Here is a 227,319-nt window from a genome sequence, read left to right as displayed (position 1 = left end):
CGAGCAGGAAGCGACCGATGACTGCGCTCTGGCCTGTATCCCGCTGGGCGACAGGAACCAAGCGAGCGAGTGCCTCGATACCTGCTTTTCGGATGGCGGGGCGGTTGGCTTCAAACTCCTGCAGCTGCTGAAACCAGTTGGGCTCTGGTTTTTGGGAAGGCGTATTCATGCGGATTCTCCTTTCGAAGCCCGGTTCAATAAGGAATGGTGTCGAGGAAAGCGATGTCGTGAACCAGCTTCCTGGTCTCCAGCCGCAAGGCGTCATCGATCGACAGCAAGTTGCAGAGCAGGTCAAGCAGGACCAGCATTTGCGAGCAGTTGAGGGCCGTGCGCGCGTTCAGGGCGGAACCATACTTTTCGAGCAGTTCTTTCTGATAGGAGGGACCGTAGTAGCGAATGTTGTTGGAGATCCACGCTTCCCGCTCTTTCACTTCCAGCCCGAAAGCACTCGCCTGTACTAGGTCGACATCGGCGATCGCATCAGGACGGATTCGGGTTGGTTGGGCGTCTGTGGCTGACAGGTCGACCATGAGCATTCGGCTGTTGAGGGCATCACTGCACTCCACTGGCTGGTTTGCGGTAATAACGAGCGCGCCTTTGAACGTCTCGGTTTGGAACTGATCCCCTTCGGATTGGAAGGTGACGGGGCAAGAGTTATAAAGCTGTTTCAGCTCATCCCAATCAAACGAGTGATCCGCTGATCCGTCGTAGCTTTCGCAAATGACTATCGGCCGATCCGCGTTAACCGCGTTCGCATAGATACGGGCCCGAGCCGCTCGGGTTGCGTTAGCCAATGAGTGTCCATAAGGGCCCAGGCCATTCAGCTTTTGCAGATAATCCAAAAGCAGGGACTTGCCACTGCCGGCCGCGCCGTTGATTTGCAGGAAAGGAAAACTGTTCTGGTCTCCGCGAATACGTGCGGCATGTGCGGCCCCCATCCACCAAGCCAGAACAAGTACACCCCTGGCGCCGAAGTAGGCGACAAAATCATTGAAGCGAATGGCTGATTTGAGTTCGTTTTGCATGGTGCTGCTCCTGTTGTAGCGGTGGTTATGCGCCCTGGAATACCCAGCAGCGGATGGTTTTAGGTTTGTCGAAGGCGTCGACCTGGCGCGACGAGTTGACGGGCTTGTTCGATTCCAGAAACTTGGGTGACTTGCTGGTCTTGAGCAGGCGTTTCAGGTCGCTCAACGGCGGCACTTGCTGGCGTTTATTGGCAGCCATTTCCACAAACTCGTTGAGGTTCACGGCGATCAGCCCATCGCGGCGCGCATGGTTCAGCGCAGCTTTCTCGTCCATGCCGTTGAGGAATTCGTACAGGTCCCAAAACTCGCGCACGGTCGGGTGGTCGGCGTTAATTGCCTGCTGTCGCTCCAGGGCCATGCGATTGATTTCGGCGTGTGCGAGGGCCTTGCGGCGATCGCCGAGCGGCACTACCCCGGCCAACGCATCCACCAGGCTGCGCAGCTGGGCGTGGTTCTTAGCGATACGCACGGTGCGCACACCAGGCAGGGCTAGCAGCTCCTGTTCGTAGCCGGAGGTGTTTTCCTCCAAGAGCCGCATGGTTTCGGCTTCGCGTTGCAGCGCCTTGACCAGGAAGCCGCTGATGCTGTCCATCGGCATGCGCTCCAGCTGCTCGGCGTACTGCTTGGTCTCCGGCGTGTGGTGCTCACGTGTCAGGTGAACGTGGCAGATACGCTGCAGGATTGGCTCTGATGCGTTCACCGGGTTGTTTTGCGCAATCAGCAAGGCGGCGCGGAACGGCGGTTCGTGGGTGTCGTTGCCGTTGTTTTTCACGCCTGTGGAGCGAACGCTACGGCCGTTGTACGCGGTCTTCAGTTCGTCCCAGTCGAAGTGTTTAACCGGCTGGCCTTCCTTTTGTTCACGCTCGGACTCGATCAACACCACCGGCAAATTGCTAACCTGCGAGAAGTTACGCGCACGGCTGGCGGCGGTTGCTTTGGACGGGTCGAAGCCTTCGTAATCGGTACGTCCGACCGACTTCCACAGCAGCTCCACCAGCGTGGTCTTGCCGGATCCAGCTTCACCCACCAGCTCAAGGAACATCAGCGACTTGTGGATCTGGCGGATCTGCTCGGCGTGCAACGCGCCCAGCCACCAGGCCAGCACCACCAGGCCCTGTACGCCAAAGCAGCGCCAGTAGATGTCGAACCACCCTTCGTTGTAGGCGTTGAGGTCGGTATTGATATGAAGCACCGGCGACTGGCTTTGTGACTTTATGCTCAGCTTGCCCAGGTCGAAGAAGTCTTCCTTGTTGCGCACCTGCACCTTGCCGCCGTGAAAGGCCAGGTCGTTGAAGACGTAGGCGCCATGGTCGCGGCTGTAGCCGATCCATTCAATGGTGTTGACGGTTTTCAGGCAGTCCAGTTGCGGTGCCAGGATCCGTTTCAGTTGCTGCGCGCTGCCCTCAAACATCGCGCCATTGGAGACGTTGAGCAGGCGATTCGCGAACTCAGGCGCCGACGTGAGCTGCTTGGCCGTGAACGTGCTCTTGATGGCCGGCCCTTGTGGACGCTCAATACGGAAGTAATACCAAGCCTCGTCGGTGAGGTCGTTGCGCATGTAATACAGCGCCTGGAAATTGCAGTTGGCGATGCTGGTCACTGATCCAGATTGGCGCAGTGCCTTGTAGCGTCGCTGTTCTTCCGTGAGCAACTGGTCTTCGTGGCGTTCCGAGCTTTCCAGATCGGTCATCGCACGGTCGTATTTTTCAAGGTCCAGCCGAAACCAGTACAAGCGTTTGCGGAACGTGAAGTGAAATTCTTTGCGCTCGTTGCGCACGTAGATCAGGAAAGCCTTTTCTTCAGCCGAGTCAGCCAGCAGCAAATCGCCCTGGTGGCGCGCTTCGCCAAGGTCTTGCTCAATGCGCTCCACGCGTTTGTCGTCGCCCTCGATCGACTTCCACCGCAGGTGCAGATCGTTCCAATCGACCTTTTTCCCGTTGGGCTGAGGGATAACGGCTGCTTTGCAGGTGAAGCCCAGCTCGCTCGCTTCCTTCGCCCAGCGGCGCATGTTGGCCTTGGCGACTGGCTCGTTATCCAGTGCCCACACCAGGCGCGGAAGTCGTTTGCCAGCGTCATGACGCAACTTGACCAGGGCCTTGAGTGAGTCGATAGGGCAGGGAGCGCTGGACATCATCGACACGGCCGGCACTTCGTTGTGCAGCAGAGCGATGGAGTCGAAGATTCCCTCGACAATGAATAGTTCGTCGACTTCCAGCAGGTCCACACTCGGCGGGCACCACCAGACGCCCTTGTAACCGGTCAAGCCCTCGCCGGTGGGGCGGAAGCGGGCTTTCATCTTGCCGAATCGGTCCGGCCGATCTATCAGGCGCTCCCAATAGCCACCTTTCTCCAAGGCGAAACGTACCGTGGCGCTACCGATGTTCAGCCGTCCATCCCAGTAGTTTTCCTGAGTGAACAAGCCGGCGATCAGCTCAAATTTGAAACCCCGCGCAAACTCAAGGTAGGCGCGTGCTGTGGCCTGAGGATTATCCGCTGTCGACGGTGCGGTCTTGCTCCAGTCGTTAAACAGATCGTCGTAGACGTCTTTTACATAGACGCGGTGGTCGCACTTTTCCGGCCGTCCGCAGATCAACGTCCAAGGCGAGTCGTAGAAGGTGTAAAGAGTTTTCTGGCGGCAGGCAGGGCACACACCCTTGCGCATGTAATTGGTGTTGGCCATGTGCTTGAGCTGGTAGTCCCGCTCAATGCGTTGGATGACGTCGGCTCGCAGCCTTTGTTCCATTTCCATCGTGGCTTACTTCGCTTCGTCGAGACTATGTTTAAGGGCGCCAATCAGGCTTTTTCGTGCGGCCAACCCAGGGAAGGCCACCAGCAACGAGCCGTGCCGCAATCCTTCGGGAATCATGCGAAAACGGTCGTCATACCAATGCTCGTTGAACAGCAACGCGTACTGCGCACGCAGCTCAACGAGCAGTGCCTCGGCCTGGTCGCGGGGCAGTTTTGCGGTGATGGCGATGTTGATTTCCATGGTCCACCTCGGATTGCGGGCAAAGCTCACCCAAACCCATTGGGAACGGGGCAGGGCGGGGGTTTAAAAGGAAGCGTTACTGAGGGTGTGGCTTGTGTACGGCGTTGCGCTGGTCGAGCATTTTTTGCGGTAGAAAACGAGCCGAGACGGGGAAGCGTTGATCCGCCAGAACGTCCACCAGGTGTACGCGGGTGCTATCAGGCCCAGTCGCCCAGTCGACGCCGATCCAACGGCGCTTTTTGATCATTTGCAGTTCAGTCCAGGCGTTGTGGACAAGCTTGGGCGCCATGAACACAGGCACTTCCAACGCAAGGGTCAGGTGGCGGATGCAGCGATCAAACAACAGATCGGAATCCACCAGGTGTTCAGCCTCGTGGCGTTGCAGGTAAGCGAAAGCAGCTTGTTGCATGCTGCTGCGGTAGTCATGAGTCTGTTGATTGAGGTTCATCACGCGCGCTCCATTTCCAGTTGGTCCAGCAGATCGGGGTGATCGTTGGCGGTTTTCATTGTCTGGCGGCGAATGACCACGTCTGCGACTGGTAGCTGTACAGCCGGGTTTGGCATGCCGCTGGGACTCAGTTCGTGGGTCATTTGAAACTCAGCACGCGCCACGAAGCCGCAAGCCTCGTTGGTGCATTGCAAGTAAGCGATACGCAGGAAAATGTGTTGGCCTTCGCTGGTGCGAATACGCATGCGGCCGTGGCAGTGAGGGCAGACCAGTTTGTAAGTACTCACTAGACAGCTCCCTGGCTGTAGAGCTGGATGGTCGCGAACACTTCGGCGTAACGGGCCGACATGTAGGTGATCAAGGCGGCGATGATCGCGTCGGCTTCACGCTTTTCGATAACACCGTCATCCAGGGCCGTAGACATGATCTGGTCGACCTTGCCCCGCTGGGCCGATGCCTTGAGCGAGCGGCTGTACAACTCCACGTTGTCCAGGTTCTCCGGGACGCTCAGCGGAACGAACATGCCGCCGTACATTGAGGCGATGTAGTCGGCCAGAAATGTGGTCCCGGCGACTTGCTCCAAACGGTGAATGTGTTCGTCGGTCAGTGGGCGGCTGCCGGCGTTCTCGTAGGCCTGGTTGTCGAACTTCTTCATCGGCATGCCGAGGTCTGCCGAGGCATACGACCGACCGCCTGGGTAGGCGCCGATGACGGCCATTACGACGCTCTTTCTGCTGTCTAGAACTGGGCGTTTCATCTTCTGGTTTCCCCTTGGAGCCAGAGGCCCTAATTTGTGATCACGCCGTCTTTGATACCGAGCAGCACGGCGGCGCGGTGAGCTTCACCGCGTAAGCACTTTTTCTGTCCGTTCAAAACTGCGTAAACCGTCGAAGGGTTGAATTCATGTTCTTCAGCCCAGTCTTTTGCCGATATCCCGAGTCGTGCGAGACGGTCACGGGCCTCTTGGCATGCTTGCTCGATGGGGGATGCGTTCGGCATAGTCTCTTTTCGTGTGGTTTCGTGTGATGACGTGTGAAGTATTTCCCATGTTTGTGGGATCGTCAAGTATTGATGGAGACAAATGTGGGAATTGGTGACCGCCTCAAAGAGGAAAGGGAGCGTCTTGGGTTCAGCCAGACTGAATTTTCGGCAGTTGCTGGGGCTTCCAAAAATAGCCAGTACAACTATGAAAAAGGCGACAGAAGTCCTGACTCGAACTACCTCGCTGCGATTGCGGCTAAAGGCGTAGACATTCTTTATGTGGTGACCGGAGAGCGTAAGCCACAGGCTGCCGATAGCATTCCCGCTGAAGCGCTGGATTTAATTGAACTGTTTAAGCAGGTAACTGATGCTGATCGACAGGTTCTGACACGAATGGCGTCAGCATTCGCCAGCGTCGCTGCTACGACAGGCAAGAAGAGCAGCAACTGAATCAGAGCTGTTTATTGATGTGTTGGGGTTGACTCACCGACCAAGAAGGTCGGTTTTTTCATGGACGTCGAAGGAGTAAAGGAATGGCTTTGAAACCCTGTAAATCGTGTAAGCACGAAGTGGATACGACCGCTAAAGTATGCCCCCACTGCGGTGTTAAGAACCCTGGGGTCACTGCAGGACAGCAGGCAATTGGAGCGGTAATTCTGCTGGTTATTATCGCTGTGACATTTTCGATGTGTTCCGGCGGCAAAAGCGATAAGCCCGACAAAAAGCAGGTTCTAGCAGATGAAGCTGCTTGTCGTAAAAGCCTGCAATGTGCCGGGGACAAGTACAGCATCAGTGCCGGCATTTATTGCAAATCGCAAGTGGAGCGTCTGGCCAAGTATTCGTTCCGCTGGACCGACGGTACTTTCGAGCCAAAATTCAGTCACTTTCGCTGGCTGAATCAAGAGCAGGGGTTGATTACATTTATAGGCGACAAAATCGAGTTTCAGAACGGGTTCGGTGCGTTCCAAAAACATATTTACGAGTGTGACTTCAATCCCGCCAACAATCAGATACTCGACGTCCGCGCCCGACCAGGTCGTTTGTGATGCAACAACGCCTCATAGTTTTTTTTTACGCTGTGCGATGACACAGCAAAACGTGAAGGAGATTGGCTGTTCCCCGGGAAACCTCAACGGCGCCATGGTGGCGCCGGGTACCGGTTGCGTGTGAAAGGAGTATTCGCATGATGGAGAACAGCGGTGTATCGGAAAGCCAAGCGCAAGTCGCAGATGCGAACTGCCTTAGCGATCAAGAAGTGATGTTGCTGGCAATGTTCAGGTCGATCAGTCACCAGCGTCAGAAAGACGTGTTGCGGTTGTTGGAGGTTTTCACTCAGGCACCTGATTAATTCGCTGGCGGACCCCGGACAAGTTCCGGGGTTTAAACTTGCTTGTCCGCCTGAGCTTTTTTCCATTCTCGATCCACTGCACGCTTGGCCGTCTTTTCAGTGGCGTACAGCCACCGCAACCGCCTCGGCTTCGTCTGATCCCCCGCCGTAATCGTCTTTTCCTTCCCGGTTTTCTGGTCGCGGTAATACGCAATGATCCCTGTGTAATCGCCTCGATTCTCTTCTGCCAGGTCTTCGACATTGTCCTCCGGCAGCTTGCTCTCCAGCTCCAAGCTCACCGTGTACCCGCCGCTGTCAGTAAGGCTGTGCTGCACGTTGCCGCCATACCAAATGATCTCGTCGATCTCCGCCTTCACGCCCTGGAGCGTGTACGTCAGTTCGGGGATCAGGTCCGGTCGGCCCATCGACAGGGTGTAACTGAGCGTAGCGCTGCCGCGCTGTAATCGCCGGAACTCCGCCCGTGCCGCGCGCAGGGCTGACTGCTGGTCGCTGTACGTGTGGCGCAGGTCCTTGAGGTTGTCGCCGCCGCCGGCGATGGCTTCCTGCTTCTTGGCGCTGTTCACGTCGTAGTAATAGGCCCGCACACCGTCGTAGCTGTCGCGGTCGGCTTGCAGGTAGCGGTGTTGGTCGCCGTCCTCGCGGGTGAGGAGGATGTGGGGTAGGTCCATGCCGCTGGCGGTCTTGCCGCCGCCCGCTGGCAGGCACAGCAGGCAGCCGGCTTTGACGCTGGACACCGCGTCGAATTCTTCGCCCAGGCGGCTGATCAGGTTGGCGTCGGACTCGTTGGCCTGGTCGAGTTGCAGGATGGGCAGACCGTCGAGCGCGCCGGCGATGGTGGCGGTGAGGCCGTTGCCGATGGCGATATCGCCCAGGACGTCGCCGAGGGTGGTGTTGCTCCAGCTGCGTTCGCGTTTGGTTTTGAGGCCCTTGCGCAGGTCTGCAGATCGAGCGCGGATGCTGAGCACGTCCGGCGCGCCGCTGTGTTCGGTTTCGTCGACGGTGTAGGTGCCTTTGTCCACCAGGCCGGTGTCGCTCCAGCCCAGCCATAACCGTAGCACCGCGCCCTTGGGTGGGATCGACAGCAGGCCGTCGTGGTCGCTGAGGGTGATGCTGAGTTGATCGGCCTCAACGCCGCGGTTGTCTGTCAGCTCCAGGCCCATCAGCCGCGGGCTGATCAGTTGGGCGATATCCAGGCCGTCGACGGTGAGCCGGAACGCCGGTACCGGGTAGGCTGCGTCGCGGACGTAGCGTTCGGCGGTGTTGCGCAGGTAGCCGGTGACCTTGGAGATGATGGAATCGATCAAAGCAGACCTCGCAGGATGTTGACGCCGATGCTGGTACCGGCGCCGAGCAGGTCGATGCGATCGTCGTCGGTGCGTTTCAGGCTCAGGGTGAATTCAATGCGCCGTGGGGTGCCGTCGCTGAAGAAAATGGTCTTGGTCTCGCTCAGGCTATCGATAACCCACAGCCCGTAGATCCGCCCCGTGCCCTCGACCATGGGCCAGGCCTTGCCGGTGTTTGCCATCAGGCGTATGGCGTCAAGGCTGAGGGCGCTGCCTGCCAGTTCGGGGAAGATGATGCCGGGGAGGGTGATGGCGTCATCGCCACGACCCACGAACTGCCGTGCGGGCGCCGCGCCGATGCGGTTGTTGCTGGCGTGGCGCCAATCGGTTTGGCGTTGCAGTTCCTGGTAGGCGGCGGTTCTGAGGCTGAACACGAACATGCCGAGGGCCATCATCATAGTGGTCAGTCCAGGTCAGAGAGTTTGCTGCGCTGGCGCGCTTTCTTTTCGTTTTCGATGCGGGCAAGGATGGCGCGCAGGCTCTTTTCCAGGCTTTGCATGTCAGTGCCAGGTCCCGCCGCGACGTCGATTTGGTACACGTCGTGACTGTCGTAAACGACTGTCGGCGCCGCGCTATTGATCGGCGGCTTGGTGTCGACGGCAAACGCCGGCATGGCAGTGGCGCCCAGGGCAAGTGTGCCGGCGGCTGTCATCTGCTTGGTCATGCTGTTCAGGGCGTCTAGCGGGCCTTTTTGTCCAACTTCCAGGCCCTGCGTCAGGCCGGCCATGGTGAAGCCGCCCAGTTCTGCGAATACACGCGACGGGCTGTGGATGCCGAGTTTTTCCTTGAACCAACCAATGCTGGAGTCGCCGATCGAGCTGATGGCATTTTTGACCGCGCCGAGCCCAGCCGTCAGTCCGTTGACCAGGCCGTTGACGATCATGCCTCCGAACTCAGTGAACCGTCCTGGCAGTTCGATGCCCAGGTAGCTCAGTACTCCGGCAAAGGCCTGGTACAGCAGGCCGAGCGGGCTGAAGTTGACCAGGGTGGTGATGATGCCGCCTATCCCACCATCAAAACCGGCCTTGATCTCCGTCCAGGCGCTGGCGAAGTAGTTCTTCACCGCGTCCCAGTTCTTGTAGATCAGGTAGGCGCCGCCGGCCAGCGCGGCGACGACGGCAGCGATAATCAACACTATCGGGTTTGCCGCCAGCCCCCATAGCGCCACACCTACGGTGCGCAGGGCGGTCAAGAGTGCACCGCCCATTGTCGTGGCGACCATTCGAACGCCCTGGGCAAACATGGGGAACACGTTGCGGGCCAGGCCAGACAGTGTAGGGAACAGCCTGCCGAGCATCTTGGTGATGCCGCCACCTTGTAGGCCGAACATGGTCATGCCGTAGCGCAACACAGCGAAGGGACCGAGGATGCTTGCCATGGTCAATGCCAGACCACCGAACACGAAAGCCAGACCGGCGATCGCAGCCACGACCTTGACCAGGCCACCGGCCAACTTTGGATTCTCCCGCGCCCAGGTGCCGATGCTGTTGGCGATTTCGCCCAACGTCTTGATCAGCTCTTTGAGGTCAGGCGCTACCGCTGCGCCGAACTCGGCCATGGCGTTGGTGAAGCTGCCTTCTGTAGCCTCCATCACGTTGGTCAGGGTGCCCAGCTGTTCATTGACGCGCGTACGCAGGTCTGCCTGGGACTGCAGCTGCTGTTGTACCTGCTGATACCCTGCCAGCCCTTTGTTCATCATCACGTTCAGGGTTGTGATGGTCTCTGCGTCGTCCCCAAATAATTTGGCGATTACTGCTGTTCTATCGACTTGATTCAGATCTTTGATCTTGTCGATTTGGGCGTAGAGGTTCTCTACGCCTGAGAAATTCCCTTCGTCATTGGTAAAGCTGAAGCTGATTTTCTGCCCTTTGTCGGCGAGCATTTTGTTGATGCTGTCGATGTTGCTTTTCTTCAGCGAGGCCTGAAAGATCTTCCGAAAAGCATTACCTGCCTTGCTTCCCTCGATACTGGCCTGATCCATCATGATGAGCAGTGGCGCCAGGCTCTTAGTCGCTTCAAGGCCTGACTTGTTGATGATGTCCATAACGGGGGAAATGCTGCTGAATCCAGCGAGCATATTGGTGGGATCAACACCCGCGTTGAAACCGCGCTGGATGGTGTCCATCAGACTCATCATGTCTGTTTCGGTAGTGCGCGTCGCGTCCTGCATTTTGGCGGCAAATTCCGCCGCGTCGGTGGCCTCCAGCTTCAGCAGTACTCCAAGATAGGCAGCGGCTTCGCCAGTCCCACCTAAGATGTTTTTCGCGCTCAGGCCCTGACGGCGCAGCATGGTCATCATGTTCTGGAAGTCGGCCGTGGTGCCTGGCAAAAGGTCGCCCAGTTTGGTGGCCTGCTCGGTGATCTTTTGGAAGTCTTCCGAGACCTTCCCGGTGTTATCCATCATCGACACTTTGAGCTGCGTGGCGGAGTCTTCATTGGGCGCAAAGGCTTTCACAGCGGCCACTACCGGCCGGCTCGCCGCGTAGCCAACACCCAACCCAGCCGCACCGTTCACGGCCATGTTGCCGGCAGCCCGCTGGGATTTCTCCATCTGACTACGCGCCACTGCCGCCCGTTTGTGCTGGGCACTCAGCTCGCCCATACGCTTGCCCTGCGAACTGATACTGGCGTTGGTGGCGTTGATTTGTTCGCGTAGCTGGCGTTCGTGGGTGCCCAGGTTCTTGGTGCTGATGCCGGCGTCGTAAAGCTTTGAACGCAGGCCCTGCAACTGCTCGCCTTGCTGTTGGTGCTGCTGCTTGAGCCGCTGAGCCTCGCGCACGGCCGACTGAAAGCTGCGGGTCATCGCCCTGGTAGGCGCCCCGGTCGCGGCAAATTCCTGGCTGAGGGTTTTGACGCGGTCGCGGGCGGCGGTGAGGGCGGCACCGGTCTGCTCGGCGGCGGCGCGCTGCGTGCGCCAGGCGCTGATGTCTTTCTGCTGGCTGTTGAGTTCTTTGAGGCTGTCGCGCGCAGCCTTGAGGGCGCGTGCCGTCTCAAGGCTGCCTTCGCTGATGTGCTTCAGCGGCCGCGTGGCTTTGTCGATGGTACTGAGCAGCACCTGTAGTCGCAGATCATTTGCCATCGGTGGAACTCCGCACCCTGGCACGCTCGCGCCAGTCCATCAGCTCTTGCAGGGCCAACTGATCCATGTCAGCCGGCGCCCAGTGAAAAACCACAGCCAGATCGGCCATGGCTTCCTCTACGCAACGAGGGATGCATCCGTCTTCGCCGATTTCTGTAGCAAAAAATTGGTGATCTTCAGGCTCACCGCGACCAAATCGGCTGGGTCCATCGACGTGACTTCGACTGCTGTGAGGGAAGGGGCGCTGATGCGCGGCACCACCTTAATCAAACTGTTTACGTCCATCTGCAGCAGCTCTGCCAGGCTCACGCCGCGCAGCTCGCCCGAGTTGGGTTTGCGCAGGGTGATGCTTTCGATGGTGGTGGTGCCACGGCGGATCGGCGTGTCGAGGGTGACGGTGTTGTCGTCGGCCAGTGGTGTAACGTCGGGTTGTTCGGTGGCTTCGTCTTTCATGGGGAGAGCTCCTGGTGGTGAAGGGATTGGGTTAGCGATCGATGACGGCTATCAAAGGCCAATGGCGCTGCGCTGTTTCTCCAGCATGTCGACGCCACCGACCTTCTCGATGAAGTTGAGCAGGTCGATTTCGATGATGTCTTCGTTGTCGACGGTCAGCTTGTAGTAGCTACAAGTGGTGGTGATGGAGTGCTCGGTGTCTTCGCCCGGTGTTGCGTCACCCATCTCAATGGTTTCGTGACGGCCGCGAACAGTTACCTCTACGGCACTGATTTGGCCGGTGTCGTCCTGCTGGAAGGCACCGGCGAAGCGCAGAGCAATACCGGCGGCGTTAACCGCGCCGAACTGCTTGAGCACGATCAGGTCCAGGCCGCCCAGCTTCCATTCCATCTGGATACCGTCGTCGGACATGCCCAGGTCAGCTTTGACCGGGCCATTCATGCCGGCGGCGCGCAACGCTTCCATCTTGCGGCCCAGGGCGGGCAGGGTGACGGTTTTGACCTTGCCCTGGTAGCTGCCGCCGTCGTTGAACAGGTTCATATTTTTCAGTTTGTGAGGCATTGCCATGGCGGGAATCTCCGGGGTTATGGCACGGGGTTAACTCCCCTCGCGGGGAGGCCCGGTTTAAGCAGCGATTGCGGCAGCGAACTGCATCAGGTAGCGGTCGGTGATGCGCTGACGGAACGTGAGGTCTTCCAGGGGCGGCACGGGGGTGTAGTCGTAGTCGAGGGTCAGCTTGCCCGCCTTGAGGGTGATCTCGTCGTTGACGTCTTCCGGGTACCAGCAACTGCCACCGATCAGATAGCCTTGGTTAACCAGCTCGCGGAACTTGGCATTGACCCCGTTGATGATGTCTTTGACCAGGGAGGCGTGCATTGGCTTGTCCATCGCCCACATGTGCGCCTCGGCCATGGTGTCGGCGATGATCTGCGCGGTACGTGTGTAGTTTTCGAACGCGAACTGCGGATCGATGCTGCACGTGCGGCTACCCCAGAAGCGGAAACCTCCCTCATTGATCAGCGTGGTGACCTCGTTGCTGTTGAGGTAGTTGGCATCGGTTGCAGGGTTTTGCAGATCCCAGAACACGTCGGCGCTGATCCCGGTCACGCCGTTGACCGCCACGTTGGAGAGCGTCTTGTGCCAACCGGTTTCCTTGTCGATCTTCGCCCGCAGGCCGAGGGCGCGGGCCACTGCCGACGCGGTAACGGTTGCGCTGGTGACCGTGTCCCAGTTCTGGAACTCCGGCCAGATCACCATGACTTCCCGGGCTCCGAAGTTCTCGCGGTAGGCGACCACCTCTTCCTTGGTTTTGCAGTCCCAGGCGCTGACGTAGGCGAAGGCGCGCAGGTCCTGGGCGATCGATACCAGGGCGGTGGCTACCGGCTGACTGTCGAGACCTGGCACACCGAGAATGCGCGGCGTCATGCCCACGCGGGCCTTGGCCGCGAGCAGGGCTTTCATGCCGGTGTACTTGCCGTCGGCGGTGGTGGTGCCGATCAGCGCGGTGGTGGTAGCTGCCGAGTCTGCACCTTCCTTGACCCGCACCACGATGGTGTAGGGCTTGGTCTGGTCGGCAATGGCTTGCAGGCTCTTCGCCAGGGTGCCTTTGACGCCGGCTTTGGCGATGGCGCTTTGCACGTTGGTCAGCAGGACGGGAGTGTCCAGCGGGAACGCAAGTGGGTCTGCATCTTCAGCCGTACAAACCAGGCCGATGACTGCGGTAGCGATGGTGCGAATGGGGCGGGTGCCGTCGTTGAGTTCGAGAACCCGCACGCCGTGGAGATAGTCTGAACCGGCCATGGGTGGTTGCCTGCGCTGTGATGGAATGACAGTGCACAGGCTGCCGCGCGCGCGCCGGTTGGGCGAGCGCGGGGGGTTGTAGGGACGATAACTACAGGTAGGAGGATCGTTACTATTGGGGACTTACCAACATCTGGGCCGCCCATGTTGGCTGGAGTGGGCGTCCCTGCGGGTCTGGAAAAGCCGGAGAGATGGGCCAGTCCCGGAGTGCCTGCATGTAATCCAGCAACTCTGCAAACTGCTCCGCAGTGATCGTCGTTTCCCTGGCCAGATCTTGCTCATCCCGATGGCGATCACGAATCCACTGAACTCGTGTAATTTCTACATCTCGCCAAGCACGAGCCGCAACCGCTGGGTCTTCTGGCGGCGGATCAATCAAAATTGGAAGTCCGTCAGGATCATGGCTGCGAAGCTTGCCCGACACAGGATTACCGATCACCTCTAAGTACCGCTCATCCGTAATGACCTTTACGTCAGATGGCATAACTTTATGCAGCCCCTCAATGTACGTACAGCCGGTTGTCTGACTGTAAAACCTTTTCATAAATTAGGCTCCGATTGCCAAAATGCAGGCTGAGGACGCGATTGGTCCCCAGTTGTAAAGGTTGACACCAGTGGAAGAAATGGCGCCTCGGACGATGTTGCCTGCTTGACTATTTGCACCTACGCCCACAGGGGCGGCGACTGCGTGCAGTGCCGCATTCGGAAACGCCATCGGCCACGCCACGCTACCAGTACCAGCGGCTGCAACTGAAGGTGACGTCACCCACTGAATGATAAATCCGCCAAGCCATTGCGGAAAAACGATGTAACCGTTGGCGTTCAGGCTCACTAAGAAGCCAAGACGCATTTTGTATGGCGTCACAATGACGTCATCGCCGGCCCCCGTATTTACCTGCGCCTGCGTTGCAATTTTGGCGATGCCCTTGATTGCTTCGGTCGCCTGAATGATCAGGGCTGCCACCCCTGCCGCAAACTTCTTCGGGGTTACGTATTTGGTGTCGTTGACGCCTGAGTTTGTTTCAGACTGGGTGGCCGTCATCAATGCCCCAACGCTGGCAACCGTCAGATCTTCATCCCAGGCAGACCAGGTGCCGACATTCCAACGGCGGGTGTACTTATGCGCCGATGCGTAGCAGGTCCAATGCTGCGCGGCGGAGTTGGCGTTGTAGACCTCTTGAAAAACCATATCGCCCAGGGTGGCACCGGGAGGACCGTTCGCGACAGAAGCAGCAGTCGCGCCAAAATGGCCGGTGCGCCAGGGCATAGCATTCGGGTCGCCGAAGGGCTCAACCGGTCCCAGCATGCCGCCGGCACCGACGAGCATCAGCTTGCCAACGGTGGCATCGGCCAGCCCGGTCTGTGCCATAAGGCCAAGCTTTTTGGCAATGGCCTGGAAGACGCGGAGCACCGTCATGGGCTTGGCGTTGTCCTGATCGGCTTGCGCCTCGGCCTCGGCCTGCGTCGGAATATCGATCCCGTAACCCGCAAGCGTGATTGGGTTTGTGCCAGCAATGACGCGGCCGTTTTTATCGACGGTCAAGCTTCGATACGTTCCGGCAACTATGCCCGTGCGACCAGCGACCACCTCAAACACTAGAGGCGTTGTGCCGAGGACAATCGGCGCATCTGTCACCAGTTGCCAAACGCTATCGCCGTTGGTCGTGCCCTTTTCAACGCTGACAAACAGCCCCGGTGTCACTTCAATACTGGCGTCCGCATCTAGTGCACGCTTCCACGCACCCGCTGCTGGAACCACATAGATACCGTTGTCCTTGGCCTGGGCCTGGTCCTTCACCAGCACGCGGGCACCGGCCGGCAACAACTCACCGTCGATGGTCTGGATGCCGCTCAGCACGATGTTTGCGGTAGTAGCTGCGAGCACCGAGTGCTTGTAGTCCAGCTTCGACAACGCCTCAACAACCACGGTATCGACGTATTCGCGGGTTGCAAGCACAACGCTCGGGTCAATCTTCAACTCGATGTTTGCCGTGCTGCTGACGATCAGGTTGATTCGAATCACTTGTGTCCGGCCGGAGCCCTGGGCGAGCAGCGGCTTGAACGTGGGCGCGCAGTTGGCGACCGCGACCATGTCGCCGTCTGCGTCGTAAAGAGCAAGCTCCCGTACCCACCAACCGCCGATGCTCTCCGGGATGATCTGCTCGGCGATGATCACGCTGGCATTGGCTGGATCGACCTTCACCTGGTTTAAAGGGGCTCGTCGGCGCTCGTTGATCAGTTTGGTTTGTGTGCGGCTGGGGATAGGGTCGGTGCCGTTGGCATCCCCCACGCCCATTTGGGCGAAGGTCCAGGACGTGCCGAGGGCTGCAGCGTTGGCCTGCTTGGCTTCGCCGACGGCGGTGAGGATCGCGAAGAACTGGCTGTTTTGGTCGGTCATGAGTAGATGTCCATCGTGTCGATATGGTGCTCGCGTCCACCGATGCGGTACACACCGCTGACGTCGATATCGCGCTGCATTGGTGGGTAAACGCTGAGTTCGTCGCCTTCGTAAACGCAGGCGCCGATAAACACGTTGCCGGTGCTTTCCAGGCTGATGGCCAGGCCGGTCAGTGGTCGGGTGAGCGGCTTGGCGTCATCGATCAGCCAGGTCAGCTCTTGGTACATTTCTTCGGTGATGCCGGTGTCCAGCACGCCGACCTTCAAGGCGAAGGTGCCGGGCACGCCTTCCGGTACTGTCTGCCACCACTCCACCACCTCGATCAGGTAACCCAGGGGCTCGACCACGCGGCGCAGGGCGCCGATGGTGCCTTTGTGTGCATGGATGTAGCGGGATGACCGTATGGCGGCGCGCTTGGTGGCTTCGCTCCATTTGCTGTCCCAGCGGTCGACGGAAAAGGCCCAGGCCAGGTAGGGAAGCGCAGGTAAGGGGCAGGTCTCGGGGTTGCACAACTGCCGCAGCGGGATTGGCACCCGTTGAATCTGCGCCAGTGCTTGCGCTGCTTGACGCTCAAGCGGCGTGGAGTTTTTTGGTAGCAACTGCTGGGCGCCCATTATTCGGCACCCCGCGTGATGGTGATGCTGGTGCAGTAGGGCGCCTGGGCTTTGGTGGCGACAATATCGACCCAGTTTTCCAGCTCAACCTTGCGTACACCTTCGACGAACAACGCCGCGTGCAGGGCAGATTCCGACACTTCCATAGCCAGGCGCCGACGTTGATTGACGTAGGCCCGCAGGCGTTGCTCAGCCGCAGCAAGAATCGGCTCCGACTCGGGCCCGTTGGTCAGTAGGTACAGCTTGGCTTTGACCTGGTAGCGGATGATCTCCGCGCCCTGGACAGTTAGACGGTCGGCAACTGGCCGGCGGTCATCGTCGCTTAGGTATTTCTTGACGCCGGCGACCAGGTCGGCCGACGCCGTACCGTCACCGAGCAGGGCCTGCACGGTGACGACTGCCACGGCGGGCGAAGGGCTTTCAGCGGTTGCGTCACCCACACGGCCGTCAGCACCTCGCGCATGGAAGATATAGCTGTTGCGTGGCCCCGCAGTACTTAGTCCTTCCCACGACATTTGCGCCCGTTCGCGCAAGCTGTCGTCGCTTTCCATAATCCGCGCGACAGGCGGGATCGCCGTTGGCTTGGCTTCCTGAACCACCAGGCGCTCGACGTTGAAGTTGCCCGCCAACTGGTCCAGATCGGGGCCTTTGGCGAAGGCCAGCAGGTTAGCCATTGATGCTTCATTGACTCGTTGACGCCAGATGGTTTCGCGATAGGCGTTCTCTTGCAGCAGCTTGGCAAGGGGTTCCGAATCCATGTCGAGGCGGGCGGCTATCTGCGGCTGCTCCTCGATCGGCCACAGGCTGATCATGTAAGCCTTACGCTCGGCCAGGATCAATTCGAAGTCGATCTGCTCGACGATCTGCGGCGCAGGGAGCTGGCTGAGGTCAATCGCGGCAAAGGAATTCATACACTGCCCCCCATTTGCAACGGCACGCTCAAGCTCAACGGCTCATTGTTGTCGACGACGGATCCCTCCAGCTCCAGCACCGATTGCCCTTGCAGGTTCGCGCCGAGAAACTGCACACGACTCAGGCTGATACGGGGTTCCCAGCGCATCAGTGCCATGACTGTGCCCGCGTAAACGCGCAGACGCGTTGCGTCGTTGAAGGGATGGTCCACCAACTCGGGCAGCAGGCTGCCGTATTCGCGGCGCATCACTCGGGTACCGATACGGGTGGTGAGAATGTCCGTGATGCTCTGGCCGATGTGGTCCAGTTCGCTGATGGCGGCGCCGGTTTCTCGGTTCATGTTGGTACAGGCCCCCCAGACATATCGTTACCAGTTTGCACTTTGGTGTGTGGGTGCTTAACAAGGCTGACGCCCGCCGCGACCACGTCTACCGAAACGCCCACCCGGCCGACCACGTTCTGATTACCGGTTTGGTTGTAGTCGCCCTGATGATTGATGGGGCCGATGATGTTGATTCCGCCCTTGCTGACCAGGCTGGTGGTGCCGTTGCCGGGTAGGGTTGCGTTGAGGTGGTGAGCGACGCTGTCGTACTCGATCACCGCGCCGTCGGCGTAGGTGCGACGGTGCAGGCCGGCGCGGTTGCCGTTTGCGGGGATGTGGTCGCTGAACAGGCCGGTTATGACAACGCCGTTGGCGAGCTGGCCGGATGGGCTGAACAGGATCACCTGTTCGCCTTCGGTGGGCGGATCCCATTCCTGATCAGCTCCAGCGCGCAGTGCGAGCCAAGGCAGCCAGGCGGTGGTCAGCGTTCCGGTTTTTACCTGCACGCGCGGGGGCTCCATCTGCACGGCGGCGATGACGCCGAAGCGGATGAGGTTTTCGAGCATGCGGGAGAGGGCGGCGAAGTCGTTCATGGCGCCGATGGTGGCGTTGCGCGTACGCGAGCGCAGCTTTCGCCGATTGTAGCGTCCATCCCTACAACTTTAATTTGATCTATCGTCAGAGCACGGCTACGTTTTGTCGGCTTTTCTTGATTTTGAACTTATGGAGATTATGGACATGACCGAAGAAAAAAAGGGAAAACTAGAGGCCGCTACTGAATCAGTTAAGAATTTCCCTATTGTTGACTATGCAGAAGCATTATTGGATGCATGTGTCGAGAGCGAGGTTTTAAAGGAAATACCGGTTGTATCAACGGCTATGGCGACTGTTAAAACTTACCTGCAATTTAGGGAAGGTAGATTTAAAAAGAAGGTTGAGGAGTTTGTTAAGTCGGCGGGGGAGTTTACGTCGGATGAATGGGGTACATTTTCCGAATCTCTGAAGAAGGAAAACAAAAAGGAACAGTTCATAAATGAATTGCTAGAAGTTATTGAGCGAGCAGACTCGGATCAGAAAGCTAAAATTCTCGGTGGCGTTTTCCGTCGCCTGGTTAAGCAGGAGTTTGAGTATACTCACTTTGAAGACCAGGTAAGAATTACCAATGACATGCTTACTCTAAATATTCACAACTTCATGCACTGTTACCATAATTCGCATATTTTGGAAGAGTCTCTTGGTGATATTTTGACGTCTTATCGCATGGCAAAAAGAAAGGTAGAGATTGCCGAGAAAACTACCAGCATACTTGGAGGTACGAAAGAGCAGTATATAAAAATCAGTTACGAAATTACCGGTATTGGTCTTCTCTATCTTGCTACTTTACATCAGGTATATAAGGACAAGATTGAACCTCGCTTTTTGTATATCGGATAACGCGTTGTTTAATAATGCTCAAGTGGTTAAATGATCTAGTAGATGGTCTTTGATAAGCTCAAGATCTGTCTCGGTAAAGCCCAAAAGCTCGCGCTGTTCATAACGCACGTCGGGCGCTCCACGCTCGGCACGATCTTTCAAACCATACTGGTGAACCCTCGCAATCCGGGCGATACGCCCGGTGAAGCCCACCGTCACGGCATTGCTATCGCCCCGTACTTTTAGGTACGACGCCGTCCGCAGCTTCTTGAACATCGCTAGCTTCCGCTTAACTCTCCCTTGCTTCCCCTGAAGGTTCCTCTGCTTACGCGGTACAAACTTGCTCCCGTCGGGGTTTTCCTGCGCCATCACCCGCTTCTGCTGACTGCGGCGTAGCTCTTGCCCAATGCTGCGGGTAAGTTTGCTGCGCTCCCCTGGCTCCAGCCGTTCCAGCAACACTGCCGCCCAGGTCTCCAGCGCCTCCAGGTTATTCGTCATCCGGCACTCTCCATTCGCTGGTGTTACCCTGGCTCCCAGGCTTCCAGTTCGGATTGAGGTATCCCGCCACGTACTGCGGTTCGTTCGGATGTTTCACGGTGGTGTTGCCCTGGTCATCGTTGCCAACGACTACGCGCTCTGTCAGCGCCAGGGTAATGCTGAGGTCCACTTTGTTCTTGTCGAGGATGTCCGCTTCGAACTGAATGCCGTTTTTGACCTTGTCGAGGTTCTCCAGCAACTCGGACTGGTTAACGCTCAGCCAGCCCAGGATTGGCAGAAACACGCTGTCGGGGTGTCCGGCGAACTCGGTGAGGATGATCTGCAGGTCAAAGCTGTATTCAAACGACAGGGTGTGTGCGGCGGTGCAACGGACCTTGCCGTTGTCGATGAATATCAACAGGCGGTCGGGGTCGTGCTTGAAATCGGCGACGTTGGCCAAGAGGTGAGCGCGCAGGCTCTCGGGCTTGTTCATGGGTTGGCCCGCTGATGTTTGTAGACCATGTCGACCTGTGCCGCACAGTCGGCCCAGGCGGCTTCGGCGCGGTCTTGGTCGGTCAGAAGATTACCGTTGTTGAGCGGGCTGGTCGCCGGCAGGTGGCACGGCACCACGGCCGGACAGCCAGTCACGATAAGCGGCGGCGCCGGTGATGGCGGGGCGCTCGCGCAGCCGGCGAGCAGCGTCAGGCAAAAGCTGAGCAGCCCAGTCGCGCAGTTCGGAGTTTTCACGTTTGAGTTCCTCTATGGTTTGCTCGCGTTTTGCCAGGCCCTGGCGCAACAGGTCTTGCTGCGTGCGCATGGCGCCTTGATTTTCGCGTTCCTGTTTCAGGATGTCGGCGAGGGTGTTGGCGGTTTTCAGGTTGCTGGCGGCGTCGTCGCGGGCGGTCTTTGCCGCATCTTGCGCCCGCTCGGTTTTGCCTTCAGCGACGTCGATGCGCGTTTCCTGGACCCATATCAGTAGCACCAGAGCGCCGAGCAAGGCGATGCCGAGCAGGGCTTGCCGAACGGTGCTCACGCGCGATACCAGCCGAGTTTGTTCATGGCGGCGGTGTCGAGTTGCGTGATTGGGCCGCGCACGATCACGGCCATGGCGCCGTTCATGATCTGGATTGATTCAGCCAACAGCTGCATGTCGTCTTGCTCGGTGGACTCAGGCACCACCAGCAAATCACCGTCCTGCACCTTTAGTTTCTTCACCGCGTCGAAGTCGATCATGCCGCCACTCCTTGCCCGCACTCGCAGCTTGCGTGCCGTTCGTACGCGCGCTGGAGCTTAGTGTCATAGAGATTTCGAAGGTAATCCGGGCCGTTGTATAGCTTGGCGAACTCGGCCCATTTGCGAGCCTTCAGCGCCTTGTGTAGCACAGGGTCGGTTTCAATGAAGCGGGTGAACGCGTCGAGCTGTTGCGATTCGCTGGCACTCATTGCCGCCGCAAATTCCTGCACGCTGGCATAGCCGAGGCGCTTCCAATGGAACCCCATGATCTGGAAGGCGCCCCAGGACGCCGACTCCAGTGCGGCGGTGTCATCGATTAGGCGGGCCATCGCCAGGCGCTGGTGCTCTGAGGTACCGCCGATGTAGCCGCCGGCCTTCGGGTTGACCAGGGCTGGGTTGGCGGTGGCGAGTTGGTCGGCGTGCCGCTTGAGTTCGGCCGGGTCATCGCCAGGGTGCCGAACCATGGCGAGCTGGCGGTACATGATATGCCTTTCGAACAGGATCACCGGCTTGCCGTTGTCGAGAAAGCCCTTGCCCTTGGACTCCACCTCATTGACCGCGTAGATGCTCGCCAACGGTACGTCGAGACGTTCGGCTGCGGTCACCAGGTCGTTGTTGCGCAGCAGCTGGGCACAGTCGCCGCCGGCAAGACTAGTTTGCGTCTTGGTACCGGCGACGCCATCGGCGACCAGGCCGGCTTTCACCTGGTACGCACGCACGGCGGATTCAGTGGCATCGCCATAGTGTCCATCCGGTACCAGCTTGGCGCCGTGCTTGATGAGGTTCTTTTGCAGCATCAGCACTGCTTGCGAGCGGTCGCCGTGGCGAAGGGTGGTGGTCATGCGCTGGGCCTCAACAGGGCGGCGACGTTGCCGCGTGAACGGAAAATCAGAATGCAGAGCAGCACGATGGCAGCGGCCTGTCCGAGGCTGGTGGGTTGGCGTTCTAGCAGGATCTCCAGACCGCAGATGCACAACGTGGCGCCAAACAGGCTTGCAAGCAGCGAGATGCTGCGCCGGTAACGCGCATCACCTCGGGTGTAGCAGGCCAGGCGCAGGGCACTCAGCAGGTAGGCGATTGCCGTGATCAACTGCACGGCCAGTTCGATGTTCGGCATATCAGGTGCCCCCTCGGATGCGACGCCAGATGTCCCAGATGTCCGCTTTTTCCACCCACACCATCAGCTTGATGCTGATTGGGATGACCACCAGGGCACAGAGAAACGCACTGCCACCACTGGTGATAAACGGGATTGCCTGCAAGGCCATGGGCGCGAACAGATAGCCCACGCCGGCCGACAGGAACAGTGAGCCCAGCCGCTGCCAGACTTTGAGGTCACGCTTGGTACTGGTAACAAGCCAGGCGCCGAGGATGGCGCCGAATAGCGCTCCGTCGTCGATGACGGGCGTTACGGTGGACAGGCCCAAACCAATGAGCAGACCAGTCACAACGCTGGAAGTCGGATCAGCCATGGTGTGGGGTTCCTTGGATGCAGGGTTTCAGTTCCATAGCTGAACCATCTGCCGCTGGGGCGCGCTGGTTTGGGCTTCGGGCATGTTGACGACAAGGCCTTGCGGCAGGATTGGGCCGTGCTCGGCCAGGCCGGGGTTTGCTTCAAGAACAGCCTCGGTGACGCCGGCGGTGCGGCCGTAGAACCGCCAGCAGAGGGCGTCAACGGTTTCGTTTTGGTTGGCGCGGATGGCGACGGGCATCAGATCAGCTCCACGGTGGTACGGCTGATTCCGAGGAAGTCACGGACGGCCCAACGCAGATCGCGGCGGTAGTCGTCGATGGTCGGGGCGGTTTCTTCGGCCTTATCGCTGCCTGTATTGGTCGCGCTGTAGTCGCGGTACCGCTCGCAAACTTCGGCGCCCGTACCGGCCTCGATCGCACGGCGATACAAGTGAGCCTGGACAGATACATCTTTGATTTTATCGTCGGGGACCTCGGCCAACGTGGCGTAGCCGGCAGCCAGTTGCTTCGCTTTCCACGACTTCAATTCACGGTTGAGGTTGATGGCTGCGGCGATTACGGCGGTTTCCAGGCGGGCTAGCGTGACGCTGTTGTCGATGCGCAGGGTGGCGCGCAACTGCTCAAGATCGATTGAGGGCCAGAATGGGTCGGTGTTGATATGACCGCCGGTGACCGGTCCGCTGGCTACGAATGCGCTCAATGGGAAGGGCCTCGGATGTCTGCGCGGGAAACTTCGCGCAGGATCTGCTGCCGGGTGAATTCGGGGTGTTGCGTACAGAGATGGTCCATCGCTCGAATGGCGTTGCGGTTCACTAGCACACGTTCGTGCGAGTCGGCCGGCATGATGGAGCCTTTCACAATTGGGCCGGTGCAGACGGTGCGGTCGTAAGCCTCTGTTTCGGTCACGTACTGTTCAGCCGCAGCAGCCAAGCGCCGTTCAGATTCCGTTGGAGTGAAATCACTCTGGTAGAGGTTGGCAAAGGCGGTGTTCATGACGGCTCCGATAGATCGCCGGTGGTCGGGGCTTCACGTTCAGGAGGAGCGGCCTGGCCGATCCGCCCCGAGCCGGCGGGGTGCGTGGGGACGCTCGGTTAGCTGCTGGGAGCAGCGTACTTTTTGAGGAGGCGCTCGACGCGCTCCAGATCCTTTTTGCCGCCGCAGTTGCTGTGCAGATCGATGGCTTTGCTCAGGTGAGCCTTTGCCACCACCAGAAAACCAACGTCAGTTGTCGTGAGGTTTTCATTCGGCACTTTTGCGGCGTTTTCCTTACCAATTGCCAGGTGCAGCTTGGCGCGGGCTTGGTCAGGCATATCCTGTTCGGCGGTGATGCGGGCGGCCTGCTCTAGAATCCACAACGGGAAACCTTCACCAGCCTTCTGCGCTTTAAGGGCGGCTTCGGCGATTTCTTCGGCGATCAAGGTGCCGGTAGTGCGTGCGAAGCGATCCGGCATTTTCAAGCCGTGCTTGATCACGTAATCAGCGATTTGCAGCGCACCGGGGTAGGCGCCGGCATCAATACACCAGAGCATGATGGTGGTGAGTACTTCGTCTTGAGCGCCGTTGCCGGCGTCCAAAACACCCTGCACGTAGGGCTCGTACTCGGGGATCAGCAGCGCTTTGAGTTCAGCTTTGCCCTGGTCGGACTGCACCTGCTTGAGACGCGCGCGGTGCTGTGCCAGCTGGGCGAGTTGGTGCTCGTAGGCGGTTGCACCTTCCATTGAAGTGGCCGGCGCAGTTGCGGCGGACTCAATGGCTGCGCGTTTGCGCAGCTGGTTGCGTTGGGCTGGTGTCTGGTGCATGGCGCGCCTCTTATGCCCCGGTTGGAGCTGGGTAGTTGACGGCCGTGATGTCTTCCACCAGGGCTACCAGGCCGAAGTCTTCGATCACGTAGGCTTCGTTCGAAGACTGGTAGTCGGCGATACGATCCAGCTCAGGTTCGTCTTTCAGGTGACGGCGACGGGCACCGTTCTGGTAGTAGATCGAAAGGTTGCTGAGGGTGGTGACCAGCACGGTGTTATCCGGGAAGAACGGAGCGTCGACGACCGGCAGGCCACCCAAACGGGCGCGGCTGACAATCTCTTGAGCGGCGTTTTCTTCCTGGTTGGAGTCGGCCCCCTTTTCCACGGCTGCCAGCAGTTTGCTGTGCATCAGGTTGCGGGAAACCAATACGCGCAGATCCGGGCGGGTGCGGTGCCATGGGTCGAGCATTTGGATTGCGTCGAACACCAGGCCGTCGAGGTTGGCGTAATCACCCTCAAATACGGTATCGACTCCCGCAACCTTGATGACTTTGCGGGGGCCAATGGTGGCCGCGTCGAGCACGCGGTCATCGGCGCTGAGGCGGATTTTTTGCAGCCAACCGATGTTGACGTCTTGCAGCAGAGGGTTGGCGGCACGGTTGGTGGTTGCAGCGGCGCTGGTGCCGTTGAAACCGATCATGATGCGGTCCAGGGCCTGGCGCAGGATGATCGCGTTGCTCAGCTTGACTTGGAAGTCGGGGAACTTGGCCCAGGCATCCAGCAGGGCATAGGGAAACGCGCTGTCGAAGTTCGTTTGCTTGCAGACGTAGCTGTCTTTGCTCAGCGTGCTACGGCTCAACGGGCTGCGACGGGTGCCACCGGAGGTATCTGTGCGGCTTGCAACCGGGCCATTGACACCCAGCAGCAGAGCTTCCCCTGACTGTTCGTCGACGCCAATGATGTTGATCTGTTTCAGGAAACCATCGGATTCCTGCACCGCAACTTCCAGTTTTTGTTGGATGCTGGGGTCGACGCTGAATTTTTCGTGGGCACTGGCTACGCCATTGAGCAGGGCGATCTGCACGGCCAGGGCGGCGAAGGCGAAGCGTGTTTCTTTACGCATGGGGGTGTTCTCCGGTGAATAGGCTTGTCGGTATTGGGCCGTGGGTTCAGTAAGCAGTCAGTACGGTCCCAGGACCGCCAGTGCTGGACGGGCGCTGTTGCTGGCTGAGATCAGCGGTTTGGCCGAGCTTGGTTTTGAGCTCTTTCAGCTCGGTATCCAGGCTGGTGAACTGCTTTTTCAGATCTGCCAGGGCCGTGCTTGAAGCTTCGGCTTGCTCAGCCTGCTGGGTGGCAAGGGTCACCAGGCTTTCCAGCGCTTCACCGATGTCGGAGAAAGTGGTGGCGTCCTTGCCTTCCTTGTCCTTGCTCAGTTTGATGAACTCACCGAGTTTGGCCTTGATTGCTGCAAAAGCACTCGGCTGGTCGGTGACTTCTTCGAATTCGAAGCTGGCTTCTTCGGCGACGCTGAACAGGTTGTCTTTGTCCTGTTTACGGCCGGCCAAGGTGCCGTGTTGGGCGCTGAAACTCAGTGCTTCAGTGCCCAGGCTGGCTGGGGTGTCGGTAATAGCAAGACCAACCAGATAGGCCTTGCCGCTGTCGGCAAACTTCGGTTGGATCTCCACCGAGGTGTAGACCTTCTGACCTTTCTTGTTCAGGGCCAGCAGCGCTTCGTTGGGTTCCAGTTGGGCGAACAACGCCAATTTCTTGATGCCGGCAATCTCGACTTCTTCAGCCTTAAGTGCCAATACGTCGCCGTAAGCGCCGAACTCGCCACCCGGCCAGTAACCCTTGATGTGCTCGCAGTTGATGCGAGCGCCATAGGTGTTCGGGGTGTACTGCGAGGCCATGTCGGCAATCCAGTTCCGCTCGATGATGCGGCCATCGGTGGTCGCGCCTTCTACGGCAATGCGGGTCCACTTGGAGCGGAATTTCTGTTTGGTGCTGCTGGCCATGGGGAGTCCTCAGTGCGGTGGCGGCTAACTGCCGTTGCGATGTGGGCATGGTCGGCAGCTGCGGCCTCGCGGGCAACGAGCCGCACTTGTAGAGCAAGGCTCTACAGGGAGCGGGGCGGGTGTACCACGCGCGCGGGAGGCAGCATCTGCGCCATGAATGCTCTCGCTGAAATTCCCATCCGTGATAACCGTCGCCAGGCCAAATTTTTGTACTGGACGGGTTGGCGCATCACCGAAATTGCCGAGTACCTGGACGAAAAAGAGAAGACCGTCCACAGCTGGAAAACCCGTGACGAATGGGACCGGGCGGGTAATGTCGAGCGAATTGGCGGCGCGTTGGAAGCGCGGTTGGTGCAGTTGATCCTGAAGGAAGGCAAGACCGGCGGCGATTTCAAGGAAATTGACCTGCTCCACCGGCAGCTTGAGCGCCAGGCCCGTATTGAGCGGTTCCAGGGCGGCGGTACCGAGTCTGAGCTAAACCCGAAACTGAATGATCGCAACAGCGGACCCAAGAAAAAACCGAGCCGCAATGAGTTCAGCGAAGAGCATATTGAGCTGCTCACCCAGGCGTTTATCGATGGGTGCTTCGGTTATCAGCTGGATTGGTACAAGGCGGGTAATCAGCGCACCAGGGCCATCCTGAAAAGCCGGCAGATCGGGGCGACTTTCTACTTCGCTCGGGAGGCATTGATTGATGCCCTGACCACGGGGCGTAACCAGATTTTCCTATCAGCGTCGAAGAATCAGGCTCACATTTTCAAGTCGTATATTCAGTCCTTTGCCAGGGAAGTCGTCGGCGTTGAACTGACCGGCGATCCCATCACATTGGCGAACGGCGCCGAGCTGCACTTCCTGGGCACCAATGCCCGCACCGCCCAGGGCTACCACGGCAATTTCTACTTCGACGAATTCTTCTGGACGTTCAAGTTCAAGGAACTGAACAAGGTCGCCTCGGGCATGGCGATGCAGAAGCAATACCGCCGCACCTACTTCAGCACGCCGTCGAGCATGGCTCACGAGGCCTACACGTTCTGGACGGGAGAGCGATTCAACAAGGGCAAACCTGCCGCTAACCGTATTTCTGTCGATGTTTCCCACGATGCCCTGCAACAGGGGCGGTTGTGCGAGGACAAGGTGTGGCGGCAGATCGTCACGATTCTGGACGCCGAGCAGCGCGGCTGTGACCTGTTTGACCTTGAAGAGCTGCGCCAGGAGTACGACGCCGAGGCCTTCCAGAACTTGCTGATGTGCCAGTTTGTGGATGACGGGGCGAGCATCTTCCCTCTGTCGATGTTGCAGTCTTGCATGGTGGACAGCTGGGTCGAATGGGCCGAGGACTACAAACCGTTGGCGCCGCGTCCGCTGGCCGACCGTCAGGTTTGGTTGGGCTATGACCCGGCCGAAACGGGCGATAGCTCTGGCCTGGTGGTCGTTGCGCCGCCCATGGTGCCAGGCGGTAAGTTCCGGGTGCTTGAGCGGCACCAGTTCCGTGGCATGGACTTCGCGGCGCAGGCCGAGTCAATTCGTATGGTTACCCAGCGTTACTGGGTGACCTATATCGGCATCGACACAACCGGCATGGGCTCGGGCGTGGCGCAGCTTGTGCGGCAGTTTTTCCCTGGGCTGACAACGTTCAGCTATTCGCCAGAGGTGAAGTCGCGCTTGGTGATGAAGGCATATGACGTGATCCATAAAGGCCGGCTGGAGTTCGACGCCGGCTGGACGGACTTCGCTCAATCACTGATGGCGATCCGCAAAACCATCACCGCCAGCGGCCGGCAGTTCACCTATACCGCAGGACGTAGCGAATCAACCGGCCACGCCGACCTGGCCTGGGCGCTTTTCCATGCACTACACCACGAACCGCTCGAAGGGCAGACGGCTGCCAATACCGGGCGGATGGAGCTTTTTTGATGAGTACAAACAATGAGGTGGCGGTTGCCACGGAGCAGGCGGTGAGTGAGCACAAGTCAGTGGCTTTCACGTTCGGCGAGCCTGAGTCGGTGTTATCGGCCAGGGAGATATTCGACTCGTTGGAGTGCTGGTTTAACGGGCGCTGGTATGAGCCGCCATTGTCACTGGACGGACTGGCTCGATCGGTGAAGGCCAGCGTTCACCTCGACTCGGGGCTGCGCTTCAAGCGTAACCAACTGACCCGCACGTTCATTCCGCACAAGCTGTTGAGCCGCGAGGCGTTCGACCAGTACGCCCAGGACTACCTGGCATTGGGCAATGGGTATGTGGAGGCGCGGCGGTCACTGCTGGGCTCGACCGTGGCGCTCAAACCTGCACTGGCGAAGTACATGCGGGTAGGGAAGGACCAGCGCTTTTTCCAGGTACAGGGCTGGAAGAATGAACATGAGTTTGACCAGGGCAGCGTCTTCCATTTGCGTGAGCTGGATCTGCATCAGGAAATTTACGGGTTGCCGGAGTGGCTGTGTGCACTGCAATCGGCGCTGTTGAATCAATCGGCGACGTTGTTTCGCCGCAAGTACTACGAGAATGGCAGTCATGCGGGTTTCATCCTGTACATGACGGACGCGGCGCAGAACGAATCCGACATTGATGACCTGCGCACGGCATTGAAAAACTCCAAGGGGCCGGGCAACTTCCGCAACCTGTTTGTGTACGCGCCGAACGGGAAAAAGGAGGGCATTCAGTTGATACCGGTGAGCGAGGTGTCAGCAAAGGACGAGTTCAACTCGATCAAGGACCAGACCCAGGGCGATGTGCTCGCGGCGTTGCGGGTCTATCCCCAGTTGATGGGCATCGTGCCGAAGAACGCGGGGGGCTTTGGCTCCCCGAAGGAGGCAGGGGAGGTATGGGCCACCCTGGAGCTTGAGCCGATTCAGGCACGCCTTGCCCTTCTCAATGATTGGGTCGGCGAGGAAGTCGTGCGCTTCAAGCCCTTTGAACTTGGAGCGGGGGAGAAATAGTACCCCCGCGCAGTAAACGAGGCGACGAGCAGGTGCGCTAACACCCACTCGACGCTGAATCACTCGAACACGCCGAGTGCTCCAACCAAGGCCTCGCCCCACTGCGCAGGGGGTGCGAAGCCTAAGCGAATCCAATTGTCGAAACAAGGATCACTTATGAGCACACCGATAATCCCGTGGATGGGCGGCAAGCGTCGCCTGGCAGATCGCCTTATTCCGCTGTTCCCACCCCATGAATGCTACGTCGAGGTATTTGCCGGCGGCGCCGCGCTTTACTTCATGCGGCCCCAGGCTGCGCCGGTTGAAGTCCTCAATGACATCAACGGCGACCTGGTGACTTTGTATCGCGTGGTGCAGAACCACTTGGAAGAGTTCGTGCGCCAGTTCAAGTGGGCGCTCAGCTCTCGCCAGGTGTTCGAATGGCAGAAGATGACCAGGCCTGAAACACTCACCGACATCCAGCGGGCTGCCCGGTTTTTCTACCTGCAGCACCACGCCTTCGCCGGCAAGGTCAGCGGGCAGACCTTCGGAACAGCCACCACTGGACCTGCCATCAACCTGCTGCGGATCGAGGAGAACCTTTCCGCCGCGTGGCAGCGCCTCTCAGGCACCTATGTCGAGAACCTGGGCTGGCTGGAGTGCGCGGAGCGGTACGACCGGCCGCATACCTTCCACTACATGGACCCGCCTTACTGGCAGACCGCAGGCTATGGCGTGGACTTTCCTTTTGAAAACTACGAACGTATGGCCGACTTTATGCGCCGCTGCAAGGGCAAGGTGATGGTCAGCATTAACGACCACCCCGATATTCGGCGTGTGTTTGATGGGTTCCACTTCGAAACGGTGGACATTCGGTACAGCTCTACCAATCAGCGGCAGGGGAAGGCTGAGGTCAGCGGGGAGCTGGTGATCATGAATTGGGAGCCGGCGGCACTGGGAGGGTTGTTCTGACGTGAAAGAGGGGCGGGTATAAATTCATACCCGCATGACATAGCCGCCGCATAGGCGGCTTTTTCGTTACAGGGGAACCCCTGTATGCTTTTCGAGTTGCTGCTTGAGAAATCCCTTGGCTAATTGGCCAAGTAGTTCGAACGTTGAACCGCCCGCCTTCAACGCTCCTTCTTTGGTCATTTTCCAGATTTTGTCGTCTCTTACCGAGTCCGCAAAATCGTGACCAGCTGGTGTCAGCCCCGTAAAAATGTAAAGCCACCCGGGGTTACTCGGCATCGCAAAAAGTCTGCTTTGGATAGCCAGTTGGAGGTGATACTCGACTTGGGCTGGGGTGAAACCATCAATCACCATATCGCGCTCAAAGTCGTCGTAGGTAAGCAAATGATTTGGTCCCTGATGGTCCTTCTCAACCTCAAGCACTACAAGCCTCATCAAATCCATATCTCTGAGCATGTATGTCTCCTTCAGATGTCTCAGGCTCGCTCAATACCAAGCGTCCTTGATACTACAACGTCACTAAATTGAGCGCTCAGATCTCCGGTGAGATTTGGTTTCTAAAGTGCTGGCTGAATCAAACTGGCTTCCTTGTTTCTCACGTTGCCCACGGCGGCGCTGACCTTGAACCATTCAAAGGCCTCGGCCGGCTCGCCCTGGTGCAACACCAACTGCTCAGCACGCTCTTTTGGCGTTGCTGGGTTCAGCCATTCACGGGCAAGGTCCGGCGTAAGTACCACGGGCCTTCTGTCGTGGATGTCCACCATACCGCCGGCGCTGTCTGCGGTGATGATCACAAAGCCGTCATGCTCGCCCGGGCCTTCATCAGCGTCTGGTAGCTGGCCAATGGCTGCGCAGAAGATCGGCGCGCCGTCCCGCCTGCGGATTAGATAAGGCTGTTTCTTCGGTCCGCCTTCGTCCACCCACTCGAACCAGTTGTCGATAGGCGTGATCGCACGGTGTGGCCAGATCGCCCTAAAGAACGGGCCGTGTGCAACCTTTTCGACGCGTGCATTGATTGGCGCGGCTCGGTCTTTGGCCCAATGTGGGCGCCACCCCCATCGCACAGGATCGGCGTGTAGCAACTCGCCCTGCAGGTGTAGTAACGCCACGTGGGTCGTTGGGGCGACGTTGTATCGCTCGATCGGCTGATCACCCACCGAGTTTGCAAGGGCATTGGGCATGCTCAGTGCAGCAACAAAGTCGTGGATTCCCCGGTACTGCGACAGTCTTCCGCACATGGCAAACCCTCTTTCCGTTTGACCTTAGACAATCGTGGTCGGCCGAGGTCTCATTTCATTGACGATGCGCCGCAGCTCGTCCGCCTCCCGCCTGCTCGCATTGAACAATGTGGTCAGGTCGGCGATTTGCTTACGCATTGCTGCTGCTTCGGCCCCACGTTCCCGCAGATACCCCGCAAACTCAGTGTTCTTCGCCTGGGTTTCGAGAAGCATTTGACTGATACCGAAAACGTCTGCCCGCGCTTTGCGTAATTGCAGATTGAGTTCCTGGATCTCGTTCTCCAGCAGACGGCAATGCTGTCGGTACATCTGCAGTGGGGTGGGGAGACCAAGCCATCCGAGGGTGTCTTCATCACTGTTCATGGGTACGAATCCAATACTGTATACGCATACAGTAAATGACGTTTGGTCATGACGCGATTTGAGGCGACGAGCTGTAGGGGGGAGGCGGAGATTGGGCCGGAAAAGTCAGCTGGGATAGATGAAAGTTTGCCCTTCCGCAGCGTGAAAAAACCCATCTCAACATAGCAATTTATAGGTGTCACGGCAAGCGTAAGGGGATGCGTGGACCAATAAACACGGGGCTTTCAGCATGTTTGCGCCTACCGATCAGTCGCGGCCAGGACAGGCCCAGGCTCACCGCTGCCAGGTCGGGGAGTTGGCGTGCCACAAGTGGGGCAGTGGCGTGCTTCAGCACTCGGCGCGCGCCGTCGTCCCCCCACCTCGCCTGCGGGCTAAATGGGTCGTTATTTCTGCGCCCCTGCGGACCACTCCCGGCGGTTCAGGCTGGGCGCTTGCTTGGCGTTGTGGAGAGGTTGAAAGTCTGCGGAACCCTGCACCGAGGGGGTATTTCTTCGAAAGGTCTGGAGGCGTTGCTGTGCAGGTAGAGGGGGGGTATTTCAAAAAGAGTAATTTCAGTAACCATGTTTGGGTAATGGGCTGGAGGCCGCGTATTCCGTGGGGTTCGGTATTACAAAAAGGAGTAACAGAGAAGTAATTGAAAAGGTAATTCTTTGCCAACCTTTTGTTTTTAAAAGGTTTTTATACACATGAGAATTACATTTATAAAGAGTAATCAGATTACTTCAATATTACTTAAAGATTACCTTTTGGCCTGAATAAAAAACCCTTTAATTTCAATGGCTTGAGCATGAAAAACGGTCAAGATTACTTATGTTACTCTTTTTTTTGCCCCCCTCTAGATTTCGAATCTCAGCCCCATACACGTGTGATGCGCACGCGCAACGCGGTGTAATCTGAGGTCCGTGGGAATGGCGTGGGAACGCTTTCGCGCAACCGGCACCGCTGGAGCCCTTGTATTCCGGGGCCTCGGCTAAGGGATTGAGGGTGCGGGTACTTTCGAATCTCTCCTTCACCGCCAAATTCGATGTAAACAAAACCCCTGGTTTCGAGAGAAACCAGGGGTTTTGTTGTTTCAGGGGTTAGGCAGCAAGCTCAACGCTTCAGGCCTGCACGTACACCCAAGCCCTCATCCCCGAAGCCAATCCCACCTCCACCCGCTTGTAGTCCGCCACCTCATACGCATCCGCTGCTGCCAGTTCCTGATCCGAAATCTGAAAGACCATCCCCTCAACCCTGGCGCCTGCCTCAGCGCTCGGCGCCACAATCGGATGATGCGTCTTGCCGCTGCTCGCCAGCACGTCCGGGTCGGTAATCTTCACCCAGCTCTGCGAGTAACCCAGCATCGCGTCCTGCTGGCCGGTCAGTTCGCGGCCGAAGTTGGCCAGTTGTACGGATTTGTCTTGCAGCGTGCCGTAGGAAAACAGCAGCACGGGGTGTTCGGTGGAGCGGTTCATTGCAGTTCCTTAAGCGAGGAGGTCTTCGTAGAAAGCACCGTAGGGTTTGCTCGGGTGGGCGATCTGGATTTCGAGAGTCCATAGCCCGACATTCAGGTAGTGCTCGAAATCACCCAGGTCGCCGCCGCGCTGGCACAGGAGAGCATGTCCGGGTCGTTGCCAGTGGTGAAGGTGGTGCCGATATCTCCTTGAGTAACGTTATGCTATTTACTATATAGCGATAGGGCAGGGCACCCAAGGGAATTTGCTAGAAATGCAGCCAGGCCAGGCTACCCAATACCACTGCCATACCGCCTGCTGCATACGACATCCGCTTCAACCATTCCCGTCGCGTCAGCAGGGTAATGGCGGCCAACGAAATCGCGATCTGGATCGCGGTCATTGCCTGGGCCCAGCGATGATGCTGGTGCAGCGCCTGTTCCGATTTTTCATCCCATTCCTTTGACGTGGCTTCAAGCTTCTCGGCCTGTTTGCGCACGTCTTCCTTCTGGTTCTTGTAGCGCTCGATTTCTTCCTTGTAATGCACCGCGTCCACACCGGGAATGTGGGTAGCCAGTTCCGCGAGGTTTTGCCGACTGGACTTGGCCTGGTAGTAGTTCCATTGGTTGGCCGCTTCGGTCTTGAAGATGGCGGCGTTGTTCTTGTCCATCGCCGCTTCGCTTTCGGTCGAGCCGGCCTGGTAGCTGAGCATGGCGCCGAGGGTGGCCATGAGGGCGGTCATCACGGCGATGCGGCTGGCAAAATTGTCGCCACGGCCGTGGGCATGTTCGGTGGTGTGTTCGATGTGTTTTTCGTGGGGGCTGGGGACTTCGAAGGCTTCGGACATGGGGGCGTCTGTGAAGGGAGTGAGGGAGTCTGATTCTTTACCAATGAAGCTGTCTCAATCCTGTACGTAACGCTAGTGGGCATTTGGACGCACGGAATGAGGGGGGGGCGGACTTCGCAGAGTGACCCTATAGCTCCAACTGACGAACGTTGATGCCGAACGCCTTGGCTATTTTCTCGCGCGTTGCCCGGCGAAGCTTTTTTACCGTCTCTTGTTGGGCAAACGCAGATTGGGAAATCCCCAGACGTTCAGCGGCTTCTTTTTGCGTCAGGTTGAGGTACTCGCGCCAGGCACGGACGGGAGGTAAACCGTCGACAATCAGGCTGACAACTTGATGAGGAATAAGGTGCCCACGACCTTGCATTGCGAAATATTGTGCATAGGGAATCACTACAAAAACGGGTTTCCCTTCTGGGTCATTGATGAACTGAACGTGGGATGATGTGCTATTCAAGATTTCCCCTTGAAGGCTTATTCAAAGCTTATTTTTTTATAAGTCTTTTATTAGTTTTTTCGGGCTTTTTCGGAATACCTCACGCCCGGCGCCTCCTGACGTTAGCGTAGGCTCCGAGGGCGATTGATCAAAAGCTGTTGCTGCATGTAATTCTCTCTTTGCAAACAACGCTCACTCTGCCCTCACTTCGTCCTCACGTTGGCTTCACTTTGCTTTCACTTTGCAAAGACCACGGGCACCGTAAACCGCGTCTTGCTTCCCTCCGGCGGGCGCGGAACAGGGGACGCACGGTTGATCATATCCAGCGTTGCAGTGTCCAGTTCGGTAAAACCGGCCGAGCGCACGATGCTGGCGCTGAGCACCTTGCCGTTGCTATCGATCTCGAAGCGCAGATACGCCACGCCCCGGTCGCCTCGATCGCGGGCGTTTTGCGGATAACGCTTGTACCGTTCCAGGTGGGCAAGCAGTTCGGCTTCCCATTGCACCTTTTGCGCCGGGTCGGCCGCACCGCGTGAAGATTGATTGGCGGCGGTGGTATCGGCCGTGTGCGTGTCCAGTTTGGGCGGTGCTGTGGTGGTGGAAGGTGCCGGTTGTTCGTCCTGTTTTTTCGGCGCGGTCTCGAACTCGGCAGCGTGATTCGGTGCGGACGAGTAAGTGCCTCGGGCAGTGTCCTGAAGCGGGGACGTCACGGTTTTCGCCATACTCGGCCGAGTTGCGGCGACTATTTTCCTGGGCACTTCCCTTGGCGGTTTTTCCGACGGCGTATTCAGCTGTTTCTGCACCACTTTATCTGGCGCCACTTGCAGGTCTTCTTGCACCGCCTGGGCTACGGGGGCGGCGGCCAATTCGATCATCATCGCTGCGGGGGCGGCTTCGGCGACTAACACGCTGGGCGTATGCAGCCACCAGGCGATAAGGCCGGCATAGACGCTCAGGGTGATCAGTGTGGCAACACTCCACAGGGCCTTGCGCGGTGGATTGAGGTAGTCCGGGGCTGTCTTGGGAATCATGGGTTCATCAATAGGGATCAACGTAAAACGGGATGCCAAAAGGGCATCCCGCGATTCAACTCAACGGTAATATCAGAACTTGACGGTCAGCCCCGTGCGCAATGTTCGCCCAGGCGCGGGCATGAAGCTTTGAGCCAGCGGGTCCAGGTAGTAGACGTTGGTGAGGTTCTGTACCGAGAAGTCCAGCTGGGTGCCTTTGACGATTTCGAAACTGGCGAACAGGTCGTAGATCGCCGACTTTCGGTAGTACATCTGGTTAGTGGTGATGCCGTTATTCCACGACTTGTCCAGTTTGGCGGTGGGTGCGCTGTTGTAGACCATGCGTCCGCCGAGGACGAGACGGTTGTCAAACCAGCGGCTGCCCAGAGTGGTGTTCACAGAGTATTTGGGTGGGTTCTGGGTGTTGGTGTAGGAGCCCGGGAAGCCGCCGTCCACACAATTGGGTGTGGAAGGGTTGTCTTCTTCGCGTAGTTTCTTCGCGATGTCCGGCGCGCAGGTCTTGGCATTCAGGTAATAGGTGGCGGAGATGTCGGTGAACACCCGGCCCATGTCATAGCTGGTTTGCAGCTCGATACCCTTGACCGTGAAGCTGTCGACGTTCTGCAGGTTGCCTGCAAAGATGTCGGTGTAGTCACGGGTGATGTAGTTTTCGATCTCGTTGTTGAAATAGGCGAGTTTGGCCGCGGCGGTATCGCCGTCAATCAGTATGCTGTTTTGCAACGTACTGGCGCCGAATTCCCAATTCTTGCTGCGCTCGGGCTTGATGCCATCGGTCGGCACGGCGGCCGTGAACAGGCCCAGGGTCGACTCGAACAGGCTCGGCATGCGCACGCCTTCGTTGTAGTTGAGGTAGACGAAGCTGTTGTCGGTCAGGTTCAGCTTTACGCCGAAGGACGGTGCGAAGGCCTGGTCCTGCCGTTCAATGGGCGGCGCGAAGGTGTAGCTGGTCGGTTTGCGGTCCGGGCCGAACGTGGCGGGGCTGGCCTTGCGGTTGTGGTCCTTGCTGCTGAATTCGCTGTAGCGTCCGCCCGCCGTCAGTGTCAGGCGCTTGATCGGTGACCATTCAAGCGACGTCACCAGGCTGCTTTCTTCACGTTCGCCACTACGGATGAAGCGGTTCTTTTGCAGGTCCGACAGCAGCACCGGCGAGTTGTCATCGGGGCCCAGGTCTTCGGTCTGGTAAGAGCCCCCGTAGGTCCAGGCGAACTTGCCGGCGCGAGTGTCGAAACGCGAGGTGTTGCTCAGGTCCACGCCCCAGCGTTTGTCCTTGGTGCGGTTGCGCAGGGCGTCCTTGTAGGTATCGCCGAGCGGGTCGGCATCGTCTTCATGGCCGTAGAGTGGCGTCACCGTTACCAGGCCGTTGAAGGCTTCGCTCTGGGCTTTGGTGGCCCAGACGTTGGCGCTCAAATCGATTAGCGGGTTGTCTTCGGGCTTGTAGGTATAGCGCGCGGTGTAGGCGTTGATGCGCATGCTTCCCGGGTCCCATTGCGGCACGCTGCCGCTGGTATTGCGGATGATCTGCGAGGGCATCACTTCGCCGTAGTGGCCATCGGTGTAGCGGTAGGTCAGCTCCAGTTTCTGGTCCGTCGCCGGCTTGAGGATCGCCTTGAGCAGTACCGACTCCGCGTCGCTCGAGGTGTTGAACACTTCGCTGTCGGGCTTGAAGAATTTGGCGGCGGTGTTGGCCTCTTGGGTGACGTAGACGTACTTCCTGGTTTTCGGGTCGTATTTACGCACTTGCTGGAACACCTGGTACTTCTTGAAGCCCTTTTTACCCGCGTAATAGTTGCCGCTTTGGCGCTGGGAATAGGCCGCGACGAAATCCACCGTCTCGCCGGTGCTGGCGAATGCCACGCTGCCGGAATGCGCAGGGGAACCGCCCAGGCCATTGCTGCCATGGTGCGGCGTGGCCTTGTAGGTGCCGGGTGCTTCCACGCTGTTGCTCGACAAATCGCCCTTGAGGCGCACGCCGTAGGTTTCGCCGTCCTTGAGGATGTCTTTGGGTTGCAAGGTCTTCATCTTGACCATGCCGCCAATGGCGCCCGCCGCGTCGGCGCCGAGACTGGGGCCTTTGTCCACGCTGATTTCGCTGATCAGGTCGGGGTCGATGTAGCTGCGCTGTTGCATGCCGCTGTAGCCACGGTAGGCATCGATGGCCTGCTGGCTGCCGTCGATGGTCACCGGCACTCGGCTTTGGCCCTGGATACCTCGGATGTTCACGTCCAGTGCGCCGCCATTGCGGGCATCGCCGGTTTGTACGCCGGGCACACCCTTGAGGATATCGGCGGGGGAGGAGCCACGGAAACGGTTGATGGTCTCGCCCGAGATGAACACGCTGGAGCCGGCCTTGGTGTAGACCTGCGCGGCGGCACCGGTCAAGCGGCTGGTCTCGCCGCCCTTGATGGTCACGGGACCGAGCATTTCGGAATCGTCGAGGTCGTTGATACCTGCATTGGCGCCATCGCGACGGCTGAGAATCAAGCTGCGTTGGTTGTCGATTTTCCAGTTCACCGGTGCATTGCCGAGCAGGCGTTGCAGGGCTTGCTCCTGGGTGAAGTTGCCGCGCAAGGCTGAGGCTTGCAGTCCATCCACTAGCCCGGCTTCCAGGCCCAGTTGCAGGTTGGCCTGGCGGGCGAATGCGCTGAGTGCAGTGGTCAGCGGTTGCGCAGGAATGTCGAAGAAACGCGTCGCCTGATCACTCGGCGCGCCGCTGGCCTCTGCGGCCAATGCCTGGGACGGCTGGAAAATCGCGCTGTGGATAGCAGCACAGAGGATGGCCAATGCCAACGGTGCAGGTGATCGGTGACCCATGTTTCGTCGCCTTAGTGTTTGGTATTACGATTCATTCGCAATACAAGGAGCTACAAAGACGAACACCAGCGCGGTTTTTTTCAGGGCACTGTATTTATTTTTCTACAATCGTTTTTTTGTGGCCGATGACCATGAGGAACGGCGAGTACTCGTGCACCTCGCCTCCAATCGGCGCAACCAACGCCTGTAGTGCACGCCGGGTATCGCGCATGTCGTAGAGGCCGGTGATGCGCTTGTTGGCCAGGGCCGGGTCGTTGATCACAATCCAGCCCCGCTGGTAGCGCTCCAGTTGCTCGACGACCTGGGCAACGCTGACGTTCTCAAAGAATTGCGCGCCATTGATCCAGCCCGCGACCTCCGAGGGCGCCACTGACGATGGCGTGGCCTTGCCGCTTTGGCGGTCGAGCCACAGTCGTTGCCCGGCCGTGAGTCGATACGCTTTGTTCACGCCCACGGTGCCGTCACGCACTTCCACGGCCAGGCCGCCTTCGCGGCGGGCCACATCGAAGGCGGTGCCCAGCACGCGTACCACGGTTTCGTCGCTGCGCACTTCGAAAGGTTTTTGCGCATCATGGACGACGTCGAAAAACACCTCACCCTGCATCAGCGTGACTTGGCGCAGAGGGCCGTTAAAGCTCACGTTGATCGCGCTTTGCGGTGCCAGCGTCAGGCGGCTGCCGTCGCTTAGGGTGATCTCGCGGGTTTCGGCGGTGGCGGTGCTGTAATCCGCGCGCCAGACAGGGTTGGCTACCAGCGCTGCGCCTACCGCGAAGGCGCTGATACACGCAGCCGCCAACCAGGGCAGGCGTGAACGCGTCGCGCGTGGCCAGTGTTCCTGGGTCGTGGGCGCTTGTTCGTCCAGTGCATCCATGGCTCGATTGACCTGTGCCCAAGCCTCGAAATGTTCGTTGTCACTGTGCAGCCAGCGATCGAATTCCTCGAAGCGTTCGGGTTGGGCTTGCAGGTCCAGCAACCACTGGCCGGCGTCTTCGAGGCTGCGTGCCGAGACATTCCTGGGCGGGAGGGCATCATGCATACGGGCGTTCCTTACTGTGCGCGCCCTGGGTGGCGACGCTCGAAGCCAGGTGAACGATGGCGTCCTTGACCAGGCGATGGGCGGTGGAAAGCGAAATATTGAGATGATCGGCGGTTTGCTGCAACGTGAAACCACCAAGGCGATGCATCTCTACGGCGATGCGCATTTGTTCCGGCAGGTTGGCCAGGGTCGCGGCGATGCGGCTGGCGTCGTCGCCATGTACCACCCGCTGTTCCGGCGACAACTCCTTGCCGGGACGCATCCATTGCGCGGGCATTTTCTGCTGGCGTTTCTCGGTGGCCTGGCGGCGCACGGCGTCCAGCGCCAGGTTACGCACGATTCTGTAAAGGTAGGCCAGCGGTTGCTCGACCGGGTCATCCGTGTTGCCGCAAAAGCGCAGGAACGCGTCTTGCACCACATCTTCGGCGCGTGCGTGGTCGCCCACCACAACCTTGGCGTAGTTGATCAGTGCGGGGCGATGGTCGAGGTAGAGTTGCAGCCTGGCGGCGTTGTCGGTCACAGCGAAACTCGAAAAGAGATCAGAGCCTGGAGCGCCGCGACGTTAATTTAATTGAGAGTAATTATCAATACCGAGTCGCAACGGTTGCTTGCAGGCAAGGTGGACCGCTATTGTGCTGAATCCTTTTAGTCCTTCCCCCCAAGGATCTGTTGTGATGAATGCACCACGTACTGCTGTCCCGATCAAGGCTGTGATTTTCGATATGGACGGGTTGTTGCTGGATACTGAAGGCATCTACACCGAAGTGACACAGATCATCGCCGAGCGCTACGGCCGCACCTACGATTGGGATATCAAGCAGCACATCATCGGGCGCGGAGCCCAGGACCTGGCTGACTACGTGGTGAAGGCGTTGGACCTGCCGATCACCCCCGCAGAATTCCTGACGATCCGTGAACCACTGATGAGCGAGCGCTTCCCAAAAGCCCTGGGCATGCCCGGCGCTGAAGCCTTGGTGCGGCACTTGAAGGCGCACAATATCCCGATTGCCGTGGGCACCAGTTCGTCGCGCAATTCGTTTGGCCACAAGACCACCTTGCACCGCGAATGGTTTGGCCTGTTCGACACCATCGTTACCGCTGACGACCCGGAAGTCGGCGCCGCCAAGCCCGCGCCGGACATCTTCCTCACGGCCGCCCGCCGCCTGGGCGTTGCGCCCGAGGATTGCCTGGTGTTCGAGGATTCGCCGTTTGGCGTCACCGCCGCCAAAGCCGCGCACATGACCGCCATCGCCGTGCCGGATGAAGCCATGGCCGACAGCAAATACCACCATGCCGACCAGATCATCCGCAAACTCGCGGACTTCGATCTGGCAGCCTACGGCCTGCCACCTCTTCGCTGAATCAAGCGCGGTAAAAAACGGTAGGAGCCCGGCTTGCCGGCGATGGCGGTCTTGAAGACGCCATCGCTGGCAAGCCGGGCTCCTACCGTTCGGTCAGGCGCTGAAGCCACCATCAATGGTCAAGCTTGCACCGGTGATATATCCGGCCTCGGGCCCCGCAAGGTAAGCCACAAAGCTGGCGATCTCTTCCACATGCCCATACCGACCCACGGCCATCAACCCAATCAAACTCTCGGCAAAATCACTGTTCGCCGGATTCATATCGGTATCCACCGGCCCTGGCTGCACATTGTTGATCGTGATGCCCCGTGGCCCCAGGTCCCGCGCCAGGCCCTTGGTCAACCCGACCAGCGCCGCCTTGCTCATGGCATACGGGCCACCACCGCCAAACGGCATGCGCTCGGCATTGGTGCTGCCAATGTTGATTACCCGACCCCCTTCACCCATATGCTTGGCTGCTTCCTGGGTGGCGATAAACACGCTGCGTACGTTGATCGCCAGGGTCTGGTCAAAATCTTCCAGCTTGAAATCTTCCAGCGGCGCGATGGCCAGCACACCGGCGTTGTTCACCAGGATATCCAGGCGGCCAAAAGCTTCGACCGTGGCGTTGACGGCGTTGCGGATCGCACCGGCATCGGCGCTGTCGGCGTGGATCGCCAGGGCTTTGCCGCCTTCGCTGATCACGCTGTTCTGCAACTCTTCAGCCTTGGCGGCCGAGCTGACGTAGGTAAAGGCAACCGCTGCGCCCTGTGCTGCGAGGCGTTTGACGATAGCGGCGCCGATGCCGCGAGAACCGCCTTGAATCAAGGCGACTTTGCCGCTGAGGTTCTGTGTGGTCATGTCGATCTCCTAGCTGTTCAAGGCGGGATGCCTTGTTGTTGGAACCGAGTATCGACCTCGCCAGCCCCTCCCGGTAGACCGTGATTGCTATAGTCTGTGTAAACCAAAAGTTTAGAGTGGGTCGATATGGAAAGCTTTGGCAGTATCGAATGCTTCGTACGCAGCGCCGAGGGTGGCAGCTTTGCTGAAGCGGCGCGGCACCTGAGCCTGACCCCTGCAGCCGTCGGCAAAAGTGTCGCCAAGCTGGAGGCGCGCCTGGGTGTCAGGTTGTTCCAGCGTAGCACTCGGCGTCTCACTCTGACCGAAGCCGGAAAACTGTTTCTGGAAGAGGTCAGCGGCAGCCTCACCACCATCCAGAACGCCATGGCCAACCTGGCCAGTGCCGAAGGACGGCCAGTCGGCACGCTCAAGGTCAGCATGGGTACGGTGTTTGGTAATCGGTATGTGGTGCCGCTGCTGGGGACGTTCATGCAGCGGTTTCCGGATATCAGCCCGGACTGGCATTTCGATAACCGCCAGGTCGACTTGATCGGGCAGGGCTTCGATGCCGCCATTGGTGGTGGTTTCGAGCTGCCCCAAGGCGTGGTAGCGCGCAAGTTGACGCCGGCTCATCGCGTGCTGGTGGCGTCACCGGGCTACCTGGCGCAACGCGCTTCGGTATCAACCCCAGAGGACTTGGCGCGTTGCACCGGGATTCTCATCCGCTCACCGCAAACCGGCCGAATCCGCTCCTGGCAATTGACCAGCACCGAGCGTGAACACCGCCCGCTGGTGCTCAAACCAGGCATGACCATGAGCGACTCCGAGGCGGCCTGCTGCGCCAGCGCCCAGGGCCTGGGCATCGCTTTGGTGAGCATGCCCATGGCCGTGCCGTTCCTGGATAGCGGCGCGGTGGTGCGGGTGCTGCCCGACTGGTACGTCGACGACGGTAACATCTCCATTTACTACGCCGAACACAAACTGCTGCCCGGCAAGACCCGCGCATTTGTGGATTTCATCATCGAGCAGTTTGCCGAACAACACTTGACCAACAGATTCAATGCCACCCTGTAGGAGCCCGGCTTGCCGGCGATGGCGATCATGAGGGCGCTATCGCCGGCAAGCCGGACTCCTACAAGGTGTATCACCGTCCGAACTGGCCCGGCCAACCAATGACCTTCTTCGCCCTCGGCGTCGCATACGTCCTGATCTTCGACGTCGACAACCCCAACCGCACCAGCGACTCCGCGATGGTTACAGCAGCGGTTACACCGTCTACCACCGGCACACCGGTGCGCTGGCGAATCTGCTCATCCAGCCCGGCCATGCCACCACAGCCCAGGCAGATCACCTCGGCCTTGTCGTCGCTGATGGCCAGTTCGGCCTGGCGCACGATGGCTTCCATCGCCGCCAGCGGGTTCTCTTCCAACTCCAGCACCGCCATGCCACTGGCCCGTACCGAGGCGCAACGCTGGTACAGGCCGGCCAGTTTCAGGCGGTCTTCGATCAACGGCACGGTGCGGTCCAGGGTGGTCACCACCGAGTAGGCGTGGCCCAGGAACATTGCGGTGCTGGCGGCGGCTTCGGTGATATCCACCACCGGCACGTTGAGCAGTTCCTGCAAGCCTTCACGGCCGTGCTCGCCGTAGCCGGCCTGGATCACCGCGTCGAACGGCTGGTCGTAGGCCATCACCCGGTCCATCACCGCGATGGCCGCCAGGTAGCTTTCAAAGTTGCCCTCCACCGACTCCGCGCCGAAGTAGGGCGTGAGCCCGACAATCTCAGTGCCGGGCGCAGCCACGGCGCGTGCCTGCTGGGCGATGGTTTCAGTGATGGATTCGGTGGTGTTGACGTTGACCACGAGGATACGCATGGAATGTCCTTTGATTAATGACTGACATTATCGACTGCAATGCTTTCGCCGCTGACATCGGCGTAGAACGGCTGGCGCTTGGCGATCAGCAGGTACAGCACCCCTGCAATACCGGCGCCAAACATCCAGGAAAACGGTGACACGCTGGCAAAACCGGGCAGCAGCGCCAGGAGAATGGCAATCACCGCTGCGGGAATGAACGCCGCCACTGCGCGTAAATTGACCCCACGGCTGTAGTAATAAACGCCATTCGGGTCTTCGCTATACAGCTGCAACACGTCCACCCGGCTTTTACGGATCAACCAGTAATCGACCATGATCACCCCATACAGTGGCCCCAGCAGGGCGCCCAGGCCGGAAAGGAAATACACGATCACCAACGGGCTGTTGTAGAGGTTCCACGGCAGGATCAGCACCGCCACGGTGGCGCTGATCAATCCGGCACGACGGAAGTTCAAGTACTTGGGCGCCAGGTTGCTCAGCACAAAGGCCGGTGCGACGAAGTTGGCCATGATGTTCACGGCCACGGTGACGATCAGGAACGCCAGGCAACCGAGCACCAGGAAAAAGGTGCTGGGAATCGCCGCGATGATTTCAGTAGGGCTTTCGATCACCCGGCCATTGAGCTGGAACTGACCGCCGCACAGCAGCACGGTGATCGCGGCAAACACCAGGATATTCACCGGCAGGCCCCAGAAGTTGCCGACCTGGATGGTCTTGCGGCACGGCGAAGAGCGGGCGAAGTCGCAGAAATTGAGGATCAGCGTGCCGTAGATCGCCAGCCACAGCGCGCCACCGGCAAAGATATTGCGCCACATCTCGCCACCGCTCAGCGGTTCGCGGATCGACCAGGCGATGTTGCCGCCGGTCTGGAAATACATCCAACCGGCCAACGACGCCACCGTCAGCAGAATCACCGGCCCGGCGAAGCCTTCGTAGCGGCGCACCATCTCCATGCCGTAGGCCAGGATCACCAACTGCACCAGCCAGATCGCCACAAAACAGGCCCAGCCGAGCGACGACAGGCCTAGGATCGAGTTGTGGTCGTAGTCGGCAAAACCCGGATGAATGGCCGTTAAAAGCACGCGGAAAACCACCGAAGCCAGGTAGGTCTGGATACCGAACCAGGCAATCGCAATCACCGCGCGAATCAACGCCGGAATCTGCGCGCCATGAATGCCGAAGCTGATACGGCTGATCACCGGAAAGGGCACACCGGTCTTCTGGCCCATGTAGCCCGACAGGTTCATGAAGAAGTACACCAGCGCCGCGCCAATCCCTAAGGACAGCAGGATCTGCCAACCGCCCAGGCCCAAGGCATACAAGCCAATGGCGAAGGAGTAGTTGGCGATGTTGTGCACATCATTGGTCCACAGCGCAAAGATGCTGTAGCGCCCCCAGCGCCGGCCTTCGACTTTGGTGGGCGCCAGGTCCTTGTTGTGCAGCCGGGGGCTGAGCACCAGCGGACCGGGCTCGATGGCTTCGGGCTTCAGGGAGGAGGGCAGATCCAGTGCGATGTTATTCGAGAGGCTTGTACGCATTCCGGCAGGCTCCAGCGCATCGGCAGCCAAGCCGCAGATGGCAAAGTGTATGTAGGTTTTGTATTTATTGTATACAAAGCGCATTTCACCTTAAGCCACTTGCGTGCCAGTTTTTGATCTATGAAAACTGTGTGTAATTTCGTTTTTATAGGCGAAGGAAATAACTAGCTGAATTTAAAGCGATATAAATTGACCGTTTGAACAGCTATTTATTTTGTTGGGTCAAGTGTGTGCAAAACAGCGAGGGTATTGAGGCGGGGAAGAATGTAACTTTTCGGTGCGTAATTTTATAAGTGCACACAAGAATGGCACTAATGGTGACATTCTTGTGTACAGATCGAGGGTCATGCCTTGCTGATGATATTCCCCGCGTGCAGCCCGCATTCCTTCTGCGTGGCTTCTTCCCACCACCAGCGGCCTTCGCGTTCGTGCTGGTTCGGCAGCACCGGGCGGGTGCAGGGCTCGCAGCCGATGCTGATAAAGCCGCGCTCATGCAGGCTGTTGTACGGCAACTCCAGCATACGGATGTAACCCCAGACTTCCTCACTGGTCATCTGCGCCAGCGGGTTGAACTTGTACAGGGTGCGTTCCGGGGTGGAGAAGGCTGTGTCGATTTCCAGCGCCGCCACTTGGCTGCGGGTGCCAGGGCTCTGGTCGCGGCGCTGGCCGGTAGCCCAGGCGTTGACGCCGGAGAGTTTGCGGCGCAGCGGCTCGATCTTGCGTACGCCGCAGCATTCGCCATGGCCATCTTTATAGAAGCTGAACAGGCCCTTCTCTTTGACGAAGGGTTCCAGCTTGCTCTGGTCCGGCGAGATCAGCTCAATGTCGATCTTGTAGAACTCGCGCACCTGCTCGATGAACCGATAGGTCTCCGGGTGCAGGCGGCCGGTGTCGAGGCTGAACACCTTGACGTTCTTGTTCAGCTTCCAGGCCATGTCCACCAGCACCACGTCCTCGGCGCCGCTGAAGGAAATCCACAGGTCATCACCGAACTGGCTGAACGCCAGTTTGAGAATGTCCTGGGCAGATTTGTTGGCATAAGTCGCGGCGAGTTCAGCGACGTCGAAGGCTTGGTTCATCAGGACGGTTCCTACAGGTCAGTGGCGCTGAGCGCTCTATAGGGAAGCGATGGTATCAAAATCCGCTCTGCGTTGCGGCGGCGAGCTTGAATCGCTAGAGTTCGGCAGTCCTTTTGCTCGCTCAACCGACAACATCAACAATGGGAGTGTCTTGTGGAAATTGCCTGTCTCGACCTGGAAGGGGTGCTGGTTCCGGAAATCTGGATCGCCTTCGCCGAAAAAACCGGTATTGAATCCCTGCGGGCCACCACTCGGGACATTCCCGACTACGACGTGCTGATGAAGCAGCGCCTGCGCATCCTCGACGAACACGGGCTCAAGCTCGCGGATATCCAGGCAGTCATCGCGACCCTCAAGCCGCTGGACGGCGCCGTCGAATTCGTCAACTGGCTGCGCGAGCGCTTCCAGGTGGTGATCCTGTCCGACACCTTCTATGAGTTCTCCCAGCCGCTTATGCGCCAACTGGGTTTCCCCACCTTGCTGTGCCACCGCCTGATCACCGACGAAACCGATCGCGTGGTCAGTTACCAACTGCGCCAGAAAGACCCGAAGCGCCAGTCGGTATTGGCCTTCAAGACCCTCTACTACCGGGTGATCGCCGCCGGTGATTCCTACAACGACACCACCATGCTGGGCGAGGCCGACCGTGGGATTCTGTTCCATGCGCCGGAGAATGTGATTCGCGAATTCCCGCAGTTCCCGGCGGTGCATACGTTCGAGGATTTGAAGAATGAGTTCATCAAGGCGTCGAATCGGCCGTTGAGCCTCTAAAATACACTGGTGTGGGGCCACGCCTTCTGTGGCGAGCGGGCTTGCCCCGCGTTGGGCTGCGAAGCAGCCCCAAACCAGGCCCGGAGAACAGACTGATACACCGCGTTCATCTTAAATGGGGCTGCTACGCAGCCCAACGCGGGGCAAGCCCGCTCGCCACAATAGATCTCTCTATTACAGTCCTTCGAGTGTCTCCAACAACACCCGCACCTTGGTCAGCGACTCCTGATACTCCGCCTCCCATTGCGAATCCGCCACAATCCCGCCACCGCCCCAGCAGCACACCTGCCCATCCTTGACCAGCAAACTGCGAATGGCGATGGAGCTGTCCATCTCGCCGCGCACATCCAGATACACCAGCGACCCGCAGTACAACCCGCGTCGCGTCGGCTCCAGTTCGTCGATGATCTGCATCGCGCGGATCTTCGGCGCGCCGGTGATGGAGCCGCCGGGGAAGCTGCCGGCGATCAGGTCGAGGGCGTCTTTGCCATCGGCCAATTCGCCGATGACGCTGCTCACCAGGTGGTGCACGTTGGGGTAGCTTTCCAGGCTGAACAGCTCCGGCACGCTCACCGAGCCGGTGCGGCAGGTGCGGCCGAGATCGTTGCGCAGCAGGTCGACGATCATCAGGTTTTCGGCGCGATCCTTGGGGCTGGCCAGCAGTTCGGAGGCGTTGGCGGTGTCTTCTTCGGCCGTCAGGCCGCGCGGGCGGGTGCCTTTGATCGGCCGGGTTTCGACGCGGCGCTCGCTGATATGCACAAAACGCTCGGGCGACAGGCTCAGCACCGCGGCGTCGTCCGGCAGGCTCTGGAAGCCCGAGAATGGCGTCGGGCAGGCTTCGCGCAGGGCGCAGTAGGCGACCCAGGGATCGCCCGCGCACGATGCACGGAAGCGCTGGGCAAAGTTGACTTGGTAACAATCGCCGGCCTGGATGTAGTCCTGGATGCGCACGATAGCCTGGCGGTAGGCCTCGGCGGTGAGATCAGGAGCCATGGGGCCTTTAAGCTTGAAGGTCGCCGCGTTGCTGGCTACCGGCTGGCCGAACAGAGCGATCAAGCGTTGTTGCTCGCTCTCGGCCAGTGCCGGATGAAACACAAGCTGGCTGGTCTGCGCCTGATGATCACTGATCAACGCCCAGGCATATAGCCCGAAGCGCGCGTCCGGCAGGTGCAAATCGTCCGCGGCAAGGTGCGGCATGTGCTCAAGATGGCGGCCAAAATCATAGCTGAGGTAGCCGATCAGCCCACCCGCAAACGGTAACTCAAAGCCCGCAGGCAGATCCGCCTCGCCCAACTGCGTAAGGTTTTCCCGCAAGCGTTGCAGGAAATCACCACCGTTTTCGTCAGGTGAAACCGTCAATGTCGCTTGTGGCCAGGCGCTCAGCAGGTCATAACGCCCGCGCTCAGCTGCCGGTCGGCCGCTGTCCAGCAGCACCGCGCCAGGCGCATGGCGAATCGCCGCAAAATACGCAGCGGGGTTGGCCTGGTAAGGCAGTGGGTATACAGAGCAGGTCGACATGCGAGGCGAATCAGCTATGGGCATTGAAGGGGCGGCAATTGTACCGCATTCCACTGTAGGAGCCGGCTTGCCGGCGATGCGATCTTCAGCCTTCCACAGGTGGAATATGCCCAAACATTTCCTGCACGAACCTCACCCGTTCCTCCGGCGTTTCCGTTACGCCAGCGGCTTTCAATTCTTCCAGCCGCGCTTCCACCGCATGCGTACGCAGGGTCAAACCGCAGTCGTTGGCAATCTGGATATTCAGCCCCGGCCGCGCATTCAACTCAAGAATCAGCGGGCCTTTCTCCTGGTCCAGCACCATGTCCACGCCGATGTACCCCAATCCACACAGCTCATAGCAACCCGCCGCGAGCTTCATGAAACCGTCCCAGTTGGGCAGTTGCACGCCATCCACCGCGTTGGTGGTATCGGGGTGTTTGGTGATGATGTTGTTCAGCCAGGTGCCGCGCAAAGTCAGGCCAGTAGCAAGGTCCACGCCCACGCCGATGGCGCCCTGGTGCAGGTTGGCCTTGCCGCCCGACTGACGCGTTGGCAAGCGCAGCATGGCCATCACCGGGTAGCCCATCAGCACAATGATGCGGATGTCCGGCACGCCCTCATAGCTGATGCTCTTGAAAATCTGGTCAGGCACTACGCGGTATTCGATCAACGCCCGATCACGGTGGCCGCCGAGCGAGTACAGGCCGGTGAGGATGCTGGAGATCTGATGCTCGATCTCTTCATGGCTGATGATTTTGCCGGACACCGTGCGATAGCGCCCCTCAAAGCGGTCCGCCACCACCAGGATGCCGTCACCGCCGGCGCCCTGGGCCGGTTTGATCACGAAATCGCTGCGCCCGCCGATGATATCGTCGAGCTTGTCGATTTCCTTCTCGGTGGAAATCACCCCGTACATCTCCGGCACATGAATGCCCGCCGCCAGCGCGCGCTCCTTGGTGATGATCTTGTCATCCACGATCGGATACAGGCTGCGCTTGTTGTACTTGAGCACGTAGTCGGCATTACGCCGGTTGATGCCCATGATCCCCCGCGCTTCCAGGGCTTTCCAGGTCTTCCAGAAGCCGAACATTACTGGTCAGCCTTCTTGAGAAAAGCCTTGAAGCGCACCAGCTCGGTCAGGCGATAGCCGCGATAACGACCCATGGCCAGCATGAAACCCACCAGGATCAGCAGGATCGCCGGGAAGGTGAACACGAAGTAGATCAGCTCCGGCACGCTCATGATGATGTGCGCCAGCGATGCAGCGAACAGCGTACCAATCGCGACTTGCAGCGCGTGGTTGGCGCCGCGTTCTTCCCAGGTGATCGACAGGCGTTCGATGGTCATGGTCAGGATCACCATCGGGAACAGCGCCACCGACAGCCCGCGCTCCAGCCCCAGTTTATGGCTGAACAGGCTGATGGCCGCGATCAGCACCACCACGAACGTCAGCACCACCGATAGTCTCGGCAACATCTGCAGTTTCAAGTGTTCCAGGTATGACCGTAGCGACAGCCCCAGCGCCGTGATAATCGTAAACAGCACAATCCCGAAGCCCAGTTGCGTCTCGCGGAACGCCAGGGCGATCAGCACCGGCGTGAACGTGCCCAGGGTCTGCAGACCGATCAGGTTGCGCAGGATCAAAATCACCAGCACGCCAATCGGGATCATCACCATGATCATGAAGGTCTGCTGGGTTTGCAGCGGCAGGCCGTACAGCGAGTATTCGAGGAAGTTGGCGTCGGTGTTCTCGTCGGTCAGCTTGGCCAGGCGGATCGCGTTCATCTCGCTGTTGTTCAGGCTGAAGGTCACCATGGCCTTCTTGCCGCCATCCACCGTGATCAGGTTTTCATCGCCGGTCCACCAGAGCAGGCGATCAGCAGGCAAACCTTGTTCGCCGGTTTCCGGGTTGAAGTACAGCCAGTCATTGCCATTGAAGCTGCGCAGCCAGAGTTCCGGGGTTTGCGGCTGGTCGGCGACCAGGCGGATGGTGTGGACCTTTTCAACTGGTACGTGGGCGATGGACAGCAGCAACTCGACGATCTTGGCCTTGTGCGGCGTGGACGGGTCGCCGGCCAGCAGCAGCTTCACATTGTCGTCATTGAGGTTGTTGGTGCGCTTGATCGCTTCGCTGATAAAGGTCTCGACGTCGGCCGAGTGCTGGCGGATCGGCGCCAGCAAGGCTTCGGCGGCGATTTTTTCGGGGCCTTCCACGGCAATGCTGTCGCGGAAGGTCGGGCCCTTGACCTTGACCTTTTCACCGCTGTAACGCTTGGTGAGGACCAGGCGGTAATACAGGGTCTGGTTGCCCTTGGCGCGGCGTGCTGACCAGGTCACCTTGCGGTTGCCGTCGGTGCGGTTGACGCTCACGCCGTAGTTGTTCGAGATAAAGCTCTCGTTGAGGCTGACGAAGTCGCGGCTCAAAGGCGGCACGAACATCTGGATCTTCACCGGGTCTTTCGGGTTGGCGACGAACTCGACCTTGGCGTCGATGTTCCACAAGTCGTCGGTGGCGTCCTCGGTGACGGGGATGCCCAGCACGAAGATCTGGTAGGCGGTGACCGAAATACCCAGCACCACCAGGATGGCGATCAGGATTTTCAGGTGCAGGGTCAGAGAGCGCATTCGGTTTACTCGGCGGTATGAGCGTCGGCGGCGCAGGCGGGTTTGCCTGCTGCGTATTTAAGACTGGGGTCGACCAGCGCATCAAAGCGTTTCAACGCTTCGGAGCCGATCAGCAGCGGGTATTGGAATGCGCTGCGGTCAGTCAAGTTCACTTCGATGCTGCGTAAAGCGGTGCCCATGCAGATATCCAGGGCAATCACCGGACGGGCGGTGTAGTTCTTGTCCTCATCGGGGTCGTAGTCACCGGCGCGGCGCTTGATCTTGCTGACGCGGGCCAGAGGGCGTTCGATGGGGTGGGAATGAGCGGTGTCGATGGCCAGGTAAAAGCGCACCCAGGATTCGCCGTTGCGCTTGAAGCGCTTGATATCACGGGCACTGAGGGAGGCGGTCTTGGCGCCGGTGTCCAGTTTGGCGGCGACTTCCAGGTCGATCCCGGCCAACTGGGCGTATTCGTTGAGGCCGTACACGGTCTTCTCGGCGGCGACGCCAAGGCCCGGTGCAGCCAGGAGGCAAATCAATAGAAGGAAGGGCTTGAGTCTCATAAATCCCGAGGCGGTGCAGTGCGATGTTCAATTCAAGGCGACTGGCATTACTGCGCAAGCTCCCTCGTGCGCCGTTTCATCTCGCGATGTCAGGCAAAAGTGGCGGGCATTCTAACATGATGCTTTTTTGGCGCCAGCGCTGGCAGGCGGCCATGCCCTGCAAGGGTGCATCGGCGGTTATTAGACGATTGTCGACAATGTGGATTTATTCTTTGACTATCCGGGGCTGATTGGCTAGTTTTTGCGACATTGCTTTTAAAGGTGTCGACAATATGCTGGATCAGCTGGAATCCCCAGTGGTGGCGCAAGACGATTCCCAGACCATGTCCGAGAACGTCTTCCGGCGTATCCAGGCCGCCATCGTCAAGGGCGAGATTGCCCCCGGCAGCAAGATCTCCGAGCCGGAACTGGCGCGCACCTACGGCATCAGCCGCGGCCCGCTGCGCGAGGCGATCCATCGGCTGGAAGGCCAGCGCCTGCTGGTGCGCGTGCCGCATGTCGGTGCGCGGGTGGTTTCGTTAAGCCATGCCGAGCTGATCGAGCTCTATGAAATCCGCGAATCCCTCGAAGGCATGGCCTGTCGCCTGGCCGCCGAGCGCATGACCGACGCGGAAATCGAAGAGCTGCGCCAGGTGCTGCATACCCATGAGCGCGATGAAGCCTTCCAGGCCGGCCTGGGTTACTACCAGCAGGAGGGCGACTTCGATTTTCATTACCGGATCATTCAAGGCGCCGGTAACCGTACTCTGACCCAAATGCTCTGCGGCGAGCTGTACCAATTGGTGCGCATGTACCGCATCCAGTTCTCCGCCACCCCCAATCGTCCACGCCAGGCCTTTGCCGAGCACCACCGCATTCTTGACGCGATTGCCGATCGCGACGGTGAACTGGCCGAACTGTTGATGCGTCGGCATATCGGCGCATCCAAACGCAACATTGCCCGTCACTTCCCGGACGGCACTGCCCAATCACGAGGTGAATGATGAGTTCCAATAACAAGACGACTCCAGGCCAGCGTTTCCGTGACGCGGTCGCCAGCGAGCATCCTTTGCAGGTAGTCGGCGCGATCAATGCCAACCACGCGCTGCTGGCCAAACGCGCCGGTTTCAAGGCGATCTATCTGTCGGGTGGCGGTGTGGCTGCCGGTTCCCTCGGCGTGCCTGACCTTGGCATCACCGGCCTGGATGACGTGCTGACTGACGTGCGCCGCATCACCGACGTCTGCGACCTGCCGCTGTTGGTGGACGTGGACACCGGTTTCGGCTCCTCGGCGTTCAACGTGGCGCGCACGGTCAAGTCAATGATCAAGTTTGGCGCGGCCGCGATCCATATCGAAGACCAGGTCGGCGCCAAGCGCTGCGGTCACCGCCCGAACAAGGAAATCGTGTCCCAGCAGGAAATGGTCGACCGCATCAAAGCTGCCGTGGATGCGCGCACCGATGACAGTTTCGTGATCATGGCGCGCACCGATGCCCTGGCCGTGGAAGGTCTGGAGTCCGCCCTGGAACGTGCCGCCGCCTGTATCGAAGCCGGCGCCGACATGGTGTTCCCGGAAGCCATCACCGAACTTGAGATGTACAAGCTGTTCGCCTCCCGTGTGAAGGCCCCGATCCTGGCCAACATCACCGAGTTCGGCGCCACGCCGCTGTACACCACCGAACAGTTGAAATCTGCCGATGTTTCCATCGTGCTGTACCCGCTTTCGGCCTTCCGCGCCATGAACAAGGCCGCCGAAAACGTCTACACCGCGATCCGCCGCGACGGCACCCAGCAAAACGTGATCGACACCATGCAGACCCGCATGGAGCTCTACGATCGCATCGACTACCACACCTTCGAGCAGAAGCTTGACGCGCTGTTCGCAGCCAAGAAGTAAAGAACAGCCTCCCTAATAAATTCAAGATTGGAGAACCGACATGGCTGAAGCAAAAGTACTGAGTGGTGCCGGCCTGCGTGGCCAGGTGGCCGGGCAGACCGCATTGTCCACCGTGGGCCAAGCGGGCGCCGGCCTGACCTATCGCGGCTATGACGTGCGCGAACTGGCCGCCGATGCGCAGTTTGAAGAAGTCGCCTACCTGCTGCTGTACGGCGAATTGCCGACCAAGGCCGAACTGGCCGCCTACAGCGCCAAGCTGAGCAAGCTGCGCGATCTGCCGCAAGCGCTGAAAGAAGTGCTGGAACGCATCCCAGCCGACGCTCACCCGATGGACGTGATGCGCACCGGTTGTTCGTTCCTGGGCAATATCGAGCCCGAGCAAGACTTCAGCGTGCAGCGCGACGTCACCGATCGGCTGCTCGCCGCCTTCCCGGCGATCATGTGCTACTGGTATCGCTTCAGCCATGACGGCAAGCGCATCGATTGCGTGACCGACGAGCCTTCCATCGGCGGCCACTTCCTGCACCTGCTGCACGGTAAGAAGCCGAGCGAGTTGCACGTCAAGGTGATGAACGTCTCGCTGATCCTCTACGCAGAGCACGAATTCAACGCCTCGACCTTCACCGCCCGGGTGTGTGCCTCGACCCTGTCCGACCTGTATTCCTGCGTCACCGCCGCCATCGGCTCCCTGCGTGGCCCGCTGCACGGCGGCGCCAACGAAGCGGCGATGGAAATGATCGAGCGTTTCTCGTCCGCTGAAGAGGCGGTCGAGGGCACCCTAGGCATGCTGGCGCGCAAGGACAAGATCATGGGCTTCGGCCACGCGATCTACAAAGACAGCGACCCGCGTAATGAAGTGATCAAGGGCTGGTCGAAAAAACTCGCTGACGAAGTAGGCGACAAGGTGCTGTTCCCGGTCTCCGAAGCCATCGACAAGACCATGTGGGAGCAGAAGAAACTGTTCCCCAACGCCGACTTCTACCATGCCTCGGCGTACCACTTCATGGGCATCCCGACCAAGCTGTTCACGCCGATCTTCGTGTGCTCGCGCCTGACTGGCTGGGCCGCGCATGTGTTCGAGCAGCGCGCCAACAACCGCATCATCCGTCCAAGCGCCGAATACACCGGCGTAGAGCAGCGCAAGTTCGTGCCAATCGAACGTCGCTGAATGGGAACACCTCGATCCCTGTAGGAGCCGGCTTGCCGGCGATGGCGGTCTCAAGGGCCTCATCGCCGGCAAGCCGGTTCCTACAGGGGAAGGGGGAAACCCTGAATACCTACCGTGACTGAGTCCTGACGATGAACACTGAATTTCGCAAACCGCTCCCCGGCAGCCGCCTGGACTACTTCGACGCCCGCGCGGCCGTCGAGGCAATCACCCCCGGCGCCTACGCCACCTTGCCCTACACCTCCCGCGTGCTCGCCGAAAACCTGGTGCGTCGCTGCGACCCGGCCACCCTCAACGCGTCCCTGAGCCAACTGATCGAACGCAAACGCGACCTCGACTTTCCATGGTTCCCGGCGCGTGTTGTGTGCCATGACATTCTCGGCCAGACCGCGCTGGTCGACCTCGCCGGCCTGCGCGATGCCATCGCCCAGCAAGGTGGCGACCCGGCCCAGGTCAACCCGGTGGTGCCGACTCAACTGATCGTCGACCACTCCCTGGCCGTCGAAGCCGGTGGTTTCGACCCGGACGCGTTCGAGAAAAACCGTGTCATCGAAGACCGTCGCAATGAAGACCGTTTCCACTTTATCGAGTGGACCAAAAAGGCTTTCAAGAACGTCGACGTGATACCGCCCGGCAACGGCATCATGCACCAGATCAATCTGGAGAAAATGTCTCCGGTGATCCAGGTGCGTGACGGTGTGGCGTTCCCGGACACCTGCGTCGGCACCGACAGTCACACCCCTCACGTAGACGCGCTGGGCGTGATCGCCATCGGCGTCGGCGGCCTGGAAGCGGAAAGTGTGATGCTCGGCCGCGCTTCATGGATGCGCCTGCCGGAAAGCGTCGGCGTGGAACTCACCGGCAAGCTGCTGCCGGGCATCACAGCCACCGACATGGTGCTGGCGCTGACCGAGTTCCTGCGTAAACAGAAGGTGGTCGGCGCCTGGCTGGAGTTCTTCGGCGAAGGCGCTTCGGCACTGACCCTGGGCGACCGCGCGACCATCTCCAACATGGCCCCGGAATACGGAGCCACCGCGGCGATGTTCTATATCGACCAGCAAACTATCGCTTACCTGAAACTCACCGGCCGCGAAGACGAACAAGTCACCCTGGTGGAGCAATACGCTCGCCACACGGGTCTGTGGGCCGATGATCTGAAGGGCGCGCAATACGAGCGCGGTCTCACCTTCGACCTGTCCAGCGTCGTGCGCAACATGGCCGGCCCGAGCAACCCGCATGCCCGCGTTGCCACCAGCGACCTGGCGTCCAAAGGCATCTCCGGCCAGTGGGACGAAGTGCCGGGGCAAATGCCCGACGGCGCAGTGATCATTGCGGCCATCACCAGTTGCACCAACACCAGCAACCCGCGCAACGTGATTGCTGCAGGCCTCTTGGCACGCAACGCCAACAAACTGGGGCTGACGCGTAAACCGTGGGTCAAATCCTCCCTGGCACCCGGCTCGAAAACCGTGGCCATGTACCTGGAAGAAGCGGGTCTGGGCCATGAGCTGGAAAAACTCGGCTTTGGTGTGGTGGCGTTTGCCTGCACCACTTGCAACGGCATGTCCGGGGCGCTCGACCCGGTGATCCAGCAGGAAATCATAGACCGCGACCTGTACGCCACCGCCGTGCTGTCGGGCAACCGCAACTTCGACGGGCGTATCCACCCGTACGCCAAACAAGCGTTTCTGGCATCGCCGCCGCTGGTAGTGGCCTACGCGATTGCCGGCACCATCCGTTTCGACATCGAAAAAGACGTGCTCGGCCTCGACGCCAACGGCAAGGAGATCCGCCTGCAGGACATCTGGCCGAGCGACGAAGAGATCGACGCGGTGGTCAAGGCCTCGGTCAAGCCGGAGCAGTTCCGCGCAGTGTATATCCCGATGTTCGCCATCCACGAAGACACCGGCCCGAAAGTCGCACCGCTGTATGACTGGCGCCCACAAAGCACTTACATCCGCCGCCCGCCTTACTGGGAAGGCGCGCTGGCCGGGGCGCGACCGCTCAAGGGCATGCGCCCGCTGGCGGTGCTGCCGGACAACATCACCACCGACCACCTGTCGCCGTCCAACGCAATCATGCTCGACAGCGCCGCCGGGGAATACCTGGCGAAAATGGGCTTGCCTGAAGTCGATTTCAACTCCTACGCGACGCATCGCGGCGACCACTTGACTGCGCAGCGCGCCACCTTCGCCAACCCGAAACTGTTCAACGAAATGGTGGTAGAAAACGGCAAGGTCAAGCAGGGTTCCCTGGCGCGTATCGAGCCTGAAGGCCAGGTCACGCGCATGTGGGAAGCCATCGAGACCTACATGGAGCGCAAGCAGCCGCTGATCATTATTGCCGGCGCCGACTACGGCCAAGGCTCGTCCCGCGACTGGGCGGCCAAGGGCGTGCGCCTGGCCGGTGTTGAAGCGATTGCCGCTGAAGGTTTCGAGCGCATTCACCGCACCAACTTGGTGGGCATGGGCGTGTTGCCGCTGGAGTTCCTGCCGGGCACCGACCGCCACACCCTGAAGATCGATGGCAGCGAGACCTATGATGTGGTCGGCGCGCGTACTCCGCGGGCGCAGTTGACCCTGGTGATCAACCGCAAGAATGGCGAACGTGTCGAGGTGCCGGTGACCTGCCGCCTCGACACCGCCGAAGAAGTGTCGATCTACGAGGCGGGCGGCGTGTTGCAACGTTTTGCCCAGGACTTCCTGGAATCGGCGGCAACGGCCTGAGGGGGCACCATGGCACACGTAGCGCAAATCAAGATCCCCGCCACCTACATGCGTGGCGGCACCAGCAAAGGCGTGTTTTTCAGCCTCAAGGACCTGCCCCAGTCGGCGCAGGTGCCGGGCGCCGCGCGCGATGCCTTGCTGTTACGGGTGATCGGTAGCCCCGACCCCTACGATAAACAGATCGACGGCATGGGCGGCGCCACTTCCAGCACCAGCAAGACGGTGATCCTGGCCAAAAGTACCCGTGCCGAGCATGACGTGGACTACCTGTTTGGCCAGGTCTCCATCGACAAGCCGTTCGTGGACTGGAGTGGCAACTGCGGCAACCTGTCGGCGGCGGTCGGTTCCTTTGCCATCAGCGCCGGCCTGGTCGACCCGGCCCGCGTCCCGCACAACGGCGTGGCCGTGGTGCGGGTGTGGCAGGCCAATATCGGCAAGACCATCATCGCTCATGTGCCGATCACCGACGGTGCGGTGCAGGAAACCGGTGATTTTGAACTGGACGGTGTGACCTTCCCGGCCGCCGAAGTGCAGTTGGAGTTCATGGACCCGGCGGCGGAAGAAGAGGGCGGCGGTGGTTCGATGTTCCCCACCGGCAACTTGGTCGACGACCTGGAAGTGCCCGGCGTCGGTACCTTCAAGGCCACGCTGATCAACGCCGGCATCCCGACCATCTTCATCAACGCCGAAGACCTCGGCTACACCGGCACCGAGCTGCAAGGCGCGATCAATAGCGACCCGAAAGCCCTGGCGATGTTCGAGACGGTGCGAGCTTATGGCGCGTTGCGCATGGGCCTGATCAAGCACCTGGACGAAGCCGCCCAGCGCCAGCACACGCCGAAGGTGGCGTTTGTGGCCAAGCCTTTGGACTACGTAGCGTCGAGTGGCAAGGCGATCAAGGCCGGCGATGTCGACCTGCTGGTGCGCGCGCTGTCCATGGGTAAGTTGCACCACGCGATGATGGGCACGGCGGCGGTGGCGATTGGCACGGCGGCGGCGATTTCCGGGACTTTGGTCAACCTGGCGGCCGGTGGCGTGGAGCGCAATGCGGTGCGCTTCGGGCACCCGTCCGGCACCTTGCGTGTGGGTGCAGAAGCCACCCAGGTAAACGGCGAATGGGTGGTGAAGAAAGCCATCATGAGCCGCAGCGCGCGAGTGCTGATGGAAGGTTTCGTCCGCGTCCCTGGCGACGCGTTTTAACCCTGTAGGAGCCGGCTTGCCGGCGATGGCGGCATTGAATGGAAGGGCCCCATCGCCGGCAAGCCGGCTCCTACACAAAAGGCGGGCAATCAGACCCTCCGCAACACATCAACCCTGACCCTGAGGATGAAACAACCTAACCCACTTTGGAGTACTGCCATGAGCGCCAACGTCGACCTGAACAACCGCCCGGACTACGATCAGGTCCTGCAGGATATTGCTGACTATGTCCTCAACTACCGGATCGACTCCCGGGATGCACTGGACACCGCCCGCAACTGCCTGATGGACACCTTGGGCTGCGGCCTGCTGGCCCTGCGTTTCCCCGAATGCACCAAGCACCTGGGGCCGATCGTCGAGGGCACGGTGGTGCCGTTTGGCGCGCGGGTGCCGGGCACGTCGTTTCGGTTGGACCCGGTCAAGGCCGCGTGGGACATCGGCTGCATCGTGCGTTGGCTTGACTACAACGACACCTGGCTCGCTGCCGAATGGGGTCACCCCTCGGACAATCTCGGCGGCATCCTCGCCGTGGCCGATCACCTGTCGCAGAAACGCGTGGCCAATGGCGACGCGCCGTTGACCATGCGCGCCGTGCTGGAAGCGATGATCATGGCCCACGAAATCCAGGGCGTGATTGCGCTGGAAAACTCCTTCAACCGGGTAGGCCTCGACCATGTGCTGCTGGTGAAAGTCGCGTCCACGGCGGTCACGGCCAAGCTGATGGGTGCCAACCGTGAGCAGTTGCTGGCGGCGCTGTCCCATGCGTTTGTCGATGGGCAGGCATTGCGCACCTACCGGCATGCGCCGAATGCCGGTTCGCGCAAGTCCTGGGCGGCGGGCGATGCGTCGAGCCGAGGCGTGCGCCTGGCGGATATCGCCATGCGTGGCGAGATGGGTATTCCGGGTGTCTTGAGCGCGCCGCAGTGGGGTTTCTACGACGTGCTGTTCAGCCACACCAACAAGGACCTGGCGCTCAAGCCGGAGGACAAACGCGCGTTCAGCCTGGTCCAACCCTACGGCACCTATGTGATGGAAAACGTGCTGTTCAAGATCAGCTTCCCCGCCGAATTCCACGCGCAAACCGCCTGTGAAGCAGCGGTGACGCTGCATCCGCTGGTGAAAGATCGCCTGCAGGAAATCGAGCGCATCGTGATCACCACCCATGAGTCGGCGATCCGCATCATTTCCAAAGTCGGGCAACTGGCCAACGCCGCTGACCGCGATCACTGCCTGCAATACATGACCGCCGTGCCGTTGGCATTCGGCAACCTGGTGGCTGAGCATTACGAGGATGAATTCCACGCCGCCCACCCGATCATCGACCAGTTGCGCGACAAAATGGTCATCGTCGAAGACCCACGCTACAGCCTCGAATACCTGGAGGCCGACAAGCGCTCCATCGCCAATGCGGTGCAGGTGTTCTTCAAGGATGGCAGCAGCACCGAGCAGGTGGCGGTGGAGTACCCGATTGGCCATCGTCGGCGTCGGGTGGAGGGCATTCCGTTGCTGGAAGACAAGTTCAAGGCCAATCTGGCGACGCGATTTACCGGGCAGCGCAGTGCCGAGATTTTTGCGCTGTGCAAGGATCAGGCACGGCTTGAAGCCACACCGGTCAATCGGTTTGTGGAGGCGTGGGTGATCTGAAATACCGGTTTCGACGGATGACGCCGACACACTTTGCTATCCATGTGTCCTACATTTACGGAACCGTTTTCGGATAACTGCCAATCAGGTAGCCAGATGGCCTGTTTTATCAGGTTGTCTGGCAAGCAATTAACACCTGAATCTGAGAGGCACTCTATGACCAGCGTAAGCACCCGACAGTACACGCCCCCTAACGCCAGCTATGAAATGTCCCCAAAGCCGACGCCCATTCGGTACGAAGACAGTGCCGAAGCACGTGAACCTTCCAACAGCCAATCAAATTCAGCTGCATCGCGCCAGCCGATGACTGCCGAGCAGCGCGGGCAACTTTCGTCACATCACAGGCTGGTCAACTCGCCGGCATCCACGACACAAGCCGACCCCGGTCGGCTTGCACAGCTTTCTCAGGAAAACAATCAACTCCGTGACAAGCTTAACCAGATGGTTGCTCAGTTCACGCCGATAATCATGCAACTTCGACAGCAAGTGACTGACCTTACCCAACAACTCAACAAGACCAGGGAGCCTGCACAAGACGACTCCCCGTCGACTTCAGGTGTTAGTGGTGATTCCAAGAGCAGCGCGTCGCCTGAATCGAGTGCTCCAGCAGAAAATACGCCGATGTCAGGGCAGAGCGCGCCTCATAGCCTTCAGCAGTTGACTACCGAAAACAACCAACTGCGCGAGACAGTTGATCGACTGCAAACCCAGTTCACCGCAGTCGTCACCCAGCTTCAAGAGCAAATACAGGCGTTGAGTGAAAAGGTGGGCGGGACAGGTACCCCATCAAATCAGGCTGCGTCCGAGACCTCAGACTCGGACGCTAGCGCCAATATGCCTTCGGACTCTGCGGTTGCAATGGCGCCCGATACCCGTGAAGCCACGCCGCCTACCCAGGCAAATGAGACGACTTCGTCCGAGACCCGCACAATTGACGATCTCATACGCGACAACGAGCAACTACGCACTCGTCTGGATCAAATGATGGTTCAGTTCACACAGGTCATCTCACAACTCAAGCAGCAAATAGAACAGATGAGTGCCCGAGTTCAAAGCCAAGCGGCGTAACGTCACGGGTGACAGTCGGGTCAATATGGAAAAGGCCGCGCCAGCCCCATATTGATCTCGACCTGTTTACAGCTTCATTCGAACCGCAAAATCACCCTGCGGTTATGCTTGCTCTTCTTCTCGATCTTCTCGCAAAACACCCGGCCGATTTCCTCGGTGTTGATCACATGGGTACCCCCACATGGCTGGATATCGATGCCGGCGATTTCAATCACCCTTACCGAGCCTTGAATGACCTGCGGAGCCACTGCCTGTGTACGGGTGATCTGTAGCAAAGTCGAATATTCGGAAGCTGGCATCGACAGGGTTTTCACCGCGTGAGCCTGTTCGATCAGCGCATTGAGGTCGCGGGTGATGCTGTCTTTATCGAGGGTCATTTCCGGCAGGTCGAAATCCAGGCGACCCTTGTCCGCACTGATGCTGCATCCGGTGACCGGTGCGTCGATGATCGAGCACAGCAGGTGCAGGCAGGTGTGCATTTTCATGTGCTGGTAGCGCCGGTCCCAATCGAGGCCGGCATCCACCTGTACCCCGGCGGTCAGTTGCGCGGGGCAGTGTTCCACCTGGTGCCAGATGATTGAGCGCAGCACCGGGTCGCGCACGGTGCCGGTCACTTCGACCCGCGTTCCGTCGGCCAGTGTGAGGTGGCCCGTGTCGCCTGGCTGGCCGCCGCCCGTGGGATAGAACAGTGTGTGTTCCAGGGCAATACCGTGTTCGCTGACGGCAATCACCCGGGCGCTGAACGCGTTCTGGTAGGGCGCGCTGTCGAACAGCGCCAGGGTTTCCATGGTGTGCACGGACATGTTCAACCTCCGACGATCAGTGGGCTGGCTTGCAGCAGGGAGCGCACCATTGCACTCAGGCCAGGGGGGGAGAGCAGGGTGATTTCGAATTCCGGGCCGCAGACTTTCAGGTTCAGCGGCAAGCGCGGCAATGGGCTGCCCGACTCGATACGGTGCAGGCGAAATTGCAGGTGGTGGCGCTCCTTGACCGTGGGCTCCAGCATCAAACTCGGCAAGGGGTGGAAGTCGGCGTCCAGTACGGTCACCTTATGGCTGGCGTTGATTTCGCCCACCACGTGCAATCGCTCATCAAGGGCGAAGGCTCCGAGGTAGTTGCTGTGGTCCGATTCATCGTTTTTTTGCAGCTGGATCTGGTTCACCACCTTCACTTTGGTGCCGGCGGGGACGTCCTGGGTGATCACGCAGGACGGGCTGATAAACACGTTGTCGCCAATCAGCACATAACCCAGCACGCGGGCACCGGAGCCGACCTCGACGTTGTTGCCCAGGCGCGGGTGGCGCTTGCCGTCGGGGTTGTTGGCGATGCCACGGGCGCCCAAGGTCACGCCGCAGAGGATGTAACAGTCGTTGCCGATCTCGCAGGTTTCGCCGATCACCGTGCCGTAGCCATGGTCCAGCACGAAGCGTCGGCCGATGCGCGCCGCCGGGTGAATCTCGGCACCGGAAAGCACCTTGCCTTGATTGCTCAGCTTGAGGGCAATACGTGAAAACACGCCGTTGGTTTGGTCGGGGAAATTCCACACCAGGTGCGCCAGGCGGTAATACAGCACTGCCTTGAACGAGGCGTAGGACTCCAGGATCAACTCGCCGCGCCCGCGTGAGGCCGGATCACGGTAGGCGTAGGCGATCAGGTCTTCGGCTACTGCCTGGGCAGCATTCTGGATCAGGGGCGCCAGATGCGGTTCCAGCTGCTTCATCTGTAGGGGCGTAAGGGTTTTGATGAGGTGAGTGATCAACTCATCGTGCAACTGTTGCATGTCGATAAAACCGCCCATGGAGGCACCCCTGCATTCTGGTTGGCTGGAAACCCGTTTATTCGAAACTGGGCAGGTAGCTGTCGGCATTGTCGTAGACCATGGTCAGCACCACCGTTTCGGGCGGCAGTTCGGGGGCGAGCTTGGCGATGGCCACCATGTTGGCGGCGGACGACAGGCCCAGGCTGATCGCGTCGGTGCGCATGATGCGTTTCATCATGTCGATGCAGTCCTGGCGCGAGACCTTGAGCATGCCGTCGATCACGTCCAGGTTGAGAATGCTCGGGATCAAACCGATCGACAGGCCTTGGATGTGATGCGGTGCGTGCTGGTTTTTCAGCAGGTCGCACTCTTCCGGTTCCACGCCCATGACGCGCAACTGCGGCCAGGCGGCTTTCAGGGTTTCACCGATGCCAGTGATATGCCCCCCGGTGCCGATGCCGCTGACAAAGTAGTCGGCGCGCAGCTCACCGAAGGCACGCAGGATTTCCGGTGCGGTGGTGTCGCGATGGGTCTGTGGGTTGGCGCCGTTGCGCTGTTGGTTGAGCATCACGTAGCTGGGGTTTTCCAGCTGCAATTCCATGCATTTCTCGCCATGGGAGTTGTTGCCCAGACGACTGTCCGACAGCACCACCTTGGCCCCGTATAAACGCAGCAGCTTCTGTTTTTCCGGGCTGTAGTTGTCGGGGATCACCAGCACCACTTTGTAGCCCAATACATTGCCCGCCATCACCAAGCCGATGCCGGTGTTGCCGCCACTGGGTTCGATGATGGTCTGCCCAGAATCACGGATCAGCACGCCTCGGCGCTCGGCGTCGAGGATCATGCCCAGGGCGATGCGAGCCTTGTGGCTGCCGCCTGGGTTGAGCGATTCCAGCTTGGCGTAGACCTCGATGCCGAGATCTTCGGAGAATTGCGCCAGACGCACGATCGGCGTTTGGCCGATCACGTCGAGGATGGAGTTATGCAACATCATTCAGCCCCCGACTCAATACAACGGCATGTCGGGTTCGACGTCACGAACCCAATGTTTCATGCCGCCCTGCAGGACTTTGGTGTTGGCGAAACCTGCCGCCAGCAAGGTACTGGCGGCTTGCTCCGCGCGGGTGCCGGCGTAGCAGATCAGGTAATGGGTATTGTCCCGGCTGAGGCTGTGGAGGTGGCCGTCCAGTTCGGCCAGGGGGATATGCACCACGCCCGGCAATTTGCACACTTCCAGTTCGCTGGCGTCGCGCACATCCAGCAGCACATCGGCGCTGCTGGGGTGTTCGAGTACTTGCTTGAGTACGCGCGGCTTGATGTAGCGTTCTTCGGCCAGCGACGGTTGGCTCGGCACGGCATCCGCGCAGGCGGTCGGTGCCAGGGTTTCGCTGTGGCGCGCCTCGGAGCAGCATGGGCAATCGGCGCGGCGCTTGAAACGGATCTCGCTGAACTTCATCGCCAGCGCATCGAAGCGCATCAGACGGCCGGATAACGGTTCACCAATGCCGATCAATAGTTTGATCGCCTCGGTGGCCTGGATCATCCCGACCACACCCGGCAGCACACCGATCACGCCACCGGCGCTGCAATTAGGCGCAAGTTCTGCGGGCGGCGCGCTGGGGAACAGGCAGCGGTAGCACGGCCCGCCTTTGTAGTTGAGCACGCTGATCTGCCCGTCGAAGCGGTAGATCGCGCCGTACACCAGGGGCTTGCCCAGTTGCACGCAAGCGTCGTTGACCAGGTAGCGAGTATCGAAGTTGTCGGTGCCGTCGATCACCAGGTCGTAGGCGCCCACCAACTCCAGGGCGTTGTCGGCGTTCAGGGCGGTGTCGTGTGCGTTGATCTGGATATGGCGGTTGAGGTCTTGCAGGCGCTGCTTGGCGGATTCTACCTTGGGCATGCCGAGGGTGCTGTTGCCGTGGACGACCTGGCGTTGCAGGTTGCTGCTTTCGACCACATCGAAGTCCACCAGCCCCAGGGTGCCGATACCGGCAGCCGCCAGATACAGGCTGATCGGCGAGCCCAGACCGCCAGTGCCGATGATCAGTACCTTGGCTTTCTTGAGGTTCAACTGGCCTTCGCGACCCACGCCGGGCAGGGTGATGTGGCGCACGTAGCGTTGTACTTCTTCGTTGCTCAGCGCGTCGACGTCCATGCCGCCGGACGTGGCCAGCAGCACCTCGATTCTGGCTTTCTCGGGCAGAGGGTCATCCGCGCCAACCAGCTCTTCCTCGGCGGTAAACAGGAAGTGCTCCTTGAGCTGGTTGTTCTTCTCGTGAAACAGGTGCGGGCGCAACTGAGGGTGACTGCTGCAGAGGTTTTCAATGACTTCGCGCAATGTCGATCCGGTGCCCTCGAGGGTCGATTCCGGCAGCTTGGCCACGCGAACCAGAATGTCGGGGAAAGAGACAGCGTTCATGGACAACTCCGTGTGCAGGTCGTTGAAAGGTTGAAGGGCGAAATGCTTGCCATCCCAGGCAAACAGCTTGGAACCAAGGGGCTGGCCCTGGCGAACGTCGACCACCAGGTAGCTGACGGGGTGGATCGGCTCGCCCATGAACAGCGCCTTGTCCTGGTCTTCGTCGCTGAAATAAGCACCGACATCCGGGTGGGAGTGGTAGATCACCACCACTGGGTTGTCGCTGCGCAACGCCTTGTTCATCAGCAGGGTGTCGGCCACCGAGAAGGTGTAGCCGTTGGCCGCGCTGCGCGGGTACATCTCGGGGTTCTTGTGGTGCAGTTCATTCTGGATATTGCTGCCCAGGTACACGCTGCCGTCGGCGAAGACAAAACCACAGCATTCCTCGGGGTAGCTGCGGCTGGCGTGGGCGTAGATCTGTTCCAGGGCTTTGGGGCGGAGGACGTCCATGTTTCTCTCGCGTGGCTGAAGTTGATGGGGCAGGGCAAGGGTCAATTTTTCTTGGCCAGGAGTTTTTCAACCGGCAACTTGGTGATCGCAAAACCGGCCAGCAGGATGGCCGAATACAGCATCAGGTCGCGGGAAATCGACACACCTTCGTACCAGGCGCCGATGATCACCGCGAACACCGGGAAGATGATGAACACGAACGACAGGATGATCGGGCTCAAGCGCTTGAGCAGCATGAAGTACACGATGAACCCGCCTACCGAAGCCACCAGGCCCAGGTAGAACAGCGCACCCCAGGAGCGCAGGGTGATAGTTTCGAAGGTCGGTGTTTCAAACCACAGCCCGGCGACGAACAGCATCAGCCCGGCAATGCCGATGGGCAGGGTGTTGTAGGTGATCACGCTGATGGCGCTGCCTTTCTGCTTGGTAATCACGTAGCACAAGGCATGCATGATCGCTGCGGTCAGAATCGCCAATACGCCGAAGAACTCCGCGTGGTCCAGGTGCAGGCCCTGGCTCTTGATGATCATGTAGAGGCTGCCGAAACCGATGCCGATGCCGACCACCTGGGAAAAGTAGATGCGCTCGCGCAGGAACAGCGCAGAGAAAATCAGGATGAACACCGGCATGCAACTGAACAGCAGCGCGGTCAGGCCGGACGAGACATGCATCTCGCCGTAGTTGAGCAGGTAGTAGGGCACGCTGAAGTAGGACAGGGTCACGAACACGAAGAACCAGCGGCTCTCACGGGGAAACAGGATCGGCTCGCGGCGCACCATGGCAAAACACAGGAACAGCGGGAAGGCGATCAGGAAGCGCAGGCCGGCGGACGTCAATGGTGGCACGCTCTCCACGGCAATCTTGATCCCCAGCCACGTGGTGCCCCAACTCAGGCACACGATCAGGAACATCACGCTGGTAATCAGCCCGGCCAGCCACTGTTTTTGGTTTTTTGTCTTGGCGGTGTTTTCGAGAACGGCGGACATTGGCATCGTTTATTGCTTCCCTGAGCCGAAATTGAACTCTATATTGAGCTTGTAATGAGTTGTAAAATCCGGCGATTGAACCCGTAAAAGCACACTATTAGGGCGAAAGATGGCTGTCAAAACAAATATTGACATGGTGTCAATTATGCGTGAGGGGTTGTCCAACGGTCAGGGCGTGAAGTACAAGCGCCTGTCCGATGTCATGGAACGGGGCATCCTCGAAGGCTTGATTGAGCCAGGACGAAAACTGCCGCCCCATCGGGTGCTTTCCGACAATCTGGGCGTGACCATCGGCACCATCAGCCGGGCCTACGGTGAACTGGAACGCCTTGGGCTGGTGGTGGCGCGAGTCGGTGACGGCACGTTCGTACGCAAACGTGGGATGGAGCGCCAGCGCGATGAAGGTTTTCGCAACTTCAGCGAAGAACCGCGCCAGTACTTCGACATGAGCCGCAATATGCACATCCCCGGACAGGAAACCGTGTTCCTGGCCCAGAGCTTCCAGACCCTGTCGACCAACGCCAAATTCCTCCAGGACATCAGCGCCTACACCCCGGACGCCGGCCTGCCGCGCTACCGTGAAGCGGGCGCGCAATGGCTGGTGCAGCGTGATTTTCATCCGATCCCCGAGCAGGTCATCTGCGTCAATGGCGGCCAGCACGGCTTACTGTGCTCGATGATGGCGCTGTTGCGGGCCGGCGACACGGTGGTCACCGAGCAACTGACCTACCCGGGCTTGATTACCGCCGCGCGGATGCTGGGGATCCGGTTGATCGGCCTGGAGATGGATGAAGAGGGCGTGCTGCCGGGCGCGCTGGATGAAGTCTGTCGAAATCACCGGGTTTCAGCGCTGTACTGCACACCGACGATCCAGAATCCGACCACGGCGGTGCTTTCGGTGGCGCGCCGCGAAGCCTTGGTCAAAGTGTGTCGCGAGCACAACCTGCTGATTCTTGAGGACGAGGCCCACGGTGTACTGGTCGAGGACCGGCCGCCGCCCCTCAGCCATTTCGCCCCCGAGCGTACGATTTTGATCAGTAGCCTGAGCAAAGCCGTATCGGCCGGGCTGCGTGTGGGTTATGTGCATGCGCCACCGGCGTTGGTCAGCCGTATTTCGGCGGCGCTGCGTTCGACTTGCTGGATGGCTACGCCCGTGACCTTGGAGCTTGCTACCCAGTGGATCGAAAACGGCACGGCGGAGTACCTGCTGCGTCAGCAGATCAATGAAATCAGCCGGCGCAAGGCCCTGGTCCGTGACCTACTGATTGGCCTGGAGTACCGCACCCACCTCAACAGCCCGCACTTCTGGATTGAAGTACCGGAGCCGTGGCGGGCGTCGGAAATCGAGGCGGAACTCAAGCAGAATAATTACCTGATCGCCACCGCCGAGGCGTTTGCGGTGGGGCAGACGGCGGTGCCGCAATTTATTCGGGCGAGTATCTGCAACACGTCGGGGGATGATCAGTTGCTTCGGGCGGGGTTTGACGCGTTGGCGACGGCGTTGGGGCAGGGTGGGGGGCGGTTTCAGCTGTAGCAGGGTTTGTTGTGGCGAGCGGGCTTGCCCCGCGTTGGGCTGCGAAGCAGCCCCAAACCCGTCATCGAGAACTGACTGACACACCGCATTCATCTTGATTGGGGCTGCTTCGCAGCCCAACGCGGGGCAAGCCCGCTCGCCACAGTGACACAGAGCATCAAGTGTTATTTGAAGCGCCGCTCCACGCCCTTCTCCACCAAAATCTTCGCCGAAATCTCTTCCACCGAAAAATGCGTGGAATTGATGTGCGCAATATTCTCGCGACGGAACAGATTTTCTACTTCGCGCACTTCGAACTCGCACTGCGCATAGCTGGAATATCGGCTGTTGGGCTTGCGTTCATTGCGGATCGCCGTCAGCCGATCCGGATCAATGGTCAGCCCGAACAGCTTGTGCGAATGCGCGCGCAGGGCGGCCGGCAGCGTCAGGTGCTCCATGTCGTCTTCGGTCAGCGGGTAGTTGGCCGCGCGGATGCCGAATTGCATGGCCATGTACAGACAGGTGGGCGTTTTGCCGCAGCGGGATACGCCCACCAGGATCAGGTCGGCCTTGTCGTAGTAGTGGGTGCGGGCGCCGTCGTCGTTGTCGAGGGCGAAGTTCACCGCCTCGATACGCTCCATATAGTTGGAGTTATGGCCAATGGAATGGGACTTTCCTACCGAGTACGACGAATGTTCACTCAGCTCTTGTTCCAGCGGCGCCAGGAACGTCGAGAAAATGTCGATCATGAAACCATTCGACGTTGCGAGAATCTCACGAATGTCTTGATTGACGATGGTGTCGAAAATGATCGGACGAAAACCGTCTTTTTCGGCCGCCAGATTGATTTGTTGTACCATGGCCCGCGCTTTATCCACGCTGTCGATGTACGGTCGCGTGAATTTGGCGAAGGTAATGTTTTCGAACTGCGCGAGCAGGCTTTGACCCAATGTTTCGGCTGTGATGCCGGTGCCGTCGGAGATAAAGAAAGCAGATCGTTTCATTTGAGCCCTGGGCCTTAAGCTGATGGCGAATCTTGGATATGATAGGCGCGATTTTGCCGTCCCGCAGTGGGCCGCATTCTCACTTATTTTCCAGGTCCAGGCCACAAGCGCTGGCACTCGCTCCTACTGAGCAGCCGGCGTCCTGAGCTTTTCCAACACAGTTAGTGGAGAGATCACCTTGGTAGAGTACGTAGTTTCCCTCGATAAGCTCGGCGTCCATGATGTAGAGCACGTGGGGGGCAAGAACGCATCCCTCGGCGAGATGATCAGTAATCTTGCAGGCGCTGGTGTCTCGGTGCCCGGTGGTTTCGCCACCACGGCCCAGGCTTACCGCGATTTCCTCGAACTGAGCGGCCTCAACGCTCAGATCCACGCCGCGCTGGACGCCCTGGACGTCGATGACGTCAATGCCCTGGCCAAGACAGGCGCCCAGATCCGCCAATGGATCATGGAAGCCGAGTTCCCCGAGAAGCTCAACGAAGAAATCCGCACCGCCTTCGCCGCGCTGTCGGCCGGTAACCCGGACGTCGCCGTTGCCGTGCGCTCCTCGGCCACCGCCGAAGACTTGCCGGACGCTTCCTTCGCCGGCCAGCAAGAGACCTTCCTGAACATCCGCGGCGTGGAAAACGTGATCCGTGCGGCCAAGGAAGTGTTCGCCTCGCTGTTCAACGACCGCGCCATTTCCTACCGTGTGCACCAAGGTTTCGACCACAAGCTGGTGGCCCTGTCTGCCGGTGTGCAGCGCATGGTGCGTTCGGAAACCGGCACTGCTGGTGTGATGTTCACCCTCGATACCGAATCGGGCTTCCGTGACGTGGTGTTTATCACCGGCGCCTACGGTCTGGGCGAAACCGTCGTACAAGGCGCGGTCAACCCCGACGAATTCTACGTACACAAGCACACCCTTGAAGCCGGCCGCCCGGCCATCCTGCGCCGCAACCTGGGCAGCAAGGCCATCAAGATGATCTACGGCGACGAGGCCAAGGCCGGTCGCTCGGTAAAAACCGTTGAAGTCGACAAGGCCGAACGCGCGCGTTTCTGCCTGACCGACGCTGAAGTCAGCGAATTGGCCAAACAAGCGATGATCATCGAAAAGCACTACAAGTGCCCGATGGACATCGAGTGGGCCAAAGACGGTGACGACGGCAAGCTGTACATCGTGCAGGCCCGTCCGGAAACCGTGAAGAGCCGTACCTCGGCCAATGTCATGGAACGCTACCTGCTCAAAGAAACCGGCACCGTGCTGGTGGAAGGCCGCGCCATCGGTCAGCGCATCGGCGCCGGCAAGGTGCGGATCATCAAGGACGTGTCCGAAATGGACAAAGTCCAGCCAGGCGACGTGCTGGTCTCCGACATGACCGACCCGGACTGGGAACCAGTGATGAAGCGCGCCAGCGCTATCGTCACCAACCGTGGCGGGCGTACCTGCCACGCGGCGATCATCGCCCGCGAACTGGGCATCCCTGCAGTCGTGGGCTGCGGCAACGCGACCCAGCTGTTGAAAGACGGCCAAGGCGTCACTGTTTCCTGCGCCGAAGGCGATACCGGCTTCATTTTCGAAGGCGAACTGGGCTTCGATATCAAGCAAAACTCCATCGACGCCATGCCGGACCTGCCGTTCAAGATCATGATGAACGTCGGTAACCCGGACCGCGCCTTTGATTTCGCGCAATTGCCGAACGCCGGTGTGGGCCTGGCCCGCCTGGAGTTCATCATCAACCGCATGATCGGCGTGCATCCCAAGGCCCTGTTGAACTACGACGGCCTGCCGCTGGACATCAAGGAAAGCGTCGACAAACGCATCGCCGGCTACAACGATCCGGTGGGGTTCTACGTCGAGAAGCTGGTGGAAGGCATCAGCACCCTGGCGGCGGCGTTCTACCCGAAAAAGGTCATCGTGCGTCTGTCGGACTTCAAGTCCAACGAATACGCCAACCTGATCGGCGGAAAGCTTTACGAGCCGGAAGAAGAAAACCCGATGCTGGGCTTCCGTGGCGCCTCGCGTTACATCAGCGAAGCGTTCCGTGACTGCTTCGAACTCGAATGCCGCGCCCTCAAGCGCGTGCGCAACGAGATGGGCCTGACCAACGTCGAGATCATGGTGCCGTTCGTGCGCACCCTGGGCGAAGCGAGCCAGGTGGTGGACTTGCTGGCTGAGAACGGCCTGTCCCGTGGTGAGAACGGCCTGCGCGTGATCATGATGTGCGAATTGCCGTCCAACGCCATCCTGGCTGAAGAATTCCTGGAGTTCTTCGACGGTTTCTCCATCGGCTCCAACGACCTGACCCAGCTGACCCTGGGCCTGGACCGTGATTCCGGGATCATCGCGCACTTGTTCGACGAGCGGAATCCTGCGGTCAAGAAGCTGCTGGCCAACGCCATCCAGGCCTGCAACAAGGCTGGCAAGTACATCGGTATCTGCGGCCAAGGCCCTTCCGACCACCCTGACCTGGCCAAGTGGCTGATGGAACAGGGCATCGAAAGCGTCTCGCTGAACCCCGATTCCGTGCTGGAAACCTGGTTCTTCCTGGCGGAAGGCCAAGCGTCCGTCTAAGGTCGTTACGTCAAAAGTGCCGGTCACCCGTGGTGGGTGACCGGCATTCTTATCTGTACAGGGCGGAATCCTTGCGGACGTCGCCCTTTTTTGTGCAAGAGCATTATGCAAAGCAGCAGCAACCTGTTTCCTGTCGCCCTGATCAGCGCTGAACGTCGTGGCGACCTGAGTGAAGACGTGTATCGCCTCAAACCCGGTAACAGCCCCGACGGCACCGTCGAGCTGGCGGTTACCCGTTTGGGCCTGGCCGATGTCCCGGAAAACCGGGGCATTCCAGTTGTTTTATTGCACGGCAGCTTTTCCAACCGGCGCTTCTGGTATTCGCCCAAGGGGATCGGCCTGGGCGCTTACCTGGCGCGCGAGGGGTTTGATGTCTGGATCCCGGAAATGCGCGGTCATGGTCTGTCCAAGCGCAATCAGGACTACGCCCGCAACCGTGTCGCTGACTATGCGCGTTACGATTTGCCTGCCATCGGCGCGTTCGTGCGTGAGCAAAGCGGGCAGATTCCCCACTGGATCGGCCATTCCCTGGGCGGCACCAGCTTGGCGGCGGCCCTGGGTGGGCAGCACTTGGGTGCGCCGGCCGTGGCGTCGGTGGCGCTGTTTGGCTGCCAGGTCAGTCGCACCCATTGGCCGTTGAAACTGCCACCGGTGGAATGGACCGGTCGCTTGCTGTTGAAGCGCTTTGGCGAAGTGTCCGGCTCGCGCCTGAAGCGTGGCCCCGAGGACGAACCGGCGGGCGTCATGATCGAAGCGATGCGCTGGAATGGCCTGTTTGGCCGCTTCGGCGAGGGCAAGAACGATTGGTGGAAAGGCCTGGCTGAAGTCGATATGCCGCTGTTGGCGGTCAGTGCAGCCGGGGATCATCAAGACCCCGACTGGGCCTGTCGCAAGCTGTTCGAGCAAGTCGGTTCCGAGCACCGTCAGTACCTGTGTCTGGGCCGACAGCAAGGCTTTACAGGGGATTTCGGGCATGTGGAGATGCTGGTGAGCAAAGCCGCCCAGGCCGAAGTGTGGCCATTGGTGGCGCAGTGGTTGAAAGATCCGCTCACACCGTTGCCCGGTGCGCAGGCGCAGGTGTTGGCCACGGTTTGACGCAGCGCTCTGCCAAGGGCGTTTCGCTCGAGTGTGGTTGCGGCTAAGATATGACGCGTTAAACGCTTCTGGTCATATTCAGTCGCGCAGTGGCTATTGCGTTGCGGCGAGGCGGATGGGATGTTTCGCACCTGCTCTGGCTGGCGCTTCTTTCGAAAGACACCTCTTTGACGGAAAGGAATTTTTCAATGAACCATTACGTGACCCCCGATCTGTGCGACGCCTACCCGGACCTGGTGCAGGTACTCGAACCGATGTTCAGCAACTTCGGCGGCCGGGATTCGTTCGGCGGCGAGATCGTCACCGTCAAATGCTTCGAAGATAACTCTCTGGTCAAGGATCAAGCCGATCAGCCGGGTGTCGGCAAGGTGCTGGTGGTCGACGGTGGTGGTTCCCTGCGTCGCGCGCTGCTGGGCGACATGATCGCCGAGAAAGCGGCGAAAAACGGTTGGGAAGGGCTGGTGATCTACGGTTGCATCCGCGATGTGGACGTCATTGCCCAGACCGATCTGGGTGTACAGGCCTTGGCCAGCCATCCGATGAAGACCGACAAACGCGGTATTGGTGACCTGAATGTGGTCGTCACCTTCGCGGGTGTGACCTTTCGTCCGGGTGAATACATCTACGCCGATAACAACGGCGTGATCGTTTCCCCCAGCCCGCTGAAAATGCCCGAATAAGACAGGAGTAAGGATGTTCGAGGAAGAAAACGCGCAATGGGGTCTGGTGCATGCCCTGGTGCTGGACGGTAAAGGCGGTGCGCGTTCGATTGCCCGGACAGAGCTCGACGACTTGCAACTGCAGCCCCAGGAGAGCCTGTGGCTGCATTGGGATCGCAGCCACCCGCAAACCCAGACCTGGCTGCGCAAATCCAGCGGTTTGAGCGAGTTTGCCTGTGACCTGTTGCTGGAGGAAAACACCCGCCCGCGCTTGTTGCCGCTGCCGGATTCGGAATTGCTGCTGTTTCTGCGCGGGGTCAATCTCAACCCCGGTGCGGAGCCGGAAGACATGGTCTCGGTACGCATCTTTGCTGCCGCCAGCCGCGTGATTTCCCTACGCCTGCGCCCGTTGCGCGCCACTGACGAACTGTTGGTGCAACTGGCGGACGGCAAGGGGCCTAAGACCGCGTCGGAACTCATTCTTTATATGGCGCAGTACCTGACCAATAAAGTGCAGGATCTGGTCTCCGATCTGTCTGAAATCGTCGACGCCGAGGAAGAAAAACTCGATACCGACGAACGGTATACGCCGGAGCATGGCAGCGTGCTGCAGATCCGCCGACGAGCGGCTGGCCTGAAGCGATTTTTGGCGCCGCAGCGAGATATTTTTGCCCAGCTCACGCGGATCAAATTGCCGTGGTTCTGTGACGACGATGCCGACTACTGGAACGAATTGAACAACAGCCTGACCCGCTACCTGGAAGAACTCGAATTGACCCGGGAGCGCGTGGGGCTTGTGCTGGAGGCCGAAGACCGGCGTTTGAGCGTGCGCATGAACCGCACCATGTACCGCTTCGGGATCATCACCGGGATCTTCCTGCCGATGAGTTTTTTGACCGGTCTGCTGGGGATCAATGTGGGCGGTATTCCGTTCTCCGCCAGCCCCTATGGATTCATGGTGGCGTGCCTGTTGATGGTCTCGGTTGCACTGGGACAATGGTGGCTTTTTCGACGATTGCGCTGGGTTTGAGCTGAATATGACCTGAACGTACGTACGGTCCTATGTGACCTCAAGAATTTTACCCTCGTCTTTTAAATCACTTGCGAGAGGTCTTTATGCACGATCCGTTCGAACAGTCTTTGCGTGACATGCTCAATGCTTCGCCGTCCAACCGCGACGACGATGCCTGCCTGGGCCGCGTGTTGAAAACCGCCAACCGCCAGGTCGGTGCGGGTGACCTGTTCGGTCTGCTCGGCCGCTGGCTGCCTGCGTTGATGATGGCCCTGAACAACGGTTCGGCCCACGTATCGCCGGTTTCCCGTCGTAAACCTCTTGCTCGCACTGCTGATAAGGCTGATTGAATATGGAACTTGATCTCTGGACCCAGAGCCTGGTCACCGCGATGACCGCATTGTGGACCAAGGTGGCGAACTTCATTCCCAACCTGTTTGGTGCCCTGGTCCTGGTATTGCTGGGCTTTGTCGTAGCCAAGCTGCTCGACACCCTGCTGTCCAAACTGCTCGCAAAACTGGGCCTCGATCGCCTGATGGCGGGCACCGGCCTGACCAAGCTGCTGGGTCGTGCCGGCCTGCAAGTGCCGATCTCCACCTTGATCGGCAAGATCGTTTATTGGTTTGTTTTGCTGATTTTTCTGGTTTCTGCGGCTCAATCCCTTGGACTTGAGCGAGTTTCAGCTACGCTCGACATGCTGGCGCTGTATTTGCCGAAGGTTTTCGGCGGCGCGCTGGTGCTGCTGGTAGGCGTTCTGCTGGCGCAACTGGCCAATGGGCTGGTGCGCGGCGCCGCTGAAGGCGTGGGGCTGGACTATGCTGCGGGCCTGGGGCGAATTGCCCAGGGCTTGGTGATCATCATCAGTATTTCGGTCGCGATCAGCCAGTTGGAGGTCAAGACTGACCTGCTCAACCATGTGATTGTGATCGTTTTGATTACCGTTGGTCTGGCCGTTGCGCTGGCCATGGGCTTGGGAAGCCGGGAAATTGCCGGTCAGATTCTCGCGGGAATCTATGTGCGTGAGTTGTATCAAGTGGGGCAACAGGTGCGTGTGGGCGAGGTCGAAGGGCAAATCGAGGAGATCGGCACAGTCAAGACGACGGTGCTGACCGATGACGGCGACCTGGTGTCGTTGTCCAATCGGATTCTCCTGGAGCAGCAGGTCAGTAGCCGCTAATCCGGCAAACCCTGCTAATGTACGCCGCCGCAAACCCGGCTGACCGGGCTGTGGCGGACATTGACCTGACTGTCGGCACGACTTGTTTTGAATAAAGCCCAAACGCTGTCCACGCGCTATGACCCCCGTGAGCTCTCTGATGAGGAGTTGGTCGCGCGCTCGCACACGGAGCTGTTTCACGTAACTCGCGCGTATGAAGAATTGATGCGCAGATATCAACGCACTCTGTTCAACGTTTGTTCAAGGTATTTAGGGAACGATAGAGATGCGGATGATGTCTGTCAGGAAGTGATGCTCAAGGTGCTGTATGGCCTGAAGAACTTCGAGGGCAAATCGAAGTTCAAGACATGGCTATATAGCATCACGTACAACGAGTGCATCACGCAGTATCGTAAGGAACGGCGAAAGCGTCGCTTGATGGACGCGTTGAGTCTGGACCCCCTTGAGGAAGCGTCTGAAGAGAAGGCGCCGGCACCCGAGGAGAAGGGCGGACTTGATCGCTGGTTGGTGTATGTGAACCCGATTGACCGGGAAATTCTGGTGCTACGATTTGTCGCAGAGCTGGAATTTCAGGAAATCGCTGACATCATGCACATGGGTTTGAGTGCTACAAAAATGCGTTACAAACGTGCTCTTGATAAATTACGTGAGAAATTTGCGGGCGAGACTGAAACTTAGTGCGTGGCAAATATCTCTTACGTGTAGGCAAGTTCTGTTAGACTTGTCGCCGAGTTGTCCCCCGGTTTGTGGGACTGCTTTACAATCACCAGATGGGGATTTAACGGATGAAACTGAAAAACACCTTGGGCTTGGCCATTGGTTCTCTTATTGCCGCTACTTCTTTCGGCGTTCTGGCACAAGGCCAAGGCGCAGTTGAAGGCGAGCTGTTCTACAAGAAGCAGTACAACGATAGCGTCAAGCACATCGAAGACGGCTTCAATCCTGGCGCTCGCATCGGTTACTTCCTGACCGACGACCTGTCCTTGAACCTGTCCTACGACAAAACCAACCACACCCGTTCGAACGACGGTACTGGTAACCAGAAGATCAAAGGCGATACCGGCAGCCTGGTTGCCCAGTATCACTTCGGTCAAGCTGGCGTAGACAGCCTGCGTCCATACGTAGAAGGCGGTTTCGGCCACCAGAGCCGTGGCAACGTCAAAGCTGACGGCCACAGCGGTCGCGATCAGACTACCTTCGCTACCGTTGGTACTGGCGTGAAGTACTACTTCACCAACAACCTGTACGCTCGTGCCGGTGTTGAAGCTGACTACGGTCTGGACAACGGCAAGTGGGACTACTCCGCACTGGTCGGCCTGGGCGTAAACTTCGGCGGTAACGCTGGCGCAGTTGCTCCAGCTCCTACCCCAGCACCAGCTCCAGAGCCAACTCCAGAGCCAGAAGCTCCAGTTGCCCAGGTTGTACGTGTTGAGCTGGACGTTAAGTTCGACTTCGACAAGTCGGTTGTTAAGCCTAACAGCTACGGCGACGTGAAAAACCTGGCCGACTTCATGGCTCAGTACCCAGCTACCAACGTAGAAGTTGCTGGTCACACTGACTCCGTCGGTCCAGACGCTTACAACCAGAAGCTGTCCCAGCGTCGTGCTGACGCTGTTAAGCAAGTCCTGGTTAAAGACGGCGTTGCTCCAAGCCGTATCACCGCAGTAGGTTACGGCGAATCCCGCCCAGTTGCTGACAACGCAACTGAAGCTGGTCGTGCTGTTAACCGTCGCGTAGAAGCGTCGGTTGAAGCTCAAGCTCAGTAATTACTGAGTGGTAGAAAAAAGCCCGGCTTAGGCCGGGCTTTTTTTTGCCTGGAATTTGCCTCAGGCGCTGGCCGCTGCAAGGTATGCGGCCTGTTCGCTGCCGGCGACACGGCCGATCACCAGGATTGCCGGGCTCTTCAAGGCAAATGCCTGTGCATCCTCATGCATATGTGCCAGCTCGCTGCGGCATTCCCTTTGCTGGGGCAACGATGCATTCTCGATCATCGCCACCGGCATATCCGCCGCCATCCCGCCGTCCAGCAATTGCTGGCGGATCTCCTCCAGCTTCGCCACGCCCATGTACACCACCAACGTAGTCCCGCCCTCGGCCAGGGCCCGCCAATTCAGGCGGCTGTCGTCCTGGGTATGCGCCGTAACCAGCGTTACGCCGCGACTGACCCCGCGCAAAGTCAATGGCACCGCGCAATTCGTCGCACCCGCCAGCCCCGCAGTAATGCCGTTGACCAACTCCACCTCGACGCCCCGTTCCCGCAACCACATTGCCTCTTCACCGCCGCGTCCGAAAATGCACGGGTCGCCGCCTTTGAGCCGCACCACGCACTTGCCCTGGCGCGTGTAGCGCAGCATCAGGCGGTGGATAAAATCCTGCGGGGTCGACCGGCAGCCGCCGCGTTTACCCACGGTGACCACCCGCGCTTCAACGCAGTGTTCCAAAACAGCCGGGTTGACCAAGTCATCGATCAGCACCACATCGGCCTCACGCAGGGCGCGTACCGCCTTGAGGGTCAACAGCTCTGGGTCACCCGGACCCGCGCCTACCAGCCAGACTTTTGCATTCATAGAGTGTTCCTCGTCCAGGGATGACGTCAGCGGTGAAAAAGTGAATACAGCAGCACCAAATTGATCAGCATCGACAGCAGCGCCAGGGTGCGCCAGACCTTAATCGGCTCGCGTTCCAGCAACGGCTTGGGGCGGATGCTCAGTTCCTGGCGGTCAGCCTGTTCCTGCACCCGCAACCATTCTTCGGCGGTCTCGTAACGATGTGCAGGTTGGGCCGCGACTGCCTTCTCCAGGCTGAGGGGCAGCCAATCCGGCAGGTCGGGACGGTAGCGACTGGCGCTGACAGGCTGAGTGAACCGGGGCCGTTGGAAGGCCTCGATTTCGCCGTAGGGGTAATGTCCGGTCAGCAGGTAATACAGGGTGACGCCGACGCTGTATAAATCCTGTTGGGCCGTAGGACGCTCGCCGTTAAAAGCTTCAGGTGCAATAAAGCTGGGCGTGCCCGGCAGCGCATGCGCGCTGTCTTCCGACAGGCCTGGACAATACGCCAGGCCGAAATCCAACACCCGCAATTCGCCGTCGTCTCCCAGCAGCAGGTTTTCCGGCTTGATATCGCGGTGCAGGATCTGCCGCCGATGCAGCATGCCCACGGCCCGCAGCAAACGCTCGGCAATCGACTGCCACTGCGCCAAGGGCAAGGGGCCTTGATGTTGGAACAGTCCGGCCAGGGTCTGGCCGGAATATTCACGCATCACGTAGTACAAATGCTGGCGCCCGCTGCCGGCATGCACTTCAGGGAATGCCCGCCCCGCAACCCGGCGCAGAAACCATTCCTCCGACAGCAAGGCCTGGCCGGCATCGTGATCATCGTCGCGGCTCAGCGGCAGGGTTTTCAGCAGCCATGGTTGCTGCTGGGCATCGCGCACCCGGTAAAGCAGTGACTGACGGCTTTGCGCCAACACGCTTTCCACCTGCCAGCCTTCAAAATGCTGCCCGGCTTTCAACGGCGGTGGTAGTGGCCATTGCTGCAACTGCACCAGCGCATCACCGAGGGTGGCTGCGCCCAGGGTGTCGACACGCACGAGCAGCGCGCTGGCATTGTCCTGGCTGCCGGCCAGGTGCGCGGCATTCACCAGGGTGGTGACGGCCAATTCCATATCCGTCTGCTCGCGCAGAATCGCCTGGATACTGTGATCGCCCAGGGTTGCCCACACACCATCACTGAGCAGCAGGAAACATTCGCCTTCACGCAACTGGCCATCGAGAAAATCCACCACCAGGTGTTGATCCAGGCCAAGGGCGCGCTTGAGCACATGCTGCATGCCCAGTTGCTCCCAAACGTGATCCTCGGTGATGCGCTGCAATTGGCCGTCGAGCCAACGATACACCCGGCAATCGCCGACATGCGCCAGGGTAAAGCGCTGGCCGCGAAACACCAATGCACTCAGAGTGGTGAGTAGCGGCTGACCACCGCCATTGGCTTGCAACCAGCGATTCTGCGCGAGCAACAAACGCTCCAGGGCCTGCGCCACGCCCCAGGTTTGCGGCGTGGCGTAGTAATCCAGAGCCAGTGCCTGCAAGGTCGAGCGCGCAGCCAGGCCGCCGTCGGCGCACTGGCTCACGCCGTCGGCGATGGCACACAGGTAGCCCTTGCTCGCCGCCAGTTCGGCCACGGGTGTGACCACCCGCAACGCGTCCTGGTTTTCCGCCCGTGGGCCAATGGCACTGGCCTGGGCGACGCTCAGTTGCAGGCTCATCAGACCCGTGCAGCCGTCACGGCAGCCGAGCCCCAAGTGGTTCTCCAGCGACGCTTCACGCCGTGCAGGCCGAACCAGGCCAATACGCCCAGGCTGGCGAACAGCCACAACGCCATCTGATAGCTGCCGGTACTTTGTTTGATCGCGCCCATGCCGGCTGCCAGGGCAAAGCCGCCGATACCGCCAGCCATGCCGATCAGGCCGGTCATCACGCCGATCTCACGACGGAAACGCTGCGGCACCAGTTGGAACACTGCGCCATTTCCTGCGCCGAGACCCAGCATGGTGCAGACGAAAAGCGCCAGCGCTGCGTAGGAACTCGGCAGGTTGAAACCCACCGCCGCGATGCAGATCGCCGCCACGCTGTACATGCCCAGCAAGGTGCGAATCCCGCCGAAACGGTCCGCCAACGCGCCGCCCAGCGGGCGCATCAGGCTGCCGCCGAACACGCAGGCGGCGGTGTAGTAGCCGGCTGTCACCGGACTCAGGCCGTATTGGTCATTGAAATAGCCGGGCAGGGCGCTTGCCAGGCCGATAAAGCCGCCGAAGGTCACGCTGTAGAAAAACATGAACCACCAGCTGTCCCGGTCACCCAGGGCCTTGAAGTAGTCGGCCATGGATTTGGCCTTCGGGCGTTCCGGTGCATTGCGTGCCAGCCAGGCAAAGACGATCAGAGTCAGCACCAGGGGGATCAGCGCGAAGCCGAACACGTTGCTCCAGCCAAAGGCGGCCGCCAAAACCGGTGCCAGCAACGCTGCGAACACGGTGCCGGAGTTCCCCGCACCGGCGATGCCCATGGCCTTGCCCTGATGTTCAGCCGGGTACCACTGGGAGGCCAGGGGCAGTGCAACGGCAAACGAGGCGCCGGCCATACCAAGGAACACGCCCAGCAACAGCGCTTGTTCGTAGCTATGAATCCCGAGTTTCCAGGCGCCGAACAGGGCGCAAATCACAATCACCTGACCAATCAGGCCGGCAGTCTTGGGCGACAGTTTGTCCGCCAGCATGCCCATCAAAAAGCGCAAAATCGCACCCGCGAGGATCGGCGTTGCGACCATCAGGCCACGCTGCTGAGTAGTCAGGTGCAGGTCGGCGGCAATCTGTATCGCCAAGGGGCCCAGCAGGTACCAGACCATGAAGCTCAGGTCGAAATACAGGAACGCGGCAAACAGGGTCGGGGTGTGCCCGGATTTCCAGAAGCTTGATTTCATCACGCACCTCAACGGTTGGGAGTCTTGCAAGAAGGCCAAAACGAAAAAACGCCGCCACCGGGTTCGCGAGGGCAAACCGGGTGTGCGACGTCTTTGTCGGGGAGGGGCAACCGCCGTTGGCTACCTGTGGTGAATGCTTAGCAAGAGCTGCGCCAAATCAGCCGAGCAATTCGCTCATGGCGATAATCTGCTCCGCCACCTGGATCAGCTTCTGCTGGCGGCTCATGGCCTGGCGGCGCATCAGGGTGTAGGCCTCTTCCTCGTTGCAGTCCTTCATTTTCATCAACATGCCCTTGGCCAACTCGATGCGCTTGCGCTCGGCCAACTGCTGGTCGCGGGCTTGAAGCTGCGCGCGCAAGGCCTGGTCGCTTTCGAAACGGGCCATGGCCACATCAAGTATTGGTTGCAGGCGCTGGGCCTGGATGCCTTCGACGATGTAGGCGCTGACGCCGGACTTGATCGCCTGGCGCATCACGTTCGGGTCGTGTTCGTCAGTGAACATCACGATGGGCCGGGGTTGGTCACGGCTGACCAGCACCACTTGCTCCATCACATCGCGCCCCGGTGACTCGGTATCGATCAGGATCACATCCGGGCGCACCGTTTCGACGCGTGCGGGCAGGTCAATGGTCAGGCCGGACTCGTCGATCACGTCAAAACCGGCTTCGATCAGCGCAGTCCTGAGTCGGCCTACCTTGCGTGGGGTGTCGTTGATCAGCAGGATTCGCAGCATGGAGGTCCTCCTGTCAGCGCAAGGCTTGGCGGTGAGTCGGATCGGCCAGCGCATGCAGCCGGAAGCTGCGGGCATAGCCGGTGGGGTCGGAACCGTCCCAGATTTTGCCGTCGATCAGTTGGCTGCTGCGCATGTCCTGGTCGTTCGTGGCAATACCTAGTCCATCGGCGGCCTGGCGATACAGCGCCAGTTGCTGCACCTGGCGTGCAACGCCGAGGTAGTCGGGGTCTTCGCGCAGCAGGCCCCAGCGCCGGAACTGGGTCATGAACCACATCCCATCGGAGAGGTACGGCAGGTTTACTTCGCCACCGGCGAAGAAGCGCAGAGCGTGGGGATCCTGCCACTGATTGCCCAGGCCGTCGTCATAGGTCCCCAGCAGGCGCGGCTCGATGCAGTCGAGCGGGGCATCGAGGTAGTCGCCGCCACTGAGCAATTGTGCGGTGGAGCGGCGGTTTTCGCGGCTTTCTTCGATAAACCGACTGGCCTCCAGGATCGCCCTCACCAGCACGCGTGCCGTGTTCGGGTTTTGATCCACGAACGCCTGGGTGCAGCCGAGCACCTTTTCCGGATGATCCGGCCAGATCGCCTGAGTCGTCGCCAGGGTAAACCCTTGGTTCTGTTTGACCGCGCTGGCGCACCAGGGCTCGCCCACGCAAAACCCGTCGATACGCCCGGCTTGCAGGTGCGCCACCATTTGCGGTGGCGGGACCACCACGCTGTCCACATCCTGTAATGGATGAATGCCCTGGCTTGCCAGCCAGTAATACAGCCACATCGCATGGGTGCCTGTGGGAAATGTCTGGGCGAAGGTCAGTTTTGTTCGGCTTTGGTGCACGTGGCGATCGAGTGCCTCAGGAGTGATCACCCCCAGTTGTTGCAAACCGTGGGACAGGTTGATGCTCTGGCCGTTCTGGTTGAGCCCCATCAGCACCGCCATATCGGTGGGTGCAACACCGCCGATGCCTAGGTGCACGGCGTAGATCAGGCCGTACAGGCTATGGGCGGCGTCCAGTTCACCACTGACCAGTTTGTCGCGCAGGTTGGCCCAGGACGATTGACGCTTGAGGTTCAAGGTCAGGCCATAAGGTTGAGCGAAGCCCTGGGTGGCCGCCACCACCATCGAGGCGCAATCGCTCAGGGCCATGAAGCCCAGGTCGAGGCTGCTTTTTTCCGGTGCATCACTGCCGTTGACCCAGGCCAGCGGGTCGTTCGTCGGGCTGTTGCCAACCGAATCGTTCATCAATTCCTACCTTTTCTTTCAAAAAAAAACGTCGTTCCCTCAGATGGCGATGTAAGCCAACGCGGGTAACGACGCCTTTGTCCGTAAGCTCGCGCCGCCGCTGGCGCGTGCTCTGATACAGAGTTCATAGCAATGCACATGCCACGGCTGGGTGGGTCTGGAGGGTCATCAACTTTCCATCATGATTGAAAGCGGACGGGCTCTCAGTATGGCCGCACCTTCAATGCCCAATCGTCCAGGAACTCCCCACGGTGCACGCCGACTTTCTCGCAACGACTTCCTGCCGCCGGTACTGCCGTGGGTTGTTGTTTTCTGCGCTGTTGCTGGTAAGTGCAATGGCCTGGGGGACGCTTTATCAGGCCAAGGACGAAAGCCTGTATACCGTGCTAACCGCCCTGTCGGAGCCACTTGGGCTACCCATTGTCGTCAGTCGTGAGGTCGCCCGTAAACGCCTCAGTACCAGCCTGGATTTCGAAACGCCACAGCAGGCCCTGGAGGCGCTTGCATGTGAACAAGGGTTGATCTGGTACAGCGATGGGCAAGTGTTGTATGTCTATGACGCTGGCGAGGCAAAAAGCTCTGCGGTCACCTTGCGGCATATTTCCGTCGACAGGCTGCGTAGCCTGATGCGCCGATCGGGCCTTGATGAGTCACGCCATCCCCTGCGTGAAAGCGGAACGCGCACGTTCTATGTATCCGGCCCACCGAACTACGTCGACCAGGTGCTGCGCCTGGCCCAGTTGATGGACCGGAAAAGGGCTGATCTGCGAGTCGGCGCGCAGTCCTTTGCAGTCGTCCAGGTGCTTAACGCCGATGTGGTGGACCGACAGTACGGCACGGGTGGCGAGCCGGTCACCGTGCCGGGGATGGCGTCGATGATCGAAACCCTGCTGGCCAGTGAGTACAAGGGGGCGCTCTCGGACAAGAGCCTGGGCGTGATCGCTTACCCGGACAGCAACAGCCTGTTGATCAAGGGCAAGCCGGCCCAGGTGAACTTCATCCAGAAACTGGTGGCGGAACTCGACATCCCCAAGCGAGCGATCGAGGTCTCGCTGTGGCTGGTGGATGTTGAACGCGACGAACTGAAAAAGCTGGGTCTGGACTGGGATGGGGAAACCCAGGCGTCGGCTTCGCGTGTCTTGGCCCCTTTGGACGACAGCCGCCTCATGGCAAAAATTGGCGCATTGGAACGCCGTCGACGAGCGAAGGTAACCACCTTGCCGGTGATACTCACCCAGGAGAACGTGCCTGCGGTGTTCCAGGACAGCCATACGTTCTATCTTCCAGCTCGCACAGATGACCGAGCTGACTGGAAGCCGGTGCGTTATGGCACCCAGGTGAGTGTGCTGCCGCGTTTTGCCGAGGCTAACCAGATCGAGATGCGCCTTGATGTCGAAGAAGACCGCCAGATGAGTGTGGCGGAGCCGCGCGGGAAAAGCACAGCGGTTGGGCGAGTCGGCGTCAACAGTGTGGTGCGTTTGCCGCCGGGTAGACGCCTATGGTTGGGCACGTTTCAACGGGAGTCGGAAGGGCGGGGCGCTGGTCGCTCGGCCCAAGTGCGCTTGTTTGTCATCCAGGCCAGGCCGGTGGGCAGCGAATCGAAGGGGCTTGAAGAGACGGGCCAGCCGCCACCCTTGACGCCTACGCAGTACCAACATGTTCAGCGTGCGTTTGTAAGACAGCAGCGCGATGTTTCACCGTAAACAAGGTGTTAACCCATGCATCTGGAAATTCTTCTACAGGAACAACTGATCAGCCGCAGGCGCCTGGCAGCCTTTGCGCCCGGGAAGGTGTTGCCATTGATGCCTGAGATCATCCATTGCGTGGAGGTCCGGGTAAATGGGCAATTGTTGGCGTTGGGCGAGTTGGTGCAATTGGAAGACCGGTTAGGGGTTGAGCTGCATGAGGTGTATCAGACGTGGTTGCCTGAAGGAGGGTAGCGAAATGTCCTACGGCGCGAAGTAAAAAAACGCCTGATGTATGGGTTTTTTCCTCGGGCGAGCAGTGAGGCAGGTTTTTATAGTCATGACGTGGGCACATGAGCCAGTGATTGAAATGAGGACGTCAATGTCAGTAGTCGCAGGTCGGGGTAGCGTCATGGATGGTGGAGGGACGACGACTTCCCTGCTTTTTGCGCATTGGACTTTGCATGACCATGGTCGCCTGACGGGGGAGGGTTCGGATGTCCAGTTGCCGCCTAAGGAATGGCGGGTGTTACGGCTGTTGCTGGTCTCCGGTGGTGCGTTGATGACCAAGGATCGCTTGTTGGAACTGGCCTGGCCCCAGGAAGAAGTCGCCGAGGAGTCCTTGACCCGCTGCATTTACTCGCTGCGCAAGTACCTTGGTGCCGATAAGGGGTTTATCAAGACGATCTACGGTCGGGGGTATCGTTTCACCTGTCCGGTGAGTGCCGTGTCGGGGCGTGCGGAGCAGGTGTGTTCCGCTTGTGGCCGAGTCAGCCAGGGGGTGTTGAAACGTGGCTAGGTTCTGGATCAAGGGCTGGCTGCTGGTTGCCTTGATGACCAGCAATCAAGCGTTGGCCTACTGCTGGGAGGAGGCTGCCAGTCAATACAGCATCGAGCCGGAGTTGCTGCAGGCGATCGCGGTCGTGGAGTCGGGTAATCGTGCGCAAGCGATGAATCACGTCAACCGTAATGGCACGCGGGACATCGGCCTGATGCAGATCAACAGCATTCACCTGCCACGCTTGCTCAAGCAGGGTATTACCGAGGACCGCTTGATCAATGAGCCCTGTCTGTCAATTGAGGTGGGAGCGTCGATCCTGGCTGAGTTCATCCAGCGCTTTGGCTACAACTGGACGGCAGTGGGTTCCTACAACGTAGGGACAGGTACCGGGCCCGAGCGTGAGGCGTTGCGCCTGCAATATGCACAGAAAATCTGGGCGCATTACGAGCAGTTGGTCGCGCACCGGTACTGACGATTGAGGTTCACGCCTCGCGCGTGCCCTGTCACCCCGGCTATAATCGCCGCTACCTTTCGCCGCCTCCGAGTCTAGCCCGCCCATGTATACCCTGGCCCGCCAGCTGTTGTTCAAACTTTCCCCGGAAACTTCCCACGATCTGTCCCTGGACCTGATCGGTGCGGGTGGACGCTTGGGGCTCAATGGCCTGGTATGCAAGGCTCCGGCAAAAATGCCGGTGTCGGTGATGGGGCTCGACTTCCCTAATCCGGTCGGGTTGGCGGCTGGCCTGGATAAAAACGGTGCGGCCATCGATGGCTTTTCACAGCTGGGTTTCGGTTTCGTCGAAATCGGCACTGTGACCCCACGACCACAGCCGGGCAACCCCAAGCCGCGCATCTTCCGCCTTCCGGAAGCCGAGGCGATCATCAACCGTATGGGCTTCAACAACCTGGGCGTTGATCATCTGCTGTCGCGGGTTCAGGCGGCGAAGTACAAGGGCATCCTTGGTATCAATATCGGCAAGAACTTCGATACGCCGGTCGAGCGTGCCGTCGACGATTACCTGATCTGCCTGGACAAGGTCTACGCCCACGCCAGCTACGTGACGGTCAACGTCAGCTCGCCCAACACTCCGGGCCTGCGCAGCCTGCAGTTCGGTGACTCCCTCAAGCAACTGCTTGAAGCGCTGCGCCAGCGCCAGGAAGACCTGGCTGTGCGCCATGGCAAACGCGTGCCGCTGGCGATCAAGATTGCTCCGGACATGAGTGACGAAGAAACCGTACTGGTCGCCCAGGCCCTGGTGGACTCGGGCATGGACGCGGTGATCGCGACCAACACCACCCTCAGCCGCGTGGGTGTCGAAGGCCTGGCCCATGGTGATGAGGCGGGCGGTCTTTCGGGTGCGCCGGTACGTGAGCAGAGCACCCATATCGTCAAGGTGCTGGCCGCCGAACTGGCTGGGCGTTTGCCGATCATCGCCGCAGGAGGCATCACCGAAGGCAAGCACGCAGCCGAGAAGATCGCCGCGGGTGCCAGCCTGGTCCAGTTGTACTCCGGCTTTATCTATAAGGGCCCGGCGCTGATCCGCCAGTCGGTGGACGCTATCGCAGCATTACCGAAACAGTAGGAGTCTGGCTTGCCGACGATGGCGTATCCAAGATCAACGTCGATTCCGAAGGCCTCATCGCCGGCAAGCCGGCACCTACAGGCCCATTAAAAAGGGCTCCATCAAGGAGCCCCCTGGGCCGAAGCCCGCCGCCCGGATGGGGCGTGCATGGTAAGTCGTTACATATTCAAAGGTGGTGTCGGAATAAGTTGCCCTTGATTAGCCGACGGCGTGAAGTTCGTTGAGTCTGTGGATGCCCGCAGTGCCAGTCATACCGTCCCAGTTGTCGCCGCGTCCTTCTCGCCAGCCGTTGATCCAGGCTTGGCGTACCGACGGTAGAGTAAATGGGCAAAGCTCACGGGATTTGCCATGAACGCCATATTGATATCCGCGTAAAAATGCTCTTTCCAACGGATCACGCTTAAGTCTTCTCATAGGGTGTTTCCCTCACTTGTTGACTGTCTTGATATCCTTCGGCCTCGTGCGAGGCCGGGCAGAGTTTTTCTGCCGTTGGTGGGCTCGCTGCCGGCGTGGCGAGCCTATGTGTCGGCGTCGTTACGGCGCCAACCTGTGTTGAGTTCTAACCAATAGGTCACATGGATTCAATGATCGTTTTGTCATAAGCACGTAACGATAACGATGCTATAGCCATAAGCTGGGATGGCTTTTCACCCCATTTGTATGGCAAACCCAGCTATGATGCACCCTGCAAAGAGGATGGGTTTAATCCTTTAGTGAGAATGCCCGCCCGTTGCAGTCGGTTATTATTCGACGAAGGGTCGGAATATTTCTTTTTGTTACGGCTAATTGTTTATCTGTCCCGTCAATAAAGGCCCAAGCGCCTGTCGGACGGGGTGGGACGGCACATTCGTGCCACGCGAGCACTCTTCAAGAAAAGTGCTTGATTGAAAACCGAGCCGGCGATGCGTCGCCCGTTCATTTATTGCTGAAAAGCCTGGAATGCCCCATGTCGGACCGTTTTGAACTCTTCCTCACCTGCCCCAAGGGCCTCGAAGGCCTGCTGATCGAGGAAGCCGTCGGGCTTGGCCTTGAGGAGGCCCGCGAGCACACCTCGGCCGTGCGCGGCATGGCCGACATGGAAACCGCCTACCGCCTGTGCCTCTGGTCGCGCCTGGCCAACCGCGTGCTGCTGGTGCTCAAGCGCTTCCCGATGAAGGACGCCGAAGACCTCTACCACGGCGTGCTGGACATCGAGTGGGCCGACCACATGGTGCCGGACGGCACCCTGGCCGTTGAGTTCAGTGGTCACGGTTCGGGCATCGACAACACCCACTTCGGCGCGCTGAAGGTCAAGGATGCGATCGTCGACAAGCTGCGCACCCCGACCGGCGAACGCCCGTCCATCGACAAGATCAACCCGGACCTGCGCATCCACCTGCGCCTGGACCGTGGCGAAGCCATCCTGTCCCTCGACCTGTCCGGCCACAGCCTGCACCAGCGCGGTTACCGTCTGCAGCAGGGCGCGGCACCGTTGAAGGAAAATCTGGCCGCCGCGATCCTGATCCGTGCCGGCTGGCCGCGCATTGCCGCTGAAGGCGGCGCGCTGAGCGACCCGATGTGCGGCGTGGGCACCTTCCTGGTGGAAGGCGCGATGATTGCCGCCGACATGGCGCCCAACCTGAATCGCGAACTGTGGGGCTTCACCACTTGGCTGGGTCACGTCCCGGCGCTGTGGAAGAAGCTGCATGCAGAAGCTGCTGAACGTGCCGCTATCGGCATGAACAAGCCGCCACTGTGGATCCGAGGCTACGAAGCCGACCCGCGGTTGATCCAACCCGCGCGCAACAACATCGAACGCGCAGGCCTGAGCCATTGGATCAAGGTGTACCAGGGCGAAGTCGGCACCTTCGAGCCGCGTCCGGACCAGAACCAGAAAGGCCTGGTCATCTGCAACCCGCCGTACGGCGAGCGTCTGGGTGACGAAGCCAGCCTGTTGTACCTCTACCAGAACCTCGGCGAGCGTCTGCGCCAGGCCTGCATGGGCTGGGAAGCGGCAGTGTTCACCGGTGCGCCGGACCTGGGCAAGCGCATGGGCATCCGCAGCCACAAACAGTATTCGTTCTGGAACGGCGCGTTGCCGTGCAAGTTGCTGCTGATCAAGGTCAATCCGGATCAGTTCGTCACCGGCGAGCGTCGTACCCCGGAACAGCGCCAGGCTGAGCGTGAGCAAGCCGCTTACGATCAAGCCCCGGCCGAGCCGCAAGAGCGCCAGTACAACAAGAACGGCAACCCGATCAAACCTGCTCCGGCCCCGTTAGTCGAGCAGGCGCGCCTGAGCGAAGGCGGGCAGATGTTCGCCAACCGCCTGCAGAAGAACCTCAAGTTGCTGGGCAAGTGGGCCAAGCGCGAAGGCGTGGATTGCTACCGCGTGTACGATGCCGACATGCCGGAATACTCCATGGCCATCGACCTGTACCACGACTGGGTCCACGTGCAGGAGTACGCTGCGCCGAAGTCCATCGACCCGGAAAAAGCCTCCGCGCGCATGTTCGATGCCCTGGCAGCCATTCCACAGGCGCTGAACATCGACAAGAGCCGCGTGGTGGTCAAGCGTCGCGAGCGTCAGAGTGGCACCAAGCAGTACGAGCGTCAGAGCGCCCAGGGCAAGTTCACCGAAGTCAGCGAAGGTGGCGTGAAGTTGCTGGTCAACCTCACCGATTACCTGGACACCGGCCTGTTCCTCGACCACCGCCCAATGCGCATGCGCATCCAGAAAGAAGCGGCCGGCAAGCGCTTCCTCAACCTGTATTGCTACACCGCCACCGCCAGTGTGCACGCGGCCAAGGGCGGCGCGCGCAGCACCACCAGCGTCGATCTGTCCAAGACCTATCTGGACTGGGCGCGTCGCAACTTCTCCCTCAACGGTTTCTCCGACAAGAACCGCCTGGAGCAGGGTGACGTAATGGCGTGGCTGGAGGCCAGCCGCGATGAGTTCGACCTGATCTTCATCGACCCGCCGACCTTCTCCAACTCCAAGCGCATGGAAGGCATCTTCGACGTGCAGCGCGACCATGTGCAGTTGCTCGATCTGGCCATGGCGCGCCTGGCGCCGGGCGGCGTGCTGTACTTCTCGAACAACTTCCGCAAATTCGCGCTGGAGGACAACCTCAGCGAACGTTATGCGGTCGAGGAAATCAGCGACAAGACTATCGATCCGGATTTTGCGCGCAATGCGAAGATCCACCGGGCGTGGAAAATCACCGCGCGCTGATCGCCCCTTGTAGGAGCGAGCTTGCTTGCGAAAAACTTAAGAACGACGCGTTTTTTCTGAATAAACGCGGCGCCTTCAAGTTCTTCGCGAGCAAGCTCGCTCCTACAGTTCTTTTGGCTGGTCAAATACCGGGCCGATGGCTATAACTTAAGGCCTAGCCAAAGTGACACCCCCCGCACGCTGGCGTTGTGAGTGTTGCCTATGCCGTTGCAAGCCGTTCGCCCGAAAATCCTAGGCTTTATCAGTGAGCAGGCGTCGGCTTGGCTGGTGGCATTGGTGGTGTTGTTGGCTGGGTTTGCCTTGACGGCGATTGTCGCTTGGGCGGCTGCCGACCTCTATCAGCAACAGGTGCGCCAGCGCTTTCAGTTGCTGGTCAATGAGCGCTACACCCGCCTGCAGGAGCGTTTCGAAGACCAGGAGCAACGGCTGAACAGCCTGCGGCGCTTCTTCGTCAACTCCGATGATGTCTCTCGCGAAGAATTCGACGGTTTTGCCCAGCCCTTGTTATTGCGCGCTCGCGCTTACTCCTGGGCGCCACGGGTGTATCGCGAACAGCGCAGCCAGTTTGAGCAAGACGTCTCCAGCCAGCGCGGCCTGCCTTTCGTGATCCGTGAACTGAATACAGCCGGTGAGCTGGCCCCTTCGCCCGAGCGCGATGAATATGTGCCGGTGCTGTACAGCCAGACCCAAAGCCTGTTGGGCGCGCCCCTTGGCTTTGATCTTTTGGCCCAGCCTCTGCGCCGTTCAACCCTTGAGCGTGCACAAAAGACCGGCAAGCTGGCAGTGTCCCAGCCCATGCAATTGGTGGGAGTGGAGCCGGCGTATGCCACCGGAGTTTTACTGGTCGCGCCGGTGAGCCACCTGCCCACCTCCGATCAGTCGCAGAACGAGCCCTATGGTTATGTGATGGCGGTGATCAGCATGCGCCAACTGGTGGCCGACGGTCTGCCCAAGCCGGAGCGGGACAACCTGGTGATGCAGATCATCGACACGTCCGACCTGCAGAAGCGCGTGCTCTTCGAATCCAGCAATGAGGTAGGTAGCAGCGACCTGGTCGGCGCGCGTCGTCTCACACTCGGCGACCATGTGTACGCCTTGAAACTGCGCCCCAGCCAGGTGTTCGACCAGGCCAACCATTCCTCGCTGACCACCATCCTGACCATGGGCGGCCTGCTCAGCCTGCTGCTCAGTGCCTTGCTCTATGTGCTGGTAAGCCAGCGTCAGCGCGCCGTGAAGCTGGTGGAGCAGCGCACGGCCCAGTTGCGCCTGCGTGAACAGGAATTGCGCGGTGCCCATGGCCAATTGCGCAGCGTGCTGAACGCCGCGACCCAGGTGGCGATCATTGCCACCGACCTGCGCGGCGTCATCAATACCTTCAACGCCGGCGCCGAGCAGATGTTGGGCTTCAAGGCCGAGCATGTGGTGGGCACGCACACACTGGAGAGCCTGCACCTGGCGTCGGAGCTGGAAGCGCGCGCGGCCAGCCTGAGTGTGGCGTTGGGCAAGCGTATTCCCGCCAGCCAGGCGATGCTGGTGGAAAGCCCGGACACCCTGCACGAAGCCCGCGAATGGAGCTTGATCCGCGAAAATGGCACTCAGTTGACCGTGAACATGCTGGCCACGGTGTTGCTGGACGACCATGGATTGTGGATCGGCCACTTGGCGATTTACCTGGACATCACCGAACAGAAACGTGCCTACGAGGCCTTGGCAGCCCGCGACCGCCTACTCAAGAAGCTCAGCGCCCATGTGCCCGGCGGGATCTTCCAGTTCACCCTGGAGCCCCAGGACAACTGGAAATTCATCTACGCCAGCGACGGCATGCGCGACATCTATGAAATCGAACCCAAGGTGTTGCAGCAGGATGCGAATCGAGTGTTCGAGCGCATCCACCCGTTGGATGCGGAACGGGTGCGCGCTTCGATTCGCTTGTCAGCATTGCAGTTGAGCCATTGGCGCGAGGAATACCGCGTGCTGTTGCCGCAACGCGGCCTGCGTTGGATTCGTGGCGAGGCGACCCCGGAAGAGTTACCCGCAGGTGGTACGCTGTGGCATGGGTACGTGTCGGATATTTCCGATCTGAAACGGGTGGAAGAAGAACTGCGTGCCCTGTCCATCACCGACTCTTTGACCGGGATTCATAACCGCCGCTATTTCCAGGATCGCCTCAAGGCCGAAATGGTGAGGCTCAATCGCACCTCGGGTAACTTGTCGGTGATCATGCTGGATATCGATCACTTCAAACGCATCAACGACCAGCACGGGCACGCCGTGGGCGATGGGGTGCTGCAGGAACTGTGCAAACGCATCAGCCAGCGCCTGCGCCGCACCGATGTATTCTGCCGCCTGGGCGGCGAGGAGTTCATGGTGCTGTGCCCGCACACCGATGGCGAACAGGCCTACAGCCTGGCGATGGAATTGTGGGCGTCGCTGCGCAGTGCGCCGATGGAACCCGTCGGCATCGTCACCGCCAGCTTTGGCGTGGCCAGCTGGCGGGTGGATGAAGGCATTGACGGGTTGCTGCTGCGCGCCGACTCGGCCGTGTATGTGGCCAAGCAGGCGGGCAGGGATCGGGTGGAAGTCGTGGCGAGGGAGCTTGCTCCCGCTGGAGCGCGCAGCGGTCCCGTTCAATAAATCAGAGTACCGGAGCGGCCGCCACCACCTTCGGCTGACGATACAAATCCAGCAACACCTGATCCAGCACCGACGAAGCGCCCCATGGCTTCGGATCGTTGAGGATCGCCACCACGGCCCAGGTATTGCCGTTGTTGTCGCGGCTGAATCCGGCGATGGCACGTACGGTGTTCAAAGTACCGGTCTTGACGTGGGCTTCGCCGCGCATGGCAGTGGTCTTCAGGCGTTTGCGCATGGTGCCGTCGGTGCCGGCGATCGGCATCGAGCTGATGTACTCGGCGGCGTAAGGGCTTTTCCACGCGGCTTGCAGCATGGCCGCCATTTCGCGGGCGCTGACCCGTTCGGCACGCGACAGGCCAGAGCCGTTCTCCATCACCAGGTGCGGCGCGGTGATGCCTTTCTTCGCCAGCCACTGGCGCACCACACGTTGGGCTGCCTTGGCATCGTCGCCGTCGGCGTCGTTGCGGAACTGCGCGCCCAGGCTCAGAAACAGCTGCTGGGCCATGGTGTTGTTACTGTATTTGTTGATGTCGCGAATGATTTCCGCCAGGTCCGGCGAGAAGGCCCGGGCCAGTACCTTGGCATCCTTGGGCACTGGCGCCTGGATATCACGACCCTGGATGGTGCCACCCAGTTCCTGCCAGATCGCGCGCACGGCGCCGGCGGTGTAGGTGGCGTGGTCGAGCAACGACAGATAAGTCTGCGAGCTGCAGCCATCGGCCAATTGGCCGCTGACCGTGACGGTTACGCTGCCATCTGCGGCGGTGACCGGGTTGTAGCGCACATCACCGGTGCACTGCTTGGCGTTGGAGACCTTGACCTGGTTATCGATGCGAATGCTCGCAATTGGCGGTTCGACCGACACCAGCACGCGGCCGGAGTCATTGCGCGTCACAAAACGCAGGGCTTTGAGGTTGACCAGCAGCGCGTCCGGCTTGACCAGGAACGGTTTGTTCTCGTCGTTGCCGTCGTCATTGAACTCCGGCAACAGCGGCTGGTTGAAGAAACCACGGTCCAGCACCAGGTCGCCGGTGACTTGCTGCACGCCGTTGGCGCGCAGGTCGCGCATCAGCAGCCAGAGTTTTTCCATGTTCAGCTTGGGATCGCCGCCGCCCTTGAGGTAGAGGTTGCCGTGCAACACGCCACCGCTGAGGGTGCCGTCGGTGTAGAACTCGGTTTTCCACTGGTGATTGGGGCCGAGCATTTCCAGGGCTGCATATGTGGTGACCAGCTTCATGGTCGAGGCCGGGTTCACGGAGACGTCAGCGTTGAAGACAGTCGGCGTGCCCGGACCGTTCAGGGGGATCATTACCAAGGACAACGCAGTGTTTTGCAGCTTGGCTTTGGCCAGCGCCTGTTGAACATTGGGCGGCAGGGTGTTGTTGACGGGGGCGGCGGAGACGGAAAAAGCCAGTGGCAGAATAAGACCGGCGAAAAACACTGAACGCAAAGATTTGATCATAAGAAGTAAAACCCTACTGCTGAGGAGGGTGAAAAAGGCGAGGGGTAAATAAGAAAAATCCCTCAATGGTCATGAAAGTGTCGGCATTATGCCCCAAGGTGGATCCACTTGTAGCTGAACGATAGCTGGAATTCGGCGTTTTTTTACACGCAAAGTGCCGCCTGTCCCAGAGAGTCGGGCAATCGCCGCCTTAAACTGCTAAAGTGCCGCCCGTTATTACTTATGAGGATTGTTCCAATGGCGACTAACCGTTCCCAGCGTCTGCGCAAAAAACTGTGCGTTGATGAATTTCAAGAGCTGGGTTTCGAACTGAACCTGGACTTCAAAGAAGACCTGAGTGAAGAAGCTACCGACGCTTTCCTCGAAGCATTCATCAAAGAAGCCATGGAAGCCAATGGTCTGGGCTATGTTGGCGGCGATGACTTCGGTCTGGTTTGCCTGCAGAAGCGTGGCTCGGTCAACGAAGAACAGCGCGTAGCGGTTGAAAGCTGGCTCAAAGGCCGCAGCGAACTGAAAAGCGCTGAAGTCAGCCCACTGCTGGACGTGTGGTATCCGGAAAAGCCGATCAACGCGGCTAAGTGATACTGAAAAAAACGGCGACCTCAGGGTCGCCGTTTTTTTATGCCTTGCGCCAATTCAGAATCAGCAACGTCAACACTCCCGCCACAATCCCCCAAAATGCCGACCCGATGGAAAACAGCGTCAAGCCAGACGCGGTGACCATGAAGGTGATCAGTGCCGCTTCCCGTTCCTTCGGTTCATTCATGGCGATGCTCAAGCCATTGATGATCGAGCCAAACAGCGCCAACGCCGCAATCGACAGCACCAGTTCCTTGGGCAAGGCTGCGAACAACGCCGCCAAGGTCGCGCCGAACACCCCGGCAATCCCGTAGAACACTCCGCACCACACGGCGGCGGTGTAGCGTTTGTTACGGTCTTCATGAGCATGGGGCCCGGTGCAGATGGCCGCGCTGATCGCTGCCAGGTTGATGCCGTGGGAGCCGAAGGGCGACAGCACCAATGAGGCCAGGCCGGTGGCGGTGATCAGCGGCGAGGCGGGTACGTTGTAACCGTCGGCCCTGAGCACGGCGACGCCGGGCATGTTCTGGGATGTCATCGCCACGACGAACAGCGGGATGCCGATGCTGATGGTGGCAGCCAGCGAGAAGTGCGGCGTGGTCCACACTGGCGTCGCCACTTCCAGGTGAAAACCACTGAAGTCCAACAACCCCATCAATCCGGACAATACGGTGCCAATCACCAATGCCGCCAGCACCGCATAACGCGGCGACAGGCGCTTGATCACCAGGTAAGTGAAGAACATCCCCAGTACCAGCCCGGTGCGATGCTGCGCGGCGACGAAGATTTCGCTGCCGATCTTGAACAGAATCCCCGCCAACAAGGCCGCCGCCAGTGACGCCGGGATGCGCTTGACCAGTTTTTCAAAGCTGCCGGTCAGCCCGCAAATTGTCACAAGGACGGCGCAGGTGATGTAGGCACCGATGGCCTCGCCATAACTCACGCCGCCCAGGCTGGTGATCAACAGCGCCGCGCCCGGCGTCGACCAGGCAATGGTGATCGGTGTGCGATAGCGCAGGGACAAGCCGATGCTGCACACCGCCATGCCGATGGAAATCGCCCAGATCCATGAAGAAATCTGCGCCGTGGTCAAACCGGCGGCTTGCCCGGCCTGAAACATCAGGACCAGGGAGCTGGTGTAGCCGGTCATCATGGCGATGAAGCCGGCGACGATGGCCGAGGGAGAGGTGTCGGCCAGCGGGCGCAAAGGCGCTTGGGCGGCGTCAGTCATCAAGAGGTGTTCCTTGGCTAGACTACTGTAGGAGCGAGCTTGCTCGCGAAAAACGTCAATGCTGGCGCGGGCATACGGGATGGTCGTGGCGCTCTCAGGTTCTTCGCGAGCAAGCTCGCTCCTACAGTAGGATGTCGTTCATGGGAAATCTTGGATTCAAGCCTAAACTCAAACGTAACGACTCATTGCAATACAGCCGACGGCGCAAACAGCCGTACAGTGTGTTGGCGCATCCGGTTGTGTACAATGTGCCCTGTTTTTAGGTGATACTTGCCAGCGACCCGCTGTTGACGTATTACCGTTAATTCGCCGCCGTTCTCCAAACCCGAGTGCCCATGAACGAACAGTTGCAACCTCTCAAGAAACAACCGCGAGCCGGCAAGGCCGGTCGCAGCGGAACCCAGGACGATATCGTCTACGCGCATATCTTCGAGGCGATCCTCGAACAACGCCTGGCACCCGGCACCAAATTGAGTGAAGAGGCACTGGGCGAAATCTTCGGCGTGAGCCGCACCATCATTCGTCGCGCCCTGTCGCGCCTGGCCCATGAAGGCGTGGTACTGCTGCGGCCCAATCGCGGTGCGGTAGTGGCCAGCCCGAGCGTCGAAGAAGCCCGCCAGGTGTTCCTTGCGCGGCGTCTGGTGGAGCGGGCGATCACTGAACTGGCCGTCCAGCACGCCACGGCCGAACAACTGGCCGAGCTGCGCCAGATGGTCAACGACGAGCGCGACAGCTTCTCCCGTGGCGATCGTGGCGCCGGCATCCGCCTCTCCGGCGAATTCCACCTCAAGCTGGCCGAAGCGGCGAAGAACGCGCCGCTGATCAGCTTCCAGCGCAGCCTGGTGTCCCAGACCTCATTGATCATCGCCCAGTACGAAAGCGGCAACCGCTCGCACTGTTCCTACGACGAGCACACCCAATTGATCGATGCGATCGAAGCGCGGGACGCGGCGTTGGCAGTGAACTTGATGATGCATCACATGGATCACATCGACAGCAAGCTCAACCTCGATGAAGAGAGCGCGTCGGATGATCTGCATGCGGTGTTTTCGCATTTGTTGCAGACCAAGAAGCCGGGTCGTTCTTCGATCAAGTTGTAACAGTAAAAAAAATCCCCGGTTCATGTGTAATGAACCGGGGATTTTTTGTTTCCGGGACTAGCGCTGGTGCACCAGCTGCCCGGCCGCATAGGTCTGCAACACCGTCCGGTCATCCCCCAGCGTCATCAGCACAAACAACGTCTCGGCAATGTTCTTCGCCTGCTTCAGGCGATAGCTCAGCAGCGGCGTCGCGTTGTAGTCCAGTACCAGGAAGTCCGCATCGGTGCCCGGTTGCAACGTGCCGATCTTGTCTTCCAAGCGCAATGCACGCGCGCCGCCCAGCGTTGCCAGGTACAGCGATTTGAACGGGCTCAACCGTGCACCCTGCAATTGCATGACCTTGTAGGCTTCGTTCAGGGTTTGCAGCAGCGAGAAACTGGTGCCGCCGCCCACGTCCGTGCCCAAGCCCACATTCAGTTTGTGCTTCTCAGCCATCGGCAGGTTGAACAAACCGCTGCCGAGGAAGAGGTTCGAGGTCGGGCAAAACGCGACCGCCGAACCGGTCTGCGCCAAACGTGCACACTCGTCATCACACAGGTGCACGCCATGGGCAAACACCGAGCGCTCGCCCAGTAGTTTGTAGTGGTCGTACACATCCAGATAGCCTTTGCGCTCCGGGAACAGTTCCTTCACCCACTCGACTTCCTGCTTGTTCTCACTGATGTGAGTCTGCATGTACAGGTCCGGGTATTCCCCCAACAGTTGCCCAGCCAGCGCCAGTTGCTCGGGCGTGCTGGTCGGTGCAAAACGGGGGGTGACCGCGTAGTGCAGACGGCCCTTGCCGTGCCAGCGTTCGATCAGCGCTTTGCTTTCCTGGTAGCCGGATTCGGCGGTGTCGGTCAGGTAGTCCGGCGCATTGCGGTCCATCATCACCTTGCCGGCGATCATGCGCAGGTCGAGTTTCTCGGCGGCTTCAAAGAACGAATTCACTGACTGCGGGTGCACGCTGCCAAACACCAGCGCGGTGGTGGTGCCGTTGCGCAGTAGTTCCTTGATGAAAATATCCGCAACTTCTTCGGCGTGGGCCTTGTCGGCGAACTGGCTTTCGCACGGGAAGGTGTAGGTGTTGAGCCAGTCGAGCAACTGCTCGCCATAGGCGCCGACCATGCCGGTTTGCGGCAGGTGGATGTGGGTGTCGATCAGGCCGGGCGTGATCAGTGCGTCCTGATAGTGGGTGATTTCGATGTCGGCAGGCAGGGTTGGCAGCAAATCGCTGGCATGGCCAAGGGCACTAATCTGACCGTTTTCGATCACCAGCAGGCCGTCTTCGAAATATTCGTAGGAGGCTTCTATCCCCACTTCAGCAGGGTCGGCGATGCTGTGCAGAAGGGCGGCACGGTAGGCTTTGCGAGTCAAAGGCATGGTGATCTCAATTCAAAGGGCTTGGCTGCGACGTGAAGCCGGCAGCAGTTTGGCAATAGGTTCGGCGCTGGCGGTGTGCTGGCCGAAATTGGCGTTATAGGTGGCGATGATTTCGCCGGCGATGGAGATGGCGATTTCCACCGGCAACTTGCCCTTCACCTCGGTGAGGCCCATGGGGCAGCGCATGCGTTGCAACTGCGCGGCATCGAAACCGCGATCACGCAGGCGGTGTTCGAACTTGACCCGTTTGGTCTTCGATCCGATCAGGCCGAAGTAGGCAAAGTCATTGCGTTTGAGCAGCGCGGCGGTCAGTTCCAGGTCCAGCGCGTGATTGTGGGTCATGACGATGCAGTAACTGCCCACCGGCAGGTCGGCAATTTCGTCGACCGGCTCTTCGCTGACGATTTTACGCACGCCCTGGGGGATATGCTCCGGAAACTCCTGATCCCGCGAATCGATCCAGCGCACCCGGCACGGCAGGCTGGCCAGCAATGGCACCAGCGCGCGACCGACGTGGCCGGCGCCAAACACTGCAATCTGCGCCTGCACCTGGCCCATGGGTTCGAACAGCAGCACCGTCACGCCGCCGCAGCACTGGCCCAGGCTGGCGCCCAGGCTGAAGCGCTCCAGGTGGGTGTTCTGCTGACCGCGTACGAGCATCTCGCGGGCGATCTGCATCGCCTTGTATTCCAAGTGCCCGCCGCCGATGGTGTCGAAGGTCTGCGCGGCGCTGATCACCATCTTCGAACCGGCGTTGCGCGGCGTGGAGCCGAGTTCTTCGATGATGGTCACCAGCACGCAGGGTTCACCCCGGTTTTGCAGGTCGGCGAGGGCGCTGATCCAGTTGTTCATAGTCACCTCTTGTGGTGTCTGTCAGGCCGTCATCGCTGGCAAGCCAGCTCCTACAGGGGGTGGGGTTGTTTGCAACTGCCGCATTTGTTCGCAGCCCCACAACACCCGTTCCGGCGTGGCTGGCGCATCGATCTTGGGTTGATGGCGATAGTCACCCAGGCTCGCTACCGCGTCCTTGATCGCGCACCACGACGCAATGCCGAGCATGAACGGAGGCTCGCCCACCGCCTTGGAATGGAACACCGTGTCTTCCGGGTTCTTGCGGTTTTCCACCAGCTTCACCCGCAGGTCCAGCGGCATGTCGGCCACGGCCGGGATCTTGTAGCTGGCCGGGCCATTGGTCATCAGCTTGCCTTTGTTGTTCCACACCAGTTCTTCCATGGTCAGCCAACCCATGCCCTGGATGAACCCGCCTTCGACCTGGCCAATGTCGATGGCCGGGTTCAGCGAGGCGCCGACGTCGTGGAGGATGTCGGTGCGCAGCATCTTGTATTCGCCGGTCAGGGTGTCGACGATCACTTCGCAACAGGCCGCACCGAACGCGAAGTAGTAGAACGGCCGACCGCGCGACTGGCTGCGGTCATAGAAGATTTTCGGGGTCTTGTAGAAGCCGGTACTGGAGAGCGAAACCTGGGCGAAATACGCCTGTTGGATCAGCGCCTCGAAGGTGAGGATCTGGTCACGCACGCGCACATGGCCGTTGTGGAATTCCACATCCGCTTCGCTCACGTCGTATTTGCGTGCGGCGAATTCCACCAGGCGTTGCTTGATGGTTTCGGCGGCGTTTTGCGCGGCCTTGCCGTTCAGGTCGGCACCGCTGGAGGCCGCCGTTGGCGAGGTGTTGGGCACCTTGTCAGTGTTGGTAGCGGTGATCTGTACACGGTCGATGTCCACTTGGAACACTTCGGCCACTACCTGCGCGACCTTGGTGTTCAAACCCTGGCCCATCTCGGTGCCGCCATGGTTCAGGTGGATGCTGCCATCGGTGTAGATATGGATCAGCGCACCGGCCTGGTTGAGGAAGCTGGCGGTAAACGAAATGCCGAATTTCACCGGGGTCAGCGCCAGGCCTTTTTTCAGGATCGGGCTGTGGGCGTTGTACAGGCGGATCGCTTCGCGGCGCTCGGCGTATTGGCTGCTGGCTTCAAGCTCGGCGGTCATCTCTTCGAGCATGTTGTGCTCGACGGTCTGGTAGTAGTGGGTGACGTTGCGCTCGGTCTTGCCGTAGTAATTGACCTTGCGCACCGCCAGCGGATCGAGGGCCAGGTGGCGGGCGATGGCGTCCATCACTTCCTCGATGGCGACCATGCCTTGTGGCCCGCCGAAACCGCGATAAGCGGTATTGGAGGCGGTGTTGGTCTTGCAGCGATGGCCGTTGACCGTGGCGTCGCCCAGGTAATACGAGTTGTCGGAGTGGAACATCGCACGGTCGACAATCGAGTTGGACAGGTCCGGCGAACAGCCGCAGTTACCCGCCAATTCCAGGTTGATGCCGTGCAGGCGCCCCGTGTCGTCGAAGCCCACGTCGTATTCGATATAGAAGGGGTGACGCTTGCCGGTCATCAACATGTCTTCGACGCGCGGCAGGCGCATCTTGGTCGGCTGACCGGTGAGGCGTGCAACCACCGCGCACAGGCATGCGGGGCTTGCGGCCTGGGTTTCCTTGCCGCCGAAACCGCCGCCCATGCGGCGCATGTCCACGACGATCTTGTTCATCGACACGTCCAGCACTTCGGCCACCAGCTTCTGCACTTCGGTGGGGTTTTGCGTGGAGCAGTAGACGATCATGCCGCCGTCTTCGGTGGGCATTACCGAGGAAATCTGGGTTTCCAGGTAGAAGTGTTCCTGGCCGCCGATGTGCAGGGTGCCTTGGATACGGTTTTTCGCCGTAGCCAAGGCGCCGACTGAATCACCACGCTGATGGGTGTGGCTGTCGAGCACGAAGTGTTTGTTTCGGAAGGCCTCGACCACGTCCAGCACAGGCTCCAGGTCTTCATATTCGATCACCGCCGCCATCGCCGCCTTACGCGCGGTCTCCAGATCGCGCGCAGCCACGGCGAGCACGACCTGGCCCACGAACTGCACGGTGTCGATCGCCAGCAATGGATCGCCCGGCATCAATGGGCCGATGTCCTTCAGGCCCGGCACGTCTTCGTAGGTGATGACAATGCGCACACCTTCAAAGGCATAGCAGGGCGCGGTGTCGATGCTGATGATGCGGGCGTGGGCGCGGTCGGACATGCGCGCATACAGATGCAGCTGGTTAGGGAATTCCAGGCGATCATCGATGTACTGCGCTTCACCGGACACGTGCTTGGCGGCGCTGTCATGCTTGACGCTGCGACCGACCCCGGAGGTCAGGTCCTGGGCGAACAGCTCGGCGAGTTCGGCCTGGGTTTTAACGACGGCGTGATGGTTAGACATAAGCGGTCACCCGAGTCTCGATGTGCGGCGTTTGCAGCTCGATGAAGTATTTGCGCAGCAAATTCTGCGCGCTGAGCAGGCGGTATTCCTTGCTGGCGCGGAAGTCCGACAGCGGGGTGAAGTCTTGGGCCAGGGCGGCGCAGGCTTTCTCGACAGTGGCGGAGTTCCAGGTGGCGCCAACCAACGCGGCTTCGCAGCTCTTGGCGCGTTTTGGCGTGGCAGCCATGCCGCCGAACGCGACGCGGGCCTCGTTGATCACACCGTTTTCGATCTTCAGGTTGAACGCGGCGCAGACGGCGGAAATATCATCGTCCAGGCGCTTGGAGACTTTGTAGGCGCGGAACAGCGTGTGGCCTTTCGGCACGATGATCTTCTCGATGAACTCGCTGTCCTGGCGCGCGGTGACGCGGTAGTCGATGAAGTAATCTTCCAGCGCCAAGGTGCGGCGGGTTTCGCCTTTGCACAAGACGATCTGCGCGCCCAAGGCGATCAGCAGTGGCGGCGAATCACCGATTGGCGAGGCGTTGCCGATGTTGCCGCCCAGTGTGCCTTGGTTGCGGATCTGCAAGGAGGCGAAGCGGTGCAGCAGCTCGCCGAAGTCCGGGTACTCATGGTGCAGTACGGTGTAGCAGTCCGAGAGGGCGGTGGCGGCGCCGATTTCCAGGCGGTCGTCGAAGTCGTCGATGCGCTTCATTTCTTCGATGTTGCCGACGTAGATCATCACCGGCAGCGTGCGGTGGAACTGGGTGACTTCCAGCGCCAGGTCGGTGCCGCCCGCCAACAAGCGGGCTTGCGGGTAGGCGTCATAAAGGTCGGCCAGGTCGGCGACGGTCAGCGGCACCAGGCAGCGCTTGTCGCCGCTGTTGAGTTCACCGGTTTGCGTCGGCGCGATGGCTTTGAGGCGGGCAATGGTCTCGGCCTGCCGGCTGTCGAACTGATCCTGGGGTTTGTTGCAGCAGGCCTGTTCGGCGGCCGCAAGGATCGGGCGATACCCGGTGCAGCGGCACAGGTTGCCGGCCAGGGCTTCGTGGGCTTTTTGGCTGTCGGGCGCGTCGCTGTTCTTTTGCAGGGCGAACAACGACATCACGAAACCGGGGGTGCAAAAGCCGCATTGCGAGCCGTGGCACTCGACCATGGCTTGCTGGACGCTGTGCAGTTGGCCTTGGTGCTTGAGGTCTTCAACGCTGATCAGTTGCTTGCCGTGCAACGACGACACAAAGGTCAGGCACGAATTGAGGCTGCGATAACGGATCTGCTCGGCGCCTTGAGCATCCGTATGCAACTCACCGACCACCACGGTGCAGGCACCGCAATCGCCGCTGGCGCAGCCTTCCTTGGTGCCGGATTTGCCCAAATGCTCACGCAGATAGTTGAGCACCGTCAGGTTGGGGTCCAGGGCGTGCTCGCTACGGAGTTCCTGGTTAAGTAAAAACTGGATCACGGAAGGCCTCGCAGACTCATTATTGTTGTTAACCGCTTTGCGCCGAATCTAGTCATGTCTGACTTTTCGGTCAACGATTTTCTGACCAGAAGGTCAAGAAAATGCAGTCGCAACACTTTCAATTATGGTCCAGTCTTCTGGAACCGGCGTTTTTGGGGGCTTGTGGGTGTTCATCATTGCTTATTCCGTGCCAAATTCTGAAAGGTGGGCGTAGCGCCATCAGCCAGCCAATGCGCTACACTGCCGCGCTTGTACCGATAGAAGATTTTGAAGGGAAAACATGACGTTCAAGGCGCCGGACAGTCTCGCCGAGCAAATTGCTCACCACCTCGCCGAACGCATCATTCGCGGCGATCTCAAGCCTGGGGAGCGGATCCAGGAGCAAAAGGTCACGCTGGCACTCAATGTCAGCCGTGGTTCCGTGCGCGAAGCCTTGCTGATCCTCGAACGCCGTCACTTGATCGCGATCCTGCCGCGCCGTGGCGCCCACGTCACCGAACTCACGGCGCACAAGGTGCAGAGCCTGTGCACCTTGATGGGCGAGCTGTACATCCTGCTCGGCAACGCGGTTGCCCAAGGCTGGCAGACCCAGGCCGACATGGCGCCGTTCGTGCAGATCCAGCAGCGCCTGATCGCCAGCTTCGAGCGCCAGGACATCCGCGCCTTCGTCGAAGAAAGCTTCAATGTGATGCGCGCCGCGTACCCCTTCGCCAACAACCCGTATCTGCAGGAAACCGTCGAGAACCTGCAGCCGGCGATGAACCGCGCCTATTACCTGGCGCTGGATCAACGCAAGGCGTCCATGAGCGAGTACCTGGCGCTGTTCGAGCAACTGCTCGCCGCCGTACTGGCCCGTGACCTGCCGCAGATCCGCCAAGTGCTGTCGGCCTACGGCGAGCGCAGTTGCTCGCTGGTCATCGCTGCGTTGGCGGACGCCTAAACGTGCGGCTCAAGTGCATCAAGCTGGCGGGGTTCAAATCCTTCGTCGACCCGACCACGGTGAACTTCCCCAGTAACATGGCGGCAGTGGTCGGGCCCAATGGTTGCGGCAAGTCGAACATCATCGACGCCGTCCGTTGGGTGATGGGCGAGAGCTCGGCCAAGAACCTGCGTGGCGAGTCGATGACCGACGTCATCTTCAACGGCTCCACCAGCCGCAAGCCGGTGAGCCAGGCCAGCATCGAACTGGTGTTCGATAACTCCGACGGCACCTTGATCGGCGAGTACGCGGCCTACGCCGAAATCTCCATTCGCCGCAAAGTGACCCGCGACAGCCAGAACAGCTATTTCCTCAACGGCACCAAGTGTCGCCGTCGGGACATCACCGATATCTTCCTCGGCACCGGCCTGGGCCCGCGCAGCTACTCGATCATTGAGCAGGGCATGATCTCCAAGCTGATCGAAGCCAAGCCCGAAGACCTGCGTAACTTCATCGAGGAAGCGGCCGGCATCTCCAAGTACAAGGAGCGCCGCCGCGAGACCGAAAACCGCATTCGCCGCACCCACGAGAACCTCGCCCGCCTGACTGACCTGCGCGAAGAGCTGGAGCGTCAGCTGGAGCGCCTGCACCGCCAGGCCCAGGCCGCCGAGAAGTATCAGGAATACAAGGGCGAAGAACGCCAGCTCAAGGCGCAACTCTCGGCCCTGCGCTGGCAGGCGCTGAATGATCAGGTCGGCCAGCGCGAAGCGATCATCGGCACCCAGGAAATTAGCTTTGAGGCCCTGGTAGCCGAGCAGCGCAACGCCGACGCCAGCATCGAGCGCCTGCGTGACGGTCACCATGACCTGTCCGAACGCTTCAATCTGGTGCAGGGCCGCTTCTATTCGGTGGGCGGCGACATTGCCCGCGTCGAGCAGAGCATCCAGCACGGCCAGCAGCGCCTGCGCCAATTACAGGATGACTTGAAGGAAGCCGAACGCGCACGCCTGGAGACCGAATCGCACCTGGGCCACGACCGCACCTTGCTGCTGACCCTCGGCGAAGAGCTGGACATGCTCACCCCGGAGCAGGAAATCACCAGCGCCGCCGCCGAAGAAGCCGCCGCCGCCCTGGAAGAGTCCGAAACCACCATGCACGGCTGGCAGGAGCAGTGGGACACCTTCAACCTGCAATCCGCCGAGCCACGCCGCCAGGCCGAGGTGCAGCAGTCGCGCATCCAGCAGTTGGAAACCAGTATGGAGCGCTTGGCCGAGCGCCAGCGTCGTCTGCAGGAAGAGCGCGTGTTGCTCGCCGCCGACCCGGAAGACGCGGCGATCATGGAGCTGAGCGAGCAACTGGCCGAAAGCGAAATGACGCTGGAAGAGCTGGAAGCCAGTGAAGAGCAACAAGTGGAGCGCCTGGAGCAATTGCGTCAGCAGCTGCAACAGGCGACCCAGGCGCAGCAGCAGGCCCAGGGTGATTTGCAGCGGCTCAATGGTCGGCTTGCTTCCCTGGAAGCTTTGCAACAAGCCGCGTTGGATCCGGGCACCGGTACGGCGGAATGGCTGCGTGATCAGCATCTGGCCGAGCGCCCGCGATTGGCCGAAGGCTTGAAAGTGGAGGCAGGTTGGGAGTTGGCGGTTGAAACGGTCCTCGGTGCCGACCTTCAAGCCGTGCTGGTGGATGATTTTGGCGGTTTCGATCTGGCCGGTTTTGCCCAAGGCGATTTGCGTCTGCTCAGCCCGGCCGCCGACGGCACGCGGGTGCCGGGCAGTTTGCTGGACAAGGTTGAAGCGGCGATTGATCTGTCGCCGTGGCTGGGCCAGGTCAAGCCGGTTGAATCCCTTGAGCAGGCTCTGGCCCAACGCGGCCAACTTGCGGCCGGTGAAAGCCTGATCAGCCGCGACGGCTACTGGGTCGGCCGCCACTTCCTGCGCGTACGTCGCGCCAGTGAAGCCGAAAGTGGCGTATTGGCCCGTGGCCAGGAAATCGTCAACCTGATCGCCGAACGCGAAGAGCGCGAAGCCACCCTGGAAAGCCTGGAAACCGAACTGCAAACCCTGCGCGCCACTCAGCGCCAGCAAGAGACCGGCCGCGAACACCTGCGCCGCCTGTTGCAGGACGAAGCGCGCCAGCAAGGTGAATTGAAAGCCCAACTCTCCGCGAGCAAAGCCAAGGTCGAGCAACTGACCCTGCGCCGCACCCGCCTCGACGAAGAAGTCGCCGAGATGGGCGAACAGCGCGCTCTGGAACACGAACAGATCGGCGAAGCCCGCCTGCAGTTGCAAGAAGCCCTCGACAGCATGGCGTTGGACACCGAGCAGCGCGAACTGCTGCTGGCCCAGCGCGACAGCCTGCGCGAACGCCTCGACCGCGTGCGCCAGGAGGCTCGTCAGCACAAGGACCATGCCCACCAATTGGCGGTGCGCCTGGGTTCGCTCAAGGCCCAGCACGCGTCCACGGCCCAGGCCCTTGAACGCCTGGAGATGCAGTCCGAGCGCCTCACCGAAAAGCGCGAACAACTGAGCCTCAACCTGGAAGAGGGCGAAGCGCCGCTGGAAGAGTTGCGCCTCAAGCTCGAAGAGTTACTCGACAAGCGCATGACCGTCGACGAGGAACTCAAGACCGCGCAGATCGCCCTGGAAGACGCCGACCGCGAACTGCGCGACGCCGAAAAACGTCGGACCCAGGCCGAGCAGCAATCCCAGTTGATCCGTGGCCAGCTCGAACAACAGCGCATGGAATGGCAAGCCCTGACCGTACGCCGCAAGACCCTGCAAGACCAGTTGCTGGAAGACGGCTACGACTTGCACGGCGTGCTCAATACCCTGACCGCCCAGGCCAACGAGAAAGAAGCCGAAGAAGAACTTGAGCGGATTGCTGCGCGTATTCAACGCCTCGGCGCGATCAACTTGGCGGCCATCGACGAGTATCAGCAACAGTCCGAGCGTAAACGTTATCTGGATGCCCAGGACGCCGACCTGGTCGAGGCCCTGGACACCCTGGAAAACGTGATCCGCAAGATCGACAAGGAAACCCGTAACCGCTTCAAAGATACCTTTGATCAGATTAATGGCGGTTTACAGGCCTTATTCCCAAAAGTTTTCGGCGGTGGCAGCGCTTACTTGGAACTGACGGGCGAAGATCTACTCGATACAGGGGTGACGATCATGGCGCGGCCTCCGGGCAAGAAGAACAGCACCATCCATTTGTTGTCCGGCGGCGAAAAAGCCCTGACCGCATTGGCCCTGGTATTTGCCATCTTCAAGTTGAACCCGGCGCCGTTCTGCATGCTCGACGAAGTTGACGCCCCGCTGGATGACGCTAACGTTGGACGGTACGCACGGTTGGTTAAAGAGATGTCCCAGACTGTGCAGTTCATCTATATCACCCACAACAAGATCGCCATGGAGATGGCGGATCAATTGATGGGTGTGACGATGCACGAACCGGGCTGTTCGCGTTTGGTCGCGGTGGATGTGGAAGAAGCGATGGCGATGGTGGAGTCTTGATCCATGCCGGGACAGAATTTTTATAGCGCGCGGTAAGACGCTTTACCGGTCTGGCGAAAGTGGCAAATGGACATATTTGTTCAAGGCATTTTGACAGACGGTGTAAAGTTATCTTTGGTCGTGCTAGTTTAATGTCAAATTTTCGTATGCGTGGGCAAAACGTCAGTCAGAACATAGAGTTGGCGCCACGTTTTAAAGCGGTTTGCACGTTGCTAAACCCCTTATTTTTCAGCATTTTTTATTAGAGGCACGGGATTACATGGAAATCGGTCTGCGCGAGTGGCTGATCGTCATCGGCATTATTGTCATTGCCGGTATTCTTTTTGATGGCTGGCGCCGCATGCGCGGTGGCAAGGGCAAGCTTAAATTCCGTCTGGACCGCAACCTGTCCAACTTGCCTGACGACGACGGCGCCGCCGAGCTGCTGGGGCCGCCCCGTGTGCTGGATACCCATAAAGAACCGCAACTGGACGAGCACGACTTGCCGTCGATGAGCGCGCCGGTGCGTGAAGCCCGCGAGCCGTCTTCCAAACGTGGCAAGCGCGCCGCGCCGGTGGTGGCAGAGTCGCGCCAGGCCGACCTGGACCTGGACGTCGATGACGGCCCGAGCTTCAGCAGCCGCGACGATGATTTCCCGGATGAAAACGCTGGCAAGAATGCCCCGCGCCAATCCGTGAACGACCAGCCTGCCGCCGAAGAAGTGCTGGTGATCAGCGTGATCTGCCGCGATGCAGCCGGCTTCAAGGGCCCGGCTTTGTTGCAAAATATTCTGGAAAGCGGCCTGCGTTTCGGCGAGATGGATATCTTCCACCGCCATGAAAGCATGGCCGGTAACGGCGAAGTGCTGTTCTCCATGGCCAACGCGGTCAAGCCGGGCACCTTCGATCTGGACGATATCGACCTGTTCAGCACCCCGGCGGTGAGCTTCTTCCTTGGCCTGCCAGGCCCGCGTCACCCGAAACAGGCGTTCGACGTGATGGTCGCCGCAGCCCGCAAGCTGTCCCAGGAACTGAACGGTGAACTCAAGGACGACCAACGCAGCGTCCTGACTGCCCAGACCATCGAGCATTACCGTCAGCGCATCGTCGAGTTCGAGCGTCGCGCCCTGACACAAAAACGCTGAGGATTGCTCCTCGGCGTTGTCGGATAGAATAAGCGCACTAACATATTGAGCAGCTTCGGCTGCTCTTTTGCTTTCTGAGAGAACACCCATGACCGCCGCCCACACCCGCATCCTCGAACTGCGCGCTGAACTGGATCAGCACAACTACCGTTACCACGTCCTCGACGAGCCGAGCATTCCGGACGCCGAGTACGACCGGCTGTTCCATGAGCTCAAGGCCCTGGAGGCCGAGCACCCGGACCTGGTCACGCGCGACTCCCCGACGCAGCGGGTCGGCAGTGCGGCGTTGTCGGCGTTCACTCAGGTCAAGCATGAGATCCCCATGCTCAGCCTCGGCAACGCGTTTGATGAAACCACCATGCTGGAATTCGATCGCCGGGTCACCGAAGGCCTCGACCTGCCGGCCGGCGATCTGTTTGGCGGTGGCGCGGTGGTGGAATACAGTTGCGAACCGAAGCTGGATGGCCTGGCGGTCAGTCTGCTGTATCAGGACGGCGAACTGGTACGCGGCGCCACCCGTGGCGACGGCACCACCGGTGAAGACATCAGCGTCAACGTGCGCACCGTGCGCAATATCCCGTTGAAACTGCACGGCAGCGGCTGGCCGGCGACCCTGGAAGTGCGTGGCGAAGTGTTCATGTCCAAGGCCGGTTTCGAGCGGCTCAACGCCTCGCAACTGGAAGTCGGCGGCAAGACTTTCGCCAACCCGCGCAATGCCGCTGCCGGCAGCCTGCGTCAGTTGGATTCGAAGATCACCGCCAGCCGACCCTTGGAATTCTGCTGCTACGGCGTGACCACTGATATCAGCGACACCCACATCGGCAACCTGCAACAGTTGCAGAAATGGGGCATGCCCATCAGTCACGAACTGAAGCTGGCCAAAGGCATCCAGGATTGCCTGGACTACTACCGCGATATCGGCGAGCGGCGCAACAGCCTGCCGTATGAGATCGACGGCGTGGTGTTCAAGGTCAACAGCATCGCCTCGCAGCGTGAACTGGGTTTCCGTGCCCGCGAACCGCGCTGGGCCATCGCCCACAAATTCCCTGCCTTGGAAGAGCTGACTGAATTGCTCGACGTGGAATTCCAGGTCGGGCGTACCGGCGCCGTCACGCCGGTGGCGCGCCTTAAACCGGTCAAGGTCGCGGGTGTTACCGTGTCCAACGCCACCTTGCACAACATGGATGAAGTGGCGCGCCTGGGCGTGATGATCGGCGATACCGTGATTATCCGCCGCGCTGGGGATGTGATCCCACAAGTAGTTTCGGTGGTGCTTGAGCGCCGCCCGGAAAATGCCCGTGCGGTGCCGATCCCCGAGAGCTGCCCGGTGTGTGGTTCCCACGTGGAGCGCACGCAACTGGTCAAGCGCAGCAAGGGCAAGGAAACCGTCAGCGAAGGCGCGGTGTACCGGTGCGTCGGGCGTCTGGCTTGTGGCGCGCAGCTCAAGCAGGCGATCATCCATTTCGTCTCGCGCCGCGCCATGGACATTGATGGCCTGGGCGACAAGACAATCGAGCAACTGGTGGATGAAAAGCTCATCGGCTCACCGGCCGACCTCTACAAACTCAAGTACGAACAGATCATCGACCTGGAAGGCTTTGCCGACATTTCCAGCAAGAAACTGATCACCGCGATCGAAAACAGCAAATCCCCGACCCTGGCGCGCTTTATCTACGCCCTGGGCATTCCCGATGTGGGCGAGGAGACCGCCAAGGTGCTGGCACGCTCCCTGGCCTCCCTGGAGCGCGTGCAGAAGGCCTTGCCGGAAGTGTTGACGTACTTGCCGGACGTGGGCCTGGAAGTGGCGCATGAGATTCATAGTTTCTTTGAAGACAGCCATAACCAGGACGTGATCGGCGCGCTGCTGTCGCCGCAGGAGTGCGGCCTGCAACTGCAGGAGCAGGGCGACCTGAGTGCTGAATTCGCCGCCAGCACCACCCTGGGCGGGTTGCTCGACAAGCTGCACGTACCGAGCGTCGGCCCGGGCGCTGCGCAGAAGCTGGCAGACAAGTTCGTCACCCTCGAAGGCGTGATCAAGGCCGACTGGCTGGACATGCGCCAGGCCCTGCCCGAGAAACAAGCCAAGGCCGTGCGCGAGTTCTTCGACAATGCCGACAACGCCAACCGCGCCCTGGCCATCGAGCAGCAGCTCAAGGACTTCGGCATGCATTGGGACAGCGAGAAGAAGGTCGTCGAAGGCTTGCCCGAAGCCGGCCACACCTGGGTGCTCACCGGTTCCCTGGAACTGATGAGCCGCGACGTGGCCAAGGAGAAGCTGGAAAGCCTCGGCGCCAAGGTGGCGGGTTCCGTGTCGGCGAAAACCCACTGTGTGGTGGCGGGGCCGGGCGCCGGTTCCAAGCTGGCCAAGGCCAGCGAGCTGGGCCTGAAAGTGCTGGACGAAGAGGCTTTCGTCGCCTTCCTCGCCAAGCACAACATCACCGTCTGATTTGGACGCTGTGGCGAGCGGACTTGTTGTGGCGAGCAGACTTTCTGTGGCGAGCGGGCTTGTCCCGCGTTGGGCTGCGAAGCAGCACTAAATCCAGGCACTTCGGTCTATCTGAACCACCTCGTCGTCATTATTGGGGCCGCTTCGCAGCCCAACGCGGGACAAGCCCGCTCGCCACAACAAACCCGCTCATACAACAATGTGGAACGATCCAGAAGAACAAATGATCTAGTCTCAGTCACCCAGGGAGAGATCGCCATGTTCCGCTACTTCGAGCAACTCAGTTCGCGCATTGCAGCACCCTTCGTAGCCGGCAGCTCCCGCGACAGCAAAGTGTGGCAGTGCCGTTGTGGCCAATCGTTGTTCTTTCGCAACAGCCAGTGCCTGGCCTGCCAGGCCCTGCTGGGCTATCAACCCCAACAAAGTCGGCTCGCCTCCCTGCAACCCGGCCCGGTCGAAGGCACCTGGCTTCAGGACGGCAACCTCGACGCCGGCGCTTTCCGCCGTTGTGCCAACCTCGACACGCCGGCCGCCTGCAACTGGCTGATTCCGGCGCACAGCACCGCGCCGCTGTGCGTGGCGTGCAGCCTGAACCGCACCATTCCTGACTTGTCGATCCCGGAAAACCACGAGCGCTGGCGCAAAGTCGAAACCGCTAAGCGTCGCCTCGTCGCGCAACTCATCAGCCTGGGCTTGCAGGTGGTGCCCAAAAGCGTCGACGAAGACACCGGCCTGGCCTTCGACTTTGTCGGCATCGATCTGGAAGGCAACGCGCCAATGACCGGCCATGCCAACGGCCTGATCACCCTGGACATCAAGGAAGCCGACGACGCCCACCGCGAAAAAGTCCGCGTACAAATGCGCGAACCTTATCGCACCCTGCTTGGGCACTTTCGCCATGAAGTCGGCCATTACTATTGGGACCGGCTGATCGCCAATACCCATTGGCTTGAACCGTTTCGCCACCTGTTCGGCGACGAACGCGCCAGTTATGCCGACGCTCTCGACCAGCACTACCAGAACGGCCCACGCCCGGACTGGCAGCAAACCTGCGTCAGTGCCTACGCCACCATGCACCCTTGGGAAGACTGGGCCGAAACCTGGGCGCACTACCTGCACATGATGGACGCCGTCGACACCGCCCTCGGCTTTGGCATGAGCGCCCGCGAGATGGACCTGGATTACCAGCCATTCCCGCTCACCACCCTCTACGACCCCGAACACCCCGGCGGCGTGGCGTTCTTGTCGTTCGTCAACGCCTGGATCGAGCTGGCCGGCATGCTCAATGAACTGTCGCGCAGCATGGGCCAGCCGGATTTCTATCCCTTCGTGCTGCCACCGGCGGTGATTGCCAAATTGCACTTCATCCACCTGGTGATTCAGGAAGAAGGTGGCCGAGCAGACGAAGCCGTTCTTTTGTAGGAGCGAGCTTGCTCGCGAAGAACGTCAACGATGACGCAGTGTTCCTGGTTTATCGAGACGCTCTCAAGTTTTTCGCGAGCAAGCTCGCTCCTACAGAGAATTATGTGAATCCACCAGTCAAGTGCTTGAACCATCGAATATTTTTAATCCGCCCCCAACGGTTGTAACTTCCGATGAGATCGGTACAATGGCCCCGCTTGCCGAGAGGCAGGCGTCGTTATGGTGACCCCATCGGTCCCCCCGCAACGATTACCCGTGAACCTGGTCAGAGCCGGAAGGCAGCAGCCACAGCGGGAACATTGTGTGCCGGGGTGTGGCTGGTGGGGTTGCCTCCATAACGCTCTTCCTTGCAACACCTCCTCAAAATCAATTCAAAAAATGCTTTCAAGCCATCTGCCATCGGGCAGTCCATGGCGGCATACTCCAGTGCCTGGCATCCGGAGACAATACACGTGGAAAAAGTCGACGACCTCACGCGCGAAAAGCTGCGGGAGTGGCAGATGCGGCGCCTGGAGATCAAGGACCGCATTCAATCCCATCCTGAACAGACCCTGGAATTGTCGCGGGTGCTGGACCTTATGGACGACGAGCACGCGGAAATCCTCAGCCAGGCGGAAATGATCCGGACGGGGGAGGTGGCCAATGAGCCCGCACCGCCCGCCGATCCAGCGCCGCCGCCTCTTACGGGCGCCTATACGCTGCAATTGAATGTAGCCGCACAGAGTGCCGAAGACCTGCGCCGGCTGCTGGATATGGCGGTCTTCGAACTCCAGCAGCAGGTCAGCGCGATGGCCGCTACGGCTGACGCAGGCCCTCATTGCGGCGGTATGTCGGGGTCCCTGGGGGAGTATCGGTTTGAACTGGGCGGTCAGGGCAATGCCTGATTCCCTGGCGGCGAGGCACTATGCAACCGGAACACTTTGACTTATCCAGCCCGGTCTTCCTGCCTGTCACGGAGGAAACCTGCACGGCCCTGCTCGGCGTGGACGGCGCCAAGGCCCTGGTCGGTCTGACAGATCCGGAGCTGGCCGCGGTGCTGGTTATCCAGAACCTGGCCCAGGCGGCGGAAAAGGACCTGACCTGCGCGGGTGCCGAGCGCATCTTGGCCAAGTTGCTCGATTGGGCGGTGGAAACCCAGGCAGAGGGCGCCGCCACGTTGTTGCCCGAAGCCCAGCGGCTGTTCGATCCACGCAAGTTGTACTTCGGCTTCAACGCCCTTAAAACCGTCAATCTGCGCCTGCTCTCGGCTGAAGAAGTCGCGGCGCGGGATTACCTGCTGCCTACGGGTAAATGGGATATCGGCTACAAGGTCCGCCATTTGCGCAGCAACGATCCATTCAGCCAGCAGATGGTCACGCCCCGGCACCGCGAGCGCTGGCTCAGCCCGGCGCAGGACAAGCTGGTGCGGACCTTCCGCGCCAACCTGAACGAAGACCTGCATGTCCAGGGCTACGCCGGCATCGGCAAGAGCCACCTGCTTGGCGCCTTGATGGAGTGCCTGCGGCCGGCCCAGACCTTGATACTGGCACGCACTGGAGCAAAGCTCGCGACCCTGCGTGAACGCATGGGGCTGGCCAAGGACAGTAAGACCGGTTCGACCTTTGCCGCCTTCGCCAAGGCGCTGTTGCAGGGGCAGCGCCCCTCCGCGCAGGCCACGCCAACTCGGTTGCCCGGCAAACACGAAGTCTCCCAGACCCTGAATATCCATGGCTGGCGCGGACACGATGGCGCGGCCACGCTCGATATCTGCCTGAAGGTGCTCGACAGCTACTGCCACTCCAACCATCACAGTCTGTCGGCCAGGCATTTGCCGCATTTCAAACAGCCTCTGTCCAGCGTGGATGCCCAGGCGTTGCTGGAGTACTCCAGCCGGTTGTGGACGTACGTTCAAGCCAACCCGCAGTGGGCCGGTCAGACGGCCTTCGCAGCCCTGTTGCTGATCAAGCGCGCGAGCCTCGATGGATGCGTGGTGCCGCCGCGCTACACCCATGTGCTGATCGATGAAAGCCAGGACATTCCGCCTTCGTTGTTGCAGATTATCGAGCGTGGCCGTCAGGTGCTGATCACCCTTGGCGATGAATACCAATTGGCCAGCGGTGTAATGGTCAGGCGCAAGCGCGAAGTCCGGCACACCGACATCAATTACTCCGTGCGCTCGGGCCGCAACGTCGAGCGCCTGGTCAACCCGCTGATCAGCGTGCACTCGCAGAAGGGCAAGACACCCTTCGAAGGCGCGCGGGATGCCGACGTCGGCATTGAGCATTACCCTCAGGGTTTCGTGCCGCCCGAAGGCTGCGTGGTGTTGACCGCGTCCCCTTGGGACACCATGAAATGGGCCATCCAGTTGCAACAGGCTAACTGCCCATTTGGCTTCTTCGACAGTGCCGCGCAGCAGGATCTGCAGCGCTTCATGATCAGCGTCATCGCGCTGTTCAAGCCGGAGTTCTACAGCAACGAGCACAACGACAACGGCCCCCATGCTTACTTCAGCGACATGGACGACTGGCAACAGGTGCGCGATGCCAGCCAGTACGACGAGTCGTTCCTGTGGGTCGAGAGCGAGTTGGAAAAAGGCTTCAACGTCGCTGATATCACGCGTTTGAACCGCCTCAGCGGTGTCCCCGGCAAACGCTGCCTGCTGATGTTGGCGGAGGAGGCCGGCGGCATGGAGTTCGACCGGGTGCTGCTGACGCCCGAACTGCTGACCAACGTGAAGTTCAAGGATGCCTACGCGTTCGACCAGCGACTGTGCGCGGTGTACATCGCCATTTCCCGGGCGCGGATGCAGCTTTACCTGCCTTACGACGTGGTTGAGTGGATTGATTTCCACACGTATCAGAAAACCCGTGAATTCCACGGTTACTGATTTATTTAATTCGCCTGTTTCACAACTTTCAGCGGTCGCCCTGGACAACCTAAAACCACCTTGTTAGTTTCCGCCAGCCACTTGTTTCAGAGTATGACAAGGGCGTGGAGTTGATATTGAAGTGCTATCACTTCTTTAACTAACAAGGATGTCTGTGATGAAAAGCCTGCAAGGGTTGCCGCGTCTTATCAGTGCTTCGGTAGGCGCGCCCGGTAAAGCCCGCAACGTGCCTTCCGATGTGCAGTGCATCCAATATTTATTCAATCTGATCATTCCTAAACTGGGCTTCCCACTGGCCGAAAACGGCAAGTGCGACGGTCAGTTGGTGCAGTGCATCAGCCAGTATCAGTTCCGTCATCTCAAATACGCGCACCCCGATGGTGTGATCGACCCGACCGGTAAAACCTTCAACAGCCTGATCGAAGAGGCGGTGAAGGTACCGGTGAAGGCCTTTCCGAGCATGCGTATTCCAAGCTTTCTGAATGCATTCGGTAACAACCAGGGTGACGCGGTGCAAGCCACCGTCAACGTGTACCTGGACCGTATGCGGGCAATGATCGAGGCTGAGCGGCGCAATCGCCAATTGATGCTGCAGGCCACGTGCGATGGCGGCATGACGCTCACCGATACGGATTTTCAGAATGCCGCCAAGCAGTTGGGCAACGGCATTTCGGTGAATGTCATCAGGGCCTTCGCCACGGTGGAGTCCGGTGGTCGCTCGGGTTTCGGGCCGGCCAAGTTGCCGATCATTGCGTTTGAAGGGCACCAATTTCGCAAGTACACCAAGCATATCTACGACCAGGCGCATCCGCTGCTTTCGTACATCTATGTGAGAAAGGCCGGGCCGCAGTGGCAGGTCAATAACAAGGATCAGGTCAAGGCCTGGGAAACCATGGCCACTGCATTCGCCCTGGACCAGGAAGCGGCGTTGATGTCGGCGTCGTGGGGCATGTTTCAGACCATGGGCTTCAACTACGCCTCATGCGGTTACAAAACGGTGTTTGAGTTTGCCGCGGCATTAAAAGTGAATGTCGGTAATCAACTGAAGGCGTTTCTCGCGTTTTGCGCTAACAGCCCGACGTTGATGACGGCCATGAAAGCCAAGGATTTCACTTCGATGGCCCGTAACTATAACGGCAAGGACTACGGCAACTATGACGTCCTGATGAAAGAAGCCTACGAGAAACTTGAAGGAAAAAAATAAGATGATCCGTTTTCTAGCAGTGGGTGTGTTGTCGTTGTGCGCCGTTTTCCCCGCATTTGCCGGTTCGCCTGCGTTGCATTCCGGAAAATACGAAGGGCTGATGCTGGCGGTGACGCCTGAGCATCAGGTGGAAGGCTATTACGCGGAAGAGATGGGCGAGGGCGTTACTCGCAGTTGCACGTTCTACCTGCAAGGCAAGCCCTCAGCGCTGACCACCTGGAACGACACTGCCTACCCCGGCAGCGTGGCGCCCTCTTCGGACGGCGTGACCCTGACCGTGGAACAGGGTCGCCAGCATCCCGGTTGCTTGAGTGTTCTGATGCCAGAGATCGCCACCGGCCTGGACCTGACCCAGACCGCCAACAAAAAGTGGATCGGCCTGGTGCAGGTATCCGCTGCCAAGGCTTACCTGTTGAAAACCCCAAGTGCCAAGGCCGCCAAGCGCCCCTACATCGTCAAGAATGACGTGGTCGGTGTGCTGGCCTTCAAGGATGGCTGGGCCCAGGTCGAGTTCATCAATGCCGATGACCGCTCGTTTATCGGGTGGATCAGCCAGGATCAGTACAGCCGTTTGTCAGCCCCAAAAAGCTGATCAGCCAAAGGTTTCACGCAACAACCCGGCAAACGCATCCCGCGCCAGATGCCGCTGGGCGTCCTTGTGCCAGAACAGCAGGTTGTCCACCGCCTGCAGTTCTTCGAACCGGTACGACGCCAACTGATTGGCCTGCTCATAGCGGGCCAGGATGCCTTCCGGCGCCAGCGCCACGCCAATCCCGGCACTCACGCAACCAATGATCGTGCCCCAACTGGCATAGCTGGCGATGGTCGGCTTGAAGGCATGGGGCTTGACCCAGTTCTCCAGCGCTGCCCGATAGGGGCAGCCGGGGGGCCACACCAGCAGAGTACGGCCGGCCAGGTCTTCAGCGCTGCGGATCGGTTCGCTGGAGGCGCTGGCGATCAGCACCAGGCGCTCGCTGTAGACCACGCTGTGTTCGAGCTTTGCGCGTTTGTTGCCGGCGGCCACCAGCGCGACATCCAGGCGATGGTGTTGCAGGTCATCGAGCAACTCGCCCCAGGCGCCGGTCACCAGTTCCAGGCTGACATCCGGGTAGCGTCGGTGATATTCCGCCAGCAGCGGCGGCAGACGGCCACTGGCGCTGGACTCCACCGCGCCGATGCGCAAGGTGCCGCGGGGAATGGCGTTGGCGTCCACGGCGCGTTTGGATTCGTCCACCAGGGCCAGGATACGTTCGCAGTATTCGAGGAAAATCTCCCCCGCCGCGCTGATCGTCAGCCCACGCCCGGCGCGGATGAACAGCGGCGTGCCCAACTCGCTTTCCAGTTGCTTGATGCGCGTGGTGATGTTGGACGGCACGCAATGCAGTTGCACGGCGGCCTGGGCCACGCTGCCGGTTTGCGCCACGGCTCGCACCATTTTCAGTTGGGCCAGTTCCATTGCTCAGTTCCAGTGATTTCAGAAGTCAGAAACGGTTAATTGTCCTACGCCTTGTGCGGGCCAAGACTGACGGCATTCCTTCTCAGTTTTCGGATGCCGTCGATGAACACCCCGTCACCCCTGAAGCTTACGCTAGTCATCGCCAGCGTCATCCTCTGTTGGGCCTATTCGCCGATTGGCGTGCACATGGGGCTGCACAGCTACAGCCCTGGCCAACTGGCGTTGCTGCGGTTCTTGATCGCCTCGGTGTTCATGGCCGGTGTGGCGCTGGTGATGGGCATTGGTCGGCCACGTATGCGGGATCTGCCGTGGCTGCTGGTGTTGAGTTTTTTCGGGGTGTTCCTGCATCACACCAGCCTGAATCACGGACAGCAATTCGTGACGGCGGCGGCGTCCAGCGTGCTTGCGCAATCGGCGCCATTGTTCAGCGTATTGATCGCGTTTTTCTGCTTGAAGGAACGGGTCAGCCTCTGGCGCTGGAGCTGTGTGTTGCTCGGCCTGCTGGGTGTGCTGGTGGTGATCTGGGGTGATCATAGCGTGGGCGATATCGACCCGCGCGGCCTGTTGATTCTGCTCGCGGCCGTGTCGTGGAGCCTGTACTTCGCCATCCAGAAACACTACGCCCATCGCTATAGCCCGCTGACGATGGCGTGCTACATGGTGTGGGCGGGCACCTTGATGCTCTGCGTGAATCTACCGGGCCTGCCCGCTGCCGTGATGCAGGCGCCATTGCCGGAAAACCTCGCGGTGCTGGTGCTCGGGATCTTCCCCAGTGCCCTGGCGTACCTGGCCTGGGGTTATGTGTTGAAACATGTCGAGGTCAGCCGTGCCTCAGTGGCGATGTACCTGATCCCGCCCGTGGCCATGACGATGGCGGCGACGCTGCTGGGTGAGCACATCGCCCTGCAAGTGGTGCTGGGCGGTGTGATCGTGTTGGCCAGCGTGGCTGCCATCAGCCTGGAAGGGCGCTGGCGGTCAGTCGCTCAGGCAAAACGCGCGCAGGCGGTGGCCGTCGAGGTCCTCGGCGACGAAGGTGTAGCCGAAATCCAGGGTGGTCGGTGACTGAATGATCGTCGCGCCGCGCTCTACCCACAGGTCGTGCAGGGCATCCACGGCGGCCTTGTCGGCCAGGGACAACCCCACTTCACCGCCACCGCCCGTGAGCTGCGCTGCCGGTTGCACGGTATGGCGTGACCACAGTCCCAGCTTCACGCCATTGTCGAGAATGAACAGGGCGAACGTCGGGTTGAGTTCCACCGGCGGCTTGTCCAGCAGGCGGCTATAGAAGTTGGCGCTGGTGGCCGGGCTGTCGACGTAGAGCAAAAAGTAATGGGCGATGGTGTGCATGCGGGCTCCTTGGAAGCGCGTGTGGTGAGGGAGCCGAGTCTATAAGGCGGTGCTGTCAGTTCCTGTCAGGAGTCTCACCGGTGTAGAGCTGGATGATCTGGTCGATCTCGCCCGACATCTTCATCCGCAACAAGGTGCGCAGGATCAACTGCACCGGCAGTTTCGGGTCATTGCGTACGGTGCAGCCCAGGTTCTGTTCATCGATCACCGCCACCTTGTGCAGGCGTTTGCCCACCGGCATGCGCTGATTGAAGCGATCGAGTATCCATTCATTGATCACCGCGAACTTGAAACGCCCGGCCACCAGTTTGTGCAGCACCTGCTCTTCGCTGCGCGCGTCGTCGCGGCTGAGCTGGCCGCTGGCAAACAGCGGGTCCAAGGTGGTGTAGCGGTAATTGAGCACGGTGCCGATGGCTTGTGGCGCGAGCGTGTCGATGTGTATGGGCTGCGGGGGGATGTGGGTGCTGACCAACAGGTTGCGCTGCACCATCAGTGGCACGCTCCAGGTGTAGTCGCCGGACTGGTCGTCGACCCAGGCCTGGGTGACATAACAGCGCACATCGATATCACCGTGTTCCATGGCGCTGGAGATGCGCGCCCGGGCCAGTACATGGAATTGCGCAGGGTGGCCGACCTGGGTGGCCAGGCTTAACATCACGTCATACAAAATGCCCTGGGTAGGCCGGCCGTCCTCCAGTTGGACCATGGGCATCGCCCAACTGTCGGAAACCGAGAAGCGCAGCGGTGCGGGCGCTGCAAGGCTGGTCGTGGCAATCATCCATAAAACGCCCAGGACTGCGCGCATAAGCTCTCCGGGTTCAGGCCTTTTCGGGGCCAGTCACATGAGCTTAGTCAGATTAGGCAAGCGTGCCGGATGCAATTTCCCCCTTGCTCCGCTAGCATTACCGGCTTCTGTTTCCCAGTTGCGACGGTTTTCGATGAGTTATCAGGTTCTTGCACGTAAATGGCGTCCGCGCTCGTTCCGCGAAATGGTCGGCCAGACCCATGTGCTCAAGGCTCTGATCAATGCCTTGGATAGCCAGCGGCTGCACCACGCCTACCTGTTCACCGGTACGCGGGGGGTGGGCAAGACCACCATTGCGCGCATCATCGCCAAATGCCTGAACTGTGAAACTGGTATCACTTCCACGCCCTGTGGCACCTGCTCGGTGTGCAAAGAGATCGACGAAGGGCGCTTTGTCGACCTGATCGAGATCGACGCCGCGAGCCGTACCAAGGTCGAAGACACCCGCGAGCTGCTCGACAACGTGCAGTACGCGCCGAGCCGTGGCCGCTTCAAGGTCTACCTGATCGACGAAGTGCACATGCTCTCCAGCCATTCCTTCAACGCCCTGTTGAAAACCCTGGAAGAGCCGCCTCCCTACGTCAAATTCATCCTGGCCACCACCGACCCGCAGAAACTTCCTGCAACGATTCTGTCGCGGTGCTTGCAGTTCTCCCTGAAAAACATGACCCCTGAGCGGGTGGTTGAGCATTTGACCCACGTGCTGGGTGTCGAGAACGTACCGTTCGAAGACGACGCGCTGTGGCTGCTCGGCCGCGCTGCCGATGGCTCGATGCGTGATGCCATGAGCCTCACCGACCAGGCCATCGCCTTTGGCGAAGGCAAGGTCATGGCCGCCGACGTGCGCGCCATGCTTGGCACCCTCGACCACGGCCAGGTATTCGACGTGCTGCATGCGCTGATCGAAGGCGACGCCAAGGCGTTGCTCGAAGCCGTGCGTCACCTGTCGGAGCAAGGCCCGGACTGGAATGGCGTGCTCTCGGAAATCCTCAATGTGTTGCACCGCGTTGCCATCGCCCAGGCCCTGCCTGAGGGTGTCGACAACGGCCATGGCGACCGCGACCGTGTGTTGGCCCTGGCCCAGGCGTTGCCGGCCGAAGATGTGCAGTTCTACTACCAGATGGGCCTGATCGGCCGCCGCGACCTGCCCCTGGCCCCCGACCCGCGTGGTGGCTTTGAAATGGTGCTGCTGCGGATGCTGGCGTTCCGGCCCGCCGATTCGGCCGATGCGCCGAGACAGCCGCTAAAGCCAGTGGGGATCAGCCAGGCCACAGTTGATTCCGCCAAACCAGTGGCTGGCGCAGCGGTTGTCGCGCCAGTGGTTGCTGCGCCTGCGCCGGCCGCTCCGGTGCCCGAGCCTGAGCCTGTGGTCGCTGCGCCGGTGCCCGAGCCGGAACCCATTGTCGAACCTGAACCGGTCGTAGACCTGCCTTGGAATGACCCGGTAGACGCTGAAGTCGAAGTCGAGCAAGCGCCCGCCGTGGAGCCCGTGCTGGAAACCACCGCCGAGCAGCCCGAGCTGACCCCGATGCCCACGCCGACCCCGGACAGTGTGGTGCCGGACGCGCCTGAATGGGTGTCCGCGCCGGTTCCCGAGCCGACTGTGGCCCAGGTGGAAGCCGCCACGCCGGGCATCGACCTCGACGACGAGCCGCCGTTGGACGAGGACTACATTGAACCAGACACGGATTCGGCTTACAGCTACCTGGACGACCTGGCCAGCGAACACACCGCCGAGCCGGCCCCTGAACCCGAGGCGGAACCCGCTGCCGCGCCGGCCACTGGCCTGGCCTTGCAATGGCTGGAATTGTTTCCGAAGCTGCCGATTTCCGGCATGACCGGTAGCATCGCCGCCAACTGCACCCTGATTTCCATTGACGGCGATCACTGGTTGTTGCACCTGGACCCGGCCCACAGCGCCCTGTTCAACGCAACCCAGCAACGTCGTCTGAATGACGCACTCAACCAGTACCATGAGCGTACGCTGACCATTACCATCGAGCTGATCAAGCCGGAGCAGGAAACCCCGGCCCAGGCCGCGACCCGCCGGCGTATCAACCGCCAGCGTGAGGCCGAGGACTCGATCCACGGTGATCCGCTCATCCAGCAAATGATGCAACAGTTCGGTGCGGTCGTCCGTCACGATACTATTGAACCTGTCGAAGCCCCGGTGCCCCAGGCGTCCTGACACCGGGCTACTAACTTGATCCACGTACTTTTGAGGTGATTCCCATGATGAAAGGTGGCATGGCCGGCCTGATGAAGCAGGCGCAGCAGATGCAGGAAAAGATGGCCAAGATGCAGGAAGAACTGGCCAACGCCGAAGTCACCGGTAAAGCCGGTGGCGATATGGTCAGCGTGGTGATGACCGGTCGTCACGACATCAAGCGCGTGAGCATCGACCCAAGCGTGCTGCCAGGCGTTGGTGAAGATGACCTGGAAATGCTCGAAGCCTTGTTCGCCGCGGCCGTCAACGACGCCGTGCGCAAGATCGAAGCCAACAGCCAGGAAAAAATGGGTGGCGTGACCGCTGGTATGCAATTGCCACCGGGCATGAAGCTGCCGTTCTGATCCGGTAGTTTTGGCTAGACTCCAATGCCAGGCCTTGTGCCTGGCATTTTTGTTTGTGCCAAATCTGATCGAACCCTGGCACGGCACGCATGGTCTGCACCCTATACCGATGGATTCGATAAAGGAGCCCCTTCATGCCTCAAGAACCGACCCTGAACCAGCGCATTGTCCTGGTCTCACGCCCCCAAGGCGCACCGACTCCGGAAAACTTTCGCCTGGAGCGCGTGAATCTGCCGGAGTTGGCAGACGGCCAGGTCCTGCTGAAGACGTTGTACCTGTCCTTGGACCCTTATATGCGCGGACGCATGAGCGACGCACCGTCCTACGCAGCGCCGGTGGAAATCGACGAAGTGATGACCGGTGGGGCTGTCAGCCGTATCGAGCAATCGCGTAATCCAAAATTTGAAGTGGGTGACCTGGTTGTCGGCTCGACCGGTTGGCAGAGCCACAGCATTTCCGATGGCCGCAACTTGATGCCGGTGCCCAAGGGGTTGACCAGCCCGTCAATGGCCCTGGGTGTGCTGGGCATGCCGGGCATGACCGCCTACATGGGCCTGATGGACATCGGCCAACCCAAGGCCGGGGAAACCCTGGTCGTCGCCGCAGCGTCGGGTGCGGTCGGCTCGGTGGTGGGGCAGGTGGCCAAGCTCAAGGGCTTGCGCGTGGTCGGCATCGCAGGGGGCGCAGACAAGTGCCGCTATGTGGTGGACGAGTTGGGCTTTGATGCCTGCATCGACCACAAGAGCGCCACCTTCGCCAATGATTTGGCCCTCGCGTGCTTCAAGGGCGTCGACATCTATTTTGAAAACGTCGGCGGCAAGGTGTTCGATGCTGTGGTGCCGCTGCTCAATCCCAAGGCGCGCATTCCGCTGTGCGGGCTGATCGCCGGTTACAACGCCCATGAAGCGCCCAGTGGCCCCGACCGGCTGCCGGCCCTGCAACGCACGTTGCTGACCAAGCGCGTGCGCATCCAGGGTTTTATCGTGTTCGATGATTACGGCGATCGCCAGCCCGAGTTCCAGAGCGCCATGGCGCCGTGGGTGCGTGACGGCAAGATCAAGTTCCGTGAGGACGTGGTGGAGGGCCTGGAGCAGGCGCCCGAAGCCTTTATCGGTCTGTTGGAAGGGCGCAACTTCGGCAAGTTGGTCGTGCGCATTTGACGCTTATCCGGGGCGCGGGTATAAACCGCGTCTCGTTGTTTTGTCGGACCCTTCGCCCATGAGCTTCAGCCCCCTGATTCGCCAACTGATCGACGCCCTGCGCATTTTGCCGGGTGTAGGCCAGAAAACCGCCCAGCGTATGGCACTGCAACTGCTGGAGCGTGATCGCAGCGGCGGCACCCGGTTGGCCCAGGCCTTGAGCCAGGCCATGACGGGTGTCGGCCACTGCCGCCAGTGCCGCACCCTCACTGAAGAAGAACTCTGCCCGCAATGTGCCGACCCACGTCGCGACGACACACTGCTATGTGTTGTCGAAGGGCCGATGGATGTGTACGCGGTGGAGCAGACCGGTTATCGCGGCCGTTACTTCGTGCTCAAGGGTCACCTGTCGCCGCTGGACGGCTTGGGGCCAGAAGCCATCGGCATTCCGCAACTGGTGGCGCGCATCGAAGAACAGGGCACTTTCACTGAAGTGATCCTGGCCACCAACCCGACGGTGGAAGGTGAGGCGACCGCGCACTACATCGCGCAATTGCTGACCAACAAAGGCCTGATCACCTCGCGTATTGCCCATGGTGTGCCGTTGGGTGGCGAGTTGGAGCTGGTCGATGGCGGCACGCTGGCGCATTCCTTCGCAGGCCGAAAACCCATCGCCCTCTAACGATGACCCTGTAGGAGCCGGCGATGCAGGCGACGCAGTTTTCCGCATAGACCGTGGTGATGCTATCGCCGGCAAGCCGGCTCCTACACAATGCCAGGCTTGATAACCAAGCAAGCGCTTGGTAAGTTCGCTTCACCTCACCGTGGAGCTTGCCGATGTCTGCCTACCAGGACTACTTCGACCCCAGCCACCAATTGGTCCGCGACAGCGTCCGTCGCTTCGTCGAGCGCGAGCTGCTGCCGGGCATCGAACAGTGGGAGGAGGCGGAGAGCTTTCCCCGTGAGCTGTACCTAAAGGCCGGCGCGGCGGGGATTCTTGGCATCGGCTACCCGGAAACGTTGGGCGGTAGCCATGAAGGCGATCTGTTCGCCAAGGTCGCGGCCAGCGAAGAATTGATGCGTTGCGGCTCTGGCGGCGTCGTCGCGGGACTGGGTTCATTGGATATTGGCTTGCCGCCTATCGTCAAATGGGCCCGGCCCGAGGTGCGCGAGCGCGTGGCGCCGCAGGTCCTGGCCGGTGAAAAGATCATCGCCCTGGCGGTCACCGAGCCGGGCGGCGGTTCGGATGTGGCCAGCCTGCAAACCCGCGCCATTCGCGACGGCGAGCATTACCGCGTCAGCGGCAGCAAGACCTTCATCACCAGCGGCAGCCGCGCAGATTTCTATACCGTGGCCGTCCGCACCGGCGGGCCAGGCTTTGCCGGCATCAGCCTGTTGCTGATCGAAAAAGACACCCCCGGTTTCACCGTCGGCCAGCCCCTGAAGAAAATGGGCTGGTGGGCGTCGGACACCGCTGAATTGTTCTTCGACGATTGCCGCGTGCCCGTCGGCAACCTGATCGGCGCTGAAAACATGGGCTTTGCCTGCATCATGGGCAACTTCCAAAGCGAGCGGCTGGCCCTGGCATTGATGGCCAACATGACGGCGCAGATGGCGCTGGAGGAAAGCCTCGAATGGGCTGCGCAACGCGAAGCCTTCGGCAAACCCATCGGCAAATTCCAGGTGATCAAGCATCGTCTGGCGGAGATGGCCACTGCGGTGGAAGTCTCACGGGAATTCACCTACCGGCAGGCGGCAAAGATGGCCGCCGGTATCAGCGTGATCAAGGAGATTTCTATGGCCAAGAACCTTGCCACTGACACCGCCGACCGCGTCACTTATGACGCCGTGCAGATTCTTGGGGGCCAGGGGTATATGCGCGGCAGCCTGGTGGAGCGGCTGTACCGCGACAACCGCATCCTGTCCATCGGTGGCGGCACCCGCGAAGTGATGAATGAAATCATCAGCAAGCAGATGGGGCTTTGATCACTGCTCGCTCAACGCAAACTGCGTCAGGCAAAAGGTAGGGATGCCCATGTCTTCCAGGCGCTGCGAACCGCCCAGCTCGGGCAGATCAATAATCGCCGCCGCTTCGAAGATCGTCGCACCCATGCGCCGCACCAGATTCGCTGCTGCGATCAGGGTGCCGCCGGTGGCGATCAAATCATCGAACATCAATACCGAATCGCCCTCGCACAGGCTGTCGGCATGCACTTCAAGGAACGCCTCGCCGTACTCGGTCTGGTAACCCTCGGCTAGCACGTCAGCCGGCAGCTTGCCTTGCTTGCGAAACAGGATCAGCGGCTTGTTCAGTTGGTAGGCGATGATCGAACCGATCAGGAAACCCCGCGCATCCATCGCGCCGATATGCGTGAACTCGGCCTCGACATACCGATGGGCAAAGCTGTCCGCCACCAGGCGCAGGGCGCGGGGTGATTGGAACAATGGCGTGATGTCACGGAAGATCACCCCAGGCTTGGGGAAGTCGATGACGGGGCGGATCAGGGATTTGATGTCGAACGAATCGAAGGTCATCGTCGAAGAGTCCTGGGGCTGGAAACGGACTCGAAGTATACCTGCGGCCTCGCCGGTTGGCGCGGCCGCAAGTGTCTGCATCAACCCTCCAGCGAGCCACCGGCCAGCGCGCACAGCTGGATCGGGTCGAGGATATGCACTTCTTTACCTTCGGCGGCGATCAGCTCGTTCTGCTGGAAGCGGGTAAACACGCGGGACACGGTTTCCACCGCGAGGCCCAGGTAGTTGCCGATTTCATTGCGCGACATGCTCAGGCGGAACTGGTTGGCCGAGAAACCACGGGCACGGAACCGCGCCGACAGGTTGACCAGAAAGGTCGCGATGCGCTCGTCGGCGGTTTTCTTCGACAACAGCAGCATCATTTGCTGGTCGTCACGGATCTCACGGCTCATCACGCGCATCAACTGGCGGCGCAGTTGTGGCAGTTGCAGAGCCAGTTCGTCCAGGCGTTCGAAGGGAATTTCGCAAACGGATGTAGTCTCCAGCGCTTGCGCCGACACCGGGTGAATCTCGGTGTCCATGCCCGACAACCCCACCAGTTCGCTGGGCAGGTGGAAACCGGTGATCTGCTCTTCGCCGCTGTCGCTCAGGCTGAACGTCTTCAACGCACCCGAACGTACTGCATAAACGGAATCGAACTTGTCGCCCTGGCGGAACAGAAACTCGCCTTTTTTCAGTGGGCGGCCACGTTTAACGATGTCGTCCAGCGCATCCATGTCTTCCAAATTCAACGAAAGTGGCAAGCAGAGGGGGGCCAGGCTGCAATCCTTGCAATGAGCCTGGCTGTGAGCGCGCAGTTTAACTGGCTCGGACATTTCTTAAATCCTTGTGGGAAAACACACATAAGACGTAAGGGTAACGCACTGGGGGGCGGTGAGGCCAGCCTGTACAAAAAACCGGCAGCGGTATAAAGGTTTTTGTGTCGGAGTCGATACAAGGGCATCTCTACACGTCGGAGCCCCCGATCATGTCTGTTATCGCTGCCTACAACCCTGCTGTTCGTTTGCCGACCGTGCCTGATACGAAGCCCGCTGCAGAGGCCAAGGAAAAAGCCCCAACCCCTGCTAATGCCTCTGATACCAAGGCGGTCGAGGGTGTGACGGTGACCATTTCCGGTGCCGCGTTCCAGGCCTCCAAGGCCAACAGTAATCCCAATCAGGATATCGACGACAGTAATCTGAAAGACAACATCAAACAGCTACTAAAAATGATCCGCGAGCTGAAAAAGCAAATCGCCGACAAGATGGCCGAGATTTCCGCCGCCATGGCCGACACCTCAATGACACCCGAACAGCGTCAGGCCAAGGTGGGTAACTTGCAAGCATCGCTTTCGGCTTTGCAGGGCGGCCTCGCAACGGCGCAAGCCCAACTGGGCAAGGCGATGAAAGGCGAATCCCCTGAGGCGCAGATGGAAGCCATGTCCCTGGCGGCGAAATAGTACGGTCTCAGATCACTCGCGAAAATCGTTGCCTGTTCTGGTGCTCCAGGTAGGCATCGAACACCATGCACACCGAACGCACCAGCAATCGCCCGGCTGGCAATACGCGAATGCCCTGGGCGTCGAGTTCGATCAGGCCATCCTCGGCCATGGCGTCAAGTTGTGGCCAGATGTCGTCGAAGTACCCGCGAAAATCAATGTTGAAGGCCTGCTCGATCGTCTCGAAGGCCAGGCTGAAATTGCAGATCAACTGCTGGATCACTTCCCGCCGCAACCGATCATCCGTGGTGCACACCAGGCCGCGACTGGTGGCCAGTTGCGCACCGGCGAGGGTGTTCTGGTAGCCGTTGAGGTCGCTGTTGTTCTGGCAGTACAGGTCGCCGATCTGGCTGATCGCCGACACCCCGAGCCCGATCAAGTCGCAATGGCCGTGGGTGGTGTAGCCCTGGAAATTGCGTTGCAGAGTGCCTTCTTCCTGGGCGATGGCCAACTCGTCGTCGGGCAGGGCGAAGTGGTCCATGCCGATGTAACGGTAGCCGGCCTGGGTCAGTTGCTCAATGGTGGTTTGCAGCATCAACAGCTTTGACGCCGGGGAGGGCAGGTCGTCGGTGCTGATACGCCGCTGGGGCATGAAGCGTTCAGGCAGGTGCGCGTAGTTGAACACTGACAGACGGTCGGGCTGCAGCCTGATGACTTCTTCCACGGTGCGCGCAAAATTGATCGGCGTTTGCTTGGGCAAGCCGTAGATCAGGTCGATATTGATCGAGCGAAATTGCAGGGTGCGCGCCGCGTCGATCACCGCGCGGGTTTCCTCCAGGCTCTGCAGGCGATTCACCGCCCGTTGCACCTCGGGGTCGAGGTCTTGCAGGCCGATGCTTACGCGGTTGAAGCCGAGTTCACGTAGCAAGCCCATGGTGGCCCAGTCCGCTTCACGGGGGTCGATCTCGATGCCGTAGTCGCCGGAATCGTCATCCAGCAAATTGAAGTGCTGGCGCAGGCAGCCCATGACCTGGCGCAGTTCATCGTGGCTGAGAAAGGTCGGGGTGCCGCCGCCAAAATGCAGTTGCTCAACCCGCTGTTTCGGGTCGAGGTGGCAGGCCACCAGTTGGATCTCTTGCTCCAGGCGTTGCAGGTAGGCCTGGGCGCGGCCACGGTCCTTGGTGATGACCTTGTTGCAGGCGCAGTAGTAGCAGATGTTCGCGCAGAACGGCACATGCAGGTACAGCGACAACGGTCGTACGGCTTTGCGGCTGTCGCGCAGGGCGTGAAGCAGGTCGAAAGTGCCGACCTGGCTGTCGAATTGTACGGCGGTGGGGTAGGACGTGTAGCGCGGTCCCGCCAGGTCGTAGCGGTGAATCAGATCGGTGTCCCAACGAATGGCGTCGAGCATGCGGGCGTTCCCCCGGATAGGCTAGTGGGCCGAGTCTAGGGGCGCGTCGCAGGTGGCATCTTGATTTGCATCAACGGGGAGCGGCGCTATGCCACATGGCGCTTTAATGGCCCATTAGCCAGTGCTGGTGCGGACCTGGCAACGTCCAGATACCGAAGAGTATGACTAATAAGCCACCGGCCATCCGCACGCTGCGTTTACGCAAAAGCGCTGTGACTCGCTCAGCGGCCAATCCTGTCGCCAGCAATACCGGCCAGGTGCCCAGGCCGAACGCCAGCATCAGCAACCCGCTGTCCAGCGCATTGCCCTGGCTCGCCGCCCAAAGCAAGGTGCTGTAGACCAACCCGCACGGCAACCAGCCCCACAGCGCGCCCAGCAGCAAGGCGCGAGGTACGCTTGACACGGGCAGCAAACGGTTGGCGACTGGCTGTATATAGCGCCACAGGCCGCGCCCGAGGCTTTCGATACGGGTGAGGCCGCTCCACCAGCCGGCCAGGTACAGGCCCATGCTGATCAACAGCAACCCGGCCAGTACGCGCATGAACATCGCCGCTGGGCTGTTGGCCACTGCCCAACCGGCCAGGCCAATCAACACGCCCGCAGCGGCATAGCTGAAGATGCGCCCCAGGTTGTAGGCCAACAGCAGTTGAAACCGGCGACCACGCTGTTCCTTGGGGATCGCCAGGGTCAGCGCGCCCATCAGCCCGCCGCACATGCCCAGGCAATGGCCGCCGCCAAGCAGGCCGAGGATCAACGCGGAGACCAGCAGTGGCGCCAGTTCAAGCATGGGGCGGGTCTTTCGGCGGTTGTTCGGCGTGGTTGGCCTCTTCGACACCGGCCAGGTGGTTCGGGTCCTGGTCGTCGAACAGCACGCTATGGGCCGGGCCGTCGAGGTCGTCGTACTGGCCGCTGTCCACCGCCCAGAAGAAGATGTAGATGGCCACGCCCACTAACAGCAGCGCCGCCGGAATCATCACGTATAAAGCTGGCATCTGCACTCCATGGCCGTGCGGCTCACACCGGCAGCGGGCGGGTTACTGAGGGGGCTCGAGCTGCTGGCGCGCTCGGCAGGCGAGTCAGGCGCAGGGCATTGAGCACCACGGTCAACGAACTGAGGGACATGCCTATTGCGGCCCAGATCGGGGTGATCCAACCCAGGGCGGCAAACGGCAGCATAAGGCCATTGTACAGCCCGGCCCACAGCAGGTTTTCAATGATCACCCGGCGGGTGCGCCGCGCCAGGGTAAAGGCTTGTACCAGGGCGTCCAGGCGGTTGGACAGCAACACCGCGTCGGCGCTGGTCTTGGCCAGGTCGGTGGCCGTGCCCATGGCCACGCTGATATCGGCGGCGGCGAGCACCGGCACATCGTTGACCCCGTCGCCGAGCATCAGCACCTTGCGGCCTTCCTTGTGCAGTTGTTGCAGTACTTGCAACTTGTCATCGGGGCGCAGGCCGCCGTGGGCTTCGTCGATACCCAGTTCGGCGGCGACGCTGGCGACCATCGGCGAACTGTCGCCGGACAGCAACAACGTGCGCCAGCCACGCGCCTTGCACGCAGCGAGCAAGGCCGGCGCGTCGCTGCGCAGGCGGTCGTCGAGGACGAACCAGGCCAGCGCGCCTTCGCGGTCACCGAGCAGCAGCCATTGGCCAGAAACCTCCGGCGCAGCAGGAATCGGGCAACCACTGAGTTCACAGACAAACCCCGGCTGGCCAATGCGCAATACGCGCTCGCTGACACGCCCTTCAAGGCCTAGCCCTGGCGAACTGATGACTTCATCAGCGGCCAGTGGCGCACGGCCGAAGGCGCGGGCAATCGGGTGTTCGGAGCGGTTTTCCAGGGCGGCGGCGAGGCTCAGGCACAGGTCGGTGCTCATGTTGCCCAGGGGGCGGATGGCTCTTAATGCCAGGCGCCCTTCGGTGAGGGTGCCGGTTTTGTCGAAAATCACCGTGTCGATCTGGTTCAGTCCTTCCAGCACATGGCCGCGCGTCAACAGCAGGCCGAGTTTGTGCAAGGTGCCGGTGGCGGCGGTGAGGGCGGTGGGTGTGGCGAGGGACAGCGCGCAGGGGCAGGTCGCGACCAGCATCGCCAGCACAATCCAGAACGCCCGCGACGAATCCAACTCCCACCACAACAGGCCGATCAACGCGGCGGCGATCAGCGAGCACAACAGGAACCACTGCGCGGCACGGTCGGCGATCTGCGCCAGGCGCGGTTTCTCGGCCTGGGCCCGCTCCAGCAGGCGCACGATGGCGGACAAACGCGTGTCGTGGCCCAAGGCGCGCACTTCGACGGTCAGCGCGCCCTCGACGTTGAGGGTGCCTGCGGTGACCGCGTCGCCGGTCTGGCGCGGTTGCGGCAGGTATTCGCCGGTGAGCAGGGATTCATCGATGCTCGATTGCCCATCGAGGATCACGCCATCCGCTGGCAGCACGGCGCCAGGGTGGACCAATACGCGGTCGCCCAGTGCCAGTTCAGGGAGCAGGATGCGTTCACTTTGGCCATCGGCTTTAAGGCGCAGGCAGGAGGCGGGCAGCAAATTGACCAATTGCGCCGTGGCGGCCGCCGTGCGTTCGCGGGCGCGGCGTTCCAGGTAACGACCGGCGAGCAGGAATAACGCAAACATGCCCACGGCATCGAAATACAGCTCGCCCACGCCAGTGATCGCGGTCCAGATCCCCGCCAGATAGGCGCCACCGATGGCCAATGACACCGAGACATCCATGGTCAGGTGACGCGTGCGCACGTCGCGCATGGCCCCTTTGAAAAACGGTGCGCAGCTGTAGAACACGATGGGCGTTGTCAGAAACATCGCCACCCAGCGTAGGATCACATGCAGCTCCGGGCTCAGGTCGATATTGAATTCCGGCCAGGTGGCCATGGTTGCCATCATCGCCTGAAACCACAAGAGCCCGGCCACGCCCAGCTGGCGCAGGGCCAGGCGGTTTTCGCTGGCCAGTTGCTCGGCGGCGCGGTCCGGCTGATAGGGGTGCGCGGCATAGCCGATGTGACGCAACTCAATGAGCAGTTGGCTCAGCGGCAGTTGTCCGTCGGCCCAACGCACCTGCAGGCGATGGTTGGACAGGTTCAGTCGCGCTTCGGCCACGGCGGGCAGGCCGCGCAGGTGTTTTTCGATCAACCAGCCGCAGGCGGCGCAGCTGATGCCTTCCATCAACAGGGTGGCTTCGGCCAGTTCGCCTTCGTGGCGCACAAAAGGTTTTTGCACGTCGGCGCGGTCGTACAGCGCCAACTCGTCCACCAGTTGCACCGGCAATGCCTCGGGGTTGGCCGAGGCTTCGCTACGGTGCTGGTAATAGCTTTCCAGGCCGCCGGCCACAATGGCTTCGGCCACTGCCTGGCAGCCTGGGCAACAGAGCTCGCGGCGTTCGCCGAGGATCACTGCGGTGAAGCGGCTGCCCGACGGAACGGGCAGGGCGCAGTGGTAGCAGGGAATTGGGCTGGTCATGGCGCTGCTATTTTTTCAGGTCTTCAGCACCCTGCAACGGTTCATCGCCCAGCAGCAAGTCCTTGTCGTGGCTGACCTGTTCTTCTTCGAACATGCGCCAGGTGCGGTCGCCTTCGACGCCCAGCAACTCGACGAAGCGACGGCCTTCGACCTTGTCGGTGACCTGGCCGATGTAGCGGCCGGGTTCGCTGTCGCTGCGGGCCAGGTTGATCTTGCGATCCTTCTCCGGCTGCGTTGGGGAAATCAGGTTCAATTCCAGGGTGGTCGGGTTGCTGTTGCCGGTGAGGTTCACCTCGACTTCACCGGTCAATTCATCCAGGTGCACCTTGGCGCGCAGTTGCAGGGTCTGGGCCAGCAGTTCGCGGTCCAGGGAGCGGTTGATGCCTTTGCCGGCCTCGTAGTAGTTGTCGTTGACCAGGTTGTCCGGGTTGTTCACCGCGATGGTCACCATGGACAGGGTCAAGGTCACCGAGCAGGCCAGGATCCCAATGATGATCCAGGGCCAGAGGTGCTTGTACCAGGGGCTTGCGGCAGTGGCTACGGACATGGTTCTGCTCTCTTTTAACGAACTTGTGGGCCGATGAATCGGCTCTTGGCTTCAATATGAACGCTGGCGTCATCGGCATCGGTGAGAATGAATTTCACCTCGTTGGTGCTCGACGGCAACTGTTCCGGCGCACTCGACAGCTCGACCGGCATGCTGACGATATCACCGGCGGCCACCCTGATCTCGCGACGGCCTTGCAGCTTGAGGTCTGGCAATCCGGAGGCGTCGAGCACGTAGGTGTGGTCGCGCTGGTCCTTGTTCATGATCTTCAGGCTGTAGACGTTTTCGATGCGGCCTTCGGCGTTTTCGCGGTACAGCACACGGTCCTTGCTCACGTCGAAACCCACCAGCGAGCGCATGAAGAACGCGGCCACCAACAGGCTGATCATCGCCAGCAGCACCAGCGCGTAGCCAATCAGACGCGGGCGCAATTTGTGGGTTTTCTGCCCGGACAGGTTGTGCTCGGTGGTGTAGCTGATCAGGCCGCGCGGATACTCCATCTTGTCCATGATGTTGTCGCAAGCGTCGATACACGCAGCGCAGCCGATGCACTCAATCTGCAGGCCGTCGCGGATGTCGATACCGGTCGGGCACACCTGCACGCACATCGTGCAGTCGATGCAATCACCCAGGCCTTGGGCCTTGTAGTCGACACCTTTTTTGCGCGGGCCACGCAGCTCGCCACGGCGTGGGTCGTAGGAAACGATCAGGGTGTCCTTGTCGAACATCACGCTCTGAAAGCGTGCGTACGGGCACATGTAGATGCACACCTGTTCGCGCAGCCAGCCGGCGTTGCCGTAGGTGGCGAGGGTGAAGAAACCCACCCAGAAATACGACCAGCCATCGGCCTGGCCGGTGAAGAAGTCAAACACCAGTTCGCGGATCGGCGAGAAGTAGCCGACAAAGGTCATGCCGGTGACAAAACCGATCAGCAGCCACAGGGTGTGCTTGCTGAATTTGCGCAGGAACTTGTTGGCGCCCATCGGCGCTTTGTCGAGTTTGATGCGCTGGTTGCGGTCGCCTTCAGTGACTTTTTCGCACCACATGAAGATCCACGTCCACACGCTTTGCGGGCAGGTATAACCGCACCACACACGCCCGGCATACACGGTGATAAAGAACAGGCCAAATGCCGCGACGATCAGAATGCCCGACAGCAGGATGAAATCCTGGGGCCAGAAAGTCGCGCCGAAAATAAAGAATTTACGCTCCGGCAGGTTCCACCACACGGCCTGGTGGCCACCCCAATTCAGCCACACGGTGCCGAAGTAGAGCAGGAACAGACCAGCACCGCCGAGCATGCGCAGGTTGCGGAACAGGCCAGTGAAGGCACGGGTGTAGATCTTCTCTCGCGAGGCGTAGAGGTCGACAGTTTTGGCAGGCGGGGTAACGTCATGTACCGGTATTTGGTCGCTCATCATTGCATCCCACGGCGGTGGAGATTTGCCTCGGCCAGTACGTGCCAACCGGGGTCAAATTAGGGGTGTTGCAGTGGCCTAATGATACGCCCCCGATGCTATGCAAAGGGTGCGACCTTTGGTCGCGTTGGGGGAAATCAATTGATGGTGTAGGTGATCTGGGTCAATTGACTTGTGAAGTATGGACGGTTTTGGTGGGTAAGCAGGTCATTCGTCCCATGGATTGATCAGTGGAACGCCGCTGGATTTGAAATCGCTGATGTTGCGCGTTACCACGGTCAGCCCGTGAACCAGAGCGGTAGCGGCAATCAGTGCATCACTTTCATTGGCCCGGTCAGGCACATGCAGATGTGCGCAACGCAAGGCGACTGCGGTATCCACCGGCAGAATTCTGGAGTCAAAAGCAGGCATTACATGGCGCTTGAGCCACGTTCTTAGCACCTTGCCTTGTGCCGGGTCTCGGCGCTCGATACGCAAGACCCCGGTCTCCAATTCTTTAAGCGTTATCGCAGAGATATACATGCGTGGAGCGATGACACTTTTTGCCCATGCGACCACCTTTGCGTCGGCGTGGGGTTTGCGAAGCTCAGAAATAACGTTGGTGTCGAGTAGATACATCAAGAGAGGTCCACAGGTCGATGAGTGATCACGGCGCGTTCGGTTTCGAAGTCGATATCGGCCGCTTCTGGCATCACTAGCAGATCAACGATGTCGGCATTGAGCCCTGTCAGTTTCTGGTAGTCCTCAATGCTTAGCAGTACATGAGCGGGCTTGCCGCGATCGGTGATAAAAACAGGCCCCTGGAGGGCGGCTTTTTTGGCACCACTTGTGTCTTGGTTGAATTCGCGGCTGGAAATAGTCGTGATGGTCATAAGGGGCTCCCCCTTCGTCAGGCTGGATGTAGTTACGTTACTACTTGGTTGTCGCGAACCGCAAGTATGAAGCTACGAGTGGTAGTGAGTTCCTGTTCACATAACCCCAAGAGCCAGAAAGAACAAAGCCCCGCCAGCTTTCGCTGCGCGGGGCCTTGATGTTCCGAGGACTTACTGCTCTTCAGCCTTCTTATCCCCATGGGACAAGCTGTACACATACGCCGCCAGCAAATGCACCTTGTCATTGCCTTGCAGTTGCTCCTGCGCAGGCATTTGGCCCTGACGACCCCAACGGATGGTCTGCTGCAGTTGGGCGAAGCTCGAACCGTAGATGAAGGCACCGGGGTGGGTCAGGTCAGGCGCACCCATGGCTGGGGTGCCTTTACCGGCCGGGCCGTGGCAGGCCACGCAGTTGGCGGCGAAGAGTTTCTCGCCGTTGGCCACATCGGCTTTCACGCCTTCGGGCAGCTTGCGGCCGTCGAGGTTGGTCACCACGAACGCGGCGACGTCGCTGACGCCTTGTTCCTTGAGGATATCCAGCCAGCCCGGCATGACAGCATGGCGGCCCTTCATGATGGTTTCCTTGATGGTGGCGGGTTCGCCACCCCAACGCCAGTCGGCGTCGGTCAGGTTGGGGAAGCCATACGCACCCTTGGCGTCGGAACCGTGGCACACCGAGCAGTTGGAGGCGAACAGGCGGCCGCCCATTTTCAAGGCTTGCGGGTCCTTGGCCACTTCTTCAATCGGCATCGACGCGAATTTGGCGAAGATCGGGCCGAACTTGGCGTCCGACTTGGCCATTTCCTTTTCCCATTCGTGTACGCCGGTCCAGCCGGTCTGGCCGTTGGCGAACGGGGTTTGCTTGTCGGTGTCGAGGTAGTTGTAGCCCGGCAGCAAGCCTTTCCAGTTGCCCAGGCCGGGGTACAGCGCCAGGTAGCCAAGGGCGAAGATGATGGTGCCGACGAACAGCATGAACCACCACTTGGGCAGCGGGTTGTCGTACTCCTCGATGCCGTCGAACGAGTGGCCGACGGTCTCGTCGGTTTGCTCGGCGCGCTGGCCCTTGCGGGTCGACAGCAGCAGCCAGGTCAGGGCGAAGATGGTACCCAGACTGAGGACTGTGACGTACAGACTCCAGAACGTAGTCATTCTTTGTTACTCCTAGAAGCTTGCTCGACGTGCTTGATGGCTTCGGGATCATCCGCAAAGGGCAGCAAGGTCGCGTCTTCAAACTCCGACTTGCGCTTGGGGCTGAACACCCACAACGCCAGGCCGATAAAGGCCACCATCACCACGACGGTGCCCAGGCCACGAATCATCCCGATATCCATGTAGGTCACCGTTTGCTTTTGATGATGGTGCCCAGGCCTTGCAGGTAGGCCACCAATGCGTCCATTTCGGTCTTGCCCTTCACGGCTGCGGCTGCACCGGCGATGTCTTCGTCGGTGTAGGGCACGCCCAGGGTGCGCAAGACTTCCATCTTCTTCGCGGTGTCCTTGCCGTCGAGCTTGTTTTCCACGAGGAACGGGTACGCCGGCATTTTCGATTCAGGCACCACGTTGCGCGGGTTGTACAAGTGCGCACGCTGCCAGTCATCGGAGTAACGCCCGCCGACACGGGCCAGGTCCGGGCCGGTACGCTTGGAACCCCACAGGAACGGGTGGTCCCACACGCTTTCACCGGCGACCGAGTAGTGGCCGTAGCGTTCGGTTTCGGCGCGGAACGGACGGATCATCTGCGAGTGGCAGCCGACACAACCGTTGGCGATGTAGACGTCGCGGCCCTCCAGTTCAAGCGCGGTGCGCGGCTTCATGCCTTCGACCGGCTTGTTGGTCACGTCCTGGAAAAACAGCGGAACGATCTGGGTCAGGCCGCCGATACTCACGGCGATGACCATGAAGAAGGCCAGCAGGCCGATATTCTTCTCGACTACTTCATGCTTCATCAGTGGGCTCCCACAACGGCGATCTTGGCGGCGGCTTCGGCTTCTGCAGGGTCGGAGGCACGCACGGTGCGCCAGACGTTGTAGGCCATGAACAGCATGCCGGCAGCAAAGAACGCACCGCCCAGGGCGCGGACGATGTAGCCCGGGTGGCTGGCTTGCAGCGCTTCGACGAAGGAGTAGGTGAGGGTGCCGTCATCGTTGATCGCACGCCACATCAGGCCTTGGGTGATGCCGTTGACCCACATCGAGGCGATGTAGAGCACGGTGCCGATGGTGGCCAGCCAGAAGTGGGTGTTGATCAGCGCGACGCTGTGCATCTGCACGCGGCCGAACAGTTTGGGGATCATGTGGTAGATCGCACCGATGGAAATCATCGCCACCCAGCCGAGAGCGCCGGCGTGTACGTGGCCGATGGTCCAGTCGGTGTAGTGGGACAGCGAATTGACGGTCTTGATCGCCATCATCGGCCCTTCGAACGTCGACATGCCGTAGAACGCCAGCGATACCACAAGGAAGCGCAGGATCGGGTCGGTGCGCAATTTATGCCACGCGCCCGACAGGGTCATCATGCCGTTGATCATGCCGCCCCAGCTCGGGGCCAGCAGGATGATCGACATCGCCATGCCCAGCGACTGCGCCCAATCCGGCAGCGCGGTGTAGTGCAAGTGGTGCGGGCCGGCCCAGATGTACAGGGTGATCAGCGCCCAGAAGTGCACGATGGACAAACGGTACGAGTAAATAGGACGTTCGGCCTGTTTGGGCACGAAGTAGTACATCATCCCCAGGAAACCGGTGGTCAGGAAGAAACCCACGGCGTTATGGCCGTACCACCACTGGATCATCGCATCCGTGGCCCCGGCGTAGGCCGAGTAGGACTTGAACAGGCTCACCGGCAACGAGGCGTGGTTGACGATGTGCAGCATCGCCGTCACCAGGATGAAGGCGCCGTAGAACCAGTTGCCCACGTAGATGTGCTTGGTCTTGCGCTTGACGATGGTGCCGAAGAACACCACGGCATAGGTCACCCACACGATGGCGAGCAAAATGGCGATCGGCCATTCCAGCTCGGCGTATTCCTTGGTGGTGGTGTACCCCAGCGGCAGGGTGACGATGGCGCTCACGATGACCGCTTGCCAACCCCAGAAGGTGAAGGCGGCGAGGCTGTCGGAGATCAGTCGCGTCTGGCAGGTTCGCTGCACGACATAGTAGGAGGTGGCAAACAATGCACAGCCACCGAAGGCGAAGATCACCAGGTTGGTGTGCAGCGGGCGCAGGCGGCCAAAGGTCGTCCATGGCAAACCGAAATTCAATTCCGGCCAAACCAGTTGCGAGGCGATGAACACCCCGAGCCCCATGCCAAGGATCCCCCAGACCACCGTCATGATGGCGAACTGGCGGACTACCTTATAGTTATAAGCAGTCGGACTGATTGCTGTGCTCATTCTAAGGTTCCACGGTTTAGGTTTTTTTATAGGTAAAATCGGCCGCAAGTATGTAGAAAGCGAGGGGCCATTGCAACGCAATGGCTGACCTGTATCAATGCGTTCCACGCCAGATTCTGCGCCCTTTCCATGTTTCGCGTAGGGACAAAATCAGAAATCGAAAGCTGATCGAGTGGACAGGAAATTTTTGGGGTCGCAACGAATGCCGTTGCGTACACCAGGATTGGTCCGCTGTGGGAACAAGCGTAGACCCGAAAGTGAGGAGGGGAAAGTTGTGCTTTGGAAGGGTGCGACACTTGGTCGCGTAAGTGAAAACGCCATAGGATCACTGTAGGAGCGAGCTTGCTCGCGAAGAACTCAAGGGCGCCGCGTTGATTCTGGATAAACGCTTCGCCCTCAGGTTCTTCGCGAGCAAGCTCGCTCCTACAGAAAAAGCGGCTGCCGCTCCTGATCGGTAGCGGCAGTAAAGGGTTACTGAGCGGGGCTTTCTGGCGTTGCGCCATCAGCGTTGTGGGACAGGCTGTAAACATAGGCGGCCAACAAGTGCACCTTGTCGTTACCTTGCAGCACTTCCTGCGCCGGCATCTGGCCTTGGCGGCCGTGACGGATGGTCTGCTGCAACTGCGCGAGGCTGGTGCCGTAGATGTAGCCGGCCGGCTTGGTCAGGTCAGGTGCACCCATGGCTTCCATGCCGTGGCCTTCCGGACCGTGGCAGGCGACACAAGTGGTGTTGAACGCCGCTTTGCCGGCGGCCAGGTCCGCGCTGTTGTCGGCCGGCAGAGGCAGCTTGGCCATGTCGTGACGCACATAAGCGGCGACGTTTTTAACCCCTTCATCGCCAAGCATGTCACCCCACGCCGGCATCGCCGCGTGGCGGCCGTTGAGGATGGTGGTCTTGATCGCCTCAGCCGAACCGCCCCAGCGCCAGATGTTGTCCGCCAGGTTCGGGAAACCAAATGCGCCCTTGGCATCCGAGCCGTGGCACACCGCGCAGTTGGAGGCGAACAGGCGGCCGCCCATTTTCAGCGCTTGCGGATCCTTGGCCACTTCTTCCACGGGCATGGCCGAGAATTTGGCGAAGATCGGCCCGAACTTGGCGTCGGCCTTGGCCACTTCCTTGTCCCATTCCTTGGTCTGGGTCCAGCCGTCTTCATAGCCCGGCAACACGCCTTTCCAGTTGCCCAGGCCCGGGTAGAGGATCAAATAGCCGACCGCAAACACCAGGGTGCCGGCGAACAGCATGAACCACCACTGGGGTAACGGGTTGTCGTATTCCTCGATACCGTCGAAGGCGTGGCCCATGGTCTGGTCGACGCTGCCCTTGGTCTCGCCCTTGCGGGTGCCGATCAACAGCCAGGTCAGGCCGATCAGGCTGCCGAGGGTCAGTACGCAGATCCATGTACTCCAGAATAGGGTCATGGCCGAGTGCTCCTTATTGCAGGCTCTTCTTGAGCGTCGGATGGAGAAGGTTCGTCGGCGAACGGCAACAGGCGCGCCTGCTCGAATTCCGCATTGCGCCGGTTGTTGAACACCCACAGCGACAGGCCGATAAAGGCGATGGCGACCACCAGCGTGCCAAGGCCGCGGATGGTGCCCGCATCGAATTCAAATCCCATGGCTCACCTCTTGCTCTTGATGGCAGTGCCGAGTACTTGCAGGTATGAAACCAGCGCGTCCATCTCGGTCTTGCCCTTGAGGCTGGCGACGGCGCCACTGATGTCATCGTCGGTGTAGGGCACGCCGAGGGTGCGCATCACGTTCAACTTGGTCTCGGTGTGGCTGCTGTCGACGGCGGCGGTGACCAGCCACGGGTAGGCCGGCATTTTCGACTCGGGCACCACGTTGCGCGGGTTGTACAAGTGCGCGCGGTGCCAGTCGTCCGAGTAGCGCGCGCCAACGCGGGCCAGGTCCGGGCCGGTACGCTTGGAACCCCACAGGAACGGGTGGTCCCACACGCTTTCGCCGGCGACCGAATAGTGGCCGTAGCGTTCGGTCTCGGCGCGGAACGGGCGGATCATCTGCGAGTGGCACTGTACGCAGCCTTCGCGGATGTAGATGTCACGGCCTTCCAGTTGCAGCGCGGTGTAGGGCTTCATGCCTTCCACCGGCTTGTTGGTCACGTCCTGGAAGAACAGCGGGACGATCTGGGTCAGGCCGCCGATGCTCACGGCGAGCACCATGAGCAGCATCAGCAGGCCGACGTTCTTTTCAATCGTTTCGTGTTTCATCACAGACTCCTCAGGCCAGCTGCGCAGTGGTAGTGGCTTCGACGGGCTGCGCCGAACGCACGGTGCGCCAGGTGTTGTAAGCCATCAGGAACATGCCGCTGAGGAACACCGCACCACCCACCAGCCGCACGATGAAGCCAGGGTGGCTGGCCACCAGGGTTTCGACGAAGGAGTAGGTCAAGGTGCCGTCTTCGTTGACCGCACGCCACATCAGGCCCTGGGCGATGCCGTTGACCCACATTGAGGCGATGTAGAGCACGGTGCCGATGGTGGCCAGCCAGAAGTGCGCGTTGATCAGGCCGAGGCTGTACATCTGCTCGCGGCCGAAGACTTTCGGGATCATGTGGTACAGCGCGCCGATGGAGATCATCGCCACCCAGCCGAGGGCGCCGGCGTGCACGTGGCCGATGGTCCAGTCGGTGTAGTGGGAGAGGGCGTTGACGGTCTTGATCGCCATCATCGGGCCTTCGAACGTCGACATGCCGTAGAACGCCAGGGAGACCACCAGGAAGCGCAGGATCGGGTCGCTGCGCAGCTTATGCCAGGCGCCCGACAAGGTCATCATGCCGTTGATCATGCCGCCCCAGCTCGGAGCCAGCAGTACCAGCGACATCACCATGCCCAGCGACTGTGCCCAGTCCGGCAGCGCGGTGTAGTGCAAGTGGTGCGGGCCGGCCCAGATGTACAGAGTGATCAGCGCCCAGAAGTGCACGATGGACAAGCGATACGAATACACCGGACGTTCGGCTTGCTTGGGCACGAAGTAGTACATCATCCCCAGGAAGCCCGCGGTGAGGAAAAAGCCTACCGCGTTGTGGCCATACCACCACTGCACCATGGCATCCGTCGCACCGCCGTAGAGGGAGTAGGACTTGGTCAGGCTGACCGGGATTTCCAGGTTGTTGACGATATGCAGGATGGCCACGGTGATGATGAACGCACCGAAGAACCAGTTGCCGACGTAGATGTGCTTGGTGTTGCGCTTCATCACTGTGCCGAAGAACACGATGGCGTAGGCCACCCAGACGATGGTGATGAGGATGTCGATCGGCCATTCCAGCTCGGCGTATTCCTTGGAACTGGTGTAGCCCAGTGGCAAGGAGATCGCGGCCAACAGGATGACCAACTGCCAGCCCCAGAAGCAGAACGCGGCGATTTTCGGCGCGAACAGCTGGGTCTGGCAGGTGCGTTGCACCGAGTAGAAGGAGCTGGCGAACAAGGCGCAGCCACCGAAGGCGAAGATCACCGCGTTGGTGTGCAACGGGCGCAGGCGGCCGAAGCTGGTCCACGGCAAGTCGAAGTTGAGTGCAGGCCAGACCAATTGGGCGGCGAGAAAAACCCCGAGCCCCATGCCGACGATGCCCCACACCACCGTCATAATGGCGAATTGGCGGACCACCTTGTAGTTATAGGCGGTACTTAATGTAGTGTTCATGGTTCCCCATCCACGGTTCAACCCAAGCAAATGCGGCACTTGGGCTGGAGTTATAGGCAGACTAAAAAGCGAGGCAAGCATGGGCAAAGAGCACAAGGCCAGTATTGACGGGGATCAATGGGCGCAGTGTGTGCGGGAACGCGGGTGGTTGTGGGATGTCGCGTCGGGCGAGGCTGCGGGCAAACCGGTCACCCTGATCCTGGCCCACGGCGCCGGTGCGCCAATGGACTCCGGGTTTATGAATGACATGGCTGCACGCCTTGCCGGGCATGGCGTCAACGTGTTGCGCTTCGAGTTTCCCTACATGGCCCAGCGCCGTGTCGACGGCGGCAAACGCCCGCCGAACCCAGCGCCGAAACTGCTGGAAGCCTGGCGTGAAGTGGTGGCCGAGGTGCGACGTCATGTCGCTGGGAAACTGGCGATTGGCGGCAAGTCGATGGGCGGGCGCATGGCCAGTTTATTGGCCGATGAAGTGGGAGCGGATGGGCTGGTGTGCCTGGGGTATCCGTTCTATGCGGTGGGTAAACCGGAGAAGCCGAGGACTGAGCATTTGGCTGAGCTGAAGACGCCGACGTTGATTGTGCAAGGCGAGCGCGATGCGCTGGGCAATCGGGCGGCGGTGGAGGGGTATGCGTTGTCACCAAGCATCGAAGTGATGTGGCTCGTGGCGGGGGATCACGACTTGAAGCCGTTGAAGGCTTCGGGGTTTAGTCATGAGCAGCATTTGGAGGCTGCGGCGGTGAAGGTGGCAGCATTTTTGAATTAACCTTGTAGGAGCGAGCTAGCTCGCGAAAAAACCGAGAACACTGCGGGCGTCCAGAATGCCCGCGTTATCGTTGGCGATTTTCGCGAGCAAGCTCGCTCCTACAGGTAAGGGCTACCGGTTAAAACGTTCGACCAGGGAGTACTGGGTATTGGCTGTGTGAGTCAATTCTTCACTCAACTGTGCCGAGTTCAATGCCTGCTCCGACGTCTGATCCGCCAGCAACGCAATGGTGCTGATGTTGCGGCTGATCTCTTCGGCCACCGAGCTTTGCTCTTCAGTTGCCGCCGCGATCTGCGTGGTCATGTCGGTGATATGCGCCACCGCCTCACTGATCCCCACCAACGCCTGATCCGCCTCCATCACCCGCGCCACGCCTTCTTCGGCCTGGCGATGCCCGGCGTCCATCGTTTGCACGGCGGCACTGGCGGTTTGCTGCAGCTTGGCGATCAAGGCATGAATCTGCCCGGTGGATTCGGCGGTACGCTGCGCCAGTTGGCGAACTTCGTCCGCAACCACCGCAAAACCACGACCCATTTCACCGGCACGTGCCGCTTCAATGGCTGCGTTCAGTGCCAGCAGGTTGGTCTGGTCGGCAATGCCTTTGATCACGTCGACGACGCCGCCAATCTCATCACTGTCCTTGGCCAACTGGGTCACGGTCACGCCGGTCTCACCCACGGCTACGGACAAGCGCTGAATCGCCTCGCGAGTTTCCCCGGCGATATCGCGGCCGCGACCGGTCAGGCGGTTAGCCTCCTGGGTCGCATCGGCGGTGCGCTGCACGTGGCTGGCGACTTCCTGGGTGGTGGCAGCCATCTGGTTGACGGCGGTCGCCACCTGCTCAGTCTCGACGCGCTGGCGTTCCAGGCCACTGGAGCTGTTATGCGCCAGGGTGTTGGATTGTGCGGCCTGGTCGTTGAGGTGTTCGGCAGTGTCCTGCAAGCGAGTAAGACAGGTCTTCAAACGTGCTTCCTGGCTGAGGATCGACATCTCCAACCGCGCTTGAGCGCCACGGCTGTCGGTGTACATCTGCGCGATCAACGGGTCGGAAGTGGTCTGCTCGGCCAGGCGCAGCAAGCGCTTGAGGCCGCGCTGTTGCCAACTCAGGCCCAGCAGGCCGAGCGGCACCGACAGCCCCGCCGCCAGGGCAAAGCCCCAGTGGGAATTGAGGGACGCGCCGATCATGAAGCTCAACTGGCTCACCAGGATAAACGGCAGCCAGTCCTGCAACACCGGCAGCCACTTGTCCCGCTGAGGAATCGCCGACTTGCCCTGGTTGATGCGGTGGTAGAGCGCTTCGGCCCGGCGGATCTGCTCGGCGGTGGGCTTGATGCGCACCGATTCGTAGCCGACCACCTGGTTGCCTTCGAAAACCGGCGTTACATAGGCGTTAACCCAGTAGTGGTCACCGGTCTTGCAGCGGTTCTTGACGATGCCCATCCATGGCAAGCCTTGTTTGAGCGTGGACCACATGTGCGCGAACACCGCCGCCGGCACGTCCGGGTGACGGACCAGATTGTGCGGGGCACGCACCAGTTCGTCACGGGAGAACCCACTGATCTCGACGAAGGCGTCGTTGCAGTAAGTGATCACGCCTTTGGCATCTGTGGTGGAGATCAACCGTTGCTGAGCGGGGAAGGTACGTTCGCGCTGGGTAACGGGTTGGTTATTACGCATGGTTGTTCAATCCGCAAGGCTTTCAGGGGGTATCGGCAGCTGTGGGTGATTATTGAGGAGGATTTTCTGAAGGGTACTTTGCTGGAGGCTTGCCCGGAAAAGCGACAGCACCTGCCAAGGCTCTAAATCAATGGAATCGGAGATTTTAGGTGCAGATTGGTGAGGTGTAGGAAAAATCACCAAGAAAAGTGACAAGTTCTAATGAAAGTGGCATTTGGCCAGAGAGTAAGGATGATCACATCAGTGGGAATGTTCCGCCTTTTCCTAGACATAAATGACCATTTGATAAAGAATACACGCGTTATTCTGTAAGAAAAAAACAGTATTTCTCCCCCAAAACGCCTTCGGCGATTTGACTTTTTTAGCTGAAAGACTCTAGTCACTTTTTTCGAGCAGGCGGCTTCGAGGGGGCGAGGGCTGCGGCGGAAATCTAGTGGCAATGCGTAAAGGAGTACAAAGTGACACTTGTTCCAGTCATTATCTGTGGCGGTTCGGGCAGCCGTCTCTGGCCGGTTTCACGTTCAGCGCATCCCAAGCCGTTTATCGAGCTACCTGACGGCGGTAATTTGATCCGCAAAACATACGCTCGCGCGTTGGCATTGGACGATGTGAGTGAAGTATTGACGATCACTAATCGCGATCTCTACTTCAAGACACTTGATGAATACGGTGCCCAGGCGCCCCAGTTCACCAATTTGAGTTTTGTGCTGGAACCCTTCGGTCGTAATACTGCAGCGGCTGTTGCGCTGGCTGCCCAGGAAGTTGCGCGTACTCATGGGCAAGATGCCATTATGTTGGTATTGCCGGCCGATCACTTGATCGATAATCAAGTGTCATTCTCCGCTGCGGTTTCAAGCGCATGCGAGTTGGCCAAAGAGGGCTGGCTGGTGACTTTCGGCGTGAAGCCCGAATACCCTGAGACGGGTTACGGCTATATCCAGAAAGATAACGACAGCTCCCTGGGGGACGGTTTCAAGGTCAAACGCTTCGTCGAGAAGCCGGACCTCGAAACGGCCCAGGGTTATTTGGCGTCGGGCGAGTACTTCTGGAACTCAGGCATGTTCTGCTTCCGCGCTGGCTCCTTGATCGAACAGATGTCACTGTGCGCGCCGGACGTATCCAGCGCCGTAGACCTGTGCCTGGCTGGCTCGGGCACGATGACGGGCAATAGCCACCGCAGCCTGCACCTCGACCCCGAAAGCTTTGCCAAAGTGCCTGATATATCCATCGACTTTGCGCTTATGGAGCGTTCGAACAAAGTGGCAACGGTGCCTTGTGACATTGGTTGGAGTGATATCGGCTCGTGGAATGCCATGAGCGAGTTGTCACAGGCCGATGAACAAGGTAACCGTGTCGAGGGGGAGGCGATTTTTCACGATGCCACTAACAACTACGTACGCAGCCAGCGTCGTCTGGCCGCGTTGGTAGGCGTTCAGGATCTGATCATCGTCGATACCCCGGATGCCCTGTTGGTCGCGCACAAGGACCATGCTCAGGATATCAAGGTGATCACCGCGCGACTCAAGACCAGTGGCCATCAGTCACACCTTGATCACACCACGGTGCGTCGCCCTTGGGGTGCTTACACCACACTGGAAGAGGGACTGCGTTTCAAGATCAAGCGTATCGTGGTGAAACCGCAGGGATCGTTGTCGCTGCAGATGCATCACCATCGCAGTGAGCACTGGATTGTGGTGAGTGGGATGGCACGCGTGGTCAACAATGATCGTGAATTCTTGCTCAACACCAACGAGTCGACTTTCATTCCCGCGGGCCATTCACATCGTCTGGAGAATCCGGGGGTTATCGATCTGGTGATGATTGAGGTTCAGAGTGGTGATTACCTGGGTGAGGACGATATTGTCCGGTTCCAGGATATTTACGGCCGGGCTGGTGTTTGAAGGTGGCGCCTGGCTTGGCTTTGCAGGCGTCCGTTGTGTTGTCGGAACGTACCCGTATTGACAATTGACAGAACTGCTATTGCACAGCTGTCGATGTAAAGCATGTAAAAGGTTCTCGCTTCCACAAGGAAAGTGAGGGGGAAAGCGAGGGGTTGGCTCTCTTTAGAGACTGGCTGTTCGATTGTTAATTTAAATTGGTGAATAAATGAGCGACAAGAAAGTAGCATTGATTACGGGTATTACTGGTCAGGATGGTGCTTACCTTGCCGAATTCTTGCTGAAAAAAGGCTATTCGGTACACGGTATCAAGCGCCGTAGTTCAATGTTCAACACTGCCCGTATTGATCACCTTTACCACGACCCGCATTCGACAGGCTACGATCTGACGTTGCACCATGGTGACCTGACCGACTCCAGTAGCCTGATCCGTATCGTTCAAGAGGTTCAGCCAGACGAGATCTACAACCTCGCCGCGCAAAGTCATGTTGCCGTCTCGTTCGAAGAGCCTGAGTACACGGCAAACTCTGACGCTCTGGGTGCCTTGCGCCTTCTTGAAGCCATCCGAATTGCCGGGCTGGAAAAGAAAACTCGCTTCTACCAAGCGTCCACTTCAGAGCTGTATGGCTTGGTTCAAGAAATCCCGCAAAAAGAAACCACGCCTTTCTACCCTCGTTCTCCGTATGCCGTCGCCAAGCTGTACGCCTACTGGATGACGGTGAACTACCGTGAGTCCTACGGCATTTATGCCTGCAACGGTATTTTGTTCAACCACGAATCGCCTATCCGTGGCGAAACATTCGTGACCCGCAAAATCACCCGTGCCCTGGCCCGCATCAAGTTGGGTCTGCAGGATTGCCTGTACCTCGGCAATATGAACGCTCTGCGCGACTGGGGTCATGCCCGTGACTACGTAGAAATGCAGTGGCTCATGTTGCAACAAGATGTAGCGGAAGACTTCGTTATTGCGACTGGCGAGCAGCACTCCGTGCGCGAATTTGTTGAACTAGCCGCCAACGAAATCGGTATCAAGATTCGCTGGGAAGGCGATGGTGTTGATGAGAAAGGCTACGACCTCGCTACCAACAAGTGCATCGTGTCGGTTGACCCGCGTTATTTCCGACCTGCCGAAGTTGAAACCTTGCTGGGTGATCCGAGCAAAGCGAAGGCTAAGTTGGGCTGGGTGCCGACAACGACTTTCGCTGAGCTGGTAGAAGAAATGATGCGCGAAGACATGCGTGAAGCCGAGCGCGACCAACTGGTCCAGGCCCACGGCTATAAGTATTTCAAAGGTCAAGAATAAGGGGCAGCTCGGATGATTCCGGTATATCAGCCCTTTCTGGGTGGACGTGAAAAGGAATATGTAAACCAGTGTCTTGATTCGACCTGGATTTCTTCTCGCGGAGAATTCATTTCCCGCTTCGAGAGCGAGTTCGCCCGATACATCGGTGCGGAGCACGCGACGACGGTCAGCAATGGCACAGTCGCTTTGCACCTGGCTATGGCTGCTCTGGGGCTAGGGCCGGGCGATGAGGTTATCGTTCCCACGCTGACTTACGTGGCATCGGTCAACACCATCCTGCAAACCGGCGCCAGCGTAGTCTATGCCGAGTCCTTGGCTGATACCTGGAACGTCAGCGTTGAAGACATCCGCAGCCGCATTACAACCAAGACCAAGGCCATTATGGTCGTGCACTTGTACGGCTTGGCGTGCGACATGGATGAGGTTGTCGCGCTGTGTCAGGCGCATGACTTGCTGCTGATCGAAGACTGCGCAGAAGCCTTCGGTTCTCTGTACAAAGGTCAGCATGTAGGCACCTTTGGTGATGTCGCCACGTTCAGCTTCTTTGGAAACAAGACCATTACTACCGGTGAGGGTGGAATGGTCGTGTCGAAAGATAAGGCAATTCACGACAGAGCCTGTCACCTGAAGAGTCAGGGGGTGTCCAAGACCCGTGAATACTGGCATGACGAGTTGGCGTTCAACTATCGCATGACCAATATATGCGCGGCCATTGGCCTGGCTCAACTGGAGCGTGCAGACGAAATCATTACGCTCAAGCGTCAGGTAGCCGATTGGTATCGGGAAGCACTTGAAGGGCTTCCGTTGCAGATGCATGCAGAGCAGCCTGGCACGCGTCACTCCTATTGGATGTGTTCCGTGCTATTGGATGATCCGGCTCAGCGTCAGGCGCTGCGTGATCATTTGAAAAATAGTGGCATAGAAACGCGCCCGCTGTTCGCACCTGCTCACCATTTGCCGCACTGCAAGACGGATGAAGACTTTCCGGTCGCTCAGGATTTAAGCGCCCGAGGGATGAATCTTCCAAGTTACCCGACATTGAGTCGCGCACAGGTACAGCAGGTAGTGGACGGGATTCGAAGCTACTTCGCCGAATAAAAAGGTGGGAGTTAGGGTTGGAAAACCGACCCTAATTGCCGAGTAGAATTCATGGGGTCGAAATGAAATCGATTCTTTGAATTAAAATATTTTTTCAGGTGAAGTGATGCTTTCCTATTTTTCTCGTGTATGGGCTGCCCGATATTTTTGGATACATCTATCCTTAGCTGACCTTCGATCAAGATGGCGGCGTTCCTTTTTCGGTATGGCGTGGTCAGTTATACAGCCACTGGGTTTGACACTGCTCCTGACGCTGGTATTCAGCAAGTTGTTCAATGCGGATATTGTGACCTATGCCCCCTATATTTTATCTGGGATTATAGTTTGGGAATGTATTTCGGCTAACACTGTGGCGGGATCATTGTCATTCGTGCAGGCAGACGCTTATATAAAACAATGCAACCACCCGCTGGCGATTTACACACTTCGCACTGTTGTGGGGAGTTCGATTGTCCTAATGCTGGCCAGTATTTCGCTTTATGGCTGGGTAGCCGTAGTGCTTCCGCAGAATTTTGGTTGGAGTTGGTTGGCTTCATTAACGCTCTTCCCTATTCTGGCGCTGATTGCGTGGCCGGTGTCCACCTTGTTGTCTTACGTGAGCACTCGTTTTCGAGACGTCCCGCATGCACTGGGATTGATAATGCAGTCTCTGTGGTTCGTCTCTCCCGTCTATTTTGAAGCCAAAATGTTCAAAAATAGCGGGCTCCATGCGTTAGTTGACTACAATCCGGTATATCACATCTTGCAGTTAATTCGCGCGCCGCTGCTTCAAGGTGAGTGGCCAACGTGGGAAAATTACGCGTTCAGCATTGGTACGGCAGCGTTCTTCGGCATATTGGCAGTCATTATTGGCAGCAAGGTTGAGCGAAAAGTGATCTTTTACCTATGAAAAATAATCGAATCATACTTGATAACGTCAACCTTCATTATGCGTCGGTCGCCTATAAGGAACGCTCGCTCAAATCCCTCATGGCGGGCATATTCCACAAACGGGAAAAGAACTCAAGAGTTGCAGATATTCATGCTCTTAAAGATATCTCACTCGAGATAAATAGTGGTGAACGCGTCGGGCTGCTCGGGCATAACGGTGCGGGTAAAAGCACATTCTTGAAAACGGTGGCTGGACTTTATCCTATCTCAAGTGGTTCGCTTAAAGTTGAAGGCCAGGTCCGGTCTCTTTTCGATCTTAGCCTTGGCTTTGAACCTGATGCAACGGGTAGGGAAAATATCCTCTACAGGGGGTTGCTGCTCGGTCTCTCTCCACAGTTTATGCGCGAAAAGTCTGATGAAATCGTCGATTTTGCGGGGCTGGGTGAGTTCATTGATTATCCAATAAAAACCTATTCCGCCGGTATGCAGGTGAGGTTGGCATTCGCTATTTCTACGACAGTGGGAGGCGATATCTTGCTGCTGGATGAGGTGATTGGTGCGGGGGACGCTAACTTCATGGCTAAAGCCAGGGAGCGTATTACCGGACTTATTGAAAAAGCAGAAATTCTTGTGTTGGCGACGCATGATTTCAGCGCGTTGCGATCGATCTGCAACCGTGGGCTGGTTTTTCATCATGGTGAATTGGTGTTTGACGGTACCTGTGACAAGGCAGTTGCTGAATATAAAGTTATAAATGGACTGAAATAATTTGAAGACCTTAAGAGTCCTTTGGTTGCTCAACCACACTACATTGCGGAAATTTGAAGTCGATCAGCTGAAAGCATTGGGCGTAAATGAAATTTTTATGCCCAAGAGCTTTCCTTACGATGAAGGGAATCTTTCAGCCAACGTAGATGCTAGTTTTGATGCTGCGCTGACAATTCCCAAGGCGGAGCTGGATATTCTGAATGCGCAGGACTGGTATGTAAGCCCCAGTGAAGAAGCGTGGCGGATCGCTAATCAATATTTCGATGTGGCAATCATTGGGTTCTTTCCGCTGCAAATAAAAAGCGCGGTACGACACTTTGCTGGCGCAATAATATTACGTGTTTTTGGTCTGTCGAAAGGTTATTCCTATTCGCAATTGTTTTACGACGAGGCGGGCGAGGCGCTTGTCCGCAGCATCAAATCAATCGGCTCGCGGTTTTGGTTTGGCGCCGGTTATGAACACCTGAAGGACTCCGAGCAAAATTTCTTGGCGAGTAGAGACTGTTACCTGCCTGTTGGTTTGAAAGGTGAGGCGCAACCGGAACTGTGGGAAGGCAAACTCAACAAAATACTATTTGTATGCCCAAGGATTGGCTCTTCACCCTACTTTGAGACAATCTACAAAAACTTCATTCGTGATTTTTCGGATCTGGAGTACACCATAGGTGGCGCGCAACCTATTGATGTATCAGATAAGCATGTTCTTGGCTTCGTCTCGAGTGAAGAGCATGAATACAACATGAAGCAGCACAGAGTGATGTTCTATCATTCCACCGAGCCTAATCATATCCATTATCACCCCTTTGAAGCCATTCGTGCGGGCATGCCCTTGCTGTTCATGGCTGGCGGGATGTTGGACAAAATGGGCGGTATTGGATTACCTGGTCGTTGTAAAACAGTTGCCGAAGCTAAGGCTAAAGCAAAACAGTTAATGAATTACGATCAGAAATTGATCAACAGTATCCGCGAATCTCAATTGATTTTGCTTGAGCCCATGAAAGCAAAAAATTGTGAGCAGGCGTGGCAGGCAGGATTCAAAAAAGTACTTGCGGAACTTGAATCGGTAAAGGTCGAAAGTATAGATCGTCCGATTCGTCGTAAAAAAATTGCCGTGATCGTACCGGTAGAATATAGAGGCGGAAGTCTGCGGGGGGCAAAACTTGTAGCCAATGCCCTGTACCACGGCAGCCGACAGGCTGGCGAGCCTGTAGATGTCGTGTTTCTTCATCTGGATAAGCCAGACAGTTATCCTGATGAAGAGTTTATGGATCTTGAAGAAGGCATATTAATTCGACCTTATAAATGGAATATTCTAGATGCTGCGCCTGCTCGCAGGGCAATGCGTTATTCCGGTCATGAGGGCTGGGAACCGAAAAGCCCCCGTTATTTAGTTGTCAATGATGGAATAAATAATCTCCAGGATTGTGATGTCTGGCTTGTTATATCAGATCGACTCAGCGGGCCGTTATTGCCGATGCGTCCATCAGTACTCATGGTCTATGATTATCTCCAACGGTATGTGCCTATACTACCTTTTGGTGCAGACCAGCCATTTTTGAATGCGGCAAGGACGGCTTCTAAAGTACTGGTGACGACGGAGTTTACGAAACAGGATGCGCTGAATTACGCTGGCATGCCGCCTGAGAAAGTATTTAAACTGCCCATGTTGGCACCTGATTTTTCTCAGGTGAAAGGCAGCGTTGCAGAAAGCTCAAACTATTTTTTGTGGACTACCAATACGGCAATACACAAAAATCATGTGAATGCTGTTAAAGCGCTAAAGTTTTACTATGAAGAGTTGGGCGGCGTATTGGAGTGTCGGATTACCGGTGTGGATACTAAAGGATTGTTTAAAAGCTCTTTGCCGCACTTAAAACCCTTGGCCGAGTTATTAGGTAAAAGTCGACCATTGAAGAAAAATATCAAACTACTCGGTGAGTTGCCGGACCGAAATTACCAAAGTGTATTGGCCAGTGCATCTTTTTTATGGCATGCCGGAGCGATAGATAATGGTACGTTCAGTGTCATTGAAGCTGCTGGTCTTGGAGTGCCGTCTTTAAGCAGTGACTACCCCGCGATGCGAGAAATTGATGAGCAGTTTTCACTAGGGCTCAGTTGGATGAAGTCGGATAAACCCAAGCAAATGGCCAGCCAGCTTAAAGAGATGGAACTTGCGTATTTGGAGCGTCGTAACAATTTGCCTACGAGTGAAATGTTAGGTGAGCAAGGTGTAGAGAAGTTGGCGAGTGCGTATTGGCAAGTGGTGAGGGAATGCCTATGAAAAGGTTTGGGATTTACTTGGCATACGCTCCTGGCATAGACCTTCGACATGAAGGGTTGGGCCGTTACCTTGCTGCGTTTCTGAAGGGGGCGGCTGGACGAGACGATGTTAAGTTCACCCTAATATGCCCAAGCTGGACCAAAAAAGCGCTTCACGAGTTGTTTTTGAGTGAGGGTGTCGAAGAGGACGTGTTTGAAATTGTATCGCCTCCCGGTATTCCTATGATTCTTCGCGGTTACGAAGGGTACATTGCAAGAAAAAAGAAATTGAAGAAAATGAGCCTGAAGGAGCGGATTGCGAAGAAGCTCTTTCATTGGAAGGCGGTGTTTGCGAGTAAAGTTGAAGATCGATTGATCAGTGTCGATTCCTACAGTGGTGTATTTCGGCTAGCGATCGAGGCACTGGTCCTTTTTATATTGGCATTACTCTTTAGCCCAGTGCTGATACTGTTACCACTTTACGCACTTCAGTTAAAAATCACTGTGGTCGTTCGTCGACTCTTACGCCCAGTGAGAAAAGTGGTCAATCGGCTGCGTAAAGCGGTTGGAGCTCCCAAGGAGGATGCATTTGTACTTCGCCTGTATCAGCGTTTGGAACAGGTTGAGTCAGACCGTATGCTGCAAATTGTAAATAAAATGACAGACGTGAAGGCTTGGTACAGTCCTACTGCTTTCTGGCCCGCGTTCAATAACATTAAAGCACCGCGCTTGATGTGTGTGCCTGATGTTGTTCTCTCAGATTTTCCTATCGGATTTTCTGAGGTGGGCGGTGAGCGGTTTTTGAAGGTATATGAACGGGTCGAAGCGGCTATTCATGGTGGGCAACATTTCGTCACCTATAGCAAGAACGTTAAGTGGGAAACACTGGTTGAACGGTATGCCCTCAAGCCTTCGGCAATTTCAGTTGTTTACCATGCGCCCAACGACCTCAGCGGCAACGTCGCCGTAAGGGGGCTGTCAGATGCTGAAGCCGCATCGAGAAACTACTGTACGACGCTTTTTAAGCGCGCGTTGAAAAAAGCATCAAATTATTCTTACGCTTCAACGTTTTTTAATGGTGATGCTAAGTTTATTTTCTACGCGAGTCAGTTTAGACCTAATAAAAATATTATTTCTTTGCTCAAAGCTTATCAGTATCTTTTGCGCAATGACTTGATACGGCACAAGTTAGTGTTGACAGGCCATGCAGAGGGTTTTTTGACAGTAAAGGACTATATTCGAGATAATTATTTAGAGAACGATGTTCTTTGCATGCACGGATTGACCGTCCAAGAATTGGCGGCTTGTTACAAGTTGGCGGATCTGGCTGTTAATCCAAGTTTGAGTGAAGGTGGCTGCCCGTTTACATTTACGGAGGCGCTGTCTGTGTCTACTCCCGTAGTGATGGCGCGCATTCCGGTAACGGAGGAAGTTTTGGTAGATCCGGAGCTGCAAACACTGACGCTTTTCAATCCGTATGATTGGAAAGATATAGCTGACCGCATTCAATGGGGTATTTTGAACCGCGACCAACTACTTGCTGTCCAAATGAACGCTTATGAACTGCTTTCCAAGCGGAACTGGACTGATGTGGTCAATGAACACATCGAGATTTTGGACAGAATTTCAAGAACCGAGACTTTTTGAGAAGAGACAGGCTCATGAACCTTCCATCTGGTTTACTCATTCTCGGCTTCGGTGGTCATGCACGCTCAGTGGCGGACGTGGCAATGGCGTCGGGGATTAAACACCTTTGCTTTATAGACAGTAACGCTCGTGAAAATGAAACATTTGCGGGGTTTCCTGTTCTGCAGAGCTGGGAAGAAGAGCTGCCAGATGGTTGGTCCGTGATGCCAGCTTCAGGAGATGGTCTGAGCCGAAGTTCGCAATGTGAATCCGTGCTGCAGCGTGGTTGGCCATTATTTACGCTTGTCTCGCCGACAGCGACGGTCGGCTATGGCGCGAGTATCGGGCCTGGAACTTTGATTGCGCATCACGCACATATTGGGCCAATGGCATCTATCGGTGTGGGTTGTGTCATTAATACGGGTGCGATTGTCGAACACGACTGTGGCATTGGGGATTACACCCATGTCTCTATCAACGCGGCTGTCGCAGGCAGGTCTCGAATTGGGCGATTTTGTTTTATCGGAGCAGGATCTACCGTCATAGATAGTATCACCGTGATAGATGGGGTCACGTTGGGAGCTGGCGCGTGTGCACACCGTAACCTGAACGAACCGGGGGTTTATGTGGGTGTCCCAGCAAAGAAAATGACAAGGGAAGCATCAGATTGAAAGTTCTCCATTTTTTTAAGACCTACTATCCGCAAACTATGGGGGGGATTGAACAGGTCATCTTTCAGCTTTCGGAGGGCGGGAGGGAACATGGAATAGATGCTCAGGTGCTCTCGCTGAGCCCGCAAGGCGCTGAGCGTAATATTCAAGTGGGTGAACACCTGGCCCGCACGTCACAGCTAGACCTTCATTTGGCGTCAACAGGGTTTTCATTATCAGTGTTCCGGGACTTCGCTGAGATGGCGAGGGAAGCAGATATCATCAACTACCATTTTCCTTGGCCGTTCATGGATATCGTTCATTTTCTCTCGAAGGTATCCAAACCCACGGTTGTCAGTTACCACTCGGATATCGTGAAACAAAAGACGCTACTGAAACTCTATCAGCCTTTGATGCATAGTTTTCTCAATAGTGTAGACCATATAATTGCGTCCTCGCCCAAGTATGCTGACAGTAGCCCGACGCTACAGCGTTACAAGGATAAGTTGACGATTATCCCTATCGGTCTGGACAAGAATACTTATCCTGAAGTGCGATCGGAAAAATTAAATTTTTGGAAGCGGCAGTTTGAAGGGCGTTTTTTCCTCTTTATTGGTGCTTTGCGTTATTACAAAGGGTTGGAGTATCTACTTGAGGCGGCTCGTACAGCCCCTTTTCCGATCGTCATCTTGGGGCAGGGTCCAATGGACGCCAGCTTGAAAGAGAAAGCCAAGGAGCTTGGCCTGTCCAACATTCATTTTCTCGGCAGCCTGCCGGATGATGACAAAACTGCTTTATTAATGCTGTGCTATGCCATGGTCTTTCCGTCACATTTGCGCTCTGAAGCGTTTGGTATTTCGCTGTTGGAAGCTGCCATGTTTGGTAAGCCGCTTATTTCCTGTGAGATCGGTACCGGGACAACCTATATAAATATTGCGGGTAAAACCGGAATTGTCATTCCTCCTTGTGATGCCAAAGCGTTGGCACAGGCAATGATTACGTTGTGGGAAAATCCGGGGGTAAGTGTTGAAATGGGACGCCAGGCTGCATTGCGGTTTGAGCAGGTTTTTACAGCAGATCGAATGGTTGAAGGCTACGCAAAGGTATACCGTGGTTTGTTGAGATAATAGGAGCATCTAAAAGCTACGACGGGCTTTCTCCACACCAGAAGAAAATACGAACTGTGCTTTTGTCTGCTGCTATATGATGTTAACGGTTTGACTGTTTTGCAAAGTATGGATGCTGAGCCAACTACTTTAAATTGATACGGATGAGAGTATGAGTGGAAACAAGGTACAGTTTGCAAACACACTAAGGGGCTTTGCGGCGCTTTCTGTGATTGTGGCCCATTATTTTGGTGTGTTTTGGATGGTGCGGCCAGCCGTGTCGACGTTGATCAATGCGCCCGTGCTTCCACTGAATGAATACGCTGTGCCCAATTATATTGCTCTTGTAAATAGCTATCCGCTTTTCAATTTTGGTGCTTTTGGCGTCGCTCTGTTTTTTATAATAAGTGGGTTCGTTATTCCGTTCTCTCTTGAGAAAATCAGCGGATTTTCCTTTCTGGTTAACCGAGTGTTTCGAATTTTCCCAACGTATTTTTTTGGTTTTTCTGTGACGCTGCTTGCTGTTTACCTATCCACTTACTATTTTGGTGGCGTTTGGCCCTACACTAATGGGGAGGTCGCTATTCACTATTTTCCAGGCTTAAGGGATATTCTTTGGTCTAAGGATATTGATGGGATAGTCTGGGCGCTTGAGGTGGAGCTGAAGTTTTATTTGGTATGCGCCGTATTTTCAGTTTTGATCAGGCGTGGTTCCCGGGCTGTTTTTATCGCTCCCTTATTGATTGCGCTGGCCTGTGTTTTGGTCAGCGGACAACTGGAGGCTCTCGGGGCTACTAATGCGGATCTCTATTTAAAAGCTCTTGCTTACATTGTTTATCCTGCAAAGTACCTTGTTTTTATGTTTATAGGTGTGGCGTTTCATTATGTCAATTCGGGTCGTATGACATACCCTGTTGGGTATTTTACGGTGGGTGTGCTGTTTACTGTGTTTGCTGCACTTTGGTATAGCGGGCCTACATCCAGTTCGTTTTACTTGGTTTGGAGTTATGCGGCAGCGTTGTTGGTTTTTTCTTTTGCGTACGCTTTTCCATCGTTGTTCAAATCAAATCGAGTTTTTGATTTTTTCGCTAATATCAGCTATCCCCTGTACGTCGTTCACGGTGTAACGGGGTATGTGGCCCTGCGTATTCTTTTGGACTTAGGTGTCAAAGCATGGGTCTCGCTGATTATTGTCACACTTTCGGTGTTTCTCTTGTCATGGCTTATTCATAAAGCTATCGAGACACCTGCTCAGAGGGTCGGGAAGTGGACTGTAAAGTATTTGACTGAGGGTCCCACCAAGAAACCACGGGAAGTGTCGACTGCTAGAGTGCGTGTGTGATGCGTTTCAATAACCATGTGAGTCGGCACAAAATCATTCTGACGCGTCTAAGGCGAGGTATATAGCCAGAAGAGAGGCAGAGCCATCTATTTAACGCTGAGTATATTGCTGGAGGGTGTGCACGATCTTTTGGGTATTTTGATTGAATTCATAGAAGGCCTCAGCTCTGGAGGCAGGCCTTCTATGATCTCAATACAAAAGGCGCGGAGGACATTCTGACCACTGCTACGGACGGTTCGAAAGGCACCCCAATGGTGCTAGTGCGATATTTAAGAGAAAATACTCCAAGCTTTCATTCGTTGAGGCTCGGCTTTGGGGCTAGGAGTATCCAGCGGCAGCGAAAGCGCGACGAACTCATTTGCGATTGTGTATGGAAATCGACTTATCAGGCCGGCCTAGTGAAACTAAGAGTTCCATCATTTCAGATGTATTTTGGATCTGTGCTTAGTTACCTATCCGTTAACGTGATGTCGTCAAAAAAAGATAGGCTTTTTCTACGCAGCCATCGGATATACAAAGAGCCCAAAATGCACCAAATTAACCCCAAAATGCGTCATAACCGCAGCCCCCAACCCACCAAACCGATACGCCAACCCATACCCCACCCCTGCGATGGTTGCCAGTAACGTCCACTGCCACCCCGCGCCAAGGTGCACCAGCCCAAATAGCAACGAAGCCAGCAACAACGCCAGGTTGTCGCCATACGACAAATGCTTAAATCGTCGGCTTAGCCCTCCCTGTACGTACCCGCGAAACAACGCCTCTTCCACCAGCGTGACCAAGAGTAAGTTGTTCAGTACCCATAACCACGATTGCTCCGGCCATTTTGGGGCCCAGTGAGTGATCCCCAAAAGCACTGCTCCACCGAGCGCAACAACGGCAGTCAAGGTCAGTGCCAGGGCGGCCACACAGATCGACAGCCGCAACGAGCGCCGTGCCACGATCCATGGGCAGGCGAGCAACAGCCAGAAGCCAATCAGTGGTTTGTCCTGGTTCAGGTACATCGAGAAGGGCACGGCATCGTCGGTGAAACGTTGCGGGGCAATACCACGCCCGTTGTAGAAACCCGGCAACCAGTGCATCGCCAGGCTCAGGGCCAAGACGATAAACAACCCGTGGCCGAGGTAGCGCGCCCAGGGTGTGCGTTGCTGGCGTACGGCGTAACCGGCGATCAGCAGCAGGGCGACGGACACGCCCGCCAGCACCCCCAGTTGCCCGTAGATCAAGGCCAGCAGATAGCCGATGGAAAGGAGCGCCAGGTACAGCCAGGGCAATGCGATCATGGGGAGTCCTTGGAAAAATCTGGGCGGTATTATAGCGACCCGTCCGGCAGGGCCCACATGAAAACTCCTCCACTCAGGGTGATTGCAAAACCTGTCACCGGCTGGTTATAGTCCGATCCTCTTCATCTCTTCACACAAGATCAGCCCATGCCAGCTTCTCTGCGCACAGCGGTAGTCGATTCAGCGGTCAACGCTGCGGTCGTGCCGTGCGGGGACAAGCAGCCTGCGCAGATCAGTCACTACCCCCCACCTGTCAGTAGCACGCCGGTGTACGCAGTCGTATCACCGCCGGGTGTTGGCATTTCGGGCTGATCAGCGAGTCGCTGGTTTCCCTCTGCCTGCCCCAAAAAACCTACTGAATTTCAGCAAACGCTGAGTCGGCTTTTTTTGCCTGATGACAGGTGGTATCCATGTCTGTTCTTTCGAAACAATCCGTGGCCGCGGCGGCCTCGACGAGCCTGTTTGTCCTGCTGTGGAGCAGCGGGGCGATCTTCTCCAAATGGGGCCTGGCTCACGCCTCACCCTTCGCGTTTCTGTTGATTCGCTTTGCCATCGCTTTCGCGGGCCTGGCAGTGCTCATTCCCATCCTCAAATTAAAACTGCCGCGTCCCGGCAAGCCCATGCTGTATGCAGCGGCGACCGGGCTGGTGCTGTTGGGGGCCTATCAGATTTTCTACCTGTTGGCCCTGGACCTGAAAGTCACTCCCGGCGTGATGGCCACCATCATGGGTGTGCAGCCGATCCTCACCGTTGTGCTGATGGAACGTAAGCGTTCGTTGAGCCGGCTGTTTGGCCTGGCGCTGGGGTTGGCGGGGCTGATCATGGTGGTTTACCAGGGTATCGGCTTGTCCGGCATGTCGTTGGCAGGGATGCTCTTCGGGTTATTGGCCTTGGCCAGCATGACGTTCGGCTCGATCATGCAGAAGCGCATCACCGACAACCCCTTGGGCACCTTGCCGGTGCAGTACATGGCGGGGTTACTGCTGTGTTCGGTATTCGTGCCGTTCCAACCGTTCCACTTCGAGCACGGCAGCGGTTTCTATCTGCCGGTGCTGTGGATGGGGCTGGTGGTGTCGTTGCTGGCCACCCTGTTGCTGTACCGCCTGATCGCCCGAGGTAACCTGGTGAATGTCACCAGTCTGTTTTACTTGGTGCCGGCGGTGACGGCGGTGATGGATTACCTGATCTTCGGCAACAGGCTCGCGATGTTGAGCGTGATGGGGATGGGGTTGATCATCATCGGCCTGGTATTCGTCTTCCGTAAGACCTGACACAACCGCACCCTGTAGGAGCCCGGCTTGCCGGCGATGGCGTTTAGACGATCGCCATCGCCCGCAAGCGGGCTCCTACAGGATTCTTTTCGGCCGCAACACCAACCACAACGCCCCCGCAATCAACACCCCGCCATACAGGTGCGCCATCGACAACGGCTCATCCAGCAGCAGCGCACCCCACAGCACGCCGAACGGCGGGATCATGAAGGTCACGGTCATCGACTTCACCGGCCCGATGGACGTCAGCAACCGGAAGTAAAGAATGTAGGCAAACGCCGTACACACCAGCCCCAACCCCAGCAACGACAACCACACCTGCCAGCCACCCCAACTGGCGGGCGGCTGGCTGATCGCGCTGTACGCAAAGAACGGCAACAGAAACAACGTCGCACCGAGCATGCTGCCCAACGCAGAGAGGCGACTGTCCAAGCCCCCACGCTGATCCAACCAGCGCCGCGCCAGGAACCCGGCAAAGCCATAACAGGTGGTCGCCAGCAAACACGCCAGCGCGCCCATCAGCAATTCCAGGTCAAACGCCACCGGCCCTGCGCGGGTCAACACACCCACACCGAACAGGCCCAGGCACACGCCGGCAATTTTCGACGGCGTGAGGCGTTCGCTGAAGAACAGTCCGCCAATCAACACGCCCATCAACGGCGTGGTGGCGTTGAAGATTGCCGAGTAACCCGCCGGCAGCACCTGGGCGGCTACCGAATACATGGTCGCCGGGATCCCGGAGTTGATGACCCCCAATAGCAACACCGTCTTGAACTTGCCCTGGAAATCCCAGCTCACGCGCATCATCGCCAAAATCACCAGCAACCCGGCGGCGGCGATCGACACGCGGAAAAACGCCGTCGGCACCGTGCCGATCTCGGGCGCGATGATGCGCATGAACAGGAAACTCGCCCCCCAAATGGCGGCGAGTCCCAATAAATACAGGCTGTCGACAGGTCTCACACAACACTCCTACCTCAATAAGCCCGCGAGTGTTGCATGACATTTCCAATGATTACAGGACAAACCGCGTCACCAGCCCATTCAGGTCCACCGCCAGGCGCGACAGTTCCTGGCTGGCCGCCGACGTCTGGGTGGCGCCAGCGGCGGTTTGGGTGGACAGGTCGCGAATGTTCACCAGGCTGCGGTCCACGTCGCGTGCTACCAGTGCTTGCTGCTCGGCGGCGCTGGCGATCACCAGGTTGCGCTGGCTGATCTGCGAGATGGCCGCGGTGATTTTCTCCAGGGCACTGCCGGCGCTGTTGGCGCGCTGCAGGGTCTGGCCGGCATGGTCGGCGCTGCTGTTCAGGGCTTCGACGGTGTCTTGGGTGCCCTGCTGGATACCGGTGATCATCTGCTCGATTTCTTCGGTGGAGTCCTGGGTGCGCTGCGCCAGGGAGCGCACTTCGTCGGCCACCACCGCAAAGCCACGCCCGGCCTCGCCCGCGCGGGCCGCTTCAATGGCGGCGTTGAGCGCCAGCAGGTTGGTCTGCCCGGCGATGCCACGGATCACCTCCAGCACCTTGCTGATGTCCTGAGCTTGTACGGCCAGGCCTTCGGCCTTGTTCGACGCGCCGAGCACTTCGTCCACCAGGTTCTGGATCGAGCTGATGGTTTCGCTGATCTGGTAGTGGCCGTGCTTGCTGTCCTCGTCGGAGGCCTGGGACGCTTCGGCGCTGGACACCGCATTGCCCGCTACTTCATCCACCGCCGCGCTCATTTCGGTCACGGCGGTGGCGGCTTGTTCGATCTCGTCGTTCTGCGCTTGCAGGCCGCGGGTGCTTTGTTCCATCACCGAACTCATCTCTTCGGCCGCAGAAGCCAGTTGCTGCGCCGACTCGCTGATGCCACGGATGGTGCCTTGCAACTGCGCCTGCATGGTGGCCAAAGCCGTGAGCAATTGAGCCGGTTCGTCCTTGCCGCTAACAGCGATCGGCTGGCTCAAGTCGCCACCGGCGATGGTGCGGGCCACGATCAGGGCCTGGCCGAGGGGGGCGGTGATGCTGCGGGTCAGTAGCCAGGCCAGCAGCAAGGTGGCAATCAGCGCGAACACAATGATCGAACCGACGATCCACTGCGCGCTGGAATAGGTCTGTGCGGCGGAGTCCACAGCGGTTTCCACACCGCTCTGGTTGAAGGTGATCATGTCCTCCAGGCTTTTGTTGAGGATCACGCCTTGTGGTGCGAGGCGGCTGTTGAGCAGGTCGATGGCGTCCTGTTGCTGGTCCTTGTCCACCAGGGCAACGATCTGTCCGACGAGGGTCAGGTAGGCATTCACGTTGCCTTCGAGTTGCTTGAGCATCTCGCGTTCTTCATCGCCGCTGAGCAGGGTTTTGTGATGGTCCAGCAAGGTTTGCAGCTCGGTGCGTTGGCGGGTGATCAGGGCCTTGCTGTTGTCACGGATCCGCGATTCGTCGGTGGTCGCCAGGCGCAACGCCTCTAGGCGGATGCTGGCCACGAAGGCCGCGCTGTCGTGGATGTTCTCGATACTCGGCATCCACGATGCTTCGATAACCAGTGCGCTCTGCCGCAACTTGGCCATCTGGCCCAGCCCAAACATCCCGACGATCACCAGCAAGCTGGCCAAAACCCCAAAACTCAGACTGGCACGCAGACCGATCCTCATGTTCCTCAATGACATCTCAATGCTCCTTGGGCGATTAGAACCTGTTCCCGGATCGGTCTTTGGACCTTGTTAGGGTGGGAGAGGGCGCGCTATATATCAAAGTGCCATCAGTGTGGTAATCAGGGTTTCCCTTAGTTGGATCCAAAGCGCTGCGCGATGATCGCCGCCGGAGCTGCGCGCGGTTTTCCGGCTTCAACCTGCCAAGCCCCGCCATTGAAGGCGTGCGGGTAAAACGCAACGAGACTTCAGGGTGCGTTTATTGACCGAATGGTCGAATTAAAAAAATTGAAAATAAATGTACGAAATGAACGAAGTTGTACAAGGCAGTGCAAGAAATGACCCTTCTCCTGCTCTCGTACACTGGCTAAGCTCAGGGCTTCCAGATGCCCGTAGAGGTTTCCCGCATGTCGCAATCCGCCTCCGCTGTCGCCCAGATGATCCTCGATGGTTTCGATGATTACCGTGAGCACTTCCGCCAGATCACTGACGGCGCCCGTGAGCGTTTCGAAAAGGCCCAGTGGCAGCAGGGGCAGGCGGCATCGGCGGCGCGGATCAACCTCTATGAAGAAAAAGTCGGCGAAGTAATTGCGCGTTTGCGCAGTAGCTTTGATGACGGAGCATTGCTCGATGTTGACCAGTGGCCCGTGGTGAAAAGCGCCTACATCGGTCTGATCGACCTGCGTTTCGATGATGAACTCTCCGAGACCTGGTACAACTCGATCTTCTGCGGGCTGTTCAGCCACGACCTGATCAGCGACGGCTGCATGTTCATCCACACCACCCGGCCCAGCCTGCGCCGGGCGCGGGCCGCGCAGACGCGTACCTACACCCCCGCCGGGAAAATCCCGGAGATGCTCGCGCAGGTCTTTGCCGACTACCGTTTCAGCGAACCCTACGCCGACCTGGCCGGCGACCTGCATCGCCTTGAAGCCCAACTGCGGGAGAACCTGCCGGACTGGGTGTGCAAAGACCCAGACCTCAACGTCGAGTTGTTCTCCTCGGTGCTCTACCGCAATAAAGGCGCCTACCTGGTAGGGCGCATCTACACCCGCGACGAACAATGGCCGCTGGTGATCCCGTTACTGCACCGCGAAGGGCAGGGCATCCAGATCGACGCACTGATCACCGATGAAGCCGATGTGTCGATCATCTTTTCGTTCACCCGTTCCTACTTCATGGTGGATGTGCCGGTGCCGGCGGAGTTCATCGGCTTTCTCAAGCGCATCCTGCCGGGCAAGCACGTCGCGGAGCTGTACACCTCGATTGGTTTCTACAAGCACGGCAAGTCGGAGTTCTACCGCGCGCTGATCAACCACCTGGCGACCACCGACGATCAATTCATCATGGCCCCCGGCGTGCGTGGCATGGTCATGAGCGTATTCACCCTGCCGGGCTTCAACACCGTGTTCAAGATCATCAAGGACCGTTTTTCACCGTCGAAAAACGTCAACCGCGCCACGGTGATCGAGAAGTACCGCTTGGTCAAAAGCGTCGACCGGGTCGGACGCATGGCCGACACCCAGGAGTTCGCCGACTTCCGTTTTCCCTTGAGCAAGTTCGAGCCCGAATGCCTCGCCGAACTGCTGGAAGTCGCCGCTGGCACCGTCGAAGTCGAAGGCGACACGGTGTTGATCCGCCACTGCTGGACCGAACGGCGCATGACCCCGCTTAACCTCTACCTCGACAACGCCAACCCCGCCCAGGTGCGCGAAGCCCTGGAAGACTACGGCCTGGCGATCAAACAACTGGCGGCCGCCAATATCTTTCCTGGCGATATGCTGCTGAAAAACTTCGGCGTCACCCGCCACGGTCGCGTGGTGTTCTACGACTACGACGAAATCTGCTTTCTCACCGAAGCCAATTTTCGTCACATTCCGGCGCCGCGTACCCCCGAGGATGAGATGGCCTCCGAGCCCTGGTACTCCATCGGCCCGTTGGATGTATTCCCCGAGGAATTCCCGCCGTTCCTGTTCGCCGACGCCGGCCAGCGCAAGCTGTTCGATGAACTGCATGGCGAGTTGTACAACGCCGATTACTGGAAAGGCCTTCAGGAGGCGATCCGCGCGGGCAAGGTCATTGATGTGTTCCCGTACCGACGCAAGGACCGCGATAACGAATGAGGGGGCACGCTTGTGGGTGGTTTTCTGCGACAATCCGCCCCCTGCATATATAGACGACCCTTGCGTACCTGATGACTGACCAAGCGCCCACTATCGACCAACTGCTCAAAACCCTCGATCACGCCATGCTCGCCGACCGGCATCGCTTGCGCCGGCAACTGCTTGAGCTGCGCAAGAAGCCCGACGAGGAAAAACTGGCGCAGTGGGTTGCGCGCATGCAGGCGTCCTGCGCCCAGGTCACGGCGCGGCGCGCCAGCCTGCCGGTGATCCGTTACGACGACAGCCTGCCGATTGCGGCCAAGCGCGATGAGATCAAAGCCGCGCTGAACAAGCACCAGGTGCTGATCATTGCCGGTGAGACCGGGTCGGGTAAAACCACCCAATTACCGAAGATCTGCCTGGAAATCGGTCGTGGCCAATTCGGTCTGATCGGCCACACCCAGCCACGCCGGATCGCCGCGCGCAGCGTCGCCAGCCGGGTGGCGGAAGAGTTGGCCACGCCGTTGGGCGCGCTGGTCGGCTATCAGGTGCGTTTTGAAGACCAGAGCGATTCCAACACCCTGATCAAACTGATGACCGACGGTATCCTGCTGGCGGAAACCCAGAACGATCGCTACCTGGAACGCTACGACACGATCATCGTCGACGAAGCCCACGAACGTAGCCTGAACATCGACTTCCTGTTGGGCTACCTGAAAACCCTGCTGCCGCGTCGTCCGGACCTGAAAGTCATCATCACTTCGGCGACCATCGACCTGGAGCGTTTTTCCAAACATTTCGATGACGCGCCGATTGTCGAAGTCTCGGGCCGTACTTTCCCGGTGGACACCTGGTATCGCCCCTTGACCCTGGAGCAGGACGAGGAGGGCAATCGCGTCGAGGACGACTTGACCGTTGACCAGGCGATCCTCGCCACCCTCGATGAAATCGCCGCCTACGAGCGCAGCGAGCGCCGCAGCCCTGGTGATGTGCTGGTGTTCCTGCCGGGCGAGCGCGAAATTCGCGATGCCGCCGACATGCTGCGCAAGGCCCAGCTCAAGCACACCGAAATCCTGCCGCTGTACGCGCGCCTGTCGCCGGCTGAACAGCAGCGCATTTTCCAGTCCCACCCGGGCCGGCGCGTGGTGTTGGCTACCAACGTGGCGGAAACCTCGCTGACCGTGCCGGGCATTCGTTATGTGATCGACAGCGGCACCGCGCGCATCAGCCGCTACAGCTACCGCGCCAAGGTGCAGCGCCTGCCGATCGAAGCGATTTCCCAGGCCAGCGCCAACCAGCGTAAAGGCCGCTGCGGCCGGGTCGAGCCGGGTATCTGCGTTCGGTTATACAGCGAAGAGGATTTTATCGGCCGTCCGGAATTTACCGACCCGGAGATCCTGCGCACCAACCTCGCCGCCGTGATCCTGCAGATGCTGCACCTGCGCCTTGGCGAGATCACCGATTTCCCGTTTATCGAGCCGCCGGACGGCAAGGCCATCAGCGACGGTTTCAACCTGCTGCAAGAGCTGTCGGCGGTAGACCGCAACAGCCAGCTCACGCCATTGGGCCGTCAGTTGGCGCGCCTGCCGGTGGATCCGCGCATGGGCCGTATGTTGCTGGAGGCCGCCAAGCTCGGCAGCCTGCAGGAAGTGCTGATCGTTGCCAGCGCCATGTCGATTCAGGACCCGCGCGAGCGTCCGCCGGAACGTCAGCAGGCTGCCGACCAAGCGCACGCACAGTGGAAAGACCCGGATTCGGATTTCGCCGGCCTGGTCAATCTGTGGCGCGGTTTCGAAGAGCAGCGCCAGGAACTTACAGCCAGCCCGCTGCGCAACTGGTGCCGCAAGAACTTCCTCAACTACCTGCGTTTGCGCGAGTGGCGCGACTCCCATCGCCAGTTGAGCCTGATCTGCCGCGACATGCAGTTGACCATCAATAAAGAGCCGGCGGATTTCCCGAAACTGCACAAGGCGGTGTTGTCCGGTTTGCTCAGCCAGATCGGCCAGAAAACCGAAGACGGCGATTACCTCGGCGCACGCCAGCGCCGCTTCTGGATCCACCCGTCCTCGGGCATCGGCAAGAAGCGCCCGCAATGGCTGATGACCGCCGAACTGGTGGAAACCACCAAGCTGTATGCGCGCATGGTCGCCAAGATCGACGCCGACTGGATCGAGCCGCTGGCTGGGCACCTGATCAAGAAAAACCACTTCGAACCCCATTGGGAGAAGAAGCGTGGCCAGGTGGTAGCCTTTGAGCAGATCACCCTGTTCGGACTGATTGTGGTCGGGCGCAGGCCGGTGCATTACGGGCCGATTGACCCGGTGGTGTCCCGCGAGCTGTTTATCCGCGAAGGCCTGGTGCGTGGCGAGATCCAGTCGCGGGCCAAGTGCCTTACCGCCAACCAGCAACTGCTGGAACAACTCGACGAACTGGAAGCCAAGGCACGCCGTCGCGACATCCTGGCGGACGAAGAAACCCTGTTTGCCTTCTACGACGCGCGGTTGCCGGCGGAGATCCATCAGACCGCGACCTTCGACAGTTGGTACAAGGTCAACAGCCAGAAAGACCCGCAACTGCTGATCATGCGCGAAGAAGACGTGCTGGCCCGCGAGGCCAGTGAAGTCACCGCCGCGCATTATCCGGACACCCTGCACCTGGGCGACCTGGAACTGGCACTGAGTTACCACTTCGAACCCAACCACCCGCGTGACGGTGTGACCCTGCGCGTACCGGCGCCGCTGCTGCCGGCGTTGCCGCCGGAGCGTCTGGAATGGCTGGTGCCGGGGGTGATCGAAGCCAAGTGCATCGCCCTGGTGCGTAACCTGCCCAAGGCGCTGCGCAAGAACTTCGTGCCGGTGCCGGACTTCGTCAAGGCCGCGCTGCAACGCATCGAGTTTGGCCAGGGCTCGTTGCCTCAGGCGCTGGGCCGCGAATTGCTGCGCATGACTGGAGCGCGGGTCAGCGATGAAGCCTGGGCCGAAGCCGCGCAGCAGGTGGAAAGCCACCTGAAGATGAACCTGGAAGTGGTCGACGGCCAGGGCAAGTTCCTCGGTGAAGGCCGCGACCTGGCCGAACTGACCGCACGCTTTGCCGAGGCCAGCCAGGCCGCGCTGGCCGTGCCGCAAACCGCAAAAAGCCAGCAGCCGGTGGAAGCCAAGGTGTTTGCCGCGGTGGCGGAAAAGACTCAACAGAAGATCGCCGGGCTGTCGATGACGGTGTATCCGGCGTTGGTGGAAGAAAACGGCACGGTCAAGGAAGGGCGCTTCTCCACCGCCGCCGAGGCGGAGTTCCAGCATCGCCGCGCCTTGCAGCGTTTGCTGATGCAACAACTGGCAGAACCGGCGAAATTCCTGCGCGGCAAATTGCCAGGCCTGACCGAACTGGGCCTGATGTACCGCGAACTGGGCCGTATCGATGCGCTGGTGGAAGACATCCTGTTGGCCAGCCTCGACACCTGTGTACTCGAAGGCGAAGCCAACCTGCCGCGTGATGGCGCAGGCCTGGCCGCCTTGGCCGAACGCAAGCGCGGCAGTTGGACCGAACACGCCGAGCGCCTGGCGCGCCTGACCCTGGACGTGCTGAAACTGTGGCACGGCCTGCAAAAGCGCTTCAAAGGCAAGATCGACCTGGCTCAGGCCGTGGCCTTGAACGACATCAAGCAGCAGTTGAGCAATTTGGTGTATCCCGGTTTTGTGCGGGAAACCCCGGCGCAGTGGTTCAAGGAACTGCCGCGTTACCTCAAGGCCATCGAGTTGCGCCTGGAAAAACTGCCGAGCCAGGTGCAAAAGGATCGGGTGTGGAGCGGCGAACTGGCCGGCTTGTGGACGCAGTACGAAAACCGTCTGAAAAAGCATGCCCAGGAAGGCAAGCGCGACCCTCAGCTGGAGCTCTATCGCTGGTGGCTGGAGGAATATCGCGTGTCGTTGTTCGGCCAGCAACTGGGTACCAAAGTGCCGATTTCCGACAAGCGCTTGAGCAAGCAATGGAGCCTGGTAGAAGCCTGAAGACCTGCCTCCCCTGTAGGAGCGAGCTTGCTCGCGAAAAACGTCAACGATAACGCGGGCAGTCTGGACGAACGCGGCGTCCTTGAGTTCTTCGCGAGCAAGCTCGCTCCTACAAGGGAAGCCGGAGGGTGTTTATCTGGCATATGGCGCCAAACCCCAGGGTTTGTGGCAAACTTCGCGCCTATAAATGCCGGGATCGTCGTGAAGGGCTGCGACGCGAAGGAATAAAGCGATGCCAGTTTGGTGTCCGCGGTGCGGAATCGGACTACTTACAGTTTGGTACGACGGTACCAATATCTTCTGCCTGACAGATTTAGAGGAACGACCGTGCATAACGTCGTCATCAGCGGCACTGGCCTGTACACCCCGGCCAACAGCATCTCCAACGAAGAGCTGGTGCAGTCTTTCAATGCCTACGTGCATCAGTTCAACAGCGATAACGCCGCCGCCATCGAGCGCGGTGACGTGCAGCCGCTGACCGAATCCAGCGCAGCCTTCATCGAAAAAGCCTCGGGCATCAAGAGCCGCTTCGTGATGGACAAGGACGGCATTCTCGACCCGCAGCGCATGGCCCCGCGCCTGCCCGAGCGCAGCAACGACGAATGGTCGGTGCTCTGCCAGATGGCGGTCGGCGCCGCCGAACAAGCCCTGCAACGTGCGGGCAAGACTGCTGCCGACATCGACGGCGTGATCGTCGCGTGCTCCAACCTGCAGCGTGCCTACCCGGCCATCGCCATTGAAGTCCAGGAAGCCCTGGGTATCGAAGGGTTTGGTTTTGACATGAACGTGGCGTGTTCCTCGGCCACCTTCGGCATCCAGAACGCCGCCAACAGCATCCAACTGGGCCAGGCGCGGGCGATTTTGATGGTCAACCCGGAAGTCTGCACCGGCCACCTGAATTTCCGCGACCGTGACAGCCACTTCATCTTTGGTGACGCCGCCACTGCCGTGATCCTGGAGCGCGCCGACCTGGCGACCTCCGAGCACCAGTTCGATGTGGTGAGCACCAAGCTGCTGACCAAGTTTTCCAATAACATCCGCAACAACTTCGGTTTCCTCAATCGCACGGCGGAAGAGGGCGTCGGCGCTCCGGACAAGCTGTTCGTACAGGAAGGCCGCAAGGTATTTCGCGATGTGTGCCCGATGGTGGCCGAGCTGATCGGCGTGCATCTGCAAGAAAACCAGCTGAACGTAGCCGATGTGAAGCGCTTCTGGCTGCACCAGGCCAACCTGAGCATGAACCACCTGATTGTGAAGAAACTGCTGGGCCGCGAAGCCTCGGTGGAAGAAGCGCCGGTGATCCTCGATACTTACGCCAATACCAGTTCGGCGGGCTCTGTCATTGCATTCCACAAATACCAGGATGATTTGACCAAGGGCTCGGTGGCGGTACTCAGCTCGTTTGGCGCGGGCTATTCGATCGGCAGCGTGATCCTGCGCAAACGCTAAGACAATCGAGGTCATGAATGGCAGCAGCGGACGACGCGCACCTGCTTGAACGCCTGCTCAAGGGTGAGCAGCGGGCCTACAAGGAACTGGTCACCACTTACCAGAACGCCATGCGGGCGGTGGCCTATGCCATCGTCGGCCAGCGTCACGCCGACGAAGTCGTGCAGGACGCCTGGCTGTCGGTGGTGCGTAACCTGGCCAAGTTCGAAGGGCGTTCCAGCCTCAAGACCTGGCTGCTGACCATTACCGCCAACGCCGCCAAGGGACGCTATAAGCAGAATCGTCGCGAAGTGTTGCTCGACGACCTGCCTTCGCCCCATGGCACTATTGGTGATGATCGCTTCACCCTCGACGATGGTCATTGGGCCGTCGCCCCCTACGCCTGGCACCAGGACACCCCGGAAGCCCTGCTGACCGAGGATGAACTGCGCAAATGCCTGGAGCATACGTTGCTGAGTTTGTCTGAGTTGCAAAGCAGCGTGCTGGTGCTGCGTGAGCGCCAGGGGTTGGAGTTGGAAGAGATCTGTAATCTTCTGACGCTGTCGCTCTCCAATGTCCGTGTGCTGTTGCATCGAGCACGGCTTAAAGTCTTCGCCACGGTGGAGCATTTTGAGGAAACGGGCGAATGTTGACCTGCAAAGAACAAGTGGCACGTTCCAGTGACTATCTCGATGGGCAATTGACCTTTCGCGAGCGTCTGCTGGTGCGTCATCACTTGATGTTCTGCCCGAACTGCCGCCGGTTTATCCGCCAGATGCGCCTGATGCAGGCGACGCTGAAGATAATGCCGGATGAGCCGGTAGAGGGTGTGGAGGCCTTGGCGCAGCGGTTGGCGCAAGAGCGACTCAAGGATCTGTAGGCGCGGGCTTGCTCGCGAAGAGTCCACAGGCAACGCGGCTATCCAGGATAACCGCGTTACCGTTGCTGTTCTTCGCGAGCAAGCTCGCTCCTACAGTGGGGTGGCGTTAGAACTTGGCTTCTGCGTCCAGCTGCAGGGTGTTGGCGTTCGCGTCGCGGTAGCCCGGGGCGCTGGCGTAGTCCGCTTTGGTCAGGAAGTAAGTGGCGCCGACCGCGAAGTTCTTGTCGATGTCGTAACCGACCTTGAACTTGTGACCGCGTGCACCGGTGAAGCCGCCAGCGAAGTCCGAGTCGGTGAGGGCGCCGACCACGGCGTAACGTTGTACGTCGCGGTAGTTGTAGTCCAGATTGAAACCGAAGACCTTGGACTTGGCACCGAGCAACCAGGCAGTGTCCTGATCTTTGTCCGTGGCTTTGGTGTTTTGCACGTACTGGCCATAGAACGACAGCGGTACAGCCAGGCCGCCGATGTCGATTTGGCTGAAGCCTTCATACAAACGGTACTCGCTGGCATTGCCGGCGGTGGTGTTCGCGATGGTTTCGGCTGGGGTCAGGCATTGGAAGGAGCCAGCGGTCGGGCAACGGCTGTCTTCATCGTTCTGGAACGCGTAAACGCTGCCGCCCACGGTCAGTTTCAGGTTATCGGTCAGCGAGAAGCGCGAACCCAACTGGCCTGCCGTCATGCGCAGGTCGTTGCGAAATTGCACGCCGTCGCCGTTGACGTTGTCCTTGAGGTTGTAGTTACCCAGGCTGCCGAACAGCTCGGCGCTGCTGCCCAGTGGGTATTTGTAGGTTACGGCCAGGCCTTCCGGGTTGATATCGCTGTCCCAGATCACATCGCCCATGCTGACCCACGGCTGCAGCATTTTGCCGCCGATCACGTGCAGGTTCTTGATTTGAGTCGGGTGGTAGTCGATGTAGCCAAGGTCCAGCCAGATCGACTTCTTGTTGAAGTAGCCGTCCAGGTCCTGGTTGGTGGAGCGGGCGTCGTCGCTGCTGCCGGTGGCGATACGGATGCCGGTGTCGACTTGTGAGTTGATCTCGGTGTAGGCGCCCAGACGAGCACGGATGCGCTCACGATCCTTGTCTTTGCCGCCGTTGTTCGGGGTGCCGTCGATCTTGATGGTTTCATGACGGAAGCGCACGTCACCTTTGAGTTGAGTCTTGGCCGCCCAGGCCAGCTTCTGGTCGAAGCTGCTCAGCTCGTTGGTTTTCTTCGCGGTGGCCGCGATCTGTTCGTTGGTCTCTTGTTGAGCTTGCCGTGCGATCTGCTGCTCTTTCTGGTCCCGTGCCAGTTCAGCTTGCAGTTCGCTGTACTGGGCATTGGTGATCTGGCCGTTGGCCTTGAGCATGTCGAGCAATTTAGCGTCGACTGCAGCGCTGGCCGGAACGCTCAGGGCCAGTAACAGGCCGCCGCACAGGACCGCCGCAGTTTTAGTGGAAGCAAGACGCATATCAATCTCCGAAAGTGAGGAGGGATGGCAAACCATCCAGGACACAACCGACCGATGACGGACGGAAAAATAGCCGCCGGGTAGAACCAGGCGCTCTAAAAACAGGCGTCAGTATCACGATCGTTTATGACGGCGCAGTGGCGAAGTGATGTCATCTAGATGACAAATTTTTCACGTTCGGAACTATTGGTTTAGAGCCTTGTCGTGCGAAACGGGGGTGTACCAAGGCCGGCAATCAGCGATACTCGCCAGGCTTTCAAGCCCTGAAGTAGTGAGGATGCCGATGCCGTTGCAACGCCTGGACAGCCTGTCCGAGATCGCCCCGCAAGCCTGGGATGCGCTGGTGCCACAGGCCCAGCCGTTCGTACGGCACGCCTTCCTGAGCGCATTGGAAGACAGCGCCAGCCTGGGCCCGCAATCGGGATGGCAGCCGGAGCATTTGCTGCATTGGGAAGGAGATCGGCTGGTGGCGGCACTGCCCAGTTACCGCAAGTGGCATTCCTATGGCGAATACGTGTTTGATCACGGTTGGGCCGATGCTTGCGAGCGGGCTGGTATTGAGTATTACCCCAAGCTGTTGACTGCCGTGCCGTTCAGCCCGGTCAGCGGGCCACGCCTATTGGCGGCGAGTGCAGAGGAGGGTTTCGAACTGCTGAAAAGCCTGCCGGGTTACCTGGAAATCGAAGGGCTCTCCAGTGCCCACATCAACTTCACTGACGAACTGGCCGATGCGGCGCTGGCCCAACAACCGGGCTGGCTGCAGCGTTTGGGTTGTCAGTTTCACTGGCAGAATCGGGGTTATCGAGACTTCCAGGATTTCCTTGATGCCTTGAGTTCACGCAAGCGCAAACAGATGCGCAAAGAGCGCGAACAAGTAGCAGGGCAGGGCATCGACTTCGAGTGGCTGCAAGGCCATGAACTGAGCGAGGCCCAGTGGGATTTCGTCTACGCCTGCTACGCCAACACCTATGCGGTGCGCCGCCAATCTCCCTACCTGACCCGCGCGTTCTTCAGCCTGCTGGCCGAGCGCATGCCCGAAGCGATCCGCGTGGTCCTGGCCAAACAAGGCACGCGCCCGGTGGCCATGGCCTTCAGCCTGATCGGTGGCGACAGCTTCTACGGCCGCTACTGGGGCTGTCTGGCGGAGTTCGACCGCCTGCACTTCGAAACCTGTTTCTACCAGGGCATGGACTACGCGATCGCCCATGGTCTGCAACGCTTTGATGCGGGGGCTCAGGGCGAGCACAAGTTGATCCGCGGGTTTGAGCCGGTGATTACACGGTCATGGCACTACTTGCGCCATCCGGGATTAAAGAACGCCGTGGAAGATTTCCTCGAGCGCGAGCGGGTGGGGATCGTGGCGTATGCCGAGGAGGCGAGGGCAGTCCTGCCTTATCGGCAGGGCTGAGACCGCTGGTCTGGTAGCGTTTTCGAGAATGAGTGATATCGCTATCCTGTATGTACAAAAGTACATACAAAATGTGCCATGGTATTTGAGTGGGATGAATCCAAAAATAACGCCAACATTGTTAAGCACGGCATCGATTTTAATGACGTCCCGGATATCTTTAGGCACCCAATGCTGGCCTTACGCGATGATCGAGCGGATTATGGCGAGGAGCGTTGGATTAGTATTGGCTGGATCAAATTGTTAGTGGGTGTGGTCGTATACACCGAGCGACGTGGTGATGTGATCCGTATCATCTCCGCCCGAAAAGCAACCAAGAAGGAGGCCAAATATTATGACGCAAACATCGAAAACTGATTGGGAGCGCTTGGCCAAAATGAATGATAAAGAGATCGATACCAGCGATATTCCTGAGCTGGATGCCGATTTTTTCCGGCGTGCTGAGTTACGTGTTCCAGTAAAGCAGGCGGTCACTATTCGCCTGGATGCTGATGTGCTGGAGTGGTTCAAAGGTCAGGGATCTGGTTACCAGACGCGTATCAACCAGCTATTGCGCCAGTACATGCAGGCCCATCAAGGGTGAAAGGCCGCCCGAAATGGGCAGCCCTGCCTTATCGGCAGGGCTGAACCCCTGTTGCGTCAGCCCAGCTCTTCCTTGCCCAGCCAGCGGTAGGTCACACCACCGATCACCGCGCCAAGGATCGGCGCGAGCCAGAACATCCACAACTGCTGGATCGCCCACCCGCCGACGATCAAGGCCGGGCCGGTACTGCGCGCCGGGTTGACCGAGGTGTTGGTCACGGGAATGGAGATCAGGTGGATGAGTGTCAACGCCAGACCGATGGCGATGGGTGCAAGGCCCGGCGGGGCACGGCGGTCGGTGGCGCCGAGGACGATCACCACGAACATGGCGGTCATCACCAGCTCACTGACAAAGCCCGCGGCCATCGAATAACCGCCCGGCGAATGCTCGCCATAACCGTTGGACGCCAGGCCCGACGCCAGTTCGAACCCCGGTTTGCCGCTGGCAATGAAATACAGCAACGCAGCGGCGATCGTACCGCCGACCACCTGCGCCACGATGTACGCGGGCAGTTCCCTGGCAGGAAATCGTCCGCCTACCACCAACCCCACTGACACGGCCGGGTTAAGGTGGCAGCCGCTGATGTGCCCGATGGCGAAGGCCATGGTCAGCACCGTGAGCCCGAATGCCAGGGACACACCCAACAACCCGATCCCGACTGCAGGGAACGCTGCGGCCAGCACCGCACTCCCGCAACCGCCCAACACCAACCAAAATGTACCTAGCCCCTCTGTGATTGAACGCTTGAACAAAGACATGCAACCCGTCCTTGATAGATCGCTCTACCGGATCCGTAAATCAGTGATGCTCCCTGCAGATTTACTTCAGCGCCCCTCTGGGCACTGCACTGATTACAGCAGGATTGCGGCAAAAGTGTAGGAGCGAGCTTGCTCGCGAAGAACGCCAGGACACCACTTAAAACCAGACTGCCCGCGTTATCGTTGACGTTTTTCGCGAGCAAGCTCGCTCCTACAGGGAGAGGGGTTAGTCGATGCCGACAAAACCTCCGGTCTGGTGCTGCCACAACCGCGCATACAACCCGCCCTGGGCCAGCAACTCGGCGTGGCTGCCGCTCTCGGCAATCTGGCCTTTCTCAAGCACCACCAGGCGGTCCATCCGTGCAATGGTCGACAACCGGTGCGCGATCGCAATCACCGTCTTGCCTTGCATCAGGGTTTCCAGGCTCTCCTGGATGGCCGCTTCTACTTCCGAATCCAGCGCGGAGGTGGCTTCGTCCATTATCAGGATCGGTGCGTCCTTAAGCAGCACGCGGGCGATAGCGATGCGTTGACGCTGGCCGCCGGAGAGCTTCACCCCGCGCTCACCGACGTGCGCATCCAGCCCGGTACGGCCTTCGGAATCCGACAGCAACGGGATGAACTCATCGGCACGCGCCTTGTGCACGGCGGCCCAGAGTTCTTCATCGGTGGCGTCGGGTTTGCCGTACAGCAGGTTGTCGCGGATCGAGCGGTGCAGCAGCGAAGTGTCCTGGGTGATCATGCCGATCTGTTCGCGCAAGCTTTCCTGGGCGACGTCGGCGATGTTCTGGCCATCGATCAGGATGCGTCCGCCTTGCAGGTCGTACAGGCGTAGCAGCAGGTTGACCAAGGTCGACTTGCCGGCACCCGACGGCCCGATCAGGCCGATCTTTTCACCGGCCTTGATCTCAAGGTTCAGGCCGCCAATGATTCCGCTCTTCTTGCCGTAGTGGAAATCCACCTGGTCGAAACGCACTTCGCCATGGGGCACGCTCAGGCGCGGGGCGTTGTCGCGGTCGATCACGGCGAGTGGCTGGGCGATGGTTTTCAGGCCGTCCTGCACCTGGCCGATGTTCTCGAAAATGCCGTTGACCACCCACATGATCCAGCCGGACATGTTGACGATACGGATCACCAAACCCGTGGCCAGGGCAATCGCGCCCACCGAGATCAACGACTGTGTCCACAACCAAAGGGCCAGGCCGGTGGTGGTGACGATCAGCAGGCCGTTCATGGTGGTGATCACGATGTCCATGCTAGTGACCACGCGGCTGGCTAACTGGGTTTTTTCGGTTTGCTCGATGATCGCTTCCTTGGCGTATTCCTGCTCATAGCGGGTATGGGCGAACAGCTTCAGGGTGGTGATGTTGGTGTAGCCGTCGACGATGCGGCCCATCAACTTGGAACGCGCTTCGGAGGAAATCACCGAGCGCTCCTTCACCCGTGGCACGAAATAGCGCAGCGCCAGGCTGTAGCAAATGATCCAGGTCACCAGCGGGATCATCAGGCGCCAATCAGCTTCGGCAAACAGCACCAGGGAACTGATGGCGTAGATCGCCACGTGCCAGATCGCATCCACTGCCGCCACGGCAGAGTCACGCAGGGAGTTGCCGGTCTGCATGATGCGCTGGGCAATTCGCCCGGCGAAATCGTTCTGGAAGAAATTCAGGCTCTGCTTGAGAACGTAACTGTGGTTCTGCCAGCGGATCAGGCTGGTCATGCCGGGGCTGATGGTCTGGTGCACCAGCAGGTCATGCAGGGCGCCGAAGATCGGGCGCAGCAGCAGCGCAACCACGGCCATCCACATCAGCTCGGTGCTGTGGATCTGGAAAAAGTCAGCGGGCGGCGTGCCCTGGGCGAGGTCGATGATGCGGCTCAGGTAGCTGAACAGCGCGACTTCGATCAGCGCCCCGATCAGGCCCACCACCAGCAAGGCGGCGAAATGCGGCCACACCTGGCGCAGGTAGTAGAGGTAGAAGGGCAAGACTTTGTCGGGCGGGGCTTCGCTGGGGGCGTCGCGGAAAATATCGATCAGTTGTTCAAAACGACGATAGAGCATTAGGTATGACGCCCGCGGGGCGGGCTCTCCTTTCAAATGCGCGCGCGGCCTTGTGGGCAGCGCGCGGGACTACCTGAAGAACGCCCTGCTGACCTCAGTCGATGCGCTTGGCCGACTTGATGTACACAGGATCGATTGGCACGTTCTGCATGCCCTGCTTGGTGGTGGTCTGCGAGTTGACGATCACATCAACCACGTCCATGCCCTTGACCACTTTGGCGAAGACGGCGTAACCGGCATCGCGGCCCGGGTCGAGGAAGGCATTGTCGGCCACGTTGATGAAGAATTGGCTGGTGGCCGAATTCGGGTCATTGGTGCGCGCCATCGACAGGGTGCCACGCACGTTATGCAGGCCGTTGCTGGCTTCGTTCTTGATCGGTGCTTCAGTTGGTTTTTGCGACATCGACTGAGTAAACCCGCCGCCCTGGACCATGAAGCCTGGGATCACGCGGTGGAAAATCGTGTTGGTGTAGAAGCCCTTGTCGACATAGGCCAGGAAGTTTTTGGTGCTGATCGGCGCCTTGACCGGGTCCAGTTCGATCTCGATGTCGCCGTTGGTGGTGGTGATCAATACGTGGGGCGCCTTGGCGGGCTCGGCGGCCATCAGGTTGGCGGCGAACAGAACGGAACCGGCAAAGAAGGCGATTTTTTTCAACATGGGTCAGTGATCCTGGGTAGTGGTTTCGACTGTCTTTAGAAAATCGAGCAGGGTTGCGTTAAAGACTTCGGGTTGGTCCAAGGGCGTGGCATGGCGGGAATCCTCGATCACCACCAGTCGCGCATCGGGCAGCAGTTTTACATAGTTTTCTTTCTGCGCCACGGGGGTGTAGTCGTGGTCGGCGCTGATGACCAGGGTTGGACAGGTGATTCTGGAAAGTCGTTCCTGCACGCCCCAGCCCACAATGGCATCGAAGCTGGCGAGATAAGCACGTTTGTCGTTTTTTGCCCAGCGTTCGGCCATCTTGCGGCGCAGGTCGGCTTGCTCCGGCTTGGGAAACAAACGGTCGCCCAGCGCCTTGCCGATAGTGGCCAGGCTGAGCACGCGCGCCAGGCTCCAGCGCTTGGCCCATTGCCAGTAATCATCGGCACTGCGCACCTTCACCTCTGGCGCGCTGTTGACGATGCAGAGGCTCTTGACCAGCGCGGGTTCGTCCACTGCCAGTTGGAAGGCGATCATGCCGCCCATGGACAGGCCGACCACATGGGCGGGTGGCAGGTCCAAGTGTTCGACCAGCGCCAGCAGATCAAAGGTGAAGCCCTGGATGCTGTAGTGTTCGCGCGGTTTGTCCGAACGGCCATGGCCGCGCACATCCACCACGATCAGGCGGTAATGCCTGGCCAGCACCGGAATCTGCAGTTCCCAATCCTGGCTGCTGGAACCCAGGCCGTGGATCAGGATCAGTGGCGTACCGTGGCCGTATTCCTCGTAGTGCAGGCTGCATCCTTCGTGGTCGAACCAGGCCATGCGTGAACTCCGTTTCAGGCTTGCTGTGGGGCGGCGAAAGGCGCGTCCAACGGGGCGGTGTCAAAGGTGCGCAGCAGTTCCACGAGGATCTGCGTTGCCGGGCCCAAGGGTTTGTCCTTGTTTGAATACAGGAAAAACGTGGGGTGACGGCTGCCGCCTTGTTCCAAGGGTAGTTGCTTGAGCACGCCTTCGGCGAGTTCGCGTTCGATCATGTGCCGAGGCAACCAGGCAAAACCCAGGCCACTGCCCACAAACGCGGCCGCGGTAGCCAGGCTGCCGACGGTCCAGCGCTGTTCGGCGCCTAGCCAGCCCACGTCCCGTGGTTGCTGGCGGCCGGAATCGCGGATCACCACTTGCATCTGGCTTTCCAGGTCCTGGAAGCTCAACTCGCGATTCATGCGGTGCAAGGTATGCTCGGGGTGCGCCACAGCGACGAACTCCACATCGCTCATTTCTGTGCCCAGGTAACCTGGGATGCTGAAACCGCAAATCGCCAGGTCGGCCACGCCTTCCATCAGCAACTCTTCAACACCCGACAGCACTTCTTCACGCAGGCGCACACGACAACCTCGGCTCTGCGGCATGAACGCGGTAAGCGCGCGCACCAGGCGTGCGTTTGGATAGGCCGCGTCCACCACCAGCCGCACCTCGGCTTCCCAGCCTTGTTCCATATGGTGGGCGAGGTCTTCCAACTGACTGGCGTTTTTCACCAGCTGCCGGGAGCGGCGCAACAGCACTTCACCGGCGTCGGTGAGCACGGCCTTGCGCCCGTCAATGCGCAGCAGCGGCACGCCGAGTTGGTCTTGCATGCGGGCCACGGTGTAGCTCACCGAGGACTGCGAACGGTGCAGCGCTTCGGCCGCCTGGGCGAAGCCGCCATGGTCGACCACGGCTTGCAGCGTGCGCCATTGATCGAGGGTAACGCGGGGCGCTTTCAAGATGGGTTCCTCTTGTCCTAAGCTGACAGTCCTTATTGGAGACTGCCGAATGAGAAAATTCTGTTGTGTGTTGCTGGCGCTGCTGCCGCTGAGCGCGTTTGCGTACCCCATCGACGTGACCAAAAAGATCGACGGCGTCAGCATTGATTACACCGCCTCCGATGTGGACGGTGATATCAGCTCGATCCAGTTCAATAACTACGGCACCAATGATGCCGTTTGCTCGGTAATCTTCACCAACGGCCCGGAATCGCCGCGTCGCAGAACGGTCACAGTGCCGGCGGGCAAAAGCACCAACACCACGGTCAAGTTCAACCGCGCCATTATCAAGATGCGTATTGCCCTGGCTTGCGCACCGAAGTAGCCCAGCAGCGGAGCATGCTCCGCTTATAAACAAATTTATAGATGGGTTATAGCAGTTTTTTGCGCTTTTTAATCGAATTGGCTCTGTTTAATCTCTACTCCATCGCCTTACAGCAATTTCCGATGGAGCCTACAAAGCCATGTCCAATGTTCTGATCATCGAAAGCAGCGCCCGCCAGCAGGATTCGATTTCCCGCCAACTGACCCAGCAGTTCATCAGTCAGTGGCAGGCCGTTCACCCGGCCGATCAGATCACCGTGCGCGATGTGGCCCTCAACCCGGTTCCGCACCTGGACGCCAACCTGCTCGGCGGCTGGATGAAAGCCGCGGATCAGCGCAACGACAGCGAGCAGGCGTCCCTGGACCGCTCCGACGAATTGACCCACGAACTGCTGGCTGCCGACGTTCTGGTGATGGCGGCGCCGATGTACAACTTCGCCATCCCCAGCACCCTCAAAGCCTGGCTGGATCACGTGTTGCGGGCCGGTGTGACCTTCAAGTACACCGCCACCGGACCACAGGGTCTGCTGACCGGCAAGCGCGCCATCGTGCTCACCGCGCGCGGTGGTATTCACACCGGGGCCAGTTCCGATCACCAGGAACCCTACCTGCGTCAGGTCATGGCGTTTATCGGGATTCACGACGTGACCTTCATCCACGCCGAAGGGGTGAACTTGAGCGGGGACTTCCAGGAAAAGGGCATCAACCACGCCAAGGCGTTGTTGGCACAGGTAGAGTGATCCTTTAATCGCCAGATAATCCCGCGATGTTTATCTAGCTCCACGCAAGCCCTTCAAGTACGCGTAACGAACCTCCCTTTGCACTTTTGCTCCTGAGTGCTCCTGCCCGACTGCCGCTTTAGCGAGGTCGGGTTTTTTTTGCCCCGAGTTTCTTCAAACGCCGAAAACCTTTAATGTCCCGCCCATTCGAAACGAGGCGCGCATGGGCTACTTACTGGTTGTCACCCTGATTCAGGCATTTTCCTTCAGCTTGATCGGCGAATACCTCGCCGGTCACGTCGACAGCTACTTCGCCGTGCTGGTGCGCGTGCTGCTGGCCGGTTTGGTATTCATCCCGTTGACGCGCTGGCGCTCGGTGGAGCCGGGCTTCATGCGCGGCCTGCTGGTGATCGGCGCGTTGCAGTTTGGCGTGACCTACGTTTGCCTGTACCTGAGCTTTCGCGTGCTCACCGTGCCGGAAGTGTTGTTGTTCACCATTCTCACGCCGTTGCACGTGACCCTCATCGAGGATGCACTCAATCGGCGCTTCAACCCCTGGGCGTTGATTGCCGCGCTGGTGGCGGTGGCGGGCGCGGCGGTGATCCGTTTCGACCAGATCACTCCGCACTTCCTGGGAGGCTTCCTGCTGCTGCAATTGGCCAACTTCACCTACGCCGCCGGGCAGGTGATGTACAAGCACCTGGTCAAACGCTACCCAAGCGACCTGCCGCATTACCGCCGCTTTGGTTTCTTCTACGTGGGCGCATTGCTGGTGGTACTGCCGGCGTTCCTGCTGTTCGGCAAGGCCAATTTCTTGCCCGATGCGCCACTGCAATGGGGCGTATTGGTGTTCCTCGGGCTGGTGAGCACCGCGCTGGGCATGTACTGGTGGAACAAGGGCGCTTGCCTGGTGCAGGGCGGCACGCTGGCAGTGATGAATAACCTGCATGTGCCAGTGGGGTTGCTGCTGAACTTGCTGATCTGGAACCAGCATGAACCGTTAGGGCGGCTGGCCTTGGGTGGGTTGGTGATTTTGGGGGCGGTGTGGATCAGTCGGTTGGGCAATCAACCTGGCAGTGGTGCAGTGAAAAAAGCGTCTTAGCAAAAAGTTGGATCGCCAGAAATGCGGAGGCCCCGCAAAGCGGGGCCATCACATAACCTAGTCTCGTCACCGTTTCGTGTCGCACAGGAGTGGAGGTTCCTAGGGCTGCGGGGTCAGGTTACCAGCCGCGATTTTTACGTCAACCCCCTATGGCGCCGGTTTAGGTCAACTGCACCATTTGGCAACAGTATGTTTATTTCAAGCAAAAGAACCTGTCTGCACTATCGCTCGCGCTTGTACATTTCTTTGCGCTAAAGGGAGCCTGCGGGTAGATGGTCTGGCAAACGTTGGAGGCGAAGCTCTCCACACCACGAATGAACCGCTACCTCAAGGGGCATCAGGGCAATCAAGAGCATGCCGCTGCTGCCTATGTGCACAATATGAGGATCGCAGAGTCCCTGGTCTCGATTTTTCACGTGCTTGAAGTTGGGCTGCGCAACAGTATTCAGCGCGAGATGGTGCGCGAGTACCGACGTGACGGCTGGTACGAGGCCTTCAAGGCAAGCACCAATCCAGAGCTTCGCTCCAGCTATCAAAAAGTAGACGACGCGCGTACGGCGCTCATGAAAAGAGGTGTCGACCCAGGTCCGGACGACATCACGGCTGAGTTGAGCTTTGGCTTCTGGACTTCACTGTTCAATCGAAAGGCCTTTCCGGATGTTTCCAAGCCTTTGATGAAGGTATTTTTCTACTGCCCAAGAAACGCCAAAAAAGCCGACGTTATTCGTAGCCGCCTGAACAATGCGAGGGACCTGCGAAATCGCTGTTTCCACCACGAGCCACTCCTATGGCAACCGCTATTTGCCTTGCATCGGGATATCACAGAGGTTGTGCAGTGGATTGATCCTGGGTTGTGCGCCTGGTTAAAAAGCCATGATCGACTCCCTACTGCATTGGTCGATTGGAGTCACTGGAGGGAGGCGGCGAAGCGTCCGGCCACCCAACCAGCTTCAAAAACTCAATAGCGCTATATCACGGCTTTTTCCGGTGCCGGCAAATGACTGGCCCCCAACACCGCCGGCAACACCCCCGCACGCAAGTCATTCCCGCTCGGCTGCTGATACAGGCTCAAGCCAAACTCCGGCAGCACCGCCAGCAGGTAATCAAAAATATCCCCCTGGATCCGCTCGTAATCCGCCCACGCCGTGGTGCGGGTAAAGCAGTAGATCTCCAGCGGCACGCCCTGGGCGGTGGTTTGCATCTGGCGCACCATGCAGGTCATGTTCGGCTGGATGTCCGGGTGGCTTTTCAGGTAGGCCAGGGCGTAGGCGCGGAAGGTGCCGAGGTTGGTCATGCGGCGGCGGTTGGCCGAGAGCTGCGCACTGTGGCCCTGGGCTTCGTTCCAGGCCTTGAGTTCGGCCTGTTTGCGTCCGATGTAGTCGGTAAGCAGGTGCACCTGGGTCATGCGTACTTCCTCATCGTCACGCAGGAAGCGCACGCCACTGGCGTCGATGAACAGGCTGCGCTTGATACGGCGCCCGCCGGAGGCCTGCATGCCGCGCCAGTTCTTGAACGACTCGGACATCAGGCGCCAGGTGGGGATGGAGACGATGGTCTTGTCGAAATTCTGCACCTTGACCGTGTGCAGGGTGATGTCCACCACGTCACCATCCGCGCCGACCTGGGGCATCTCGATCCAGTCGCCGACGCGCAGCATGTCATTGCTGGTCAGTTGCACGCTGGCGACGAACGACAACAGCGTGTCCTTGTACACCAACAGGATCACCGCCGACATGGCGCCAAGCCCTGACAGCAGCAACAGTGGCGAGCGGTCGATCAGGGTGGCGACGATGATGATCGCGCCAAACACGAACAGCACCATCTTCGCCAACTGCACGTAGCCCTTGATCGAGCGGGTGCGCGCGTGTTCGGTGCGGGCGTAGATGTCCAGCAGGGCGTTGAGCAGGGCGCTGACGGCCAGCACGAGGAACAGGATGGTGATCGCCAGGGCCACATTGCCGATGAACAGGATGGCGGTCTTGCTCAGATCTGGCACCAGGTACAGGCCAAACTGGATTACCAGCGACGGCGTCATCTGCGCCAGGCGGTGGAACACCTTGTTGTGCCGCAGGTCGTTGAGCCAGTGCAGCGCTGGTTGCCGGCCGAGCAGTTTGACGGCGTGGAGGATGAGGTAACGTGCCACTCGTCCGAGCAACAGGGCCACCACCAGCAACACCAGCAAGCCGAGGCTGGCATGCAGCAGCGGGTGTTCGTCGAGGGCGCCCCAGAGGTCTTGGACGTTGAGCCAGAGCTGTTTGATATCCATGGGTGAAACCGATTCTTCTATAAGACAACACGGGGCGATTAGAGCATTTAAGTGCAACAAAGTTGATGTCATGGACAAATGCCCTGACAAAAAAGCGGTCGATTAGCACTGTTCGCGTAAAGAAACTCGGTTTGGGCGCCCGAAACCGGTAACCTATGCAGCTGATTTTTTGTATTTCTTCGAGGTAGCACCCGTGTTTTCCCAATTCGCCCTGCACGAACGCCTGCTCAAAGCCGTGGCCGAGCTTAAATTTGTCGAGCCTACGCCTGTGCAAGCAGCGGCCATCCCGCTCGCGCTCGAAGGGCGTGACCTGCGGGTGACAGCTCAAACCGGTAGCGGCAAGACCGCCGCTTTCGTCCTGCCTGTGCTGAACCGCCTGATCGGCCCGGCCAAGGTTCGCGTCAGTATCAAGACCCTGATCCTGCTGCCGACTCGCGAGCTGGCCCAGCAGACCCTGAAGGAAGTCGAGCGTTTCTCGCAGTTCACCTTCATCAAGTCCGGCATCATCACCGGCGGTGAAGACTTCAAGGTCCAGGCCGCCATGCTGCGCAAGGTGCCGGACATCCTGATCGGCACCCCAGGCCGCATGATCGAGCAGCTCAACGCCGGCAACCTCGACCTCAAGGAAGTCGAAGTGCTGGTGCTGGACGAAGCCGACCGCATGCTCGACATGGGCTTTGCCGACGACGTGCAGCGTCTGGTGGGCGAATGCGTCAACCGCCAGCAGACCATGCTGTTCTCCGCCACCACCGGTGGTTCGACCCTGCGCGACATGGTCGCCAAGGTGCTGAACAACCCTGAGCACCTGCAGGTCAACAACGTCAGCGACCTGAACGCGACCACGCGCCAGCAGATCGTCACCGCCGACCACAATGTGCACAAAGAGCAGATTCTCAACTGGCTGCTGGCCAACGAGACCTATCAGAAAGCCATCGTGTTCACCAACACCCGCGCCGCCGCCGACCGCATCTATGGCCGCCTGGTGGCCCAGGAATACAAGGCGTTCGTGCTGCACGGCGAGAAAGACCAGAAGGATCGCAAGCTGGCCATCGACCGCCTCAAGGCGGGTGGCGTGAAGATCCTGGTGGCCACCGACGTCGCCGCCCGTGGCTTGGACGTGGACGGCCTGGACCTGGTGATCAACTTCGACATGCCGCGCAGTGGCGACGAATACGTGCACCGTATCGGGCGTACCGGGCGTGCCGGCAATGACGGCCTGGCCATCTCGCTGATCTGCCACGGCGACTGGAACCTGATGTCGAGCATCGAGCGCTACCTCAAGCAATCGTTCGAGCGCCGCACCATCAAGGAAGTCAAAGGCACCTACACCGGGCCGAAGAAGGTCAAGGCGTCGGGCAAGGCCGTTGGCGTGAAGAAGAAAAAGACCGACGCCAAGGGCGACAAGAAGAAAACCGGCGCGAAGTCGCCGACCAAGCGCAAGATCGCCAACCGACCGAAGACCGACAACCTGTCGCTCGTCAGCAAGGACGGCATGGCGCCGCTCAAGCGCCGCAAGCCGGAAGCCCCGGCTGCCGAATAAGGCGCAGGTGATGTGAAAAAACCGGACGATTGTCCGGTTTTTTATGCCGTCAGTTTTTGGCCTTGGCGGCTGCTTCCTTGAGCTCCTTCAGGCGAGCATCGATCAACTGGCACTTGTCGGGGAATTCCGCGCTTTCGGTGTCCAAGTCCATCTTTTGCAGCTCGTCGTTCATCTCCTTGGCCTTGGTCGGGTTCTGCTCGGTCAGCTTGGCCACTTCCTGAGCCAATTGCTCGCGCTTGGCGGTGGCCTCGTCTGGTGTACAGGCCCAGGCGGGCAGGGCGGTCAACAACGCGGCGGCGATGGCCAGGTTCATCAGGGTTTTCATGGGTGGACCTCCTTGGCAGTGATACTCAGTGGAGGTCGTGGGTCCCTGGAAAGTTCACGCCAATGACGCTCGTCTCCTGGGCTGAACGGCCAGTGACGCGGCGGGTCACACCTCTTAACGGGCTACTTTCCACCCGCCCGCAGGAGGAATCAGGATGACGACTTACAACTGGGATCTGATCGAACGTCTGCTGCATGAAGTGCAGAACGGCGAGGGCAGCTTCGCCCCGCGCAAATACGCCGAGCAGGAAGCGGCCGAGAAGGCCACGGCGGGCGAGTCCACCGGTAATCTGGACGCGCTAAAGAAGACCGCTGCGGACTACGAAGCGCTGCTGTTCAAGCGCGGTTTTATCGAGTCGCGCCCCGAAGATGAGGGCGGCAATGGCGAGAATTTCATCCTGACCCCGTTGGGAGCACAGTTGTTGGCGTTGATCGACAGTTCGATCCCTGGCAATGATCACCCGCGTCAGGTGCTGGATGAACAGCCTGACGCGCTGGACCCGGCGACCTTCGCCGAGGTGGCTTCCAAGGCCCAGATCGCCTGATCCCTCTCACGCCCCGGCACGCTCGCAACGCCGGGGCGAAACTGTCAGATCGGTAATCTGCCGCTAAGCTGGCTGACAGCCGGCCCTGCCTACTCTGCTGCCATTCAACTCATGGAATTGAATCGGCATGCACTCCAATACCTCACGACGAACCTTCGTCAAAGGCCTGGCTGCCGGCGGCTTGCTCGCTGGATCTGGGCTCTGGCGCAGCCCGGTCTGGGCCTTGACCAGCCCCGGCCAGCCCACGGTGCTGGCAGGCACCGAGTTTGATCTGTTCATCGACCAGACTCCCGTCAACCTCACCGGCCGCCACCGCACGGCGCTGACCATCAATGGCGGCTTGCCCGGCCCTCTGCTGCGCTGGCGCGAAGGCGACACCGTGACCTTGCGCGTGAAGAACCGCTTGGCCGAACCAACGTCGATCCACTGGCACGGCATTCTCCTGCCGTCGACCATGGACGGTGTGCCGGGCTTGAGCTTCAAGGGCATCGAGCCGGGTGGCGTGTTTGTCTACCAATTCACGCTCAAGCAGCACGGCACTTACTGGTACCACAGCCATTCCGGGTTCCAGGAGCAGCAGGGCGTGTATGGCCCGCTGGTGATCGAACCGAGGGATCCTGAGCCGTACACCTACCAGCGCGACTACGTGGTGATGTTGTCGGACTGGACCGACGAAGACCCTGTCGCCTTGATGAAAACCCTCAAGAAACAGTCCGAATACTACAACCTGCACAAGCCGACCGTGGGCGACTTCGTGCGGGATGTGGGCAAGCAAGGCTGGTCGGCCACGGTGGCTGACCGCCTGATGTGGGCGCAAATGAAGATGAACCCCACGGACTTGGCCGACGTCAGCGGCGAAACCTACACCTACCTGCTCAACGGCCAACCGCCGGAGCGCAACTGGACCGGCGTATTCAAGGCGGGCGAGACGATCCGGTTGCGCTTTATCAACGGCTCGGCAATGAGCTACTTCGATGTGCGCATTCCGGGGCTTAAGATGACCGTGATTGCCGCCGATGGCCAACCGGTGCAGCCGGTGAGCGTCGACGAGTTCCGTATCGCCGTGGCGGAGACCTTCGATGTACTGGTCGAGCCGACAGCCGAGGCCTACACGCTGTTCGCCCAGTCAATGGACCGCAGTGGTTATGCCCGCGGCACGCTTGCCCGACAAACCGGGGCGACGGCCCCTGTGCCGGCACTGGACCCGCGCCCCTGGATCACCATGGACGACATGGGCATGGGCGGCATGGACCACGGTGCCATGGCGGACATGCCGGATATGGCGGGCATGGATCACGGTGCCATGTCGATGCAGGCCCATCCGGCCAGCGAGCAAGACAACCCGCTCGTGGATATGCAGGCCATGAGCCCGGTGCCCAAGCTCGACGACCCTGGCATCGGCTTGCGCAACAACGGCCGACGTGTCCTGACGTATGCCGACCTGCGCAGCACCTTTGAAGACCCCGACGGGCGTGATCCCAGCCGCACCATTGAACTGCACCTCACCGGGCATATGGAGAAGTTCGCCTGGTCCTTCAATGGCGTGAAGTTTTCCGACGCCGAGCCTTTGCAACTGACTTACGGCGAGCGAGTCCGGCTGGTGCTGGTCAACGACACCATGATGAGTCACCCCATTCACCTGCACGGTCTATGGAGTGATCTGGAAGACGAAAACGGCCAGTTCCAGGTACGCAAACACACTATCGACATGCCGCCGGGTTCCCGGCGCAGCTACCGGGTGACCGCCGATGCGCTGGGGCGTTGGGCCTATCACTGCCACCTGCTGTATCACATGGAAATGGGCATGTTCCGTGAGGTACGCGTGCATGAATGAGGACGCGAGCATGAGCCGTCGAGTTTTACCTGTTTTGCTTGCGCTGGCGTTTGCTCCGCTGGCGCAGGCCGACGAGTTCCAGGGCATGAGCCCGGCGACACCGGCGCTTACCGAGAGTCGCACACCGATTCCCGTGTTGACTGACGCCGATCGCGCTGCGGTCTACAACGCGCCCGGTGGGCACAGGGTTCACGACAGTGGTATCAATTCCCTGCTGCTGATCAACCAGTTGGAATGGCAGGGCGGCGAGGGCGACGGCGCGCTGAACTGGGATATCAAGGGGTGGGTCGGTGGTGATATCGATCGCCTGTGGCTACGCAGTGAAGGGGAGCGCAGTGCCGGTCGCACCGAAAGCGCCGAAGCCCAGGCGTTGTGGGGGCATGCCATCAGTCCTTGGTGGGACCTTGTTGGCGGTGTGCGCCAGGACTTCAAACCCGGTGACGGCCAGACCTGGGCCGCGTTCGGCGCGCAGGGCATGGCTCTTTACAACTTTGAAGCCGAAGCCACGGTGTTTGTCGGTGAGGCAGGGCGCACTGCTGCGCGGCTGGAGGGCGACTACGACATCCTGCTGACCAATCGACTGATCCTGCAGCCCACCGCCGAACTCAACTTCTATGGGCGCAGCGATCCACAGCGTGGCGTCGGTTCGGGCCTGTCGGACAGTGAGCTGGGCCTGAGGCTGCGTTACGAAGTGCGCCGCGAATTTGCGCCCTACGTGGGCGTGACCTGGAGCCGCAGCTACGGCCAGACCGCGCAATACGCCAGGGATGAAGGCGAAGACACGAACCAAGTGCGCTGGGTCGTGGGTGTGCGCCTGTGGTTCTGACGTTTCTATTTTTCCTATAACTCGCCGCCACGAGCGGCCTGGAGCCTTGCATGTCGATGTTGAAAACCGCCCTGGCGGGCGTTGTGTTGTGCACCAGCGTGGCGGCTTCAGCCCATCCCACGCTGCTGTCTTCCAGCCCGGCATCCGGTGCCCAGGGTGCTGCACCCGCAGTCATTGAACTGCGCTTCTCGGAAAACCTGTTGACGCAGTTTTCCGGCGCCAAGCTGATCATGACCGATATGCCCGGCATGCCCAATTCGCCAATGCCGGTAAAGGCCAGTGTCGCCGCCAGTACCGACCCCAAAGTGATGCTGATCAAACCGGCCTCCACGCTGACGACCGGAACCTATCGGGTCGATTGGCGGGCCGTGTCGTCCGACACGCACCCGATCCTTGGCAACGTGGTGTTCAGCGTCCAGCCATGAGTGAACTGGTCCCGGTTTTACTGCGCTTCGCCCTTTATCTGGACTTGATGCTGGTGTTTGGCCTGGGGCTGTTTGGCCTGTATGCAGACAGCAGGTTGCTGAATCTGAAGCCGTTGCTACGCAGGTTGGCAGGGCTGGGTTTGCTGCTGTCGGTTGCGTCGTTATTGTCCATGACCCAGGCCATGAGTGGCGCCGAGGATTGGCCAACACTGTGGATGCACCTGCAGATGATGCTCTGGCAGACCGAACTGGGCTGGACGTGGTGGTTGCGCATTTCGGCGCTGGTTCTGGTTGCGCTAAATACCCGATTGGCCACCTTGTTCGGCGGTGTCGCGCTGGTGACGCTGGCGTGGGCCGGGCATGGCGTGATGCATGAGGGCTCCTTGGGGCTATGGCATCTCCTCAGCGACAGTGCGCATCTGCTGGCGGCGGCGGGTTGGGTCGGGGCATTGGCGGCGTTCGGGCTGATGTTGAGAAGTACCTCTGAGCAGGCGGTGCAGGTGTTGGCACATGCCTTGGCGGGCTTCGAGCGTGTCGGCGCGGTCTTCGTCGCGGTGCTGATCGGCACGGGCGTGGCGAATTATCTGTTTGTGGTCGGGCCGAACCTGGATGGCATTACGGGCGGCGCCTACGCGATCCTGCTTTGCTTGAAGTTGGGCTTGTTTGGATTGATGTTGGGACTGGCCGCGCTTAATCGCTCGCACTTGACGCCGTTGCTTCAACGCTCGCTGGCGGCGGGCGATCACCGAGCGGCGCGTCATGCCTTGCGTCGCAGCATCACCCTGGAGTTTGGGGCGGTGGTGCTGATCCTGGGGCTGGTGGCCTGGTTGGGAACCTTGGCACCCCGCTAGGGCTGCACGCTCTTCAGGCATTTAAGCGCCTGGAAATCGCTGCGCACCTTGTCGATTTTCTGGGTGAGTTTCTGCCGTTGCTGCACAGTGCTTTCGGCCATCACGTCGACAATCAGGCTGCGGGCCGCAGCTTCCGTCTGTGCATAGGCGGTGCGATATTGCGGCGTCCACAGGCTTTCGCGGTCAACCAGCAACTGCTGCATTTTTTGTGGGAAGTCAGCGTTTTTGCGCCGTTGCACGGCGTCGATAAACTGCGCCTGCCAGCGGGCGCGGTTGCCGATCCATTCCTCGTTCTGCTCGCCCAGAGCGATGGACCAGGCGGTCACGCGGTTCTGCTGGCTGGCGCTGAGTGGGCCGATCCAGGCGTCCAGGCGTTTGCTCATGCGCTCGGCGCGGTCCTTGATCTGCTGGGCCAGGGGCGGCTTGAGGTATTCGTCCTGGCGTTTGCGCAGGTCCTTGGCCAGAGCATCGCTCATTTCCTTGACCTGCTGGTCGTCCAGGCCTTGGAGCAGTTCGATGGCGGAGGGCGTGATTTCACGGGCGACTTCGTCGATGGCCTGTTTGGCCTCGGTGGTCCGCGCCTGAAGCGCGGCGTCGGTGACCTGATTGTCGTTGGCCATCTGTTGCAGGCGGTCCAGCCAATCCAGGTAACCCGGCAATTGCGTGGTGCAGTGCCAGGCCAGGTGTTCCTTGAGCTTGTCGTTGAACCAACTCTTCTGCCCGGCATTCATGTCCAGGTAGTCATTGAGGGTCCAGGGGATGATCACGTCGAGGTTGCGATAGGCCAGGCCCACGCGATTGCAACCGGTGAGCACCAGGCTCAGGGTCAGCAGTACCACCAATAGTTTGAGCCGACGCAGCATGGGCGGGTCCTTCGCAGAGTGGGTTATCACATGTGAACCCGCGCCGGGTGCGACAGTTCAGCCCCTCAATAAAACGACCGCGCAGCCTTCAACGTCAACAGCCCATCGCATTGCGAGTTGTGTCCGGAATAGGCCGAGCAATCCCCGCCGCTGAGGCTGGAATCGCTGTAGATCAGGTTCAAGTCCACGCCCATCCACTGCCGGGAGAATTGCACCGACCAGTCGCTGAAGGCCCGAATGGAGCCGCCGTCCACCGAGACCGGGGTGCCCAACTGATGAGTGGTGTATTTCATGCTGACGCCAATGCCGAACGGCTGGGTGCCTCCGAGGTCGGCAAACAGGGTGCTGTCCTGGCGATCCGGGTCGTTGCTGAAGGAGGCACCGAAGCGATTGCCCAGCAGGTTCAGGCCGCCGTAGAACTCCTGGCTGTCGAGGGGGCTGAGCTTGGGGTAGCTGTAGTGGATCAGGCCCACTTCGTAGCCCAGGGTCTGGTCGAAGGGGTGCTTGAAGCCCATATAGGAGTCGACTTCAAGGTTGCTGGACGAGGACAGGCCCATGTTCGGTGAAAACTGGCCGAAGTACAGGCCGCTGTCGTGGCTCAAGTCCAACCCGCCATGGAACGAATCGCTGCCAGGAGACGTTGGCTTGACCAGGCCCTGGGCCATGCTGCGGCTGGGCGTCGTGCCCAATTTCAAGTCGAAGTCACCCAGTTCACGCTGGAAGATTTGCGCTTCGGCGAGAGGGCTGGCAATCAGGGCACCGACCAGGAATATGCAGGGTTTGAACATGCTTCACTCCATGAAAAGCGAGGAGCAGTGACAGAGAAAGTCGGGCAGATGCCCGTGCTAGACGTGTGCAAGCATACCGGCGAATGCCAGACGGTGAGGCCCGTTCGTCGATTAGCGTGGTTGTGAAGGTATTGCAGAGGTATTTCGGGGTCTAGTCCTAGCGCCTTGATGGCAAGACGCTTAGGGACCAGGTGTGTTGCGCGGTATTACTTCTTACCCAGGCTGATCTGCTTGGATGGGCCGAAAGTCTGGCCGCTCACGCCCTTGGCAATCTGCTGGATTTCGCCGCCGGACTTGAGGAATGCAGCAATCTGGCTGTTGATCGATTCGCTGGTTTCAACGGCGGGAGCTGGCTTTGCTTTGCTGTTGGATGCTTTTACGCGCATGGCGGCCACTAACCTGTAGAAAATTAACTTGGCCAGGCATCGTACAGGAAATACTTGACAATTGCTTGGCAAATATCCTCCGGGAATAAGTGCGGTAGTAGGAAATAGCCGAAGTTCATCCTTGAAATAATCCCCTAACTTACTGTTTTAACTCGAAACCCTGCAGCTGTCCGCCGCTGACTGCGCGGGAAAAATGGGCCGATTGATCAGACGAGTGGGGCGGAGCCATGGCAACCCGCGATTTTTCAGGCACGCGCGCGTGGCGAGCGCAACTCGGGTAGAATGCCGCCCACGTAATGAGGGTATTGAAAATGGCTTTGGTCGGGCGCTACAACAGCTTGCAAGTGGTTAAACACACTAACTTTGGTTTGTACCTGGACGGTGCGCAAGATGGCGAAATCCTCTTGCCTAATCGGTATATCCCCAAAGATATTCCCAGTGAAGATGAGGACTGGCTTAACGTTTTCATTTATCTGGACAGCGATGACAAACTTATCGCCACGACTGAAAAGCCCAAAGTCCAAGTGGGTGAATTCGCCAGTTTGAAAGTGGTGGAAGTCAACAGCATTGGTGTGTTCCTCGACTGGGGTTTGCCCAAGGACCTGTTGCTGCCGTATTCGGAAGAAAAACGCCAGATGACCGCAGGCGAATACTGCGTGGTGCACGTCTACCTCGACAAACACACCAAGCGCATCACCGCCACTGCACGCCTGGATCGCTACCTGGACAAGACCCCTGCCAACTACCAAGTGGGCCAGGAGGTCGACCTGCTGGTGGCCGAAGCCACTGACATGGGTTTCAAGGCGATCATCAACAACAAGCACTGGGGCCTGATCCACAAGAACGAAGTGTTCAAGTTCCTGCGCCCAGGGAAAGAAGAGAAGGGCTTTATCAAAGAGATCCGCGCCGATGGCAACATCAGCCTGAGCCTGCAACCGGTCGGCCAGGAAGCGGCCTCCAGCCTCAACTCGAAGATCCTCGCCAAGTTGCGTGAAAACAACGGCAGCTTGCCGGTCAGCGACAAGAGTGATCCGGCGGTGATCAGCAACTTGTTCGGCGTGAGCAAGGGCAACTTCAAGAAGGCCATTGGTGCGTTGTACAAGCAGGGCCAGATTGTGATTCACGCGGATCGCATTGAACTAAGCTGAGTTCGCTTTGCTCTTCTGTAGACGCCCGTCGGCGTCTACAGAGGTTGCATCAATGAGCAAGAAATCGCTGTTCGCCTACTTCGGCACGTTGTTCGCCTTCCTGATCCTGGACGGCCTCTGGCTCGGTGTCCTCATGGGGCCCACCTATAAGTCCCTGCTGGGTCCACTGATGCTGGACCAACCCCGCTTGTTGCCCGCCACACTCTTTTATCTGCTTTATGTGCTCGGTTGCGTGGTGTTCGTTGTCTTGCCCAGCGCAAGCTGGCAACGCGCTGCACGCCTGGGCGCCTTGTTGGGCCTGGTCGCCTATGGCACCTATGACTTGAGCAACTGGGCCACGCTGCAAGGTTGGTCTGCGCAGCTGGCGGTCATGGACATGGCGTGGGGCACCTTCCTGACCGCAGCCTGCTGCACGGTGGGTTATCTGTGTGCACATCGAGTGCAGCGCTGATTGTGTACAGGATTTTTGTGCACCGTTGCCGAGCGTAGGCCCTGTGTCCAATCCTGCCTCCCTCACTTTGGAACACCGTTCCAGAGGGATTGCGTTCAATTGGCACGCATTCTGCTGAACTCCTCGTATACAAACCATGCCGCCTCCCGTATGCACCCCGTGACGGAAGCGCAGGCCGGTATTTCGAGGAGCCCCGCGATGACCGAACAATTGCCCAAAGGCTACAGCCCGCGCCTGTACAACCAGGACTTGGGCCCGCTGCCGCAAAAGTGGAACTGGTACAACATCTTCGCCTTCTGGATGAGCGACGTGCACAGCGTCGGCGGTTATGTGTTCGCTGCCAGCCTCTTCGCCCTGGGCCTCGCCAGTTGGCAGGTGCTGATCGCCTTGCTCGCCGGTATCTGCATCGTGCAAGTGATCGCCAACCTGGTAGCCAAACCGAGCCAGCAAGCCGCTGTGCCTTATCCTGTGATCTGTCGCCTGTCATTTGGTGTGTTTGGTGCGAACATTCCTGCGGTGATTCGCGGCTTGATCGCGGTGGCCTGGTACGGGATTCAGACGTACCTGGCGTCGAGCGCCTTGATCATCGTGGTGCTGCGCTTCTTCCCACAGATGGCTGTGTACGCGGAGCCGCATTTCGCGGGCTTGTCCTACCTTGGTTGGTTTGGTTTTCTCAGTCTGTGGCTGTTGCAAGCGGCGGTGTTCTGGGCCGGCATGGAGTCCATCCGGCGTTTTATCGATTGGGCAGGGCCGGTGGTGTATGCGGTGATGTTTGCCCTGGCGGGGTGGATCGTGTGGAAGGCGGGCTGGTCGAACATCAGCTTTACCCTGGCGGAAAAGTCCCTGTCGGGCTGGCAGGCCTTCGGCCAGGTGATCGTGGCGACGGCGTTGGTGGTGTCGTACTTCTCCGGGCCGACCCTGAACTTCGGCGACTTCAGCCGCTACTGCCGCAGCATGCGGGACGTACGGCGCGGCAACTTCTGGGGGCTGCCGGTGAATTTCCTGGCATTTTCCCTGGTCACCGTAGTGATCGTCTCGGGCACCTTGCCGGTGTTTGGCGAAATGCTGCATGACCCAATCGCCACGGTTTCGCGCATCGATAACAGCATGGCGGTGTTGCTCGGGGCATTTGCCTTTGTCACCGCGACCATCGGCATCAATATCGTCGCCAACTTCGTGTCCCCAGCCTTTGACTTCGCCAACGTCGCGCCGAGCAAGATCAGCTGGCGCGCGGGTGGGATGATCGCCGCAGTAGCGTCGATCTTCATCACACCGTGGAACCTGTTCAATAACCCGCTGATGATCCACTACACCCTGGATATTCTCGCGGCCTTCATTGGGCCACTGTTCGGCATTCTGCTGGTGGATTTCTACCTGATCAAAAAACAGCAGATCGATGTGGACGCGTTGTTCGATGACAGCCCCACCGGGCGCTACTACTTCGACGGTGGCGTGAACTGGACGGCGGTCAAGGCGCTGGTGCCCGCGACGCTGGTGGGCGTCGCGATCACCTTTACGCCTGCGTTGCAGGGCATGGCCAACTTTGCCTGGTTTACCGGCTGCTTCCTGGGTGGGCTGTTTTTCCTGGTGTTGGCGCGGCGTGAACAGGTGCGCGTGCCTGCGCCGCTGGTTGCCGGCTGACCAGAATCGAGCCCGCCACCAGTAGTCCGGCGCCGGCGACTACCAGTGCCGGTTGCAGCCCGCCACTCAGGTGGCTGCTGACCGAGGCCAGTAACGGGCCGCTCAATTGGCCGATGGCGAAGCTGGCGGTCAGCAGTCCGGTGCTGCGCTGATAGCCGTGGGGGGCAACGTCCCGCAGGCGGGCCATCACCAACTGCATGCAAGCCAGGAACGGTCCGCCGCACAGCAATACCCCCAGTGCCAGGCCCCAGCCATTGCCCAGCAAACAGGCAAACACCCCGGCCGCTTGCAGCCACAATGTAGTCATCAGCCAGCGGCGAGTGGTGTCTGGGTCCTTGCGGCGCAGGGTCGCCACCACCACGCCAATCGCGGCGGCCAGGCCAAAGCATGGCCAGAACAGGTCGGCTTGCCAGGCACCCTTGAATTGCGCGCTGGCCATCTGCGACAGGAACGTCGCCGGAATGATGTAGCCAAGACCATACAACACATAAATCCAGCACAAGTGCGCGATGCTGCCATTGCTTCCAGCATCGGTCTGGCCGACAACGGGCGTGCCGCTGGCGGAGGGCTTCGGCAGGAAAGGCAGGATGGCCAGCAACATCACCAGCGCCACCCCGCCATACACCAGCCACAATGTGCCCGAATTTTGCCCCATCAGGTTCGAGCCCAACGCCAGTAAGCCAGTCAACAAAATCCCCAGCCCCGGCCCGGCAAAGACCAAGGCACCCAGGCGCGGACGTCCGGCGGCAATCGCCAGTGGCTGGCTCAGGCTAGTGATCATCACCAGCGCCCAGGCGCTCGCGACCCCGGTGCCAAAGCGCAGCAACAGATGCGGCCAGAACCCGTGGGCCCAGTACGAGGCGAGCGTCAGCAGCACGCACAACCACAACCCGCCATATAAGCGCCCACGGACATGGTGGTGGCTGCGTGCGAAGATCGAATCCACCGCGCCGACGAAGTAGCCCAGGTAGTTGGCGGCGGCAATCAGGCCGGCGCCGGTCAGGTCGATCTGCCCTTCACTGAGCAGATGGGGCATTTGGGGAGTGAGGGCAAAGCGGCCAATGCCCATCGCCATCATCAGGGCGACAAAGCTGGCGAGTAAGCGGACTAAAGGAGACATGTTCAGTATTCCTGCGGGTAAACGAATACCCTCAGGCTAAAGTGGATTGACTTTCTGCAAAAATGAATAATAGTGAGTAACTTATTCAGTTTTGGAGAAAGGTATGGAGTTCAGTCAATTGCGCATTTTCCAGGCGGTGGCGGAAGAGGGCTCCATTACGCGCGCGGCTGAGCGCTTGCATCGAGTGCCATCGAACCTGTCGACGCGCCTCAAGCAAATGGAGGAGCAGCTCGGCGTCGAGCTATTCGTACGTGAACGCCAGCGCTTGCAGCTTTCTCCTGCTGGCAAGGTGTTGCTGGACTACAGCACCCGTCTGCTGGCCCTGCATGACGAAGCCCACGGCGCGGTGCAAGGCGGGCAACCGGCCGGCGATTTTGTGGTAGGCAGCATGTACAGCACGGCGGCGGTGCATTTGCCGAAGCTGCTGGCGGGCTATCACAAGGCTTATCCGATGGTGAATCTGCAGGTGCAATCGGCGCCCAGCGGTGAGTTGCTCGAAGGCCTGATTACTGGCCGTCTGGATGCGGCATTTGTGGACGGCCCCATCACGATCGCCTCCCTGGACGGTGTGCCCCTGTGCGAAGAACGCCTGGTGCTTATCTGCGAGGCCGACCACCCACCCGTGCGAGGGCCCCAGGATGTCGCGGGACGCTCGGTGTTCACCTTCCGTCGCAGTTGCGCCTATCGCACGCGCCTGGAAACCTGGTTTTCCCACGAGCGCGTGGCCATGGGGCGGGCGATTGAGATCGAATCCTATCAGGGCATGCTGGCGTGCGTGATCGCGGGCTCCGGGGTGGCGTTGATGTCTGAATCCATGCTTGAGAGCCTGCCAGGCAAGGACAGCGTGTCCGTTCATCCGCTGATAGGGCCTTTTGCCACTGCGACCACCTGGCTGATGTGGCGAAAGGGTATGCTCGGCGCTAACCTCAACGCATGGATCGACCTGCAGCAAGCCAGCAAGACTGCGGTCCTGCAAGACACCCGCGCCATTGCTTGAACGATCCGTCAGGATTTTGATGAATTCAGTAATAGTTCGTTGTGGTTTCGTTCAAGCATTACGTAGGACTTAGGGCTACTATCAGTGTAGGAAAGGGCGACAGAACTTGCGCCTACCAGCATTACCCTCAAAGGGGGCAACCATGAAAGAGAAAATTCAAAACTGGCTCCATGATCTGGGTGTTGCACTGGGCTTGATCGAGCCCCCACTGCAACCCGTGCCGATTCGCACCGATGACGAGCAACGTCGCCCACGTCGCAGGTAAGTCCTGGAAGCGCTCACGTGACTAAATCGCGCGGGCGCTGATACCTCGGGTCGTTCTTCAGGGCGTGTTCGGTTCCCTGTAATCACGCTGTATTCGCCGTACATTCCGTAGTGTCCGCAACTGTCTGACGAGGCATACCTCATTGTCAGAGCCTTCTTCTTATTCCGTCATCCGTGCCCTTTTTCCTGTTCGTCCTTCTATATTTCTGCCTTCACATGGATGAATGGGCATTGGAATGTCGAGCATTGATAGCGAAGGCATGTTGATTTCCGACAGAGTCGAGCTCCGCCGGTTTTCAACGATCGAGCATGGGGATTTGCGTAGCGTGAGCGCTTTGGTGGTCCACCAGACGGACGCTCCGACGGCGCAGCACACCTTTAACGCTTACCTTGCCAAGGGCAACGGCGCGCACTTTCTCATCGAGAAAAATGGCGTGATCTATCAGACGGCGAGCCTCAAAAAATGCTGTTACCACGTTGGGCGCTACCTGCGCTCCAAGTGCCTGGCAACGGATAAGGCGACGTGCGATACCGCTCAAATCCAACCTATCCAGGCACTCACTTGGACCTTGCAGATTCGAGCGCTGGACCGCTATGAGCGCACCAAGGATTACCCTGAGCGATACCCGATGAACGCGGACTCTTTGGGAATTGAATTGGTCGGCAAGCATCTGGATGCTGCCCGTTACGAGGACGTGACCGCTATGCAGAATCAATCCCTGCGGTGGTTGGTGGCTGAGTTGTATGGCCATTTCCGCCTGACGCCGGAGGACGTCTACACGCATCCGCAAATCTCCTACAAGCACCCTGGTGAAGCCAGCAGCGCGGTGTGGCAATGAACCTACGGGGAGGGTTGTTGGGCGTGTGGGTGATACTCGCCGGGTGCGCGGCTTCCCCTCCAGATATCGACAACATCGCTATCTCGGGTTTTCACTCCGAAGAACCGGACCGCTGTCGACCCAGCGACGTTACGTTGGATGAGCGACAAGTCGCGTCCTTCTTCAAACGCGCTGAACCTATTGACGCACGCACGCTGCATGACGAGTACGACTGGGCACCTTGTTACCTTGAAGGCACACTGAAGTATCGCGGTAAGGCATGTACTTGGCGGGTGAGGGCGGGGGCGACAGGGGAGATCGAATGCCCTGCAACCGAGCAGTATTTTGGCTGTAAGTCTTGCGGTAATTTGTTCGAACAGGTCCGCCTGGATGCTGAGTAAAAAAAACGGGCACGACATCCGACGTCGCACCCGCTGAAGAAACCGCTCTAAATTCAGTTGTATCTCAAACCGCGTTGGCCGCCACACCCGCTGGCCGGCGTGACAACAAACTCACCAGCACAAAACTCACCAGCCCAATCGCCAGGCTGTAGTAGATCGGCGTGTTCGCATCCAAGCCATCCTTGATCATGAACACCAGCGCCGTCACAAAGCCCAGGGTCATGGAGGTGATGGCCCCCGATGTGGTTGCGCGTTTCCAGAAGATCGCGCCGATCAGCGGGATCAACATGCCGCCCACCAACAGGTTGTAGGCCAGGGTCAAGGCGCTGATCACATCGCTTACCACTAGCGCGATACCCAGCACGGCAATGCCGGTCAGCATCGTGAACAGGCGGTTGATGGCCAGGCTTGACTGCTTGCCGCCACGCAGGCGCGGCAGCAGGTCTTCGGTCAGTACGGTAGAGGCGGCGAGCAAGCCGGCGCTGGCGGTGGACATCATCGCGGCCAGTGCCGCGGCAATCACCAGGCCGCGGATGCCGTCCGGCAGCGACACTTTCACAATAGCGGCAAACGCATTGTTGACGTTATCCAGGTCCGGGATCAGCACATGTGCGGCCATGCCGATCAATGCGCAGGCCAGGCCGTAGAGGATGCAGTAGAAACCGGCGAAAGTGCCTGCGTACTTGGCGACCTTTTCGTCACGGGCGGTGAACACCCGTTGCCAGATGTCCTGGCCGATCAGGATGCCGAAGAAGTAGATCATGAAGTAGGTGATGATCGTGTCCCAACCGATCGCGGTGAAGCTGAAGCTCGATGCGGGCAGCTTGGCTACCAGTTCGTCCCAGCCGCCGACGCGGTACAGGCAGATCGGCAGCAGGATGAACATCAGGCCGACGGTCTTGATCACGAACTGCACGATGTCAGTGAGGGTCAGCGACCACATGCCGCCGATGGTGGAGTACACCACCACCACGCCACCGCCGAGCAGCACCGAGATCCAGAACGGCAGGCCGAACAGCACTTGCAGCACGGTGCCGATGGCGAGGATCGAGGTCACGCCGATCATCAGCGCGTAGGCCAGCATGATCACGGCGCTGGCCTGGCGAGCCATCGGGTTGTAGCGTTTTTCCAGCACCTGGGTCACGGTGAAGATCTTCAGCTTCAGCAGCGGCTTGGCCAGGAACAGGTTCAGCGCAATGATGCCCATGCCCAGCGCGGCACACAGCCAGAAGCCGGAGATGCCATGCACGTAGCCCAGACGCACGGTGCCGACGGTGGACGCACCGCCCAATACCGTGGCGGCCATGGTGCCCATGTACAACGACGGGCCCAGGTTGCGCCCGGCCACCAGGTAGTCTTCGTGGGTCTTGGCGCGGCGCATGCCGTAGTAGCCGAGCACGAGCATGCCGGCGGCGTAGATGAGTACGACGAATAAATCCAAAGCCATGACGGCGGTTCTCCGATTATCTTTTTTATGAGGATCAGGCGGCTTGTTGCAGCGCCGGTTTAACGCGCGCATCCGTGCGCTTGCTGCGAGAGTCGGCCGGCCCATAAACAGCCGCCGGTTCCGGGAACACCCGAAGCAAGGTCAGGTACACCACCGAGGCCAACCCCAGCGTCACCGGCAGGCTGATATCAATGCCGTCCGCCAGATTGCCCAGCGGCCCGACAAACTGCCCCGGCAGGTTGACGAAGCACAGGCCCACCAGCGCACTCGGGATCCACGCGCCCAGCCCGCGCCAGTTCCAGCCATGGCTGAACCAGTAGCGCCCGCCGGTTTCACCACGCGTGAACACCTGCAGGTCATCCGGGCAATAGAAGCCGCGACGCACGATCAGGCCGATGATCATCATCACCATCCACGGCGTGGTGCAGGTGATGATCAGCACGGCGAAGGTCGACACGCTTTGCACCAGGTTGGCGGCGAAACGTCCGATAAAGATGAAGGCAATCGACATCACCCCGATCAGCAACGTGGCCTTGACCCGCGACAGCAGGCGTGGAAACACGCTGGACATGTCCAACCCGGTGCCATACAGCGAAGTAGTGCCGGTAGACATACCACCGATCACCGCGATCAGGCACACCGGCAGAAAGAACCAGCTCGGTGCCACCGCCAGCAAACCGCCGACATAGTTGTTGGCCGCAATATAGTCCGGTGCCTTGATCGCCACGATGGTCGCGGTGGCCAAGCCGAACAGGAAGGGGATCAAGGTCGCGATTTGCGCCAGGACCACCGCCAGCATGATGCGTATTTTCGGCGTCTCACGCGGGATGTAGCGCGACCAGTCACCCAGGAACGCGCCGAAGGAGATCGGGTTGCTCATGGCCACCAGCGCGGCGCCGATAAAGGCGGCCCAGAAGCCTGTCTGACCCGGTGCTACGGTGCCGGCGAAGTGGCTGTCGAAGGCCGGCGCGAACGCGAAGATCCCCAGCAGGAACAGCAGGCTCGCCGCCCACACCGCAATGCGATTGACCCACAGCATGAAGCGAAAGCCGTAGATGCACACGGTCAGCACCAGGATCGCGAACACGCCGTAGGCCAGGCCCAGGCTCAGGTCGGTTTCCGGTAAGCCAATCAGACGTTTCGCACCGCCCACCAGCGCGTCGCCTGAACTCCATACCGACAGTGAGAAGAAGGCAATCGCCGTCAGCAGCGAGAGAAACGAGCCGACAATCCGCCCGTGCACGCCAAAGTGCGCACCGGAAGACACGGCATTGTTGGTGCCATTGATCGGCCCGAACAGGCCCATGGGCGCCAGGATCAGCGCACCCACCAGCACGCCCAGCACAATCGCCCAGACTCCGGCCTGGAACGACAGGCCGAACAGCACGGGGAAAGAACCCAGCACGGCGGTGGCAAAGGTATTGGCACCGCCGAAGATCAGTCGGAACAGATCCTTGGGGCCGGCGGTACGTTCGTGGTCCGGGATCTGCTCGACCCCGTTGGTTTCTATCTTGCGAATACTTTTATCGTTGTTTTTATTATTCATGATCTGCTCCGATCACATTGGCTAAGGGGGCGGCAGCCCTTCCGGCATAGCGGACAAATGTTCGTGACAGGCCAGCCACAGGCCTTCTTGTTGTTCTGCGCCAAGCCCTTGCCGTTTGAAGACAATGGTCTCGCGTTCCTGGCTATTGAATTGCTCCCCGTTCATGCGCAGCTCGGTGGCCACGTCATGCATGAATATCGCCACGTCACCTTGCAGGCTGACAAAGGCGTTGCTCGAGGTGCACGACAGCACTTCGAACCCCTCGTCCCGGCGCCAGCTGTCCCACAGCGCCTGGTAGGCGTCGCGACTGAGCAGCGGCTGGGGCAGGGTGTAGAACACAAAACTGGCGTCCGCCGTGAATGCGCCGAAGTAGGCGGCGCGGTCATTGCGGGCGAAGGCCGCCACCAGGTCGGCGGCGGCTTGCAGTACTTCGTGGGCGCTCATCAGCGATGTGCCACGCCAGGCAGCACGCAGAGCATCTCGTACAGCAAGTTGGCGCCCAATAGCGAGGTGTTGCCGGTGGTGTCATAGGGCGGCGAAACTTCTACCAGATCGCAACCAATCAGGTCGAGGCCTTGGCAGCCACGGATGATTTCGATGGCCTGGATGGTGGTCAGCCCGCCGATTTCCGGGGTGCCGGTGCCGGGCGCCCAGGCCGGGTCGATACCGTCGATGTCAAAGCTCAGGTACACCGGGCCGCCGCCGACTTTTTCACGCACTTCGGCCATCAAGGGCGCGAGTGAGTGGTGCCAGCATTCTTCTGCCTGAACCACACGGAAGCCTTGTTTGCGGCTCCAGTTGAAGTCTTCGGCGGTGTAGCCCTGGGCGCGCAGGCCGATTTGCACCACACGGTCGCAATCGAGCAAACCTTCTTCTACCGCGCGGCGGAAGGTGGTGCCGTGGGCGATTTTCTCGCCGAACATATGGTCGTTGACGTCGGCGTGGGCATCGATGTGCACCAGCCCGACCTTGCCGTGTTTTTTGTGGATCGCCCGCAGGATCGGCAGGGTGATGGTGTGGTCGCCGCCCAGGGTCATCGGGATCACGTCGTGTTCGAGGATCTCGTCGTAGGCTTCTTCGATGATGCGCACGGCGTCGAGCAGGTTGAAGGTGTTGATCGCCACGTCGCCGATGTCGGCCACCGACAGCGAGTCGAACGGTGCGGCGCCGGTGGCCATGTTGTAAGGGCGGATCATCACGGATTCGGCGCGGATTTCACGCGGCCCGAAGCGGGTGCCGGCGCGCAGCGAGGTGCCGATGTCCAGGGGCACGCCGACAAAGGCGGCATCCAGGCCTTTGGCCGTTTGCAGGTGGGGAAGACGCATCATGGTGGCGATGCCGGCGAAGCGCGGCATTTCGTTGCCGCCCAGTGGTTGGTGGAAAATCTTGTCCACGGGAGTGCCTCATCGTTGTTTTGTTTATTAGGGGCCGATTCTGCGAAATACATGGAAACGAAAGAATCGGCAGGGGCAAATACTTAGTTCAGATTTTTCTAAACTAATGGCTGAGGTAAACTGGTCCCGACCTTTGTAGGAGCGAGCTTGCTCGCGAAAACCGTCAACGATGACGCATCGCATCTGGTTCTACACGGCGCTCTCAGGTTTTTCGCGAGCAAGCTCGCTCCTACAATTACCGCGTTTTTGGAGGCCTCATGGCCAACGCCTTGCCCGACCTGAAACTCCTGCGCATCTTCGTCAGCGTCGTGCGGCACCAGGGGTTCGCCAACGCCCAGCACGAACTCAACCTGTCCACATCGGCCATCAGCACTTACATGAGCCAGCTGGAAGCGGCGTTGGGCCTGGTGCTGTGTCATCGCGGGCGTGGCGGGTTCAGCCTCACCAGCAAAGGCGAATTGTTTCATCAAGAGACCTTGCGTCTGCTGGGCGAGCTGGAAGGTTTCGAGCAATACGCCGCCGCGTTGAAGGGCGAGTTGCGCGGCACCCTGAAACTGGGCGTGCTGGACTCCACGGTCAGCGACAAAGCGTTACCCTTCGCCGAAGTGATCGGCGCCTACAGCCTGGAACACCCGGCGGTGCACCTGCACCTGTCGGTGATGAGCCCTTATGAACTGCAACTGGGCGTACAGGACAACCGCCTGGACTTGGCCATCGGCGCGTTTTCCAACCGTATGAGCGGGCTGATCTACATGCCGCTGTACCGCGAGCAGCACTGGCTGTATTGCAGCACGCGGCATCCTTTATTCAATGAACGGCGCATTCCCGAGCAGGTGATCACGCAGCAACGCATGGTCGGTCGCGGCTATTGGAGCCAGGCCGAGTTGGCACGCCACGGCTTCAAACACAGCGCAGCCACCGTGGAGAGTATGGAGGCGCAGTTGATCCTGGTACTGTCCGGCGCCTACATCGGCTACCTGCCCGAGCACTACGCCCAGGCCTGGGCCGACAAGGGCGACCTGCGTGTGTTGCTGCCGGCGACCTTCGGCTATCAGGCGCCGTTCTCGATGATCATGCGTCGAGGCCGCAGCCGCGAACCGCTGATCCAGACCTTCCGCGACTTGCTCAAAGCCCAGCTCAACCAGGCCTGATAAATCATGTCCAGACCCCAATGTTCCCGTTGCCTCAGGCCTGTCGCCCACTGTCTGTGCGCGTTGATTCCCAATCTCGACAGTCGCACGCGGGTGTTGCTGTTGCAGCACCCGAGCGAGGTCAACCATGCGCTGAATACCGCGCGGCTGGCGGCGTTGGGGTTGAACAACGCGCATTTGGTTGTGGGAGAGGTCTTTGAGGACCTGCCGGCGTTGTTGAACGTGCCTGGTTACCAGGCACGGCTACTGTTTCCGGCTGACGATGCCCAGCCACTTAAAGTCTATGCGCTAGAAGATCAGCCGCTGCTGCTGGTGGTCCCCGACGGCACTTGGCGCAAGGCGCGCAAGCTTTTGCACCTCAACCCGCTATTGGCGGCGTTGCCAAGGGTGGCGTTGGCCGACAACGCAGTGTCCCGCTATCGGCTGCGCAAGGCGCCCGGGCCCGGCGCGCTGTCGACAGTGGAAGCGATTGTGCAGGCGCTGGAGGTCCTGGAGTCGCCCGCTTCGTTCGAAGCCTTGCTCAAACCCTTCGATGCGTTGATCGACGGCCAGATTGCGGCGATGGGGCCTGATGTCTTCAACCGTAACCATGGCGAGCGGTGAACATTCGGTGCCTTATTCCTTTAAGCCATAAGCACCACACTTTGCGTGATATGGCCCGCCGGCCTTTCCCGGTATGATGTTCGCCCCCGCAGTCTGGATTGCGAATACGCCATGACCTTGCAGTACCCTACAATCGCCGATTGCGTCGGCAACACGCCCCTGGTCCGCTTGCAACGCATGGCGGGTGAAACCAGCAATACCCTGTTGCTCAAGCTTGAAGGGAACAACCCGGCCGGCTCCGTAAAGGACCGGCCGGCGCTGTCGATGATCACCCGCGCCGAGCTGCGCGGGCAGATCAAGCCCGGCGACACCCTGATCGAAGCCACTTCGGGTAACACCGGGATCGCCCTGGCCATGGCCGCCGCGATCAAGGGTTACAAGATGATCCTGATCATGCCCGACAACGGCAGCGCCGAACGCAAGGCGGCAATGACCGCCTACGGCGCCCAGCTGATCCTGGTGACCCAGGAGGAGGGCATGGAAGGCGCACGGGACCTGGCCGAGCGCATGGCGTCCGAAGGCCGTGGCCTGGTGCTGGACCAGTTCGCCAATGGTGACAACCCCGAGGCGCACTACACCACCACCGGCCCGGAAATCTGGCGTCAGACCCAGGGCTCCATCACCCATTTCGTCAGCTCCATGGGCACCACCGGCACCATCATGGGCAACTCGCGCTACCTCAAGGAGCAGAACCCGGCGATCCAGATCGTTGGCCTGCAACCGATGGAAGGCGCGGCCATCCCGGGTATCCGCCGCTGGCCCGAGGAGTATCTGCCGAAGATCTACAACTCGACCCGCGTGGACCGCATCATCGACATGGCCCAGCGTGAAGCCGAAGACACCACCCGCCGCCTGGCCCGTGAAGAAGGCATTTTCTGCGGCGTGTCGTCCGGTGGCGCGGTGGCCGGGATGTTGCGCTTGTCCCAGGAAGTGGAAAACGCGGTGATCGTCGCGATCATCTGTGACCGAGGCGACCGCTACCTGTCGACCGGCATCTTCGACGAGCCCAACTGATGGCCAAGCACGAGAGAGGCCTGCGCTTCCAACCGACGGGCGGCAGCCGGGCCCCGCAGATTCCTGTGGGCAAGAAGCAGCGCCTGACCATCGAGCGTCTGGCCAACGACGGCCGTGGCATTGTCTTCTTTGAAGGCCGCACCTGGTTTGTGAACGGCGCGCTGGCCGGCGAAGAAGTTGAAGCGCGAGTGTTGGGGGCCCACGGCAAGATCGTCGAGGCGCGCACCGAGCGCGTGTTCAAGGCCAGCGAACTGCGCCGCGCGGCGCCGTGCGCCCATGTTGGCCGCTGCGGCGGTTGCAGCGTGCAGCACTTGCCCCACACTGAACAACTTGCCCTGAAACAGCGCATGCTCGCCGAGCAACTGTCCCGTGTGGCCGGTGTCGAACCGCAAGAGTGGGCTGCGCCTTTGAGCGGTCCGGAATTCGGTTACCGTCGCCGCGCCCGCGTGGCCGTGCGCTGGGATGCCAAGGCGAAACAGCTGGAAGTGGGTTTTCGCGCCGTGGCCAGCCAGGACATCGTCGCCATCGACGATTGCCCAGTGCTGGTACAGGCCTTGCAATCGATCATGCAGCGCCTGCCGAACATGCTGCGTCGCCTGAGCAAACCGCAGGCCCTGGGGCACGTGGAGTTGTTCAGTGGTACGTCCATCGCCGTGTTGCTGCGGCATATGGCGCCGCTGTCGGAAGCGGACCTGCAGGTATTGAAAGAATTCTGTGCCTTCCATGAAGCCCAATTATGGCTGCATGGCGAGGGTCAACCTGAGCCGGTCGAGGTCGATTCGGTCTTGGGTTTTCGATTGGAACAGTGGGATCTGGAGTTGGCCTACCGACCTGGCGACTTTGTGCAGGTCAACGCCGGGGTCAATGAGGCGATGGTTGCCCAGGCCCTGGAATGGCTGGCGCCACAACCCGACGAGCGGGTGCTGGACCTGTTTTGCGGCCTGGGCAACTTCGCCCTGCCACTGGCGCGCCAAGTGCGTGAAGTGGTGGCGGTGGAAGGCGTGCAGACCATGGTGGACCGTGCGGCCGTCAACGCCGTCAGCAACGATTTGCATAATGCGCAGTTTTTTCAGGCCGATTTGTCCCAGCCTTTGACTGACGCGGAATGGGCCAAACAGGGCTTTTCTGCGGTACTCTTGGACCCACCCCGTGATGGTGCCCTGGAGGTTGTGCGCAAGCTCGCGACCCTGGGAGCCAAGCGTCTGGTGTATGTGTCCTGCAATCCGGCCACGCTGGCGCGGGACACGGTTGAGTTGGTCAAGCAGGGCTACCGGCTAAAACGTGCCGGGATCCTCGACATGTTTCCGCAAACCGCGCATGTCGAGGCCATGGCGTTATTTGAAGCGGGCTAGGATGCCCGTTTAATCCGACCGGCCTGTCGTCTCCAGGGCCTGTGATCTGCCAGGGAGCAGTAGAAGGTCGGCGATGAATTCTGGCGCATCAAAGGTGCGTCGTAGGGAAGGTAAGCAAGATGGTACAGGTGAGAGCACACCAGCCGATCAACACCGACGGCAGTATCAATCTCGAGGCATGGCTGGATCATGCCATCAGTGTCGACCCGGCACTGGACCGTGAAGCCTTGAAAGCAGCCTGCGAGTTCGCTCGCGAGTCTGAGCAGCAAGACAATGCGGCCAAGAACCTGTGGGCCGAAGGCACTTCGAGCTTTCGCACCGGGTTGGAAATCGCCGAGATCCTCGCTGATCTCAAGCTGGACCAGGATTCACTGATTGCCGCCGTGTTGTATCGCGGCGTGCGTGAAGGGCATATTCAGTTGCCCACCGTCAGCCAACGTTTCGGCGCCGTGGTGGCCAAGCTGATCGATGGCGTGCTGCGCATGGCTGCCATCAGCGCCAGCCTCAGCCCGCGCCAGTCCATGGTGCTGGGCACCCAGGGCCAGGTCGAGAACCTGCGCAAGATGCTGGTGGCGATGGTCGACGACGTGCGTGTCGCCTTGATCAAGCTGGCCGAGCGTACCTGCGCGATCCGTGCGGTGAAGACTGCCGACGACGAGAAGCGCAACCGCGTTGCCCGCGAAGTTTTCGATATCTATGCACCGCTGGCGCACCGCCTGGGTATCGGCCATATCAAGTGGGAGTTGGAGGACTTGTCCTTCCGCTACCTCGAACCCGATCAATACAAACAGATCGCCACGCTGCTGCATGAGCGGCGGCTGGACCGTGAGCGCTTTATCACTGACGTGATGGGCCAGTTGCGTTCCGAGTTGCAGGCCACCGGCGTCGATGCCGACATCAGCGGTCGTGCCAAGCACATCTATTCCATCTGGCGCAAAATGCAGCGCAAAGGCCTGGCCTTCAGCCAGATCTACGACGTACGGGCCGTGCGCGTGCTGGTGCCGGAAATGCGCGACTGCTACACCGCGCTCGGCATCGTCCACACCCTGTGGCGGCACATTCCCAAGGAGTTTGACGACTACATCGCCAACCCCAAGGAAAACGGCTATCGCTCGCTGCACACCGCGGTGATCGGCCCTGAGGGCAAGGTGCTGGAAGTGCAGATCCGCACCCACGCCATGCACGAAGAGGCCGAACTGGGCGTGTGTGCGCACTGGCGCTACAAGGGCACCGACGTCAAGGCCGGGTCCAACCAGTACGAAGAAAAAATCTCCTGGCTGCGCCAAGTGCTGGAATGGCACGAAGAACTCGGTGACATCGGCGGCCTGGCCGAACAGCTGCGCGTGGATATCGAGCCGGACCGGGTCTACATCTTCACCCCGGACGGTCACGCCATCGACTTGCCCAAGGGCGCGACGCCGCTGGACTTCGCCTACCGTGTGCATACCGAGATCGGCCACAACTGCCGGGGCGCCAAGATCAACGGGCGCATCGTGCCGCTCAACTACAGCCTGCAGACCGGTGAACAGGTCGAGATCATCACCAGCAAGCACGGCACGCCGAGCCGTGACTGGCTGAACCCGAACCTGGGCTACATCACCACGTCGCGGGCACGGGCGAAGATCGTCCACTGGTTCAAATTGCAGGCGCGCGACCAAAACGTCGCCGCCGGTAAAACCTTGCTTGAACGCGAACTGGGGCGCCTCGGTTTGCCTCAGGTGGACTTCGACAAGTTGGCCGAAAAAGCCAACATGAAGATCGCCGAAGACATGTTCGCCGCCCTCGGTGCCGGCGATCTGCGCCTGGCCCAACTGGTCAACCTGGCCCAGCAACTGGTCGAGCCGGAGCGCGGCAGCGAACAGCTGGAGCTGATCCCGCGCAAGGCCACCGGCTACAAGCCCGGCAAACGCGGCGATATCCAGATCCAGGGCGTGGGCAACCTGATGACCCAAATCGCCGGCTGCTGCCAGCCGTTGCCGGGTGACGCCATCGTCGGCTATATCACCCAGGGCCGTGGCGTAAGCATTCACCGCCAGGACTGCGCCTCGGTGCTGCAACTGGGCGGGCGTGAGCCGGAGCGGATCATCCAGGTCAGCTGGGGCCCGGTGCCGGTGCTCACCTACCCGGTGGACATCATTATTCGTGCTTACGACCGTTCCGGCTTGCTGCGGGATGTGTCGCAAGTGTTGCTCAATGAGCGTATCAACGTGCTGGCGGTCAACACCCGCTCGAACAAAGAGGACAACACTGCGTTGATGTCCCTGACCATCGAGATTCCGGGGCTGGACGCACTGGGGCGGTTGCTGGGGCGGATTTCCCAGCTACCGAACATCATCGAGACGCGGCGTAACCGAACCCCATGATGTATTCGCTTGAAGACCTGCTGCACCTGATGAACCGCCTGAGGGACCCGCAATACGGGTGCCCGTGGGACATCAAGCAAACCTACGCGACCATCGTCCCGCACACCCTGGAAGAAGCCTATGAAGTGGCCGACGCCATCGAGCGCGGCGACTTCGATCACCTGCAAGGCGAGCTGGGCGACCTGCTGTTCCAAGTGGTGTATTACAGCCAGTTGGCGCGGGAAGAAGGGCGCTTCGAATTCGCTGGGGTGATCGACAGCATCACGCGCAAGCTGATCCGTCGTCATCCCCACGTGTTCCCCACGGGCGATCTGTATGCACCGCTGGATATCCCGCAGCTGAGTGAAGAACAGGTCAAGGAACGCTGGGAGCAGATCAAGGCCGAGGAGCGTGCGGAAAAATCCGACGCGCCGGAGCAACTTTCCCTGCTGGACGATGTGCCCACGGCGCTACCGTCCCTGTCCCGTGCCGCCAAATTGCAGAAGCGCGCCAGCCAAGTCGGCTTCGACTGGCCGTCGGCCCTGCCGGTGGTGGATAACGTACGCGAGGAGCTGGATGAAGTGCTCGAAGCCATGGCCGACAACGATTCGGTGGCCATTGCCGATGAGGTCGGTGACCTGCTGTTCGCGGCGGTCAACCTGGCTCGTCACCTCAAGGTCGACCCGGAAACCGCGCTGCGGGGCGCCAATGCCAAGTTCGAACGACGCTTCCGATTTATCGAACAGGCATTGCGCGATACGCACAAACCCATAGAAGATTGCACCCTCGAAGAGTTGGACGCCCTGTGGGGCGAAGCCAAACGTCAGGAAAAGAATGTGTCCAGCTGCGGTTGAGCAGTTGCCTAAGTGAGTAAGCACCATGAGCCTTTCCCTTCGCGACCAGTTGCTCAAAGCAGGTCTGGTCAACCAAAAGCAGGCCAAGCAGGTCGGCAAAGAGAAACAGAAGCAGCAGCGCCTGGTCCACAAAGGCCAGATCGAGGCGGATGACACCCAGGCCCGCCTGGCGGCCGAGGCGCACGCCGAGAAGGTCAAACGCGACCAGGAACTGAACCGCCAGCAGCAGGAAAAAGCCGAGGCCAAGGCGCGCACCGCCCAGGTCAAGCAACTGATCGAGACGTCGCGCCTGCCCAAGCTGACCACCGAGGACTACTACAACTTCGTGGATGACAAGAAGGTCAAGCGCCTGTCGGTCAATACCTTGATGCGCAACAAGCTGAGCAACGGCTCCCTGGCTATCGTGCACCACGGCGGCAGCTACGAGGTGATCCCGCGCGAAGCGGCGCTGAAGATCCAGGAGCGCGCACCGGAGCGTATCGTGCAGCTCAATATCCTGACGGAAAGCCAGGTGCCGGACGAGGATGATCCGTACGCGGCCTACCAGATCCCGGATGATCTGATGTGGTAAGGCTATAGGAACGAAAAACCCCGCTCAAAAGGCGGGGTTTTTATTTGTAGGAGCGAGCTTGCTCGCGAAAAACGTCAACGAAAACGCGTGTAGCCTGAATGAGCGCGGTGCCTATGAGTTTTTCGCGAGCAAGCTCGCTCCTACAGTATGGGGTTAACGGCTTTCTGACTGGCGTCTCATCTCAAGGGCTTCGAGCTCGTTTTTATAATTATGAGCGTCGCTCTCGTTGTGAAACATGCCGACCAACAGGTCTTGTTGGTGTACATCCCAGATGTGAATCCCATGGCCCAGTGCTTCGTGGGACATATGTTCGTCGTCGCGTTCAGTTACTTTTACAGTCATCTGCTTGCTCCAATCTCTGGTGGATCTGCGGCAAGTCGTCGCAGGCCTTTGTTATATGATTTGTTAGCTTGCTAAGTAAACAGGTTTTGGGCGCAACAATTTATTGCATAAACCGCAACTATCCTGCAGGCCGCGTAAACCGTGGCAATGCGTCGCAGGTCGTTGAGTTTTATGACAGAAGTTTCATGTTCGGGTAGGGCTTGTAGGGTTGGATTGGCCATGCTGCCGCCATCGCCGGCAAGCCGGCTCCTACAGGGGAATGCGTTCAAAATGTAGGAGCCGGCTTGCCGGCGATGGCGATGTAAGCTTCAACGCAATACCTCCAGGCGAAAAAAAGCCCCGCATTCGCGAGGCTCTTTGTTCCAACTACCGGTCAGCTACCTTTGACAGCCTTACCGTCAACAGTGCCGTCCTGCAGCATGATGTTGTATTCCTTGCCATCGGTTTCCACCTGACGCAAGGCAACCAGAATGCCGCCCTGGTCCTTGGCAAACCACATCTGGGTGATGCGCTTGCTCTGAGTCGGGTCACGCACGCGCTCAACCTTGATCGCGTCGATGGAGCCGACCTTGGTCTGGACCTTTTCCGGGCCGATCACGCGGAAGTCGTAGGTGTCGACGTCGGTGCCTTCCACCACGTTGTAGCTCATGCTCTTCTTGCCGGCCGCCACATCGCGCTGCAGGGCCAACTGGTAGGTCGACTTGTCGAGCATGCCACTTTGCAGGGGCACGTTGACCGCGTCCTTGTTTTCAAAGCCGGTGACTTTCTTGGCGGTCTGGTCGAAGTCCAGGTTGATCTTCTTCGCCTTGCCCAGGCCACCGCGTTCGAAGGTGTAGCTCTTCGGTTGCAGGGTGTCCTTGTCGAATTGGATCACGCTGGTTTCGGTGAGGCTGGCGATCATCATGGAGGCCTTGAAATTCAAGGTCCAGGTGCCGTCGCCATTCTTGGCCAGGCTGCGTTCAGCCGAACCACTCATGGGCAACTGTTTCCAGTCGGCGGTGTAGCTTACGGAGAAAGGGTGAAGGTCTGCTGCTTGCACGGCTGGCAAGGCGAACAGCGCAAAAGCGAAGAGCAAGGCGCGACGCATAAAATCTCCTAGGTTCGAATCAAGTGGCCGCTGGCCGCGAGTAACTGACCGTCCAATAATGCACCCTGGTCACCAAGAATCAACCGCCCCTCGGCAAACCAGCGCACGGCCAGCGGGTAAATCCTGTGTTCCTGGGTGTGAACCCGTTGCGCAAGCGTCTGCGCCGAGTCGTCAGACTCTACCGGAACCACTGCCTGTACGACCAGAGGCCCGCCATCGAGTTCCTCGGTGACAAAGTGCACGCTGCAGCCATGCTCGCTGTCGCCGGCATCGAGCGCACGCTGGTGCGTGTGCATGCCTTTGTATTTGGGCAGCAGGGAAGGGTGGATATTGAGCAGGCGCCCTGCGTAATGTCGCACGAAATCAGCGCTGAGGATGCGCATGAAGCCGGCGAGTACCACGAGTTTGGGGTTGAAGGCGTCGATCAGTTCGATCAAGGCGCTGTCGAAGGCCTCGCGACCTTCGAAAGCCTTGTGATCCAGCGAGCGGGTGTCGATACCCGCGTCCCTGGCGCGTTGCAGGCCGTAGGCGTCGCTGCGGTTGGAGATCACCGCAGCAATGCGCACCGGGCTGTCGCCGGTGCGCGTGCTGTCGATCAAGGCCTGCAAGTTACTGCCGGTGCCGGAAAGCAGCACCACGACATCACAGGTCTGAGACATTAATGAGCCTTGAGGTTCTTCAGTTCAACCTGAGCTGCGCCTTCGGCGGCAGTGGCGATCTGACCGATGACCCAAGGCTGCTCGCCGGCTTCACGCAGTACGTTCAGCGCGGTTTCAACGTGCTCTTGCGCCACGCAGATGACCATGCCCACGCCGCAGTTCAGCACGCGGTGCATCTCGGTTTCATCGACGTTGCCTTTCTCTTGCAGCCAGTCGAATACTGCCGGACGCTGCCAGCTGGCCACGTCAACGATGGCCTGGGCGCCTTTTGGCAGCACGCGCGGGATGTTGTCCAGCAGGCCGCCGCCGGTGATGTGGGCCATGGCTTTGACGGCGCCAGTGTCCTTGATCAGCTTGAGCAGAGGTTTGACGTAGATACGGGTCGGGGCCATCAACAGGTCGGTCAGCGGCTTGCCGTCGAGTTGGGTGTTCTCGATCTCGGCGCCGGACACTTCGATGATCTTGCGGATCAGCGAGTAACCGTTGGAGTGCGGGCCGGAGGATGGCAGGGCCAAGAGGGCGTCACCGGCGGCAACCTTGGAGCCGTCGATGATCTCGGATTTTTCCACGACGCCGACGCAAAAGCCGGCCAAGTCGTAGTCTTCGCCTTCGTACATGCCTGGCATTTCAGCGGTTTCGCCGCCGACCAGGGAGCAACCCGACAGTTCGCAGCCAGCGCCGATACCGGTCACCACTTGTGCAGCGGTGTCCACGTTCAGCTTGCCGGTGGCGTAGTAGTCCAGGAAGAACAACGGCTCGGCGCCGCACACCACCAGGTCATTGACGCACATGGCAACCAGGTCGATACCGATGGTGTCGTGCTTGTTCAGGTTCAGTGCCAGGCGCAGCTTGGTGCCCACGCCGTCGGTGCCGGAAACCAGTACAGGCTGCTTGTAGCCGGCCGGGATTTCGCAGAGGGCGCCAAAACCGCCCAGGCCGCCCATGACTTCGGGGCGCGCAGTGCGCTTGGCGACGCTCTTGATGCGTTCGACCAATGCTTCACCGGCGTCGATGTCTACACCGGCGTCCTTGTAGCTCAGGGAGGGTTGCTTGCTCATGATCCAGGCCTTTAGGGGGGATTCAGGGGTAACGACCGAGCGGGCGGGGGCTTTTATAAAGGCCACGCCGTTGACGGTCTGCGAAGGCGCGCGATTTTATCAGGCTTGAGGGGCAGCGGCCATCCTCGGGCCGACGGGCAGAGGTAATAGAGGTTAAAAAAATGCTAATCGGCTCTGCTTCTGCGCGTATTAAGGTATAGCCTTTAATGCGCTAGCGTTATGACAGTACGAAAACTTACCGATACCCTGTGAATGTTTTACCGGTAGCTGTGGTCACAGCCTTGCCACACCGGATTCACGCGGTCTGTTCCAGCCGCTAAATTTGTCGTTCGGGAATCTTCCATGCGTTTGTATCAATTTTTCTTTGCAGGCTGTTTGTCGTTGGTCAGCCTGGCGAGTCATGCCGAAACCCTCAATGGCCTTTATCAAGTACTCGAACCCGTCAGCAGCCAGTCGCCCCAAGAGCGCGACCAGGCCACCCAGCGCGCCGTGCAGACCCTGGTGATCCGCCTGACCGGCGACGCCAAGGCCGCCGACGGCCCGGGCCTGGCGGCCGTTCGTAAAGATCCGCAACAAATCATCAGCCAATACGGCTACGACGCTGGCCCACCGGAAAGCCTGCAAGTGGATTTCGACCCGGTAAGCACTGATCGCGTCTTGCGTGAAGCCGGCTTGTCGATCTGGGGCAGCAATCGGCCGTCGATCCTCGGCTGGTGGCTGAACGACTCCACCGAAGGCAGCAGCCTGGTGGGTGATGGCCAGACCGTCGCCCAGGCACTGCGCCGTGCCGCGCAACACCGGGGCTTGCCGCTGCGCTTGCCTCTAGGCGACCTGGATGAGCAGGTGGTCGCCACCGCGCCGAACCTGGAAAGTGCTGACGCCACACCGTTGCGCGCCGCCTCCGAGCGTTACGGCGCCGACGCTTTGCTGGCCGTGCATGCGCGCCAGGAAGGCAGCCAATGGCAAGCCAAATGGCGCCTGTGGCTGGGCGACAAGAGCGAGCAGGGTACTGCGCAAGGCGCCGACACCGGCGCCGTGGCGGATGCGGTGATGCTGGCAGTCAGTCAGAAGCTCGCGCCGCGGTTTGCGGTCAAGCCCGGCGTGAGCACCGAGCAATTGCTGGAGGTGCAAGGCATGACCCTTGAGCGGTATGCCACCCTGGGTCATTTGCTCGAACCTTTCGGTGGTCAACCACAGCTCGTGGACGGCAATCGCATTGTGTACCGCGTCAACGGCAGTGCCGATCAGTTGCGCACGCAGTTGAGCCTGGCCAAGTTGCAGGAAATCCCTGCCGGTGAGGCGCCGGTCCAACAACCGGTGGCGGATAACACTCAACCTGCAGTTGCCCCAGAGCCTCAGGCGCAGCTGCGTTTTCGTTGGTAACGGTGTTCTTCTATATATAGATGGAGTGGTTTATGGCGGATACGCGTCGTTGGGTGTGGCTTGGCGGGATTGTCCTGCTGTGCGTTTTTGTGTTCCTGCTGCATTCGATCCTGACGCCGTTCCTGGTCGCGTTGCTGCTGGCCTATCTGTTCGATCCGGTGGTGGATCGCCTGGAAAAAGCCGGGTTGTCGCGAACCTGGGGCGTGGTGGCAGTGTTCGCCCTGTTTACCTTGATCATCACGGCGTTGGTGCTGGTGCTGGTGCCGATGCTGGCCAAGCAACTGTTTCGCCTGTATGAGCTGGCGCCGCAGATGCTCGATTGGTTGCAGCACACAGCGATGCCGTGGGCCCAGGCCAAGTTGGGGTTGTCGGATGGTTTCTGGAAGTTCGACAAGGTCAAGGCGGCCATCAGCGAGCATATGGGGCAGACCACCGATATCGTCGGTGTGGTCCTCAGTCAGGCGACGGCGTCCAGCCTGGCGTTGATCGGCTGGCTGACCAACCTGGTGCTGATCCCGGTGGTAGCGTTCTACCTGCTGCGCGACTGGGACATCATGATGGCCAAGATTCGCAGCCTGCTGCCGCGCAATCGTGAGGAGCGCATCGTGTCTCTGGCCGAGGAATGTCATGAAGTGCTTGGCGCCTTTGTACGCGGCCAATTACTGGTGATGCTGGCCCTGGGGATCATCTACGCCGCTGGCTTGATGGCCATCGGCCTGGAGCTGGGCCTGTTGATCGGCCTGATCGCCGGTCTCGCCGCCATCGTGCCGTATATGGGCTTTGTGATTGGTATCGGTGCGGCGTTGGTGGCGGGGTTGTTCCAGTTTGGCGGCGACCTGTACCCGATGCTGGGCATCGTGGCGGTATTCATGGTCGGCCAGGCCCTCGAAGGCATGGTGCTGACGCCGTTGCTGGTGGGTGATCGGATCGGCCTGCACCCGGTGGCGGTGATCTTTGCGATCCTGGCGGGCGGTGAGTTGTTTGGCTTTACGGGCATCCTGCTGGCGCTGCCGGTGGCGGCGGTGATCATGGTCCTGGTGCGCCATGTACACGATTTGTATAAGGATTCGGAGGTGTACACGGGGGTTGAAGACCCCGATCTGTAATCGCTCTGCCACAAACCCGGCCCAAGCCGGGTTTGTTGTTTCTGGGGCCGGGGCGTCAAACAATCTGCGTAAATCCAACAAGTTAACGCAAACCTTTGATTTTGCTTGGGGTCTGTTGCATTGTGCGCCCGGCGTCACGGGTATAAACTTTGCAAACTTTACACAGAGGCCACTAACGGTTCGTTTGGAGCCGTTCAGTCAGCATGAAACCGATTCAGCTGCCCTTGGGTGTGCGTCTGCGTGACGACGCCACCTTTATCAACTACTACCCAGGCGCCAATGCCGCTGCACTCGGCTATGTCGAGCGGCTCTGCGAAGCCGACGCCGGGTGGACCGAAAGCCTGATCTATCTGTGGGGCAAGCACGGCGTAGGGCGTACCCACCTGTTGCAGGCCGCGTGCCTGCGTTTCGAGCAGATGGGCGAACCGGCGGTTTACCTGCCCCTGGCTGAGTTGATGGATCGCGGTATCGGCATCTTCGACCATCTTGAACAGTACGAACTGGTGTGCCTCGATGATTTGCAGGCGATCGCTGGCAAGGCAGAGTGGGAAGAGGCGCTGTTTCACCTGTTCAATCGCTTGCGTGACAGCGGTCGGCGCCTACTGATTGCCGCGTCCACCTCGCCGCGCGAGTTGCCGATCAAGCTGGCCGACCTCAAGTCGCGCATGACCCTGGCGCTGATTTTCCAGATGCGCCCGCTGTCCGATGAAGACAAATTGCGTGCCTTGCAATTGCGCGCATCGCGTCGCGGCCTGCACCTTACAGACGAGGTGGGGCATTTTATTCTCACCCGCGGCACGCGCAGCATGAGCGCGTTGTTCGACCTGCTCGAACAGCTCGATCAAGCTTCCTTGCAGGCCCAGCGCAAGCTGACGATTCCCTTCTTGAAAGAAACCTTGGGTTGGTAGTCTGCCCGCTGTTTTCGCGGCTTTCGGCAGATTCCAGGCGCCAGAAAACCTGCGTTTGAGCCGGTTTGGCTACGCAAAAGGCAGATATAGGGTGTTAAGGGCTTAGATGTCATAGTCCAAACAAGAAGTCACATAGATCACGATTGAATTTGCAAATCGATGTGATAGAGGGCATAGTCTCGTCTTCTTTACATATCAGCCACGGTCGTGCCCATGCTAAATCGCTTCGCACCCCTCGTGCCTCTCGCACTCGTTACCCTGTTGTTTGGTTGCGCCTCCCACCCTCAACAGGTGGCAGAACAGCAAAAACCACAGGTTCAAAATCAGGCAAAATTCGTTGCTGCACAGTCTGCTTCTGTTTATGAAGAAGAGCTGGCAACGGAAAAAGAGCTGGCCAATTTCTCCGGTAGCAAGCCTTACCAGCTTCCTGTTCTGGCCGACAGCATCCTCGAGCGCGGCATGTCCCTGATCGGTACCCGTTACCGTTTCGGCGGCACCTCTGAAGCCGGTTTCGACTGCAGCGGCTTCATCGGCTACCTGTTTCGCGAAGAAGCGGGCATGAACCTGCCTCGCTCCACCCGCGAAATGATCAACGTGGATGCACCGTTGGTCGCGCGCAACAACCTCAAGCCCGGTGATCTGCTTTTCTTCAGTACAGCGGGCCGTGGCCGTGTAAGCCATGCCGGTATCTACCTGGGCGATAACCAGTTTATCCACTCCAGCAGCCGTCGCAGTGGCGGTGTTCGGGTCGATAACCTGGGCGACAGCTACTGGAGCAAAACCTTCATCGAAGCCAAGCGCGCACTCGCCATGGCCCCGACGACGGTTACCGCTAGCAAGTAAACTTAAAGTGATACTTGAAGTTTGACGTGTAAGCGCTAGAATCCCTGGACATTGTTGTAATCCGTTCGCGCGAGCTTTGCTTGCGCGTTCTGGTTTTCAGCGTTCGGCAGCGAAAGCCGCATCCAGACCAGGATTGTTCTGCCCATGTCGACCTCGGCCCGCCTGATTCTTATTGTTTGCGCCGCGCTGCTCAGCGCCTGCGCAAGCCGCCCACCGCCGCCCGCGCCTATCGCGGTGAAGCCTAAGCCGGTGTTCAACTATTCCACCCAGAATTTCTCGCCTGCGGCCGAAGACGTACTCTTCCGCGCGCTGGGCCTGGTCGGCACGCCTTACCGTTGGGGTGGCAACACACCGGACTCCGGGTTTGATTGCAGTGGCCTGATCGGTTTTGTCTTCCGCGACGCTGCTGGCATTTCCCTGCCGCGTACCACCCGTGAACTGATCGTGATGCGCGCGCAGGATGTCAGCGAGCAGAACCTGCAGACCGGCGACTTGCTGTTCTTCGCCACGGGCGGCGGTTCACAGGTCAGCCACGCCGGGATCTACGTCGGCGAAGGCCGCTTTGTGCACGCGCCGCAAACCGGCGGTACAGTGAAGTTGGACACCTTGTCCAAGGCGTATTGGCAGAATGCCTACCTGAGCGCCAAGCGCGTATTGCCGGGGAATCTGGCGCGGAATCCGTAAGAAGCAGCAGCAAGTTTCAAGCTTCAAGCTGCAAGGGGGGTGATGCCTGCTTGCAGCTATCTGCTTGAAGCTTGCAGCTCGCCCCTCAACCTAATACCCTTCGCCGCTTGTTCCAGGTGCTCTGTGACCCATGGGTCGACCGAGTGAAACAGGGAAGCCGGTGAGTGAGCGCACTTGTACACAGTGCCGCCGCGATTCCGGCGCTGCCCCCGCAACGGTAAATGAGTCAAGACGCTGCCTTTTGCCACTGTATCGCTCGCGATATGGGAAGGCGCAGCGTCGGTCTGCGCGTCTATAAGGCGCGCGCCACTCATGAGCCCGGAGACCGGCCTGCAACATCCAACAGCATCACGGTGGGCGATGCTTGGCTGTCTGTTTTTTCTTTTTCCTGCCCGCCGTTTTTGTCCAGCCCCAACGGAGAGCTGCCATGACCGATTCCCCCGACCGCGACGAACGCCACCTGGCGCGCATGCTGCGCAAAAAAGCCGTGATCGATGAACGCATCGCCAATTCCCCGAACGAGTGCGGCCTGCTGCTGGTGTTGACCGGCAACGGCAAAGGCAAGAGCAGCTCCGCGTTCGGCATGCTGGCCCGGGCCATGGGCCACGGCATGCAGTGCGGCGTGGTGCAGTTCATCAAGGGGCGCAACAGTACGGGTGAAGAGTTGTTCTTCCGCCGTTTCCCCGAGCAAGTGCGCTTTCATGTGATGGGCGAAGGCTTTACCTGGGAAACCCAGGACCGCCAGCGTGACATCGCCGCCGCCGAAGCCGCCTGGGCGGTCTCCCGCGAACTGCTGCAAGACCCGGCCATCGGCCTGGTGGTGCTGGACGAATTGAACATCGCCCTCAAGCACGGCTATCTCGACCTGGACCAGGTCCTCAGCGACCTGCAAGCACGCCCGCCGATGCAACACGTGGTGGTCACCGGTCGTGGCGCCAAACCCGAGTTGATTGAAATGGGCGACACCGTCACCGAAATGGGCATGCTCAAGCACGCGTTCCAGGCCGGTATAAAGGCACAGAAGGGCGTCGAACTTTGAATCAGCCCCGTCATTGCCCGGCCGTCTTGATCGCCGCACCGGCGTCCGGCCAAGGCAAAACCACCGTCACCGCCGCGCTCGCCCGCTTGCACCGCAACTTGGGGCGCAAGGTGCGCGTGTTCAAATGCGGCCCGGACTTTCTTGACCCCATGATCCACGAGCGCGCCAGCGGTGCGCCGGTGTATCAATTGGACATGTGGATGGTGGGCGAGCAGGAAAGTCGCCGCTTGCTGTGGGAAGCGGCGGGGGAGGCGGACCTGATCCTGATCGAAGGCGTGATGGGCCTGTTCGACGGCACGCCATCCAGCGCCGACCTGGCGCGACACTTCGGCGTGCCCGTCTTGGGCGTGATTGACGGCACCGCCATGGCCCAGACCTTTGGCGCGTTGGCCCTGGGGCTGGCGCGTTATCAGCCAGATTTGCCGTTCGCCGGCGTACTGGCCAACCGCGTCGGCACCCTGCGCCATGCGCAATTGCTCGAAGGCAGCCTCACCGAAGGCCTGCGCTGGTACGGCGCGCTGTCTCGCGAGACCGGTATCGAACTGCCTAGCCGTCACTTGGGTCTGGTGCAGGCGAGCGAACTGAATGATCTCGATGTGCGCCTGGACGCCGCCGCTCAAGCGCTGGGCAGCAGTTGTGAAGTCGCCTTGCCGCCGCCAGTGACCTTTGCTGCACCGGAAGTGATCGAAGCCAAGCCACTGCTCAACGGCGTGCGCATCGCCGTGGCCCGTGACGAAGCCTTCGCGTTCACCTATGGCGCCAGCCTTGACCTGTTGCGGGCAATGGGCGCTGAGCTGACGTTTTTCTCGCCGATCCACGATCGTCAGTTGCCGGACGCCGACAGCCTCTACCTGCCCGGTGGTTACCCGGAACTGCACCACCAGGCGCTGTCGGAAAATACCCCGATGCTTGACGCCATCCGCGCTCATCATGCCGCCGGCAAACCGCTGCTCGCCGAATGCGGCGGCATGCTCTACCTGTTGGACTCGCTGACTGATGTCGACGGCACTCGCGCCGAACTGGTCGGCTTGCTGCAAGGCGATGCGGTAATGCAGAAGAAGCTCGCGGCCTTGGCGCTGCAAAATGTCGACTTGCCTGAAGGCACGCTGCGCGGCCATACCTATCACCACTCCCTGACCACCACCGAGTGGCAACCGATTGCCCGTGGCCTGAGCCCGAATGGCGGGCGCGGTGCCGAGGCGGTTTATCGCCAGGGGCGGATGACGGCGTCCTACGTACATTTCTATTTCCCCTCGAATCCCCAGGCGGTGGCCGCATTGTTCGCGCCCGATCTTGTAGGAGCCGGCTTGCCGGCGATGAGGCCATGACCGACAACGCCTTTCCCGAGGCCGACCGCCAGGCCGTTTACCGCGCCATCGCCGAACGCCGCGACATGCGCCACTTCAGCGGCGGCACTGTCGCCCCCGAATTGCTCCACCGCTTGCTCCAGGCCGCGCACCAGGCACCCAGCGTCGGCCTGATGCAGCCCTGGCGTTTTATCCGCATCAGCGACCGCCCGCTGCGTGGGCAGATTCAACAGTTGGTGGAAGAAGAACGCGTACGCACCGCCGAAGCCCTGGGCGAGCGCTCCGATGAGTTCATGAAGCTCAAGGTCGAAGGCATTCACGACTGCGCCGAAGTGCTAGTGGCGGCGTTGATGGATGATCGTGAGCGGCACATCTTTGGCCGGCGTACCTTGCCGGAAATGGACATGGCGTCATTGTCCTGTGCTATCCAGAATCTGTGGCTGGCGGCCCGTGTCGAAGGGCTGGGCATGGGCTGGGTCTCGCTGTTCGAGCCCCAGGCCCTGGCTGATCTGCTGGGTTTGCCGCCCGGTGCGAAACCGTTGGCCGTGCTTTGCCTGGGGCCGGTGGCCGAGTTCTACCCGGCACCGATGTTGCAGCTCGAAGGCTGGACCGAGCCTCGGCCGCTGAGTGACATGGTGTATGAGAATGGGTGGGGAGTGAGTCAATGAGTGTGGCCTTGCTGTGTGTCGCTGCAGTCGCGCTGGATGCGCTGCTGGGCGAACCCAGGCGCTGGCATCCGCTGGTGGCGTTCGGCAATTTCGCAGGGCGCATCGAGCAACGTTTCAATACTGGTGGTCGCGGCTGGCGCAGCCATGGCGTGACTGCATGGTTTATCGCCGTGGTGCCGCTGACTCTGCTGGCCACGGCGTTATCCTGGGCACCTTACATCGGCTGGGTATTGGAGATCCTGGCGCTGTATTGCGCCCTTGGCATGCGCAGCCTCGGTGAGCATGTGATCCCGGTGGCCCAGGCCTTGCGCAGTGATGACCTGGAAGAAGCACGCAAGCGCGTGAGCTACCTGGTGAGCCGTCAGACCAGTGAACTGGACAGCACTGAAGTCGCCCGCGCCGCCACCGAGTCGGTGCTGGAGAACGGCAGCGATGCGGTCTTTGCTGCGATTTTCTGGTTTGTCGTCGCAGGCGTCCCGGGCGTGGTGCTTTACCGCCTGAGCAACACCCTCGACGCGATGTGGGGCTATCGCAACGAACGCTTCGAACGTTTCGGCTGGGCCGCGGCAAAGATCGACGACGTGCTCAACTACATTCCTGCGCGCCTGGTGGCCTTGACCTACGCCGTACTGGGCAAGACGCGCCTGGCGCTCAAATGCTGGCGCACCCAAGGCCCGACCTGGGACAGCCCTAACGCCGGTCCGGTCATGGCGGCCGGTGCCGGCGCCCTGGGCGTGGAGTTGGGCGGTGCCGCGATCTATCACGGCGAAGTGCATCAGCGTCCGCAATTGGGCGAGGGCCCGGCGGCGGATGCCGATTCCATCGAGCGGGGCTGGCAACTGGTGCAGCGCGGCGTATGGTTGTGGCTGCTGATCCTATGCGCGGGGGCGCAATTCTATGCTTGAGCACGGTGGCCGGCTGCGCAAGGCGGCGATTCAATACGGGATAGCCGAGGCCGATTGGCTTGACCTGTCCAGCGGCCTCGCGCCCTGGCCCTGGCCGATCCCCGAGATCCCCCTGCGGGCCTGGGCGCGCCTGCCGGAAACCGACGATGGCCTGGAGCGGGCCGCCAGCGAATACTACGGCGCTGCACACCTGTTGCCAGTGCCCGGTTCCCAGGCCGCCATCCAGTTGCTGCCTCGTCTGCGCCGCGCCGGCAAAGTCGGCGTGTTGTCACCGTGCTACGCGGAACACGCCGAAGCCTGGCGCCGCGCCGGCTATGTGGTGCGCGAAGTGCAGGAGCAGGAAGTCGACTTCTTTCTCGATGGGCTCGACGTGCTGGTGGTGGTCAACCCCAACAATCCCACCGGCCTGAGCCTGACCCCGCAACGCTTGTTGGACTGGCATTCGCGGCTGGCCCAGCGCGGCGGTTGGCTGGTGGTGGACGAAGCGTTCATGGACGTCACCCCGCAACTGAGCCTGGCGGGCCAGGCCCACCAGGTGGGCCTGATCGTGTTGCGCTCGTTCGGCAAATTCTTCGGCCTGGCCGGGGTGCGGCTGGGTTTTGTGTTGGCCGAGCGCAAGCTGCTCAAGTTGCTGGCCGAGCAGGTCGGCCCCTGGGCGGTCAGCGGACCGACGCGAGTGTTGGGGCAGGTGTGCTTGCGCGACACGGCCGGGCATGTGCGCCAGCGCACGCGTTGCATCGAGGCGGGCCAGCGTCTGTTTGCCTTGCTGGAGCGCCACGGCTTCCAGCCCCAGGGCGGCTGCGCGTTGTTTCAATGGTTGATCACGCCCCACGCCGAACGCCTGCACGAATTCATGGCCCAACGCGGCATTTTGCTACGGCTGTTTGTCCACGACAGCAGTCTGCGCTTTGGGCTGCCCGACAGCGAGGCTGACTGGCTACGCCTGGACCAAGCCCTGGTCGCTTATAAGGACGCCACATGAGTACGCTGATGGTGCAAGGCACCACCTCCGACGCCGGTAAAAGCACCTTGGTGACGGCGCTGTGCCGCTGGCTGGTGCGCCAGGGCGTGGCGGTGGCGCCGTTCAAGCCGCAGAACATGGCGCTCAACAGCGCCGTGACCGCCGAAGGCGGCGAGATCGGCCGCGCCCAGGCCGTGCAGGCCCAGGCCGCTCACCTGGCGCCGCACACCGACATGAATCCGGTGTTGCTCAAGCCCAACAGCGACACCGGCTCCCAAGTGATCATCCATGGTCGCGCTGTCACCAGCATGAACGCGGTGGCCTATCACGATTACAAAGCCATCGCGATGCAGGCGGTGCTGGCCTCCCACGCTCGCTTGAGCCAGGCCTACCCGGTGGTGATGGTGGAAGGTGCGGGCTCCCCGGCGGAGATCAACCTGCGCGCCAATGACATCGCCAACATGGGCTTTGCCGAAGCGGTGGATTGCCCGGTGTTGCTGATCGCCGATATCAATCGCGGCGGGGTGTTTGCCCATCTGGTCGGCACCCTGGAACTGCTGTCGCCCACGGAACAGGCGCGGGTCAAAGGTTTCATCATCAACCGTTTTCGCGGTGACATCGCGCTGCTGCAGCCCGGCCTGGACTGGCTGGAAGCGCGCACCGGCAAGCCGGTGGTGGGCGTGTTGCCCTACGTGATGGACCTGCACCTGGAAGCCGAAGACGGTATCGATCAGCGCCAGATCGACAAGGCGGCCCAGGTACTCAAGGTGGTGGTGCCCGTGCTGCCGCGCATCAGCAACCACACGGATTTCGACCCGTTACGCCTGCATCCCCAAGTGGATCTGCAATTTATTGGGCCTGGCCAGCCGATCCCGGCTGCCGACCTGATCATCCTCCCCGGCTCGAAAAGCGTGCGCAGCGACTTGGCCTATCTGCGCGCCAACGGCTGGGACACGGCTGTAGCGCGGCACTTGCGCTATGGCGGCAAGGTGCTGGGTATTTGCGGTGGCCTACAGATGCTTGGCGAGCAGGTGCATGACCCGTTGGGCCTGGAAGGGGCTGCCGGTTCCAGCGATGGCCTGGGGTTGCTGGCGTTCAGCACCACGCTGGAAGAAGAGAAGCAGTTGCGTAATGTGCGTGGGCGGTTGGTGCTGGAGGATGCTGAGATCAGTGGTTATGAGATTCATGCGGGTGTGACGTCTGGCGAAGCATTGCTTAACGCTGCTGTGTTGTTGGATGACGGTCGCACGGACGGTGCTCAAAGCGCTGATGGACAGATCCTTGGTACTTACCTGCACGGGTTGTTCGAAAAGCCGGCGGCGTGTAGTGCCTTGCTGCGCTGGGCTGGATTGCAGGACGTGCAGGCAGTGGATTATCACGGGTTGCGTGAGCGTGATATCGAGCGTCTGGCGGACCTGGTGGAAAACCATTTGGATACCGAGTTGTTACGCAAGCTGTGTGGGGTTTGACGGTGAGTATGCGGTCTCAGTGTGGGAGCAGGCTTGCCCGCGAATGCGGTGTGTCGGTGTACATATCCATTCCTGCGGTAACCGCCACCTATGGCTCCGCTCTTACAGCGGCTCACTTTTGGAAAGGCCCAAAAGTAAGCAAAAGGCCTTCGCCCCACCACTCGGCACCTCGCCTAGGCTCGGTGTGCCCTCACTCCGGCTTGAATCCGTGGGCCGCCGCGATGGGCCATCCTTGGCCCAGCGCGGCTAACCCGGCGTCCTGCCGGGTTACCCACGGATTCAAGCCTGCGTTCGGCCAGCGTGTTTGACGGGGCGCCTCAGATCAAGATCAAAAGCCAGATCAAAAGCAGATTGGCTTTTCTGTAGGAGCGGGCTTGCCCGCGATGGCGGCCTGACTGCCAACCAAATCCTAGCAGCCCAAGGTGCGATCCCATGCTCCAACTAATACTCGGTGGCGCC

Annotated in this window: 220 protein-coding genes, 1 other RNA gene, 3 pseudogenes and 1 riboswitch (2 of these 225 cut by a window edge); of the genes and pseudogenes, 107 read left to right on the top strand and 117 right to left on the bottom strand. The window is 59.6% G+C overall.

The window, feature by feature from the left end:
• The 8 genes from HX868_RS24065 to HX868_RS24030 form a co-directional block, all read right to left on the bottom strand.
• On the bottom strand, positions 1-169 hold the 5' end (the start) of the coding sequence (locus HX868_RS24065) for a DUF7673 family protein (protein ID WP_177004605.1). 179 nt of this gene lie to the left of the window's left edge; 169 of the gene's 348 nt are visible here — the first part of the coding sequence; it begins with the start codon at positions 167-169; its stop codon lies beyond the left edge, outside the window.
• A 25-nt stretch (positions 170-194) separates the two neighbouring features.
• On the bottom strand, positions 195-1,025 hold the full coding sequence (locus HX868_RS24060; protein ID WP_177004604.1) for a hypothetical protein: 831 nt from the start codon (positions 1,023-1,025) through the stop codon (positions 195-197).
• A gap of 25 nt (positions 1,026-1,050) precedes the next feature.
• Positions 1,051-3,768 carry a toprim domain-containing protein gene (locus HX868_RS24055; RefSeq protein WP_177004603.1) on the bottom strand — a complete coding sequence of 906 codons (2,718 nt, stop codon included), beginning with the start codon at positions 3,766-3,768 and terminating at the stop codon, positions 1,051-1,053.
• 12 nt (positions 3,769-3,780) lie between these two features.
• Complete coding sequence (locus HX868_RS24050; RefSeq protein WP_137219901.1) at positions 3,781-4,014, bottom strand: hypothetical protein; 234 nt, start codon at positions 4,012-4,014, stop codon at positions 3,781-3,783.
• A gap of 76 nt (positions 4,015-4,090) precedes the next feature.
• Positions 4,091-4,462 (bottom strand): hypothetical protein, encoded by a 372-nt coding sequence (locus HX868_RS24045; protein WP_177004602.1) that lies wholly within the window; start codon positions 4,460-4,462, stop codon positions 4,091-4,093.
• A complete protein-coding gene (locus tag HX868_RS24040) occupies positions 4,462-4,749 on the bottom strand; it encodes an Ogr/Delta-like zinc finger protein (RefSeq protein WP_177004601.1) in 288 nt (95 codons plus the stop codon). The genes HX868_RS24045 and HX868_RS24040 overlap by 1 nt, the downstream gene beginning before the upstream one ends.
• Positions 4,749-5,219, bottom strand: coding sequence for a YmfL family putative regulatory protein (locus HX868_RS24035; RefSeq protein ID WP_177004600.1), 471 nt, complete (start codon positions 5,217-5,219; stop codon positions 4,749-4,751). The genes HX868_RS24040 and HX868_RS24035 overlap by 1 nt, the downstream gene beginning before the upstream one ends.
• 29 nt (positions 5,220-5,248) lie before the next feature.
• Complete coding sequence (locus HX868_RS24030) at positions 5,249-5,461, bottom strand: DNA-binding protein (protein WP_078049807.1); 213 nt, start codon at positions 5,459-5,461, stop codon at positions 5,249-5,251.
• 84 nt (positions 5,462-5,545) lie between these two features.
• Here HX868_RS24030 and HX868_RS24025 point away from each other — a divergent pair, with 84 nt between their 5' ends.
• The 3 genes from HX868_RS24025 (at position 5,546) to HX868_RS24015 (ending at position 6,791) form a co-directional block, all read left to right on the top strand.
• A complete protein-coding gene (locus tag HX868_RS24025; RefSeq protein ID WP_177004599.1) occupies positions 5,546-5,893 on the top strand; it encodes a helix-turn-helix domain-containing protein in 348 nt (115 codons plus the stop codon).
• Between the two features lie 83 nt (positions 5,894-5,976).
• The gene (locus HX868_RS24020) at positions 5,977-6,489 is read left to right on the top strand and encodes a zinc ribbon domain-containing protein (protein ID WP_177004598.1); all 513 of its coding nucleotides are present in this window, start codon (positions 5,977-5,979) and stop codon (positions 6,487-6,489) included.
• Between the two features lie 137 nt (positions 6,490-6,626).
• Positions 6,627-6,791, top strand: a complete 165-nt coding sequence (locus tag HX868_RS24015; protein WP_177004597.1) for a hypothetical protein — start codon at positions 6,627-6,629, stop codon at positions 6,789-6,791.
• Positions 6,792-6,823: 32 nt separating this feature from the next.
• Here HX868_RS24015 and HX868_RS24010 read toward each other — a convergent pair whose 3' ends face one another.
• The 13 genes from HX868_RS24010 to HX868_RS23950 all read right to left on the bottom strand — a co-directional run bounded on the left by HX868_RS24010 (position 6,824) and on the right by HX868_RS23950 (position 18,305).
• On the bottom strand, positions 6,824-8,095 hold the full coding sequence (locus HX868_RS24010) for a phage late control D family protein (RefSeq protein ID WP_177004596.1): 1,272 nt from the start codon (positions 8,093-8,095) through the stop codon (positions 6,824-6,826).
• Complete coding sequence (locus HX868_RS24005) at positions 8,092-8,532, bottom strand: phage tail protein (RefSeq protein ID WP_177004595.1); 441 nt, start codon at positions 8,530-8,532, stop codon at positions 8,092-8,094. The genes HX868_RS24010 and HX868_RS24005 overlap by 4 nt, the downstream gene beginning before the upstream one ends.
• Positions 8,533-8,537: 5 nt before the next feature.
• Positions 8,538-11,213: a phage tail tape measure protein gene (locus HX868_RS24000; protein ID WP_177004594.1), complete on the bottom strand. Its 2,676-nt coding sequence runs from the start codon at positions 11,211-11,213 to the stop codon at positions 8,538-8,540.
• A complete protein-coding gene (locus tag HX868_RS23995) occupies positions 11,203-11,322 on the bottom strand; it encodes a GpE family phage tail protein (RefSeq protein WP_046035126.1) in 120 nt (39 codons plus the stop codon). The genes HX868_RS24000 and HX868_RS23995 overlap by 11 nt, the downstream gene beginning before the upstream one ends.
• Positions 11,323-11,330: 8 nt before the next feature.
• Positions 11,331-11,666, bottom strand: a complete 336-nt coding sequence (locus HX868_RS23990) for a phage tail assembly protein (protein ID WP_177004593.1) — start codon at positions 11,664-11,666, stop codon at positions 11,331-11,333.
• Positions 11,667-11,717: 51 nt separating this feature from the next.
• Positions 11,718-12,233, bottom strand: a complete 516-nt coding sequence (locus tag HX868_RS23985; protein WP_177004592.1) for a phage major tail tube protein — start codon at positions 12,231-12,233, stop codon at positions 11,718-11,720.
• Between the two features lie 57 nt (positions 12,234-12,290).
• On the bottom strand, positions 12,291-13,466 hold the full coding sequence (locus tag HX868_RS23980; protein ID WP_177004591.1) for a phage tail sheath protein: 1,176 nt from the start codon (positions 13,464-13,466) through the stop codon (positions 12,291-12,293).
• Positions 13,467-13,578: 112 nt separating this feature from the next.
• The gene (locus HX868_RS23975; protein WP_177004590.1) at positions 13,579-14,010 is read right to left on the bottom strand and encodes a tail fiber assembly protein; all 432 of its coding nucleotides are present in this window, start codon (positions 14,008-14,010) and stop codon (positions 13,579-13,581) included.
• Between the two features lie 3 nt (positions 14,011-14,013).
• Positions 14,014-15,864: a phage tail-collar fiber domain-containing protein gene (locus tag HX868_RS23970; protein ID WP_177004589.1), complete on the bottom strand. Its 1,851-nt coding sequence runs from the start codon at positions 15,862-15,864 to the stop codon at positions 14,014-14,016.
• Complete coding sequence (locus HX868_RS23965; RefSeq protein WP_177004588.1) at positions 15,861-16,478, bottom strand: phage tail protein I; 618 nt, start codon at positions 16,476-16,478, stop codon at positions 15,861-15,863. Before HX868_RS23965 ends, HX868_RS23970 begins: the two co-directional genes overlap by 4 nt.
• On the bottom strand, positions 16,478-17,389 hold the full coding sequence (locus HX868_RS23960; protein ID WP_177004587.1) for a baseplate J/gp47 family protein: 912 nt from the start codon (positions 17,387-17,389) through the stop codon (positions 16,478-16,480). Before HX868_RS23960 ends, HX868_RS23965 begins: the two co-directional genes overlap by 1 nt.
• Positions 17,386-17,730 (bottom strand): GPW/gp25 family protein, encoded by a 345-nt coding sequence (locus tag HX868_RS23955; protein WP_177004586.1) that lies wholly within the window; start codon positions 17,728-17,730, stop codon positions 17,386-17,388. Before HX868_RS23955 ends, HX868_RS23960 begins: the two co-directional genes overlap by 4 nt.
• The gene (locus tag HX868_RS23950; protein WP_177004585.1) at positions 17,727-18,305 is read right to left on the bottom strand and encodes a phage baseplate assembly protein V; all 579 of its coding nucleotides are present in this window, start codon (positions 18,303-18,305) and stop codon (positions 17,727-17,729) included. Before HX868_RS23950 ends, HX868_RS23955 begins: the two co-directional genes overlap by 4 nt.
• 145 nt (positions 18,306-18,450) lie before the next feature.
• Between HX868_RS23950 and HX868_RS23945 the strand changes: the two genes are divergently transcribed.
• A complete protein-coding gene (locus HX868_RS23945; RefSeq protein ID WP_177004584.1) occupies positions 18,451-19,146 on the top strand; it encodes a hypothetical protein in 696 nt (231 codons plus the stop codon).
• An 18-nt stretch (positions 19,147-19,164) separates the two neighbouring features.
• Here HX868_RS23945 and HX868_RS23940 read toward each other — a convergent pair whose 3' ends face one another.
• The 14 genes and pseudogenes from HX868_RS23940 to HX868_RS23880 all read right to left on the bottom strand — a co-directional run bounded on the left by HX868_RS23940 (position 19,165) and on the right by HX868_RS23880 (position 26,062).
• Entirely contained in the window at positions 19,165-19,623 is a 459-nt protein-coding gene (locus tag HX868_RS23940; protein ID WP_177004583.1) for a phage virion morphogenesis protein, read from the bottom strand.
• Positions 19,613-20,095: a phage tail protein gene (locus HX868_RS23935; RefSeq protein ID WP_177004582.1), complete on the bottom strand. Its 483-nt coding sequence runs from the start codon at positions 20,093-20,095 to the stop codon at positions 19,613-19,615. The genes HX868_RS23940 and HX868_RS23935 overlap by 11 nt, the downstream gene beginning before the upstream one ends.
• Positions 20,092-20,277: pseudogene (gene lysC, locus HX868_RS30595) on the bottom strand (Rz1-like lysis system protein LysC); the annotation flags it as partial. The pseudogene lysC and the gene HX868_RS23935, both read right to left, overlap by 4 nt.
• Positions 20,195-20,635, bottom strand: a pseudogene (gene lysB / locus HX868_RS30905) (Rz-like lysis system protein LysB); the annotation flags it as partial. The pseudogenes lysC and lysB, both read right to left, overlap by 83 nt.
• On the bottom strand, positions 20,632-20,835 hold the full coding sequence (locus HX868_RS23925) for a hypothetical protein (protein ID WP_177004580.1): 204 nt from the start codon (positions 20,833-20,835) through the stop codon (positions 20,632-20,634). The gene HX868_RS23925 and the pseudogene lysB, both read right to left, overlap by 4 nt.
• Positions 20,832-21,677 carry an N-acetylmuramidase domain-containing protein gene (locus HX868_RS23920; protein WP_177004579.1) on the bottom strand — a complete coding sequence of 282 codons (846 nt, stop codon included), beginning with the start codon at positions 21,675-21,677 and terminating at the stop codon, positions 20,832-20,834. Before HX868_RS23920 ends, HX868_RS23925 begins: the two co-directional genes overlap by 4 nt.
• Positions 21,674-21,952 carry a phage holin family protein gene (locus tag HX868_RS23915; protein WP_065882264.1) on the bottom strand — a complete coding sequence of 93 codons (279 nt, stop codon included), beginning with the start codon at positions 21,950-21,952 and terminating at the stop codon, positions 21,674-21,676. Before HX868_RS23915 ends, HX868_RS23920 begins: the two co-directional genes overlap by 4 nt.
• Position 21,953: 1 nt before the next feature.
• Positions 21,954-22,307 (bottom strand): putative holin, encoded by a 354-nt coding sequence (locus HX868_RS23910; RefSeq protein WP_122748500.1) that lies wholly within the window; start codon positions 22,305-22,307, stop codon positions 21,954-21,956.
• 27 nt (positions 22,308-22,334) lie between these two features.
• Entirely contained in the window at positions 22,335-22,547 is a 213-nt protein-coding gene (locus HX868_RS23905; protein WP_177004578.1) for a tail protein X, read from the bottom strand.
• On the bottom strand, positions 22,547-23,008 hold the full coding sequence (locus HX868_RS23900; RefSeq protein WP_177004577.1) for a head completion/stabilization protein: 462 nt from the start codon (positions 23,006-23,008) through the stop codon (positions 22,547-22,549). Before HX868_RS23900 ends, HX868_RS23905 begins: the two co-directional genes overlap by 1 nt.
• Positions 23,005-23,301 carry a hypothetical protein gene (locus HX868_RS23895; protein WP_177004576.1) on the bottom strand — a complete coding sequence of 99 codons (297 nt, stop codon included), beginning with the start codon at positions 23,299-23,301 and terminating at the stop codon, positions 23,005-23,007. Before HX868_RS23895 ends, HX868_RS23900 begins: the two co-directional genes overlap by 4 nt.
• Before the next feature lie 98 nt (positions 23,302-23,399).
• Positions 23,400-24,107, bottom strand: coding sequence for a phage terminase small subunit (gene gpM, locus HX868_RS23890; RefSeq protein ID WP_177004575.1), 708 nt, complete (start codon positions 24,105-24,107; stop codon positions 23,400-23,402).
• A gap of 10 nt (positions 24,108-24,117) precedes the next feature.
• Positions 24,118-25,170: a phage major capsid protein, P2 family gene (locus HX868_RS23885; RefSeq protein ID WP_177004574.1), complete on the bottom strand. Its 1,053-nt coding sequence runs from the start codon at positions 25,168-25,170 to the stop codon at positions 24,118-24,120.
• Between the two features lie 46 nt (positions 25,171-25,216).
• On the bottom strand, positions 25,217-26,062 hold the full coding sequence (locus tag HX868_RS23880; protein ID WP_177004573.1) for a GPO family capsid scaffolding protein: 846 nt from the start codon (positions 26,060-26,062) through the stop codon (positions 25,217-25,219).
• 153 nt (positions 26,063-26,215) lie between these two features.
• On the opposite strand from HX868_RS23880, the gene HX868_RS23875 reads away from it, so the two are divergent.
• The 3 genes from HX868_RS23875 to HX868_RS23865 all read left to right on the top strand — a co-directional run bounded on the left by HX868_RS23875 (position 26,216) and on the right by HX868_RS23865 (position 29,949).
• Positions 26,216-27,976 carry a terminase ATPase subunit family protein gene (locus HX868_RS23875; RefSeq protein WP_177004572.1) on the top strand — a complete coding sequence of 587 codons (1,761 nt, stop codon included), beginning with the start codon at positions 26,216-26,218 and terminating at the stop codon, positions 27,974-27,976.
• The gene (locus tag HX868_RS23870) at positions 27,976-28,998 is read left to right on the top strand and encodes a phage portal protein (protein ID WP_177004571.1); all 1,023 of its coding nucleotides are present in this window, start codon (positions 27,976-27,978) and stop codon (positions 28,996-28,998) included. Before HX868_RS23875 ends, HX868_RS23870 begins: the two co-directional genes overlap by 1 nt.
• Positions 28,999-29,154: 156 nt before the next feature.
• Positions 29,155-29,949: a DNA adenine methylase gene (locus HX868_RS23865; protein ID WP_177004570.1), complete on the top strand. Its 795-nt coding sequence runs from the start codon at positions 29,155-29,157 to the stop codon at positions 29,947-29,949.
• 66 nt (positions 29,950-30,015) lie between these two features.
• Here HX868_RS23865 and HX868_RS23860 read toward each other — a convergent pair whose 3' ends face one another.
• From HX868_RS23860 to HX868_RS23815, 11 genes and pseudogenes are all read right to left on the bottom strand, one after another.
• Entirely contained in the window at positions 30,016-30,402 is a 387-nt protein-coding gene (locus tag HX868_RS23860) for a DUF2513 domain-containing protein (RefSeq protein WP_177004569.1), read from the bottom strand.
• 101 nt (positions 30,403-30,503) lie between these two features.
• Positions 30,504-31,184: an SOS response-associated peptidase family protein gene (locus HX868_RS23855; protein ID WP_177004568.1), complete on the bottom strand. Its 681-nt coding sequence runs from the start codon at positions 31,182-31,184 to the stop codon at positions 30,504-30,506.
• Between the two features lie 24 nt (positions 31,185-31,208).
• Positions 31,209-31,547 (bottom strand): hypothetical protein, encoded by a 339-nt coding sequence (locus tag HX868_RS23850; RefSeq protein ID WP_177004567.1) that lies wholly within the window; start codon positions 31,545-31,547, stop codon positions 31,209-31,211.
• Positions 31,548-32,647: 1,100 nt separating this feature from the next.
• Positions 32,648-33,001: a gamma-glutamylcyclotransferase family protein gene (locus HX868_RS23845; protein ID WP_177004566.1), complete on the bottom strand. Its 354-nt coding sequence runs from the start codon at positions 32,999-33,001 to the stop codon at positions 32,648-32,650.
• A 9-nt stretch (positions 33,002-33,010) separates the two neighbouring features.
• Positions 33,011-33,130 (bottom strand): annotated as a pseudogene (locus HX868_RS31335) (M24 family metallopeptidase); the annotation flags it as partial.
• 118 nt (positions 33,131-33,248) lie between these two features.
• Positions 33,249-33,827: a DUF4337 domain-containing protein gene (locus tag HX868_RS23840; protein WP_177004565.1), complete on the bottom strand. Its 579-nt coding sequence runs from the start codon at positions 33,825-33,827 to the stop codon at positions 33,249-33,251.
• Between the two features lie 127 nt (positions 33,828-33,954).
• Positions 33,955-34,281 (bottom strand): helix-turn-helix domain-containing protein, encoded by a 327-nt coding sequence (locus HX868_RS23835; RefSeq protein ID WP_177004564.1) that lies wholly within the window; start codon positions 34,279-34,281, stop codon positions 33,955-33,957.
• 215 nt (positions 34,282-34,496) lie between these two features.
• Complete coding sequence (locus HX868_RS23830) at positions 34,497-35,291, bottom strand: energy transducer TonB family protein (RefSeq protein WP_177004563.1); 795 nt, start codon at positions 35,289-35,291, stop codon at positions 34,497-34,499.
• Positions 35,292-35,363: 72 nt separating this feature from the next.
• A complete protein-coding gene (locus HX868_RS23825) occupies positions 35,364-38,102 on the bottom strand; it encodes a TonB-dependent receptor (RefSeq protein WP_177004562.1) in 2,739 nt (912 codons plus the stop codon).
• 94 nt (positions 38,103-38,196) lie between these two features.
• A complete protein-coding gene (locus HX868_RS23820) occupies positions 38,197-39,138 on the bottom strand; it encodes a FecR family protein (protein ID WP_177004561.1) in 942 nt (313 codons plus the stop codon).
• On the bottom strand, positions 39,131-39,658 hold the full coding sequence (locus HX868_RS23815; RefSeq protein WP_095017263.1) for a sigma-70 family RNA polymerase sigma factor: 528 nt from the start codon (positions 39,656-39,658) through the stop codon (positions 39,131-39,133). Before HX868_RS23815 ends, HX868_RS23820 begins: the two co-directional genes overlap by 8 nt.
• Before the next feature lie 154 nt (positions 39,659-39,812).
• Here HX868_RS23815 and HX868_RS23810 point away from each other — a divergent pair, with 154 nt between their 5' ends.
• Positions 39,813-40,499, top strand: coding sequence for an HAD-IA family hydrolase (locus HX868_RS23810; protein WP_177004560.1), 687 nt, complete (start codon positions 39,813-39,815; stop codon positions 40,497-40,499).
• Positions 40,500-40,592: 93 nt separating this feature from the next.
• Here HX868_RS23810 and HX868_RS23805 read toward each other — a convergent pair whose 3' ends face one another.
• Positions 40,593-41,339: a 3-oxoacyl-ACP reductase family protein gene (locus HX868_RS23805; RefSeq protein ID WP_033901224.1), complete on the bottom strand. Its 747-nt coding sequence runs from the start codon at positions 41,337-41,339 to the stop codon at positions 40,593-40,595.
• 126 nt (positions 41,340-41,465) lie between these two features.
• Between HX868_RS23805 and HX868_RS23800 the strand changes: the two genes are divergently transcribed.
• Positions 41,466-42,392 (top strand): LysR family transcriptional regulator, encoded by a 927-nt coding sequence (locus tag HX868_RS23800; protein WP_177004559.1) that lies wholly within the window; start codon positions 41,466-41,468, stop codon positions 42,390-42,392.
• Positions 42,393-42,462: 70 nt separating this feature from the next.
• On the opposite strand, the gene HX868_RS23795 is transcribed toward HX868_RS23800, so the two are convergent.
• The 3 genes from HX868_RS23795 to HX868_RS23785 all read right to left on the bottom strand — a co-directional run bounded on the left by HX868_RS23795 (position 42,463) and on the right by HX868_RS23785 (position 45,811).
• The gene (locus HX868_RS23795) at positions 42,463-43,191 is read right to left on the bottom strand and encodes an aspartate/glutamate racemase family protein (protein ID WP_095017260.1); all 729 of its coding nucleotides are present in this window, start codon (positions 43,189-43,191) and stop codon (positions 42,463-42,465) included.
• 14 nt (positions 43,192-43,205) lie between these two features.
• On the bottom strand, positions 43,206-44,732 hold the full coding sequence (locus tag HX868_RS23790; protein ID WP_177004558.1) for an NCS1 family nucleobase:cation symporter-1: 1,527 nt from the start codon (positions 44,730-44,732) through the stop codon (positions 43,206-43,208).
• 344 nt (positions 44,733-45,076) lie between these two features.
• On the bottom strand, positions 45,077-45,811 hold the full coding sequence (locus HX868_RS23785; protein WP_177004557.1) for a phosphoadenylyl-sulfate reductase: 735 nt from the start codon (positions 45,809-45,811) through the stop codon (positions 45,077-45,079).
• 153 nt (positions 45,812-45,964) lie between these two features.
• Between HX868_RS23785 and thrH the strand changes: the two genes are divergently transcribed.
• Positions 45,965-46,582: a bifunctional phosphoserine phosphatase/homoserine phosphotransferase ThrH gene (gene thrH, locus HX868_RS23780; protein ID WP_177004556.1), complete on the top strand. Its 618-nt coding sequence runs from the start codon at positions 45,965-45,967 to the stop codon at positions 46,580-46,582.
• 174 nt (positions 46,583-46,756) lie between these two features.
• Here the strand turns inward: thrH and pabB are convergent, their stop codons facing one another.
• The 4 genes from pabB to rloA all read right to left on the bottom strand — a co-directional run bounded on the left by pabB (position 46,757) and on the right by rloA (position 51,249).
• Positions 46,757-48,100 (bottom strand): aminodeoxychorismate synthase component I, encoded by a 1,344-nt coding sequence (gene pabB / locus HX868_RS23775; RefSeq protein WP_177004555.1) that lies wholly within the window; start codon positions 48,098-48,100, stop codon positions 46,757-46,759.
• An 85-nt stretch (positions 48,101-48,185) separates the two neighbouring features.
• Positions 48,186-49,172, bottom strand: a complete 987-nt coding sequence (locus HX868_RS23770) for an alpha-L-glutamate ligase-like protein (RefSeq protein WP_123474544.1) — start codon at positions 49,170-49,172, stop codon at positions 48,186-48,188.
• Positions 49,172-50,707: an osmotic stress tolerance membrane protein RloB gene (gene rloB / locus HX868_RS23765; protein ID WP_177004554.1), complete on the bottom strand. Its 1,536-nt coding sequence runs from the start codon at positions 50,705-50,707 to the stop codon at positions 49,172-49,174. The genes HX868_RS23770 and rloB overlap by 1 nt, the downstream gene beginning before the upstream one ends.
• A gap of 5 nt (positions 50,708-50,712) precedes the next feature.
• Positions 50,713-51,249 carry a retropepsin-like aspartic peptidase RloA gene (gene rloA, locus HX868_RS23760; RefSeq protein ID WP_028617525.1) on the bottom strand — a complete coding sequence of 179 codons (537 nt, stop codon included), beginning with the start codon at positions 51,247-51,249 and terminating at the stop codon, positions 50,713-50,715.
• A 272-nt stretch (positions 51,250-51,521) separates the two neighbouring features.
• On the opposite strand from rloA, the gene HX868_RS23755 reads away from it, so the two are divergent.
• The 7 genes from HX868_RS23755 (at position 51,522) to HX868_RS23725 (ending at position 60,931) form a co-directional block, all read left to right on the top strand.
• Positions 51,522-52,232, top strand: a complete 711-nt coding sequence (locus tag HX868_RS23755) for a GntR family transcriptional regulator (RefSeq protein ID WP_016979247.1) — start codon at positions 51,522-51,524, stop codon at positions 52,230-52,232.
• Positions 52,232-53,125: a methylisocitrate lyase gene (prpB, locus tag HX868_RS23750; protein WP_021491517.1), complete on the top strand. Its 894-nt coding sequence runs from the start codon at positions 52,232-52,234 to the stop codon at positions 53,123-53,125. The genes HX868_RS23755 and prpB overlap by 1 nt, the downstream gene beginning before the upstream one ends.
• A 40-nt stretch (positions 53,126-53,165) precedes the next feature.
• Positions 53,166-54,293: a bifunctional 2-methylcitrate synthase/citrate synthase gene (gene prpC, locus HX868_RS23745; RefSeq protein ID WP_177004553.1), complete on the top strand. Its 1,128-nt coding sequence runs from the start codon at positions 53,166-53,168 to the stop codon at positions 54,291-54,293.
• Between the two features lie 131 nt (positions 54,294-54,424).
• Positions 54,425-57,019: a Fe/S-dependent 2-methylisocitrate dehydratase AcnD gene (gene acnD / locus HX868_RS23740; protein ID WP_177004552.1), complete on the top strand. Its 2,595-nt coding sequence runs from the start codon at positions 54,425-54,427 to the stop codon at positions 57,017-57,019.
• 9 nt (positions 57,020-57,028) lie between these two features.
• Complete coding sequence (gene prpF / locus HX868_RS23735; protein ID WP_177004551.1) at positions 57,029-58,219, top strand: 2-methylaconitate cis-trans isomerase PrpF; 1,191 nt, start codon at positions 57,029-57,031, stop codon at positions 58,217-58,219.
• A 159-nt stretch (positions 58,220-58,378) separates the two neighbouring features.
• On the top strand, positions 58,379-59,863 hold the full coding sequence (gene prpD / locus HX868_RS23730; RefSeq protein ID WP_177004550.1) for a 2-methylcitrate dehydratase: 1,485 nt from the start codon (positions 58,379-58,381) through the stop codon (positions 59,861-59,863).
• 156 nt (positions 59,864-60,019) lie between these two features.
• Positions 60,020-60,931 (top strand): hypothetical protein, encoded by a 912-nt coding sequence (locus HX868_RS23725; RefSeq protein ID WP_177004549.1) that lies wholly within the window; start codon positions 60,020-60,022, stop codon positions 60,929-60,931.
• A 74-nt stretch (positions 60,932-61,005) separates the two neighbouring features.
• On the opposite strand, the gene HX868_RS23720 is transcribed toward HX868_RS23725, so the two are convergent.
• From HX868_RS23720 to HX868_RS23700, 5 genes are read right to left on the bottom strand one after another with little or no spacing between them, the layout of a single operon-like run.
• Positions 61,006-61,734: an alanyl-tRNA editing protein gene (locus HX868_RS23720; RefSeq protein WP_177004548.1), complete on the bottom strand. Its 729-nt coding sequence runs from the start codon at positions 61,732-61,734 to the stop codon at positions 61,006-61,008.
• Positions 61,735-61,736: 2 nt separating this feature from the next.
• On the bottom strand, positions 61,737-62,729 hold the full coding sequence (locus HX868_RS23715) for a serine O-acetyltransferase (protein ID WP_016979255.1): 993 nt from the start codon (positions 62,727-62,729) through the stop codon (positions 61,737-61,739).
• A 37-nt stretch (positions 62,730-62,766) separates the two neighbouring features.
• Positions 62,767-63,681 (bottom strand): PLP-dependent cysteine synthase family protein, encoded by a 915-nt coding sequence (locus HX868_RS23710; protein ID WP_025999978.1) that lies wholly within the window; start codon positions 63,679-63,681, stop codon positions 62,767-62,769.
• Between the two features lie 15 nt (positions 63,682-63,696).
• Positions 63,697-65,559 (bottom strand): molybdopterin-synthase adenylyltransferase MoeB, encoded by a 1,863-nt coding sequence (gene moeB / locus HX868_RS23705; protein WP_177004547.1) that lies wholly within the window; start codon positions 65,557-65,559, stop codon positions 63,697-63,699.
• Positions 65,560-65,600: 41 nt separating this feature from the next.
• Positions 65,601-66,494: a DMT family transporter gene (locus HX868_RS23700; RefSeq protein WP_161630257.1), complete on the bottom strand. Its 894-nt coding sequence runs from the start codon at positions 66,492-66,494 to the stop codon at positions 65,601-65,603.
• Between the two features lie 160 nt (positions 66,495-66,654).
• Here HX868_RS23700 and HX868_RS23695 point away from each other — a divergent pair, with 160 nt between their 5' ends.
• Positions 66,655-68,079 (top strand): aminotransferase-like domain-containing protein, encoded by a 1,425-nt coding sequence (locus HX868_RS23695; protein ID WP_016979259.1) that lies wholly within the window; start codon positions 66,655-66,657, stop codon positions 68,077-68,079.
• A gap of 164 nt (positions 68,080-68,243) precedes the next feature.
• Here the strand turns inward: HX868_RS23695 and ppsR are convergent, their stop codons facing one another.
• On the bottom strand, positions 68,244-69,062 hold the full coding sequence (gene ppsR / locus HX868_RS23690; RefSeq protein ID WP_003193298.1) for a posphoenolpyruvate synthetase regulatory kinase/phosphorylase PpsR: 819 nt from the start codon (positions 69,060-69,062) through the stop codon (positions 68,244-68,246).
• A 178-nt stretch (positions 69,063-69,240) separates the two neighbouring features.
• Between ppsR and ppsA the strand changes: the two genes are divergently transcribed.
• The 8 genes from ppsA to HX868_RS23650 all read left to right on the top strand — a co-directional run bounded on the left by ppsA (position 69,241) and on the right by HX868_RS23650 (position 77,325).
• Positions 69,241-71,616 carry a phosphoenolpyruvate synthase gene (gene ppsA, locus HX868_RS23685; RefSeq protein ID WP_016979260.1) on the top strand — a complete coding sequence of 792 codons (2,376 nt, stop codon included), beginning with the start codon at positions 69,241-69,243 and terminating at the stop codon, positions 71,614-71,616.
• A gap of 105 nt (positions 71,617-71,721) precedes the next feature.
• Positions 71,722-72,711: an alpha/beta fold hydrolase gene (locus HX868_RS23680; RefSeq protein ID WP_177004546.1), complete on the top strand. Its 990-nt coding sequence runs from the start codon at positions 71,722-71,724 to the stop codon at positions 72,709-72,711.
• Between the two features lie 188 nt (positions 72,712-72,899).
• The gene (rraA, locus tag HX868_RS23675) at positions 72,900-73,391 is read left to right on the top strand and encodes a ribonuclease E activity regulator RraA (RefSeq protein WP_177004545.1); all 492 of its coding nucleotides are present in this window, start codon (positions 72,900-72,902) and stop codon (positions 73,389-73,391) included.
• A gap of 13 nt (positions 73,392-73,404) precedes the next feature.
• Positions 73,405-74,400 carry a zinc transporter ZntB gene (locus HX868_RS23670; RefSeq protein WP_016979263.1) on the top strand — a complete coding sequence of 332 codons (996 nt, stop codon included), beginning with the start codon at positions 73,405-73,407 and terminating at the stop codon, positions 74,398-74,400.
• Between the two features lie 86 nt (positions 74,401-74,486).
• Complete coding sequence (locus HX868_RS23665; protein WP_005790375.1) at positions 74,487-74,732, top strand: hypothetical protein; 246 nt, start codon at positions 74,487-74,489, stop codon at positions 74,730-74,732.
• Between the two features lie 2 nt (positions 74,733-74,734).
• Positions 74,735-75,559, top strand: a complete 825-nt coding sequence (locus HX868_RS23660) for a mechanosensitive ion channel family protein (protein ID WP_003175519.1) — start codon at positions 74,735-74,737, stop codon at positions 75,557-75,559.
• 87 nt (positions 75,560-75,646) lie between these two features.
• A complete protein-coding gene (gene sigX / locus HX868_RS23655; protein WP_010208495.1) occupies positions 75,647-76,237 on the top strand; it encodes an RNA polymerase sigma factor SigX in 591 nt (196 codons plus the stop codon).
• Between the two features lie 107 nt (positions 76,238-76,344).
• The gene (locus HX868_RS23650; RefSeq protein ID WP_177004544.1) at positions 76,345-77,325 is read left to right on the top strand and encodes an OmpA family protein; all 981 of its coding nucleotides are present in this window, start codon (positions 76,345-76,347) and stop codon (positions 77,323-77,325) included.
• Between the two features lie 60 nt (positions 77,326-77,385).
• Here HX868_RS23650 and cobA read toward each other — a convergent pair whose 3' ends face one another.
• The 5 genes from cobA to HX868_RS23625 form a co-directional block, all read right to left on the bottom strand.
• The gene (cobA, locus tag HX868_RS23645; protein ID WP_177004543.1) at positions 77,386-78,126 is read right to left on the bottom strand and encodes a uroporphyrinogen-III C-methyltransferase; all 741 of its coding nucleotides are present in this window, start codon (positions 78,124-78,126) and stop codon (positions 77,386-77,388) included.
• 26 nt (positions 78,127-78,152) lie between these two features.
• Entirely contained in the window at positions 78,153-79,823 is a 1,671-nt protein-coding gene (locus tag HX868_RS23640) for a bifunctional protein-serine/threonine kinase/phosphatase (protein WP_177004676.1), read from the bottom strand.
• The gene (locus HX868_RS23635; protein ID WP_016979267.1) at positions 79,823-81,034 is read right to left on the bottom strand and encodes a nitrate/nitrite transporter; all 1,212 of its coding nucleotides are present in this window, start codon (positions 81,032-81,034) and stop codon (positions 79,823-79,825) included. The genes HX868_RS23640 and HX868_RS23635 overlap by 1 nt, the downstream gene beginning before the upstream one ends.
• 157 nt (positions 81,035-81,191) lie before the next feature.
• Positions 81,192-81,767, bottom strand: a complete 576-nt coding sequence (locus HX868_RS23630) for an ANTAR domain-containing response regulator (protein ID WP_010208501.1) — start codon at positions 81,765-81,767, stop codon at positions 81,192-81,194.
• A gap of 13 nt (positions 81,768-81,780) precedes the next feature.
• Positions 81,781-83,007 (bottom strand): CmpA/NrtA family ABC transporter substrate-binding protein, encoded by a 1,227-nt coding sequence (locus HX868_RS23625; RefSeq protein WP_177004542.1) that lies wholly within the window; start codon positions 83,005-83,007, stop codon positions 81,781-81,783.
• Positions 83,008-83,258: 251 nt separating this feature from the next.
• Here HX868_RS23625 and sctC point away from each other — a divergent pair, with 251 nt between their 5' ends.
• From sctC to HX868_RS23600, 5 genes are all read left to right on the top strand, one after another.
• Entirely contained in the window at positions 83,259-84,710 is a 1,452-nt protein-coding gene (sctC, locus tag HX868_RS23620; RefSeq protein ID WP_425504240.1) for a type III secretion system outer membrane ring subunit SctC, read from the top strand.
• 15 nt (positions 84,711-84,725) lie between these two features.
• Positions 84,726-84,947 carry a FliM/FliN family flagellar motor switch protein gene (locus HX868_RS23615; protein WP_177004541.1) on the top strand — a complete coding sequence of 74 codons (222 nt, stop codon included), beginning with the start codon at positions 84,726-84,728 and terminating at the stop codon, positions 84,945-84,947.
• Positions 84,948-85,074: 127 nt separating this feature from the next.
• Entirely contained in the window at positions 85,075-85,491 is a 417-nt protein-coding gene (locus HX868_RS23610) for a winged helix-turn-helix domain-containing protein (RefSeq protein WP_246355576.1), read from the top strand.
• Entirely contained in the window at positions 85,484-85,945 is a 462-nt protein-coding gene (locus tag HX868_RS23605; protein WP_177004540.1) for a transglycosylase SLT domain-containing protein, read from the top strand. Before HX868_RS23610 ends, HX868_RS23605 begins: the two co-directional genes overlap by 8 nt.
• An 85-nt stretch (positions 85,946-86,030) precedes the next feature.
• A complete protein-coding gene (locus tag HX868_RS23600; RefSeq protein WP_177004539.1) occupies positions 86,031-87,056 on the top strand; it encodes a quinone-dependent dihydroorotate dehydrogenase in 1,026 nt (341 codons plus the stop codon).
• 198 nt (positions 87,057-87,254) lie between these two features.
• Here the strand turns inward: HX868_RS23600 and rmf are convergent, their stop codons facing one another.
• Entirely contained in the window at positions 87,255-87,470 is a 216-nt protein-coding gene (gene rmf, locus HX868_RS23595; RefSeq protein ID WP_002553055.1) for a ribosome modulation factor, read from the bottom strand.
• A 532-nt stretch (positions 87,471-88,002) separates the two neighbouring features.
• On the opposite strand from rmf, the gene rlmKL reads away from it, so the two are divergent.
• Both rlmKL and HX868_RS23585 read left to right on the top strand, forming a co-directional pair.
• Positions 88,003-90,267, top strand: a complete 2,265-nt coding sequence (gene rlmKL / locus HX868_RS23590; RefSeq protein ID WP_177004538.1) for a bifunctional 23S rRNA (guanine(2069)-N(7))-methyltransferase RlmK/23S rRNA (guanine(2445)-N(2))-methyltransferase RlmL — start codon at positions 88,003-88,005, stop codon at positions 90,265-90,267.
• Between the two features lie 201 nt (positions 90,268-90,468).
• A complete protein-coding gene (locus HX868_RS23585; protein WP_177004537.1) occupies positions 90,469-92,901 on the top strand; it encodes a sensor domain-containing diguanylate cyclase in 2,433 nt (810 codons plus the stop codon).
• 1 nt (position 92,902) lies between these two features.
• Here HX868_RS23585 and dacB read toward each other — a convergent pair whose 3' ends face one another.
• Positions 92,903-94,363, bottom strand: coding sequence for a D-alanyl-D-alanine carboxypeptidase/D-alanyl-D-alanine endopeptidase (dacB, locus tag HX868_RS23580; RefSeq protein ID WP_038847815.1), 1,461 nt, complete (start codon positions 94,361-94,363; stop codon positions 92,903-92,905).
• A 237-nt stretch (positions 94,364-94,600) separates the two neighbouring features.
• Here dacB and HX868_RS23575 point away from each other — a divergent pair, with 237 nt between their 5' ends.
• Positions 94,601-94,945, top strand: coding sequence for a YggL family protein (locus HX868_RS23575; protein WP_033900540.1), 345 nt, complete (start codon positions 94,601-94,603; stop codon positions 94,943-94,945).
• Positions 94,946-94,982: 37 nt separating this feature from the next.
• Here the strand turns inward: HX868_RS23575 and HX868_RS23570 are convergent, their stop codons facing one another.
• Complete coding sequence (locus tag HX868_RS23570) at positions 94,983-96,173, bottom strand: benzoate/H(+) symporter BenE family transporter (protein ID WP_095017234.1); 1,191 nt, start codon at positions 96,171-96,173, stop codon at positions 94,983-94,985.
• 335 nt (positions 96,174-96,508) lie between these two features.
• On the opposite strand from HX868_RS23570, the gene HX868_RS23565 reads away from it, so the two are divergent.
• Positions 96,509-97,273 carry a GntR family transcriptional regulator gene (locus tag HX868_RS23565; RefSeq protein WP_015885332.1) on the top strand — a complete coding sequence of 255 codons (765 nt, stop codon included), beginning with the start codon at positions 96,509-96,511 and terminating at the stop codon, positions 97,271-97,273.
• 57 nt (positions 97,274-97,330) lie between these two features.
• On the opposite strand, the gene guaD is transcribed toward HX868_RS23565, so the two are convergent.
• The 4 genes from guaD to xdhA are packed head-to-tail and all read right to left on the bottom strand — an operon-like array spanning position 97,331 to position 103,352.
• Positions 97,331-98,635, bottom strand: a complete 1,305-nt coding sequence (gene guaD, locus HX868_RS23560) for a guanine deaminase (RefSeq protein WP_177004536.1) — start codon at positions 98,633-98,635, stop codon at positions 97,331-97,333.
• 12 nt (positions 98,636-98,647) lie between these two features.
• On the bottom strand, positions 98,648-99,487 hold the full coding sequence (gene xdhC / locus HX868_RS23555; RefSeq protein WP_033900543.1) for a xanthine dehydrogenase accessory protein XdhC: 840 nt from the start codon (positions 99,485-99,487) through the stop codon (positions 98,648-98,650).
• A 21-nt stretch (positions 99,488-99,508) separates the two neighbouring features.
• The gene (xdhB, locus tag HX868_RS23550; protein WP_177004535.1) at positions 99,509-101,911 is read right to left on the bottom strand and encodes a xanthine dehydrogenase molybdopterin binding subunit; all 2,403 of its coding nucleotides are present in this window, start codon (positions 101,909-101,911) and stop codon (positions 99,509-99,511) included.
• Positions 101,904-103,352 (bottom strand): xanthine dehydrogenase small subunit, encoded by a 1,449-nt coding sequence (xdhA, locus tag HX868_RS23545; RefSeq protein ID WP_177004534.1) that lies wholly within the window; start codon positions 103,350-103,352, stop codon positions 101,904-101,906. The genes xdhB and xdhA overlap by 8 nt, the downstream gene beginning before the upstream one ends.
• A 280-nt stretch (positions 103,353-103,632) precedes the next feature.
• On the opposite strand from xdhA, the gene HX868_RS23540 reads away from it, so the two are divergent.
• The 10 genes from HX868_RS23540 to HX868_RS23495 all read left to right on the top strand — a co-directional run bounded on the left by HX868_RS23540 (position 103,633) and on the right by HX868_RS23495 (position 117,436).
• Positions 103,633-104,292, top strand: coding sequence for a GntR family transcriptional regulator (locus tag HX868_RS23540; RefSeq protein ID WP_177004533.1), 660 nt, complete (start codon positions 103,633-103,635; stop codon positions 104,290-104,292).
• Positions 104,293-104,294: 2 nt separating this feature from the next.
• On the top strand, positions 104,295-107,783 hold the full coding sequence (gene smc / locus HX868_RS23535; RefSeq protein ID WP_177004532.1) for a chromosome segregation protein SMC: 3,489 nt from the start codon (positions 104,295-104,297) through the stop codon (positions 107,781-107,783).
• 259 nt (positions 107,784-108,042) lie between these two features.
• Positions 108,043-108,906 carry a cell division protein ZipA gene (gene zipA, locus HX868_RS23530; RefSeq protein ID WP_177004531.1) on the top strand — a complete coding sequence of 288 codons (864 nt, stop codon included), beginning with the start codon at positions 108,043-108,045 and terminating at the stop codon, positions 108,904-108,906.
• A gap of 88 nt (positions 108,907-108,994) precedes the next feature.
• Positions 108,995-111,352 (top strand): NAD-dependent DNA ligase LigA, encoded by a 2,358-nt coding sequence (ligA, locus tag HX868_RS23525; RefSeq protein ID WP_177004530.1) that lies wholly within the window; start codon positions 108,995-108,997, stop codon positions 111,350-111,352.
• A 258-nt stretch (positions 111,353-111,610) separates the two neighbouring features.
• Positions 111,611-112,774: a zinc-binding metallopeptidase family protein gene (locus HX868_RS23520; RefSeq protein WP_177004529.1), complete on the top strand. Its 1,164-nt coding sequence runs from the start codon at positions 111,611-111,613 to the stop codon at positions 112,772-112,774.
• Positions 112,775-113,003: 229 nt separating this feature from the next.
• Positions 113,004-113,100: signal recognition particle sRNA small type (gene ffs, locus HX868_RS23515), an RNA gene on the top strand.
• A gap of 126 nt (positions 113,101-113,226) precedes the next feature.
• The gene (locus tag HX868_RS23510; RefSeq protein WP_177004528.1) at positions 113,227-113,658 is read left to right on the top strand and encodes a hypothetical protein; all 432 of its coding nucleotides are present in this window, start codon (positions 113,227-113,229) and stop codon (positions 113,656-113,658) included.
• A gap of 20 nt (positions 113,659-113,678) precedes the next feature.
• Positions 113,679-115,640: an AAA family ATPase gene (locus HX868_RS23505; protein ID WP_177004527.1), complete on the top strand. Its 1,962-nt coding sequence runs from the start codon at positions 113,679-113,681 to the stop codon at positions 115,638-115,640.
• A 157-nt stretch (positions 115,641-115,797) separates the two neighbouring features.
• Positions 115,798-116,844: an N-acetylmuramidase family protein gene (locus HX868_RS23500; RefSeq protein WP_177004526.1), complete on the top strand. Its 1,047-nt coding sequence runs from the start codon at positions 115,798-115,800 to the stop codon at positions 116,842-116,844.
• Between the two features lies 1 nt (position 116,845).
• Positions 116,846-117,436, top strand: a complete 591-nt coding sequence (locus HX868_RS23495) for a hypothetical protein (RefSeq protein ID WP_177004525.1) — start codon at positions 116,846-116,848, stop codon at positions 117,434-117,436.
• Here HX868_RS23495 and HX868_RS23490 read toward each other — a convergent pair whose 3' ends face one another.
• Entirely contained in the window at positions 117,437-118,300 is an 864-nt protein-coding gene (locus HX868_RS23490; protein WP_177004524.1) for a LysR family transcriptional regulator, read from the bottom strand.
• Positions 118,301-118,402: 102 nt separating this feature from the next.
• Here HX868_RS23490 and HX868_RS23485 point away from each other — a divergent pair, with 102 nt between their 5' ends.
• A complete protein-coding gene (locus HX868_RS23485; RefSeq protein ID WP_177004523.1) occupies positions 118,403-119,362 on the top strand; it encodes a DMT family transporter in 960 nt (319 codons plus the stop codon).
• Here the strand turns inward: HX868_RS23485 and HX868_RS23480 are convergent.
• Positions 119,276-119,647 (bottom strand): VOC family protein, encoded by a 372-nt coding sequence (locus HX868_RS23480; protein ID WP_177004522.1) that lies wholly within the window; start codon positions 119,645-119,647, stop codon positions 119,276-119,278. The genes HX868_RS23485 and HX868_RS23480 overlap by 87 nt on opposite strands.
• Positions 119,648-119,702: 55 nt before the next feature.
• On the bottom strand, positions 119,703-120,452 hold the full coding sequence (locus HX868_RS23475) for a substrate-binding periplasmic protein (protein ID WP_177004521.1): 750 nt from the start codon (positions 120,450-120,452) through the stop codon (positions 119,703-119,705).
• A 133-nt stretch (positions 120,453-120,585) separates the two neighbouring features.
• On the opposite strand from HX868_RS23475, the gene dnaX reads away from it, so the two are divergent.
• The 5 genes from dnaX (at position 120,586) to HX868_RS23450 (ending at position 126,148) form a co-directional block, all read left to right on the top strand.
• Entirely contained in the window at positions 120,586-122,640 is a 2,055-nt protein-coding gene (gene dnaX, locus HX868_RS23470) for a DNA polymerase III subunit gamma/tau (RefSeq protein WP_177004520.1), read from the top strand.
• A gap of 44 nt (positions 122,641-122,684) precedes the next feature.
• The gene (locus HX868_RS23465; protein ID WP_003175481.1) at positions 122,685-123,023 is read left to right on the top strand and encodes a YbaB/EbfC family nucleoid-associated protein; all 339 of its coding nucleotides are present in this window, start codon (positions 122,685-122,687) and stop codon (positions 123,021-123,023) included.
• Between the two features lie 134 nt (positions 123,024-123,157).
• A complete protein-coding gene (locus HX868_RS23460; protein WP_177004519.1) occupies positions 123,158-124,183 on the top strand; it encodes an NADP-dependent oxidoreductase in 1,026 nt (341 codons plus the stop codon).
• Between the two features lie 58 nt (positions 124,184-124,241).
• Complete coding sequence (gene recR, locus HX868_RS23455) at positions 124,242-124,844, top strand: recombination mediator RecR (RefSeq protein WP_016973179.1); 603 nt, start codon at positions 124,242-124,244, stop codon at positions 124,842-124,844.
• Between the two features lie 155 nt (positions 124,845-124,999).
• Complete coding sequence (locus tag HX868_RS23450) at positions 125,000-126,148, top strand: acyl-CoA dehydrogenase family protein (RefSeq protein WP_177004518.1); 1,149 nt, start codon at positions 125,000-125,002, stop codon at positions 126,146-126,148.
• On the opposite strand, the gene HX868_RS23445 is transcribed toward HX868_RS23450, so the two are convergent.
• Complete coding sequence (locus HX868_RS23445; protein WP_095017213.1) at positions 126,149-126,697, bottom strand: adenine phosphoribosyltransferase; 549 nt, start codon at positions 126,695-126,697, stop codon at positions 126,149-126,151.
• Positions 126,698-126,777: 80 nt separating this feature from the next.
• The gene (gene fnr / locus HX868_RS23440; protein ID WP_016979302.1) at positions 126,778-127,512 is read right to left on the bottom strand and encodes a fumarate/nitrate reduction transcriptional regulator Fnr; all 735 of its coding nucleotides are present in this window, start codon (positions 127,510-127,512) and stop codon (positions 126,778-126,780) included.
• Between the two features lie 152 nt (positions 127,513-127,664).
• On the opposite strand from fnr, the gene HX868_RS23435 reads away from it, so the two are divergent.
• Complete coding sequence (locus HX868_RS23435; protein WP_177004517.1) at positions 127,665-128,135, top strand: hypothetical protein; 471 nt, start codon at positions 127,665-127,667, stop codon at positions 128,133-128,135.
• A 7-nt stretch (positions 128,136-128,142) separates the two neighbouring features.
• On the opposite strand, the gene hemN is transcribed toward HX868_RS23435, so the two are convergent.
• The 16 genes from hemN to ccoN (HX868_RS23355) all read right to left on the bottom strand — a co-directional run bounded on the left by hemN (position 128,143) and on the right by ccoN (HX868_RS23355) (position 142,877).
• Positions 128,143-129,525, bottom strand: coding sequence for an oxygen-independent coproporphyrinogen III oxidase (hemN, locus tag HX868_RS23430; protein ID WP_177004516.1), 1,383 nt, complete (start codon positions 129,523-129,525; stop codon positions 128,143-128,145).
• Between the two features lie 103 nt (positions 129,526-129,628).
• Positions 129,629-130,312: a sulfite exporter TauE/SafE family protein gene (locus HX868_RS23425; protein WP_177004515.1), complete on the bottom strand. Its 684-nt coding sequence runs from the start codon at positions 130,310-130,312 to the stop codon at positions 129,629-129,631.
• The gene (ccoS, locus tag HX868_RS23420) at positions 130,305-130,517 is read right to left on the bottom strand and encodes a cbb3-type cytochrome oxidase assembly protein CcoS (RefSeq protein WP_038847971.1); all 213 of its coding nucleotides are present in this window, start codon (positions 130,515-130,517) and stop codon (positions 130,305-130,307) included. Before ccoS ends, HX868_RS23425 begins: the two co-directional genes overlap by 8 nt.
• A 22-nt stretch (positions 130,518-130,539) precedes the next feature.
• Positions 130,540-132,990 carry a heavy metal translocating P-type ATPase gene (locus HX868_RS23415; protein WP_177004514.1) on the bottom strand — a complete coding sequence of 817 codons (2,451 nt, stop codon included), beginning with the start codon at positions 132,988-132,990 and terminating at the stop codon, positions 130,540-130,542.
• 7 nt (positions 132,991-132,997) lie between these two features.
• Positions 132,998-133,537, bottom strand: coding sequence for a FixH family protein (locus tag HX868_RS23410; protein WP_015885303.1), 540 nt, complete (start codon positions 133,535-133,537; stop codon positions 132,998-133,000).
• A gap of 14 nt (positions 133,538-133,551) precedes the next feature.
• The gene (gene ccoG / locus HX868_RS23405; protein ID WP_177004513.1) at positions 133,552-134,955 is read right to left on the bottom strand and encodes a cytochrome c oxidase accessory protein CcoG; all 1,404 of its coding nucleotides are present in this window, start codon (positions 134,953-134,955) and stop codon (positions 133,552-133,554) included.
• A 207-nt stretch (positions 134,956-135,162) separates the two neighbouring features.
• Entirely contained in the window at positions 135,163-135,573 is a 411-nt protein-coding gene (locus HX868_RS23400; protein WP_177004512.1) for a type II toxin-antitoxin system VapC family toxin, read from the bottom strand.
• The gene (locus tag HX868_RS23395; RefSeq protein WP_177004511.1) at positions 135,573-135,827 is read right to left on the bottom strand and encodes a type II toxin-antitoxin system Phd/YefM family antitoxin; all 255 of its coding nucleotides are present in this window, start codon (positions 135,825-135,827) and stop codon (positions 135,573-135,575) included. Before HX868_RS23395 ends, HX868_RS23400 begins: the two co-directional genes overlap by 1 nt.
• Positions 135,828-135,998: 171 nt before the next feature.
• Positions 135,999-136,976, bottom strand: coding sequence for a cytochrome-c oxidase, cbb3-type subunit III (ccoP, locus tag HX868_RS23390; protein WP_177004510.1), 978 nt, complete (start codon positions 136,974-136,976; stop codon positions 135,999-136,001).
• The gene (locus tag HX868_RS23385) at positions 136,973-137,158 is read right to left on the bottom strand and encodes a CcoQ/FixQ family Cbb3-type cytochrome c oxidase assembly chaperone (protein ID WP_003175465.1); all 186 of its coding nucleotides are present in this window, start codon (positions 137,156-137,158) and stop codon (positions 136,973-136,975) included. The genes ccoP (HX868_RS23390) and HX868_RS23385 overlap by 4 nt, the downstream gene beginning before the upstream one ends.
• A 5-nt stretch (positions 137,159-137,163) precedes the next feature.
• Complete coding sequence (ccoO, locus tag HX868_RS23380; RefSeq protein ID WP_003193167.1) at positions 137,164-137,772, bottom strand: cytochrome-c oxidase, cbb3-type subunit II; 609 nt, start codon at positions 137,770-137,772, stop codon at positions 137,164-137,166.
• The gene (gene ccoN, locus HX868_RS23375) at positions 137,772-139,214 is read right to left on the bottom strand and encodes a cytochrome-c oxidase, cbb3-type subunit I (RefSeq protein ID WP_177004509.1); all 1,443 of its coding nucleotides are present in this window, start codon (positions 139,212-139,214) and stop codon (positions 137,772-137,774) included. The genes ccoO (HX868_RS23380) and ccoN (HX868_RS23375) overlap by 1 nt, the downstream gene beginning before the upstream one ends.
• 471 nt (positions 139,215-139,685) lie before the next feature.
• Positions 139,686-140,633 carry a cytochrome-c oxidase, cbb3-type subunit III gene (gene ccoP, locus HX868_RS23370; protein WP_177004508.1) on the bottom strand — a complete coding sequence of 316 codons (948 nt, stop codon included), beginning with the start codon at positions 140,631-140,633 and terminating at the stop codon, positions 139,686-139,688.
• On the bottom strand, positions 140,630-140,830 hold the full coding sequence (locus HX868_RS23365) for a cbb3-type cytochrome oxidase subunit 3 (RefSeq protein ID WP_010208563.1): 201 nt from the start codon (positions 140,828-140,830) through the stop codon (positions 140,630-140,632). The genes ccoP (HX868_RS23370) and HX868_RS23365 overlap by 4 nt, the downstream gene beginning before the upstream one ends.
• Before the next feature lie 3 nt (positions 140,831-140,833).
• The gene (gene ccoO / locus HX868_RS23360) at positions 140,834-141,442 is read right to left on the bottom strand and encodes a cytochrome-c oxidase, cbb3-type subunit II (protein ID WP_065873836.1); all 609 of its coding nucleotides are present in this window, start codon (positions 141,440-141,442) and stop codon (positions 140,834-140,836) included.
• 10 nt (positions 141,443-141,452) lie between these two features.
• Positions 141,453-142,877, bottom strand: coding sequence for a cytochrome-c oxidase, cbb3-type subunit I (ccoN, locus tag HX868_RS23355; protein ID WP_123474514.1), 1,425 nt, complete (start codon positions 142,875-142,877; stop codon positions 141,453-141,455).
• 79 nt (positions 142,878-142,956) lie between these two features.
• Here ccoN (HX868_RS23355) and HX868_RS23350 point away from each other — a divergent pair, with 79 nt between their 5' ends.
• Entirely contained in the window at positions 142,957-143,643 is a 687-nt protein-coding gene (locus tag HX868_RS23350) for an alpha/beta family hydrolase (RefSeq protein WP_177004507.1), read from the top strand.
• A gap of 111 nt (positions 143,644-143,754) precedes the next feature.
• Here HX868_RS23350 and HX868_RS23345 read toward each other — a convergent pair whose 3' ends face one another.
• The gene (locus HX868_RS23345; RefSeq protein WP_016979316.1) at positions 143,755-145,320 is read right to left on the bottom strand and encodes a methyl-accepting chemotaxis protein; all 1,566 of its coding nucleotides are present in this window, start codon (positions 145,318-145,320) and stop codon (positions 143,755-143,757) included.
• A gap of 458 nt (positions 145,321-145,778) precedes the next feature.
• Here HX868_RS23345 and HX868_RS23340 point away from each other — a divergent pair, with 458 nt between their 5' ends.
• From HX868_RS23340 to HX868_RS23295, 10 genes are all read left to right on the top strand, one after another.
• Positions 145,779-147,221 (top strand): mannose-1-phosphate guanylyltransferase/mannose-6-phosphate isomerase, encoded by a 1,443-nt coding sequence (locus tag HX868_RS23340; protein WP_177004506.1) that lies wholly within the window; start codon positions 145,779-145,781, stop codon positions 147,219-147,221.
• 205 nt (positions 147,222-147,426) lie between these two features.
• Positions 147,427-148,521 (top strand): GDP-mannose 4,6-dehydratase, encoded by a 1,095-nt coding sequence (gene gmd, locus HX868_RS23335; RefSeq protein WP_177004505.1) that lies wholly within the window; start codon positions 147,427-147,429, stop codon positions 148,519-148,521.
• Between the two features lie 12 nt (positions 148,522-148,533).
• On the top strand, positions 148,534-149,619 hold the full coding sequence (locus tag HX868_RS23330) for a DegT/DnrJ/EryC1/StrS family aminotransferase (RefSeq protein ID WP_177004504.1): 1,086 nt from the start codon (positions 148,534-148,536) through the stop codon (positions 149,617-149,619).
• Positions 149,620-149,725: 106 nt separating this feature from the next.
• The gene (locus tag HX868_RS23325; protein ID WP_177004503.1) at positions 149,726-150,508 is read left to right on the top strand and encodes an ABC transporter permease; all 783 of its coding nucleotides are present in this window, start codon (positions 149,726-149,728) and stop codon (positions 150,506-150,508) included.
• Positions 150,505-151,257: an ABC transporter ATP-binding protein gene (locus tag HX868_RS23320; RefSeq protein WP_177004502.1), complete on the top strand. Its 753-nt coding sequence runs from the start codon at positions 150,505-150,507 to the stop codon at positions 151,255-151,257. Before HX868_RS23325 ends, HX868_RS23320 begins: the two co-directional genes overlap by 4 nt.
• A gap of 25 nt (positions 151,258-151,282) precedes the next feature.
• Positions 151,283-153,538: a glycosyltransferase family protein gene (locus HX868_RS23315; protein ID WP_246355575.1), complete on the top strand. Its 2,256-nt coding sequence runs from the start codon at positions 151,283-151,285 to the stop codon at positions 153,536-153,538.
• Entirely contained in the window at positions 153,535-155,163 is a 1,629-nt protein-coding gene (locus tag HX868_RS23310; RefSeq protein ID WP_246355574.1) for a glycosyltransferase, read from the top strand. The genes HX868_RS23315 and HX868_RS23310 overlap by 4 nt, the downstream gene beginning before the upstream one ends.
• 14 nt (positions 155,164-155,177) lie before the next feature.
• Complete coding sequence (locus HX868_RS23305) at positions 155,178-155,813, top strand: acetyltransferase (RefSeq protein ID WP_177004500.1); 636 nt, start codon at positions 155,178-155,180, stop codon at positions 155,811-155,813.
• Positions 155,810-156,919, top strand: a complete 1,110-nt coding sequence (locus HX868_RS23300) for a glycosyltransferase family 4 protein (protein WP_218168771.1) — start codon at positions 155,810-155,812, stop codon at positions 156,917-156,919. The genes HX868_RS23305 and HX868_RS23300 overlap by 4 nt, the downstream gene beginning before the upstream one ends.
• Before the next feature lie 151 nt (positions 156,920-157,070).
• On the top strand, positions 157,071-158,240 hold the full coding sequence (locus tag HX868_RS23295; RefSeq protein WP_177004499.1) for an acyltransferase family protein: 1,170 nt from the start codon (positions 157,071-157,073) through the stop codon (positions 158,238-158,240).
• A gap of 494 nt (positions 158,241-158,734) precedes the next feature.
• On the opposite strand, the gene HX868_RS23290 is transcribed toward HX868_RS23295, so the two are convergent.
• On the bottom strand, positions 158,735-159,523 hold the full coding sequence (locus tag HX868_RS23290; RefSeq protein ID WP_177004498.1) for a CPBP family intramembrane glutamic endopeptidase: 789 nt from the start codon (positions 159,521-159,523) through the stop codon (positions 158,735-158,737).
• A gap of 410 nt (positions 159,524-159,933) precedes the next feature.
• Here HX868_RS23290 and HX868_RS23285 point away from each other — a divergent pair, with 410 nt between their 5' ends.
• Entirely contained in the window at positions 159,934-160,794 is an 861-nt protein-coding gene (locus HX868_RS23285; protein ID WP_177004497.1) for a DMT family transporter, read from the top strand.
• Between the two features lie 75 nt (positions 160,795-160,869).
• Here HX868_RS23285 and HX868_RS23280 read toward each other — a convergent pair whose 3' ends face one another.
• Complete coding sequence (locus HX868_RS23280; protein WP_177004496.1) at positions 160,870-161,757, bottom strand: EamA family transporter; 888 nt, start codon at positions 161,755-161,757, stop codon at positions 160,870-160,872.
• A 52-nt stretch (positions 161,758-161,809) separates the two neighbouring features.
• Entirely contained in the window at positions 161,810-163,420 is a 1,611-nt protein-coding gene (locus tag HX868_RS23275; protein ID WP_425504242.1) for a methyl-accepting chemotaxis protein, read from the bottom strand.
• A 404-nt stretch (positions 163,421-163,824) separates the two neighbouring features.
• On the opposite strand from HX868_RS23275, the gene aceK reads away from it, so the two are divergent.
• The 5 genes from aceK (at position 163,825) to HX868_RS23250 (ending at position 171,831) form a co-directional block, all read left to right on the top strand.
• Positions 163,825-165,540 (top strand): bifunctional isocitrate dehydrogenase kinase/phosphatase, encoded by a 1,716-nt coding sequence (aceK, locus tag HX868_RS23270; RefSeq protein WP_177004494.1) that lies wholly within the window; start codon positions 163,825-163,827, stop codon positions 165,538-165,540.
• Positions 165,541-165,611: 71 nt separating this feature from the next.
• Positions 165,612-169,523 (top strand): ATP-dependent RNA helicase HrpA, encoded by a 3,912-nt coding sequence (gene hrpA, locus HX868_RS23265; RefSeq protein WP_177004493.1) that lies wholly within the window; start codon positions 165,612-165,614, stop codon positions 169,521-169,523.
• A gap of 327 nt (positions 169,524-169,850) precedes the next feature.
• Positions 169,851-170,972, top strand: a complete 1,122-nt coding sequence (locus tag HX868_RS23260) for a beta-ketoacyl-ACP synthase III (RefSeq protein ID WP_177004492.1) — start codon at positions 169,851-169,853, stop codon at positions 170,970-170,972.
• A 17-nt stretch (positions 170,973-170,989) separates the two neighbouring features.
• On the top strand, positions 170,990-171,604 hold the full coding sequence (locus HX868_RS23255) for an RNA polymerase sigma factor (RefSeq protein ID WP_177004491.1): 615 nt from the start codon (positions 170,990-170,992) through the stop codon (positions 171,602-171,604).
• A complete protein-coding gene (locus tag HX868_RS23250) occupies positions 171,598-171,831 on the top strand; it encodes an anti-sigma factor family protein (protein WP_095017178.1) in 234 nt (77 codons plus the stop codon). Before HX868_RS23255 ends, HX868_RS23250 begins: the two co-directional genes overlap by 7 nt.
• A gap of 106 nt (positions 171,832-171,937) precedes the next feature.
• On the opposite strand, the gene HX868_RS23245 is transcribed toward HX868_RS23250, so the two are convergent.
• Positions 171,938-173,284, bottom strand: coding sequence for a putative porin (locus HX868_RS23245; RefSeq protein WP_033900606.1), 1,347 nt, complete (start codon positions 173,282-173,284; stop codon positions 171,938-171,940).
• A 283-nt stretch (positions 173,285-173,567) separates the two neighbouring features.
• Here HX868_RS23245 and HX868_RS23240 point away from each other — a divergent pair, with 283 nt between their 5' ends.
• The 3 genes from HX868_RS23240 (at position 173,568) to HX868_RS23230 (ending at position 175,275) form a co-directional block, all read left to right on the top strand.
• A complete protein-coding gene (locus HX868_RS23240) occupies positions 173,568-174,692 on the top strand; it encodes a GNAT family N-acetyltransferase (protein ID WP_177004490.1) in 1,125 nt (374 codons plus the stop codon).
• Between the two features lie 78 nt (positions 174,693-174,770).
• Positions 174,771-175,049 carry a BrnT family toxin gene (locus tag HX868_RS23235; protein ID WP_177004489.1) on the top strand — a complete coding sequence of 93 codons (279 nt, stop codon included), beginning with the start codon at positions 174,771-174,773 and terminating at the stop codon, positions 175,047-175,049.
• Complete coding sequence (locus HX868_RS23230) at positions 175,027-175,275, top strand: BrnA antitoxin family protein (protein ID WP_016979349.1); 249 nt, start codon at positions 175,027-175,029, stop codon at positions 175,273-175,275. Before HX868_RS23235 ends, HX868_RS23230 begins: the two co-directional genes overlap by 23 nt.
• 56 nt (positions 175,276-175,331) lie before the next feature.
• On the opposite strand, the gene aqpZ is transcribed toward HX868_RS23230, so the two are convergent.
• From aqpZ to HX868_RS23205, 5 genes are all read right to left on the bottom strand, one after another.
• Positions 175,332-176,033 carry an aquaporin Z gene (aqpZ, locus tag HX868_RS23225; RefSeq protein WP_177004488.1) on the bottom strand — a complete coding sequence of 234 codons (702 nt, stop codon included), beginning with the start codon at positions 176,031-176,033 and terminating at the stop codon, positions 175,332-175,334.
• A gap of 226 nt (positions 176,034-176,259) precedes the next feature.
• Entirely contained in the window at positions 176,260-178,092 is a 1,833-nt protein-coding gene (locus HX868_RS23220) for an ABC transporter ATP-binding protein (RefSeq protein WP_177004487.1), read from the bottom strand.
• Positions 178,093-178,186: 94 nt separating this feature from the next.
• Complete coding sequence (locus HX868_RS23215; RefSeq protein WP_177004486.1) at positions 178,187-178,750, bottom strand: peptidylprolyl isomerase; 564 nt, start codon at positions 178,748-178,750, stop codon at positions 178,187-178,189.
• Positions 178,751-178,753: 3 nt separating this feature from the next.
• Positions 178,754-179,557, bottom strand: coding sequence for an alpha/beta fold hydrolase (locus HX868_RS23210; RefSeq protein WP_177004485.1), 804 nt, complete (start codon positions 179,555-179,557; stop codon positions 178,754-178,756).
• Positions 179,558-179,571: 14 nt separating this feature from the next.
• Complete coding sequence (locus HX868_RS23205) at positions 179,572-180,495, bottom strand: LysR family transcriptional regulator (protein WP_028617427.1); 924 nt, start codon at positions 180,493-180,495, stop codon at positions 179,572-179,574.
• Between the two features lie 49 nt (positions 180,496-180,544).
• On the opposite strand from HX868_RS23205, the gene HX868_RS23200 reads away from it, so the two are divergent.
• From HX868_RS23200 to HX868_RS23185, 4 genes are all read left to right on the top strand, one after another.
• Positions 180,545-180,859 carry a 3-phosphoglycerate kinase gene (locus HX868_RS23200; RefSeq protein WP_177004484.1) on the top strand — a complete coding sequence of 105 codons (315 nt, stop codon included), beginning with the start codon at positions 180,545-180,547 and terminating at the stop codon, positions 180,857-180,859.
• A gap of 139 nt (positions 180,860-180,998) precedes the next feature.
• Complete coding sequence (locus HX868_RS23195; protein WP_177004483.1) at positions 180,999-181,598, top strand: FMN-dependent NADH-azoreductase; 600 nt, start codon at positions 180,999-181,001, stop codon at positions 181,596-181,598.
• A gap of 202 nt (positions 181,599-181,800) precedes the next feature.
• A complete protein-coding gene (locus HX868_RS23190; protein WP_177004482.1) occupies positions 181,801-182,679 on the top strand; it encodes a carboxylate/amino acid/amine transporter in 879 nt (292 codons plus the stop codon).
• Positions 182,680-182,951: 272 nt separating this feature from the next.
• Positions 182,952-183,644, top strand: coding sequence for an Abi family protein (locus HX868_RS23185; protein WP_177004481.1), 693 nt, complete (start codon positions 182,952-182,954; stop codon positions 183,642-183,644).
• A 2-nt stretch (positions 183,645-183,646) separates the two neighbouring features.
• On the opposite strand, the gene HX868_RS23180 is transcribed toward HX868_RS23185, so the two are convergent.
• Positions 183,647-184,945, bottom strand: a complete 1,299-nt coding sequence (locus HX868_RS23180) for a mechanosensitive ion channel family protein (RefSeq protein WP_177004480.1) — start codon at positions 184,943-184,945, stop codon at positions 183,647-183,649.
• A gap of 193 nt (positions 184,946-185,138) precedes the next feature.
• Here HX868_RS23180 and HX868_RS23175 point away from each other — a divergent pair, with 193 nt between their 5' ends.
• The gene (locus HX868_RS23175) at positions 185,139-186,485 is read left to right on the top strand and encodes a DEAD/DEAH box helicase (protein ID WP_016979359.1); all 1,347 of its coding nucleotides are present in this window, start codon (positions 185,139-185,141) and stop codon (positions 186,483-186,485) included.
• 49 nt (positions 186,486-186,534) lie between these two features.
• Here the strand turns inward: HX868_RS23175 and HX868_RS23170 are convergent, their stop codons facing one another.
• Entirely contained in the window at positions 186,535-186,810 is a 276-nt protein-coding gene (locus HX868_RS23170) for a hypothetical protein (RefSeq protein WP_028617399.1), read from the bottom strand.
• A 154-nt stretch (positions 186,811-186,964) separates the two neighbouring features.
• Between HX868_RS23170 and HX868_RS23165 the strand changes: the two genes are divergently transcribed.
• The 5 genes from HX868_RS23165 to copD all read left to right on the top strand — a co-directional run bounded on the left by HX868_RS23165 (position 186,965) and on the right by copD (position 191,290).
• Positions 186,965-187,354: a hypothetical protein gene (locus HX868_RS23165; protein WP_010208626.1), complete on the top strand. Its 390-nt coding sequence runs from the start codon at positions 186,965-186,967 to the stop codon at positions 187,352-187,354.
• 127 nt (positions 187,355-187,481) lie between these two features.
• Positions 187,482-189,188, top strand: coding sequence for a copper resistance system multicopper oxidase (locus HX868_RS23160; RefSeq protein WP_177004479.1), 1,707 nt, complete (start codon positions 187,482-187,484; stop codon positions 189,186-189,188).
• Positions 189,189-189,198: 10 nt separating this feature from the next.
• A complete protein-coding gene (locus HX868_RS23155) occupies positions 189,199-190,014 on the top strand; it encodes a copper resistance protein B (RefSeq protein ID WP_177004478.1) in 816 nt (271 codons plus the stop codon).
• Positions 190,015-190,064: 50 nt separating this feature from the next.
• Positions 190,065-190,439 (top strand): copper homeostasis periplasmic binding protein CopC, encoded by a 375-nt coding sequence (gene copC, locus HX868_RS23150; RefSeq protein ID WP_016979364.1) that lies wholly within the window; start codon positions 190,065-190,067, stop codon positions 190,437-190,439.
• Positions 190,436-191,290: a copper homeostasis membrane protein CopD gene (gene copD / locus HX868_RS23145; RefSeq protein ID WP_177004477.1), complete on the top strand. Its 855-nt coding sequence runs from the start codon at positions 190,436-190,438 to the stop codon at positions 191,288-191,290. The genes copC and copD overlap by 4 nt, the downstream gene beginning before the upstream one ends.
• Here the strand turns inward: copD and HX868_RS23140 are convergent.
• The 3 genes from HX868_RS23140 to HX868_RS23130 all read right to left on the bottom strand — a co-directional run bounded on the left by HX868_RS23140 (position 191,287) and on the right by HX868_RS23130 (position 193,327).
• Positions 191,287-192,153, bottom strand: coding sequence for a DUF6279 family lipoprotein (locus HX868_RS23140; protein ID WP_177004476.1), 867 nt, complete (start codon positions 192,151-192,153; stop codon positions 191,287-191,289). The genes copD and HX868_RS23140 overlap by 4 nt on opposite strands.
• 65 nt (positions 192,154-192,218) lie before the next feature.
• Positions 192,219-192,941: a TorF family putative porin gene (locus HX868_RS23135; RefSeq protein ID WP_177004475.1), complete on the bottom strand. Its 723-nt coding sequence runs from the start codon at positions 192,939-192,941 to the stop codon at positions 192,219-192,221.
• A 206-nt stretch (positions 192,942-193,147) separates the two neighbouring features.
• Complete coding sequence (locus HX868_RS23130; RefSeq protein WP_003193095.1) at positions 193,148-193,327, bottom strand: hypothetical protein; 180 nt, start codon at positions 193,325-193,327, stop codon at positions 193,148-193,150.
• A gap of 311 nt (positions 193,328-193,638) precedes the next feature.
• Between HX868_RS23130 and HX868_RS23125 the strand changes: the two genes are divergently transcribed.
• The 3 genes from HX868_RS23125 to HX868_RS23115 all read left to right on the top strand — a co-directional run bounded on the left by HX868_RS23125 (position 193,639) and on the right by HX868_RS23115 (position 196,567).
• Positions 193,639-194,475 (top strand): CvfB family protein, encoded by an 837-nt coding sequence (locus HX868_RS23125; protein WP_017845295.1) that lies wholly within the window; start codon positions 193,639-193,641, stop codon positions 194,473-194,475.
• A gap of 52 nt (positions 194,476-194,527) precedes the next feature.
• Positions 194,528-194,926, top strand: a complete 399-nt coding sequence (locus HX868_RS23120) for a DUF2177 family protein (RefSeq protein WP_095017160.1) — start codon at positions 194,528-194,530, stop codon at positions 194,924-194,926.
• A gap of 198 nt (positions 194,927-195,124) precedes the next feature.
• Positions 195,125-196,567, top strand: a complete 1,443-nt coding sequence (locus tag HX868_RS23115) for an NCS1 family nucleobase:cation symporter-1 (RefSeq protein WP_177004474.1) — start codon at positions 195,125-195,127, stop codon at positions 196,565-196,567.
• On the opposite strand, the gene HX868_RS23110 is transcribed toward HX868_RS23115, so the two are convergent.
• On the bottom strand, positions 196,479-197,687 hold the full coding sequence (locus HX868_RS23110) for an MFS transporter (protein WP_095017158.1): 1,209 nt from the start codon (positions 197,685-197,687) through the stop codon (positions 196,479-196,481). The genes HX868_RS23115 and HX868_RS23110 overlap by 89 nt on opposite strands.
• 103 nt (positions 197,688-197,790) lie before the next feature.
• On the opposite strand from HX868_RS23110, the gene ptrR reads away from it, so the two are divergent.
• From ptrR to HX868_RS23100, 3 genes are all read left to right on the top strand, one after another.
• Positions 197,791-198,684: a putrescine utilization regulator PtrR gene (gene ptrR / locus HX868_RS23105; protein ID WP_177004473.1), complete on the top strand. Its 894-nt coding sequence runs from the start codon at positions 197,791-197,793 to the stop codon at positions 198,682-198,684.
• Between the two features lie 142 nt (positions 198,685-198,826).
• Entirely contained in the window at positions 198,827-198,949 is a 123-nt protein-coding gene (locus HX868_RS31050) for a PA1414 family protein (RefSeq protein ID WP_003193089.1), read from the top strand.
• Positions 198,950-199,184: 235 nt separating this feature from the next.
• A complete protein-coding gene (locus tag HX868_RS23100; RefSeq protein WP_177004472.1) occupies positions 199,185-199,787 on the top strand; it encodes a peptidoglycan recognition protein family protein in 603 nt (200 codons plus the stop codon).
• A gap of 444 nt (positions 199,788-200,231) precedes the next feature.
• Here the strand turns inward: HX868_RS23100 and HX868_RS23095 are convergent, their stop codons facing one another.
• The 4 genes from HX868_RS23095 to speB are packed head-to-tail and all read right to left on the bottom strand — an operon-like array spanning position 200,232 to position 204,554.
• Entirely contained in the window at positions 200,232-201,614 is a 1,383-nt protein-coding gene (locus HX868_RS23095; RefSeq protein WP_177004471.1) for a sodium:solute symporter family protein, read from the bottom strand.
• A gap of 34 nt (positions 201,615-201,648) precedes the next feature.
• Positions 201,649-203,160, bottom strand: coding sequence for a purine-cytosine permease family protein (locus HX868_RS23090; RefSeq protein ID WP_177004470.1), 1,512 nt, complete (start codon positions 203,158-203,160; stop codon positions 201,649-201,651).
• Positions 203,161-203,181: 21 nt separating this feature from the next.
• Positions 203,182-203,604: a YybH family protein gene (locus tag HX868_RS23085; protein ID WP_095017154.1), complete on the bottom strand. Its 423-nt coding sequence runs from the start codon at positions 203,602-203,604 to the stop codon at positions 203,182-203,184.
• A complete protein-coding gene (gene speB, locus HX868_RS23080) occupies positions 203,604-204,554 on the bottom strand; it encodes an agmatinase (RefSeq protein WP_016976505.1) in 951 nt (316 codons plus the stop codon). Before speB ends, HX868_RS23085 begins: the two co-directional genes overlap by 1 nt.
• 257 nt (positions 204,555-204,811) lie before the next feature.
• On the opposite strand from speB, the gene HX868_RS23075 reads away from it, so the two are divergent.
• The 7 genes from HX868_RS23075 to HX868_RS23045 all read left to right on the top strand — a co-directional run bounded on the left by HX868_RS23075 (position 204,812) and on the right by HX868_RS23045 (position 212,441).
• The gene (locus HX868_RS23075) at positions 204,812-205,705 is read left to right on the top strand and encodes a LysR family transcriptional regulator (protein WP_028617381.1); all 894 of its coding nucleotides are present in this window, start codon (positions 204,812-204,814) and stop codon (positions 205,703-205,705) included.
• A 6-nt stretch (positions 205,706-205,711) separates the two neighbouring features.
• Positions 205,712-206,308, top strand: a complete 597-nt coding sequence (locus HX868_RS23070; protein ID WP_177004469.1) for a tRNA-uridine aminocarboxypropyltransferase — start codon at positions 205,712-205,714, stop codon at positions 206,306-206,308.
• Between the two features lie 111 nt (positions 206,309-206,419).
• On the top strand, positions 206,420-207,322 hold the full coding sequence (gene cysM, locus HX868_RS23065; RefSeq protein ID WP_177004468.1) for a cysteine synthase CysM: 903 nt from the start codon (positions 206,420-206,422) through the stop codon (positions 207,320-207,322).
• A complete protein-coding gene (gene rlmD / locus HX868_RS23060) occupies positions 207,322-208,674 on the top strand; it encodes a 23S rRNA (uracil(1939)-C(5))-methyltransferase RlmD (protein WP_177004467.1) in 1,353 nt (450 codons plus the stop codon). The genes cysM and rlmD overlap by 1 nt, the downstream gene beginning before the upstream one ends.
• A 119-nt stretch (positions 208,675-208,793) precedes the next feature.
• A complete protein-coding gene (gene relA / locus HX868_RS23055) occupies positions 208,794-211,037 on the top strand; it encodes a GTP diphosphokinase (RefSeq protein ID WP_122726677.1) in 2,244 nt (747 codons plus the stop codon).
• Positions 211,037-211,870 (top strand): nucleoside triphosphate pyrophosphohydrolase, encoded by an 834-nt coding sequence (mazG, locus tag HX868_RS23050; protein WP_177004671.1) that lies wholly within the window; start codon positions 211,037-211,039, stop codon positions 211,868-211,870. Before relA ends, mazG begins: the two co-directional genes overlap by 1 nt.
• Positions 211,871-211,895: 25 nt before the next feature.
• On the top strand, positions 211,896-212,441 hold the full coding sequence (locus HX868_RS23045) for a DUF2058 domain-containing protein (RefSeq protein ID WP_016976511.1): 546 nt from the start codon (positions 211,896-211,898) through the stop codon (positions 212,439-212,441).
• A 153-nt stretch (positions 212,442-212,594) separates the two neighbouring features.
• Here the strand turns inward: HX868_RS23045 and HX868_RS23040 are convergent, their stop codons facing one another.
• The 4 genes from HX868_RS23040 to purM form a co-directional block, all read right to left on the bottom strand.
• Complete coding sequence (locus HX868_RS23040) at positions 212,595-212,783, bottom strand: hypothetical protein (RefSeq protein ID WP_016976512.1); 189 nt, start codon at positions 212,781-212,783, stop codon at positions 212,595-212,597.
• Between the two features lie 373 nt (positions 212,784-213,156).
• On the bottom strand, positions 213,157-213,870 hold the full coding sequence (locus HX868_RS23035; protein WP_033900686.1) for a DUF3108 domain-containing protein: 714 nt from the start codon (positions 213,868-213,870) through the stop codon (positions 213,157-213,159).
• An 8-nt stretch (positions 213,871-213,878) separates the two neighbouring features.
• Positions 213,879-214,529, bottom strand: a complete 651-nt coding sequence (gene purN / locus HX868_RS23030; protein WP_177004466.1) for a phosphoribosylglycinamide formyltransferase — start codon at positions 214,527-214,529, stop codon at positions 213,879-213,881.
• Positions 214,529-215,587, bottom strand: coding sequence for a phosphoribosylformylglycinamidine cyclo-ligase (gene purM, locus HX868_RS23025; protein ID WP_177004465.1), 1,059 nt, complete (start codon positions 215,585-215,587; stop codon positions 214,529-214,531). Before purM ends, purN begins: the two co-directional genes overlap by 1 nt.
• 342 nt (positions 215,588-215,929) lie before the next feature.
• Between purM and HX868_RS23020 the strand changes: the two genes are divergently transcribed.
• The 12 genes from HX868_RS23020 to cobU form a co-directional block, all read left to right on the top strand.
• The gene (locus HX868_RS23020; protein ID WP_177004464.1) at positions 215,930-216,970 is read left to right on the top strand and encodes a DUF2066 domain-containing protein; all 1,041 of its coding nucleotides are present in this window, start codon (positions 215,930-215,932) and stop codon (positions 216,968-216,970) included.
• A 32-nt stretch (positions 216,971-217,002) separates the two neighbouring features.
• Entirely contained in the window at positions 217,003-218,076 is a 1,074-nt protein-coding gene (locus HX868_RS23015; RefSeq protein WP_177004463.1) for an AI-2E family transporter, read from the top strand.
• A 203-nt stretch (positions 218,077-218,279) separates the two neighbouring features.
• Entirely contained in the window at positions 218,280-218,984 is a 705-nt protein-coding gene (gene hda / locus HX868_RS23010; protein ID WP_010208669.1) for a DnaA regulatory inactivator Hda, read from the top strand.
• A 213-nt stretch (positions 218,985-219,197) separates the two neighbouring features.
• Entirely contained in the window at positions 219,198-219,827 is a 630-nt protein-coding gene (locus HX868_RS23005; RefSeq protein WP_016976518.1) for a C40 family peptidase, read from the top strand.
• Positions 219,828-219,971: 144 nt separating this feature from the next.
• On the top strand, positions 219,972-220,511 hold the full coding sequence (locus tag HX868_RS23000) for a C40 family peptidase (protein ID WP_177004462.1): 540 nt from the start codon (positions 219,972-219,974) through the stop codon (positions 220,509-220,511).
• 97 nt (positions 220,512-220,608) lie between these two features.
• A riboswitch (cobalamin riboswitch) is annotated at positions 220,609-220,859 on the top strand.
• Between the two features lie 79 nt (positions 220,860-220,938).
• Positions 220,939-221,550: a cob(I)yrinic acid a,c-diamide adenosyltransferase gene (cobO, locus tag HX868_RS22995; protein WP_025855821.1), complete on the top strand. Its 612-nt coding sequence runs from the start codon at positions 220,939-220,941 to the stop codon at positions 221,548-221,550.
• Positions 221,547-222,878: a cobyrinic acid a,c-diamide synthase CobB gene (locus HX868_RS22990; protein ID WP_177004461.1), complete on the top strand. Its 1,332-nt coding sequence runs from the start codon at positions 221,547-221,549 to the stop codon at positions 222,876-222,878. Before cobO ends, HX868_RS22990 begins: the two co-directional genes overlap by 4 nt.
• Complete coding sequence (gene bluB, locus HX868_RS22985) at positions 222,875-223,525, top strand: 5,6-dimethylbenzimidazole synthase (RefSeq protein ID WP_177004460.1); 651 nt, start codon at positions 222,875-222,877, stop codon at positions 223,523-223,525. The genes HX868_RS22990 and bluB overlap by 4 nt, the downstream gene beginning before the upstream one ends.
• Positions 223,522-224,430, top strand: a complete 909-nt coding sequence (gene cbiB, locus HX868_RS22980) for an adenosylcobinamide-phosphate synthase CbiB (protein ID WP_016976523.1) — start codon at positions 223,522-223,524, stop codon at positions 224,428-224,430. The genes bluB and cbiB overlap by 4 nt, the downstream gene beginning before the upstream one ends.
• The gene (cobD, locus tag HX868_RS22975; protein ID WP_177004459.1) at positions 224,423-225,412 is read left to right on the top strand and encodes a threonine-phosphate decarboxylase CobD; all 990 of its coding nucleotides are present in this window, start codon (positions 224,423-224,425) and stop codon (positions 225,410-225,412) included. The genes cbiB and cobD overlap by 8 nt, the downstream gene beginning before the upstream one ends.
• The gene (locus HX868_RS22970; RefSeq protein ID WP_177004458.1) at positions 225,409-226,860 is read left to right on the top strand and encodes a cobyric acid synthase; all 1,452 of its coding nucleotides are present in this window, start codon (positions 225,409-225,411) and stop codon (positions 226,858-226,860) included. Before cobD ends, HX868_RS22970 begins: the two co-directional genes overlap by 4 nt.
• A 432-nt stretch (positions 226,861-227,292) precedes the next feature.
• A protein-coding gene (gene cobU / locus HX868_RS22965) for a bifunctional adenosylcobinamide kinase/adenosylcobinamide-phosphate guanylyltransferase (protein WP_177004457.1) crosses the window boundary here: on the top strand, positions 227,293-227,319 show its beginning. The gene runs 495 nt beyond the window's last position; the window shows 27 of its 522 coding nt (coding positions 1-27); the start codon lies at positions 227,293-227,295; its stop codon lies off the right edge, out of view.

The organism is Pseudomonas reactans, from assembly GCF_013385825.1.
In the GTDB taxonomy this organism is placed as follows: Bacteria; Pseudomonadota; Gammaproteobacteria; order Pseudomonadales; family Pseudomonadaceae; genus Aquipseudomonas; species Aquipseudomonas reactans.
This window is presented reverse-complemented; position numbering and strand designations above follow the sequence as displayed.

Bases quoted from the DNA above. Each gene is read 5' to 3' on its own strand.
- HX868_RS23485 (WP_177004523.1), top strand. From the start codon at position 118,403: ATGAACACCCCGTCACCCCTGAAGCTTACGCTAGTCATCGCCAGCGTC.
- HX868_RS23600 (WP_177004539.1), top strand. From the start codon at position 86,031: ATGTATACCCTGGCCCGCCAGCTGTTGTTCAAACTTTCCCCGGAAACT.
- cysM (WP_177004468.1), top strand. From the start codon at position 206,420: ATGACCTTGCAGTACCCTACAATCGCCGATTGCGTCGGCAACACGCCC.
- rloA (WP_028617525.1), bottom strand. From the start codon at position 51,249: ATGAGACTCAAGCCCTTCCTTCTATTGATTTGCCTCCTGGCTGCACCG.
- HX868_RS23880 (WP_177004573.1), bottom strand. From the start codon at position 26,062: ATGGCCAGCAGCACCAAACAGAAATTCCGCTCCAAGTGGACCCGCATT.
- HX868_RS23660 (WP_003175519.1), top strand. From the start codon at position 74,735: ATGGAACTTGATCTCTGGACCCAGAGCCTGGTCACCGCGATGACCGCA.
- HX868_RS24020 (WP_177004598.1), top strand. From the start codon at position 5,977: ATGGCTTTGAAACCCTGTAAATCGTGTAAGCACGAAGTGGATACGACC.
- HX868_RS23695 (WP_016979259.1), top strand. From the start codon at position 66,655: ATGGCTGTCAAAACAAATATTGACATGGTGTCAATTATGCGTGAGGGG.
- HX868_RS23965 (WP_177004588.1), bottom strand. From the start codon at position 16,478: ATGGGCGCCCAGCAGTTGCTACCAAAAAACTCCACGCCGCTTGAGCGT.
- aceK (WP_177004494.1), top strand. From the start codon at position 163,825: ATGTCGCAATCCGCCTCCGCTGTCGCCCAGATGATCCTCGATGGTTTC.
- HX868_RS23905 (WP_177004578.1), bottom strand. From the start codon at position 22,547: ATGCCCGTCGCCATCCGCGCCAACCAAAACGAAACCGTTGACGCCCTC.
- HX868_RS23725 (WP_177004549.1), top strand. From the start codon at position 60,020: ATGACCAGCGTAAGCACCCGACAGTACACGCCCCCTAACGCCAGCTAT.
- HX868_RS23770 (WP_123474544.1), bottom strand. From the start codon at position 49,172: ATGTTCGGCTTCTGGAAGACCTGGAAAGCCCTGGAAGCGCGGGGGATC.
- HX868_RS23395 (WP_177004511.1), bottom strand. From the start codon at position 135,827: ATGACCATCACGACTATTTCCAGCCGCGAATTCAACCAAGACACAAGT.
- HX868_RS23385 (WP_003175465.1), bottom strand. From the start codon at position 137,158: ATGGATATCGGGATGATTCGTGGCCTGGGCACCGTCGTGGTGATGGTG.
- HX868_RS23320 (WP_177004502.1), top strand. From the start codon at position 150,505: ATGAAAAATAATCGAATCATACTTGATAACGTCAACCTTCATTATGCG.
- HX868_RS23450 (WP_177004518.1), top strand. From the start codon at position 125,000: ATGTCTGCCTACCAGGACTACTTCGACCCCAGCCACCAATTGGTCCGC.
- HX868_RS23615 (WP_177004541.1), top strand. From the start codon at position 84,726: ATGCATCTGGAAATTCTTCTACAGGAACAACTGATCAGCCGCAGGCGC.
- HX868_RS23865 (WP_177004570.1), top strand. From the start codon at position 29,155: ATGAGCACACCGATAATCCCGTGGATGGGCGGCAAGCGTCGCCTGGCA.
- prpF (WP_177004551.1), top strand. From the start codon at position 57,029: ATGGCACACGTAGCGCAAATCAAGATCCCCGCCACCTACATGCGTGGC.
- HX868_RS23910 (WP_122748500.1), bottom strand. From the start codon at position 22,307: ATGGCTGATCCGACTTCCAGCGTTGTGACTGGTCTGCTCATTGGTTTG.
- HX868_RS23040 (WP_016976512.1), bottom strand. From the start codon at position 212,783: ATGACTGTAAAAGTAACTGAACGCGACGACGAACATATGTCCCACGAA.
- HX868_RS23950 (WP_177004585.1), bottom strand. From the start codon at position 18,305: ATGAACGACTTCGCCGCCCTCTCCCGCATGCTCGAAAACCTCATCCGC.
- HX868_RS23185 (WP_177004481.1), top strand. From the start codon at position 182,952: ATGGTCTGGCAAACGTTGGAGGCGAAGCTCTCCACACCACGAATGAAC.
- rlmD (WP_177004467.1), top strand. From the start codon at position 207,322: ATGGCCAAGCACGAGAGAGGCCTGCGCTTCCAACCGACGGGCGGCAGC.
- HX868_RS23640 (WP_177004676.1), bottom strand. From the start codon at position 79,823: ATGAGCCTGCAACTGAGCGTCGCCCAGGCCAGTGCCATTGGCCCACGG.
- HX868_RS24045 (WP_177004602.1), bottom strand. From the start codon at position 4,462: ATGAACCTCAATCAACAGACTCATGACTACCGCAGCAGCATGCAACAA.
- cbiB (WP_016976523.1), top strand. From the start codon at position 223,522: ATGAGTGTGGCCTTGCTGTGTGTCGCTGCAGTCGCGCTGGATGCGCTG.
- HX868_RS23895 (WP_177004576.1), bottom strand. From the start codon at position 23,301: ATGAACACCGCCTTTGCCAACCTCTACCAGAGTGATTTCACTCCAACG.
- HX868_RS23200 (WP_177004484.1), top strand. From the start codon at position 180,545: ATGAGAAAATTCTGTTGTGTGTTGCTGGCGCTGCTGCCGCTGAGCGCG.
- ppsR (WP_003193298.1), bottom strand. From the start codon at position 69,062: ATGAAACGATCTGCTTTCTTTATCTCCGACGGCACCGGCATCACAGCC.
- ptrR (WP_177004473.1), top strand. From the start codon at position 197,791: ATGGAGTTCAGTCAATTGCGCATTTTCCAGGCGGTGGCGGAAGAGGGC.
- ccoS (WP_038847971.1), bottom strand. From the start codon at position 130,517: ATGCCAGCTTTATACGTGATGATTCCGGCGGCGCTGCTGTTAGTGGGC.
- fnr (WP_016979302.1), bottom strand. From the start codon at position 127,512: ATGTCCGAGCCAGTTAAACTGCGCGCTCACAGCCAGGCTCATTGCAAG.
- cobD (WP_177004459.1), top strand. From the start codon at position 224,423: ATGCTTGAGCACGGTGGCCGGCTGCGCAAGGCGGCGATTCAATACGGG.
- HX868_RS23630 (WP_010208501.1), bottom strand. From the start codon at position 81,767: ATGCTGCGAATCCTGCTGATCAACGACACCCCACGCAAGGTAGGCCGA.
- HX868_RS23195 (WP_177004483.1), top strand. From the start codon at position 180,999: ATGTCCAATGTTCTGATCATCGAAAGCAGCGCCCGCCAGCAGGATTCG.
- HX868_RS23190 (WP_177004482.1), top strand. From the start codon at position 181,801: ATGGGCTACTTACTGGTTGTCACCCTGATTCAGGCATTTTCCTTCAGC.
- acnD (WP_177004552.1), top strand. From the start codon at position 54,425: ATGAACACTGAATTTCGCAAACCGCTCCCCGGCAGCCGCCTGGACTAC.
- HX868_RS24000 (WP_177004594.1), bottom strand. From the start codon at position 11,213: ATGGCAAATGATCTGCGACTACAGGTGCTGCTCAGTACCATCGACAAA.
- HX868_RS23275 (WP_425504242.1), bottom strand. From the start codon at position 163,420: ATGAGGATCGGTCTGCGTGCCAGTCTGAGTTTTGGGGTTTTGGCCAGC.
- ccoP (WP_177004508.1), bottom strand. From the start codon at position 140,633: ATGACCCTATTCTGGAGTACATGGATCTGCGTACTGACCCTCGGCAGC.
- HX868_RS23790 (WP_177004558.1), bottom strand. From the start codon at position 44,732: ATGCGTACAAGCCTCTCGAATAACATCGCACTGGATCTGCCCTCCTCC.
- HX868_RS23125 (WP_017845295.1), top strand. From the start codon at position 193,639: ATGGCTTTGGTCGGGCGCTACAACAGCTTGCAAGTGGTTAAACACACT.
- copD (WP_177004477.1), top strand. From the start codon at position 190,436: ATGAGTGAACTGGTCCCGGTTTTACTGCGCTTCGCCCTTTATCTGGAC.
- HX868_RS24060 (WP_177004604.1), bottom strand. From the start codon at position 1,025: ATGCAAAACGAACTCAAATCAGCCATTCGCTTCAATGATTTTGTCGCC.
- HX868_RS23290 (WP_177004498.1), bottom strand. From the start codon at position 159,523: ATGATCGCATTGCCCTGGCTGTACCTGGCGCTCCTTTCCATCGGCTAT.
- HX868_RS23230 (WP_016979349.1), top strand. From the start codon at position 175,027: ATGACGCAAACATCGAAAACTGATTGGGAGCGCTTGGCCAAAATGAAT.
- HX868_RS23495 (WP_177004525.1), top strand. From the start codon at position 116,846: ATGATCCGTTTTCTAGCAGTGGGTGTGTTGTCGTTGTGCGCCGTTTTC.
- HX868_RS23365 (WP_010208563.1), bottom strand. From the start codon at position 140,830: ATGGGATTTGAATTCGATGCGGGCACCATCCGCGGCCTTGGCACGCTG.
- hemN (WP_177004516.1), bottom strand. From the start codon at position 129,525: ATGCTCGACGCCATTCGTTGGGACACCGATCTGATTCACCGCTACGAC.
- HX868_RS23755 (WP_016979247.1), top strand. From the start codon at position 51,522: ATGCTGGATCAGCTGGAATCCCCAGTGGTGGCGCAAGACGATTCCCAG.
- HX868_RS24030 (WP_078049807.1), bottom strand. From the start codon at position 5,461: ATGCCGAACGCATCCCCCATCGAGCAAGCATGCCAAGAGGCCCGTGAC.
- relA (WP_122726677.1), top strand. From the start codon at position 208,794: ATGGTACAGGTGAGAGCACACCAGCCGATCAACACCGACGGCAGTATC.
- HX868_RS23680 (WP_177004546.1), top strand. From the start codon at position 71,722: ATGCAAAGCAGCAGCAACCTGTTTCCTGTCGCCCTGATCAGCGCTGAA.
- HX868_RS23610 (WP_246355576.1), top strand. From the start codon at position 85,075: ATGTCAGTAGTCGCAGGTCGGGGTAGCGTCATGGATGGTGGAGGGACG.
- HX868_RS23805 (WP_033901224.1), bottom strand. From the start codon at position 41,339: ATGACCACACAGAACCTCAGCGGCAAAGTCGCCTTGATTCAAGGCGGT.
- xdhB (WP_177004535.1), bottom strand. From the start codon at position 101,911: ATGTCTAACCATCACGCCGTCGTTAAAACCCAGGCCGAACTCGCCGAG.
- HX868_RS23155 (WP_177004478.1), top strand. From the start codon at position 189,199: ATGAGCCGTCGAGTTTTACCTGTTTTGCTTGCGCTGGCGTTTGCTCCG.
- HX868_RS23665 (WP_005790375.1), top strand. From the start codon at position 74,487: ATGCACGATCCGTTCGAACAGTCTTTGCGTGACATGCTCAATGCTTCG.
- HX868_RS23585 (WP_177004537.1), top strand. From the start codon at position 90,469: ATGCCGTTGCAAGCCGTTCGCCCGAAAATCCTAGGCTTTATCAGTGAG.
- HX868_RS23120 (WP_095017160.1), top strand. From the start codon at position 194,528: ATGAGCAAGAAATCGCTGTTCGCCTACTTCGGCACGTTGTTCGCCTTC.
- bluB (WP_177004460.1), top strand. From the start codon at position 222,875: ATGACCGACAACGCCTTTCCCGAGGCCGACCGCCAGGCCGTTTACCGC.
- HX868_RS23035 (WP_033900686.1), bottom strand. From the start codon at position 213,870: ATGCGTCGCGCCTTGCTCTTCGCTTTTGCGCTGTTCGCCTTGCCAGCC.
- HX868_RS23540 (WP_177004533.1), top strand. From the start codon at position 103,633: ATGACGTTCAAGGCGCCGGACAGTCTCGCCGAGCAAATTGCTCACCAC.
- HX868_RS23310 (WP_246355574.1), top strand. From the start codon at position 153,535: ATGAAAAGGTTTGGGATTTACTTGGCATACGCTCCTGGCATAGACCTT.
- dnaX (WP_177004520.1), top strand. From the start codon at position 120,586: ATGAGTTATCAGGTTCTTGCACGTAAATGGCGTCCGCGCTCGTTCCGC.
- gmd (WP_177004505.1), top strand. From the start codon at position 147,427: ATGAGCGACAAGAAAGTAGCATTGATTACGGGTATTACTGGTCAGGAT.
- HX868_RS23985 (WP_177004592.1), bottom strand. From the start codon at position 12,233: ATGGCAATGCCTCACAAACTGAAAAATATGAACCTGTTCAACGACGGC.
- HX868_RS23850 (WP_177004567.1), bottom strand. From the start codon at position 31,547: ATGAACAGTGATGAAGACACCCTCGGATGGCTTGGTCTCCCCACCCCA.
- HX868_RS23135 (WP_177004475.1), bottom strand. From the start codon at position 192,941: ATGTTCAAACCCTGCATATTCCTGGTCGGTGCCCTGATTGCCAGCCCT.
- gpM (WP_177004575.1), bottom strand. From the start codon at position 24,107: ATGCACCAGACACCAGCCCAACGCAACCAGCTGCGCAAACGCGCAGCC.
- HX868_RS23940 (WP_177004583.1), bottom strand. From the start codon at position 19,623: ATGACGAATAACCTGGAGGCGCTGGAGACCTGGGCGGCAGTGTTGCTG.
- HX868_RS23020 (WP_177004464.1), top strand. From the start codon at position 215,930: ATGCGTTTGTATCAATTTTTCTTTGCAGGCTGTTTGTCGTTGGTCAGC.
- HX868_RS23015 (WP_177004463.1), top strand. From the start codon at position 217,003: ATGGCGGATACGCGTCGTTGGGTGTGGCTTGGCGGGATTGTCCTGCTG.
- HX868_RS23425 (WP_177004515.1), bottom strand. From the start codon at position 130,312: ATGCTTGAACTGGCGCCACTGCTGGTCTCCGCGTTGATCCTCGGCCTG.
- prpC (WP_177004553.1), top strand. From the start codon at position 53,166: ATGGCTGAAGCAAAAGTACTGAGTGGTGCCGGCCTGCGTGGCCAGGTG.
- cobO (WP_025855821.1), top strand. From the start codon at position 220,939: ATGACCGATTCCCCCGACCGCGACGAACGCCACCTGGCGCGCATGCTG.
- HX868_RS23995 (WP_046035126.1), bottom strand. From the start codon at position 11,322: ATGGCCGATCTGGCTGTGGTTTTTCACTGGGCGCCGGCTGACATGGAT.
- rmf (WP_002553055.1), bottom strand. From the start codon at position 87,470: ATGAGAAGACTTAAGCGTGATCCGTTGGAAAGAGCATTTTTACGCGGA.
- ccoO (WP_003193167.1), bottom strand. From the start codon at position 137,772: ATGAAGCATGAAGTAGTCGAGAAGAATATCGGCCTGCTGGCCTTCTTC.
- mazG (WP_177004671.1), top strand. From the start codon at position 211,037: ATGTATTCGCTTGAAGACCTGCTGCACCTGATGAACCGCCTGAGGGAC.
- HX868_RS23070 (WP_177004469.1), top strand. From the start codon at position 205,712: ATGTCCAGACCCCAATGTTCCCGTTGCCTCAGGCCTGTCGCCCACTGT.
- HX868_RS23960 (WP_177004587.1), bottom strand. From the start codon at position 17,389: ATGAATTCCTTTGCCGCGATTGACCTCAGCCAGCTCCCTGCGCCGCAG.
- HX868_RS23160 (WP_177004479.1), top strand. From the start codon at position 187,482: ATGCACTCCAATACCTCACGACGAACCTTCGTCAAAGGCCTGGCTGCC.
- ccoN (WP_123474514.1), bottom strand. From the start codon at position 142,877: ATGAACACTACATTAAGTACCGCCTATAACTACAAGGTGGTCCGCCAA.
- HX868_RS23480 (WP_177004522.1), bottom strand. From the start codon at position 119,647: ATGCACACCATCGCCCATTACTTTTTGCTCTACGTCGACAGCCCGGCC.
- HX868_RS23830 (WP_177004563.1), bottom strand. From the start codon at position 35,291: ATGATTCCCAAGACAGCCCCGGACTACCTCAATCCACCGCGCAAGGCC.
- xdhC (WP_033900543.1), bottom strand. From the start codon at position 99,487: ATGAACAACTGGATCAGCGCCCTCGCCGACCTGCAAAACCGGGGTGAA.
- HX868_RS23005 (WP_016976518.1), top strand. From the start codon at position 219,198: ATGCTAAATCGCTTCGCACCCCTCGTGCCTCTCGCACTCGTTACCCTG.
- HX868_RS23920 (WP_177004579.1), bottom strand. From the start codon at position 21,677: ATGACCACCACCCTTCGCCACGGCGACCGCTCGCAAGCAGTGCTGATG.
- HX868_RS23490 (WP_177004524.1), bottom strand. From the start codon at position 118,300: ATGGAACTGGCCCAACTGAAAATGGTGCGAGCCGTGGCGCAAACCGGC.
- HX868_RS24035 (WP_177004600.1), bottom strand. From the start codon at position 5,219: ATGAAACGCCCAGTTCTAGACAGCAGAAAGAGCGTCGTAATGGCCGTC.
- HX868_RS23330 (WP_177004504.1), top strand. From the start codon at position 148,534: ATGATTCCGGTATATCAGCCCTTTCTGGGTGGACGTGAAAAGGAATAT.
- HX868_RS23840 (WP_177004565.1), bottom strand. From the start codon at position 33,827: ATGTCCGAAGCCTTCGAAGTCCCCAGCCCCCACGAAAAACACATCGAA.
- HX868_RS23810 (WP_177004560.1), top strand. From the start codon at position 39,813: ATGAATGCACCACGTACTGCTGTCCCGATCAAGGCTGTGATTTTCGAT.
- ligA (WP_177004530.1), top strand. From the start codon at position 108,995: ATGACCGCCGCCCACACCCGCATCCTCGAACTGCGCGCTGAACTGGAT.
- guaD (WP_177004536.1), bottom strand. From the start codon at position 98,635: ATGCCTTTGACTCGCAAAGCCTACCGTGCCGCCCTTCTGCACAGCATC.
- HX868_RS23215 (WP_177004486.1), bottom strand. From the start codon at position 178,750: ATGTTGAAAAAAATCGCCTTCTTTGCCGGTTCCGTTCTGTTCGCCGCC.
- HX868_RS23945 (WP_177004584.1), top strand. From the start codon at position 18,451: ATGACCGAAGAAAAAAAGGGAAAACTAGAGGCCGCTACTGAATCAGTT.
- HX868_RS23505 (WP_177004527.1), top strand. From the start codon at position 113,679: ATGCAACCGGAACACTTTGACTTATCCAGCCCGGTCTTCCTGCCTGTC.
- ccoP (WP_177004510.1), bottom strand. From the start codon at position 136,976: ATGACTACGTTCTGGAGTCTGTACGTCACAGTCCTCAGTCTGGGTACC.
- HX868_RS23785 (WP_177004557.1), bottom strand. From the start codon at position 45,811: ATGAACCAAGCCTTCGACGTCGCTGAACTCGCCGCGACTTATGCCAAC.
- HX868_RS23255 (WP_177004491.1), top strand. From the start codon at position 170,990: ATGGCAGCAGCGGACGACGCGCACCTGCTTGAACGCCTGCTCAAGGGT.
- HX868_RS23180 (WP_177004480.1), bottom strand. From the start codon at position 184,945: ATGGATATCAAACAGCTCTGGCTCAACGTCCAAGACCTCTGGGGCGCC.
- HX868_RS23955 (WP_177004586.1), bottom strand. From the start codon at position 17,730: ATGAACCGAGAAACCGGCGCCGCCATCAGCGAACTGGACCACATCGGC.
- ccoN (WP_177004509.1), bottom strand. From the start codon at position 139,214: ATGAGCACAGCAATCAGTCCGACTGCTTATAACTATAAGGTAGTCCGC.
- HX868_RS23095 (WP_177004471.1), bottom strand. From the start codon at position 201,614: ATGGCTTTGGATTTATTCGTCGTACTCATCTACGCCGCCGGCATGCTC.
- moeB (WP_177004547.1), bottom strand. From the start codon at position 65,559: ATGGACGTCCTCCGCCCCAAAGCCCTGGAACAGATCTACGCCCACGCC.
- HX868_RS23715 (WP_016979255.1), bottom strand. From the start codon at position 62,729: ATGGGCGGTTTTATCGACATGCAACAGTTGCACGATGAGTTGATCACT.
- purN (WP_177004466.1), bottom strand. From the start codon at position 214,529: ATGTCTCAGACCTGTGATGTCGTGGTGCTGCTTTCCGGCACCGGCAGT.
- HX868_RS23475 (WP_177004521.1), bottom strand. From the start codon at position 120,452: ATGCGCGCAGTCCTGGGCGTTTTATGGATGATTGCCACGACCAGCCTT.
- HX868_RS23245 (WP_033900606.1), bottom strand. From the start codon at position 173,284: ATGCGTCTTGCTTCCACTAAAACTGCGGCGGTCCTGTGCGGCGGCCTG.
- HX868_RS23115 (WP_177004474.1), top strand. From the start codon at position 195,125: ATGACCGAACAATTGCCCAAAGGCTACAGCCCGCGCCTGTACAACCAG.
- HX868_RS23075 (WP_028617381.1), top strand. From the start codon at position 204,812: ATGGCCAACGCCTTGCCCGACCTGAAACTCCTGCGCATCTTCGTCAGC.
- HX868_RS23130 (WP_003193095.1), bottom strand. From the start codon at position 193,327: ATGCGCGTAAAAGCATCCAACAGCAAAGCAAAGCCAGCTCCCGCCGTT.
- HX868_RS23165 (WP_010208626.1), top strand. From the start codon at position 186,965: ATGACGACTTACAACTGGGATCTGATCGAACGTCTGCTGCATGAAGTG.
- HX868_RS23345 (WP_016979316.1), bottom strand. From the start codon at position 145,320: ATGCGTAATAACCAACCCGTTACCCAGCGCGAACGTACCTTCCCCGCT.
- HX868_RS23975 (WP_177004590.1), bottom strand. From the start codon at position 14,010: ATGAAAAGGTTTTACAGTCAGACAACCGGCTGTACGTACATTGAGGGG.
- HX868_RS23935 (WP_177004582.1), bottom strand. From the start codon at position 20,095: ATGAACAAGCCCGAGAGCCTGCGCGCTCACCTCTTGGCCAACGTCGCC.
- HX868_RS23460 (WP_177004519.1), top strand. From the start codon at position 123,158: ATGCCTCAAGAACCGACCCTGAACCAGCGCATTGTCCTGGTCTCACGC.
- HX868_RS23235 (WP_177004489.1), top strand. From the start codon at position 174,771: ATGGTATTTGAGTGGGATGAATCCAAAAATAACGCCAACATTGTTAAG.
- purM (WP_177004465.1), bottom strand. From the start codon at position 215,587: ATGAGCAAGCAACCCTCCCTGAGCTACAAGGACGCCGGTGTAGACATC.
- HX868_RS23720 (WP_177004548.1), bottom strand. From the start codon at position 61,734: ATGTCCGTGCACACCATGGAAACCCTGGCGCTGTTCGACAGCGCGCCC.
- rlmKL (WP_177004538.1), top strand. From the start codon at position 88,003: ATGTCGGACCGTTTTGAACTCTTCCTCACCTGCCCCAAGGGCCTCGAA.
- HX868_RS23990 (WP_177004593.1), bottom strand. From the start codon at position 11,666: ATGAAAGACGAAGCCACCGAACAACCCGACGTTACACCACTGGCCGAC.
- HX868_RS23795 (WP_095017260.1), bottom strand. From the start codon at position 43,191: ATGCGTATCCTCGTGGTCAACGTCAACACCACCGAATCCATCACTGAA.
- HX868_RS23500 (WP_177004526.1), top strand. From the start codon at position 115,798: ATGAAAAGCCTGCAAGGGTTGCCGCGTCTTATCAGTGCTTCGGTAGGC.
- HX868_RS23090 (WP_177004470.1), bottom strand. From the start codon at position 203,160: ATGAATAATAAAAACAACGATAAAAGTATTCGCAAGATAGAAACCAAC.
- HX868_RS23000 (WP_177004462.1), top strand. From the start codon at position 219,972: ATGTCGACCTCGGCCCGCCTGATTCTTATTGTTTGCGCCGCGCTGCTC.
- HX868_RS24015 (WP_177004597.1), top strand. From the start codon at position 6,627: ATGATGGAGAACAGCGGTGTATCGGAAAGCCAAGCGCAAGTCGCAGAT.
- HX868_RS23870 (WP_177004571.1), top strand. From the start codon at position 27,976: ATGAGTACAAACAATGAGGTGGCGGTTGCCACGGAGCAGGCGGTGAGT.
- copC (WP_016979364.1), top strand. From the start codon at position 190,065: ATGTCGATGTTGAAAACCGCCCTGGCGGGCGTTGTGTTGTGCACCAGC.
- HX868_RS23170 (WP_028617399.1), bottom strand. From the start codon at position 186,810: ATGAAAACCCTGATGAACCTGGCCATCGCCGCCGCGTTGTTGACCGCC.
- cobA (WP_177004543.1), bottom strand. From the start codon at position 78,126: ATGAATGCAAAAGTCTGGCTGGTAGGCGCGGGTCCGGGTGACCCAGAG.
- HX868_RS23885 (WP_177004574.1), bottom strand. From the start codon at position 25,170: ATGCGTAAAGAAACACGCTTCGCCTTCGCCGCCCTGGCCGTGCAGATC.
- HX868_RS23295 (WP_177004499.1), top strand. From the start codon at position 157,071: ATGAGTGGAAACAAGGTACAGTTTGCAAACACACTAAGGGGCTTTGCG.
- HX868_RS23915 (WP_065882264.1), bottom strand. From the start codon at position 21,952: ATGCCGAACATCGAACTGGCCGTGCAGTTGATCACGGCAATCGCCTAC.
- prpD (WP_177004550.1), top strand. From the start codon at position 58,379: ATGAGCGCCAACGTCGACCTGAACAACCGCCCGGACTACGATCAGGTC.
- HX868_RS23305 (WP_177004500.1), top strand. From the start codon at position 155,178: ATGAACCTTCCATCTGGTTTACTCATTCTCGGCTTCGGTGGTCATGCA.
- HX868_RS24055 (WP_177004603.1), bottom strand. From the start codon at position 3,768: ATGGAACAAAGGCTGCGAGCCGACGTCATCCAACGCATTGAGCGGGAC.
- HX868_RS23140 (WP_177004476.1), bottom strand. From the start codon at position 192,153: ATGCTGCGTCGGCTCAAACTATTGGTGGTACTGCTGACCCTGAGCCTG.
- HX868_RS23820 (WP_177004561.1), bottom strand. From the start codon at position 39,138: ATGCATGATGCCCTCCCGCCCAGGAATGTCTCGGCACGCAGCCTCGAA.
- HX868_RS23925 (WP_177004580.1), bottom strand. From the start codon at position 20,835: ATGATCGACTTCGACGCGGTGAAGAAACTAAAGGTGCAGGACGGTGAT.
- HX868_RS23400 (WP_177004512.1), bottom strand. From the start codon at position 135,573: ATGTATCTACTCGACACCAACGTTATTTCTGAGCTTCGCAAACCCCAC.
- HX868_RS23845 (WP_177004566.1), bottom strand. From the start codon at position 33,001: ATGAACCGCTCCACCGAACACCCCGTGCTGCTGTTTTCCTACGGCACG.
- HX868_RS23350 (WP_177004507.1), top strand. From the start codon at position 142,957: ATGGGCAAAGAGCACAAGGCCAGTATTGACGGGGATCAATGGGCGCAG.
- HX868_RS23575 (WP_033900540.1), top strand. From the start codon at position 94,601: ATGGCGACTAACCGTTCCCAGCGTCTGCGCAAAAAACTGTGCGTTGAT.
- hrpA (WP_177004493.1), top strand. From the start codon at position 165,612: ATGACTGACCAAGCGCCCACTATCGACCAACTGCTCAAAACCCTCGAT.
- HX868_RS23465 (WP_003175481.1), top strand. From the start codon at position 122,685: ATGATGAAAGGTGGCATGGCCGGCCTGATGAAGCAGGCGCAGCAGATG.
- HX868_RS23045 (WP_016976511.1), top strand. From the start codon at position 211,896: ATGAGCCTTTCCCTTCGCGACCAGTTGCTCAAAGCAGGTCTGGTCAAC.
- HX868_RS23445 (WP_095017213.1), bottom strand. From the start codon at position 126,697: ATGACCTTCGATTCGTTCGACATCAAATCCCTGATCCGCCCCGTCATC.
- dacB (WP_038847815.1), bottom strand. From the start codon at position 94,363: ATGATCAAATCTTTGCGTTCAGTGTTTTTCGCCGGTCTTATTCTGCCA.
- ccoO (WP_065873836.1), bottom strand. From the start codon at position 141,442: ATGAAACACGAAACGATTGAAAAGAACGTCGGCCTGCTGATGCTGCTC.
- HX868_RS23220 (WP_177004487.1), bottom strand. From the start codon at position 178,092: ATGCTCTATCGTCGTTTTGAACAACTGATCGATATTTTCCGCGACGCC.
- HX868_RS23710 (WP_025999978.1), bottom strand. From the start codon at position 63,681: ATGTTGCATAACTCCATCCTCGACGTGATCGGCCAAACGCCGATCGTG.
- HX868_RS23650 (WP_177004544.1), top strand. From the start codon at position 76,345: ATGAAACTGAAAAACACCTTGGGCTTGGCCATTGGTTCTCTTATTGCC.
- rloB (WP_177004554.1), bottom strand. From the start codon at position 50,707: ATGCGCTCTCTGACCCTGCACCTGAAAATCCTGATCGCCATCCTGGTG.
- HX868_RS23250 (WP_095017178.1), top strand. From the start codon at position 171,598: ATGTTGACCTGCAAAGAACAAGTGGCACGTTCCAGTGACTATCTCGAT.
- HX868_RS31050 (WP_003193089.1), top strand. From the start codon at position 198,827: ATGAAAGAGAAAATTCAAAACTGGCTCCATGATCTGGGTGTTGCACTG.
- HX868_RS23100 (WP_177004472.1), top strand. From the start codon at position 199,185: ATGTCGAGCATTGATAGCGAAGGCATGTTGATTTCCGACAGAGTCGAG.
- HX868_RS23210 (WP_177004485.1), bottom strand. From the start codon at position 179,557: ATGGCCTGGTTCGACCACGAAGGATGCAGCCTGCACTACGAGGAATAC.
- prpB (WP_021491517.1), top strand. From the start codon at position 52,232: ATGAGTTCCAATAACAAGACGACTCCAGGCCAGCGTTTCCGTGACGCG.
- aqpZ (WP_177004488.1), bottom strand. From the start codon at position 176,033: ATGTCTTTGTTCAAGCGTTCAATCACAGAGGGGCTAGGTACATTTTGG.
- HX868_RS23520 (WP_177004529.1), top strand. From the start codon at position 111,611: ATGTTCCGCTACTTCGAGCAACTCAGTTCGCGCATTGCAGCACCCTTC.
- HX868_RS23980 (WP_177004591.1), bottom strand. From the start codon at position 13,466: ATGGCCGGTTCAGACTATCTCCACGGCGTGCGGGTTCTCGAACTCAAC.
- HX868_RS23875 (WP_177004572.1), top strand. From the start codon at position 26,216: ATGAATGCTCTCGCTGAAATTCCCATCCGTGATAACCGTCGCCAGGCC.
- HX868_RS23855 (WP_177004568.1), bottom strand. From the start codon at position 31,184: ATGTGCGGAAGACTGTCGCAGTACCGGGGAATCCACGACTTTGTTGCT.
- hda (WP_010208669.1), top strand. From the start codon at position 218,280: ATGAAACCGATTCAGCTGCCCTTGGGTGTGCGTCTGCGTGACGACGCC.
- HX868_RS23285 (WP_177004497.1), top strand. From the start codon at position 159,934: ATGTCTGTTCTTTCGAAACAATCCGTGGCCGCGGCGGCCTCGACGAGC.
- pabB (WP_177004555.1), bottom strand. From the start codon at position 48,100: ATGTCGACCTGCTCTGTATACCCACTGCCTTACCAGGCCAACCCCGCT.
- HX868_RS23415 (WP_177004514.1), bottom strand. From the start codon at position 132,990: ATGACCAGCCCAATTCCCTGCTACCACTGCGCCCTGCCCGTTCCGTCG.
- zipA (WP_177004531.1), top strand. From the start codon at position 108,043: ATGGAAATCGGTCTGCGCGAGTGGCTGATCGTCATCGGCATTATTGTC.
- recR (WP_016973179.1), top strand. From the start codon at position 124,242: ATGAGCTTCAGCCCCCTGATTCGCCAACTGATCGACGCCCTGCGCATT.
- HX868_RS23825 (WP_177004562.1), bottom strand. From the start codon at position 38,102: ATGGGTCACCGATCACCTGCACCGTTGGCATTGGCCATCCTCTGTGCT.
- rraA (WP_177004545.1), top strand. From the start codon at position 72,900: ATGAACCATTACGTGACCCCCGATCTGTGCGACGCCTACCCGGACCTG.
- HX868_RS23110 (WP_095017158.1), bottom strand. From the start codon at position 197,687: ATGTCTCCTTTAGTCCGCTTACTCGCCAGCTTTGTCGCCCTGATGATG.
- HX868_RS23325 (WP_177004503.1), top strand. From the start codon at position 149,726: ATGCTTTCCTATTTTTCTCGTGTATGGGCTGCCCGATATTTTTGGATA.
- HX868_RS23970 (WP_177004589.1), bottom strand. From the start codon at position 15,864: ATGACCGACCAAAACAGCCAGTTCTTCGCGATCCTCACCGCCGTCGGC.
- HX868_RS24005 (WP_177004595.1), bottom strand. From the start codon at position 8,532: ATGATGATGGCCCTCGGCATGTTCGTGTTCAGCCTCAGAACCGCCGCC.
- HX868_RS23860 (WP_177004569.1), bottom strand. From the start codon at position 30,402: ATGCTCAGAGATATGGATTTGATGAGGCTTGTAGTGCTTGAGGTTGAG.
- ccoG (WP_177004513.1), bottom strand. From the start codon at position 134,955: ATGAGCGACCAAATACCGGTACATGACGTTACCCCGCCTGCCAAAACT.
- HX868_RS23240 (WP_177004490.1), top strand. From the start codon at position 173,568: ATGCCGTTGCAACGCCTGGACAGCCTGTCCGAGATCGCCCCGCAAGCC.
- HX868_RS23085 (WP_095017154.1), bottom strand. From the start codon at position 203,604: ATGAGCGCCCACGAAGTACTGCAAGCCGCCGCCGACCTGGTGGCGGCC.
- HX868_RS23565 (WP_015885332.1), top strand. From the start codon at position 96,509: ATGAACGAACAGTTGCAACCTCTCAAGAAACAACCGCGAGCCGGCAAG.
- HX868_RS23570 (WP_095017234.1), bottom strand. From the start codon at position 96,173: ATGACTGACGCCGCCCAAGCGCCTTTGCGCCCGCTGGCCGACACCTCT.
- HX868_RS24050 (WP_137219901.1), bottom strand. From the start codon at position 4,014: ATGGAAATCAACATCGCCATCACCGCAAAACTGCCCCGCGACCAGGCC.
- HX868_RS23800 (WP_177004559.1), top strand. From the start codon at position 41,466: ATGGAAAGCTTTGGCAGTATCGAATGCTTCGTACGCAGCGCCGAGGGT.
- HX868_RS23635 (WP_016979267.1), bottom strand. From the start codon at position 81,034: ATGAAATCAAGCTTCTGGAAATCCGGGCACACCCCGACCCTGTTTGCC.
- HX868_RS23410 (WP_015885303.1), bottom strand. From the start codon at position 133,537: ATGTCCGTAGCCACTGCCGCAAGCCCCTGGTACAAGCACCTCTGGCCC.
- HX868_RS23670 (WP_016979263.1), top strand. From the start codon at position 73,405: ATGTTCGAGGAAGAAAACGCGCAATGGGGTCTGGTGCATGCCCTGGTG.
- HX868_RS23625 (WP_177004542.1), bottom strand. From the start codon at position 83,007: ATGAACGATTCGGTTGGCAACAGCCCGACGAACGACCCGCTGGCCTGG.
- HX868_RS22970 (WP_177004458.1), top strand. From the start codon at position 225,409: ATGAGTACGCTGATGGTGCAAGGCACCACCTCCGACGCCGGTAAAAGC.
- HX868_RS23435 (WP_177004517.1), top strand. From the start codon at position 127,665: ATGTCTGTTATCGCTGCCTACAACCCTGCTGTTCGTTTGCCGACCGTG.